Below are 195584 nucleotides of genomic sequence, written 5' to 3'. Positions count from 1 at the left end.
TTTCGATCCACACTTCCTCCCCACGCTCGGTCACCCTCACGCAGTTGTGCTTCACTTCGCTCACTGTGGTCAGCTCACGGCGGGACTTTCACCCACAAGAGTGCGCTCATGCTGAGCGCACAACAAAAACGCCGGCTCAAAAGAACCGGCGCTTTTATGAGAGCAGCCTGGCTTAATGCTTGGCAGCCGCCTTGTGCACGTCCGCGGTTGCTTCGGCGCGCGCCTGCTCGGTCTTGGCCGCGGCAGTGGCCTTGTCGGCAGCCGCATCGACCTGGGTCTTGAGCAGCTTCTCGTCCGCCTTGATCATCTTCTTGTCGGCCTTCAGGTTGGCGTCGGCGATCTTCTCTTCGGCCTTGGCAACCGCCTTGGCGCGGTCTTCCGGATCGGCCTTCGCCACCTTCTCGACAGCGTTGGCGTGCGCCTTCACGGCGTCGGCGTGGGCTTCGGCTTTCTTCTCGCTGGCCTTGGCGACTGCCTTGTTCACTTTCTCGTCGGCCTTGGCCGCGGTCTTCACTTCCTTGGCTTCCGCCTTGACGATGTCCTTCTCGGCCTTGGCTTCGGCCTTCACCACGGCGCTGTTGGCGGCCGGGGTGGTGGCGGTCTGGGCGTGGGCGGCGGTGGCGAACAGGCCGGCGATGAGGGTGGCGATCAGTTTGTTCATGGTGATTCCTTTCCGGTGAGTGGTCGCGCAGTGCAGCTTGCGCAAATAATTGTTGTGACGACGAGTCCAGAATACGGACTCACCACTCGCCGGGTCTGTTAGCCAGCCCACTTAGACCCTTGACATTTTGTAAGCAATCTTTACTGTCGAGTTTTCCCCGCATACAGGTCGATGATGTCGCTAATCCCGTCCTGGCACACCGGGCAGAAGGCTTCGCTGCGGTCGAACATCAGGCACTGCATGGCCGGCCGGTAATAGCCTGTGGCTTCGTAATTCGCGCCCTCGAAGGCGCCCACGTCGTGGCGATGCAGCTTGCCCGCAAACAGCGCGTTGGTCGCCTTCAGGTCCTCCATGAACAGCGCATTCATCTCGCTCTCCGGCCGGTTCGCCGCGCGCAGGGCCGCACGCTTCTTCTGGTAGGCGCGCGAGGCTTCCTCGTATTCAGCCTTGGGCCAGGGCGTCGGCAGCGGCGTGCCGGCCTTCACGTGGCGCTTCCACTTGATGTTGGCCGGGTCGCGCAGCGCGGTGACGTTCGGCTCCCAGGGTTCCATGCGCGTGCTGGCGGCCGCGTAGGCGACCGGCGAGGTGTAGTACTCATCGGCCAGGCCGGCGAAGTGGTGGCCGAATTCGTGCACGAACAGGTAGTTGGCCCAGCCGTTGCCGGCCGCCGCGGTGCTGAACTGGCCGAAGATGCCGCCGCCGCCATAGGTCTCGTTGTTGACCAGGATTTCGATGAACTCGTAGGGCGCGTGCTGGGCGATGTCGCGCAGCGCGCGGTTGTCCAGGGTGAGCACGTAGCGCTCGCTGCCGAAGATGTCGTAGCGGGTGCCCAGCGGCGACGCATGATGCACGCCCGTGGATGGACGGCTGATGCCGGATTCGCTCGTGGGCAGCACCAGCGCCCAGACGTTGAAGTCCCTGGCGCGCTCCTTGAAGGGCGAGACCGAGAACAGGTACTGGGTCAGGCGCCGTGCGTCCGCCTCGAACTTCTTCAGTTCCGCGGCAGTGTAGCCGTCACCCATGATCAGGAGGTCGACCTTGTCGGCGGACGGACCGCTCACGTGCACCGGAATCGGCTTGGCGGCCAGGTCCGGCTGCTTCTTGACGACCTCCTGCGCGTCGGCGTCCACCTCGACGCTCCAGGCCACCGAGAACCCGTTGCGCTCGTCACGCTTGAGGATGCGCACATGCACCGGGCGGTCCGGCTTGGGGAAGCGTACCGACTCGTGTCATAATGAGACTATGAACTCATCCGATACGAAAATCACTCCCGGCGCTACCGCCTATAGCTACGTTAGGTTCTCCCGCACTATGCAGAAGAAAGGCCGGAGCCGACTGCGACAGCAAGAAGCGTATGAGGAATGGTGCGCTAAACACGGCGTCATCCCTTCTGACGACAGGTTTTTGGATGAAGGCAAATCAGGGTACACCGGCGACCACGTAGGGCCAAAGGGGCAGCTAAGGCGGTTCCTCGATCTGGTAGAGGATGAGAAGATTCCGAAGGGTTCCTACCTTGTTGTTGAAAGCTTGGACAGGTTGGGCCGTGATAGCGTCGAGAGAGCGCTAGAACGCTTCCTAGGCATCTTGAACGCCGGGGTCAACATCGTGACCTTAATGGACGGTGAGAAGGTGTACTTCGCCGGTAAGACTAAAGGCTCAGACCTGATTATGTCCATCATCGTGATGGAGAGAGCTAACGAGGAATCGGAAACCAAGTCCAAGCGTAGCAAAGACAACTGGCAAGCAGCGTTTGAGAAAGCAAGGAAGGAGAAGAAGCCTGTTGGAAAGCAGGTAGCCTTCTGGCTTGATCTGGTGGAGAAGGATGGGAAGAAGGAGTATGAGCCTAACCCGGTACACACTGAAACCATCAAGCGCATCTTTGATGACTGCATAGCGGGGCATGGCTTCGTAGCTACGGCACGGCGTCTCAATGCTGATAAGCGGGAGACTCAACGGGCCGATAGCTGGGGACCGTCGAGCGTGAGGGACGTACTTGAGAATAAGTGCGTTCTGGGACAATGGGAGCCGAAAGACGGCGGCGGCGTGATCGAAGGCTACTTCCCTCAGATTATCAAGCCTGCTACATGGGAGCTTGCGCACGCTGCAATGGCGAAGCGTAGTAAAGGCGACTACACCCGGCAGACGCCTAACTTCCAAGTGTGGCAGCAAATTGCGTCTTGCTCTGTATGCGGGTCATCCATGAATCTTGTGACGAAGGGCGCACCGCCCTACCGCTACAAGTACCTTTCATGCGCTAACAAGCGTAGGGGACTGTGCGAATCTCTGAATGTCCGAGCCGACAAGAGCGAACTGGTGTACAAGCGGCTTCTGGTAGCTGTCGGAGGTTTGGGCCTCATCCAGACCGACGCGGCAGAGATTACGGACCAGATGGCGCTGGTAGATGCCTCGATTCATGCCGAAGAGACTACACGCGCTCGACACATGAAGAAGCTAACGGAGCCTGATGCAGAAGACTTCCTGTACGAACTGGTTGCCATCGCAAACAAGAATCTCAAGCGACTGAAGGCGGAGCGGGAAGAACTGGAAGCCAAGCATACCGCTCAGACCGTCGCACAGAGCGATAGGGATTGGCTGTTGGCGAATCTTCCACTAACAGAGCGTGATGACCGTCAGCGGGCCAATGCCCTGCTCTGTCGGCTCAATATCAAAGTGCGTATCCGGGGCGGCGATGAAGCTGTGTACACCGCTACTCGGCCAACACAAGTGAGCACTGTAGTGCTTCCGATCCCAGACGATCAGGAGCCGGAGTTCGTCACCCGGACTGTCGAGCGTCCCTTCCTGCAATTCATCGTCAGGGGTGATGACATCATTCCTGTACCGTTATCCGCCGACCAGAGGGAGACGTTGAAGGAGCAGGATGCAGACGGCTCCGAGACGGCTAAGGGGATGGCGTGGCTGTCGGAGAAGCTAGGACCGAAGAAAGTACCGGCCTGAAATTTGAAAAAGGATTTTTCCGGGACATGGCCTGTCGAACGATGGGCCAACAGTCCCAGGAATTAATATCAAGCGAGGGCGAACGCTTTGTTTAACTACTTGTAGCGGCGTCTGTCAAGGATGATCCTCTGATGGCGAATATCGAGGGCCATCCAGCACCATAAAACGCTCAGGAAGGCCATCAGGAGCCTCCATAGGGTGTTTTATTGATGAGTTGGACCCGAGGTGGTCAGATGAGCCATCGAGGCCGCCATGGGCCTATAATTCAGTCTACCGCATTGTTGCAGGATTGCACCTAGCCATTGGCTGTAGCTGCGCATTGAAGAGTAAAATGTGGCACACGTCGTCATCTAAACATCTTAATGCGCAAATACTGGCCTACCCCGGAAGCACCAACCGACACGGTTGAGCAGCTTCTTGCTCGTCGCACTCTTGCAATGGTGTTTAACCATGTGGTCGGCAAGCCTAGTACGGACGGGTTGATTACGCAAACGGCATTCATCGCTGGCACGTTGTCGCTTGGTGAGGCTACAGCCTACGTTCGGTATGCCGAACAGATGATAGTGCTGTGCTCTAACGGAGCAACTAGTTGAGTATGGACACTATGCCTCCCGCACAGCTACGCGTCCTTTTGGTGGAGCGGAACGAAGATGTATGCGAACTCTTCACTAGCTTGCTTGAACGGATGGGCTTCATCGCAGAAGCCGTCAAGACGGGAGCCGAAGCGATGGCAGCAGCTAGGGCAAGGCCACCCCATGCGGTTTATAGCTCGCTCATGCTTGGAGACATGCACGGGTTTGACCTGTGCCGGATGCTACGATCTATGCCTGAGTTAGAACATACCGTATTCGTTGCCTTTACGGGGTATTCGGAGACTAACGTTGTGCAGGAATCGAAGGACGCAGGCTTTGCCTACTACCTGCTAAAACCTGTCAGCTTGGGAGCGATCCTTGCGCCGTTACATTCTATTCCCGGCCTTGAAGAGGACGGAGCCTTGCATGATGCGTATAGAGCTTTCAATAAAGCCCTCCTAGATGCCGAAAGACAACTGAGCAACCAGTAGCGTGAGAATCCCACTGCATTTACATTAGCATTAGGCGTTAAGCCGACGTGTTATCATCTCTGCATGTTTAAGAGAGTGCTACTGGTTGATGGTACTGCCGAAGATGCTGAACTGACGTTCAATGCATTGCATCACTGTGGCATTAAAAACCCAGTGGTGTACGTGGGCGACGGCACGCAAGCCCTTCTCAGTCTTGTAGAAGACCGAGATATAGCAATTGTACTCCTGAACCTTCACACCCATGTTGCCGAAGGCTTCGATCTGTTGAAGCAACTTCGATTCCAACCCCAGTTCGCATCAACGCCGGTGCTCGTTGTCTCGTCCTTTTACGACGAGGCCCACCGCAAACGGGCCGAGCTACTGGGTGCTTCCGGGTACGTGGTGAAGGCATTCGAACCAGAGCGGTTTGCAGACTTGCTATGTGACGCCCTAGCACCATACCGCCACTTGCTTGAGGAAGCTGTATAACTACAGTGCGCGTCTCGGATTACAGCCGAGCTACACTGTAAGGGCTGTTTGCCAAGACTCTCTCGTTCGGCTTTGCCCGGTACTCCCCACCGGGTTTTTTTTCGTATTACGACAGACGGGCCAGCAGGTTGCTTACGTTGGCTTTCGTCCAAGGGCCACCGCGAGCGGTCGAGATGCGACGGGCAGTCAGTTCCTTAGCAATCCCACCGAGGGACACGATGCCAGCAGCAGTAATGTCCTGAATGATCGGCTTGAGGTCGGCTGCAAATGCTTCGGCCTTCGCTTTGATCGTACTTACGGCTGCATCGTTGCCCTTGGCAGCACGGCGGAGGGCTTCGGCTCCGTTCGGGTTGCCCAGCTTCTGGCCGCGAGCCTTGGCAGCTTTCAGGGCTACCGTAGTGCGCTCGGAGATGGCGTGACGTTCCTGTTCGGCCACAAGCGCCATGATGCCAACGGTCAGTTCGTTGGCGTCGGGCATGTCGGCTGCAATGAACTTCACGCCGGAGTCACGCAGGGCCAGCAGGAAGGCCGCATTACGGCTCAGACGGTCAAGTTTAGCGATGACCAAAACGGAGCCGGTAACTTTCGCCAGATGCAGGGCTGCGGCAAGCTGGGGGCGATTGTTATTCTTGCCCGACTCTACTTCTACGAACTCTTTCACGATGGTGGCGTTACGCCCTGTAGCGTAGTCCTGCACCGCCTTACGCTGCGCTTCCAGTCCAAGGCCACTGTCACCCTGACGAGTAGTCGAGACACGCAGGTAAGTTACGATTTTCATATTGTTGGCCTCGTGGTATAAAATTGTCTAACGTCGGTAAGGCAATTATATACCCCCACTGCTGGGTTAACAAGAGCATTGAACTTGATCCCCTTCCCTCGGGGACCGATGGACCGGAAGGGGGACCGGCCTATCAGGTCTGCTAGGTTGACTTCTTCGTCAGCCGTGTCAGCTCGGCCAATACCGCGTCGCCATTGATCTTCGGCTTTCGTGCTACTGCTGCTACTGGCGCTGGCTTCGGTGCTTTCGCATCCGGTGCCCACCATGGCTGTGCTGCTGGTGCCTTCGGTGCTGGCTTCGGTGCTTCCACCGGCTGCGATCCTACCGGCCTCATATGACGTTGCAATTCCTTCTTCATTCTGTTCCTTCGTTTCTGTTTGTGTGATTACTGTTTCCTCTGCTGGTGGGACAGCAGGAGGAAGAGAGGATTTCGTTAGGGCGTCCCTGTACTTCTGTCGCTTGGCCTCTCGCTTGGCAATGTTGCTCAGGAACTCGGAGCCGAAGTAAGTCTCCCGGCCCGGTACGTCTTCCTTAGAGCGTACCTTGAGGAAGTACGTAGCCCACTTGATGCAATCAGCCAGCTTGGCGGGAGTGTTCATCTTGGCGAACATGGCTCCACCATGCATCGGATTCTTCGGTGGCTCGATGCGTATGCTCAGGCTCTTGTCTAATCCGGCTTCCTTGGCCTTCTTGGCCTTACGCTTGATGCGTCGAGCAATGAACCCGCCTTCCCGAACATCTAGTAGGTCTGAGGGGAAGTGCTCTGCTGTCTCAACAATGACAAATGCGTGAGCATGGCTTCCGCCTTTCTCTTCGCCTACCTCATAGGCTCCGATGTACTCTGCTCGGCATTTGGTGCGGATATGACGCATCAAGGCTTTCAGAGTGGCTTGGTACTCGGCCCTGTCTGCCCCGGACAGGATGAACTGGTACAAGATTGCAGTCTTCAAATCATGAGTGTTGAAGAACTGTTGTACGGTGTTCAGCTTACGGCGTGAGTGAAGTCCACCGTTATTGTTACCAGCTAGGATGTCGTTACTGTATTTCTTACGTGGCATCTGATTCTTTCATCGTTACTTCTACCCTCCCTGTAAGGGGGAGGGATAGGGAGAAAGGAGTAACATTGACTAACTTTGTTATTCCTTCTATTTATTAGTTATTGTTTCTTGTTTCTACTTCACTCTTTATTACTGAGAGAGAATTAGCTCGGGATTTGAACCCGGCACAACCTCATTTCCTCCTATGGGAAGAGGTCGAATAACCGGGCAATTCTGCAAATGTTCTAATCCGTCGTTTATCGCGTCTTGAATTTCGTTGCGAGGTCGATCAACCGGCCAATAACAAGCGAACCGGAAACGCCTTGCAGAGAGGCGAGCTTTTTCAAGTTATCCCACTGGTGCGGCTCAAGGTAGACGTATTGACGGTGCAGTTCGGTTCCGTCGTCATAGACAACGCGTTGGCGGCTGGTGCCGGGGACATTGGTTGGCGTAATGGTCATGCGCATTTAGTTTCCTTTTCATTAATCGTGTACAAACGGCAGACGTACGAATAGCGATGGCCCACACTGGGGCTACGTCTGCGGTTTAGGTTGTTGTGCTACAGGGGCCAGAATGGCCTGATGCGCTTCCCAGCCGGGAAGGCGGGGGAGATGGTTACTGCTGGGCTGCTGCTTCGATGCGAGCGCGTTCGGCGGCTACGTCAGCTTTGATTTTCTCGACGGCTGCATTGGCGACTGCTTCGGCTGCTGCAATACGTGCCTCTTGGTCAGCTTGAATCTGTGCTGCGTGGAGTCGTGCAGCTTCATCTTTCACGCGGCGGTCGAACTCGGCTGCCTCCTTGCGCTGTTCGTTGGCGACGCTTTCGGCGGCTCGTTGTGAGGCGAGCGGAAGAGGATTCCCAAGCTGGAGCAGGATCGACATCATGCCGGAGCGCTCGTAATACGTTGGATGCACACCGGGATACAAGTGGTAGCCGTTGCGTGCGTGAATCGTCATCTCTTCTAGAACCTCATGCGCATGACCCAGCAGGGTAATCGAGTCGGGGCGTCGTGCGATTTCTGCCAGTGGTGTAGATTCTTCAATTGTTACTGCTGCTTTCGTTGCCATATTCGTTTTCCTTTAGATTTTGTTCGATTTGATATAACGGGCCAAACGGTCACGCGTGAATGGTAGTCCCGTTGGGGTAGTGAATCCCTGCGAATTAAGATGCTGGGAAATAATGCGCAAGCTGCTACGTCCCCTCAAAATGCGGATCACATTTGAGGTTTTCGTGTAGTAGGCTTCGGTTCTCAATCGACCGCCGAAGGATGGCGGTAGTACGTCTGTTACATTTGTTTCGTCCATAGATATAGCTCCTGTGCTGATAGGATAATTAGTTTGATTCAATTGGGGATTGAAACTGGAAGGGTGGAGCGGGGGAATTGCGGATTCAGGCTCTACAGGTGAAATTGTATACTACGTGTCCTCATCTGTCAAGTTTTTGCCATAGCTAGCCACGCCTGTCAACCACTGTTACAAAAAAGTAGGATCGGCTAATACCGTAAATACGCAGGGGATTTGTCTATGAGACGGAATACGAATTCGTGGCGTTTCGGAGCGAATTTTCGTGCGTGAAAAGAAGAATGAGCGGGGTTCGCTGCTTAGCAATCCGGGGGCTTGACCGAAGGGCCACATTCCGGGCTACCCTGTGGACGCCTGACGCAACAAGAGTCAAACTACCATAGTCTCTTTCGCACATAAGCGCACCGATTCCTGGAAGCTGCGGCTGATCTTGTTGGCTTCTTCCGTCGTGCGCCACTCGCCGAAGACGGTCGAGAAGCCGCGCGAGTACAGCAGGTCGCCGGTCTTCGCGTCGACCACCTCGACCCGGTTCTGGCCGCGGTTGGTCTCGTCGAAGTTGCGCGCCATGTTGCCGGGCCAGGGCAGCGGTTCGATGACGACGCGCTCGAGGGCATACTGGTCGGACAAGGCATTGCCGCTGTGGGTATAGTCGACGCGGACAGTGGCCGGCTGGGCTGCGCAGGCAATGCCGGTGACCAGCGCCAGCGCGGCAGCGAAGAATCGGAGTGGCAGACGGAACATGGTGATCCCCATTCGGTGCGGAAGCTGCATTGTAAAACGGCCGCGGCACTGTCGGAAATGACAGTTGTACCCATCAGGCCCGCGAACTAGAATCGTCTGGATACATAGGAGACGACATGCACCTGTTCAAACGCAGCCTACTTACCGCGCTGGCCCTGGCATCGCCACTGGCGCACGCGGCCCCGCCCGCCGCCTGCAAGCCGGGCCAGGCAATCCACGACAGCGGCTACGTGAAGATCGGCGGCATCGAGCAGTGGATCTCGATCGACGGCGCCGACTGCGCCAAGCCGGCGCTCCTGCTGGTGCATGGCGGCCCGGGCAATCCGCTCTCGGTCTACGAGAACGGTCCGTACGCATCCTGGACCAGGGATTATGTCGTCATCCACTGGGACCAGCGCGCCGCCGGGCTGACCTGGTCGCGCAACGCGCCCGGCGAAGACACGCCCCTGCGCCTGGAGCGAATGCGCGACGACGGCATCGAACTGTCGCGGCACCTGCTCGCACGCCTTGGCAAGCGCAAGCTGGTCCTGCTGGGCAGCTCCTGGGGCTCGATCCTGGGCGGGCACATGGCGGCCAGCAGCCCGGAGCTGTACTGCGCCTGGATGCCGGTGGCGCAGGTCGTCAACAATACCGAGAGCATGCGTGTTTCGCGCGACGCCATCCTGGCGCGCGCCCGTGCGGCGGGGGACGTGGCGACCGTCGAGAAGATCGAGGCGCTCGGCACGCCGCCGTGGACCAACCCGCGCAACTTCGGCATCCTGCGCCGTGCGATCCGCAAGTACGAAGCCATGGTGTCCGATCCGACGCCCGCCGCCTGGCTGGAATGGAAGGCCGCGCGCAGTACCCCGAAGGCGCGTGCCGACTACGAGGCGGCCGAGGACTATTCATACATCCAGTTCATCGGCATGAAGGGCGACGGCATCGCCTCGCTGGTGGACATGGAGCGCCAGGCGGCCAGCTTCAAGATGCCGGTCTACATGGTGCATGGCGACCAGGACCTGCTGGGAACAAAAGAGATCGCGCAACGCTACTTCGACCGGATCTCGGCCCCGCGCAAGCAGCTGGCGATCGTTCCGCGTGCCGGACACGATCCGAACATTCCCCTGATCGATGCCCAGGCGCGCATGCTGGCAAGCCAGCTGGGCGGCCGCTGCGAATGATCCTGCCTCACCGGGCGGCATCGGCCCGGCTGGCGCCGGAACCGCCGTCCGCCACGGTCTCGAGCTGCCGGTACTGGTACAGCGGCCGCTGCACCACGATCGGCCGGATGTCGAGCCGTATGTTGTAGACCGAGTACTGCTCGGTGAACGAGGACTGGTAGCCCACGCTGTCACCCGTGCGGGTGAGCTTGAACTCGAAGCCGAGGTCGGGCTGGATGCCGTTCGGGCTGTCGAGAGAGAGGCCGATGGCGTCAAGCTGGTCGCTGTCGATCAGCTTGGTCATCAGGTCGACCACCGTGCTGTTGCCGAGGATGTCGGCCGAGAACAGCGGTTCGCGGTAATAGGGCCGGGCCGGATCGATCCGGTTGTCCAGCTTGTCGGGCGCGGGCGTGAAGGTCTGGCTGAGCAGGTTGAAGCGGTCGCCGTTGTCCAGGTAGCTCAGGCGCACGTTGCTGACGCTCAGTGGTCCTCCCTTCGGCCCGTCCTGCGGCACCGCCTTCGACAGGTCGACCAGCAGCGCGCCGCGGTAGCCGATCACCTCGACGTCGCGGGCCGGGCCCACCACCATGGCGGTATTCTCGTCGATGCCCAGGCCCAGCTTGTAGCCCTTCTTGAGCATGGCCGGCACCATGCGCGCGAAACGGCCGCGCACCAGGAGGTGCTGGTCGATGAAGACGTCGTCGCCGATGAAGCCGAGGCCGGGCGCGATCTCCTTGCCTTCGTCGATGCCGAGCTTGAGCGTGGCCAGCACCGTCTTGGGGCGACCGAACATGGTGCTGCTCATGATGGCGGCGCCGGCGCTGGAGCCGGCGATCATGCCGCCGCGCCGGTACATGTCCCACAGGGCGTCGAGCATGCGGGTATTGCCGCCGTCCTCGCGGCGCAGCGCACGCGTGATGCGGCCCTGGTCGCCGCCGGCGAAATAGGCGCCGCCGGCCGCGCGTACGGCGCTCGCCAGCGCCGGATCCTCGGCGGCCGCCTGGTAGTCGATGCCGGACAGGCGCACGGCCACCGGCACGAAGAAGGCCCTGGCGCCATAGTGGTTGAAGCGCTCGACCAGGAACTTGCCGGCTTTTTCGGGGCTGGCCGAGGCCGAGGCGAAAACGGCGATGCGGGCGCCCTTGCCGCCCGCCAGCTGGACCATGCGTTCCCACACGGCGGCATTGTCGGCACGCAGTGCCCCACCGATGATGACGAGCGAACCCTTCGGCTCCTTCGGCTGCCCGGCGTCGGCCGCGGCAAGCGGCTGGCTTCCCAGCAAGGCAAACACCAGCAGAGCACGGACGACGGCGCCAAGCATGCGAATCCTCCCGATTCAGACTAATCGTAAGCCTGATTCCAGAAGGGAGTCGCCGTGTTGAGTCTGCTCAGGACAAATATATGTTCGGAAAGTATCGCTCCATGATCGTCTCGGGACGCTGGGGCGCGGTGAAACCGAAGCGCTCGTACAGGCTGTGCGAGTCGCTCGTGTTGAGCGTGAAGCGGCGCAGTTTCTGCAGGCTGGGGTGGCGTAGTACCGCCCCGATCAGCTGCTTGCCGTAGCCGCGGCCGCGGTACTCGGGCACCACGAACACGTCCACCAGGTTGGCGAAGGTGGCGAAATCGGTGATCACGCGTGCAAAAGCGATCTGGCGCCCGTCGAGATAGCCGCCGAAACACAGCGAATTCTCGATGGCACGCTCGACCACCGGACGCGAAATGCCGACTGCCCAGGTGGATTGCTCGCTCAGGAAGCGGTAGATCATGGGAATGTCCAGCCGCGTCTGGTCGGTACTGACCTGGAAGCTCGAATCGTTGGTAATCATGGAAGCTTTGAATATGGCTTAAAAACCAATTCTAGCGCCGTTCTCTTGATGCATAAGTTTCAATTGGACGGCGCTCCCGGGCAGCTCAGCCGTTGCGCAGGTAGCGCTCAGGCAGCTGCAGCTTGGCGTCCTCGGCCTGCCAGATCAGGTTCAGCACGTACCAGCGCTTGCCGTCGTGGATCAGCTGGATGCTGTTGATCCCGCGCATGAACGGCTTGGTCTCATCCTTGGCGCGGCGCGCCTCGTAGGTGCTGAACACGTGGGCGATCTGGCCGAAGGTCTCCGTGGTGCGCGCCTTTTCGGTCTCGAAGAAACCCATGGTGGCGAAGGCCTTGGTGTTGCGGGCGATGTAGTCCTCCGGGCTCATGGCGCGCAAGACGTAGCTGCCGTCCGGACGCGCGACCATCGCGCCCATGCGCCCCTCGGGCGCGAACAGCGAACGCATGCGGTCCCAGTCGCGCGGGGCGCCGGCCGGGCCCGAGATCACGTCGTAGACGGCGGCGATGATGGCGTCGATCGAGGCGACGTCCGCCGCTTTCGCGGCCGGCATGCTTGCCGCCGCCGGCGCGGCTGGTGCGGCCACTGCGGTGGGCGTGGCCGGCGCGGCGGGTGCGGCCTGCTGGGCCAATGCTGCAGGTGCGGCAAACGCGAGTGCCAGGCCGAGTTGGGCCAAACGATGCATGTCTCCCCCTTATTGGAATAGTAAGCACATCATTGCGCATTTAGCGGCGCTTGTCATCCACCTCGGGTGAGGGGGGGGCACAGGCTTTATAATCGTGGGATACCTAACAGGGATCCCACCATGACCGATCAATTCTCCAAGAAAGCCGAAGCCTGGTCCGCGCGCTTCACCGAACCCGTCTCCGACCTCGTCAAGCGCTACACCGCCTCCGTGTTCTTCGACAAGCGCCTGGCGCCCTTCGACATCCAGGGCTCGCTCGCCCATGCCGAGATGCTGGCCGCGCAAGGCATCATCAGTGAACAGGACCGTGCGGAGATCGAGCGCGGCATGGCCCAGATCAAGGGCGAGATCGAGGCCGGCAGCTTCGAGTGGCTGCTCGACCTGGAAGACGTGCACCTGAACATCGAGAAGCGCCTGACCGAACTGGTGGGCGACGCCGGCAAGCGCCTGCACACCGGCCGCTCACGCAACGACCAGGTGGCGACCGACATCCGCCTGTACGTGCGTGCGGCGATCGACGACATCCTCGGCCTGCTCGCCAGCCTGCGCGGCGCGCTGCTTGATCTGGCCGAGCGCCATGCGGACACCATCATGCCGGGCTTCACCCACCTGCAGGTGGCCCAGCCGATCACCTTCGGACACCACATGCTGGCCTACGTCGAGATGTTCGGCCGCGACGCCGAACGCATGCAGGATGCGCGCCGCCGCGTGAACCGCCTGCCGCTGGGCGCGGCCGCGCTGGCCGGCACCACCTTCCCGATCGACCGCCTGCGCGTGGCAAAAACCCTGGGCTTCGAGGACGTGTGCCACAACTCGCTGGACGCCGTGTCGGACCGCGATTTCGCGATCGAATTCACGGCAGCGGCCTCCTTGATCATGATGCACGTGTCGCGCTTCTCGGAAGAGCTGGTCATGTGGATGAGCCCGCGCATCGGCTTCATCGACATCGCCGACCGCTTCTGCACCGGCTCGTCGATCATGCCGCAAAAGAAAAACCCGGACGTGCCGGAACTGGCGCGCGGCAAGACCGGCCGCGTCTACGGCCACCTGAACGGCCTCTTGACCCTGATGAAAGGCCAGCCGCTGGCCTACAACAAGGACAACCAGGAAGACAAGGAACCGCTGTTCGACACCATCGACACCGTCACCGACACCTTGCGCATCTTCGCCGACATGGCAGGCGGCATCACGGTGAAGGCCGAGAACATGCGTGCGGCCGCGCTGCAGGGCTACGCCACCGCGACCGACCTGGCCGATTACCTGGTCAAGAAGGGCCTGCCCTTCCGCGACGCCCACGAAGCGGTGGCGCATGCGGTGCGCGCCTGCGACATCGCCAAGTGCGATTTGTCGGAGATGTCGCTGGAGAAGCTGCGCGAGTTCTCGCCGCTGATCGAGCAGGACGTGTTCGCCGTCTTGACCCTGGAAGGCTCGGTGGCGGCGCGTGACCACGTCGGCGGCACCGCGCCGAACCAGGTGCGGGCGGCGATCGCGCGCGTGCGCAAGCAGCTGGAAGCGTAATCCACCAATGGCCGCGAGTAATTCAGGCCACTGGCCTGAATTACTCGCGGCCGCGCTGCTTCGCTTCCTTCATCAAGACCTTCCACTTCCCGCGCTCGGCAATCCGCTCCAGCGCCGTCTGCTCCGCCCGCCGCACCTCGCGCAAGAGCTTGCGATAGTTCTGCAGGCGATCCGCATCCACCACGTCCCGCACCGCGCATCCGGGCTCGCTCGCATGGCGGCAGTCGCGGAACTGGCAGCCTTCCGCCAGCGCCGCGATGTCGTTGAAGGACAGCTCCAGCTCATCTTCGTGCGCATCCGGCTGCCAGGCGCGCAGGCCGGGCGTATCGATGATGCAGGCCCCGCCCGGACAGCGATGCAGCGAGCGCGCCGTGGTGGTGTGGCGGCCGCGGTCGTCGCCGTGGCGGGTGCCGCCGGTGGCTTGCAGGCTGCCGCTCAGGGCATTGGTGAGCGTGGACTTGCCCACCCCCGAGGACCCGAGCAGCACCAGGGTCTGCCCTGCCCCCAGCCAGGGCGCCAGCACGCCGGCATCATCCTGCTCCGACGGAATCAGGTGCAGCAGCGGCACGTCATCGGGAATGCGCTGGCGCAACTGCGCGATCCTGTGCGCGACCTCGCTGCCGATGTCCGGCTTGGTCAGCACCATCACCGGCCCCACGCCGCAGGCCCGCACCAGCGCGATATAGCGTTCCATCCGGCGCGGATTGAAGTCGTTGTCCAGGCCCATCAGCAGCAGCGCCGTATCCACGTTGCTCGCCAGCACCTGGCTGCCCGACGGGGTGCGCCGCGACAGCCGGGTGAAGGCATCGAGGGTGTGGTCAATCCACCAGTCGCCCAGGCTGTGCGTGGCCAGTACCCAGTCGCCGACCACGGGCTGGCCGCGTGCGTCGAAGCGTGCGTTGCGCGCGGGGAACGCCTCGCGCCCGTCGTCGAGCGTGAGCGCGTCGCGCTGGGCGGAGGTGACGCGGGCAAGTTTGTGCTGCGGCGATGCTGCGGCGAGCTGTGAAACGAAATGCTGCTTGAAGCCGATCCCGTGCAGGGTCGGGAAATCGATGTCGATCATGACGATGTGTTTTCCACTTAATGGCGCAACAGGCGTGCGCGGGCAACCGCGCCAATGGCGCGGCAAAGCAAGAAATGGAAGGTCGGCGCGCTGGCGCGCTTACGACATCGTCGAGATGGACGAAGCGGTCAGGCGGCCGACCGGAGGACGGTATCAGGCTGGTTCATGCGGCGTCTCCTTGGGTCGGTAAATGGATGGCCAGTCTGGCAGCACGCCGCCACGGCGTCAAGGGAGGCGAAGCCTTCAGGCCTTTTGCGCTATGCTGGACGACCCGATTCCACAACGAGAATGCATCCGTGACCCCGACCAACCCCTCCGTCCTGCCCTCGCGCGAATACGCCGCCTTCCTGTTCGACATGGACGGCACCATCCTGACCTCGATCAAGTCCGCCGAGCGGGTCTGGAGCGCATGGGCGCTCCGGCATGGACTCGACCCCGTGACTTTCGTGCCGACCGTGCACGGCAAGCGTACGGAGGACACCATCCGCACCCTCGGCCTGCCCGGCGTCGATCCGGTGGCGGAGGCGCTGGGCATTGCGCTGGCGGAAATCGAGGACGTCGGCGACATCGAGGAAATCGCCGGCGTGGGCCGCTTCCTGGCCAGCCTGCCGACGGACCGCTGGGCCATCGTCACCTCGGCCTCGCGCCCCCTGGCGACGGCGCGCATCGCGGCGGCCGGCCTGCCCCTGCCGCCATTGCTGGTGTCGGCCGACGACGTCAAGCGCGGCAAGCCGAATCCCGATCCCTTCCTGCTGGGCGCGCAAAAGCTGGGCGTGGCGCCGCAGGATTGCCTGGTGTTCGAAGACACGACGATCGGCCTGATGGCTGCGGAAAGCGCGGGCATGGACAGCATCGTCGTGACCGCCACGCACACGCATCCGGTCGAGACGCGTTCGGCCCCGGTGGCGGACTACATGGACCTTGTTGCCGTGCGCACAGAAAGTGGGCTGCTGAAGGTGCAGCGCAAGATCGGTCACTGAAGCGAGGCGTCTTGTCTTGAGGCGATCGACACCCACATCAGAGGTATCGACGACAAACATGGAGGTGCGCATGCACCGCTATCGCAACACGAGCGGCGAATCCGGCGTGGTCGCCTACGACATCGACACCGACTCGATCACCATCCAGTTCACCGGCGGTGACCGCTATCTGTATACCGAACGCAGCGCTGGCGCCGAGAATATTGCCAGGATGCAGGAACTGGCGCGAGAAGGGCGCGGACTGTCGACCTTCGTGAGCCAGCACATCCGCAGCCGCTACGCGCGCAAGCTGAACTGACCCTCAGCCGCGTGGCGGATAAGGGCTGCCGTCCTTGTGCGAATAGGTGTCGGTGGCGCCATCGTAGTGCAGGTCGATGTCGGGATACGTCGCCTGGTCTTCCTTCACGCGCGCGCCGACGCACAGGAAGACCCCCTGCCCCCAGCTGCGGTTGACGAGATGGTGTCCGTTCGGCTTTCCTGCCGGGAAGGCCGCGCAGTCGCCTGCGCGCATCAGGGTCTCGCCTTCGTCGGTGACCAGCACCAGCTCGCCCGACACCACCATCACGAATTCATCCTCATGCGAGTGCCAGTGGCGCTGTGACGAGGCCGCGCCGGGCTGCAGCTCGACCAGATTGACGCCGAACTGGGTCAGGCCGCCGGCGTCACCCAAGGCCTGCCTGGTGCGTCCGTCCACCAGCTCGGCAAACGGTTCGGGGTAGCGCGTACCGCCTACTACGGGAATGCTGCTCAGGTCCAGTCTCGACATGCAGGGTCTCCTTGGTTGGCGGCGGACAGCGTCCTGGCATCCTAGCCGCGTTTCTGTACCAGCGTCAGGATATCGTAACTCGCCACCAGTTCGTCGTGTTGATTCGTCACCTGCACATCCCAGGCCACCACGCCCTGGCCGCGCCCCTGCTCATCGGTACGGTTGCGGTCGACCTTGCGCTTGCAGGTGAGCCTTGCGCGGATGGTGTCGCCGATCGCCACCGGCGCGACGAAGCGCAGGTTGTCCAGGCCGTAGTTGGCCAGTACCGGACCCGGCGCCGGCGACACGAACAGGCCCGCCGCCGCCGACAGCACGAAGTAGCCGTGGGCAATGCGCTTGCCGAACTGGGTGTCCTTGGCCGCGATCTCGTCGAAGTGCATGTAGAAATAGTCGCCCGAGACGCCACCGAAGTTGACGATGTCGGCCTCGCTCACGGTGCGGCGGTGGGTCAGCAGCGAGTGGCCCACTTCCAGGTCTTCGAACCAGCGGCGGAACGGGTGGATCTCGGTTTCCTTGACCGCGCCGCCGCGCACGTATTCGCCGGTGACGGCGCCCAGCATGGTCGGCGAGCCCTGCACCGCGGCGCGCTGCAGGAAGTGTTTCACCGCCCGGATGCCACCCAGCTCCTCGCCGCCGCCGGCACGGCCCGGGCCGCCGTGCTTCAGTTGCGGCAGCGGCGAGCCGTGGCCGGTGGAATCGACGGCCGACTCGCGCTCGAGGATGTGCACGCGCCCGTGCGAGGCGGCGGCGACCGGCACCGCGTGGGCGGCAATCGCCGGGTCCTTGGTCACCAGGGTGGTCACCAGGCTGCCCTTGCCGCGCGCAGCGAGGTGCAGGGCTTCGTCGATGTCGCGGTAGGTCATCATCGTGCTGACCGGGCCGAAGGCTTCGATGTCGTGGACGGCGTCGTTATTCAATGCGTTACGGCACAGCAGCAGGGTCGGCGCGAAGAAGGCGCCGTTGGCACAACCGTCTCCGACCGGGCTGAAACCGTCGCGGGCGCTGAACAGCACTTCGTTGCCGCGCGCGAGCATCTCGACGCGTTCCGAGACGTCGCGGTGCTGGTCCATCGAGGCCAGCGCGCCCATACGCACGCCCTCGACCTTCGGGTTGCCGACCGTGATCCTGGCCAGGCGCTCGCGCAGGCGCGCGCCCACGGCGTCCGCGTGCTGCTCGGGCACGATGACGCGCCGGATCGCGGTGCACTTCTGGCCGGCCTTGCCGGTCATCTCGCGCGCGACTTCCTTCACGAACAGGTCGAATTCCGGGTCGTCCGGCGTCACGTCCGGCGCCAGGATGGCGCAGTTGAGCGAGTCGGCTTCGGCGGTGAACGGGACCGATTCGCGGATCAGGTTCTGGTTCGCCTTCAGCTTGGCGGCGGTGTCGGCCGAGCCGGTGAAGGTGACGGCGTCGAAACCGCCCAGGCGGTCGAGCAGGTCGCCGGTGGAGCCGATGACGAGCTGCAGCGCGCCTTCCGGCAGCAGGCCGGAGTCCATCATCATCTTGACGGTGGCGTGGGTCAGGTAGCTGGTGGCGGTGGCCGGCTTGACGATGCAGGGCATCGCGGCCAGGAAGCTCGGCGCGAATTTTTCCAGCATGCCCCAGATCGGGAAGTTGAAGGCATTGATGTGCACTGCCAGGCCGCCGCGCGGCACCAGGATGTGGGTGCCGGCGAAGCCGCCGCGCTTGCCCAGGGCGATGGCCGGGCCTTCGTGCAGCACGTTCGACGAAGGCAGCTCGCGCGAGCCCATGCTGGCGTAGGCGAACAAGGTGCCGATGCCGCCTTCGACGTCGACCCAGCTGTCCGGACGGGTGGCGCCGGTCAGGTGCGAGATCTCGTACAGTTCTTCCTTGCGCTCCATCATGTAGAGGGCCAGGGCTTTCAGGACCTGGGCGCGCTTCTGGAAGTCGAGCCGCATCAGGGCGGGGATGCCGGTCTTGCGGCCGTAGGTGACGGCTTCGTCGAAATCGATCTTCTCGGCGTGGGTGTGATAGATCAGTTCGTTGTTCAGCGCGCTGTGCAGCGCGGTAGCCGCCTCGGCACCGTGCCAGCGGCCGGCGATCAGGCTTTGCAGGGTTGCGATGTTGCCCATGTTGTTGTCTCCAGTCAGGTATCTCTTCAGGAATCAGGTACTTCACACCAACGCAGCTCTTATCAACGTCATTCCCGCGAAGGCGGGAATCCAAGTTCGCTCCGCAGCCACCAGCTCAAGCTAACGCTGCTCAGACAAAATTGGGTTCCCGCCTACGCGGGAACGACGGTGCAGGGGGTGGTGGTGCAATCAAACTCTCGGTTTATGTCTGCCATCGGGATCGAACGCGATGCCCTTGCGATCCGGCTCGGGTTCAAGCAAGGCCTCGACCTCGCGCATCGTCTGCAGCGAGCGCAGGTTCAGTTCGTGGTACTGGCGCGTCCCGAAGCTCTTCCACTTCACGTCTTCATCGGTGAGCTCGCGCATGATCTTCGCGGGCGTGCCCATCACCATGCTGCGCGGCGGGATGATCATCCCCGCCTTCACGAAGCTCATCGCGGCCACGATCGATTCCTCGCCCACGACCGCCTTGTCCATCACCACCGCATTCATGCCCACCATGGCGTTGCGCTTGACGCGGCAGCCATGCAGTACCGCGCCGTGTCCGATATGGCCGTCGACTTCAACGACCGTGTCCTCGCCCGGGAAGCCGTGCATCACGCAGGTGTCCTGCAGATTGGCGCCCTCTTCCAGGATCAGGCGGCCGAAGTCGCCGCGCAGCGAGGCCAGGGGGCCGATGTAGCAGCGCGGGCCGACGATCACGTCGCCGATCAGCACCGCACTCGGGTGCACGTAGGCCGTAGGATGGACCACCGGCCGCACGCCGTCGATCTCGTACACCTTGACCATGCCTACACCCGCTCGACGATGATCGCGATGCCCTGGCCCACGCCGATGCACATGGTGCACAGGGCGTAGCGGCCCTTGATGCGGTGCAGCTGGTTGACGGCGGTGGTCACCAGGCGCGCGCCGGAGGCGCCCAGCGGGTGGCCGAGGGCGATGGCGCCGCCGTTCGGGTTCACATGCAGCGCGTCGTCCGGCAGGCCGAGGTCGCGCATCACGGCCAGGCCTTGGGCGGCAAAAGCTTCGTTCAGCTCGATCACGTCCATCTGGTCGAGGCGCAGGCCGGTTTGCGCCAGCAGCTTCTTCACGGCCGGCGACGGGCCGAAGCCCATGATGCGCGGCGCCAGGCCGGCGGTGGCCATGCCGACCACGCGGGCGCGCGGGGTCAGGCCGTTGCGTGCGGCGGTGGTCTCGGCAGCCAGCAGCAGCGCGCAGGCGCCGTCGTTCAGGCTCGATGCATTGCCTGCGCTGACCGTCCCGTCGGGCATGACCACGCCCTTCAGCTTCGCCAGCGCTTCCATGCTGGTCTCGCGCGGCTGCTCGTCGGTGTCGAATACGCGCGACTCGCCTTTCTTGGAATGGAGCGTGACCGGCACGATCTCGTCCTTGAAGAAGCCTTCCGCATGGGCACGGGCCCAGCGCTGCTGGCTGCGCAGCGCGAAAGCATCCTGGTCGCCGCGGTTGATGTTGAATTCCACCGCCACGTTCTCGGCGGTCTCCGGCATCGAGTCGATGCCGTATTTCGCTTTCATGAGCGGATTGACGAAGCGCCAGCCGAGAGTGGTGTCCTCGATCCTGGCGGCGCGCGAGAAGGCGCTGTCGGCCTTGGCCATGACGAAGGGTGCGCGGGTCATGCTCTCGACGCCGCCGGCGATGATCAGGCTCGCCTCGCCGGCCTTGATCGCACGCGCGGCGCTGCCGATGGCGTCCATGCCGGAGCCGCACAGGCGGTTGATGGTGTTGGCCGGCACCGCCGAGGGCAGCCCGGCCAGCAGCGCGGCCATGCGGCCGACGTTGCGGTTGTCTTCGCCGGCCTGGTTGGCGCAGCCGTAGAACAGGTCGTCCACCGCGCCCCAGTCCACGTCCTTGTTGCGGGCGATGAGCGCGGCAATGGGCAGCGCACCCAGGTCGTCGGCGCGCACGCTCGACAGCGCGCCGCCGTAGCGGCCGAAGGGGGTGCGGATGGCGTCGCAGATGAATGCGTCAGTCATGGTGTCTCCGAAGGTGTTAGTTTTTTGGACGCTTGTCGACCACGCGCCGGGCCTTGCCGGTCAGCGTGCGCTCGATCCCGCCCGGCGGGGTCAAGGTGACGCGCGTGCTTACGCCCACATTGGTCTTGATGCGGTGCTGGAGTTCGCGGCTGAGCAGCTCGACGTCGCCCGGCAGGAGCGCGCCGTCGCGCAGCTCGCCCAGCACTTCCAGCGTGTCAAGGTGGCCGTCGCGCGCGACCACGAGCTGGTATTGCGGCGCCAGCGCCGGCATCTTCAGGATGATTTCTTCGATCTGGCTCGGGAACACGTTCACGCCGCGAATGATCAGCATGTCGTCCGAGCGGCCCGTGATGCGGCCCATGCGGCGCATCGAGCGCGAGGTGGGCGGCAGGAGCCGCGTCAGGTCGCGGGTGCGGTAGCGGATGATCGGCAGCGCTTCCTTGCTCAGGGACGTGAACACCAGCTCGCCCTCCGCGCCGTCGGGCAGCACTTCGCCGGTCTCGGGGTCGATGATCTCGGGGTAGAAATGGTCTTCCCAGATGGTCGGGCCGTCCTTGCTTTCGATGCACTCGCTCGCCACGCCCGGGCCCATCACTTCCGACAGGCCGTAGATGTCGACCGCGTCGATGCCGGCGCGCGCCTCGATCTCGCGGCGCATGGCGTCGGTCCAGGGCTCGGCCCCGAAGATGCCGACTTTCAAGGACGACGTCGCCGGGTCGATCCCCTGGCGCGTGAATTCCTCGACGATGTTCAGCATGTACGAGGGCGTGACCATGATGATCGAGGGCTTGAAATCCTGGATCAGCTGCACCTGCTTCTCGGTCTGGCCGCCGGACATCGGGATCACCGTGCAGCCGAGCTTTTCGGCGCCGTAGTGCGCGCCCAGGCCGCCGGTGAACAGGCCGTAGCCGTAGGAGATGTGCACCATGTCCCCTGGACGGCCGCCGGCCGCGCGGATCGAGCGCGCCACCACGCCGGCCCAGGTGTCGATGTCGCGCTGGGTGTAGCCGACCACGGTCGCCTTGCCGGTGGTGCCGCTGGAGGCGTGGATGCGCACCACCTGCTCGCGCGGCACGGCGAACAGGCCGAAGGGATAGTTGTCGCGCAGGGTTTTCTTGTCCGTAAACGGGAACCTGGCCAGGTCGGACAGCGACTTCAGGTCTTCCGGGTGCACGCCGGCGGCGTCGAAGGCGGCGCGGTAGTGCGGTACGTTCTCGTAGGCGTGGTGCAGCGACCACTTCAGGCGCTCCAGCTGCAGGGCCTGCAGTTCGTCGCGGCTCGCGCGTTCGATCGGTTCCAGCTCCTCAGGGGCTGGATTACGTTGGACCATCTCGACCTCCTCGTCGTCTTGCGAAAAACCTTAAACCTCTGCCACCATCCCGCTGACGCGGTGCGACTTCCCGCGGAACAGCGCCACGGTGCGCCCGTCCTGGTTGGTGACCTTGATGTCGTACACGCCGGTCTTGCCCTGCAGGGCCTGCTCCACCGCCTCGGCCACCAGCACGTCGCCCTCACGGCCGGGCGCCAGGTAATCGATGCTGCAGCCGGCGCCCACGGTATTGAAGTTGTGCGAGTTGCAGGCAAAGGCGAAGGCGCTGTCGGCCAGCATGAAGATGTAGCCACCGTGGCAGGTGGCGTGCCCGTTGAGCATGTCGCCGCGCACGCGCATCGACATGCGCGCATAACCGGGGCGGATCTCGTCGAGCGTCATGCCCAGGGCCTGGCTGGCCGGGTCGCGCTCGTACATGGTCTTGCCGGCCAATTCGGCCAGGGCCTGCGGATCGCTATGCATGGAACTTCGCTCCGTGCGGATTGGCGGCGATCTTGCGGCGCAGCAGCGGCGAGACGCGATAGCGGTCTTCGCCATAGGTAGCGGCGAGGTTGGACAGCACCGCCACGATGTGCTCCAGCCCGACGCTGTCGGCCCAGGCCAGCGGGCCGCGCGGGTAGTTGACGCCCTTCTGCATCGCGATGTCGACGGCCTGCGCGCTGCACACGCCCTGGTTGACCGCGTCGGCGGCCTCGTTGGCCAGCATGGCGACGGTGCGCATCACGGCCATGCCGGGCACGTCGTCCAGGCGCGTGACGGCGAAGCCGGCGGCCTGGAACATGCCGACCACCGCGTGATACGCGGCGTCGCTGCACTGGTCGGCGCGCGCCAGCGCGATGCGGGTGGCGCCGGCCGCGTCCAGCAGCAGGTCATAGACGACGGTATCGTCATGCCAGCTCTCGGCGGCGCGCTCGGTGGCGCTGCGGCCATCGGTGAGGTAGACCGCGGCGCCGTTGCAGACGAAGCCGGGGGAGGCGTCCAGGGTCTCCTCGCGCGGCAGCGCGTAACCGGCAGCTTCCAGGCGCGCGGCCAGCGCTGCGATCGCATCGGACTCGTTGCCGACGATCGCCACCGATTCCGGCCGCGCTTGCGGCGCCTCCAGCTGCACGGCAGGCTTTTCCACCCCCTCGCCGTAACGGTAGAAGCCGCGGCCGGTCTTGCGACCCAGGAAGCCGGCGTTGACCAGTTCCTGCTGCAGGATCGAGGGCGTGAAGCGCGGGTCGCCGAAGTAGGCGTGGTAGACCGAATTCGTCACCGAGAAGTTGACGTCGTGGCCGATCAGGTCCATCAGTTCGAAGGGCCCCATGCGGAAACCGCCGCAGTCGCGCAGCACGGCATCGATGGTGGCCGGCTCGGCGGCCTGCTCCAGCAGCAGGCGCAGGCTTTCTGCGTAATACGGACGGGCGACGCGGTTGACGATGAAGCCCGGCGTCGATTTCGCGTGCACCGGGTTCTTGCCCCAGGCTTCGGCGGTGGCGTAGGTGGTGCCGGCCACGGCCTTGTCGGTGGCGATGCCGCTGATGACTTCGACCAGCGCCATCAAGGGCACCGGATTGAAGAAGTGCATGCCGACCAGGCGTTCCGGGCGGCGCAGCGGGGCGGCAATGGCGGTGACGGAGATCGACGAGGTATTGGTGGCCAGGATGCAGTCGTCCGCCACGATGCCTTCCAGCTCGGCGAACAGGGCGCGCTTGGCGTCCAGGTTCTCGACGATGGCTTCGACCACCAGCGCGGCCTGGTGCGCTTCCTGCAGCGTGCCGACGCGCTTCAGGCGCGCGCGTGCCTCATCGGCCGCGGTGGCGTCCATGCGGCCCTTCTCGACCAGCCTGGTGTAGGTCTTGCCGATGTCCGCGATGGCCTTGTCGGCGGCATCGGTCCGGGTGTCGAACAGCAGGACCTGGTGGCCGGCGTTGGCCGCCACCTGGGCGATGCCGCTGCCCATGGCGCCGCTGCCGACCACGGCGACGATGCTGTTTTTCGAGAGTGCCTGCATGGTCTTACTCTCCCTTGAAATGCGCTGGACGCTTGGCGATGAAGGCGGCGACGCCTTCGCGGTAGTCGTGGCTGTAGCCCAGCTCGCGCATCATTTCGCCCTCTAACTTGAGCTGTTCCGGCAGGGTATTGGACCAGCTGGCCTGCAGGGCTTTCTTGGTGAAAGCGAGACCCTTGGTGGGTGCGGCGGCGAAGTGCTCGGCCATGGCCATGGCCTGGTCCATCAGGGCTTCGTCCGGCACGCAGGCCCAGATCAGGCCCCATTGCTCGGCCTTCTCGGCGCTGAGTTTGTCGCCCAGCATGGCAAGGCCGGTGGCGCGCGCCTGGCCGATCAGGCGCGGCAGGTGCCAGGTGCCGCCGGTGTCGGGGATCAGGCCCAGCTTGCAGAAGGCTTCGATGAAGCTGGCCGATTTCGCGGCCAGCACGATGTCGCAGGCCAGGGCCAGGTTGGCGCCGGCGCCGGCGGCCACGCCGTTGACGGCGCAGATGACCGGCATCGGGAGCGACTTCAGGGTCATGACCAGCGGGGCGTAGAACTTCTCGACCGATTCGCCGAGGTCGACGCCCGGGGCGCCGGGTTCGACGGCGCGGTCTTGCAAATCCTGGCCGGCGCAGAAACCCCGGCCGGCGCCGGTCAGCACCAGCACGCGCACGGATTTGTCGGCCTGGAGTGTATCGAGGGCGTCGCGCACCTCGAGGTGCATGGCTTGCGTGAAGCTGTTCAGGCGATCGGGGCGGTTCAGGGTCAGGAGGGCGATGCCGTTCTCGATCTTGAACTGGATGGATTCGTAGGTCATTGGTGTCTCCACTATTATTGTTATCTCTTGAGCCGTCGTCCCGGCGCAGGCCGGGACCCAAGTTCGCTGCTATGCCACGAAAGTCAAATTGGGTTCCGGCCTTCGCCGGAAGTCGGGCTCGCCAATGGCGAGAACGACGGTCTCTCTGCTAGCGGGCCTATTCGGCAATATCGAAGTCGACCACGACCTTGTCGCTGATCGGGAAACTCTGGCAGCTGAGCACGAAGCCGCGCGCCACTTCGTAGTCTTCCAGCGCGTAGTTCACGTCCATCTCCACCTGCCCGTCGAGCACCTTGCAGCGGCAGGTCGAGCACACGCCGCCCTTGCACGAGTAGCGCATGTCGATGCCGGCGCGCAGGCCGGCGTCGAGCAGGGATTCCTTGTCCTTGTCCATCGTGAAGCTGGCGGCATTGCCGTCCATGATGACGGTGACTTCGGTCAGGTGCTGCGCGCCCCCTTCCACCTTGCGCGGCTTGTGCTCGTGCTTCGGGATGCTGGCGGCGAACAGCTCGATGCGGATCTTTTCCTTCGCCAGCCCGGCCGCCTGCAGCGAACGCGAGACGCCGTGCATCATGTCTTCCGGCCCGCAGATGAAGGCGACGTCGATATCCCTGATGTCGATCCAGTGGCGCAGGAACAGGCCGCACTTCTCTTCCGTGATGCGGCCGTTGAAGAGTTCGATGTCCTGCTGCTCGCGGCTCATCACATACACCAGCTTGAGCCGGTCCATGTAGGTGTCCTTGAGGTCGGTCAGCTCGTCGCGGAAGATCACGCTCGACGAGGCGCGGTTGCCGTAGACGATGGTGAAGCGGCTCTTCGGCTCGGCCTTCAGGGTCGTCTTCACGATCGACAGGATCGGCGTGATGCCGCTGCCGGCAGCGAAGGCCAGGTAGTGGCGTTCGCTCTGCGGGTCGAGCGGCACGTTGAAGTGGCCCATGGGCGGCATCACCTCCAGGGTGGCGCCGGGTTTCAGGTGTTCGTTGGCCCAGCTCGAGAACAGGCCGCCGCCCACGCGCTTGATTGCCACGCGCAGTTGCTCGTCCTGCACCGCCGAGCAGATCGAGTAGGAACGGCGCACGTCCTCGCCGTCGATCGTCGCGCGCAGGGTCAGGTGCTGGCCTTGCTGGTAGGCGAATTGGTCTTTCAGCTCGGCCGGGACCGCGAAGGTGACGGCGATGGCGTCGCGGGTCTCCTGCTTCACCTTCGCCACGCTCAATGGATAGAATTTGCTCATCTTAGTGACACTTGAAATAGTCGAAAGGCTCGCGGCAGTCGAGGCACTTGTACAAGGCCTTGCAGGGCGTCGAGCCGAACTCGCTGGTCAGCTGGGTATGGGGCGAGCCGCAATGCGGGCAGGCCACCTCGGGCGCGGCGCGGCGGCGGATGCCGGCGTGCAGGCCGCTGATGTCGATCGCCTGCTGTACCGGGGGCGCGATGCCGTAGCCCTTCAGGGCGGCCTTGCCGGCTTCGCTCATCCAGTCGGTGGTCCAGGCGGGCGCCAGGCGGCTGAGGATGCGCACATCGTCGATGCCATGCGCCTGCAAGGCTTCCTTCACCGCGTCGGCAATGACCTGCATTGCCGGGCAGCCGGAGTAGGTCGGCGTGATCGTCACCACGCAGGCGTCGCCTTCAAAAGCGACCTCGCGCACGATGCCGAGGTCCACCACCGAAATGACTGGGATCTCCGGATCGGCGACTTCGCCGAGCCAGCTCCACACTTGCTCCGTGGTGACGCCAACGAGGCTCATTACCACTGCGCTCCCGGATAGGCGCGCTGCAGGAACTGCATCTCGGCCAGGATGTAGCCGAGGCGCTCGCTATGCCGGCCCTGCTTGCCGCCGCGCTGCATCCAGGCGCCAGGGTCCGGCATGGCCAGGGTAGCTTCGTTCAACACGTCGGCCAGGTGGTCGAGGTAGTTCTTGCGCAGCCCTTCGCTAGCTGGCGCCACGCCCTGCTCCACCATCGCATCGTCGATGGCGTCGTAGAGGAACACCTCGCCGCTGTACATCCACAGCTCGTCCAGCGCCGTCTGCATCCTGGCGTGGCTGACATCGGTGCCGTCGCCCAGGCGCACCACCAGGTCGCCCGAGCGGCGCAGGTGGTAAGTGACTTCCTTGATCGACTTCTGCGCGATCTCGGCGATGCGCGCATCGTTTGATTTGGTCAGTCCGTCCATCAGGAAGTAGTGCCAGGTATCGAACAGGAACTGGCGCATCATGACGTCGGCATAGCTGCCGTTCGGCTGCTCGACCAGCAGGCAGTTGCGGTAGTCGTGGGCGTCGCGCAGGAAGGCCAGGCGGTCTTCGTCGCGTCCCTTGCCTTCCAGCTCGCCGGCATAGCTCAGCCACATGCGGGTCTGGCCCAGCAGGTCGAGCGCGACGTTCGACAGCGCCATGTCTTCTTCCAGCGCCGGGCCCTTGCCGCACAGCTGGCACAGCTGCTGCGACAGGATCAGGGCGTTGTCGCCCTGGCGCAGCAGGTACTCGATCTTTGCGTCCACGGCAGACCTCACAGGTTCTTGACTTCTTCCGGCATCGGGAAGAAGGTCGGGTGGCGGTAGACCTTGCTGTTGGCCGGCTCGAACAGGGCTTCCTTGTCGTTCGGGCTGCTGGCCACGATGTCCTGGGCGCGCACGACCCAGATGGACACGCCTTCGTTGCGGCGCGTGTAGACGTCGCGCGCGTTGTTGATCGCCATCTCGGCGTCAGGCGCGTGCAGGCTGCCCACGTGCTTGTGGGCCAGGCCGTGCTGGCTGCGGATGAAGACTTCCCACAGCGGCCATTCTTTGCTCATTCTTCTCTCTCCGTTCTATGTTCAGGTAGACACACGTCCGTTGAACGCGCGGTCGGCGGAGCCGACCACCCTACGCGGCCCGCTTCGCGGCTTTTTTCTCGGCGTGGGCAACCAGCGCGTCGCGGAACCATTCACCGTCTTCATAGGCTTTCACGCGGGTACGCAGGCGCTCGCGGTTGCAGGGGCCGTTGCCTTTCAGGACGTTGTAGAACTCGCTCCAGTCGATCTCGCCGAAATCATACGAACCGCGCTCCTCGTTCCATTTCAGGTCCGGGTCGGGAATGGTCAGGCCCAGGTATTCGGCCTGCGGCACGGTCTGGTCGACCATGCGCTGGCGCAGCTCGTCGTTCGAGAACAGCTTGATGCGCCAGGCGCTCGACTGCGCGCTGTTGACCGACTCGGCATCCGAGGGGCCGAACATCATCAAGGACGGCCACCACCAGCGGTTCAGCGCATCCTGCGCCATTGCCTTCTGCTCCGGCGTGCCCTTGGCGAGGGCCATCATGATGTCGTAGCCCTGGCGCGCGTGGAAGGACTCTTCCTTGCAGACGCGGATCATGGCGCGCGCGTACGGGCCGTACGAGCAGCGGCACAGCGGGATCTGGTTGATGATGGCCGAGCCGTCCACCAGCCAGCCGATGGCGCCCATGTCGGCCCAGCTCAGGGTCGGGTAGTTGAAGATGCTCGAGTATTTTGCCTTGCCCGAGTGCAGGGCCTGCAGCAGCTCGTCGCGCGACACGCCGAGCGTCTCGGCGGCGCTGTACAGGTACAGGCCGTGGCCGGCCTCGTCCTGGATCTTGGCCAGCAGGACCGACTTGCGCTGCAGCGTCGGTGCGCGCGTGACCCAGTTCCCTTCCGGGAGCTGGCCGACGATCTCGCTGTGCGCGTGCTGCGAGATCTGGCGGATCAGGGTCTTGCGGTAGGCCTCGGGCATCCAGTCCTTCGGCTCGATCTTGATGCCGGCGTCGATGCGCGCCTGGAACGCCGCTTCTTCAAGGCTCATGTCTTCTTCGGTTCGGACTTTCTTGAGTCCGGTCTCCACCATTTGTGCGTACATGCTGGTCTCCGTTGCGAAACTCTCCAAACCATAATACGATACAAAAAATTGGATGTACACCAAAATTTTGAATCATATTGAGGCGTTATCAATGGCACAACTCACCAGCGCGGAATGGATAGACCGCTTCCTGACGAACGACCCGCCGCGCCATAAATCGCTGGTGATGACCCTGTGCGGCGACGCCATCGCCCCGCATGGCGGCGCCTTCTGGCTGGGCAGCATGATCGAACTGCTGGGTCCTCTGGGCGTGTCGGACCGGCTGGTGCGCACCAGCGTGTTCCGCCTGGTGCAGGAAGGCTGGCTGACCGCCAGCCGCGAGGGCCGGCGCAGCCGCTATGCGCTGGAGCCGAAGGCCCTGCCGCGTTTCGAGCGCGCCAACCGCCGCATCTATTCGCCCCCGGGACTGGACTGGGATGGCCGCTGGACCATCGTGCTGGCCCCCAACGGCAGCATCGACGGCGACCTGCGCGCGCTGCTGCGCAAGGAACTGGAGTGGGAAGGCTTCGCGATGCTGGCCACCGGCGTGATGACCCACCCGGCGCCGGATCGCGACACCCTGCGCGAGATCCTGGTGCGTGCCGGCGCGGAAGGAAAGGTATTCGTGTGCGATGCGGCCGAACTGCCCAGCGTCGGCGCCCGCCCGCTGCCCGAGCTGATGGGCGACGCCTGGGATCTGTCAGGCGTGGTGGCCGGCTACCGCGGCTTCATCGAGACCTTCACGCCTCTGCTGGACATGGACGGGGATATCGCCCCGCAGGACGCGTTCGCCATCCGTACGCTGCTGATCCACGCCTACCGCCGCGTGCAGCTGCACGATCCGATGCTGCCGCTCGCGCTACTGCCCGGCCCCTGGCCCGGCACCGACGCCTATGAGCTGGCGAAGAACATCTACCGGCGCACGCAAGCCCGGGCCGAAGAGCACGTCATGGCGATGCTGGGCAAGGAGGACGCGACGACCCCGCCGGCCGATGCCGGCTTCTACGAGCGCTTCGGGGGACTCGCTTGACGACGCCTTCGCTGGACCAGCACCAGCACGGTCGCCACGACGGCGCCGGCCAGCAGGCCCGCCAGGGGGTCGTCCGCAATGCGCGCGCCGAACCAGAAGGCGAGGATGGTCAGGATGATCGTCAGGACGCGCATGTCTGCTCCATGTCGTAGCAGGGCCGCCGAAATCCGGCAGCGCCCTTGAAAACTAGTATTATCACCCTTTTCCGCAACAAACCAAGGACAGGACATCCCATGTCTATCAAGATCAGCAGCCAGTTCGACGCTGGCGCCATCGAGGTCGTGAATGCCACAAGCGCGAACGCCATCGACCTGAACATCCGCAAGGATTCGCACGCCGACATCGTGCAATGGTTCTACTTCCGCCTGCAGGGCGCGCAAGGCCAGGCCTGCACCATCCGCTTCCTGAATGCGGCCCAAGCCGCCTACCCGGCCGGCTGGGAAGGCTACCAGGCGATGGCGAGCTACGACCGCGTCAACTGGTTCCGCGTGCCGACCTCCTACGACGGCAAGGTCATGACGATCGAGCACACCCCGGGCATGGACAGCGTCTACTACGCCTACTTCGAACCCTACTCGTGGGAACGCCACCTGGAGCTGCTCGACCGCGCCCAGATGGCCGAGAACGTGCGCATGCTGGACCTCGGCTCCACCGTCGACGGCCGCGACCTGAACATGCTGGTCATCGGCGAACCCTCGCCTGAAAAGAAAAAGGTCTGGGTAATCGCACGCCAGCACCCGGGCGAGACCATGGCCGAGTGGTTCGTCGAAGGCATGCTCGACGCCCTGCTCGACCCGGCCCACCCGTTCGGCCGCCAGTTGCTGAAGGAATCGGTGTTCTACGTGGTGCCGAACATGAACCCGGACGGCTCGGTGCGCGGCAACCTGCGCACCAACGCGGCCGGCGCCAACCTGAACCGCGAGTGGATGAACCCGTCGATGGAGCGCAGTCCGGAAGTCTTCCTGGTCCTGAAGAAGATGCACGAGACCGGCGTCGACCTGTGCCTGGACGTGCACGGCGACGAGGGCCTGCCCTACGTGTTCGTGGCCGGCAGCGAGTCGCTCCCGACCTGGACCGAGGCCCAGGCCGCGCAGCAGCAGCGCTTCATCGAGGACTTCAAGATCGCCAGCCCGGACTTCCAGGACGTGCACGGCTACGGCAAGACCCCGTTCACCGATGAGACCCTCACCATGGGCTCCTCGCACATCACCCACGCCTTCGGCTGCCTGTCGCTGACCCTGGAACTGCCGTTCAAGGACAACGCCAACGACCCGGACCCGCAGGTGGGCTGGGACGGCGCCCGCAGCGCGCGCCTGGGCGCGTCGGTGCTGCAGCCGGTGCTGAACGCGGTGCGCGCATTGGGCGCGAAGTAAGGAGCAGACGATGAGCATCTTCTCCGCTTCCGTGTTCGACGCCACCGTCGTGTTTGAAGGCCAGGAGCTGTTCAAGGGCCGCGGCGCGGCCCAGACCTGGGCGGAAAAGGTGGCCAAGGAGCTGGAAACCGAGGTGACGGTCGAGAAAATCGGCACCGGCTGGGCCCTCAAGGCCACGGTCGATGGCGAGCCGGTCACCTGGGGCATCTACGGCCAGCGCCTCAGCCGGATCGAGCAGACTGGCTGAGCGTCGCCAGCCTCAGCAAAGCCCACCCGACCATGCGGTCCGGTGGGCTTTTTATCAGCCGTAGCGCGCCCGCGTCGCGGCGGCGGCCTCGGCCACCAGTTGCTCCAGCACGTGCGCGTCGACGTCCTCCAGCCGGCGCACGTACAGGCAGGCCTTGCCCATCTTGTGCCGGCCCAGGCGCTCGCGCAGCGCGTCCGTCGGCGGCACGTCGCAGGACAGATAGATGCTGATGTCGCCCTTGCGCGACGAGAAGCCGGCGAGCGGGGCATCGCCTTCGCGGCCGCTGGCATACTTGTAGTGATAGCTGTCGAAGCCGACGATGCTGCCGCCCCACATGACGGGAGGCGCCCCCGTCACTCTGCTCATCATCGCCACGATTGCTTCGCAGTCCTGGCGGCGTGCGGCGTCGGGAATCGCATCGAGGTAGGCGCGCACGCTGGCGCCATTGGCTCTGGTCTTGTTCTCAGCCATAGGGGGTGTAGGCAAAGCCGTTGGCGATGATCGCCGCCGAGCCGTTGATGTTTTCCGGACTCTCGCTGATCCCGGCCAGCACGTCGGCGCGCGCCACGCCGCTGTCGAGTTTCTGCACCCAGAAGTCCAGGCCCGCCTGTTCCGGCGCGCGGTCGAGGATGTTGGTGTAGTAGCGCGTGACCAGCTCGCGGTGCGAGAGGGCCGAACCCGAGGCGGAACCATAGGCGTCGCGGTATTCCTGCGAGTCGATGAAGCCCTGCGCCACCGCCGTCACCGACACGCCGGCATCGAGCTTGCCGATCCAGAAGCCGACGCCCGCCGCGTCCGGCGTGCGGTTGAAGGCAGCCTCGTACAGGCGATAGGCGCGCCCGCCCGTTTCGCCGGCGCCGACGTCGAGCGCCACGTTGGTGTCGGCAAAGACCAGGCGCTCGATGCCCTCGAGGGTGTCCGTCCCCTCGACGCCGGTGCTGTCGGCCACCGTGAAGCCGGTGGCCGTGCGCGTGACGCTATAGGCGGCGCGGTTGCCTGCGTACAGGGCGAAATCGAAACCGGCGCCGCCCGAGATCCAGTCGTCCCCGCCGCCGCCGCGGATGCGGTCGTTGCCGGCGAAGCCCATCAGGCCGTCGGCGCCGGCGCTGCCCTCGATCGTATCGTCCCCGGCCAGGAAAGGCTCGTACAGGCCGCGCCGGTCGCCCTTGCGCTCGACGTAGGGGGCCAGCAGGCTGGCAGCATGGTCGAGTCCGCTGATGGTGTAGACCAGCGCATCCTTGATGGAAAAGGAGGTGCTGGCGATCTTGCCGTTCAGGCTGCTGTCCGAGGCCAGCGGGAAGTCGCCGAGGAAGGTCTGGCGGTAGGTGGTGTCCGCGATCGAGATGCGGTTGAAGTTGGTTTCCCGCAGCATCCAGGTCCAGGCCTGGGCGCTACGGAAATCGAAGGCTTGCGACAGGACAAGCTTGGCCATGACGCCTCCGCTTGTCTTAGAGCTCGACGCCCAGGTGCTTGTGGACCCAGGTATTGGCGTCCGCGAGCGCGTCGAAATGCAGGGTGGCGATGGTGGTCTTGTCGGGCGCCAGGAAGCTCACGTAGGCCTTGCGCGCCTCATTGCCCGAGCTGAGCAGGTCGGAGGGCTGGGACAGCTCGACGGTGGCGACCAGGTCGAGGTTGAGCAGGACGCTCTTCTGGCTGTTTTCTTTGTCAATGCGAACGAACTTGCTCATTTTTTATTCTCCAGTTTCAACTACCAGCGACGACCATCTTTTCGATGAGGATCGAACCCGTCGATTTATTGCCACGATGAAGGACATCGTTGCCGATCGCCACGATTTGCTGGAACATCTCGCGCATATTGCCCGCGATGGTGATCTCTTCCACCGGATACTGGATCACGCCGTTCTCGACCCAGTAGCCAGACGCGCCGCGCGAATAGTCGCCGGTGACGTAGTTCACGCCCTGGCCCATCAGTTCCGTGACCAGCAGTCCCGTGCCCATCTTGCGCAGCATGCCTTCGAAATCGTCGGCGCGGCGCGTAGCCGTGGACACGATGTCGAGGTTGTGCGAGCCGCCGGCATTGCCGGTGGTCTGCATGCCCAGCTTGCGCGCCGAGTACGAGGACAGGAAGTAGCCCTGCAGTACGCCATTCTCCACCACCTTGCGGCGAGTGGTGCGCACGCCTTCCTCGTCGAAGGGCGCGGAGCCGACCGCGCCGATCAGGTGCGGGTCTTCGACGATATTGATGTGCTCCGGGAAGACCTGCTTGCCCAGCGAATCGAGCAGAAAGCTCGACTTGCGGTACAGCGCACCGCCCGAGACGGCCTGTACGAAGGCGCCGAGCAGGCCAGCGGCCAGCGGGGCCTCGAACAGCACCGGGCAGGTTCGGGTGTCCAGCTTGCGCGCGTTCAGGCGTGCCAGCGCGCGCTCGGCGGCGTAGCGCCCCACGGCTTCCGGACTGGCCAGTTTCTTGGGGTCGCGCGCCGAGGTGTACCAGTCGTCGCGCTGCATCCTGTTGCCCTTGCCGGCAATCGGCGCGACCGAGATCGTGTGGCGCGAGAACGGGTAGCCGCCGATGAAGCCGCGCGAGTTGGCGCCGACGAAGTGCGACTGCTGTACGTAGACGCTGGCGCCCTCGCTGTTGCTGATGCGCGGGTCGACTTCGAAAGCCGCGTTTTCGCAGCGCTGGGCGAGTTCGACGGCTTCCTCGGTACTGATCTGCCAGGGGTAGAACAGGCGCAGGTCGCGCGGGTTCGTTTCCAGCAGCTCGGCATCGGGCAGGCCGGCGCAGTCGTCTTCGGCGGTGAAGCGGGCGATGTTCCAGGCCGCTTCCACGGTGTCCTTCAGGGACTTGGTGGAGAAGTCGGAAGTGTTGGCATTGCCGCGCCGCTGGCCGTAGTAGACGGTGACGCCGATGCCCTTGTCCTTGTTCTGCTCGATGGTCTCGATCTTGCCTTTACGCACGGAAACCGACAGGCCGCTGCCTTCGCTGATCTCGACCGAAGCATCGGTGGCGCCCTGCTCTTTCGCGAAGGCCAACACGTCGCGGGCGAGCTGTTTCAGCTGGTCCTGGGTATGGGTAAACGTAGAAGTGATCGCGGAGTCGTTCATGTCGTGTTTTTCGTGGCTCGCCCTAAAACAGTTATCATAGCAGCCGTTTACTATTTTCACTGACCGGCTCTACGCCAATCGGATCGATCCGGGTCAATCCATAGATCATGCCTAATCCAAACCGCGGCTCCGTTGGCTTCCAGTCCAACGAGTTCGAACAAGAATACGAACGTCCTTCCAAGTCCGAAGCCAAGCGCCAGTCGAACGAGCTGCAGAAGCTCGGCGAACAGCTGGTGGAGGCGCCGCGCGACCGCGTCAAGCGCGTCGAGATGCCGGAAGACGTCAAGGAAGCCATCCTCACCTGCCAGAGCATCACCAACCACGAAGGCCGCCGCCGCGCCCTGCAGTTCGTGGGCAAGAAGATGCGCACGCTGGACGAGGAAGAAGTCGAGGTCATCAAGCGCACCATCGAGGGCTGGAAAGGCGCCTCGAAGGCCGAGACCGCCGCGCTGCACGCCCTCGAGCGCCGCCGCGAAAAGCTGCTCGCCGACGACAAGGCCCTGACCCAGCTGCTGGAAGAAAATCCGGAACTGGACGTGCAGCACCTGCGCACCCTGATCCGCAACGCGCGCAAGGAACAGGCGGAGAACAAGCCGCCCAAGGCCTACCGCGAGATCTTCCAGATCCTGAAGGACCTGGGCAAGAAGCAGAAACAGAAGGCGGCAGCAGACGACGAGGAAGAAGCCGGCGATGACGAGTCCGACGACGAGTAATCCTGAACTGGCGCATCAAGAGCTGATCATCGGCCTGGTGTCGGTCTCGGACCGCGCCAGCGGCGGCGTCTATGAAGACAAGGGCATCCCGGCCCTGCACGAGTGGCTGGCGCAGGCGATCACCACGCCGTTTCGGGTCGAAACCCGCCTGATCCCCGACGAACGCGCGGAGATCGAGCGCACCTTGGTCGACCTGGTCGACAATGCGCGCTGCCACCTGGTGCTCACCACCGGCGGCACCGGCCCGGCGCGGCGCGACGTGACGCCCGAGGCGACGCTGGCCGTGGCGACGAAAGAGATGCCGGGTTTCGGCGAGCAGATGCGCCAGATCAGCCTGCGCTTCGTGCCGACCGCGATCCTGTCGCGCCAGACCGCGGTGATCCGCGAGACGGCGGACCATGCGGCCCTGATCATGAACCTGCCGGGCCAGCCCAAGTCGATCAAGGAAACGCTGGAAGGCCTGAAGGACGATGCCGGCAACACGGTCGTCGGCGGGATCTTTGCCGCCGTCCCCTACTGCATCGACCTCATCAAGGGTCCCTACATCGAAACCAATCCGTCCATCAGCAAGACCTTCCGCCCGAAGTCGGCGCTGCGTCCCCCTGCTGCCTGAACGAACAAAGGAAGCCATGGAACTGCTGCAAAACATCGAGATCGAAACCGCGCCGAACCCGCAAGTGGCGGTCATCTGGCTGCACGGCCTGGGCGCCGACGGCAACGACTTCGTCCCGCTCGTGAACGAACTGGACCTCGCGGGACTGCCGGGGATCCGCTTCGTATTCCCGCATGCCAAGACCATGCCGGTGACGATCAACGGCGGCTACGTGATGCGCGCCTGGTACGACATCACCGGCGCCGAGCTGACCCGCCGCGAGGACGAAGGCGGCCTGCGCGCCTCGCAACGCGACGTGGAAGCCCTGATCGCGCGTGAAAAGGCGCGCGGCATCCCGGCTTCGCGCATCATCCTGGCCGGCTTCTCGCAGGGCTGCGCGATGACGCTGCAGACCGGCATGCGCCACCCGGAAAAGCTGGCGGGCATGCTGTGCCTGTCGGGCTACCTGCCGCTGGCCAACGTGGTCATCGATGAACGCACCCAGGAAAGCCTGTCCACGCCGATCTTCATGGCCCACGGCACCCACGACAACGTGGTGCCCTTCGCGCGTGCGCGCGAATCGAAGGATGTGCTGGTGTCGCTGGGTTACCAGGTCGAGTGGCACGAGTACATGATGCAGCACTCGCTGTGCCTGGAAGAGGTGCAGGATATTTCGAAGTGGATCAGGAAGGTGCTGGCCTGAGCGGCTAGTCGTCCTTTTTCTCTGCGTTAGCTTATAAACCGTCATTCCCGCGCAGGCGGGAATCCAAGTGCGTTGCGTCGCCTTCGCGGGAATGACGTTTTTGAGCCTGCTTTAATGGGCAGCTGTGTCAGCGTTTCACGTCGACCTGGCCTACTGCTTCAACGCCGCCTCCACCGCATCGGCCAGCCGCGACACGATCTCCGACAGATCCGCCGCCGTCGCAATGAAAGGCGGCGCCAGCAGCACGTGGTCGCCGTACTGCCCGTCGATGGTCCCGCCCATCGGGTAGACCATCAGCCCGTTTTCCATCGCCTTGGCCTTGATCGCCGCGTGCAGCTTGCGCTCCGGCGCGAACGGCCGCTTGTCGGCCCGGTCCTGCACGAATTCCAGCGCCAGGAACATGCCGCGCCCGCGGATGTCGCCCACGTGCTCGTGGGTGCCGAACACGTCGCCCAGCATGCGCCGCAGCGTGGCGCCGCGGCTGCGCACCCGCCCCAGCAGGTCGTCGCGCTCGATCACCTTCTGCACTTCCAGCGCCGCCGCGGCCGCCACCGGGTGCCCGATGTAGGTGTGCCCGTGCTGGAACATGCCGCTGCCGTTACGCAGGCAGTCGACGATGGTCTGGTGCGCCAGCACCGCGCCGATCGGCTGGTAGCCCGCGCCCAGGCCCTTGGCGATCGCGATGATGTCCGGCGCCACGCCGTCCTGCTCGATCGCATACATGGTGCCGGTGCGCCCCATCCCGCACATCACCTCGTCGGCGATGAACAGGATGCGGTAGCGGTCGCAGATGTCGCGCACGCCCTGGAAGTAGCCCGGCGTCGGGGGGATCGCGCCGCCGGTGGCGCCCACCACCGGCTCGGCGACGAAAGCGATGATGTTCTCCGGCCCGGCCTTGAGGATGTTGGTTTCCAGCTCGTCGAGCAGGCCGGCGGTGTAGTCGTCCACGCTCTGGTGCGCCGCGCGGCCGCGGTATTCGTAGCAGGCGCTGACCCGCACGGTGTCCATCAGCAGCGGTGCGAAGGCCTTGCGGCGCCACTCGTTGCCGCCCACCGCCAGCGCGCCCAGGGTGTTGCCGTGGTAGCTCTGGCGCCGCGCCATGAACAGGCGGCGCTGCGGCTCGCCCGCCTCCACCCAGTACTGGCGCGCCAGCTTGAGCGCCGTCTCCATCGCTTCCGAGCCGCCCGAGACCAGGTAGACGCCGCCGATGTCCTGCGGCGCCCCGGCAATGAGCCGGTCGGCCAGTTCCTCGGCCGCGTCGGTGGTGAAGAAGGCGGTGTGGGCATAGGCGCAGCGGTCGATCTGGCGGTGCATGGCGGCGATCACGTCAGGGTGCCCGTGGCCGAGCGAGGACACGGCAGCCCCGCCGCTGGCGTCGATGTAGATCCGTCCGGCCTTGTCGCGCATGCGGATGCCGCTTGCTGACACCGCGGTCGGCGGCACCTGGCGCAGGTTGCGGTGAAGGATATGGCTCATTGCGACTCCTTGGTCAGAACAAGAGTTTGACAATAAGCGTGCCCGGCGCCGGTTCTTTTGATTTTTAGAGAACGCTGTGCAATTATTTTCTAATTACAACAAATTGCTCGTCCCTATGACCGACCGACTCGGACCGATCGCCCTGGAGGACATGACCCCGGCCCAGCGCGCCGCGGCGCAGGCCATCATCGACGGGCCGCGCGGGGCGGTGTACGGCCCTTTCGTGCCCTTGCTGCGCAGCCCGGAGCTGATGGAATACGCCCAGCGCATGGGCGAGTACCTGCGCTACCGCAGCGCGATCGGGGTGCGGCTGTCGGAGCTGGCGATCCTGGTCACCGCACGCCAGTGGAACCAGCAGGTCGAATGGGCGATCCACGCGCCGATCGCGGCCCAGGTGGGCATCCCGGCCTCGGTGATCCATGCGATCGCCGAGCGGCGCAGACCAAGCGACATGCTGGTCGACGAAGCGGTGGTGCACGACTTTTGCGTCGAGCTGCACGAGGGGAAATCGGTCTCGGACCGGGTGTATGCCGATGCGCTCGCGCTGTTCGGCGAGCACGGCGTGGTCGATCTCATGGGGATCAACGGGTATTACACCTTCCTGGCCATGGTGATGAACACGGCCAGGACGGCGGTGCCGGCAGGCTGCGAGACGCGCCTGCCGGACTAGCCCCTTACTTCGGGAAGGCGACTATTTCCTGTTGCTGCTCTCCCAGGCCGGCGATGCCGAGACGGAGCTTGTCGCCCTTCTTCAGGAAGCGCTGCGGCGAGCGTCCCATGCCCACGCCCGGCGGCGTGCCGGTGGTGATGATGTCGCCCGGGGCCAAGGTCATGAAGCGCGACACGTAGCTGACGATTTGCGCCACCGTGAAGATCATGTTCGCGGTGTTCCCGGTCTGCATGCGCTTGCCGTTCAGTTCCAGGTAGAGGTCGAGGTCCTGCACGTCGTAGATTTCGTCGCGCGTCACCAGGAAGGGGCCGACCGGACCGAAGGTGTCGCAGCCCTTGCCCTTGTCCCACTGCGAGCCCATCTCGAACTGGAAGGCGCGCTCGGACACGTCGTTGACCACGCAGTAACCGGCCACGTACTTGAGCGCCTCGTCTTCGCTGACGTACTGCGCGCGGGTGCCGATCACCACGCCCAGTTCGACTTCCCAGTCGGTCTTCTTCGAGCCCTTCGGCAGCTGGACCGGATCGTCCGGGCCGGACAGGCTGCTGATCGCCTTGGTGAAGAAGATCGGCTCCTTCGGCACCTCGGCGCCAGTTTCCGCCGCATGGTCGGCATAGTTCATGCCGATCCCGATGAACTTGCCGACGCCCTTGACCGGCACGCCCAGGCGCGGATTGCCGCGCACCAGCGGCAGCGTCTTCCACTCAAGCTTCGCCAGCTTGCGCAGCGCCTTGTCCGAGAGTTGCGACGCGTCGATGTCGTCGATGATCCCGGACAGGTCGCGCAGGCGGCCCTCTTCGTCGAACAGGCCCGGCTTTTCCTTGCCCGGGCGGCCATAGCGCACCAATCTCATTCTTGTCTTCCTTGTATATCAAACGCCGAACACGCCCAGCATGGGCCAGCGGGCGATGATACCAAGGATCGGACGGCCAGGTTATTGGCTCAGCAGATATGCGCTGATATCGAGCGCATCGCGTTCGCTCACGCCCATGTTCGGCATGGCGGTATTCGGGTCGATCGACTGCGGATCGCGGATCCAGCGCACCAGGCCGGCCTGGTCGCTGGGCACCGCCCCCGCCAGCACCTTGCGCTCGGCCATGCCTTCGAGCGGCCGGCCGACATAGACCTTCGAGCCCGGCACGCCGGGGATCAGGTGGCAGGACTGGCAGGCGTACTGCGTCACGGCAATCTTGCCGCGTTCCGGGTCGCCCTGCACGCCGACCGGCGGCCGCTTGGGCGAGCAGGCGGCCAGGCCGGCCAGCGCCAGCACCGCCGCGATGCGTAAGGCGCTCATTTCGCCTCTCCCTGCGCCAGGGCCGCTGCGCCCGGCTGCGCCGTCCAGGCGCGGAAATCCCGCGCATTCATCGCCGGCATGGCCCTGACGAAGGCCACCACCGCCCAGATCTCGTCCTCGCCCAGGTGGTATTCCCAGGCCGGCATGCCGCTCATCTTGATGCCGTTCTTCGTGATCCAGTACAGCTCGCGCGCTTCCCAGTGCTGGGTGGCGTCCACCAGCGGGCCGGGGATCGGCTGCATGCTCATGCCGATGGTGGACTGGGCCACGCCCGGGCCGCCGTGGCATTGCAGGCACTTGTCGCGATAGACCGCGGCGCCGAGGCGCAACTGCTGCTCGCCCCCGAGGCGCGGCACCTGCACCTCGCGTGCGTGGTGGCGCACCGAGTTCGCCATGCCCTTTTCCAGCACCGTGTACACATAGGGGAAATGCTGGGCGGTGGCGCCGATGTTGTACCAGCCGCCATACAGGAGCGCGAGGCCGGCCGCGCCCGCGGTGACGCCTGCCGCGAGCAACGTCGATACAGCGGTCTTCACGATCAGCCTGCGGCGGTTGGAGAGCATGTCGGGGTGCGTCCGATTGGATTCGTTAAAAAAAATACATCACTCTTTGTGTATTATAAAAGCCACTCCACAATTCTGATTTCCAAGCGTGCGCACCCGTCTTTACAGCGATTCCGTCCGCAAAACCCCACAAGCTGCCGGCATGATGCTGGCATGTGCCGTATTGCTCGCCGGGTGCAAGGACGAACCACGCTCGATCGTCCCCGGCGGCGAGGTACAGCAGGGACTGCGGCTGGTCACCCAGTACCAGTGCGGCGCATGCCACGTGATCCCGGGCGTGCAGGGCGCGGACGGCAAGTCGGACGGCGCCGGCCCTTCGCTCGACTACATCGGCCGCCTGAGCTACATCGCCGGCGGCATCCCCAACCAGCCCGCCAACATGGTGCAATGGCTGCGCGTGCCGCATGCCGTCAAACCCGGCACCGAGATGCCGCCCATGGGCCTGACGGAACAGGAGGCGCGCCACATGGCGGCTTTCCTGTACACCCTGCGGTGAGCGCCGTGACCGGCACCCTGCACTCGGCCCTGGAGCCGGCCGGCTGGGACGCGGCCATCATCAGCCAGTTCGCCTGGGTGATGTTCGGCGCCGGCGCCCTGATCTTCCTCGCCGTGATGGCGCTGCTGTACCTCAGCCTGCGGCGCCAAGGCGGACGCCAAAGCAGGCCGGCGCGCGCGCTGCTGTGGATCGGGGGCGGCGGCATCGCCTTTCCGGTGGTGGTGCTCACCGCGCTCCTGGGGTGGAGCACCTGGCGCAGCGCCCAACTGGCGCCGCAGACCTCGCGCGACGCGCTCACCATCTCGGTCACCGCCAAGATGTGGTGGTGGGAAGTGCGCTACCACGACCCGGCGAGCGGACGCGAGATCGTCACCGCCAACGAGATCCACATTCCGGTCGGCCGCAAGGTCTACCTCGGCCTGAATTCGGCCGATGTGATCCACAGCCTGTGGGTGCCCTCGCTGGCCGGCAAGCGCGACATGGTGCCGGGCCGCGTCACCGGCCTGACCCTGCGCGCCGACAAGCCGGGCATCTACCGCGGCCAGTGCGCCGAATACTGCGGCGCCCAGCATGCCAAGATGGCGCTGCACGTGGTGGCGCTGGCGCCGCAGGACTTCGAGGCCTGGCTGGCACGCCAGGCGCAGCCTGCCCTGCCTGCCGACAACGCGATCCTCGAACGCGGCCGCGCTGCTTTCCTGGAGCAGCGCTGCCAGGCCTGCCACACGATCCGCGGCGTGGCCGAAGGATCGCGCCTCGGCCCGGACCTGACCCACGTCGGCAGCCGCATGCACATCGGCGCCGGCACCTTGCGCAATCACCGCGACACCTTGAAAGGCTGGATCGCCGACCCGCAGGCCGCCAAGCCCGGCGTCTTCATGCCCGGCTCGCAAGACCTCGACCGCGACACGCTGCGCGCGCTGGCCACCTACCTCGAGCACCTGAAATGACGCAGCCGCTGCCCACGCATTTGCCTAATTCATTGCCCCGCCCGGACGGCGAATTCGAGCGCCTGAAGGAAGTCTGGCGCACGCCCACCGGCTGGCGCTTCTTGACGTCGGTGAACAACACCAGTATCGGCCTGCTGTATATCGGCACCGCCCTGCTGTTCTTCGTCCTGGCCGGCATCCTGGCGTTGGTCATGCGGGTGCAGCTGGCCGTGCCCGGCAACACCCTGCTCAGCCCCGATACCTACAACCAGGTCTTCACCATGCACGGCACGGTGATGATGTTCCTGTTCGCGATCCCGATCGTCGAGGCATTGGCCGTCTACCTGCTGCCCAACATGCTGGGCGCGCGCGACCTGCCCTTCCCGCGCCTGTCCGCCTATGCCTACTGGGCCTACGCCTTCGGCGGCCTGGCCTTCTTCTGCACCATCTTCGTCGGCCTGGCGCCGGACGGCGGCTGGTTCATGTACCCGCCCTACACCAGTAACACCTATTCGCCGGGCCTGAACGCCGACTTCTGGCTGCTGGGAATCGGCTTCATCGAGATCTCGGCGATCGCCGGCGCGATCGAACTGATCGTCGGCATCCTGTTCACGCGCGCGCCGGGCATGACGCTGCGCCGCATGCCGGTGTACGCCTGGGCCATGCTGGTGGTGGCGGTGATGATCGTGTTCGCTTTCCCGGCGGTGATCGCCGGCACCGCCCTGCTGGAACTGGAACGCGCCTTCGACTGGCCCTTCTTCATCGCCGAGCGCGGCGGCGACCCGATCCTGTGGCAACACCTGTTCTGGTTCTTCGGCCACCCCGAGGTCTACATCATCTTCCTGCCCGCCGCCGGCATGGTCTCGACCATGATCCCGACCATTGCCGGCACCCCGCTGGTGGGGAGGCGCGCCATCATCGTGGCCCTGGTCGGCGTGGGCTTCTTCAGCTTCGGGCTGTGGGCCCACCACATGTTCACCGCCGGCCTGGGTGTGCTGGAGATGAGCTTCATCTCGGCCGCCAGCATGGCCGTCGCCATCCCGACCGGCATCCAGGTGTTCGCCTGGATCGCCACCCTGTGGAACGGGCGGGTGCGCATGACGTCCCCGGCGCTGTTCCTGATGGGCTTCATGTTCATCTTCGTGCTGGGCGGCCTGACCGGGGTGATGGTGGCCGTGATCCCGTTCGACTGGCAGGCGCACGACACCTATTTCATCGTGGCCCACCTGCACTACGTCCTGATCGGCGGCATGGTGTTCCCGGTGTTCGCCGGGATGTATTACTGGCTGCCGCTGGTCAAGGGCCAGCCCCTGTCCGAGAAGCTGGGACGCTGGGTGTTCTGGATGATGTTCGGCGGCTTCAACCTGGCCTTCTTCCCGATGCACATCACGGGCCTGTACGGCATGCCGCGCCGGGTCTACACCTATGATGCGCACCTCGGCTGGAACCTGCTGAACATGCTGTCCACGGTCGGCGCCTTCATCTTCGCCTTCGGCGTGCTGCTGTTCATCGTCGACGCCGTGCGCGCGCTGCGCCGGCCGGAAAAGGAAGTGGGCAATCCGTGGAATGCGCCGACCCTCGAATGGCTGCCGTCGGAATCCTACGGCAACCGCAGCATCCCGCGCATCCACTCGACCAATCCGCTGTGGGACCAGCCGACCCTGTCGGAAGAGGTCGAGCGCGGCCAGCACTACCTGCCCGGCACCGCCACCGGCCTGCGCGAAACCATCGCCACCAGTCCGGTCAAGGCCGAGCCGCGCTACCTGATGGTGCTGCCGACCGACAGCTGGCTGCCGGTCATCGCCGCCCTCGGCACGGCCGGCTTCTTCCTGCTGCTGACGGTCAAGGCGATCCTGCCGGCCTTTATCTTCGGCTTGATGGCGGTGGGCGGCACCGTCGCCTGGCTGTGGGAATCGGACCGCAAGCCGCCGATCGACCAGGCGCGCGTCGCCGAAGACCTGGTGCTGCCGGTGAATGCCAAGACCACGGCCTCGCAGTCGTGGTGGGGAACGATGGTGATGCTGATCGTCGACGCCTGCATCTTCACGTCTTTTGGCTACGCCTACGTCCACGTGTCGATGCGGCTGCAAGTCTGCCCGCCGCCCGGCGCCGCCCTGCCGGAACTGTCGTCGCAGCTGGTCTCGGCCGGCCTTTTGATGGCTAGTTCGGTGCTGATGCTGCTGGCCGTGCGCGCGCTCGGCAAGCGCCGCCTGCCCTGGCTGGTGCTGCTGGCGCTGGGCTGCACCACGGCCTCCTTCCTGTTCGATTTGCGCGGCCACCAGTTCGCCGGCCTCGACCCGACCGCCAGCGCCTGGGGCGCCGCGATCGGCGGGCTGCTCGGCTACCAGGGCCTGCACGTGGTGGTGCTGGCGATCGCCGGCCCCTACCTGGTGCTGCGCGCCTGGCGCGGTCACCTGGGCGAGCGCAGCCGCGCCACGCTCGACAACGTCGCCCTGCTCTGGCACTACACGACGCTGCAGGGCCTGGCCGGCATGGCGCTGGTGCATGGCCTGCCGGCGCTGATGCCGTGGCTGATGGAGTAGACCATGCAAGACCACTTCTTCCGGCAACTGATGCGCGGCACCCTGCCCCTGCTGGTATGGGCGGCGCATTTCATCTTCTGCTACCTGCTGGCGGCGGCGCAGTGCACGCCGGCGGTCATGCGCACGGGCGGGCCGGACCGCTTGCTGCTGGGGATCGCGACCGTGGCGGCGCTGGCGGTCTGCCTGTGGCTGGCCTGGCGCGAGCGCGGCATCCTGCGCGATGCGCGTTCTGCCGGACTGCTCGACTGGGCGGCGGCGCTGGGCGCCGTGCTGGCCTTCGTGGGGATCCTGTGGACCGGGATGCCGATCCTGCTGGTGAGCGGCTGCGCCTGATTACCGGGCGGCGGGCGTCACGCGCCAGACCACGTTGCCGACATCGTCCGCTACCAGGATCGCGCCCTTCCCGTCCACCGCGACCCCGACCGGACGCCCCTGCGCCTCGCCGTCCTTGTTGAGGAAGCCGCTGAGCAGCTCGACCGGTTTCCCGGCCGGCTTGCCTTCCCTGAACGGCACATACACCACGTTGTAGCCCGACAGCGGCTTGCGGTTCCAGGAACCGTGCTGGCCGATGATGGCGCCATTCGCGAACTGCGGCAGCAGCGCGCCGGTATAGAAGGCCAGGCCCAGCGCCGCCACGTGGGCGCCCAGCGCATAGTCCGGCACGATCGCCCTGGCCACCAGGTCGGGGCGCTGCGGCTTGACGCGCTCGTCCACGTGCCTGCCATACCAGCTGTAGGGCCAGCCATAGAAGCCGCCCTCCTTCACCGAGGTCAGGTAGTCCGGCACCAGGTCGCTGCCGATCTCGTCGCGTTCGTTCACCACCGTCCACAGCACCCCGGTTTCCGGGTTCCAGGCCAGGCCGTTCGGGTTGCGCAGGCCGGCGGCGAAGAGGCGGGTCTTGCCGGTGGCAATATCCACTTCGAGGATCGCGGCGCGGTCGACTTCGTGGTCCATGCCGTTCTCGGCCACGTTGCTGTTCGAACCCGTGGTGGCGTACAGCTTGCGCCCATCCTGGCTGGCGATGATGTTCTTGGTCCAGTGGTGGTTCAGCGGCCCGCCAGGCAGCGGCGCCAAAGGCGCTGCCTGCGCGGTGATCGCGGTATCGCCCGCGCGGTAGGGGAAGCGCACGATGCCGTCGGTGTTCGCCACATACAGCGTGTCGCCGACCAGCGCCATGCCGAAGGGCGAATTCAGGCCGGTCAGGAACACGGTTTTCAGTTCCGCCACGCCATCGCCGTCGGCATCGCGCAGCAGCGTGATGCGGTTCGCGCTGGGCACGCCCGCGCCCGCCCTTTCCATCACCTTTTTCTGAACCCAGTCCTTGATGCCCTTCTTGGCCGGCTGCCGCGGTGCATTGCTCTCGGCAACCAGCACGTCGCCATTGGGCAGCACGTGGAGCCAGCGCGGATGGTCGAGGCCGGAAGCGTAGGCCCGCACCGCCAGTCCCGCCGCCGCGCGCGGCTTGCCGCCCGGTGGCCAGCCCCTGGCGGGGGCGATGTCCACAGTCGGAACCAGGGAGCGGACCGGCGACACCAGGACCGGGTGCGAGCCAACGTCGGCGCCGGGAGACAGCGTGGAGCGGTCGCCGCAGGCGGCCAGCAGCAAGAACATGGCGCCGCTGGACAGGCGAAGCAGGAAGTGGTCGCGCATGGTGTTCTCTCGGTGGGGGCGGACAGCACGATACTAGCCAATCCGGCCATATCGCGCCATCCTTTCCCGGCGAGAGAAGCGGTTCAGGTGGGAACCGCCTGGACCTCCTCGACATCCTCGGCCGCCGGCGCGCTCTGGCGCCGGCGCCGCCGCACGAATCCGACCAGGCCCGGCAACTGCACCAGCACCAGCACGGCAAAGGCCATGCGGTAGGCCATGGCGGGAGTCTGGCCGGCGTCGTCGAGGGGCCACAGGCCGACCAAGAGACCGAAGCCCGCCTGCACCACAAAGGCGCCGATGAAGATCAGGAGGTTCAGGCAGGTCGCCGCGCGTCCGGTCAGCTCGCGCGGCATCGACTGCGCGATGATGGCGTACTCGATTCCCGTAATGGTCCCGACCAGCGTGAACAGCACCGACAGCAGCTGGAAGCTCGGCTTGTAGTTGAGCACGAAGGCGGCCTGCACCAGCAGGAAGACGACGATGCCGGCGGCGGCGACGTCCAGCGGGGCGATGCCGCGCCGGCCGGCCCACTCGGTGATCATGCCCACCCCGATGGCGCCGAAGATCACCGACGCCATCCCCATGTAGAGCAGGTAGGCGACCGCGGCGTCGGGGAAGCGCGCGACGTCCGACAGCCAGCGTCCGATCCACAGCCCCTGGATGCCGAAGAACACCGCATGCGGGATCAGGATCAGCGAGGCCGTGTTGCGGAACACCGGCGCCCGGAACACCTCGCGCAGCGCCTGCCCCAGCGGTCCGCGCTTGGGCTGCGGTCCCTTGTCACGGGGGTACACGAGCGCGATCAGCAGGCCGGAACATGCGGTCAGCCCGGCCAGGATGGCGAACAGGCCGCGCCAGTCGGTATAGTCGAGCACCAGCCGCACCGGCATGGTCGCGCTGGCGGCGCCCAGTCCCCCTACGGCGATCAGGTAGCCGTGCACCGAAGGCAGCTTGTTCGGGGTGATCCAGGTGGACACCGCCTTCACCGCCGCCATGAAGCAGCCGCCCAGGCCCAGGCCCATGACGGCGCGCGCCACCAGCAGCTGCCCGAAGCCGGTGCCGCGCGCGAACAGCAGCGCGCCGAGCGCGCCGACCAGCATCATCGACAGCTGCACCCTGCGCGGCCCCCAGCGGTCGAGGGCGATCCCGACCGGCAGCTGGACCAGCGCGAAGGCGAAGAAGAAGGCGCTGGTGAGCAGCCCCAGCTCGCCCGGCGTGAGCGCGAGCGCCCCCATCAGGTCGGGGGCCAGCACCGCGTTCACGTTGCGCAGCAGCGTCGACAGATAGTGTCCCAGCGCGAACGGCAGGAACACGTAGAAAAAAACCGCCACGCCGGTCAGGCGTGGCGCGGTGGCGGTATCCTGCATGGGCCAGGTCCGGGGGGCGTGGATGCGCGTCCGGAGTCAGGCCGCGTCCTGGGTAGCGCCGCCACGCGGCTGGCCGGCCGGCACCAGCGGGATGACGCGCCCGCTGGGGCCATGCGACGAAGCGCCGCTCTCCTGCTCGAAGAAGAACTTGTCGCGCCCGAAGGCCGGCTTGAGGTGGTCGAGCCAGGTGGCGTCCGGATCGTACTTGGCGAAGAAGGGTCGGCGCACCCATTCCGGATTGCGGGCCTGCAGGAACTGCAGCGCGAACAGCTTCTCGCCATTGATCGTGACCACGCCGTCGATCACCACCTTGCCCGGGAAGGCGCTCATCGAGGGACCGCGCACGGTGCGCGACAGCCCCGACACCATCGAGTAGGCCTCCTGGAAGATCTGGTGCGCGCGCGCCAGCGGCAGCGAGAAGTAGTCGCGCGGGCCGGTGTCGCGCTCGACGAACATGTAATACGGGATGGCGCCCAGGCGCACGCCGGTGGTCCACAGCTCGGCCCAGCTCTTCGGGTCTTCGTTGATGTGGCGGATCAGGGGGCCCTGCATGCGCAGCGTGGCGCCGGTGCCGACGATGCGCTTGACCGCCTGCTGGGCTACGGGCGCGCGCAGCTCGACCGCATGGTTGTAGTGGCCCATGATCGCGAGGTTCTTGCCCGACCTGACCACCTTCTCGAACAGGCGCATCAGGTCGTCGCTGTCCTTGTCCGACACGAAGCGCTGCGGCCAGTAGGCCACCGACTTGGTGCCGATGCGGATGTTCTGGATGTGGGCCAGGTTCGGTTCGAGCAGCGGCTCGAGGAACTCGGCCAGCGAACGCGTGTTCATGATCATCGGGTCGCCGCCGGTGATCAGGACGTCGGTGACGTCCGGATGGGTCTCGAGATAGGACACCAGCTCCTTGCATTCACGCGCATCGAACTTCATGTCGTCCATGCCGACGAACTGCGGCCAGCGGAAACAGAAGGTGCAGTAGGCGTGGCAGGTCTGGCCCGAGCTCGGGAAGAACAGCACGGTTTCCTTGTACTTGTGCTGCAGGCCCTTGAGCGGCGCGTCGTTGACGCGCGGGACGTTGTGCGTCATCTGGCCGGCCGGGTGCGGGTTCATGCGCATGCGGATGCCGTGCACCAGCTTGGCGGTGGCCGCCTCGTCCTTCTTGTACAGCACCAGGTCGCGCAGTTGTTCGTATTCGCTGGCGGGCAGCATGTCGCGGTGCGGGAAGGTGAGCCGGTAGATCGGATCGTCCGGCACCTTGTCCCAGTCGATCAGCTCCTCCAGTACGTAGGCGTTCACGCGGAACGGCAACACATGGGACACCACCTGCACGGCTTCCTGCAGCTCCGGCGTCAGCCATTGCCATTGGCGTGCCGTGTGGATCGTCTGGCGGGTATAGGGCTTGAACTTGGAGGGCGTCGATTCGGTCATGATCACGGGAATTCTCCAGGAAACGAGGAATGAATTAGTCGGCGTGGGTAAAACGTTGCCGTTAAGAATTCATCTTACGTTCGGGAAAGCTGCTGAGAATTGCCGCCAATCAATCGGACGGTTCCTACGGTAGGGGTTAAAACAAGAGAGAGACAGAACGGGACAACTACTGGACAGGACGGTCCGGAGCGCATTCTCCGGGCCGTCCATGCAGGCTTTATTTCGGCGCGCGCCGGCGCATCCATTCGGCGAAATGCCTGCCCACCAGCAGGTCGCCGTCATAGCTCAGGTGGTTGGTATCGCGGTACATCAGGCGTCCGCCGATCATGGCGTGGCAGGTACTGTCGTCGCACAAGGCCATGGACGAATCGAACCAGGCCATCTGCGGGAACTCGCGGGCGAAGCCACCCAGGATCTCGCGGTGCTGCACCACCTGCTGCTCCCATTCGGCGCGCGTGATCGCGCAGGGCACGCGGGTGGCCGACGAGGCCACGCCGGCGCGCTTGATGCAGGAACGCGGATCGAAGCTGATGATGGGCACGTCGTTCATGAAGATCACCTGCTTGCCGGCCGCGATGAAGCGGCGGAAGGTCTCGCGCGCCGCATCCACCCAGACGCGGTGCTCGGGCGCGCTGCCGAAGCGCAGGTGGGTCGAGAACACCACGGTCTTCACCGAGGGCATGCCGAGAGCCAGTTCCAGCATCGGCTGGGTCGCCTGCTGGTAGGGGTCGCCCTGCGGGTCGAGGCCCCAGTACGGATGGCGGGTGCCCAGCATCAGGAGGTTCTCGCCGACGCTGCTGTAGTACTTCGTCAGGCCGGCCACCACGTGGTAGGCATGGCTGTCGCCCACCAGCACCACGGTCGGGTCCCTGGCGGCGTCGGCCTGCAGGCAGTACTCGTAGGTCGAGTCGAAACCGTAGCGCTTCTTGCAGGCCTCGGCATTGGCCTTGTCCTCGACCAGCACCAGCGCCTTCTGGTTGGCCAGGTTGTCCTGGACCGGCTTGCGCGTCGGCAGGCCATCGTTCAGGTAGATATAGCCTCCCGCGGCGGCGCAGGCAAGCATCAGCGCGCTCAGCGCCGCGACCTTGCCGCGCCCGCTGCCGCCGCGCAGCGGGCGCTCCACCACACGGTAGGTCAGCCAGGCCAGCAGGACGGCCAGCAGCACCGCCCCGGCGCGGATGGCCGGCGCCGGGGTGCGCGATTCGACGATCTGGGCAAAGGACAGCAGCGGCCAGTGCCACAGGTAGAGCGGATAGCTCACCAGCCCGATCCAGACCATGAGGCGGTTCGACAGCAGCACGCGGTTGAGCCAGGCCTGCGGTCCGGCGCCGATGAGCAGGAGCGCGCCCAGTGCGGGCAGCAGCGCGCGCCAGCCGGGGAAGGGGTCTTCCCGCGTAATCAGGACCAGGCCCGCGGCCAGCAGGGCGGCGCCAAGCCAGGAGAGCAGGTTTGGCGCCACAGCAAGGCGCGAAGCGCCGCCGCCGGGGCGCGCATGCAAGCAGGCCAGGCCGGCGCCCAGCAGCAGCTCCCAGGCGCGGCTGGCCGGGGAATAGAAGGTGGCGGTCGGGTGGTCGGCGATGCCGCCCAGGTTGACGGCGAACGAGGCCAGCGCCAGCACGGCGGCCACCGCCAGCAGATTCATGCGCAGCCGCCAGCCCAGCAGGAGGACGACCGGCCACAGGATATAGAACTGCTCCTCGATGCCGAGCGACCACAGGTGCAGCAGCGGCTTGGTGTCGGCCGCGGTGTCGAAGTAGCCGACCTGGGCCCAGTAGAAGAAGTTGGCCGCGAAGCCGGCGCCGCCGACCACGTGCTTGCCGAGCTGCTGGTATTCGTCCGGGAACAGGGCCAGCCAGCCGAAGGCCAGGCAGGAACCGAGCACCAGCACCAGCGCCGGGAAGATGCGCCGCACGCGGCGCGCGTAGAAGCCGGCGAAGCTGAAACTGCCCGCCTCCAGCTCGCGCAGCAGGATGCTGGTGATCAGGAAGCCGGAAATGACAAAGAAGATGTCGACGCCGATGAAACCGCCACGCAGCACCGCCGGGAAGGCATGGAACAGCACCACCGACAGCACGGCGACGGCGCGCAGGCCGTCGATGTCGCGGCGGTAGGCCAGGTGCCCCGGTGGTGTGGCTGGTTTCCCCAGCGCGTCCCCGAAGGGAATCTGTTTCTCTCGCTTCATGCCAGCTCGCGGACAAAGCTGACGATTCTACATGAGCTGTTTGTATTGAAACAACGATCTCTGCCTTAAAACAACATCAGGCGCCATTTGCATGCAGGGTGGATGATAGAAGCTGCTCAGCATCCACTGACACCAATGTGCAACATTCCTATCCCGACTCCGCAATGCGATTGCGCGATCGCAATTCCTGCTCATCCCAGCCCGGTACATTTGCCAATGCACTTTAGCAATATTGATCCCAGAACATTCACTCAAGGAGTCAACATGAAACTGTTCGCCACGACGGCCGCCCTGTGCCTGGCCATCGCCGCCACCCCTGCCCTCGCCAATGGCCCGACCGAAAAGGACGCCATCGCGATGGTCGAACGCGGCGTTGCCCTGGTCAAGGCCAAGGGCAAGGACGAGATGATGAAGAAGATCAACGCGAAGGATGCGGAATACGTCCAAGGCGAGCTCTACATGGACATCCGCGACCTGAAGACCGGCATCGTGCTGGCCCACCCCTATAACCCCTCGATCGTCGGCAAGGACCTGACCGACGTGCCGGATGCGAACGGCAAGAAGTACCGCCGCGAGATCATCGAACTGGCCGCCGCAAAGGGCAAGGGCTGGGTCGACTACCAGTACAAGAATCCGACCAGCGGCAAGATCGAGCCGAAGACGACCTTCATCCAGCGCGTCGACGACGTGGTGCTGGAAGTCGGCATCTACAAGAAGTAAAGCGCCCTGCCCTTTCGTTTACGCCCGGAGTCAAGCATGCTGAACAAACTGAGGATCGGCCCGAAACTCCTGCTGGCCCCGGGCCTGGTGCTGGTGCTGCTGACGATGCTGTCGGCAGCCGCTTATTACGGCATGGTGCGCCAGAACGCCTCGCTCGAGCACATGGTGCAAGTGCGCGCCGCGCGCCTGCAGGCCGTGGCCGACGTGGCGGGCGAAGCGCGCTTCGCGCATGCCAACATCTACCAGCTGCTGGCCTGGGTGAACGGCAGCTTCGCCAAGAACCGCCTGGACGCCCTGACCGCCGACATCCACAAGAAGCATGCCGCGATTGCAGCCAGGCTGGGCGAACTGTCGAAAGGCGCCGCACCGGGCGAGCGCGCCCCGATCGAGAGCGCACTGGCAGGGCTGGCGAGCTACCGCAAGATGGTGGCCGAGACCATCGAGCTGGCCCAGGTCGACCAGTCGATCGCCACCAACTCGATGCAAAAGGCCGAGAAGCAGTTCGTCGCCCTCGACAGCGGCCTGCAGAACCTGGCCGCGCTCGAAAAGAAGCTGAGCGTGGAAGCGCATGCCGCCGCCAAGGCCGAGTTCCGAACCCTCGGCATGAGCATGGCCGGCATGGTGCTGCTGTCGATCGGCCTGTCCCTGGTGGTAACGATGCTGGTGCGGCGCGCGATGCTGGCCGATATCCATTCGATCGCCACGGTGGTGAACGACCTGGCCGAGGGCCGCCTGCGTCCGTCCGGCACGCCGGGCGCCGGGCGCGACGAGATCGCCGACACCTCGCGCGCGCTCGACCACTCGATCTCGCGCCTGAACGGCGCCCTGAACAGCATCCTGCACTCGGTGCGCTCGATCGACACCGCTTCGAAGGAAATCGCCACCGGCAACCTGGACCTGTCGACCCGCACCGAGCTGCAGGCCGGCTCGCTCGAACAGACCGCCAGCACCATGGAAGAACTGACCACGGCAGTGAAGGAAAACGCCAACAACGCGCGCCTGGCGTCGGATCTCGCGGCCGAGGCGGCGCAGCTGGCGGCGAACGGCGGCCAGGCGGTGGGCCGCGCGGTGGCGACCATGGAATCGATCCAGGCCAGCTCGCGCAAGATCGTCGAGATCACCAGCGTCATCGACGGCATCTCCTTCCAGACCAACCTGCTGGCCCTGAACGCCGCGGTGGAAGCGGCGCGCGCCGGCGAACAGGGGCGCGGCTTCGCGGTGGTGGCGGCCGAAGTGCGCACGCTGGCCCAGCGTTCGGCGGCGGCGGCGCGCGAGATCAAGGGCCTGATCGCCGACTCGGTGAAGAGCATCGAGGACGGCAGCGCCTCGGTGAGCGAGGCTGGCGCCAGCATGGGCGACATCGTCGCCTCGGTGCGCCAGGTGAACGACATCATCGGCCGCATCAGCATCGCCAGCACCGAGCAGGCCGACGGCATCGCCGAAGTGAACAAGGCGGTCGGCCAGATGGACGGCATGACCCAGCAGAACGCGGCCCTGGTGGAACAGGCCGCGGCCGCGGCCGAAAGCCTGCACGAGCAGACCGTCAACCTGGCCAAGGCGGTATCGATCTTCAAGTTCGAAGGCGACGACGCCGACGTCATCGCGGAGGCGCAGGCCGAGGATGGGCAAGACGCGGAAGAGGAAGGCGACGAGGGCTTCCACGGCCTGCACGAGCGCCGTGCGCCCGGCAGCGCGATGCGCGGACGCGCGGTGGCGGCCCTGCCTGCCGCCAGCACCAAGGGAACGCAGCGGCGGCGCAGCGCCTGACGGCTTAGCGGAAGGGCCGGCTAACGAAGCGGGAGCCGGCCAGACCGAAACGCCAGGGCACGTCCATCGCCTTGGAAATCCCGATGCGCGGTCCGGTCACGACCTCCAGCCCCGGCGGGGCGGGCAGGATCTCGAACGGCGCCTGTGATATGGCCATGCCGTTGAGGGCGCGGGTCACGCCCAGGGCCTGGCACAGCTTGCCCGGGCCCGAGCACAGCAGCCACTCATCGTCTGCATCGCGGCGCACGCGCATCTGATCCAGGCCGACGAGCGGCTCCAGCGCGCGGATCAGGACCCCGGCGCCGTGGCCCTCTTCACGGCACACGAAATTCAGGCACCAATGGATTCCGTAAGAACGATAGACATAGGCATGGGCAGGCGGCCCGAACATCGAGGCATTGCGCTCGGTAGGACCGGAAAAGGCGTGCGACGCCGGGTCTTCGCGATCATAGGCTTCGGTCTCGACGATCCGTCCGCCGACGCCATCCACCAGCACCGTCACGCCGATCAGCTGGCGCGCGACGATCTCCGCGGGTTGGGAAAAATCGATTCCTGCTATTGTCGAAATGGCCATGGCGGGATTCTAACCCGGCCTGTGCAGGGGTGTCGCTTTGGTTAAATTGACACAAAATATGGTTTTAACGACAAGCATTTTGCATTGCTTTGCTGCAATAAAATAAGTGCTGGGGTATAGTGGCAAGGTTGGTCGCTTCCCTTCCGCACTTCCTCCTGCCCCGCCCATGAATACCCTCGCCGATCCCGTTCCGCACCTCGACCAGGTCGATGCCCTGATCAAATCGATCCGCATCCCACCCCGGCCGAGCCTGCTTGCCGACATGCAGCGCGAACTGGCCTCGGAAGATCCTTCCCCGGAGGCGATCGGAAAGATCGTGGCGAGCGACGTCGGCATGTCCGGTGCGCTGCTCAAGCTGGCCAATTCGGCGATCTACGGCGGCCGGCGCAAGGCCAAGTCGATCGAGCAGGCGATCCTGTTCCTGGGCATTAACCAGGTTGCGGCCCTGATGACCGGCCTGCTGGCGCGCCAGGCGATTCCCGCCAACAGCGCCGCGCTCGCCAGTTTCTGGGACATCTCGACGCGCCGCGCCCAGGCCATGGTGTTCCTGTCGCGCCGCCTGCGCATCGGCGAGGCGGACGTGGCCCACACCTTCGGCCTGTTCTGCGACACCGGCGTGCCGCTGCTGATGGAGCGCTTCCCGGACTACGCCGCGACCTATGCCGCCGCCTCGCTGGAAACGCAGCGCGCATTCACCGTGCTCGAAGACGAACGCCACAGCACCAATCACGCGGCGCTCGGCTGCCTGCTGGCGCGCAACTGGGGCCTGTCGGGCGACGTCGGCTGGGCCATCCTGCACCACCATGATTTCGCCGTGCTCGACGACGCCGCGAGCGCCGCCGCGGTGCGCTCGCTGGTCGCCCTCTCGGTACTGGCGGAGAGCGCGATCTGCCGCTACCAGGGCCATGCCGAATCGCTCGAATGGAACAAGGGCGGCGGCGCCGCCTGCGCCTACCTCGGGCTGTCGGACGATGAAACGGCCGAGTTGCTGGACGAGCTGGTGGAAGCCTTCCACGAGCAGTAGATACATATCTTTACATCACTCCTGTACAGGCGGATACTGCCTGTAAGTACACACGGGAGTGAGTCATGAAGTTCCTCGCCATCCTGCTGTCGCTGTCCCTGCTGGCGGGCTGCGCCAGCGTACAGCCACCCGCCGCGCCCCTCCCTCCCTTCGCCGACGCGCGCTTTGCGCCGCCGGCAGAACCGGTCGGCGCCCAGGACTTGTTCACCCTCAGTCCGGCGATGCTGTCCTACCTGAACAGCCCGGCTTTCAACAGGTACCTGCGCCAGAGCGGCTCGCGCCGCGGCCTGGTCGAAGCGCTGTACAGCAAGACCGACCTGAAGCTCGAATACGAATCCTCGAAGACCCGCACCGCCGCGGAAACCTATGCGGACCGCTCCGGCAACTGCCTGTCGCTCGTGATCATGACCGCGGCCTTCGCCAAGGAACTGCGCATGCCGGTGCGCTTTCGCAGCGTCGACGTCGGCAATGCCTGGAGCCGCAAGGCGGACCTGTACCTGGGCAGTGCCCACGTCAACGTCGCCGTCGGCGAACCGGTCGACAGCGGCTTTCGCGGCAGTGGCCTGAACGAATTCCTGGTGGTCGACTTCATCCCGCAGGACGAAGCCGAACGCCTGCGCGCACGCGAACTGGACGAAGACGACATCGTCGCGCTCTACATGAACAACCGGGCGGCCGAGATGCTGGTGCAGGATCGCATCGACGACGCCTACTGGTGGGCGCGCGCCGCGGTGGACAAGCGCCCCGGCCTGATCGCGGCGCTCAACACCCTGGCCGTGATCTACAACCGGCACGGCGATCTGGCGCTGGCCGAACAGACCTACCGCGCGGCCTTGCTGCGCGAGCCGGAGAACGTGATGGTCATGCGCAACCTGCAGCCGGTACTCAGCACGCTGGGCAAGCACGCCGAGGCCCAGGTGCTGGCGCAGCGCATCGCCAGCATCGAGCCCTTCCCGCCCTATTACCACTTCGACCAGGGCATGCTGGCGCTGCGCGCGGGCGACTTCGACAAGGCGCGAAGCCTGTTCGAACGTGAGCTCAAGCGCGCTCCCTACAACGACGAGTTCCTGTTCTGGCTTGGCGTGACCCACCTGCGCCTGGGCGACGTCCAGCACGCGCGCGAGCAGATCGCCAAGGCGGTCGACAACAGCACGCGGCAGGAGATGCGGCAGTTGTATTCGGCCAAGCTGGCGATGCTGCGAAGGGTAAGTGCGACCGGGACGCACATACGCTGACGCCCGGTCGGGGTGCGAGCGGCCCAGCCAGCCGATGCACTTGAACTTCGCACGCAAAGGTGTTACCTTGGTAACACCTGAAAGATGCGAGCTGACGATGACAACTACCTCACTGAAACTTCCTGATGAACTGAAGCAGCGTGCCGTTTCCGCTGCTCAGGAGCTGGGTCTTAGTCCCCACGCATTCATGGTCGAGGCAATCCGGCAGGCCGCTCACTCGGTCGAGCAACGCTCGAGCTTTGTCGCGCAAGCGCTTGAAGCCAAGGCTGAGATGCTGCACGAAGGTCTGGGACATGATGCCGACGATGTGCGCGCGTATCTGCGACAACGCCTCAAGGATGGTCAAACTGGCAGACCGATCAAGAAGCCATGGCGAGAATAAGTTATTCCAGTCGCGCCCTGTCTGATCTGGAACGAATCAGTGACTTCCTTTCGGACGAAGGCCCCGAGGCACAACTGGAGGCACTTGATCTCATTGATGAGGCCATCACAATACTCGCCCGGCATCCATTGATCGGTCGCCAGGCCGAACACGAGATGCGAGAGCTCGTCATTTCTCAAGGCAGAACCGGGTACGTCGCGCTCTACAGCTATGAAATCGCCAGTGATGCCATTCTGATTCTCGCCATACGCCACCAGCGCGAAGCCGGATTTCACGGATAGCGTGAAGACCTCAGCCAATACAGTCATAACAGTGAAGCTTGCGGCGATAGGCTGTGTTGCAGGTTTTCTCGCGCGGTCGTCAGCCTGCGCCACACCTCCAGCTTCTGATCGAACGTCATCGCCATATGCGCCGGTGAACTCGACGGCAGCACAACAGTGTGATACCCAGCCGCCGCGAACTGCGGCGCAAACTTGCCCGACGCCTGGCCATTGAAGCCGACCGTCTCCAGCTCCGGACAGAGCGCGCGCAAGCGTTCGAAATCGTTGGCAGCCGGGTTGCGGATGGCAGAATCGAGGCTGCCTTCGCGTTCGCAGCCGGCCAGCACGTCCCACAGGCCGAAGCGGTGCGCCAGCAGGCGCGGCAAGCGCTCTTCATACGGCAGGCTTGCCAGGTCCTCCTCGATCACCGCCGAGATCAGGCGCCAGAACTGGTTACGCGGATGGGCGTAATAGCGCCCTGCGGCCAGCGAGGCGGCGCCGGGAAAGCTGCCGAGGACGAGGACGCGGGTATCCGGTGCGAGCACAGGCGCAAGGCCAGTCAAGGAGGGAGTTCGGTTCACCATGCCCCGATTGTAGCCGGACGAAAAAAAGCGGCGAGCACTCACGCACCCGCCGCAAAGGGCAAACCGTCGGGAGACGAAACGACGGCAGGTCTACTTCATGGCGACGGCATTGCCATCGGCGCGGGCGGCATCCCAGCCGCCGCCCAGCGAACGGATCAGGGCCACCGTCGTCACCGCCCGGTTGCCGCGCAGCTGGACGGCCGTGCGTTCGACCGCCGCCAGGTTGCGCTGGGCGTCGAGCAGCTCGAGGTAGCTGGAACGGCCGGCGTCGTAAAGCTTCTGCGCCAGGTCGGCCGAACGGCGCGCCGACAGCAGTGCCGCGTCGATCTGCTCGGACTGGCCGGCCAGGATGCGCAGGCCGGCCAGGTTGTCCTCGACCTCGGCAAACGCATTGAGCACGCTCTGGCGGTAGGTCCCTACCGATTCCTCCAGCACCGCTTCACTGCGTTCAACGTTGGCGCGGTTGCGGCCGCCGTCGATGAGCGGCATCGAGGTGAGCAGGCCCAGCACCCAGGAACGGCTGCTCCACTTGAACACTTCCGACATGGCGCCGCCGACACCTCCTCCGGCGGCGCTGATGGTGAGCGCCGGGAACATCGCGCCGCGCGCCACGCCGATGCGGGCATTCGAGGCTTCCATCGCGCGCTGGGCGGCATTGATATCGGGACGGCGCTCCAGCAGCGAGGACGGCAGGCCGGCCGGAATCGCGGGCAGCGCGGTGGCGCCAAGTAGCGGGCTCTTGCCGGCTACGTAGTTCGACGCCGGCTTGCCCAGCAGGACCGCCAGCGCGTGTTCGGCGCTGGCGCGCTGGCGCTGCAGGCCGATCGCCTCGGCACGCGCCGTCGCCAGTTCGGTGCGGGCCCGCGACAGGTCGAATTCGCCGATATCACCCAGGTCGAAGCGGCGCTGCGTCACTTTCACGCTCTCCTCGCGCAGGCGCACGGTCTGCGCCACCGTGTCCAGCTCGGCATCCAGCGCGCGCAGGCGGAAGTAGGTCTGCGCCACGTCCGCCTGCAGCGCCAGCAGCACCGAGCGGTAGTTGGCTTCCGAGGTCGCCGCGTCGCTGCGCGCCGCCGACACACCGGCCGCCACGCGGCCGAACAGGTCGACCTCGTAGCTGGCGGTGAGGTTGGCCGTGTAGCTCGTCACCGGCTGGGTCGGCGTGCCTTGCGGCAGGCCGCTTTCCAGCGCCGACGGGCGGGCGCGCTGGGCGCCGATGCCGACGCCGACTTGCGGCGCCCGATCCGCTTGCGCGATCCCGGCGATCGCCCTCGCCTGCTTGACGCGGCTGGCCGCCACCGCCAGGTTGGCGTTGTTGGCGCCGGCTTCCTCGATCAAGGAAGTCAGGGCCGCGTCCTTGAAGGCCAGCCACCACTGGCCGCGTGGCTGCTGCTCCGCAGGCTGGGCCGGTTTCCAGCGCGAGCCTTCGATGCCCTCCACTTCAAGGGCGCCCGGCACCTGCGATTCACGGAACGCGGTCGGCGTCTCGATGGCCGGCTGCCTGAATTCCGGGGTGGCGCAGGCAGTCAGCAGCAGTGCCGCCAACAGCGGGGCCACGCCCCTCGCAATCATGCTTTTCATCTCAATGCACTCCTTCCAGGTCCAGGACCGGGGCTTTGACTGGCGCCACCGGCGCCTTTTTCTCGAAACGTTTGGCCAGCGTGCGCAGCAGGACGTAGAACACCGGCGTCAGGAACAGGCCGAAGAAGGTCACGCCCAGCATGCCGGCGAACACCGCCACGCCCATCGCATGGCGCATCTCGGCGCCGGCGCCGCTCGAGAACACCAGCGGCACCACACCCATGATGAAGGCGATCGAGGTCATCAGGATCGGACGCAGGCGCAGGCGCGAAGCTTCCAGCGCGGCGTCGACGATGCTGCGGCCGTGGTCTTCCAGCTCGCGGGCGAACTCCACGATCAGGATCGCGTTCTTCGAGGCCAGTCCCACCAGCACGAACAGGGCGATCTGGGTGAAGATGTTGTTGTCGCCACCGGAGAGCTTGACGCCCACCAGCGCGCACAGGATCGACATCGGCACGATCAGGATCACCGCCAGCGGCAGGGTCCAGCTTTCGTACTGGGCGGCCAGCACCAGGAACACCAGCAGCACGCACAGCGGGAACACGTAGATCATGGTGTTACCGGCCAGTTCTTCCTGGTAGGTCAGTTCGGTCCACTCGTAGGCGATCCCTTTCGGCAGCGTTTCCTTGGCCAGCTGCTCCATGATGGCCTGGGCCTGGCCCGAGGACACGCCCGGCGCCGGACCGCCGTTGATGTCGGCCGCCACATAGTTGTTGTAGCGCTGGACACGGTCCGGGCCGTAGCTGTCCTTCAGCTGCATCAGGGACGACAACGGGATCATCTCGCCCTTGTCGTTGCGGACCTTCAGCTGGGCGATCTGCTCCGGCTGCGAGCGGAACTGCGCATCGGCCTGCACCCGCACCTGGTAGGTGCGGCCGAACTGGTTGAAGTCGTTCACGTACAGCGAGCCCAGGTTCACCTGCAGGGTCTGGTAGATGGTCGACAGCGGCACGCCGAGCTGCTTGGCCTTGACGCGGTCGACGTCCGCGAACAGCTGCGGCACGTTGATCTGGTAGCTCGAGAACACGCCCGCCAGTTCCGGCGTACCCCAGGCCTTGGCCTGCAGCGCCTGCGTGGCTTTATATAGTTCGTCGTGGCCGAGGTTGCCGCGGTCTTCCAGCATCAGCTTGAAGCCGCCGGTGGTGCCCAGGCCGTTCACCGGAGGCGGCGGCAGCACCATCACGAAAGCATCCTGCACGCTGCCCATGCGCTTGTTGATCTCGGCGGCGATGGCTTCGGCCGACTGCTCCGGCTTGCCCTTGCGCTCGCTGAAGGGCTTGAGGCCGGTGAACACGATGCCGGCGTTCGGCGCATTGGTGAAGCCGTTGATCGACAGGCCCGGGAAGGCGATCGAGGATTCCACGCCAGGGATTTCCTTGGCGATGGCCGACATCTTGCGGATCACTTCATCGGTGCGGTCCAGCGAGGCGGCGTCCGGCAACTGGGCGAAACCGATCAGGTAACCCTTGTCCTGGGCCGGCACGAAGCCCGGCGGCACGACCTTGAACATGAACACCGCGGCAATGCCCAGCGCCAGGTAGACGCCCAGCGTCGCGGCTTTACGGCGCAGGACGGTCTTCACGCCGCCTTCGTAGCTGTGCGAGGCACGGCCGAAGAAGCGGTTGAAGGCGGCGAAGAAGCGGCCCAGCACCTTGTCCATGGCGCGGGTCAACGCGTCCTTCGGCGCATCGTGGGCTTTCAGGAGCGCGGCGGACATGGCCGGCGCCAGCGTCAAGGAAACGAATGCCGAGATCACGGTCGAGATCGCGATGGTCAGGGCGAACTGGCGGTAGAACTGGCCGGTCAGGCCGGACACGAAAGCGATCGGCACGAACACGGCGCACAGCACCAGGGCGATCGCGATGATCGGACCCGACACTTCCTTCATGGCCTGGATGGTCGCGTCATGCGGCGACAGGCCGTTGCCGATGTTGCGCTCGACGTTTTCCACCACCACGATGGCGTCGTCGACCACGATACCGATGGCCAGCACCAGCCCGAACAGCGACAGCGTGTTGATCGAAAAGCCGAACATCAGCATCACGGCAAAGGTGCCGACCACCGACACCGGCACTGCCAGCAACGGGATGATCGAAGCGCGCCAAGTCTGCAGGAACACGATCACGACCAGGGCCACCAGCACCACGGCTTCCAGCAGGGTCTTGATCACCGAGTCGATCGACTCGCGCACGAACTGGGTCGGGTCGTACACGATGCTGTACTCGACGCCTTCCGGGAAGTCCTTCGACAACGCTTCCATTGTGGCGCGTACATCCGTAGACAGCTGCAGCGCATTGGCATTCGGCGCCTCGAAAATCGGGATCGCCACCGCCGACTTGTTGTTCAGCAGCGAGCGCAGCGCGTAGGAGCTGGAGCCCATCTCGAGGCGTGCCACGTCCTTCAGGCGCGTGACCGCGCCGTCCTCGCCGGCCTTGACCACGATGTCGCCGAATTCCTCGACGTTTGATAAGCGGCCCTGGGTGTTGACGGTCAGCTGGAAGTCCGCATCCTTGCTCGGCCCCTGGCCCACCACGCCGGCCGCGACCTGCACGTTCTGCTCGCGGATGCTGGCGACCACGTCGCCGGCGGTCAGGTTGCGTGCGGCGACTTTCTGCGGATCGAGCCAGACGCGCATGGCGTAGTCGCCCGAGCCGAACAGCTGGACCTCGCCCATGCCGTTCAGGCGCGCCAGCTGGTCCTTGATGTTCAGCACCGCGTAGTTGCGCAGGTATAGGTCGTCGTAGCGGCCGTCCGGCGAATTCAGGTGCACCACCATGGTCAGGTTGGGCGAACTCTTCACCGTGGTGACGCCGATCTGGCGCACCTCCTCGGGCAGGCGCGGCAGCGCGCGCTGGACGCGGTTCTGCACCTGGCTCTCGGCGCGGTCGATGTCGGTGCCGATCGCGAAGGTCAGGGTCAGGGCCAGGGCACCGTCCGAGGTGTTCTGGGAGCTCATGTAGAGCATGTCCTCGATGCCGTTGATCTGCTCTTCCAGCGGCGCGGCCACGGTTTCGGCGATCACCTTGGGGTTCGCGCCGGGATACTGGGCGCGCACCACCACCGACGGCGGCACCACCTCGGGATACTCGGACACGGGCAGCTGGAAGATCGAGATCAGGCCGCCCACGAAGACGATCACCGACAGCACGACCGCGAAGATCGGCTTGTCGACGAAGAAGCGGGAGAAGTTCATGGTCTTACTCCTTGACGGTATTCAGGGCCAGCCGCGCGCCGTCCCTGGCGGCGATGGCGGCATCCATCGGCACGATCTGCGGCGCCACCGGGGCGCCGGGGCGCACCCGCTGCAGGCCGTTGACGACGATCTTCTCGCCGGCCTTCAGGCCCGAGCGCACCACGCGCATGCCGTCGACCACCGGGCCGAGGGTAACCGGGCGGTACTCGGCCTTGCCGTCGCTGCCCACCACGACCACGAACTTGCGGCTCTGGTCGGTGCCGACCGCGCGGTCGGTGATCACGACGGCCTTGCCGGCCTCGCCGCTGCCCACCTGCACGCGGGCGAACAGGCCGGGCGCCAGGGCGCCGTCCTTGTTGGCAAGCGTGGCACGCATGCGCACGCTGCCGGTACGGGCGTCGAGCTGGTTGTCGACGAATTCGAGCTTGCCCTCATGCGGGAAGCCCTCTTCGTTGGCCAGGCCGACCTTCACCACCGCTTCCCTGTCGCGCTGGGCGCCGACGCGCAGGTAGGTCTGTTCGTCGCCGTCGAAGCTGGCGTAGATGCGTTCCAGCGAGACCACCGAGGTCAGCACGGCGCTGGCATCGACCAGGTTACCGAGGGTGATCTCGGCCTTCGACACGCGGCCGTCGATCGGCGCCGTGACGCGGGTATAGGCCAGGTTCAGGCGCGCCGCTTCATACTGGGCCTGCGCGGCCCTGGCGTTGGCGTCGAGTTCCTTCTGGGCGGCGGCCTTTTCGTCGAACTCGCGCTGGGCGATCGCCTTGTCCGCCAGCAGGCGCTCGGCACGCTGCAGCTCCAGGCGCGCCAGGTCGGCTCTGGCGCGGGCCGCGCTGGCGGCGGCGCCGGCGCGGTCGGCTTCGGCCTGGTAGGGACGCGGGTCGATCACGAACAGCACTTCGCCCTTCTTCACTTCGGCGCCCGGCTTGAAATTGACTGCGGTGATGTAGCCGCTGACGCGCGAACGGATTTCCACCTCTTCCACGGCTTCCAGCCGGCCCGAGAATTCCTGGGTTTCCAGCACCGGCCTTTCGATGACGACTGCGGCCGACACCGGCGGTGCGGCGGGCGCCGCCGCGGCTGCGCCGTCCTGGCTGTTGGCGTCGGCGCAGCCGGCGAGCACCGCTGCCATGCCCGCGGCCGCCAGCAGTGCGACGAGTGTTTTCACCTTGCCCATGCTTTGTTGGTTATTCATGATCAACCTTTCTTATTGAAGAGACAAAAACTTCCCTGTCCGTAGCCGGGTACGAGCCGGATGCGGGGAAAAAGAGGGCCTGTCCACGCCCGCAGGCGTGGATGCCGAATTCCTTACTGGTATGGAGGCCGCGCGCTCAGCGCGGCGGGAGCGCTGGCGTCAACAGCGCACGGTGCGCAGGTGGTGCATGTTCATGGCTCACCTCTTTCGTTAGACGGTTCCCTCACGTCGCCGCAGCGACGAATTTTTGGGAAAAAACGGGCCTCCCTCGTGCGCGCGGCACGTGGTTTTTGGGAAGGCAGTGGATGGTTAGCTCTGGCGCTGGCTGGTCAGCGGTCCAGTCCCGCAAGGAAGGTGGCGATCTCGCCGAGCGCGTGCGCCTCGCACGCACATTCATTGCGCCCGTCGGGTTCCTGCAGGGGGGCCGGCGGCATGCGCCGCACTGTGGTGCGCACGCCGGCGTTGATCAGTTTGGCGCCGTATTGTTCGGCCTCATCGCACAATGGATCGTCCTCGGCCGAGAGGATCAGGGCCGGCGGCAGGTTCTTCAGCCGGGTCGAGCGCAGCGGCGAGGCATACGGATGCGCGCGGTCGGCGGCATGCGGCAGGTAGCCGCGATAGGCGGCGGCACAGTCGCTGGTGAGCTTTTCGCGGTCCGGGCACTGGTTCATCTGGCGCATCGAGCAGGTGGACAGGCCCGGATCGAGCATCGGCATGATCAGGATCTGGCCGGCCAGCTTGGGCGCGGCGCGGTCGCGCGCCATCAGGGCGCAGACGGCGGCCAGGTTGGCGCCTGCCTCGATGCCCATCACCACCAGCTTCTTGCCGGACCAGTCGAGCTTCGCCTTGTGCTTGGTGGTCCAGAGCAGCACGGCGTGCGCATCTTCGACCGCGGCCGGGAAAGGCTGCACTGTCGCCAGCGTGTAGTTCGATGCCAGCACCGCGCGCTCTTCGTTGCACTCGGCAAGTTTGCGCAGGATCCCGTCCGCCTCCTGCAGGTCGCCCGAGACGAAGCCGCCGCCATGGAAGAACACGACGAGCGTATCGCGCTTGGCGGGCGTGCCGGCGGTGTACAGGCGCGCGGCAAGCGCTCCCTGTGCGCCGGTCACTTCCAGCTCGCGCACGTCCACGCTGGCCGTGGCGGCTTCTTCGCGTTCGAGTACTGCGCTCATTGGCGGCCTCCTTCCGGCGCCGCGGCCCAGCGGCCCGATTCGCCTTCCGGGCATGCGTCGCAATCCAGTTCCAGCTGCATCGAGAGTGCCTTCAGGCCGCGCGCTTCCGCGCCGGCAGCCTGCGAATAGGCGTCGGTCCCCAGCAGGCCTGCCAGCGCTACCCCGCTCAGGGTCACTGCTACCGTGGTGAAGATTCCGTCCCGCATGCTCATGTCCAGCTCCGTTTGTGTTTACATTTTGTTGCGATGCACACACTATAGTCTTCAACTACAATCGGATAAAGATGTCAATAACGAATTGATTGTTCAGATTGCCGAACAATCGACCAAATCAGGAAGGTGAGATCCTCATGAACAAGCTCCAGGCCATGGAAGTTTTCATCCAGGTGGTCGACTGCGGCAGCTTCACCAAGGCGGCGGAAATGCTGAACCTGCCCAAGGCGACGGTCTCGACGCTGGTGCAGACGCTGGAATCGACCTTGTCGGTCAAGCTGCTGCACCGCACGACGCGCCAGGTGATGATCACCTCGGACGGCGCAGCCTACTACGAACGCTGCGTGCAGATCCTGTCGGACGTGCGCGATGCCGAGGAATCGCTGTCGCGCCACCGGCTGAGCCCGAGCGGGCGGCTGCGCATTGATACCCCCACCGGCCTGGCCTCGGAAATCCTGATTCCCGCCCTCCCCGCTTTTTTCGAACGCTACCCGGACATCACGCTCGAACTCGGCAGCACCGACCGCCCGGTCGACCTGGTCGAGGAAGGGGTGGACTGCGCCGTGCGCGGCGGCGAGCTGGTGGACTCGAACCTGATCGCGCGCCGCATCGGTGTGATCAACTTCGTCACCGCTGCCTCGCCCGCCTACATCGAACGCTACGGCATGCCGGAGCATCCGCGCGACCTGGATCGTCACCGCTGCGTCAACTACTTCTCGGCCAAGACCGGCAAGATCTCGCAATGGGACTTCACCCGCGACGGCGAGCGCATCGAGGTGACGCTTCCCGGGTCGATCGCCCTGAACGACTCGAACGCCTACGTGCAGGCAGGACTGGCGGGACTGGGCGTCATCATGATGACGGACTACCTGCTGACGCAGCACATTGCCGCAGGCCGCATGGTGCAGGTGCTGCCCGAGTGGAGCAGCGACGCGCTGCCGGTGCACGTGGTCTACCCGCAGAACCGTCACCTGTCGGCCAAGGTGCGCGTGTTCGTCGAATGGATTTCCGAGCTGTTCGCGGGGCATCCGAACCTGCGCCTGCAGGCACCGCGGCCCAGCGTTCAACAGGAGCTGGAGACGGTGTAGAATCGGCCGAAACAATAGAACCACCGGAGACAAGCATGGACCACAGCGCATCCCCCCGCAACATCGACGTCCTGCTGGCGCGCTACGCCGAAAGCCACCGCAACCATACCAACGAGATCATCCACTTCGTGTGCATCCCACTGATCGTCCTGAGTTTGCTCGGCATCCTGTGGGCGATCCACCCAGTGGTGGCGATCGCGGCGACGCTCGCCTCGCTCTACTACTACACCCGCCTGTCGCGCGGGTTCGCCCTCGGCATGGGCGTCATGAGCGCCGTGATGCTCGGACTCCTGGCGCTGATGCCGGACATGACCGTGCTGCCGGTGTCGATCGCGATCTTCGTGGTGGCCTGGATCGGGCAGTTCGTCGGCCACAAGATCGAGGGCAAGAAGCCGTCCTTCTTCGAAGACCTGCGCTTCCTGCTGATTGGGCCGCTGTTCGTGCTGTCCTTCCTGTACCGCCGCATGAATCTCGCGTATTAGCGCGTATTCATTCAACCTGCAAGAACGCGCGGGAGCACGTATACTCGCGCGATGCCCTCTTCCGTCCTCTTCACCGTCGCCTCCCTGATCTGGGGCTCGACCTTCTTCGCCATCACCCTGCAGCTGGGCGAAGCGCCGCCCGCCGTCTCGGTGGCCTACCGATTCTTCCTGGCCGCGGCTACCCTGTTCCTCATCTGCCTGGTGCGCCGCGACAGCCTGCGCCTGCCGCTGCGTACCCACGGCTGGATGGCGCTGCAGGGCGTGCTCACCTTCTGCATCTCCTACCTGTGCACCTATCAATCCGAGCAGTACGTGGTCTCGGGCCTGGTGGCGGTGGTGTTCGCGCTGATGGTGTTCTGGACGCCGCTGCTGAGCAGCCTGTTCTTCGGCACCGGCATCAGCCGCCGCACCGTCGCCTGCGGCGTGGTCGCGATCGCCGGCGTCGCCCTGCTGTTCTGGCATTCGATCGGCAGCGCCTGGCGCGACTTCCAGGCTGGCGGCAGCCCCGCATTCATCGCCGGCGTGATCCTCGCCCTGGCTGCCACCATCGCCAGTTCGGCCGGCAGCATCGTCGTCACCAAGGTGAAGGAACAATGCGAAAACCTGCCCCTGACCATGGCCTGGTCGATGCTGTGGGGCGCGTCGCTGGTGACCGTGTGGTCGCTGGCGCATGGCGACCGCTTCGTCATCCCGAGCAGCCCGACCTACTGGGCCGGCCTGGTCTACCTGTCGATCTTCGGCTCGGTCATCGCCTTCTTCGCCTACTTCACCCTGATCGGGCGCATCGGTGCGCAGAAGACCGTCTACATCGGCGTGATCACGCCGGTGCTGTCGGTGCTGCTGTCGATCAAGCTCGAAGGCTACCGTCCCGGCCCGGTCGAATTCGCCGGCATGGTCCTGTGCCTGGCCAGCGTGGCCTGGGCCCTGCGCGCGCCCGCAGCCAAACCCGTGCAATCCGCAAACCTGAACAATCCACTCGAAACGCCATGAGCACCACTTTCTCCATCCGTCCCGCCCAACCCACCGACGTTACCCACATCCATTCCATGATCGTGGAACTGGCGGTGTTCGAGAAACTCGAACACCTGGTGGTCGCCACCGAAGACCTGCTGCACGAGGGCCTGTTCGGCAGTCGCCCCTCGTGCGAAGCCATCATCGGCGAGGAGGACGGCGAAGTGGTCTGCTTCGCGCTGTTCTTCCATAACTTCTCGACCTTCCTGACCAAAAAGGGGCTCTACCTGGAAGACCTGTACGTGCGCCAGTCGCACCGCGGCAAGGGCTATGGCACCAGGATGCTGACGCGCCTTGCGCAGATCGCGGTCGAGCGCAACTGCGGCCGCTTCGAATGGTCGGTGCTGGACTGGAACGCACCGGCAATCGGGTTCTACCAGCAGATGGGCGCCGACATCCTGCCCGACTGGCGCATCTGCCGCGTCACCGGCGACACCCTCACAGCCTTGGCCGAACGACGCGCATAAAGAAAAACCCACGAGGCCGTGAGGCGCCGTGGGCGAACCCATTTTGTCAAATGGGGAGGGGAGATGGTGAATCACACGCTTGCACTATAAGTGTGGATTCTTAATATTCCATTAGGCCTTACATCCGGTTACCCTTGTTACCAAACCAGTTTTTGCTGCCGTTGAACTGATAATTCCCGAGCTGGAATTTGGTGGTTTGATGAAGGTCAAGCACACCCTATTCAAGAGGGCAGTACTTGTGCATGCGTAACGGATAAGGCTTGCCCTGTCTCCGTATGTTCACATGCTGATGTGCGCAGCACGCAAGACACCGCCGTTGACGACGCTGCGGCAAGGGTTCGACCCCATGGCATAGGCCAGGTCGGCCGGGCGGGCAATGTCCCACAGGGCCAGGTCGGCCCGCTTCCCCACTTCCAGCGATCCGATATCCTCGTGCAGGCCGAGGGCGCGTGCGGCGTGGATGGTGGCGCCCAGCAAGGCTTCCTGCGGCGTCAGGCGCCACAGGGTGCAAGCCATGTTCATGGCCAGCAGCAGGGAGGTCATCGGCGAGGTGCCGGGGTTGCAGTCGGTGGCCACCGCCATCGCTACCTTCGCTTCGCGCAGCGCCGCGATCGGCGGCTGCCTGGTCTCGCGCAGGAAGTAATAGGCGCCCGGCAGCAGCACCGCGACCGTGCCCGCGCGCGCCATTGCGTCGATGCCGGCCTGGCTCAGGTATTCGAGGTGGTCGGCCGACAAGCCTCCATGGCGCGCCACCAGTTCGGCGCCCTGCTGGTCGGACAGCTGTTCGGCGTGCAGCTTGACCGGCAGCTTCAGCGCACGTGCGGCAAGGAAGATGCGCTCGGTCTGCGCATGGGTGAAGCCGATCCGTTCGCAGAAGGCGTCCACCGCGTCGACCAGCCCTTCCTGCGCCAGCTGCGGCAGCATGCGTTCGCACACTTCAGTCACATAATCGTCGGGCCGGCCAGCGAATTCCGGCGGCAGCGCATGGGCGCCCAGGAAGGTGGTGACCACCCGCACCGGCAGGCGCTCGGCCACTGCGCGCGCGGCGCGCAGCATGCGCGCCTCGGCGTCCAGCGCCAGGCCGTAGCCCGACTTGATCTCGAGCGTCGTGACGCCCTCGCACAAGAGCCTGGCCACGCGCGGCAGGCTTTGCCCCAGCAGCGCCGCGACGTCGGCTTCGCGCGTGGCGCGCACCGTGGACATGATGCCGCCGCCCTGGCGCGCGATGTCTTCGTAGCTGGCGCCGTTCAGGCGCGCTTCCCATTCGTTGCTGCGGTTGCCGGCGTGGACGACGTGAGTGTGGCAGTCGGCCAGGCCCGGCGTCATCCAGGCGCCGCCGCAGTCGTGTTCCGCGGTGGCCGGCGGCGCATCGCGGCGCGCGCCGAGCCAGGCGATGCGGCCATCCTTCACGGCCAGCGCGGCGTCAGGCATCTCGCCGTAGCCGTCCACGGCGGTAGGCACCATCGTGGCCAGATTCACGTTGGTGAACAGCAGGTCCACAGCGTCACTCATAGCTTTCTTCGTCTTCTTCCTCGTGGTACCAGACGTCCACGATGTAGATCATGCCCTGCCCCGCTTCTAGACGCCAAGTCGAGCCGGGCTCCAGCACCACCGCGTCGTAACGCACCATGCCGATACGCTCGTTTTCGTTGCGCAGCTCGAGGGCGTCGCCCTCCGCCAGGAACAGCACGGTCACGTCGGCGCGCGCCACGAATGTGGACGATGCGGTGGAATCGCCCGACAGCCGCCGGCGGCCGAAGGTGTGGTAGCAGCGTTCGCTGCGCGTCATGGCATTGAAGTCGGTGCTGCCGCCGCGGCTGAGTTTCGCGATGACCTGCGAGCTGCCGTCGAAGGCCACCACCGGCTCGGTATCGGTCACCAGGGTCGGCTCGCCGTCGATTTCGAGCGTCATGCCGTGGCCCTCGACCAGGGCCAGCGTACGGTCCACGCCGGGGAAGGCCGAGAAGGCGCCATCCTTCTCGATGGTGGCCAGGCTCACGCGCCAGTCGAAGTCCTCGAAACCGGAGTCCGGCGGCCCGATGGCGATTTCGGTCGTGCTGCCGCCGCCGTTCTTCCACAGCACCGGCGACAGTCCAGCGAATGGGATCAGTACGGTCATTGGCTCACCTCACGCAATTCGTTCATGGCCTGGCGGTAGCGCTGCGTGACTGCCTCCTGCGCCACGTGGCGTCCGCCTTGCACCACCCAGCGCCCGCCGCACAGCACGTCGCGCACCAGGTTGTCGTTACCGCAGAACAGGAAGCGGCCGAGCACGTCCTCGTCCCCCACACCGTCCAGGTTCGGATGGCTCCCGTCCAGCACCAGGAGGTCGGCGCGCAGGCCTTGCGCGAGCGCGCCCACCTTGCGGCCGGCCGCCTGGGCGCCGCCGCGCAAGGCAGTCTGCCACAAGTACTGGCCGACGTCGCGCTGTTGACGTGTGAATGCAATATTGCGGCGCTGGTGGACCAGCCGCTGGCCATACTCCAGCCAGCGCAGCTCCTCGACCGGGCTTTGCGATACGTGGCTGTCGCTGCCGATGCCGAAGCGGCCGCCCAGCCCGATGTAGGCCTGCAGCGGGAACAGGCCGTCGCCGAGGTTGGCTTCGGTGCTCGGGCACAGGCCGGCGACGGCGCCGCTCTTCGCGATCGCCGCCACCTCGGCATCGTTCAGGTGGGTCGCATGCACCAGGCACCAGCGTTCGTCGAGCCCGACCTGCTCCACCAGGTACTCGACCGGACGCCGGCCGCTGAAGGCGATGCTCTGCTCGACTTCCGGCATCTGCTCGGCGATGTGGATGTGCAGCGGACGCCCGGCCGGCAGGCCGGCCGCCAGCTCGCGCACCTGCGCGATGCTGGCCGCGCGCAGCGAATGCGGCGCGGCGCCGACTTCCAGCTGGCCGCCGCGCAGGGGCTGGAGCGCCTCGACGATCCTGAGGATATCGTCGACGCCGGTGCGGAAGCGCCGCTGCTCCGGACGCAAAGGCTGCTCGCCGAAGCCGGCATGGCTGTACAGCACCGGCAGCAGGGTCAGGCCCATGCCGGTGGCCTGGCCGGCGGCAGCCACGCGCTCGGCGGTTTCGGCCGGTCGTGCATAGGCTTCGCCATCCGGCCCCCGCTGCAGGTAGTGGAACTCGCACAGCGAGGTATAGCCATGGCGCAGGCATTCCACGAACAGCTGGGCGGCGATGGCCTCGATCTGCTCGGGCGTGATGCTGGCGGCGAAGCGGTACATCAGGTCGCGCCAGGTCCAGAAGCTGTCCGGACCCTCGCCGGCACGCTCGGTCAGCCCGCCCAGCGCGCGCTGGAAGGCGTGCGAGTGCAGGTTGACCATGCCCGGCAAGACGTAGTCGGCGCGCGCCACGCCCAGGGGCGGCGCGGCCTGCGCGTCGACCCGGGTCAGGTCGCCCTGCGCATCCCATTCGAGCAGCACGTCGCGCTGCCAACCATCCGGCAGCAGCGCATGGCGGGCGAACAGGGCTCTCATGCACGCACCCACGTCACTGCAGCACCGATCATGTCCCGCAGCAGCGGCTGGACTTGCGCCGCCACCTCAGGACGATAGTCGAACGGGGCTTGTTCGTTCATGTACAGGCACTGGCACATCTCGAGCTGGATCGCGTGCACGCCCTGCTCCGGCTGGCCATACTTGCGGGTGATGTGGCCGCCCTTGAAGCGGCCGTTGACCGCGATGCTGAAGCGGTCCTGGGCGCGGGCGACGCCCACCACGGCCTGTTCCAGTCCGGGAGCGCAGGACTTGCCCTCGGCGGTGCCGAAATTCAGGTCAGGCAGGCGGCCTTCGAAAAAGCGCGGCACGATCGAAGCGATCGAATGCGCGTCCCACAGCACCACGCTGCCGAATTCACGTCTCAGGCGGTCCAGCTCCGCGCGCAACTGCTCGTGGTAGGGCATCCAGTAGCGCTCCAGGCGGCGCCGCACCTCGCCTTCGTCCGGCGTCTTGCCCGGCAGGTAGAGGCTCTCGCGGCCGAAGGTGTCGACCGGGCACAGCCCCGTGGTGTCCATGCCGGGATACAGGTTGGTGTTCTCGGGTGGGCGGTTCAGGTCGATCAGGTAGCGCGACCAGCGCGCCGAGATGGTCGACACGCCCATCTCTTCCAGGAAGCCGTACAGTTCCGGCAGGTGCCAGTCGGTGTCCGCGCGCGCCGTGGCGCAGGGCGCCATGCTGCCTGCGACTTCGTCCGGGATGTCGGTGCCCGCATGGGGCATCGACACGAGCATGGGAAGCCTGCCTGCCTTGAACCGGAAATCCATTGCCTCTCCTGATTGGTAGTTACGGATGCAGAACGGTGAACAATTCCTTGCAGGACGCCGACAGTTCGCCGTTCACGACCATCAGGCGCGCGGCCTCGATGTCCGGGGCGAAGAAGCGGTCGGCATCGTAGGGGGCGACGCGCGCGCGCAGCTGGGCGTGCACGTGCTCGAGGTGCTCGGAGCTCTTCAAGGGGCGGTGGAATTCGATGCCCTGCGCCGCCGCCAGCAGCTCGATGCCCACGATCACGGAAGTATTGTGCGCCATCTGGTCCAGGCGCCGCGCCGCGAAGGTGGCCATGCTGACGTGGTCTTCCTGGTTGGCCGAGGTCGGCAGGCTGTCGACGCTGGCCGGATGGGCCAGCGACTTGTTTTCCGAGGCCAGCGCGGCGGCGGTGACGTGGGCGATCATGAAGCCCGAATTCAGGCCCGGTTCCTTCACCAGGAAGGCCGGCAGGCCGGACAGGTTGGCGTCGATCAGCAGCGCGATGCGGCGTTCCGACAGCGCGCCGACTTCGGCGATGGCCAGCGCCAGCGTGTCGGCGGCAAAGGCGACCGGTTCGGCGTGGAAGTTGCCGCCTGAGATGATTGCACCATCCTCGGGGAACAGCAGCGGGTTGTCGGTGACGGCGTTCGCCTCGATCAGCAGGGTGCGGCCGGCATTGGCGATCAGGTCCATCGCCGCGCCCATCACCTGCGGCTGGCAGCGCAGGCTGTACGGGTCCTGCACGCGCTCGTCGCCCACCAGGTGCGAGGCGCGGATGGCGCTGCCCGCCACCAGCTCGCGGTAGATGGCGGCTGCCGCGATCTGGCCCGGCTGGCCGCGCACCGCGTGGATGCGTGGGTCGAACGGGGCGTCGCTGCCGCGCGCGGCATCGACCGACAGGGCGCCGGCCACCATGCCCGCTTCCAGCACGCGCTCGGCCATGAACAGGCCGTGCAGGGCCAGCGCGGTCGAGACCTGGGTGCCGTTGATCAGGGCCAGGCCCTCTTTCGCCGCCAGGGTCACCGGCTCGATGCCGGCGGCGCCCAGCGCCTGCCTGGCGTCCATCAGTTCGCCTTTGTAACGCACCGGGCCGACGCCCAGCATGGCGAGGGTCATGTGCGCCAGCGGCGCCAGGTCGCCCGAGGCGCCGACCGAGCCTTGCGAGGGAATCGCCGGCATGATGCCTGCGTTGTACAGGGCGATCAGGGTCTCGATGATCAGGGGGCGCACGCCGGAATAGCCGCGCGCCAGGCTGCCGATCTTGGTCAGCACGATCAGGCGCACGATGTTGTCGGCGATGAGTTCGCCGGTGCCGACCGCGTGCGACAGGATCAGGTTGCGCTGCAGCGCTTCCAGTTGGTCGTTCGGGATGTGGGCCTTGGCCAGGATGCCGAAGCCGGTGTTGATGCCGTAGGCCGGGTCGCCCTTGGCGGTGATTTGCTGGACCAGGGCACAGGAGGCGTTGACGGCCTGCCAGGCTTCCGGGGCGAGGCTCAGCGGCACGTGGGCGGCCCAGACAGCGCGCAGGTCGCTGAGCGTCAGTTCGCCTGGTTGCAGGGTCAGATGGTGGTGCGAGTCGTTCATGGTGTACTGCCTTACTTGATCATTGGGAGAGTCAGGCCATTGCGCTTGGCCGTCTCGATTGCGCTTTCATAGCCGGCGTCGGCGTGACGCATCACGCCCGAGCCGCTGTCGTTGACCAGCACGCGCGCCAGTCGCTTGGCTGCCGCCTCGGTACCGTCGGCCACGATGACCACGCCCGAGTGCTGCGAATAGCCCATGCCCACCCCGCCGCCATGGTGCAGCGACACCCAGGTGGCGCCGCCGGCCGTGTTCAGCAGGGCATTCAGCAGCGGCCAGTCGGACACCGCGTCGGTACCGTCGCGCATGGCTTCGGTCTCGCGGTTCGGGCTCGCCACCGAACCGGTGTCGAGGTGGTCGCGGCCAATGACGATGGGTGCCTTCAGCTCGCCCGTGCGCACCATCTCGTTGAAGGCCAGGCCGGCCAGGTGGCGCTCGCCCAGGCCGAGCCAGCAGATGCGCGCCGGCAGGCCCTGGAAGGCGATGCGCTCGCGCGCCATGTCGAGCCAGCGGTGCACCCGCGCGTGCTGCGGGAACAGTTCCTTGATCTTGGCGTCGGTCTTATAAATGTCTTCCGGGTCGCCCGACAGCGCCACCCAGCGGAACGGGCCGCGGCCCTCGCAGAACTGGGGACGGATGTAGGCCGGCACAAAGCCCGGGAAGTCGAAGGCGTCCGCGACGCCCTCGTCCTTGGCCACCTGGCGGATGTTGTTGCCGTAGTCGACCGCGTAGGCGCCCATGGCCTTGAAGTCGAGAATGGCGCGCACATGGGTGGCGCAGGATGCCGCAGCAGCGGACGTCAATCGCGCGTGCTGGGCCGGGTCCTGCTGGGCCGCCTTCCATTCTTCGACCGTCCAGCCGGAAGGCAGGTAGCCGTTGATCAGGTCGTGGGCCGAGGTCTGGTCGGTGACCAGGTCCGGCACCAGGCCGCCCGCGCGTGCACGCCGCACCAGTTCCGGCAGCACGTCGGCGGCATTGCCGAGCAGGCCGATGGAGACCGCTTCGCGCTTGGCGGTGTATTCCTTGATCATCGCCAGCGCCTCGTCGATATCGCGCGCCTGCTTGTCGAGGTAGCGGGTGCGCAGGCGGAAGTCGATGCTGCTCTGCTGGCATTCGATATTCAGCGAGACCGCGCCGGCGAAGGTGGCGGCCAGCGGCTGGGCGCCGCCCATGCCGCCCAGGCCGGCCGTGAGGATCCAGCGGCCCGCCATGTCGCCGCCGAAGTGCTGGCGCCCGGCTTCGGCGAAGGTCTCGTAGGTGCCCTGCACGATGCCCTGGGTGCCGATGTAGATCCAGCTGCCGGCGGTCATCTGGCCGTACATGAACAGGCCCTTGCGGTCCAGTTCATTGAAGTGTTCCCAGTTGGCCCATTTCGGCACCAGGTTGGAGTTCGCCAGCAGCACGCGCGGGGCGTCCGCATGGGTGCGGAACACGCCGACCGGCTTGCCGGACTGGATCAGCAGGGTCTGGTCGTCTTCCAGCTCGCGCAGCGAGGCGAGGATCTGGTCGTAGCATTCCCAGTTGCGCGCGGCGCGCCCGATGCCGCCGTAGACCACCAGTGCCTGCGGGTTCTCGGCCACCTCGTTGTCGAGGTTGTTCTGGATCATGCGGTAGGCGGCTTCGGTCAGCCAGCTCTTGCAGGAAAGTTCGCTGCCGCGCGGGGCGCGGATGACGCGGGTGGGGTCGAAGCGGGGGTCGTGGGGCATCGGTGAGTTCATGGCGGCTCCTGGGTTGGAAATGGTGCGCGCAACAAGGACGCGCACCACGTGCAGCAATGAGTCTAAGTTGTCTATACAACCAAGTCAATCGATTTTGTCAGCCCCTCCGCGCTTACTTTTTGAACACCTGTTTGCCACCCACCCAGGTCTCGAGCACGCCGGTCTTGAAGATGTCGTAAGTCGGCATGCGGAACAGGTCGCGGTCGATCACGATGAAGTCGGCGTGCTTGCCCGGCTCCAGCGAACCCAGGCTGTTTTCCTGGTGGCCGGCGTAGGCCGCATCCAGGGTGAAGCAGCGGAAGGCCTCTTTGAGCGACATGGCCTGATTCGGATACCAGCCGGCCACCGGCTGGCCCGCGTGATCCATGCGGGTGACGGCGGCGTGGATGCCGAAGAAGGGGTTCGGCGACTCCACCGGGAAGTCCGAGCCGCAGGCGATGCGCGAGCCCTGGTGCAGGAAGCTGCGCCAGGCGTAGGCGCCCTTGATGCGTTCCGGGCCGACGCGGGTCTCGGCCATGTTCTTGTCCGAGGTGGCGTGGGTCGGTTGCATCGACGGGATGATGCCGAGCGACTTGAAGCGCGGGATGTCGTCCAGGGTTACCACCTGGGCGTGCTCGATGCGGTGGCGTTGCCCTGCGCTCTTGGTGGCGGCCAGTTCCTTCTTGTAGATGTCGAGGATCTGCTTGTTGCCGGCGTCGCCGATGGCGTGCACGTTGACCTGGTAGCCCTTGCGCATGGCCTTGGTCATCATGGCGTCCATCTGCGCGGTCTTGAAGAACAGCAGGCCGTGCGAATGCGGCTCGTCGCTGTAGGGCTTGAGCAGGGCCGCGCCGCGGCTGCCCAGCGCGCCGTCCGAATACAGCTTGACCGAACGCAGCGCGTACATGCCGTCGGCGTAGTCTTTCAGCGGGCCATTTTTTGCCAATTGGTCAAAATCTTCGCCGGTGCCGCCGATCATGGCATACACGCGCGCGGTCAGCTTCTTCTTGTCCGCGTAGTCGCGGTACAGGCGGTCTTCCGCCACGCCGATGCCGGCGTCGTGTACGGCGGTCAGGCCCATGCGCGCGATTTCCTGCAGCGATTTATCCAGCATGACGCGCCCTTCCGCCTCGGTCTGGGCCGGCATGACCTTGGTCACCAGTTCCTGCGCCGCGTCGACCAGCACGCCGGTGGCTTCGCCATTCGCATCGCGCATGATCTTGCCGCCGGCCGGATCCGGCGTCGATTTCGTGATGCCGGCCAGCGCCAGCGTGCGGCTGTTGGCCCAGCCGGCGTGGCCGTCCACGCGCTCGAGCCAGACCGGGCGATCGGACACGACGGCGTCGAGTTCGGCGGCGGTCGGGAAGCGGCCCAGCTTCCAGTTCTCCTGGTTCCAGCCGCGGCCACGGATCCAGGCATGGTTCGCATTCGCCTTGGCGTAGCCGGCGATCGCCTTGATGGCGCCGTCCAGCGAAGTAGTGCTCGCCAAGTCGAGCTGGGTCAGCTGCTGGCCCAGGCCGAACACGTGGCCGTGGGCGTCGATCAGGCCCGGCAGCACGGTGCGGCCCTGCATGTCCACCTGGCGTGCGCCTTTCGCCTTCGCCGTCACTTCGGCATTGCTGCCCACCGCCGTGATGCGTCCCTTGCCGTCGAAGGCGAGCGCGCTGAACTGCACCAGCTCGCCCTTGGCGTTCAGGGTGTAGCCATTGGCGTTGGTGATGACGGTGTCGGCGTGGGCCGACCCGAGGACGCCGAGGCCGGCGAGGACAAGGATGGAACTGAACAGCCGGGAAGACAGGGGGATCTGGCGCGCGCGCATGCTTATCTATTCTCCGTTTTTATGATGGTCCGCGCCTCGTGGGCGCAGCACGGAGAGTGTATAGAAAATCAAGGCACGGGCATAGCCGCTCTAGCCTGCATCGTGAAAGATGATCCCCAGGGTGTGCCGCAGGCCGCGCCGCAGCCGGCTGACGCCGTGGCGCATCGCCACCCGGTACACCCCGCGCGTGCCCTGCACCGGGCGCTGGTTCACGGCAAACACGACCGCATCGCCCTGGCCGAGGGGCACCACCTCGGCGCGCGACTGCATGCGTGGGCGCTGCTCCGTCAGTACGAACTCGCCGCCCTCGAAGTCGACGCCAGGCCGCGACAGCAGCACCGCCACCTGCAGCGGGAACACCAGTTCTCCGTACAGGTCCTGGTGCAGGCAGTTGTAGTCGCCTTCGCGGTAGCGCAGCAGCAGCGGCGTGGGTTTGCCCTGGCCGGCCGCGTGGCAGCGCGCCAGGAAGTCCGCATGCGCGGGCGGGAAGCGCGCCTCGACGCCCAGCTGCGCATGCCAGCGGTTGGCGATGCCGGCCAGCGGCGGATACAGCGTGCTGCGCAAGGCGTCGAGCGGCGCCGGCAGCGGATACGCGAAATACTGGTACTCGCCGCGCCCGAAGCCGTGCTGCTGCATCACGACGCGGCTGCGAAACAGCGCCGGCCGCTCGTACAAGGCGGCAGCGGCCTCGCAGTCCCGCGGCGCCAGCAGCCCGGGAATCACGGCGCAGCCGAAGGCGTCCAGCTCTCCGGCCACGCGCTCCCAATCGATCTCCTTCACTGGCCCGCCTCGCGGTCGAGCAGCGTGCGCTTGCGCTCGATCCCCCAGCGGTAGCCGGACAGGGCGCCATCTAGCCGCACCACGCGGTGGCAGGGAATCGCCACCGCCACCGGGTTGGCCGCGCAGGCCCCCGCGATCGCGCGTGCCGCCGTCGGCATGCCCAGGCGTTCGGCCAGTTCGCTGTAGCTGACGGTGGAGCCGGCAGGAATCGCGCGCAGCGCTTCCCATACGCGGCGCTGGAAGGCGGTGCCGCGCACGTCGAGCGGCAGGTCGAGGCCGAGGCGCGGCGCCTCCACGAAGCCGATCACCTGGGCCACCGTGCGTTCGAACTCGGCTTCCGCCCCTCTGAGTTCGGCCTGCGGAAAACGTTCCTGCAGGTCGCGCACCAGCGGTTCCGGCTCGTCGCCGATCAGGATCGCGCAGATGCCGCGCTCCGTACTGGCCACCAGGATGGCGCCGAGCGAGCATTGCGCGACGGCGAAGCGGATGGTCTCGCCCTGCCCGCCCGCGCGGTAGCGGCCTGGCGTCATGCCCAGCAGCCCGGTACTGGCGTCGTAGAAGCGCCCGCTCGAGCCGAAGCCGGCTTCGTACAGGGCCTCGGTCACGCTGGGCGCCGCCCCCAGGCCCTGCTGCAGGCGTGCGCCGCGCCGCGCGCTGGCATAGGCTTTCGGCGTGACGCCGGTATGCGCCTTGAAGACGCGGTGGAAGTGGAAGCGGCTCATGCCCACCGCCTGCGCCAGGCTGTCGAGGTCGGGGGCGTCTTGCGCTTCGTCGATCAGGCGGCAGGCCTGCGCCACCGCGGCCGCCTGGCGCTGCGCCAGCGGCGGCTGGTCCGGCCGGCAGCGCAGGCAGGCCCGGAAGCCCGCGGCCTCGGCCTCAAGCGGGCTGGCGTGGAAGGCCACGTTGGCGCGCAGCGCGCCGCGCGAGGGGCAGGAGGGCCGGCAGTACACGCCGGTGCTGCGCACGGAATAGGTGAACTGGCCGTCGGCGTCGCGGTCGCGGCGCTGCACGGCGGCCCAGCGCGCCTCGTCGGTATCAAAGATGCTGGTCATGGCGGTCATGGTGAAGTCCCGGTTCGATAAGTATGGGGTCAGCCTAGCCGCCTGGCGGCCGCGGGGCACTCCGGGTATTGCTTTCGAATTGCGATGCTAGAATTTGGTGTCGGCGGCTGCATGCCGCTTCAAACCTTCCCGGAGAGTAGTTTGGAAGAACCGATCACGCAAGACAGCACCCCCATTTTCCAGCGCATCAAGGATTACCTGGTCGGCGAGATCGCCTCCGGCCGCTGGAAGGAAGGCGACCTGGTGCCCTCCGAGCAGGCGCTGGTGCGCCAGTTCGGCGTCTCGCGCATGACCGTCAACCGGGCGGTGCGCGAGCTCACCGCCGAGCAGGTGCTGACCCGGCGCCAGGGTTCCGGCACCTATGTCGCGCCGCAGAAGTACCAGGCCACCCTGGTCGAGATCCGCAATATTGCCGACGAGATCCGCGCGCGCGGCCGCGCCCACCGCAGCCACCTGCGCCTGCTGCGCGCCGAGATCGCCACCGACGAGCTGGCGGCCGAGTTCGAACTGGCACCTGGCGCCACGCTCTACCATTCGATCATCGTCCACTTCGAGAACGACGTGCCGATCCAGGTCGAAGACCGCTGGGTCAACCCGGAATGCGCGCCGCGCTACCTGGACCAGGACTTCAGCGCCATCACCCCGAACGAGCACCTGATGGCGGCCGCGCCGCTGCAGGGCGCCAGCTACACCATCGAAGCCCAGCCGGCGCCGGGCGAGGTGGCGCCGATGCTGGCGATCGGCGCAGGCCAGCCCTGCCTGTTGCTGCACCGCCGTACCACCTCGGGCGGACGGGTCGCCTCGGTGGCCACGATGTGGCATCCTGGCCACTTGGCGCGGTTTACCGGCAGCGTTTGAGGCCGAAGCTGTTCAATATCTGCACGGAACTGGAAAAATTCGCCATAATGGCTCCCTTCCGAATGCCGCCCATCTTCCCCGCATGAAGCCGCCCTCTTCGCCCGCACCGCATGCCGCACCACGCCGCGTGCTGCTGCTCGACGACGACCGCTTCATGCTCGACGTGCTGCGCGAGATGCTCGACATGGTCGACGAGACTGGCGGCAGCGGCCGCTTCGACGTCCATGCCGAGTGGGACGCGCGGCGCGCGCTGGCGGCCCTGCCGCGCCATGCGCCGGATTTCCTGATCTGCGACCTGGCGATGCCGGAAATGGACGGCATCGAGTTCCTGCAGGCCGCGGCCGGCCAGGGATTCAGCGGCCGGGTGATCCTGGTGTCGGCGCTGGAAGACGGTGTGCGCGACGCCGCCACCGAGCTGGCGCGCGCCCTCGGGCTGCGGGTGGCGGGCGCCTTCCGCAAGCCGCTGGCGATCGAGCAGCTGCGCCTTGCGGTGCAATGTTGAGATTTTGTACAAACCGGTCCACACTTTTTGAAAAAATGGGGTATTATTCGGCACATCCCCGCCTGACACCCCCTGCCGTTTTTCCATATTGAATTTTGCACACAGTGCCTCCACCATTGTGTAGCAGCTAATTATTTGATGAGAAGCGCGATGAGCAGTACGCGCAGGCCGGCGGGACCACGCCGGATCGGCACAGGCCGCCAGGCGTAACTTGATCCTTACCTCTTTTGAGGAACATATGAGCGAAAACATTAAACACATCACCGATGCAAACTTCGATGCCGAAGTGCTCAAGTCCGAGCAACCGGTCCTGGTCGACTTCTGGGCCGAGTGGTGCGGCCCGTGCAAGATGATTGCACCGATCCTGGAAGAAGTCGCCCAGCAGTACGCTGGCAAGCTGGTGGTGGCCAAGGTCGACGTCGACGCCAACCAGGCCGTACCGGCCCAGTTCGGCATCCGCGGCATCCCAACCCTGATCCTGTTCAAGAACGGGGAAGCGGCTGCGCAAAAAGTCGGCGCCATGGCCAAGGGCCAGCTGGTTCAGTTCATCGACAGCAATATCTGATACTGCTACCATGAGCGGCGGCAGCGCGCCCGCGCTGCCGTCATTGTCGGGAAGCAAACCGGCTCCGGTGCTTCCAACTTAATAAACCCACGTAGTTCCCTCCCCTACCTTTACTTTCCCGTCACGGGACACCCACACAAACATGCATTTATCTGAACTGAAGGCAATGCACGTCTCCGCGCTGCTGGAGATGGCAATCGGCCTCGACATCGACAACGCAGCCCGCCTGCGCAAACAGGAACTGATGTTCGCGATCCTGAAGAAACGCGCCAAGCAGGGCGAACAGATCTTCGGCGACGGCGCCCTCGAAGTCCTGCCGGACGGCTTCGGCTTCCTGCGCTCGCCGGACGCCAGCTACATGGCCTCGACCGACGACATCTACATCTCGCCGTCGCAGATCCGCCGGTTCAACTTGCATACGGGTGACTCGATCGAAGGCGAAGTGCGTACGCCGAAGGACGGCGAGCGCTACTTCGCGCTGGTGAAGGTGGACAAGGTCAACGGCGAATCGCCGGAAGCCTCGAAGCACCGCATCCTGTTCGAAAACCTGACCCCGCTGCACCCGAACGAGCCGCTGCGCCTCGAGCGCGACATGAACGGCGCCGAGAACATCACCGGCCGTATCGTCGACCTGATCTCGCCGATCGGCAAGGGCCAGCGCGGCCTGCTGGTCGCTTCGCCGAAATCGGGCAAGTCGGTCATGCTGCAGCACATCGCCCACGCGATCACCGCCAACCACCCTGACGTGACCCTGATCGTCCTCCTGATCGACGAGCGTCCGGAAGAAGTGACCGAGATGCAGCGTTCGGTGCGTGGCGAAGTGGTCGCCTCGACCTTCGACGAACCGGCCACCCGCCACGTGCAGGTCGCCGAGATGGTGCTGGAAAAGGCCAAGCGCCTGGTCGAGATGAAGAAGGACGTCGTGATCCTGCTCGACTCGATCACCCGCCTGGCGCGCGCCTACAACACCGTGATCCCGGCCTCGGGCAAGGTGCTGACCGGTGGTGTCGACGCCAACGCCCTGCAGCGTCCGAAGCGCTTCTTCGGCGCGGCGCGTAACGTCGAGGAAGGCGGCTCGCTGACCATCGTCGCCACCGCCCTGATCGAGACCGGCTCGCGCATGGACGACGTCATCTATGAAGAATTCAAGGGCACCGGCAACATGGAAGTGCACCTCGAGCGCCGCCTGGCCGAGAAGCGCGTCTATCCGGCGATCAACCTGAACAAGTCGGGCACCCGCCGCGAGGAACTCTTGATCAAGCCGGACCAGCTGCAAAAAATCTGGATCCTGCGCAAGCTGCTGTACTCGATGGACGAGATCGAGGCGATGGAGTTCATTCTCGACAAGATGCGCGCGACGAAGAACAATGTCGAATTCTTTGACATGATGCGCCGCGGCGGTTAATCACCGACCTTGCATCGCGCGAATCGGGCGGCCTGCGGGCCGCCCTTTTTCTTGCCGGGAGCGCCGAGGCGGCTTATAATCGCCGGTTCAGTCCACCCCTGGCAAGTGATCGGCAATCGGGTCAAGAAGCAGGACGACCGACGAAGTGCCGTTTGGCTACCAACTATAGAGAAAGCAATCCATGAAGACCGATACCCACCCGAATTACCGCGAAGTCCTGTTCCACGACGTGTCCTGCGACTTCAAGTTCATCACCCGTTCGACCATCAACACCCGCGAAACCGCTACCCACGAAGGTAAAGAATACCCGCTGGTCAAGATCGAAGTCTCGGCTGAATCGCACCCGTTCTACACCGGCAAGCACAAGATCGTCGACACCGCTGGCCGCGTCGAGAAGTTCCGCCAGAAGTTCGGTTCGGTCGGTTCGAAGACCGCGGTCGCCAACGGCTAATTTGTCCGGGCACCACGCAAGCATCGGGTCCGCAGGGCCCGAAGTTGCCAGAAAAGAAGCCGGTATCCCCGGCTTCTTTTTTTTCGCGGCTATACTACGCGACTATTCTTTCCCGCTGCACTGAACGATGAAACCCGTCCGCCTTCCCGCTGCCGCCACACTGGCACTGCCCCGCTGGGCCCTGCTCGCGCTGGGCATGCTGTACATCCTGCCGGGCCTGATCGGCCGCCACCCGTGGAAGGAAGACGCCGGCCCCTTCGGCATCATGTGGACGATGGCGCACGGCGGCATCGACGACTGGCTGTACCCGAACATCGCCGGCCTGGCAGCCGCCCAGGAAGGCCCGCTGGCCTTCTGGCTCGGCGCGCTGTGCATCAAGCTGTTCGGCTGGATCCTGGGCGACGTGCTGGCCGCGCGCGTCTCCACCATCGGCATCTTCGTCACCGGCGCCATGTCGCTCTGGTACACCGCCTTCCACCTGGGCCGCCGCGCCGAAGCGCAGCCGCTACGCCTGGCCTTCGGCGGCCAGCCCGAGCCCGACGACTACGGCCGCACGCTGGGCGACACCGCGGTGCTGATCTACCTCGGCTGCCTGGGCCTGCTCGTGCAGAGCCACCTGACCCTGGCCGCCACCCTGCAGGGCGCCCTGCTCGCCTATTTCCTGTACCGCGCGGTGCGCTACGTCGAGACCTCCTCGACCCGCAATGCCGTGCTGGTCGGCCTGTCGCTGGGCGCCCTGGCCCTCACGCGCGGCATCGTGGTGCCGGCGGTGCTGGTGCTGGCGCTGTACGCCTGCACCCGCTACCTGAAGCTGGCGACCCGCGACAGCCTGCGCCACCTGGCCATCGCGGCAGGTGTCGGATTTCTTATCACCCTGGCCTGGATCGTGCCGGCCGCGCTGGTCCAGCCCTACGGCCTGTCGCCGGTCGGCGAATGGCTGGACTGGAATGCCGGCCAGTTCGCGCTGCCCAGCCTGGCCTCGCTGAAGGGCTTCTTCCGCATCGGCGTCTGGTTCTTCTGGCCGGCCTGGCCGTTCGCCCTGTGGGCGATCTGGGCCTGGCGCCGCCAGCAGCACCTGCTGCACATCGTGATGCCGGTGATGTTCTTCGTCGCCCTCGCGCTGCTGCTGCTGTGCGACCCGGAGCCGGAAAACAGCGACTTCCTCAAGATGCTGGCGCCGCTGGCGCTGATGGCAGCCTTCGGCCTGCCGACCATGAAGCGCGGCGCGATCAATGCGATCGACTGGTTCTCGGTGATGGTGCTGACCATGCTGGGCGCGCTGGTGTGGCTGTTCTGGATCGCCAAGCTCACCGGCTGGCCGGCCCAGCTGGCCAAGAACGCGCTCAAGCTGGTGCCGGGCTTCAAGCCGGAAGTCGGCATCATCGCCTTCCTGGTGGCCGCCGCGACCAGCGTCGGCTGGATCATGCTGGTCCACTGGCGCCTGTCGCGCCAGCCCTCGGTGCTGTGGCGTGCGGTGGTGCTGTCATCGGGCGGCCTGATCCTGCTGTGGGTGCTCCTGATGACCCTGTTCCTGCCGGACCTCAACTACAGCAAGAGCTACGCCGGCGTGGCCCAGCAGATCGCGGCGACCCTGCCGCATGACGCGGACTGCATCGAAACCAATGTGAATCCGGCCCAGCGCGCGTCGCTGGCCTATTTCGGCCGGCTGCCCTTCACCACGCTGGCGGGCGGGCGCTGCAACTATGTCCTGCTCCAGGACAGCATCAAGAACCGCGACGACGACAAGCTGGCGCGCCGCTACGGCGTGCGCGGCAGCACCGTGCTGTGGGAAGGCCGGCGCGCCTCCGACCGCGACGAACGCTTCCGGCTGCTCCAGCGCAGCCGCTGATTCCTCCCTCCTGACTGTTTCCTTGCAGGCCGCCGGCATTCCAGCCGGCGGCCTTTTTCGTTCTGGCACGATTCCTGCATCTCTTTCACCGGTGCGCAGCACACCAGCCTGATGTGAGAACCTATGTATGCAAGATAGCGCGCTTGAGCGGAGTCAACTGCCCCGTAAGCTAGACCGGCACAATGAAACAGGTCGTTTTTTGTTGCCATACGGGCGCAACCGATCGAGCAGCGCTGCGAGGAGATACCATGAAAAGCGTTACCTTTTCGGAAATTGTTCGTATTCGCGAGCGGCCGTTCTTCCTGCGTTGCCCCGCTACCTGGCGGCAGCTGTTCCCGTGGGTCCTCACCATGGCAGTCGGCCTGCCGCTGCTGATGCTGGTGCTGCACCTCATCGACCCGGAAACCCCGCTGCCCTTCATCGTGCTGCCGGCGCTGGTCGGTGGACTGATGCCGGTGGCCATGATGGGCCCGGGAAGCTTCGAGATGCGCACCCGCTTCGATGCCCACCACATGATCAGCACGCTCGACGAAGCGCTGGTCTCGCTGGGCTACCGGCGCACCAGGTCCGATGCCGACCGCATCAGCTACTTCCGCCCGCTGCCCTGGCTGCGCGGCCGCGAGGGCTCGATCGAAGTGGCGGTGCAGCCGCACACGCTGCAGGTGGTGGGCCCGGTAGGCAGCCTGAGGCTGCTGCAGCAGCGCATTTCCTGCTGATTGTGTGGGCAGCGGCGTCGCTACAGGCCGCTACCGGCCCGTAACAGGCGTCCTCGCCGCAATACTTTCGCCGGTGCTGGTCATCCGTGCAATCGATGTGCTAAGATGCGCGCCTGCTATTGGGCCTCTGTGGCGGAATTGGTAGACGCACTTGACTCAAAATCAAGCGCCGAAAGGCGTGCCGGTTCGATTCCGGCCGGAGGCACCACCCCACCAGCATGGCAGTGACATTGACCTGCCCCTCGTTTTTCCCCGACATTTCCGTCGGAATAATTTACACCTCACAATCCTCTGCCACCGGCCAGGCCATGCGGGCGCGCATTACGGCTGTTTGATCGGCCCACCCCAGTTCTCATAGCTGCGCTCGATACGCCGCGCCGTACCATCCCGCCCCATGGCCTCGAAGGCCGCGTTCAGCCGCTCCACGACCGCATCCGGCACCCCGGGATTGCAAGCCAGGTAGAGTTCGATCCGGTTGAACACCAAGAGCGGCACGATTTTCTTGTCATAGCCGTAGCGGGTCAGGATGGTGCTGCCGGTGCGCAGGCTGGCGGCCCACAGGTCGATGCGGTCGAGCAGCAGCTTGCCGGCGTTGGCCAGGTCTTCATTCGCGGCGTCGACACGGAAGCCCCGCGCCCGCAGGTAGGCATCGCGGGCGTCGCCGTTGTAGGTGCCGATGCGCAGGCCGCGCGCATCCTCGAGGCTACGCAGCGTCAGCTTGCTGTCGGCGCGCGCCAGCATCACCCATTCGGCCACCGCGGTCGGCCCCACCCATTTGAACAGGTTTTCCCTCTCCGGCGTACGCGAAGTCGAGTACACGCAGGCATCCGGGCGTTGCTGCGCAGCCAGGTAGGCGCGCTTCCAGGGCAGCAGTTCGATGCTGTAGTCGACGCCGGCGCGCTGCATGGCTTCGCGCACCTTGTCAGTGGCGATGCCGGTCACGCGCGTGCCCTCCAGCATGCTCGACGGCGCCGAGGTCTCGGTCGTGATGTAGAGCCGCGGCCGGGCCGCAGGCGCCGTCCCGACGGCGGCATTGGCGGCGCTGGCGGCGGCGCCGGCAACAGCGAGTGCTATCGCGAGAATTCGAGTAAGCAAGGTTCTTCCCTGGCTGGATCGCCTGCGCATTGCGCTATCCACACGCACTTGTATTGATTTATCAATGCAGAGTAGCACTACAGGGAATTTTTCCGCAATGCATGTCGGTACAGTAGCCGTGGGGGTGGCGCCTGCGCTACAGAAATACGGGTCAAACCCGCATGATGCCTACCTTCAACGAGACTTTCCCACGCGAAAATGAGATACTGCTGAGACCTTTCCCGGGCGCTTTTCACTGCCCAATCACCGCAAAAGCCGCCCCCATGCTGCAATTATTTTCAGTTCCGGACGATCCGTCGCTGCTCACCTTTGGCGTCTATGAACTGCGCTTTGTCCTGCTGTCGGTCCTGATCGCCATTTTCTCGTCCTGGATGGGCTTGCAGATCGCCGGCCAGGCGGCCGCCAGCCGCAGCCACCGCGCGCTCGTGCTCGGCAGCGGCAGCCTGGCCCTCGGCGCCGGCGTCTGGGCCATGCACTTCATCGGCATGCTGGCATTTAACCTGTGCACGCCGATCACCTATGACCCGATGACCACCATCCTGTCGGCGCTGCCCAGCATCGGCGCCTCGGCGGTGGCCTTGTCGCTGATTTCGCGCCAGCGTCTCGGCCCGGTCGGCCTGCTGGTCGGTGGCGTGCTGGTCGGCGCCGGCATCGGCGCCATGCATTATTCCGGCATGGCCGGCATGCAGATGCGCCTGCAGCTGCGCTATGACCCGGCCATGTTCGCCCTGTCGATCGTGGTGGCGGTGGTGCTCGCCACGCTGGCGCTGGGCGTGCGCTTCGGCCTGAAGCGCTTCCGCTCGCTGAGCGAATCGCGCCGCCTGCTGCTGGCCGCCATCGTGATGGGCTGCGCCATCGCCGGCATGCACTACACCGGCATGGCCGCCGCGCGCTTCGTCGGCCAGGCCGACCCGGCCGGCATGGGCTCCTCGAACAGCGACTTCCTGGCGCTCGCCATCTCGCTCATCACCATGGTCTTTACCGGCCTGGTGGTCGCGGCCAACGGCCTGCTGCGCTACCGCATGATGTTCCTCGAGCTGCGCCGCAGCGAAGCCTGGATGCGCGCCCTGCTCACCACCACGGTGGACGGCGTGATCACGATCGCGCGCAACGGCACCATCACCGAATTCAACGCCTCGGCCGAGCGCATCTTCGGCTGGCGGCGCGAGGAGATCGTCGGCCGCAGCGCCAGCCTCCTGATCGCCGATGACGACGCGCCCTCGCACGACGGCCTGCTGGGCCTGATCACCGAAGGATTTACCCCGGCGATGTCGGGCAGCAGCGAAATCATGGGCAAGCGCAAGGATGGCAGCCTGGTGCCGATCCGCCGCGCCATCGGCCATGCGCGCCTGGACAAGCAGGACCTGTTCGTCTGCTTCATCACCGACATCAGCGAGCGCCGCGCGATCATGCAGGCGCTGCATGCCAGCGAAGCGCAGTTCCGTTCCCTGATCGCCAACATCCCCGGCATTTCCTTCCGCTGCACGCTGGAAGGCCAATGGCCGATGGTCTTCATCAGCGACGCGGTCGAACGCGTCACCGGCTACCCGGCCGCCGACTTCCTGGGCGACCATCCGCGCCGCCTGTTCGGCACCCTGATCCACGCGACCGACCGCGTGCGCGTGAACGAAGAACTGGAAGCCGCGCTGCGCGAAGACCGCCCCTACCTGGTCGAATACCGCCTGCTGCACAAGGACGGCAGCGTGCGCTGGCTGTGGGAAAACGGCAGCGGCGTGCGCGACGACGAAGGCACGGTCACCTGGCTCGACGGGGTCATCCTCGACATCACCGAGCGCCGCCAGATGGAAGACGCGCTGCGCGACGCCAAGGACAAGGCCGAGCAGGCCGCCGCCGCGCGCGCCACCTTTGTCGCCAACATGAGCCACGAGATCCGCACGCCGATGAATTCGATCCTCGGCTTCACCGACGTCCTGCTCGACGGTGAGCTGAACAAGGAACAGCGGCGCCACCTCGACACCATCCGCAGCGCCGGCCGCGCGCTGCTGCGCCTGCTCAACGAGATCCTCGACACCGCCAAGCTGGAAAAGGGCGCGGTGGAGCTGGAGCAGAACGACTACAACCTGCTGTCCCTGATCGACGAGCTGTCGTCCACGCTGGCCGCGAATGCGCGCGCCAAGGGCCTGCACCTCGACATCCACTACGATCCGGCGCTGCCGACCGGCCTGCGCGGCGACGAGCTGCGGGTGCGCCAGGTGCTCACCAACCTGCTCGACAACGCGATCAAGTTCACCGAGAAAGGCAGCGTGACCCTGCGCGTGCGTGCCGAGGGCGACCAGCTGTGCATCATCGTCAGCGACACCGGCATCGGCATCGCGCCGGAACGCCTGCAGGCGATCTTCGATCCCTTCACCCAGGCCGACGCCTCGATGACGCGCCGCTTCGGCGGCACCGGCCTGGGCACCACCATCAGCAAGCAGCTGGTCGAGCTGATGGGCGGGAAGATCTGGGCCGAGAGCGAACTCGGCAAGGGCACCAGCTTCCACGTGCATCTGCCGCTGGTGCTGGCACGCTTCGCGCAGCAGGCGCCGCGCGTGCGCAGCGCCGCGGTGCTGCCGCCGCTGCGCGTGCTGGCCGCCGACGACGTGCCGCAGAACCTGGAGCTGCTGCAGCTCCTGATGGCGCGCCGCGGCCACACGCTCACCGCCGTGGCGGATGGCGCCGCGGTGCTGGAGCAGGCCAGGGAAGGCGACTTCGACCTGGTGCTGATGGACTTCCAGATGCCGACCCTCGACGGCCTCTCCGCCACCCGCGCGATCCGTGCCCACGAGGCGGCCACCGGCAAGCGCCGTACGCCGGTGATCGCGATGACCGCCAGCGTGCTGGCCGAGCACCGCCGCGCCAGCGTCGAAGTCGGCATGGACGGCTTCGCCACCAAGCCGGTCGACTGGTTCACGCTGTCGCACGAGATCGCGCGCGTGCTGGGCCTCGACCAGCAGCAGGCGGACAAGGACGCGCTTGCGCTGCCTGCCGCGGCGCGCGAGGTGCTGAACCGCCGCGTCGGCCTGCACCGCTGGGCCGACAAGGCCGACGTGTATGCCGAGGCGCTCGATCACTTCGGCCGCCAGTACGCCGACCTGGCCACCACGCTGAAGATGCACGCGGCGGGCGGCTCGCACCAGCAGCTGCGCATGCTGGCGCACAAGGTGCGCGGCGTGGCCGCCAACGTCGGTCTGGAACAGCTGTCCGACGCGCTGTCCAGGCTCGAGCAGGCCACCAACACCGTCCCGACCGACGAGCGCGAGGCCGCCCAGGCGCTGGAAACCGCCAGCGCCGCCTTGGGCGACGCGCTGGCCGCGATCCGCGCCGGCAGCCCGCAGCCGACCGTGGCACCCGAAGCGGCGCCCTATGACCTGGCGCGCGCGCGCCGCGCCGGCGGCGTGCTGCTGCAGGCGCTGCGCCGCGGCGCCCTCGACGATGCCGCCCTGTCCGGCCTGGTGGCGGCGCTGGCCGGCCATCCGGTGGCGCCGCGCGTGGCCCAGATCCAGGGCGCGATCGGCGACTTCGAGTTCGACTCCGCCCTGGAACAGCTGGAGGCCGTGATGGCCACGCTGGGCGAATAAGGAATAGTTTTTCAGGATTGACGAGCATGACCCAACCGAACAACCGGCCGCTGATCCTCGCGGTCGACGACGAAGCCAGCAACCTGCAGCTGCTGCGCCAGATCCTGCAGGACCACTACCGCCTGCTGTTCGCCAAGGACGGCGCGCGCGCGCTCGAGCTGGCGCGCCAGGAAGCCCCCGACCTGGTGCTGCTGGACGTGATGATGCCGGGGATGTCCGGCTACGAAGTGTGCGCCTCGCTCAAGGCGAACCCGGATACCGCGGCGATTCCCGTGATCTTCGTGACCGCGCTCACCGACACCGCCGACGAGCTGGAAGGCTTCGAAGCCGGCGCGGTCGACTACATCACCAAGCCGGTGAGTCCGCCGATCGTGCGCGCTCGCGTGCGCACCCACCTGTCGCTGGTGCGCATGGAGGAGCTGCGCGCGACGCGCCTGGAAATCGTCCAGCGTCTCGGCCTGGCCGCCGAATACAAGGACAACGAGACCGGCCTGCACGTGATCCGCATGAGCCACTTCTCGCGCATTCTCGGCATCGCGGCGGGCATGAGCGAAGTGGAAGCGGACGACCTGCTGCACGCCGCGCCGATGCACGACGTGGGCAAGATCGGCATCCCGGACCGCATCCTGCAGAAACCCGGGCCGCTCGATCCGGACGAATGGAAGGTGATGCAGAGCCACGTGACGATCGGCGCCGAGATCATCGGCGAGCATGGCGGCGGCATGCTGGCGCTGGCCTCGCAGATCGCGCTGACCCACCACGAGAAGTACGACGGCAGCGGCTACCCGAACGGCCTGCGCGGCGAGGACATCCCGCTGGTCGGTCGCATCGTGGCGATCGCCGACGTGTTCGACGCGCTGACCTCGAAGCGGCCATACAAGAAGGCCTGGACAGAGGATGAAGCGCTGACCTTCCTGCGCGAGCAGAAAGGGCGCCATTTCGATCCGGCGCTGGTCGACCTGTTCATCGAACAGATGCCGGCGGTGCGGGCGGTGCAGCAGCGCTGGGCTGAGGCTTAAACTATCGCGTCGGCGGCACGCCCGCCAGCCCCACGCTCCCGCGCGCATTCGCGGTGGCCTTGCGCGCCACCAGCTCCTTGTACAGGTCGGTGTAGTTGGCCGCCATCTGCTCCGAGGTGAACAGCTCGTGGTAGCGCTGTTCCGCGCGCACGCCCATGCGGCGCGCCATCTCGGTGTCGTTCCACAGCGCCTGCAGCGCGCCGCGCAGCGCTGCGGCGTCGGAGGGCGGCACCACCAGCCCGGTCTCGCCATGCTGGTTGATGTAGGTGGTGCCGCTGCCGATCTCGCAGGAGATCATCGGTTTGCCGTACATCGCCGCTTCCAGCAGCGAGATACCGAAGGATTCCGCCCGCAGGTGCGAGGGGAAAGCCATCGCATGGCACAGGCTCAGGAGCGCCGCCTTGTCGGCGTCGTCGACGCCGCCGGTGAAGATCACGTGCTTCAGGCCGAGACGCGCCGCCTGCTCGCGCAATGCCTGCTCTTCCGGTCCGGTGCCGACGATCACGATCGGGTAATCCAGGCCGCGCGCCGCCTCCAGCAGGACATGCAGGCCCTTGTAGTAGCGCAGCACGCCGACGAACAGGAAGAACTTCGGGCCGACCTTGGCGCGCCAGTGCGCCAGGCGGCACGGCTCGACGTGCGGATAGGTGGACTTGTCCAGGCCGTAGGTGATGATGCGGGTCTTGTCGCGGTAGCGCTGCAGCACGCTCGAGGAGGCCAGGTAGTTGGGCGAGGCCGCAACCACCGTATCGACACTGTCGAAGAAGCGGTACTTGAGCGGCTGGTACAGGCGCAGCAAGTGCTTCTGGCGCACGATGTCGGCGTGGTAGCTGACCACGGTCGGCTTGTCCACGCGCGCCATGAAATGCGCCAGGTCCATGAAAGGCCACGGGAAGTGGTAGTGCACCACGTCGGCCTCGCGTGCCATGCGCGACAGCGCGCCGATGGCCTGCAGCGAGCAGGCGTTCGAGGCGATCTCGAAGTTTTGCGGCACGCGGTGCACGGTGTGCCCATCGAGCGTATAGGGCGCCAGGTCTTTCTGGCGCGACAGCGACAGCACGGTATTGTTGACGCCCAGGCGCGTCGTGCCGACGCACAGCTGGCGGATCACCTGTTCGATGCCGCCAAGGGAGTCCGGATAGTACGTCTTGTAGAAATGAAGGACACGCATGTTGGAAGCTTACTGCGAAAGTAGCGCACGGTACACCTCGGCAGTCTGCCGTGCGGTAGCGTGCCAGGTCAGTTGTTCGGCCCGCGTGCGGCCGGCGGCGATGCAGCGCGCGCGCTCGCGGGCATCCGTAGCCAGGGTCTGCAAAGCGTCGGCCAGCAGGCCCGTATCGAGCGGATCGACCTCGAGCGCGGCGCCCTGCGTCACTTCGGGCAGCGAGCTGGCGTTCGACGCCACCACCGGGACGCGCGAGGCAAAGGCCTCGACCACCGGGATGCCGAAGCCCTCGTACAGCGAAGGAAAGGCGAACACGCCGGCGCCGGCATACAGGTGGCGCAGCTGCTGGGCGTCGGTGAGCTTGTCGAGCCAGACCACGTTCTCGCCATTGGCCTGCGCCGCCTGGAGCTGGGCGACCAGCGCTTCGCAGCGCCAGCCGCGCGCGCCGACCACCACCAGCGCGCGCTCGTCGCGCAGGGCCTTCGGCAACGTCAGCCAGGCATCGAGCAGGCGGCCGACGTTCTTGCGCGGTTGCAGTGTGCCGACAGTGAGGAAATAGCCAGGGCGCAGTTTGTAGTGTGCAAGCGTGGCTGCCATCGCCTCCGCGTCGGGCGCCTCGAGCCATTCCTCGTCCACGCCGCAGTAGACGACCGAGACGCGGTTCGGGTTCACGCCGAAGCATTCGACCAGTTCGTCGATCGCAAAATGCGACAGCGCGATGACGTGGTCGGCCTTGGCGGCGGCCTTGCGCTGCAGCCAGTTCTTGAGGCTTCGCAGGCGCGGGTTGCACCACTCGGGGTACTTGATCGGCAATGCGTCGTGCAGGGTCGCCACCACCGGGCAGTCCATGCGCACGATGCGGTAATCGGTGACGTGGAACAGGTCGGCCGGCATGTGGACGCGGTGCGCGCCAGGCGTGGCGAGGTCGACCAGGGAAGCGGTTTCGAAGGACTGGGGCATGGGCTGGCCGATGCTGATGCCCTGCCCCTTCGAACGGACCCGCGGCCAGGAATACGGGACGACGCTACAACCGGTGCGCGGCAAGTGCCGCATCAGTGCGCTGGTATAGACGCCGATGCCGTCGAGGCGGCCGCCGGTCAGGCCCGGTTCGATCATGGTCGTTCCGAGCCCGACGGTGAGACCGCCGGCCCTCACGCCAGGTACATCCAGCGCAGCGTCTCGGACAGCGGCGTCGGGTCGAGTTGGCCGATGACGGCGGTGAGCTTGCTGTTGCTGCCCGACAGCGTGAGCACGTCGTTGGCGCGCACGAATGCCGGGTTGACGTGCACGTCGATGTGGTAGCCGGCGATCTCGCTCATCATGTCGATCAGGTTGGCCAGCGAGTGCGAACTGCCGGAGCAGACGTTGAAGGCTTCGCCGGCAGGCGCCACGGCCAGCAGGCGGCGGTAGGCGCGCGCCACCATGCGCACGTCGGAGAAGTCGCGCGCGATCGCCAGGTTGCCCAGCTCGATGCGCTTCTCGTTGCGGCGGAAATGGGACACGATCTTCGGCAGCAGGAAGTTCTCGGTCTGGCCCACGCCGGTATAGTTGAACGGGCGCGCGATGGTGATCGGCAGCTTGTCCATCCACAGGCGCGCCATGAATTCCATGGCCAGCTTGCTGACGGCGTAATCGTTGGCCGGGCTTGGGCTCACGTTCTCGTCGATGACGGGCACGCTGGCATTGCCGTAGATGTTGGCCGAGGAGGCCAGCAGCACGCTGGTGGGGCGGTGCTTGCCGGCGGCCAGCGCTTCGAGCAGGTTGCGCGTGCCGACCACGTTGACGCGGTAGATCAGTTCGGCATCCGAATGGGCCACGAAGGCGATGCCGGCCAGGTGCGCGACCACGTCGGGCTGCACCTCGTCGACCATCCGCGCCACGGCTTCGCGATCGCACAGGTCGACCGCGACGATGTCCGGTCCGAGCTCTTCGCCCGGCATGACGGTGCCGTAGACACGGTAGCCGGCCGCAGTGAGCTCCTGCGCCATGTAATAGCCGGTGAAGCCGCGCAGGCCCGTGATGAGCGCGCGGCGTCCCTCGCCTTCCCTCCCGCCGATGAAGGCCGGGATGTCGTCCGTGGCCATGCGTTCCATGATCTTAGAACGAGAATCCGATTTCGTTGCGACGCAGGTCGGCGTCGACCATCATCTGGCACAGTTCTTCCAGCGTGGTCCTGGGCTCCCAGCCCAGCATGCGCCTGGCCTTGGACGGATCGCCGATGAGCAGGTCGACTTCGGCCGGGCGGTAGAACTTCGGCGACACGCGCACCAGCGTCTTGCCGGTACGGGCGCAGCGGCCGGTTTCGTTCTCGCCTTCGCCGGAAAACTCGATGTCGATATTGGCGCCCTTGAAGGCCATGCTGACGAAGTCGCGCACGGTCTCGGTGCGGTTAGTGGCCAGCACGAAGGTATCGGGTTCGTCGGCCTGCAGGATGCGCCACATGCCTTCGACGTATTCCTTGGCGTAGCCCCAGTCGCGCTTGGCGTCGAGGTTGCCCAGTTCGAGCACGTCAAGCTTGTTCAGGACGATCTTGGCGACCGAGTCGGTGATCTTGCGGGTGACGAATTCACGACCGCGCAGCGGCGACTCGTGGTTGAACAGGATGCCCGAGGAACCGTAGATGCCATAGGACTCGCGGTAGTTGACGGTCATCCAGTGGGCGTACAGCTTGGCCACGCCGTAGGGGCTGCGTGGATAGAAAGGCGTTTCTTCGACCTGCGGAATGGACTGCACCTTGCCGAACATCTCTGAGGTGGAGGCCTGGTAGAAGCGGATCTTCGGATTGACGATGCGGATGGCTTCGAGCAGGTTGACCGCGCCCAGGCCCGTGATCGAGGCGGTGGTGACCGGCTGCTCGAAGGACACGCCAACGAAACTCTGCGCCGCCAGGTTGTAGACCTCGTCGGGCTGGCTGCTTTCCATCAGGCGGATGCTCGAGGACAGGTCGGTCAGGTCGTATTCGACCAGCGCCAGGTTCGGATGCTTGTCGATGCCGAGCTCTTCGATGCGCCAGAAGTTAACCGAACTGGAGCGGCGGAAGGTGCCGGTCACGTGGTAACCCTTTTCCAGGAGAATCTGCGCCAAGTAGGCGCCATCCTGGCCGGTAATACCAGTGATCAGGGCTCTTTTCGTTGTTTGCATGTTCTTGGGTTCTTGAAGATGGTCTTGCAGGCAGCCAGACTCAGGAAAGCCGGGATTGTATCAGAGAGGAGAAGTTGTCTACCTTGACACGGTAGAGAGTGCTGCAATTAATGCAACACTTTATCTCGACATTATGCCTTGAAAAGTATGCCACCCGGCGCCCGCTTACGGATTGTTACCGTTGTATTTGTGCGAAGACAAATTGTGAAATTCTGAGACAAAAACGCCTGACACAGCTCAAAGAGCCGCGTCAGGCGTGCGTTATACCGCTTGTTGGTACTTACTTACCGTTGCGAGACCGCATCCACGACACACAAGGCCGTCATGTTGACGATGCGGCGCACCGTCGACGACGGCGTCAGGATATGCACGGGACGCGCACAGCCCAGCAGGACCGGGCCGATCGCGATGCCGTTGCCGGCGGCGCTCTTGACCAGGTTGTAGGAAATGTTGGCGGCGTCGATATTCGGCATCACCAGCAGGTTGGCGTCGCCGGTCAGCGCCGAGTTCGGCATGATCTTCATGCGCACCTTGGCTTCGATCGCGGTGTCACCGTGCATCTCGCCGTCGATTTCCAGGCCCGGCTTGGCCTGCTGCACCAGCGGCAGCACCGCGCGCATCTTGCGGGCCGATTCGCTGTTGTAGGTGCCGAAGTTCGAATGCGACAGCAGGGCCGCGCGCGGCTGCATGCCGAAGCGTTCCATCTCCTCGGCCGCCATCACGGTGATCTCGGCCAGCTCCTCGGCGTTCGGGTTCTCGTTGACGTGGGTGTCGACGATGGCCAGCTGGCGGTCCGGGGTGATCAGGAAGTTCATCGCCGCGTATACCTTCGATGCCGCCCGCTTGCCCAGCACCTGGTCGACGTAGTGCAGGTGCATCTGGGTGGTGCCGTAGGTGCCGCAGATCAGGCCGTCCGCGTCGCCCTTGTGGACCATCATGGCGCCGATCAGGGTGTGGCGGCGGCGCATCTCGATCTTGGCCAGGTCGACGGTCACGCCCTTGCGCTTGGCCATCTCGTAGTAGGTCTGCCAGTAGTCGCGGTAGCGCTCGTCGTAGTCCGGGTTGATCACGTCCACGTTCTGGCCCAGCTTGAGGCGCAGGCCGAACTTCTCGATGCGCTTTTCCAGCACCGCCGGGCGGCCGACCAGGATCGGGCGCGCCAGCTTCTCGTCGACCACCACCTGCACCGCGCGCAGCACGCGCTCGTCCTCGCCCTCGGCGTAGACGATGCGCTTGGCTTCCATCGGCGCGGCCTTGGCCACCGAAAACAGCGGCTTCATGAAGGTGCCGCTGCGGTACACGAACTGCTGCAGGCTCTCGGCGTAGGCGGCCAGGTCCGCGATCGGACGGGTGGCGACGCCGCCGTCCTGCGCCGCCTTGGCCACCGCAGGGGCGATGTGGGTCAGCAGGCGCGGATCGAAGGGCATCGGGATCAGGTATTCCGGGCCAAACGACAGGTTGGCGATGCCGTAGGCCGAGGCCACGATGTCCGACTGCTCGGCGTGGGCCAGGTCGGCGATCGCGTGCACCACCGCGATTTCCATCTCGCGGGTGATGGTGGTCGCGCCGCAGTCCAGCGCGCCGCGGAACATGTAGGGGAAGCACAGGACGTTGTTGACCTGGTTCGGGTAGTCCGAACGGCCGGTGGCGATGATGGCATCGCTGCGCACCGCCTTGACGTCTTCCGGCAGGATCTCCGGGTTCGGGTTGGCCAGCGCCAGGATCAGCGGGTTCGGCGCCATCTGCGCGACCATGTCCTGCTTCAGCACGCCGCCTGCCGACAGGCCCAGGAAGATGTCGGCGCCCGGGATCACCTCGGCCAGCGAGCGGTGCGGGGTATCCTGGGCGAAGCGCGCCTTGTCCTCGTCCATCAGCTCGGTGCGGCCCTTGTAGACCACGCCGGCCAGGTCGGTGACGAAAATGTTCTCGAGCGGGAAGCCGAGATCGACGATCAGGTCGAGGCAGGCCAGCGCGGCCGCGCCGGCGCCCGAGACCACCAGCTTGCAGTTCTTGATATCCTTGCCGACCACCTTCAGGCCGTTCAGGATGGCGGCGCCGACGATGATGGCGGTGCCGTGCTGGTCATCGTGGAAGACCGGGATCTTCATGCGCTCGCGCAGCTTGCGCTCGATGTAGAAGCACTCCGGCGCCTTGATGTCTTCCAGGTTGATGCCCCCAAAAGTAGGTTCGAGCGAAGCGATGATGTCGACCAGCTTGTCCGGGTCGTTCTCGTTGATCTCGATGTCGAACACGTCGATCGCGGCGAACTTCTTGAACAGCACGCCCTTGCCTTCCATCACCGGCTTGGAGGCCAGCGGGCCGATGTTGCCCAGGCCGAGCACGGCGGTGCCGTTCGAGATCACGGCGACCAGGTTGCCGCGCGCCGTGTACTTGTACGAGTTGGCCGGGTCCTTGACGATCTCCTCGCAAGGGGCGGCAACGCCCGGCGAGTAAGCCAGCGCCAGGTCGCGCTGGTTCAGCAGGCCCTTGGTCGGGGTGACACTGATCTTGCCGGGGCGGGGAATCTGGTGATATTCGAGAGCTGCTGCGCGCAGCTGTTGACGCAATTCTTCTTTCTTGTCCGATGACGAGTCCATGCCGGGCAGCCTTCCTGAAACTAGAGGGGAACCTCCAATTTTATCAGACGAACAGTTGACAAAGGCTACGTATTTTCAACAGGCAGTCATAGATATATAAGTATTGCTAATAATTCAAGCTCTACCATTAGCTCAGCTTCTAGTTAAAGGGGGCGATTACAATGCGCAGATGCTTTCCGAATTCGACCTCATCAAACAATTCTTCAAGCGCGAGCGCCCTGGCCGGGCCGACCTGGGCATCGGCGACGATTGCGCCCTGCTCACGCCCTCCCCCGGCATGCAGATGGCGATCTCGAGCGACATGCTGGTCGAGGACCGGCATTTCTTCGCCGGCGCCGATCCCGTCAATCTGGGTCATAAGAGCCTGGCGGTGAACCTGTCGGACCTGGCGGCGATGGGCGCGCGCCCGGTCGGCTTCACGCTGGCGCTCGCACTGCCGGCCGCCGATCCGACCTGGCTGGAGGGTTTCTCGCGCGGGCTGTTCGCGCTGGCCGACGCCCACGGCTGCGAGCTCATCGGCGGCGATACGACCAAGGGACCGCTGAACATCTGCATCACGGTGTTCGGCGAGCTGGCGCCCGGGCATGCGCTGCGGCGCGATGCGGCGCGCGTGGGGGACGACATCTGGATCTCGGGCACGCTGGGCGACGCGCGGCTGGCCCTGGCCGGCTACCTGGCGGAAGTGGCGCTGCCCGACGAGGACCACGCGCAGGCGGCCGAGCGCATGCACATGCCGGCGCCGCGCCTGGCCCTGGGGCTGGCGCTGGCGGCGCAGCCGGTCGCGCATGCGGCCCTCGATGTGTCGGACGGGCTGGTGGGGGACCTCGGGCACATCCTGGCGGCGTCAAAGGTCGGCGCCACGCTGGAGGTGGACGCGCTGCCGGCCGGGCCGGTGCTGGCGCGGCAACCGCTCGAGCTGCGGCGCCGCTTCACGTTGGCGGGCGGCGACGATTACGAGCTGTGCTTCACGGCGCCGGCGGCGAACCGGGAAGCGGTGCTGGAAGCCGGACGGCGCAGCGGCACGCCTGTCACCCGCGTTGGCTGGATCGAGGCGGCGCCAGGGCTGCGCTTCGTGGATGCTCAGGGAATACCGCTCGATCTCAAGCTGAGCGGGTGGGATCACTTCAGCTGACCGCGCCCGTTTTCTCCGCATCTTCACGTGGCGTCTTGCGATCGTCGTAGGGCCCGTAGGTCAGCCAGTAGTGCCGGAACGCCAGCCGGATATTCTCGCGCAGCTGCAGGTCGTGCCAGGGCTTGGTGTAGAAGCGGTAGATCGCCCCGCGGTTGATCGAATCGAGCACCGTCTCCACACCGGTATAGCCCGACAGGATGATGCGGATGGTCTCCGGATACATCTCCTTGACCTTGCTGAGGAACTCGGTGCCGCTCATGACCGGCATGCGCTGGTCGCACAGGATCACCTGCACCCGGTACAGCGCCAGCAGTTCGAAACCCTCGGCCGGCGAGGAGGCCGTCAGCACCCGGTAGTTATCGCGCCTGAACAGGCGGTGCAGCGCGGTCAGCACGTTGACGTCGTCGTCCACGATGAGCAGGGTCTGGACCTTGTCGTCCTGGTCCTTCGGCTGGTCCGGCTGGGCGCGGTTGTCTTCTACCCGCCGCGCCAGCTCGTCGGCGGGCAGCGCGCGCGAGAAGTGGAAGCCCTGGATCTCGTCGCAGCGGTTGCGCCGCAAATACGCCATCTGCGCGCGCGTCTCCACGCCTTCGGCGATCACCTGCATGTGCAGGCTGTGCGCCATGCTGATGATGGCCAGTGCGATCGCCGCATCGTCCGGATTGGTCACGATGTCGCGCACGAAGGCGATGTCGATCTTCAGCTTGTCGATCGGGAAGCGCTTGAGGTAGGCTAGACTCGAGTAGCCCGTGCCGAAGTCGTCGATCGCAATGCGGATCCCGAGTTCCTTCAGCCGGCCCAGCACGGCGATGGTGTGCTCGGCATTGGACATCAGCGCGCTTTCCGTCAGTTCCAGCTCCAGCATGCCGGGCTCGACCCCGTGCTTGTCGAGCGCCGCGCGGATCACGCTTTCCAGGTCGCCTTCGACGAACTGGCGGCTGGACACGTTCACCGCCACCCGCACGTCGCGCACCCCGCTTGCGTTCCAGGCCGCGATCTGGCGGCAGGCTTCGTCGACGATCCATTCGCCGACCCGCACCACCAGCCCGGTTTCCTCCATCAGCGGCACGAACTCGGCCGGGTAGACCAGCCCGAAGCCCGGCCGGTTCCAGCGCAGCAGCGCTTCCACGCCCGAGATGCGGCCGGTATTCAGTTCCAGCTTGGGCTGGTAGTACAGCACGAACTGCTTGTCCTCGAGCGCGCTGCGCAGCGCCAGCTCGAGGTCCAGGCGCGCCAGCACCTGCACGTTCATCCCGGCGGTGAAGAAGCGGTAGCCGTCGCGCCCCGCTTCCTTGGCGCGCACCATCGCGGTGTCGGCATACTTGATCAGGGTGCCCGGCTCGGTCGAGTCCTCCGGGTACATGGCGATGCCGATGCTGGCCGTCAGCGCGGCCTGCTGGCCGTGCAGGTCGAAGGGCGCGCGCAGCGACTCGCGGATCTCGTTGGCGACGTTCACCGCCTCCTGCTGGTCGCGCGTCATGGTCAGGATCAGGGCGAACTCGTCGCCGCCCAGGCGCCCGGCCGTGTCGCGCAGGCGCACCACGCGCACCAGGCGCGTGCTGAACTGGCGCAGCAGCTCGTCGCCGCGCGAGGTGCCGAGCGAATCGTTGATGATCTTGAAGCGGTCGAGCGTGATGCACAGCACCGCCACGCGCCAGTTCTTGTCGCGCGCCAGCTCGATGGCGTCGCGCAGGTTCTGGAAGAACAGGGTGCGGTTCGGCAGGCCGGTGAGCGCATCGTAGCTGGCCATGTGGCGCAGGCGTTCCTGGGCGTGCAGGCGCTCGCTGATGTCGCGCGCCACCGCGATCAGCATGCGGCTCTTGCCCAGGTCCTGCAGCTTCCAGCTGATCTCCACCGGCACCGCGCCCTGCCCGCCGGCGCGCAGCAGCTCGGTCTCGACGATGTCGCCGGGCAGCGCGCCGAATTCCGGCTTGTCTCCCTCGCCGTCCGCGCCGGGCGCGGAGGTGAGCGCGCCGCCATGGGCCAGCGCATCGGCCGCCAGGTGGCGCTCGAGCAGCTGGCGCGTGGCCAGGCCCAGCGCCACCGGGTCGATGCGCAGCAGCGCCTCGCGCGAGAAGCCGAGCATGCGGCAGGCGCCGTCCGAGACGTCGACCATCGCCATCGAGGCGGTATCGATCAGGAAGATCGCGTCCGGCGTCGCATCCATCGCGCCGCGGAAGCGCGCCAGCTCGGCGGTGCGCTCGCACACCTCGCGCTCCAGCTGCACCCCGTAGTCCTGCGACTCGCGGTGCAGCAGGCGCACTTCCAGCAGGTTGCGGATGCGCGTCATCACCTCCACGGTGTCGAAGGGCTTGCCGATGAAGTCGCGCGCGCCCGCTTCCAGCGCCGCCAGCTTCTTGTCCGGCTCGGCCGTCACCACCAGCACCGGCAGCCAGGAATCGCTCTCGAGCGGCTTGAGCGCCTCCATCACGTCGAAGCCGTCCATGGCCGGCATGTGCAGGTCGAGGATGATCAGGTCGAAGCGATGCTTCAGGTGCATCGACACCACCTGGCGCGGGTCGCAGGTAGCCGAGACGTTCTCGTACCCGGTCGTCTTCAGCAGGTATTCGAGCAGCTGGACGTTGACGGGTTCGTCGTCCACGACGAGGATGCGCGCGCGGCGGATGTCGGACAGTGAAATCATTCGGCCTTCCTTTCGGCTGGCTTTGCTTTGGCCAGCGTACTGTTGATCGCGTCGGTGAACTTGTCGATGTCGATCGGTTTGGTCAGGTAGCGGGTGAAGCCCGCGGCCATGCCGCGCTCGATGTCGCGCTGCATGGCGTTGGCGGTCAGGGCGATGACCGGGATGCCGGCGGTGAGCGGGTCGGCGCGCAGCTGCCTGAGCACCTCGATGCCGCTCATGCCCGGCAGGTTCAGGTCCATCAGGATGATCGCCGGCTGGTGCGCGCGCGCCAGCGACAGGCCGACGTGGCCGTCGTGCGCCGACAGCAGGCGCAGGTCGGAACGGAAGCGCACGATCTCTTCCACCAGGCGCAGGTTGGCGGGGTTGTCCTCGACGTACAGAATCAGCTGCGGTTCTCCTTCGTCCGGCACGGTATGGACTTCCTGCACCTCGCCGGCCGCGTCCTCCGCCTGCGCCGCCAGCGGCGCGGTGGTGGCCAGTTCGATCCAGAACACGCTGCCCATGCCCGGGCTGCTGGACACGCCGATCTCGCCGCCCATCAGCTCGACCAGGCGCTTGGTGACCACCAGCCCGATGCCGGTGCCCTCCTGGCTGCCGCCCTCCTGGCCGAGCCGGTTGAAGGGCTGGAACAGGCTCGCCACCTGTTCGGCATCGAGGCCGGCGCCGGTGTCCTGCACCGACAGGCGCAGCCGGGTCGGGGCCACCTGTTCGCAGGTGACCACCACGGCGCCGGCCTCGCGGTTGTACTTCACCCCGTTGGAGAGCAGGTTGAGCAGGACCTGTTTCAAGCGGGTGCGGTCGGCCAGCACCACCGCGCCAGGCGTTTCCGGGAACAGCACGCGCACGCCGCGGCTTGCCGCGATCGGCTCGACCATCGTGCGGGTTTCCAGCAGCGTGTTGGAGAGCGCCACCGGCTCCATCGACAGCGTCACCGTGCCCGACTCGACCTTGGCCAGGTCGAGGATCTCGTTGATCAGGGTGAGCAGGTGCCGGCCGCTCTTCAGGATATGGTTGGCGAACTCCTTCTTCTGCTCGAGGGTCGAGGGCAGCGTGTCGGAAGTCAGGATCTGGGCGAAGCCCAGGATCGCGTTGAGCGGCGTGCGCAGCTCATGGCTCATCGACGAAAGAAAAGCCGACTTGGCCTGGTTGGCGCTGCGCGCCTCTTCGATCGCATTGGCCAGCTCGGCGTTGGCCAGCGCCAGCTGCAGGGTGCGCTCGTCCACGCGCTGCTCCAGCTGCTCGTTCAGGCGCATGACTTCCTGCTGCGCGCGCGAGCGTTCCGCGGCCTCGCGCGCGATTTCGCTGCTCGAGGTCTCCAGTTCGCGCGTGCGCCCTTCGATCTCGGTCAGCATGGCATTGAAGGAATCGACCAGCTCCCCGGCCTCGTCGTTGCTGATGCGCGGCGCGCGGCGCGAATAATCGCGGGTGGCGACCACGTCGCGCGCGATCTCGGTGATGGCCACGATCGGCGCCGTCACCACCCGGCCCATGCGGCGCATCAGGAGGTAGGCCACGAACATGGCCAGCAGCGTCACGCCCGCGGCGATGCTGAGGTAGTCGACCGTGCGCGCCAGCAGCTGGTTCTCGGCGCGCAGGTACACCGTGCCGAGCGCGTCGCCATCCTCGACGATGCGGTGGTGGATGACCAGGTTGTCGCGATCGCTGGCGGGGACGGCGGGCAGGCGCTCGGGCAGCCCGCTCGCCTCGCCGGCCGCCTGGTAGGAAGCGAACAGCTCGCCGTTGGCGTCGTAGATGGCGGCGGCGCGCACCTGGGGGCGGGTGCGCAGCAGCGCCAGGTTCTCCTTGGCCAGGCGCGGATCGTCGAAGGTCAGCGCGGCCGAGCTCATGTGGCCGACCAGTTCCGCCTGGGTGGCGAGGTCGTTCAGCAGGCTGCGGTGGTAGCTGCGCAGGTCGTAGAAGATGATGATCGCCACCGACACCAGCAAGGCGACGAACGTGGTGGTCATCACCGCCCGCACCAGCTTGCTGCGGATCGAACGGCGATGGGTCATGCGGCCTCCAAGGGTCCTACCTCAAACGGAATTGTCAATACAAATGCCTCCGGCCGGACGCGGCGGCGCAAACAGCATAGCCGACGCCTTCGTGTCATGTCGCACGGAACTTTTCACGATTCATCCAGTATGCATGACGGGTAAAGCATGCATGCATGCTTGAAGTGCACGCTTTCTGTGTCAGTGCGGCACGGACCGCGCTAGAATGAAACCGCGCGCCGCTCGCGTGCGCCACATCGGCCTCGGCCCGCTCATCGCTTATAGCGCGGTCAATTGCATTCAAAGGAGCTTCACGTGACGAACGATATCCTAGATCTTGCTACGAAAGTTGGCCGGGCGCTCGAGGCCAAGCGCCTGGTGCTGGCCACCTCCGAATCCTGCACCGGGGGCGGCATCTCCCAGGCAATCACCGAAATCCCGGGTTCCACCGGCTGGTTCGATTGCGGCTTTGTCACCTATTCCAACAACTCCAAGACCGAGCTGCTGGACGTGCCGGCCGCGCTCATCGCGCAATTCGGCTCGGTGAGCGAGGAAGTGGCCGGGAAGATGGCCGAGGGGGCGCTGTCCAACAGCACGGCCGACGTCGCGGTGTCGACCACCGGCATCGCCGGACCGACCGGCGCGGTGCCGGGCAAGCCGGTGGGCACGGTCTGTTTCGGCTGGTCGCGCGGCGACACGACCTATACCGAGCGCCTGGTGTTCCAGGGCGACCGCAAGGCGGTGCGCGAGCAGACCGTGGCGCATGCGCTGCAGGGCCTGCTGCGCTTCATCGAGTAGGCAGGCAAGCCTCGATGACTGGCATGGCGCCGCGCCTGCTGGGCGGCCTGGCGCTGCTCGCAGCCGCCGGGCCGGGATGTGCCCAGGCCGCTGCCGACACCGATACCGCCGGGTACACCGTGTATGCGGCGGGCGACATCGCGCGCTGCAAGCACCCCGATCCGCGCTGGTCGGGCGCGGCCGCCACCGCCAAACTGGTGGAACCACTGCTGCGCGCCAATCCCAGGTCCGCCGTGCTGTCGCTGGGCGACCACACCTACCCGGTCGGCGCGGCGGCCGAGTTCGAACACTGCTACCACCCGACCTGGGGACGCTTCCGTGAGCGCACCTGGCCCACGCCCGGCAATCATGAATACGCGACGCCGGGCGCCGCCCCCTACTTCGCGTATTTCGGCGCGCGGGCCAAACCGCAAGGAAAGAGCTGGTACAGCCTGCGGCTCGGCAGCTGGCTGGTGGTGTCGCTCGACAGCAACCTGGAAGGGGCGGCGCACGCCGAGCAGATCGGCTGGCTGCGCGACACACTGGCGCGCGAGAAGGCCGCCTGCACGCTCGCCTTCTGGCACCATCCGCTGTACACCTCGGGCGGCCATTTCCGCGAACAAGGACGCTTGCGCGACGCCTTCGCGCTGCTGCATGCTGCCGGCGCCGAGCTGGTCCTGTCCGGCCACGACCATGACTACGAACGCTTCGCGCCGCAGGATGCCGACGGCCGGCTCGACCGCGCCAGGGGCGTGCGCCAGTTCGTGGTCGGCACCGGCGGCGCCTATGCCACGCCCTTCCTGCAGTTCACGCCGAACAGCGAGGTGCGCGAAGCCAGCTACGACGGGGTGCTGGAGCTGCGCCTGCTGGACGGCGCCTACGCGTGGCGCTTCCTGCCGGCAGACCCCAGCCAGGTGCCGCCTGGGGCCACGCCCGATCACGGACGCGGCAGTTGCCACTGAGTCATCACCGACACTGAGCGCCACAGAAGGAGCACCACATGAGATACTGCCGGCTGCTCGCCCTGATATTGATGATGACCACATTCGCTCCACCCACTGGCGCCCAGTCGGCGCCGCCGCCCCTGCCCACCGTCGCTTTCGAAAAAACCACCCTGCCCAACGGCCTGCAAGTGATCCTGGTCGAAGACCGGCGCCTGCCGATCGTGGCAGTGAACATCTGGTACCACGTCGGCCCGGCCAACGAAGCGCCCGGCCTGACTGGCTTCGCCCACCTGTTCGAGCACATGATGTTCGCGCAGACGCGCCACATCCCGCGCGGCATGGCCGACCGCCTGCTGGAAGGCGCCGGCGCCACCGACAGCAACGGCGGCACCGGCTACGACCAGACCAGCTACTACGACACCGTGCCCTCCAACCAGCTGGAGCTGGCCTTGTGGGTGCACGCCGACCGCATGGGCTACCTGCTCGACGTGCTCGACCAGAAGGCGCTCACCAACCAGCAGGACGTGGTGCGCAACGAACGCCGCGAGACCGTCGAGGACGAACCCTACGGCCTGGTGCAGGAAGCGCTGGCGCATGCGCTGTTCCCGAAGGGCCATCCGTATTACGCCTCGATCATCGGCTCGCACGCCGACATCCAGAACGCGAAACTCGACGACGTGCGCCAGTTCTTCCAGCACTACTACGGGCCGAACAACGCCAGCATCGTGATCGCCGGCGACATCGACAAGGCGAAAACGCGCGCCCTGGTCGAACGCTACTTCGGCAGTTTCAAGCGCAGCCCGCCGGTGGCGCGCCCCAGCATAACGACGCCGCCGATCACCAGCGAGCGCCGCGTGGTCGTGCGCGACCGCGTGGAGCTGCCGCGCATCTTCATGGGTTGGCTCACGCCGCCTGCCTACCAGCCGGGCGACACCGAGCTGGCGGTGGCGGCCGAGATCCTCGGCGGCGGCAAATCGAGCCGGCTGTACAAGAAGCTGGTGTACGAGCGCCAGATCGCCCAGGACGTTGACGCCAGCCAGAACTCCCAGGGCCTGGTGTCGACCTTCGTCATCGACGTCACCGCGCGCCCCGGCGTCGAAGCGCGCGCGCTGGAAGCGGCGATCGACGCCGAGCTGGCCCAGCTGCGCGATCACGGCCCCTCGCAGCGCGAAGTCGAGCGCGCCCGCAACAGCCTCGAGACCGCGCTCCTGAGCACCGTCGAAAAGCTGGGCGGCGACGGACTGGCGGACCAGCTCAACCACTACAACCAGTACACCGGCGACCCGGGCTACCTGGCAAAAGACGTGGCGCAGCTGCGCAGCATCACGCCCGCCGACGTGCAGCGCGCCGTGCGTGCCTACCTGCGCCAGCAGGCGCGCGCGGTGGTCACCGGCCTGCCCGGCAAGCCCGTCATCGACGACCCGCGGGTTGCGCCTGCGCCGAAAGCCGGCAAGGCCGCCAAGCCGGCCGCCGTGGCCGCGCATGAAGCGACCAATGTGCCGGAGCCCTGGCGCGCGCAGCAGCCGAAGGCGGGGCCGGCCCCGCGCTTCACGCTGCCGCAGGGCGAGTCCTTCAAGCTCGCCAACGGCCTCACCGTGATCCACCACTACAAGCCGGGCCTGCCGCTGGTGGCGGCCCAGCTGGTGGTGCGCAGCGGCAGCGCCGAGAACCCCGCCGGCGTGCCGGGCCTGGCCGGCTTCACGGCGCAGATGCTGGAGGAAGGCACGGCCACGCGCAGCGCTCCTAGAATTGCCGACGAGATCGCGCAGCTCGGCGCCTTCCTCGACACCGGCACCGGCGCCGACGCCTCCATGGTGTCGCTGCTGTCGCTGCGCGCGAACTTCGCGCCGGCGCTCGACATCATGGCCGACATCGTGCTGCGCCCGGCCTTCCCCAACGCCGAAGTCGAGCGCCAGCGCGCCGACCGGATCGGGGAACTGATCCAGCAGCGCGACGATCCCGAATCCGTGGCCGCGGTGGCCGCGGCCGGCGCCTTGTACGGCAGCGGACATCCGAAGGGCTATGGCCAGCTCGGCACCGAACCGGCGATCCGCGCCGTCACGCGCGACGACCTGGTGGACTTCTGGCGCCGCCACTACGTGCCCGGGAATGCCGCGCTGGTGGTGTCGGGCGACATCGCGCGCGGCGAACTGAAGGCGCTGGTGGAAGCGCGCTTCGCGGCCTGGGCGCGTGCCGACGTCCCCGACGGCGGTGCGGGCGAGCCCGCCGGCACGCCCGCGCGCCTGGTGCTGGTCGACCAGCCGGGCGCGGTGCAGACCGCGTTGCGCGTGACGAGCATCGGGGTGGCGCGCACGACGCCGGACTTCCCGGCGCTGCAGGTCCTGAACGGTGCGCTGGGGGGCATGTTCTCCAGCCGCCTCAACGACAAGCTGCGCGAGACCAAGGGCTACACCTACGGCATCTCGTCCTGGTTCCGCTACGACCGCACGCCCGGCCCCTTCGTCATCGCCAGCAGCGTGCGGCGCGACGCCACCGGCGACTCGGTGCGCGAGATCTTCAGCGAAGTGAGCGCGATGCGCGATGCGCCGCTGCCGGCCGCCGAGCTCGACACCGCCCGCGATGCCCAGGTGCTGTCGCTGCCCGGGGCTTTCGAGACCAATGCCGACATCGGCGCCAGCATGGCCGACATCTTCATCTACGGCCTGCCGCTCGACTACTACGCGCGCCTGCCCGCCCAAATCTCGGCCGTCACGGCGGCGCAGGTACAGGCCGCGGCGCGCAAGTACCTGGCGCCGGACAAGATGAAGGTGGTCGCCGTGGGTGATCGCAAGCGCATCCTGCCGCAGCTGCAGCCGCTCGGGCTGGGGGCGGTGGAGGTGCGCGATAGCGATGGGCAGTTGCCGCGCGTCCGATGAATTTGCTCCGGTTGCAAATCAGGAGATGAGATCGGAATCCGAGCCTGCGTAGATTTTCCGGAATCTCAGATAGCCTGCGCAGGCGATCAGATCGGAAGCAGACCCCCAAGGCTCCCGTCCTTCAGTAACAAGGCGAGGAATCTTGCCGTGCTTCTGGTATTCCTCCACGGCACGTCGCTGCTCTTCGTTCAGTCCATCGTCTGCGCGCATTTGATATACAGAGTTTCCCCGGCCACGCATTTTGGATCGAACTTCGTTATGGCTTGCCACCGCCTTGCGTCGCTTTACCCATTTATCGAGCATGGTCAGCATGTCTTTTTCGTTGTCCGGATTACCGGGTATGAGCTTGAACCAGGCCCTGGAGTCATGGACATAGTTGTCGAAGAACTCCAGTACAGCTGGATTCAGGCTCTTTTCCTTTTCCCACCAGGTCGCAGTCTCTTCCCACTCGGCCGCATGGCTGTTGCCGAATCCGGCTTTCTGAACTGAAGGGATGAACTGCCTGCCCTTCTCCTTGAGCCAGGTAACAAATGCCTTGATCTCCTCTTCGAATTCATGGGCCGCGCTGTGGAGATCGTTTTGGTCGAACACGGATGAACGGAGGAAGCTCGGGCTCTTATGCAATGGGGTCGTTCCGGTGACCCGCCGGGCCAGCCGCCACTCGATCTGCTTGCGCGCCTGCTCGCGCATGATCCGGTGAATCGGGCCTTTCGTTTCCTTGCACGTCGCGATGTAGGCGTTGAAGGCGGCGATCGCCTCAGGCTTCAAGGCGAACCTTTGCTTCGCAACCGGGCTAGCCAGCTCAAGCTTCAAGGGAACACCGTTCAGGCGAGCGGCCTTGTACATCATCAGGAGCGGAATTCGCGTCAGCATGTCCGCTCCCGCCGGATCGGTTCCGCGCCCCTGTTCGCCGGGACAGTAGCCGCAGCCGACGTCCGAATGTACCCCGGGCACGACGATTTCCGTGCAGCCTTCGGCGAGGACGCCGTTGACCGAGATCGAATCGACCGGAAAGCTGCGGCGCAGCTCGTGCGCAGCAACGAGATGCAGGCAGTTCATGCCTGCCGGGACACGCATGCTGTCTTCGGCATCTGCCCAAAGTCCATGCCCATCGAAGAACCCAAACGAGTTTGCGGATCCAACGGAAGCGACGGTATCGAACAGACCCAGGAAGTCGAAGTGCACCGGAAAGCCACCCAGCGACATCGCTCCCGTTTTCCCTCTAAGCCTGGCGTCCAGCTTGCAAAGGGATTGCAGCCAGTTTACGAACACACGGGCTTCCGTGGCGCCGCGCGAAAAACCGAACACCGACATATAGATCGTCTTGACGATACCCGGGTCAATCTTGGCCGGCTTGCCTGTTTTCTCGTTCGGCCAATGCCTGGAAACGGCCTCATGCAATCTCAGCAGCATTTCCTTGAATTTTTGTGGCACCTGCTTTTCGCGACTGTTCAAGCCGAGGTCGCCTCCCCTGCCATCAAGGAGTGCGCGTGTGCTTTTATTCAGGATGAGGGTCCGGCACAGCTCTTTTTCTTCCGTTGCCGATATCAGCGGCGTCTTCAGAAGAAACCGGTGAAGGTTGTTCACGGCCTGGATCAATGCCCACACTATCCTGAAGTCGCCGAATCCGCCTGCTGCGGCGCCGGAGGTAGCTTGCATGCCGGTTCCATTATCGCCTACTTGCGGGAAAGGGGATGCGACGCCCGGGACATAGACTCGGAAGAAATGCTTATATCTGGGCAGTTCGTGTACCCAGTCAGTCGAAGTGGGAAGGACTCCAGGGACGCTCAAGCCGGGGTAACAATCGTAGAGGCGGGCGACGTTCGAATGGTTCTTCGTGGTCTCGGCTTGTTCGTAGTTATTCTTGGTACCGTCAAAAAAAAAAGCCGAAGAACAAGTTTGTATTGCACGATTTCTCCGGAATTCCAATTGGCGGACGCTCCCGTATATCATAGCGTTCCGACATATCCCTTATTTCCTTCTTTGAAAAAATATGCTCGGATCGACCACAGAGGAAAAGTTTTCGCCTACTAATGGAGCAAGCATCATTGTCATGGCTTCTCCTCCATAACTTGATTTACTCTGTTCTTGCTGTTCTCAAAGAATTTTTCGTAGTCTTTTTTAAGTTGCACAAGATATCGTGGGTCTTCCGGACCAGTAAACGCTTTAATACTGTCACGATCATATTGTTTTGCATGTTCCCACGCTTCTATACACCCCTTCTTCGGATCCTCTTCCAAATCATGAAGTAGGGATAGCGCAGCATCCACGCTGGCAAGGTGATAATTTAGAAAAATTTTCCACCGTTCTAGGCGATACTCATGAGAGGGAACCGGCCAGCCTTTTATTTGCCCTGGCCAATTCGGATGGTCGGGCTGAAAGTCACTAGATACGACAGCGACCTTACCGTCCGGGGTACGCAACACCCACAGCTCACCAGGCTTGCCGTCAGGGTATTGTGGGACCTCGACGAGGTGGGTTTCCTTAACTTCAAGCAGCCCCTTTTCTGGACCTCTATCTACCCAGTGCGTCGCGTTCACCTGCAGTTTGATACCGGGACGCCAAGTCTTGGGCAGCGTCGCGCAACACGTCGTCCCACCGGCCCCATAAGGATCTATCAGTTCGCCGCCTGCGGCGGGTTGATCCTTGAGCGCCGGATTCTTGACGGAATAACTAAACGTGTCCACGGTGTGGTTGACGCCATGAAGATTGACGTCCACGGTTGTTGACTCACTACACGCGGTGAGAGCGGGTTGAATCAACAGGCAGGCCAGCACCGGTACAGCATATTTCCAGATCGGCTTGAGCATGTTCGTCCTCATGATGATGTCCTTCGCCAGGTCTGCAGCATGTTGGCTACGGCTGCTTCTTCACATAAGAGATCCTGCTTCCAGAACCATTCGCACCATTCGATCAGACTGTGATCGCCCATACCTGCCTTCCGTGCAGCGCCTAATGCTGCGCTGAGCAGCGCATGCGTTCTCGAAGGACGGTTATAGACTTCATGCCCGCGGTCACCCAGCAAGGCCATCAACTCATCGGCATGGCTATCTCCAGCCAGGACTGCGAACTGGCGTTCATCCAGCACCGGGTTATCAGCGGCGCACTCACTTGAACTCTCGACTGAAAGCGCATGCCAGCAACCATCCCGCCCGATGTAGGTCCAGCCCGTCGCCGGACCAAGGAACTGGGCGCGCTGTGTCGGATTGAGCACATCGACAATGGCTGGTAAGCGCCGCGTATCTGGAAATCTGAAATTGAAAACCTGGCCGTCCACCTCGATGACACACCAGGCTGACAAGCGGCGTGCCAGTTGCTCGAGGGATTCCGGCGTGGCGATCACGCTGAGCATCGGCCAGCGGTCGCAGCGCTGCAGCAATGCCTTCAATGTCTTGTCCGCAGGGTCAAACGGTGTGAGGAATGGCGACGCGTTCCCCGCTTCTTCCGAACAGCCCGGGAGCAAAGCAAACAGAATGGCTTTGCGTTCGCTTGCGAGCTTCTTGTGCAAGCCAGGAAGGAATGCGCCGTCGACGAGGACATACAGTCGATCAGCCGGAGCCAGCTGCGCCGCACGTGCATGCAGATCGTCCAGCCATTGAATGGAAAACGCATCGATGAACATGTCATTCCACCATCGTGAAGGCGGGGGCCGCAGCCAATGATTTCTTGAGGCAGGCAATGCAGATACTGCGTGGCAGTGCCGGCATCTCGAAATCCAGCTTCGCCGGATCGGAGAAACTCTTCTTTCCGGCATGTGCGGTGAGCTTGCCGGGACACTGGAACGTGATGTTTCCGCCTTCGATCGTGATATTTGCCCCGCCCGCTGTCGACAGGCTGAGCCTTTTTGCTGCGGCCAGGTCGATGCGCGCACTGACACTGGTGAGCGTCACCTCGTCCCGCGCCTGCACTGCGATACCGTCCGCCTGTGACTGAATATCCATGGCGTCCGCGGCGGCGATCATCTGCAAACCAAGGCCTTGTTCTCCGGCTTTGACGGCGCCCGCCAAAGCGCCGATGGCCTGGCCCGTATGCAAACGTGACTGTCCACCGTCGACAAATTGGACATCTTGTCCGCTCAACACAGAAAGCGTTTTGCCATTTGCCAACTGGAAGCTCTGTCCTGCCATCGCGCTGAAGTCGTCGTTCGCCGCAAACGTCATGATCGGGTCGCTCGCATGCGGCAACTTGCCGTCACCGTCATTCGTGGTCCTGGCAGCCGCGTCTGTCCTGGCTCGGTCCAGGCTGTCGCTGCCAACCATGCCCGACACCGAAGTCAGCATCGCCTCGAGCGGGGCGTTCTTATCGTCCAGCACGCTCGTATGGGCCGTCATGGCCCCTTTATGCGAAGCGAAACCGACCGCCTGATGCGTTGTCGCGGCTGAATGAAAGCTTGCGGCGAGGGAGGCTGCCTGACGTAAAACGCCAAGGCCCCCCTTGTTCTCGCCAGCAGGTTCTCTACGGGCTGAGTTATGTGTGGCACCGTAACTCGTCACCAGCAACCCAGCCGCCCGCACAGCGCCATATGCATCGGTATGCAGTCCGGCGCCTAGGCCGCGGACGCTGCCACGGTAATTGTCAGCTGAATGGATCAGATGCCCAAGACTCAGTTCTGCCGCAACATGGGTGCACTTGAGCTGAACGCGGCCCTGCGCATCGGTGTCATCGAACACGAGTTGGTTGTAGCCCGAGCCGCCGAATTCCTTGCTGCGCACGCCCAACTGTGAGGCAGTATTCCGGTGGCCGCTATTGTCGCCCGAGGCGCCGTGCCATACCGGACTGTAGCCGCCAGCTAGTTCGCCTTGCGCTGAGGTCGCATGGTCATTGGCACGCCCAAAGCAGGTCTCGTCGTGCCGCCGGATAGTCCTGCCTCCTGGCGTCGGCGCAATTCCACTCTCGCCTTGTCCGTTGTACAGGGCGCCCACGACGATCGGCCGGTCGATATCATTTTCCAGGAATTGCACCAGCACTTCCTGCCCAATGCGCGGCAAGAACTGGCTGCCCACGCTGCCGCCGGCCGCCCGCTGAGCGACCCGAACCCAGCAGCTCGCATTGCCGCTGTCCTGCCAGTGAAAGCGAATGCGTATCCGACCCAGCCGGTCGCAATACAGTTCATCCGCGCCGTTTGGCTCGTCGTTGCCATCAGAGCCGATGACGACCGCGCTCTGCGCACCCATGGCAGTCGGTTTCGGCTCAGCACCATCAACGCAGCCTGGCAGCCAAGGGCGCCACGGCAACGCAGCCGGGACTGCCTCGAAGCAGTTGGCATATCCGGATTCGACAGCCCGGCCGACGGCGAGCGCCATGTCATCAAGCGCATGTGGGCGCCTGCACTCCTGCAGCAATTCGGGAAGGGGTCCGAATAGTTCTGCGAGCGCATGCTGTGCCGGCGGGGGCAGGTTATTGACGCCCACGCTCGTCACGCGCAACACGGTGAACCCCGCCGACTCACCGAGCTCTTGCAGCGGCGCACCGGTGATGGTGAGACGCGTCCCCGGACGCAGGCTACGGACTGTCGAACGGCCACGCCACAAGTGGCTGCGCGCTTCCTGCCCTTCCATCCGCAGGTCGGCGTGGCCTCGAGCATGGCGCCGATCTTTGAATGCGTATTGGCCGGGCACATCACAGGTTTCCAAGCCAGACAAGCTGCGATGACTGGACAGACGGCTAGGCGAAGCAGCGGCCACTATCTGCCTGGCCTTGTAGTCATAACTCAGCACAGTGGTAAGCGAAGCATGAAGGCGGCATTGCGCAACCAGGGCTTGCACCGTGTCTTGATGTTCGACGGCACCGGCGCCGTGATAGCGGATTCCGCCATCGATCTCGCTGCTGGGGTCCTCCGGCACCGCGTTCCCGTGGCTGCTGTCGGCGAACAGTAGCATCGCAGGTCCTTGGTCGGTCTGTTCGAAGCGCCAGTTGATTCCCTCTTCTGCCAGAATCCTGCGTATGAAATCGAGGTCGGATTCACGGTACTGGCAGCAGTAGCCGCGCGGCGCGGTGCCTGCCATAAAAGACGAAATCTCATCGCTCCAGCGCCACTGCGCCAGCGGCAGATAAGCCTCAAACACCGAGTCGACGATCCCGATCACGGTCTTGTCCTGCCACACGCGACTGTTGCGTACCTGGCCAAGACGCCATAGCCATGGCGAGATGCGCACCCGATAGCGAGCAAGGCCGCCGTCGCTGCCAAGCATTGCTACTTCGCTGATCTCCCCGGCGAAACTGGTGCGGCTACGGTTGGCCAGGGCAATCTGCAGGCTCGCCGACTGTCCCAGCAGTTTTTCCAGCTGTATGTGGGCATTGGTCGACAGGACAATGAGGTCTCGCACATCGAGCTCGTTCAAGGCGTCATCGGCCAGGAAAGCCTCGACCAACAACTCTCTCGAACCGAAGTCAGCGCTGCTGTCGTCGATGCTCAGCTCATAGAGCCTTGTCGTGCTTGAAAAACGGGCAAGCTCGACGGCAATTTGTTCCGCCAGTATCGTGGTCATGTGGGAAAGCTATTCTTCGGTGAGTCCGCGATACTCAGCGGACGGTATGAAAATAAAAGTACATCGGCCAACATACCGGACTGATCCGACAAGTCATTGCGCAATCGCATCAATTTTCAGCTGCCGTACTGCTTGCCGGTCACGAGCATTTCGCCTAACATGTGAACAAATCTACACATGTTAATCATGACTACACCTACCGAATTCGAACACGCGGCCGGCGCCGTCGAAGAACTGGCCGACCTGTTCCACCTGCTCGGCGACGCCACCCGCCTGCGCATCGTGTTGGCCTGCCTGGCGCAGCCGACCGCCGTGGGGGACATCGCCGCCTCCCTCGACCTGTCCAGCTCCCTGGTCAGCCACCACCTGCGCCTGCTGCGCGCGGCGCGCATCGTCAAGGCCGAGCGCCAGGGCAAGCAGGTCTTCTATTCGGCTGCCGACGCCCACATCAGCAGCCTGCTCGCCAACATGTTCGAACACATCGCCGAACCAGTCAACGGAATGGACGCATGAGCACCACCCACACGCACGACCACCATGATCACGACCACGATCATGGCCACCACCATGGTTTCGGCCACCACCATCACCACATGCCAGATCCGGCCGGGCACGAGCGCGCCTTCGCGCTGGCCATCGGCCTCAACGCGCTGTTCGTGGCCATCGAATTCACCTACGGCTTCATCGCCCACTCCACCGCACTGATGGCGGACGCCGGTCACAACCTGTCCGACGTGCTCGGCCTTGTGCTGGCCTGGGGCGCGGCGGCGCTGGCCAAGCGCGCGCCGACGGGTCGCTACACCTACGGCCTGCGCGGCTCCTCGATCCTGGCGGCGCTGGGCAACGGCCTGCTCCTGATGGTGGCCTGCGGCGCCATCGCCCTGGAAGCGGTGCAACGCTTCAGCGAGCCGGCGCCGGTACAGGGCCTGACGGTGTCGATCGTGGCGGGGATCGGCGTCGCGATCAACGGCTTCTCGGCCTGGTTGTTCATGGCCGGCAGCAAGAGCGACCTGAACCTGCGCGGCGCCTACCTGCACATGGCGGCCGATGCGGCGCTGTCGCTGGGCGTGGTGATTTCGGGTCTGCTCATCATGGGCACCGGCTGGACCTGGGTCGACCCGGCGGTGAGCCTGGCGATCGTGGTCGTGATCGTGATCGGCACCTGGTCGCTGCTGCGCGAATCGGTGCTGCTGTCGATGGCGGCGGTGCCGCCCGGCGTGGATGCGAACGCGGTGCGCGGCTTCCTGTGCAGCCAGCCTGGCGTGAAGGAAGTGCACGACCTGCACATCTGGGCGATCAGCACGACCGAGAACGCGCTGACGGCGCACGTGGTGATGCCGGGCGGGTATCCGGGGGACCGGGTGCTGGACGAGATGGTGGCCAAGCTGCGCAGCGACTTCGGGATCCACCACTGCACGCTGCAGGTGGAGGAAGGGACGACGCATCATGGCTGTACGCTGGGAGATCATCATGGTCATGACCATGACCATGATCACGACCATGCCCACGCGCACTGAGTGCGGCCGGGCCGGCGAACTCTAGCCGGCCAGGTTGGCGTACAACGCCGTACTCAGGTAACGCTCGCCGAACGACGGAATGATCGTCACGATCAGCTTCCCGGCATTCTCCGGCCGCTGCGCCACCTGCACCGCCGCCCACAAGGCGGCGCCCGACGAAATCCCCACCAGCAGTCCCTCTTCGCGCGCCGCGACGCGCGCCGTCTCGAAGGCATCCTCGTTCTTCACGGTGATCACTTCGTCGTAGACGCCGGTATTGAGCACCGCCGGCACGAAGCCGGCGCCGATGCCCTGGATCGGGTGCGGTCCCTTGGTCCCTTTGGACAGCATGGGCGAGGCTTCCGGCTCCACCGCGATGGCCTGGAAGCCGGGTTTGCGTGCCTTGATGACTTCGCTCACGCCGGTGATGGTGCCGCCGGTACCGACGCCGGCCACCAGGATGTCGACCCGGCCGTCGGTGTCGCGCCAGATTTCCTCGGCGGTGGTGTTGCGGTGGATTTCCGGGTTGGCCGGATTGTTGAACTGTTGCGGCATGAAGCAGTTCGGGTCGGCGGCGACCAGTTCCTCGGCGCGGCGGATCGCGCCCAGCATGCCTTCGCTGCCCGGCGTGAGCACCAGCTCGGCGCCATAGGCGCGCAGCAGCATGCGCCGCTCGTTGCTCATGGTCTCGGGCATGACCAGCTTGCAGCGGTAGCCGCGCGCGGCGCACACCATCGCGAGCGCGATGCCGGTGTTGCCGCTGGTGGGTTCGACGATGACGGTGTCGGGCTTGATCATGCCGGCCCGCTCGGCGGCCTCGATCATGGCCAGGCCGATGCGGTCCTTCACGCTGTGCGCCGGGTTGTGGTATTCCAGCTTGCCGAGGATCTCGGCGCCGCCATTCGGGGCCAGCCTGCGGATTCGTACGAGGGGGGTGTTGCCGATCAGTTCAGTAACGTCGTTCGCGATGCGCATGCCGGTCTCCCGAGAGTCGTTAGCTTTAGATTTACTTCACGTTCACCAGTTCCACATCAAAGATCAGGTCGGCATCGGGCGGAATCATGCCGCCGGCGCCGCGCTTGCCGTAGGCCAGTGCGCTCGGGATGACCAGGGTGCGCTTGCCGCCCACCTTCATGCCCTGCACGCCCTGCTCCCAGCCCTTGATGACCATGCCGGCGCCGAGCTGGAACTCGAGCGGGTCGCCACGGTCGAGCGAGGAGTCGAACTTCTTGCCGCGCTGCTTGGGCGCGAGCGGCTTGTGCAGCCAGCCGGTGTAGTGGACCAGCACCTTGCTGCCGACGCTGGCTTCCTTGCCCTTGCCGACCACGCGGTCGATGATCTCGACCTGCGGGGTGGGCGCGGCCGGGACGACCGGTTCGGCCTGCGGCTGGACCGTCTGCGGCTGGGTCGCCTGCGGGACGTTCTGCTGCTCCGGCGCAGGCTGGGTGGTGGGCTTGGACGCGTCCTGTTGCTGGGTGGCGCTGTCCTGGGCGGTGGCGCCGGCAGCGGCGGCCAGCAGCAGTGCTGCGAATGCGGTACGACGGATCATGTGGGTTCTTCCATCAAAGTGATCAATAACTGATCCTATGATAGCAAGGCCGCTTCGGCTTGCACAGTTTGCGCTTCAGCAACAGCATCGACAGCATCCACCGGCTCGGCATTAGCGGCATCCGCCAGCTTGCGCAGCAGGTGACCGGCCGCCACCATGCCGAAGGTGGCGGTGACCACCATGCTCGAGCCGAAGCCGGCGCAGTTCAGGCCGGTGACGCCGTTCGGGTCGATCGCACAGGCATCGCCGGCATCCGGATAGCGCAGCGGTTCCATCGAGAACACGGCATCGATGTGGTACTTGTTCTTTTCGCCCTTGGCGAAGCCGTACTGGGCGCGCAGGATCTTGCGCACTTTCTTCAGCAGCGGTTCCTGCTCGGTGCGGGCCAGGTCGCGCACTTCGATCTTGGTCGGGTCGGTCTGGCCGCCGGCGCCGCCAATGACGATCAGGGGCAAGGCCTTGGCGCTGCAGTAAGCGATCAGGGCCGCCTTCGACTTGACGCCGTCGATGGCGTCGACCACGTAGTCGAAACCTTTACCGGCGATCATCGTCTCGATATTCTCCGGGTCGATGAAGTCCTCGACCAGGGTAACCTTGCAGAACGGGTTGATCTGCGCGATGCGTTCCTTGAGCGCCTCGATCTTCGGCATCCCGATGGTCGAGCTGAGCGCCTGGAGCTGGCGGTTGATGTTCGATTCGGCCACGTTATCGAGGTCGATCAGGGTCAGGTGGCCGACGGCGCTGCGTGCCAGCGCCTCGACGATCCAGGAACCGACGCCGCCGACACCGATCACGCAAACGTGCGCCGCACGGAAGCGTTCGAGGGCACGCTCGCCATAGAGGCGCGCGATCCCGCCGAAGCGGCGCGCAAAGTCGACTTCGTCGTCCAGGGTAGCTGCAAGAGTAGGGGTATCGGTCAGGTTCATCCCGCCATTTTAACGGACCTCGATTGCGCATCTGCACTAAAATAGCTACTAGTCAACCAAATTCTTCTCGTGTGTCAACAAAACGCCCCATGACTCTCCACCTCCACGACACCGCCCCCGATTTCGACCAGCCGATCGCCGTCCTCAAGCACTGCCACGACCGCATCCGCAAGCAGCTGGCGACCCTCGACAAGCTGCTCGCCCACCTGCCGGAATTCGGCGCCGACGAACAGGCGCGCCAGGCCGCGGCAGCGGTGCTGAAATACTTCGAGAAGGCGGCCCACCTGCACCACGACGACGAGGAACAGGACCTGATCCCGATGCTGCGCGCCGTGGCGCAAGGCGAGGATGCCGCCACCCTGCAGGCGCTGGCGCCGGTGATCCTGCAGGACCACAAGGACATGGACGCGATCTGGCAGGACTTGCACGAGCAGCTGACCGCCATCGCCGAAGGCGGGTCGACCGTACTGTCGGCCAGCGCGGTGCAGCGTTTCAGCCAGCGCTATCTTTCCCACATGGAACGCGAGGAAGGCACGATGGCGCCGATGGCCCTGCGCCTGTTCAGCCCGGAACAGATGGCCCAGCTGGGCAAGGCCATGCAGGCGCGCCGCGGTATCGGCGTGGCCTCCCCTGCCCCGGCGATCGGCCAGGCCGTCGCCGACCTGCGCAAGGATTACGGCCAGGCCAGCCTGAACGAGAACGAGGTGATGGACGACCCGATGCTCCAGTTCACGCAATGGTTCGAGCAGGCGCTGAAGGCCGAGGTGAACGAGCCGAACGCCATGTCGGTGGCCACGGTGGCCGCCAACGGCCGCCCGAGTTCGCGCATCGTGCTGGTGAAGCAGTTCGACGAACGCGGCTTCACCTGGTACACCAATTACGACAGCCGCAAAGGCCAGGAGTTGGAGGATAATCAATACGCCGCTTTGTTGTTCTTTTGGAGCGAACTCGAACGCCAGGTGCGCATCGAAGGACGTGTAGAGCGCACCTCAAACGAAGAAAGCGACCGGTATTTCCGCAGCCGGCCGCTGAAAAGCCGTTTGTCGGCCATCGCCTCTCGTCAAAGCGCTCCAATCGGCAGCCGCGCTGAGCTGGAACAGAACTACGACGCCGTAGCACGGCAAGCTGGAGATGATCCTGCGCGTCCAGGCAACTGGGGCGGTTTCCGCCTCGTGCCCGAGCGCCTGGAATTCTGGCAGGGGCGCCGCTCCCGCTTCCACGACCGCATCGTCTACGAGCGTCAGGAAGACGGCAGCTGGACCCGCCTGCGTTTGCAACCCTAGGCCGGCCGCAGCGCGAGCTCGCATCTGCGCGGCACGCCGGCCACCTATGCCGGAGGTGAGCGTGTTCGAGCAAATGGTATTGTCGGCCTGGAGTGCAGGCCTGCGTGACAAGCTGTCCCTGCCCTTGCGGGTCGAACTGTGGGATGGCCGCCAACTCGAGTTTTCCTCCGAGCCAGCACGGGTGACCATCCGCGTCCCCGACCGCTCTGCCCTGCGCTACCTGCGCTCGCCCTCGCTGTACAACCTGGGGCGCGCCTACGTCGAGGGAGCGATCGACATCAAGGGACGGGCGGCCGACATCATCAACGTCGGCAACGCCCTGGCGGCCAGCCTGGACAAGGGACGCGGCCGCCTCGGCGACATGCTGCGCCGCGCAGTCCCGCACACGCGCGCGAGCGATGCCGAAGCGATCCGCTACCACTACGACGTTTCCAACGATTTCTACGCGGCCTGGCTCGACCCGGCCATGGTGTATTCCTGCGCCTACTTCGAGAACGGCGACGAAGACCTGGCCACGGCGCAGCAAAAGAAGATCGACCACATCCTGCGCAAGATCGACCTGCGGCCCGGACAGACCTTGCTCGACATCGGCTGCGGCTGGGGTGCGCTGGTGCTGCGCGCGGCCCAGGCCTTCGGCGCACGCTGCGTCGGCGTGACGCTGTCCGAGAACCAGGCCCGGCTTGCGCGCGAGCGGGTCGAACGGGCCGGATTGCAGGGACAGGTCGAGATTCGCCTGCAGGACTACCGCGACGTCGACGGCAGCTTCGAGCGCATCACCAGCGTCGGCATGTTCGAACACGTCGGCGTGCAGCACCTGCCAGAATATTTTTCACGCGTGAACCGGCTGCTGGCCCCGGGGGGCGTGGTGATGAACCACGGAATCACGACCACCAATGTCGACAACAGTGCCACGCCCTACGGCGGCGGCGAATTCATCGACCAGTACGTGTTCCCGCACGGCGAGCTGGCCCACCTGGCCACGGTGGTGCGGGCGATGCAGGAAGGCGGGCTGGAAGTGCGCGACGTGGAAAACCTGCGGCGCCACTACGCGAAGACCTGCGCGATCTGGACCGACAATTTCGAAAGCAATGCCGAGCATGTCCGGACGCTGACGGACGAGAAGCGCTTCCGCATCTGGCACGTCTACCTGGCGGGCTGCGCCTACGCCTTCGCGCACAGGAGGATCAGCCTGTACCAGATCGTGTGCGGGAAGGCGGATGGGGATGTGGCGCAGCTGCCCTGGTCGCGGCGGTATATGTACCTCGACACATGAATACCGTTACACCGTAGGGTGGCCGGCTCCGCCGGCCGCGCGTTCAAATCACGGCATTGCTGCCCGCGCGGCTATTCTGTTGCTGGTTGAACGCACGGTCGGCAAGCCGACCACCCTACTTGAGCCGCTCGCTGAAGGTCTTGCGGAACTTCGCCACCTTCGGCGCCACCACGAAGGCGCAGTAGCCCTGCAGCGGATGCTGCGCAAAATAATTCTGGTGATAGTCCTCGGCCTTGTACCAGGTCTCCTGGGGCAACAGCTGGGTCACGATCAGCGCATCCCATACCGCCGCCATCTCGGCCATCACCTTGCGCGCCATCGCCTCCTGCTCCGGCGAGGTAGTGAAGATCACCGAGCGGTATTGCGGGCCGACATCATTGCCCTGGCGGTCAGGCGTGGTCGGATCATGAATCGTGAAGAAGATCTCGAGGATGTCGCGGTAGCTGATCACCGTCGGGTCGAACTCGAGCCGCACCACCTCGGCGTGGCCGGTCGTGCCCGCGCACACCTGTTCGTAGCTCGGCTGATCGACATGGCCGCCCATGTAGCCCGATTCCACGCGCGTCACGCCGCGCGCCTCCAGGTAGACCGCTTCCAGGCACCAGAAGCATCCGCCCCCCAGGATGGCTACCTCCCTCCCGCTTTGTTCGCTCATTGCACGCACCTTTGCTATTTCGTCAGATTCGATAGTTCTTAATGTAACGCAAAGCGCACTTTCATGCAGTGCGCTCGGGATCAAAACCCGGCCGGCCGCCCGACAGTGGCATAATGGCGGTCCAATGAATACACGCTCTCCCCGTGCCACGACGCGCGGTTTCGACTCGGCGCATTTTCGCCACGCCCTGTCGCAATTCGCCACCGGTGTCACCGTCATCACCACGCGCCTTGCCGACGGCTCGTTCCGCGGCCTGACCGCCAGTTCCTTCAACTCGGTCTCGCTCGAGCCCCCGCTCGTCCTGTGGAGCCTGGGCGCCGGCGCCAACAGCCTGCCCATCTTCAGCGGCAACTCGCATTACGTCATCAATGTGCTGGGCGCGGGCCAGCAGGACCTGGCGCTGCGCTTTTCGCGCCGCAGCATCGACGATCCCTTCACCGGCGTCGAGTACGAACTGTCGCGCACCGGCCTGCCGATCCTGAAGGGCGTCTCGGCCTGGTTCGAATGCCACAACCGCAGCCGCTATCCGGAAGGCGACCACGTCATCTTCGTGGGCGAAGTCGAGGAATGCGCCGTGCATCCGCAGTCGGCGCTGCTGTTCCATGGCGGGCGCTTCGGTGCAACCGGCTAGGGCGACCTTTTAAACCCGTTTCCAGTGCAGCTGGCGAGGATCACGCCAGCTCTCCGGATTTTCAGGCAAATCCCGCCGGGCCTCGCGCCCTACCATGCTCTTCACCTTAACGCCGCCTCAAGCGGCATATCATGGAGAAGAGATCATGTCCAAAGTCTGGTTCATTACGGGCGCCGGCCGCGGCATCGGCGCAGAAATTGCTCATGCAGCTATCGCCGACGGCGACCGCGTTGTCGCGGCGGCTCGCAGCCTTGCACAGCTGACATCCACCTTCGCCTCGGTCGATTCGGAGCAGGTCGAACTGGTCGGACTCGACGTCGCCAAGGAAACGCAAGCGGCGGCCGCCATCGAGGCCGCCGTCGCCCGCTTCGGCCGCATCGACGTGCTCGTCAACAACGCCGCCTATGGGCTGCTGGGCAACTTCGAGGAGCTGTCCCCGGCCGACATCGAACAGCAGTTCACGGTCAATGTATTCGGCGTGATGCACGTGCTGCGTGCCGCCCTGCCGGTGTTGCGCCGCCAGCGCGCGGGCCACGTCGTCAACATCAGCTCGATCGCCGGCGTCACCGGCTTCGATGGCGCCTCGGTCTACTGTGCCACCAAGTACGCGATCGAAGGCCTGTCGTCTTCGCTAGGGCTGGAGCTGGCCAAGTTCGGCATCAAGGTAAGCACTGTCGAGCCGGGCTTCTTCCGTACCGACTTCCTCGACCAGAGCTCGGTGCGCTACGGCCAGAAGGTGATCGACGATTATGCGGCCCACGGCTCGGTCGAGAACGCGTATGGCGCCTACCATGGCAAGCAGCTGGGTGATCCGGCCAAGCTCGCCAAGCTGGTGGTGCACCTGGCCGGGATGGACAATCCGCCGAAGCAGTTCCTTGCAGGCAGTGATGCACTCGCCATGGCACAAACCGCGATCGATGCCCGGCTCATCGAGTTGAACGAACTGGCTGGACTGTCGCGCTCGACGGACCACGATGCCTGAGCACTGCAGCGGCACTGGTGGTATCCTGCGACCGATAGCGCCATGAACTCGCCCGACCAGCTCCCCATCCTTGCCGGTGTCCAGACAAGCGAGCCGCCCCAGCAGCCGGCCATGCCTGCGCGCTTGGCGCGGCTGCTGCTTGCCACTGCGCCGCAGGACGGTTCATTCGAGACCTGCATTCCGGGCGTACATGCCATCCGCGCCTCGACCACCAGCGCGGAACTGGTGCATGGCCTGCACCGCCCTGCCCTGTGCATCGTTGCGCAGGGCGCCAAGACGGTCATGCTGGGCCAAGAGTCCTATGAATACGATCCCTCGCGCATGATGATCTTTTCGCTGGACCTGCCGATCGCCGCCATGATCAGGCAAGCCAGCGTGGCCGCGCCCTACCTGTCCTTCCGGCTCGATTTCGACCAGCAGCGGCTGGCGGAACTGATCCTGAAGGCCTATCCGGAAGGTGTGCCGGCAGTTCGCGACAGGCGTGCCGTGTACGTGGCGCAGGCGGGCGAAGCCGTCGTCGACGCCGCGGCGCGTTTGATGGCGCTGGCCAGCCAGCCCGAGGATGCCGCCCTGCTGGCGCCGCTGGCCATCGACGAGATCGTGCTGCGCCTCTTGCGCGGCCCCTTTGGCGCCCGCCTGGCCCAGCTCGGCCGCGTCGAGTCGCACCGTATCGGCAAGGTAGTGGACTGGATCCGCCGGAATTACGACCGTCCTGTCCGCATCGACGACATGGCCGAGCTGGCGCACATGAGTCCCTCCTCCCTGCACGAGCACTTCAAGTCGCTGACCTCGATGAGCCCGCTGCAGTTCCAGAAGACCCTGCGCCTGCAGGAAGCACGCCGCCTGATGTTGTCGACCGGCATGGATGCCGGACTCGCTTGCCAGCGTGTCGGCTATGCCAGCCCCTCGCAGTTCAGCCGTGAATATGCTCGCCATTTCGGCTCGGCGCCGACACGCGACATGCTACGTCTACGCAATGCCGGCCTGGCGCAAGCAGTATCGTTTACACAATAATCCGCCATCGTCGGCGCGCGAATTTCCGACCGAGCAAAAATGAAAATGCTTGTCGCAGATTCAAAAGATACGGCGGCGCACCATTCTTATAATGGTCAAGCTATGGCGTGCCTTCAGACTGGCGTGCGCCTCGTACAAGAACCTATCGAGACAGGAAGATCCATGAGCCATTCCGATTCGCCCCGCAAAGCCGCCTTCCACTGGGACGACCCCCTGCTGCTGAACAGCCAGCTCACCGATGAAGAACGCATGGTGCGCGAGGCTGCGGCAAGCTACTGCCAGGACAAGCTGAAGCCGCGCATCCTCGAGGCTTTCCGCCACGAACGCATGGACAACGCGATCTTCCGCGAAATGGGCGAACTCGGCCTGCTCGGCCCGACCATCCCGGAACAATACGGCGGCCCGGGCCTGAACTACGTCTCGTATGGCCTGATCGCACGCGAAGTCGAGCGCGTCGACTCCGGCTACCGCTCGATGATGAGCGTGCAGTCCTCGCTGGTGATGGTGCCGATCTTTGAATTCGGCAATGAGGAAACCAAACAGAAATACCTGCCGAAACTGGCCACCGGCGAATGGATCGGCTGCTTCGGCTTGACCGAGCCGAACCACGGCTCCGACCCGGCCTCGATGGTCACCCGCGCCCGCAAGGTCGAGGGCGGCTATTCGCTGAGCGGTTCCAAGATGTGGATCACCAACTCGCCGGTCGCCGATGTGTTCGTGGTCTGGGCCAAGGACGACGAAGGCGCGATCCGCGGCTTCGTGCTGGAAAAGGGCTGGAAGGGCCTGAGCGCTCCCGCCATCCACGGCAAGTTCGGCCTGCGCGCCTCGGTCACCGGCGAGATCGTCATGGACGAGGTGTTCTGCCCGGAAGAGAACGCCTTCCCGGACGTGCGCGGCCTGAAGGGTCCGTTCACCTGCCTGAACTCGGCGCGCTACGGCATCGCCTGGGGCGCGCTCGGCGCGGCCGAAGACTGCTGGCACACGGCGCGCCAGTACGTGCTGGACCGCAAGCAGTTCGGCAAGCCGCTCGCCGCCAACCAGCTGGTACAGAAGAAGCTGGCCGACATGCAGACCGAAATCACCCTCGGCCTGCAGGGCTGCCTGCGCCTGGGCCGCATGAAGGACGAAGGCACCGCCGCCGTCGAGATCACCTCGATCATGAAGCGCAACTCCTGCGGCAAGGCACTGGATATTGCCCGTACGGCACGTGACATGCTCGGTGGTAACGGCATCTCGGACGAGTTCGGCATTGTGCGCCACATGGTCAACCTCGAAGTGGTCAACACCTACGAAGGCACCCACGACATCCACGCGCTGATCCTCGGCCGCGCACAGACTGGCATCGCCGCGTTCTGATCCTCCAGGCGCGCCGCCGTACGGTGGCGCACTGTTTCCTCTCGCACTGGCCGAGTTACAACAATTCTTTTCTAGTTTCAATCGCGCTACGTCAATACGGTGCAAATTTGCGCTAGGATAGTTACCGGATTCTCATAACCAGAACTAGCGGTAACTCAGACCATGTGCGAGGCCGGATGAGCGCTCTTGACGGACCGCAATCGCCTGCTCTCAGCGACGCCCGTGCGTTGTCGCTCGAGCTGCTGCTCCAGAACCTGCCTGGCGTTGCCTACCGCTGCCGGTACGACGCCGACTGGACCATGGAGTTCATCAGCGACGGCGTGGAAAAGCTGACCGGTTATCCTCCGGCCGCCTTCCTGGCGCGCCCTGGACTGAACTTCGCCAGCCTGATCCACCCGGACGACCGCGCCGGCGCCGAACGCGGCGTCGCCCTGGCGCTCCAGCAGGGACGTGCCTTCAAGCTGACCTATCGCATCCGCTGCGCCAACGGCGAAACCAGATGGGTATATGAACAAGGGGCCGCGCCGCCTCAGGGGCGAGGCAAGATCCTTGAAGGCTTCATGTTCGACTACACCGAGCTGCGCAATGCCAACATGCTGGTCCAGGAACAGGCTTCCTACCTGCAGCAGGCGCGCGATGCCATCATCGCGATGGACCTGAATTCGCGCATCACCTACTGGAACAACGGCGCCGAACGGCTCTATGGCTGGAGCGCCCGCGAAGCGCGCGGCAAGAAGTTTTCCGACATGCTGTGCGGGGAACAGCGGGCCTACCATGCGGCCTACGAGAACACGCTCGCCAACGGCGAATGGACGGGCGAGCTGTCGCACCTGCGGCGCGACGGCGTCTGCATCGAGACCGACACCCGCTGGACGCTGATGGCCGCCGACCGCGAGTCGGGCGCGCAGCAGAAGATCCTGGTGATCAGCACCGACATCAGCGAGCGCAAGCACAATGAAGCGGAGATCTACCGCCTCGCCTTCTTCGACGCGCTGACCGACCTGCCGAACCGCGCCAGCCTGCTCGACCACCTGCGCCGCGCCCTGCTGGGCAGTGCGCGCACGCGCAAGTGCGGCGCCCTGATGTACTGCGACCTCGACAAGTTCAAGTACCTGAACGACTCGCAGGGCCACGCCGCCGGCGACATGCTGCTGCAGGCGGTGGCGCGCCGCCTCGAGCACTGCGTGCGCGAAGCCGACATGGTGGCGCGCCTGGGCGGCGACGAATTCGTGATCCTGATCCAGCCGGTGGAAGACACGCGCGAGGGCGCGGCGGCCCAGGCCGAGACGGTGGCCAGCAAGGTGGTGGCCGCGATGGCGGCGCCCTTCCAGCTGGCCGACATGATGTATTCGGTGTCGGTCAGCGTCGGCGTGACCACCTTGTGCGGCACCGTGGACACGGTCGAGTCGACGCTGCGCCAGGCCGACGCCGCGATGTACCAGGCAAAGGCCTGCGGCCGCAACACCTACCGCTTCCACGACCCGGCGGTGCAGGCGGCGTGGTCGGCCCGGGCCGAGCTGGAAGGTGCGATGCGGCGCGCGCTACGCGACGAAGAGTTCGTGCTGCATTACCAGCCGCAGCTCGACCGCAGCAGCCGCGTGATCGGCGCCGAAGCGCTGTTGCGCTGGCGCCTGCCGGACGGCCGGCTGCTGTATCCGGCCGAGTTCATCCAGGCGGCCGAAGAGAGCGGCCTGATCATCGACATCGGGCGCTGGGTGCTGCGCACCGCCTGCGCCGAGCTGGCGCGCTGGCAGCGTTTTCCCGACACGGCCGGGCTGACGATGTCGGTCAACGTCAGCGCCGGCCAGTTCATCGAGCCGGACTTCGTGCCGATGCTGCAGCAGGTGTTCGAAGAAACCGGGGTGCAGCCGTCCAGCCTCAAGCTCGAGCTGACCGAAAGCCTGGTGGTGAGCGACTTCACCCACACCGCCCACACCATGGCCACCCTGAAGCAGCGCGGCATCAGCTTTTCGCTGGACGACTTCGGCACCGGCTACTCGTCGCTGGCCTACCTGCGCAAGCTGCCGCTCGACCAGCTCAAGATCGACCAGTCCTTCATGCGCGACGTGCTCACCGACCAGAACGACGCATCCATCGTGCGCTCGATCATCGCGCTGGGCGAGAGCCTGGGCCTGCAGGTGATCGCGGAAGGCGTCGAGACGGCGGGCCAGCGCCAGTTCTTATCGGACGCCGGCTGCTACATCTACCAGGGCTTCCTGTACCAGCACGCGCTCAGCGCCGAGCATTTCACGCAGTACGCGCGCACGGTGCATTAAGCCCGAGCGCCAGCGGCACGCCGCGCGCCCAGCGGTTGGAGGACAGCGAGAATTCCAGCGCACGCACCTGGTGGAACCAGCCGGCCGGCACGTAGAGCATGTCGCCGGGTTCGACGACGCAGGACACCGTGGCCGCCTGGCGCGCAAGCGGATAGGCGTCGTAGTCGGGCACCTCGGGGTCGAAGGGCGAACCGAACAGCACAGGATTGGCTTCGCTGGCGTACAGGAATGCGTCGTGATGCGGCGGCGCCAGGAAGATGCGCTTGCAGCCCCATATCTGCGCGAAGATGTTGTCGTCGAAGTCGCAGTGCAGCGGCGTCATCGTGCCGATGGGCCCAAGCCAGAAACGGGGCGGCCCCATCTTGCCGAAGTAGGCAGGCCAGTGGCACAGGCGGTTCAGCTCGCGCAGTTCCAGGTTGCCGACATAGGGCGGCGGCTCGCCGGCGCCGTGGATGCGTTCGGGCTCGAGGTCGAGGTAGGCGCGCAGGGACATGTCGCGCATCGGGCGGTCGGCCCGGAAGGGTTGCCGGATGTAGTCGCCGACGCGGGCGCGCACCGGCAGATCGCCGTAGCGTTCGCGCAGCTCGAGCGGGGTGAGGCTGCACAGGGGCCAGCGGTTGACCAGGCCGGTCATGATGAAGGGGAGTCCTTGCGCGGCGCGCGCCGCAAAGGCTGTCGCGTCCATCCGCTTGAGGCGCGGCACCTCGGAAAGGATCGGCAGGCCGCGCGCATGGCCCTTGACGGCCTGGCGCATCGCGGCGATCGAGACGACGCCGCGTACCGCGGCGTCGCGCTCCTCCTGCGCCAGCTTCCTGGCCGCGGCATCTTCCGGCGTTGCCGCCAGCGTCGGCAGCGGTGGCAGGATGCCTTTCGCTTCCCTATTGTCCTGCATATGTTTTCAGCACTCCACACGAAACCGTACAGGTTAGCGCGTGGAGCCCGAAAAGTCGAATCAGGCGCGGCTTGCGCCGAAGGGCGTTTCCACCACGCCCTGCACACCCGGGCGCAACAGCACCACCGAACCGGCCTCGCCGCCCGTACCCGGGTCGATCGACGTCACCAAGAGGGTATCGAGCTGCGGCCCGCCGAAAGCGCACATCGAAGGCTTGGCCATCGGCAGCGCGATCTCGCGGTCCAGCTTCCCGCCGGGCGTGAAGCGCTGTACCAGGCCGCCGTCGTTGGCGCAGGTCCAGTAGCAGCCGTCGGCATCGACCGCGGCGCCGTCCGGGCGGCCCTTCTGCCCGGTCAGGTCGAGGAAGACGCGCTTGTTGTGCGGTATGCCCTGCTCGATGTCGTAGTCGAAGGCCCACACGGTGCGGCGCTGCGGATGCGAATCCGACAGGTACATGGTGCGCCCGTCGGGCGACCAGGCCAGGCCGTTCTGCGTGAGCAGGCCGCTCACGACCGGGCCGTGCAGCCCTTCGTCCGCGCTGTAGCGGTACAAGCCGCCGACCGCGCGTGCCGCGCCCATGTCCATGAACATGGTGCCGCTCCAGAAACGGCCCTGGCGGTCGCAGCGTCCGTCGTTGAAGCGCATGCCTTCGCCCAGTTCAAGCGCGGGCGGCGCGGCCAGGCGCGTGGCCTCGGCCTTGCCGTCCTCGCCCAGCACCAGGCGATGGATGCCGGTTTCCATGCCGGCCACCAGGCTGCCGTCGACGGCGCCTGCGATGCAGGCCACCATCTCGGGCGCTTCCCAGTGGCGCAGCGCGCCGGTGGCGTGGTCCATGCGCCAGACGCGGCGCGCCGGGATGTCCACCCAGTACCACGCTTGCTCAAGCGCGTTCCAGGTGGGGCTTTCGCCGGTGGCGCAGTGCACGCCTTCGATACGGTCGATCTCCATGCCTGCCATTACAGGTCGGTGATCTCGCGGTGTGCCGGCACCAGGGCCTTCATCACCAGCCAGGCCGTCAGGTAGGCCAGCGCGCAGATCGAGAACATGATCAGGTAGCCGGTTTCCAGGTGACCCAGGGCGCCGTAGTAGTCGAACAGCCAGCCGCCCAGCTTGGTGAGCAGCACGCCGCCCAGGCCGCCGGCCATGCCGCCGATGCCGACCACCGACCCGACGCTGTGCTTCGGGAACATGTCGGACACGGTGGTGAACAGGTTGGCCGACCAGGCCTGGTGCGCCGAGGCGCCGATGCCGATCAGGATCACCGGGATCCAGAAGCCCAGGTAGCCGAGCGGCTGGGCCAGCAGCACCACCAGCGGGAACAGGGCGATGGTGAACATGGCGCGCATGCGGCCCTGGTAGATGCTGTGGCCGCGGTCGATGAACCAGGTCGGCAGCCAGCCGCCGCCGATACTACCCACCATCGTCATGCTGTACAGGACCGCCAGCGGCAGGACCATCTCCGGGCCGGTCAGGCCGTACTGCGCCGACATGTACTTCGGCAGCCAGAACAGGAAGAACCACCACACGCCGTCGGTCATGAACTTGCCGAAGGCGAAGGCCCAGGTCTGGCGGTAGCCCAGCAGCTTGAACCAGGATGCCTTCGGCTTGGCCGCTGCGGCGGTGGGGTTCGCGTCCGCAGGCGAGCTGTCGCTGTTGATGTAGGCCAGTTCGCCGGCGCTAAGGCGTTTCTGGCGATCCGGGGTGTCGTACAGCCAGATCCAGATGCCCATCCAGATGAAGCCGATGGCGCCGACCGCGATGAAGGCGGCCTGCCAGCCCCAGTACTCGGCGATCAGGGGCACGGTCAAGGGAGCCAGGATCGCGCCGACGTTGGCGCCGGAGTTGAAGATGCCGGTGGCGAAGGAACGCTCGCGCTTGGGGAAGTATTCCGCAGTCGCCTTGATCGCGGCCGGGAAGTTGCCCGCCTCACCGATCGCCAGCACCGCGCGGCCCACCATGAAGCCGACGATCGAGACCGGCACCGCGGCCAGGCCGAGCGTGGTGAACACGCTGTTGACCGCATTGCCGATGCCGATGGCGTAGGCGTGCGCGATGGCGCCGATCGACCAGACCACGATGGCGAGGACGAAGGCGCGCTTGGTGCCGAGGCGGTCGATCACGCGGCCGGCGAACAGCATCGAGATGGCGTAGACGAACTGGAAGACTGCCGTGATGTTGGCGTAGTCGGTGTTCGACCAGCCGAATTCCTTGGTAAGCAGCGGCGCCAGCAGGCTCAGGACCTGGCGGTCGAGGTAGTTGATGGTGGTGGCGAAGAACAGGAGGGCGCAGATGGTCCAGCGATACTTGCCCACCGTCGAGGTGAGCCCGGGGGTCTGCTCTGCGCGTTGCTTCGCATTTGCGCTCATGACTTGCTGATTCATGGGATCAGTTCTTTTCAAACGAAACAGCCGGCGTCTCCTCCGGCTGGTGCTTCAATCGGTCGAAAAGGGGGCGCAAAGTCGAACCTTGCGCCCCCTCACATTACTCTGCGACTTTCAAGTCTCCATCCAGCACGCGCGCAAGGCGCAGTGGATTGTCGTCGCGAAGCGCCTCCGGCAGCAAGCCCTCCGGCACGTTCTGGTAGCACACCGGCCGCAGGAAGCGGTCGATCGCGCTCGCGCCCACCGAGGTGGTGCGGCTGTCGCTGGTGGCCGGGAACGGACCGCCGTGAACCATCGCGTGCGACACTTCGACGCCGGTCGGGAAGCCGTTGAAAAGCACCCGGCCCGCCTTGCGTTCCAGGACCGGCAGCAGCTTTGCGGCCAGTGCATGGTCGGCCGGCTTGACGTGCACGGTCGCGGTCAGCTGGCCATGCAGCTGCTCGGCCGCCTGCAGCATCTGCTCTTCGCTGTCGAAACGCACCACCAGCGCGGCCGGGCCGAAGATTTCGTCCTGCAGCTCCGGGTTGCCGATGAAGTCCGCAGCATCGACCTCGTACAGCGCAGCCTGCGCGGCGCAGCCGATGCCTTCGGTACCGCCCTGGGCCACCAGGCGCAGGCCCTTGGCGGCGCCGAAGCGTGCGATACCGCTGTTGTAGGCGTCATGGATGCCGGCGGTCAGCATGGTGCCCGCGCCCTTGGCTGCCAGCGCCGTGGTGGCCGCCGCAGTGAAGGCGTCCAGCGCCGCGCCCTTGACCGCGAACACCAGGCCAGGGTTGGTGCAGAACTGGCCCACGCCCAGGGTCAGCGAGTCGACGAAGCCGTTCGCAAGAAGCGAACCGCCCTCTTCCAGCGCGCCAGGGAGGAGGAACACCGGGTTCACGCTGCTCATCTCGGCGTAGACCGGGATCGGTTCCGGACGTGCGGCCGCGGTGCGCATCAGCGCGGTGCCGCCGCCACGCGAGCCGGTGAAGCCGACCGCCTTGATGGCCGGGTGGCTGACCAGCTGCTGGCCGATGGTACGGCCGTCGCCGAAGATCATCGAGAACACGCCTTCCGGCAGGCCGCACTCCTGCACCGCGCGCTGGACGGCGCGGCCGACCAGTTCCGAGGTGCCGAGGTGGGCGCCGTGGGCTTTCACGATGACCGGGCAGCCTGCTGCCAGGGCCGATGCGGTATCGCCGCCCGCGACCGAGAAGGCCAGCGGGAAGTTACTGGCGCCGAAGACCACGACCGGGCCGAGGCCGATCTTGGCCAGGCGCAGGTCGGGACGCGGCGGGGTGCGTTCCGGCAGCGCGCTGTCGATCGTCGCGCCCAGGAAGCGGCCGTCGCGCACTACTTTCGCGAACAGGCGCAGCTGGGTCACGGTGCGCATGCGCTCGCCTTCCAGGCGGGCTTGCGGCAGGCCGGTTTCCTGCTGGGCGCGTTCGATCAGGGCCGAACCGATGGCCAGGATCTGTTCCGCCACCGCTTCCAGGAAGCGGGCGCGCCCTTCCAGCGGCAGCGAACGGTACGGGTCGAACGCTTGGGCAGCGAGTTCGCAGGCACGTTCCACGTCGGCGCCGGTCGCCTGGCCGAAGGCCGGCTCGAACTCGCCGCGGGTGGATGGGTTGTAGGCTTTCACCTCGCCCGCGCTACCGCGGACGAGCTGGCTGCCGATGATCATTTCACCAGTGATCTGCATGGCTTACACCGGGTTCTTTTGCTTCTTGATCAGGTCCAGCAGCATTTCGTCTTCTGCCGGGGTCAGGTCGGTCAGCGGCGGACGCACCGGACCTGCGCCGTGGCCGACCAGGCGTGCGCCGGCCTTGACGATGCTGACTGCGTAGCCGCCCTTGCGGTTGCGGATCTCCAGGTACGGCAGGAAGAACTCGTCCAGCAGGCGGTTGGTGGTGGCGGTGTCGCCGCTGGCGGTGGCGTGGTAGAAGTCCATTGCCAGCTGCGGCACGAAGTTGAACACGGCCGACGAGTACACCGGGGTGCCCAGGGCCTTGTAGGCGCCGGCATACACTTCCGCGGTCGGCAGGCCGCCCAGGTAGCTGAAACGGTCGCCCAGCTTGCGGTAGATCGAGACCATCAGTTCGATGTCGCCGATGCCGTCCTTGAAGCCGATCAGGTTCGGGCAACGGTCAGCCAGCTTGGCCAGCGAGTCCGCGCTCAGGCGGCAGGCGGCGCGGTTGTACACCACGACACCGATCTTCACGGAGCGGCACACCGCTTCGACGTGGGCGATCAGGCCATCCTGGTTGGATTCGGTCAGGTAGTGCGGCAGCAGCAGCAGGCCCTGGGCGCCCTGGCGCTCGGCTTCCTGTGCGTGGGCGATGGCCGCGCGGGTCGGGCCGCCGCAGCCTGCCAGGATCGCGACGCCGGTGCCGGCGCAGGTGTCGACCGCGGTCTTGACGATCTGGCTGTACTCGTCGCCATGCAGCGAGAAGTATTCGCCGGTGCCGCCAGCGGCGAACAGCGCGGTCGCGCCGTACGGCGCCAGCCATTCCAGGCGCTTCTGGTAGCCGGCTTTATCGAAGTCGAGTTCGGCGTTGAAGTCGGTGATCGGGAAGGAAAGCAGGCCGTGCGACAGGACTTTTTGTAGTTCGAGTGCTTGCATTACAGAGTCTCCAGGACAGATGTGTGAAATACGGGTGAAGAAAGGATTACCGCGCTAGGTTGTATGTCATCGTACAACCTAAGCGATGAGCTCGCAAGCAGAAAGTGCGACTTTTTTTAATTGATCATGGATTCGATCCGGCGCTGCGCCTGCACCAGCCGTTCGCGGCTGTTGGACAGGTGGGTGCGCATGGCCGCGCGTGCGGCCTCCGGATCGCGGCGCTCGATGGCGCGGAAGATGTCGTCGTGTTCGCGGCCGACGCGCTCGTTGAAATTGGCCGGCTTGTCCTGCTCCAGCTCCACCGTGTTCAGGCGCGCACGCGGGATGATCGCGTTGCCGAGCTGGGTGAGGATGTCTTCGAAATAGCGGTTGCCGGTGGCCTGCGCGATGAGCAGGTGGAAGCGTTTGTCCGCATCCACCGCCGACCTGCCGACCGCCATCGCCTCATGCATCTCGGCCAGGGCCACGCCCAGGTCCCGCACCTGCTCGTCGGTGCGGCGCACTGCGGCGAGGCCGGCCGTTTCGGTTTCGACACCGATGCGCAGCTCCAGGATCGACAGCACGTCGCGCAGGGTCAGGATGCTTTCGGCATCGATGCCCAGGCCGGACTGCGGGCGTTCCAGCACGAAGGTCCCGATGCCGTGGCGCGTCTGCACCAGCCCTGAGGCCTGCAGGTGCGAAATCGCCTCGCGCACCACGGTGCGGCTCACGCCGTGCTGCGCCATCATCGAGGACTCGGTCGGCAGTTTTTCGCCCGGCTTGAGGATACCCTGGCGGATGCTGCTGCTGATCTGTTCGACGACACCCTGTGCGAGGTTACGGGGCTTGCGCTGGATGGGGACCATATCGTGAATAAAGGATGGAATGAGAGATAAGACAATTATATATCAAGACAAGTTGTATGACGTCTTATGACAAGACATCTCAAATAACTTGTGTCAGCGGCGCCACAACGGGCAGGCTCCGCAACCCGGCCTGACCGCTTGATAAATTGGTCAGGCCAAAATAGAATCTGGCGAACCTTTAGGAGTCCGCCCCATGTTACGTCCTGCCCGTTCCCTCGCCTGCCTGCTTCCCCTGCTGTTCGCCACCTGCGCCAACGCCGCCGCCCTGCCCGACCGTGTGATCCTGGTCGGCGACTCCACCATGGCCAGTACCACCGGCTACGGCGACGCCCTGTGCGCGCGCCTGACGCCGGAGACGGCCTGCCACAACCTGGCGCGCGGCGGCCGCAGCTCGGGCAGCTTCCGGGCCGAGAAACGCTGGGACGAGGTCATGGAACTGCTGCGCAAGGGCGCGGGCTTCCGCAAGACCTATGTGCTGATCCAGTTCGGCCATAACGACCAGCCGGGCAAGCCGGGACGCTCCACCGACTACGTCACCGAATTCCCCGCCAACATGCAGCGCTACGTGGAAGAAGCCCGCTCGCTCGGCGGCGAACCGGTGCTGGTGACACCCCTGACGCGCCGCATCTTCAAGGACGGCTACGTGCACAATGACCTGGCGCCCTGGGCCGCCACCGTGCGCAAGATCGCGCGCGCCACGCACACGCCGCTGGTCGACCTGAACGCGCTGTCGCTGGCCGCCGTGCAGGAGATGGGATCGCAGGAAGCGGACAAGCTGGCACGTAGCGGCGCCAACTTCGACCACACCCACCTCGGCCCGCTCGGCGCGGAACGCTTCTCCGGCATCATGGCCAGGGAGCTGGTGCGCAAGGTGCCGGCGCTGTCCGCATCCATGCGGGGCGCGCAGTGAAGGCGCCGTTCACCCTGATCGCCCTGGCGGCGGCCGGTGCCGCGGCAGCGCCGGTCACGCCTCCTCCGTTCCGTCCCGCCACCGCGGCCGTGCCGGTCCCCACGGCCGAGCGCCAGCATGCGCCCTTCGACGGCTGGGCGGCACAAGACGGCGGCACCCGCGGCGGCGCCCTGGCGAGCCCCGCCCACGTCTACACCGTGCGCGACCGCGCCCAGCTGCTGGCGGCCCTGAGCGCAACAGCGCCGGCGCGCATCGTGCGCGTGGCGGCGAGCATCGACATGAGCAAGGGACGTCCGTTCCGCGATACAAAGGACCAGGCGCAGCGCGGCATCGTGCGCATCCCGTCGAACACCACCCTGATCGGGGTGGCGCCAGGCGCCGGCTTTGTCCACGGCAGCCTGGTCGTCGCGAACGTCGAACAGGTCGTCATCCGCAACCTCGCCATCCGCAACCCCTGCGACGTCGGCCCGGTCTGGGATCCGCACGACGGCAGCAAGGGCAACTGGAATTCCGAGTTCGACGGTATTACCGTCTCCGGCTCGCACCACGTCTGGATCGACCATAACAGCTTCACCGACGCGCCACAGACGGACGACAGGCAAGCAGTCGCGAACGGCAAGATCATGCAGTGCCACGACGGCGCAGTCGACATCACGCGTGGTTCCGACTACGTCAGCGTGACCTACAACCACTTCGCCGAGCACGAAAAGAACATGCTGATCGGCGCGAGCGACGCTGCCACCGGCGAAGCCGGCAAGTTGCGCGTGACCCTGAAAGGCAACCTGTTCGAGCACGTGGCCGAACGCTCGCCGCGCGTGCGCTACGGCCAGGTGCACATGCTGAACAACTACTACGTCGGCGACCGCCAGCGCCCGGTGTACCGCCACGGCTACAGTGTCGGCGCCGCCCACGCGGCGCGCATCATCTCGGATGCCAATGCCTTCGACGTCGCCGGCGCCACGAGCTGCAAGCAGATCGTGCGCGACCCGGCCTCCAGCCCCGGCATCTTTGCCGACAGCGGTTCGCTGCTGAACGGCAGGCCTCTCGCGGATTGCGCCTACGGCGGCAACGCCGGCTGGCGCGTGCCCTACCGCTATACGGCGCTGCCCGCGAACGAGGTGGCGCGCCACGTGCACGAGCATGCCGGCCCACGTCTCCTGCAAGAGGGTGCGGACGGCTATGCCGAGGCACGCTTCGTCCCGGTGGCAGGCAGTCCCTTCCTGCTGCGCGCCCGCCAGGACGCCAACGGAGACTGGCAGGGCGCCAGCCTGCGGCTCAGCGACGACCGCAAGGTCTGGGTGGTGGAGCTGCTGGAGTCGCGCGGCGGCGAGCTCAAGCGCATCAAGCAGGTGCGCCGCAATGCCTCGCTGCCGGGCACGCCGGTAGTGCTGCGCTATGCGGCCGAACCGGGACCGCAGGATAACGTGCTGAACGTCTCGGTGGACGGCGACCGCGCCACCTGGCTGGTGGCGCCACCTTTCGCTGCCATCCAGCCGATCAGCTGGGATGCCGGTGCGAATGCGCTGCTCGACCTGCGCGGCGGCCCTGCCGGCACGCCGCCCGAACGCGTGACCGTGCACGTCGGCGCCGACCGCATCGGGCTGCAGGCCGGCGACACGCCCGAGACCGTCCGGGTCGGCGGCGCCGCGCGCATCGCCGCAGTCTCCGCCGATCCGCGCATTGCCGGCGCGGAAGCTGAGAGCGGCGCCCTGCGCCTGGCCCCGCTGGCGGAGGGCCGCACCACGGTGACGGTACGCAGCCTGGACGACCCATGGGCGCAGGCCGTATTCACGGTCGAGGTAGGCGCGCCCTTCGCCACGCCGGCCGCAGCTGCCCTGCCCGCTTCCGCCACCGCCCATCCGGCCAGGGGCGAGCGCGGGGTGCCGCCCGACACGCCGCTGCGCCTCGTCTTTGCCGACGAACCGGTGCTCACCGGCGAAGGCAGCGTGCGCATCTACCGCAAGCGTGACAACACCCTGGTTGCGGTCATCCGCCCCGGAGAGACCGTGATCGCGATGGGACCGGCCGCGCGCCAGCGCCTGGTGCGCCAGCATCCGATCCGGGTGCTCGGCAAGGAGCTGTACGTGCGCATGCCGGTGACGCTGGAGCGCGGCCTCGAGTACGAGGCCGTGGTCGACGCGCGCCTGGTCCGCGTGAACGGCTTCGAGGGTGCGCGCTGGTCCTTCCGCACCACGCCCTTCGAGCCCGTGGGCGACAGCGTGACCGTCGACGACGACGGCCGCGCCGACTTCCGCACCGTGCAGGGAGCGCTCGACTACGCCATGTCGCTGCCGCGCGAGCAGGCGCTTACCGTGAACGTACGCGACGGGGTCTATCCGGAACTGCTCTACCTGGTCGACAAGGACAATGTCATGCTGCGCGGGCAGAGCGTCGATGCGACCATCATCCGCGCTGCCAACAGCGACACCCGCAACCCCGGTTCGGGTACCGGACAACCGGCCGGCTCCGCTGGTGTGACGGGCGGCCGCGCCCTGTTCCTGGCACAGGACGCCGACATGCTGGAACTGCGCGACATCGCCCTGCACAACAGCACGCGCCGCAGCGACGGTCACTCAGCCCAGGCCGAGACCATCTACTTCTTCAGCGAACAAGGCCGCCTGATCGCACGCAATGCGCACTTCGTCAGCGAGCAGGACACACTGCAATTGCGTGGCTACGCCTGGTTCTACCGCTCGCTGATCGAAGGCAACGTCGATTTCGTCTGGGGGAACAACCGCGCCGCCCTGTTCGAAGAGAGCGAACTGCGCACCGTCGGCGACAGCGCCAACCCGCAAAGCGGCGGCTACATCGTGCAGGCGCGCACCGTGGGCAAGGACGACCCCGGCTTCGTGTTCCTGCGTTCGCGCCTGACGCGCGGCCCCGGCCCGGCGGGCAACCTGCCGCCCGACGGCGCAACGTACTTCGCGCGCTCGCCGGGCACCGCCAACACCTGGGACAACGTCGCTTTCATCGAATGCAGCGTCGGCCCGCACATCGCCGCGGATGCCTGGTACCGCAAGCCGCTGCCGAATCCCCTGGAGGGCGGCTGGCGCGAATACGGCAACCGTTCGGAAGACGGACAGCCGCGTAGCTACGGCGGCTACCAGATGGACCGGGCGCAGGCCGAGCGCCTGTCGACTCGCGCCGCGGTGTTCGCGGGCCGCGGCTGGAATCCCCAGCCTTGAGGAAATAGCGGCCATCCCGGCCGCATCAAGGCGCGCGCAGCGCTTGACAGCCCCGTTTACAGATGTAATCCTAAATGAAGATTACAACTGTAAATGGTGCTGTCATGTCGAATCCTTCCCCCATCAATATCAGCGACGCCGAGTCGCACGTCATGGAAGTGCTGTGGCGCGCGCCCGGCCCGGTGGTGGCCGAACAGGTGGTCGTCGCGCTATCGGAAAGCCAGCACTGGCAGACCGCCACCGTCAAGACCCTGCTCAACCGCCTGCTCAAGAAGGGGGCGATCGCGGCCCAGAAGGATGGCCGCCGCTTCCTCTACCACGCGGTGCTGCCGCGCGAGGCCTGGCTGGCGCGCGAGAGCGAAAGCCTGGTGCAGCGCCTGTTCGGCGGGCGCATCGCGCTGCTCGTTGCGCAGTTTGGCAAACAGGGCAAGCTGTCGTCCGCAGACATCCTGGAATTGCGGGAGCTGCTCGACAGCCTGGATAATGACCGAAAAGCACAGTCGCAAGCGGCAATGCCACACTGTTGACTTATAATTGGTTGGTCCACTTGCAACAATACCCGCACCAAACTAAGATCGCTGGTTTGGCATCGGCCACCATATTTACAAACGACGGACCCATCGATGAAGAAATCCGCTGCGCTGAACGACAACAGCGTCAACGAGCCACGGCTGTACCGGGTGGTCTCGGCCAAGATCGAGGAACTGATCCGCGCCGAAAACATCCGCCCGGGCGAGCGCTTGCCGGCCGAACGCGAGCTGGCCACCAAGCTCGGGGTCAGCCGCACCTCGCTGCGCGAAGCCCTGATCGCGCTGGAACTGGGCGGCACGGTCGAAGTGCGCGGCGGCTCGGGGGTCTACGTCAGCGAACAGGCCCAGCCCCAGGCCGAGGTGCCGACCGCCGGCCCCGGGCCGTTCGAAGTGCTGGCCGCGCGCCGCCTGATCGAGGTCGAAGTCGCGGCGCTGGCCGCGAAGCACGCCAGCGATTCGGCCATCGACGCCATCCTGCGCGCGGTGGAAGAGATGGAGCAGCACCACGAAGACCGCAGCGGAAACGAATCGGCCGACCGCAACTTCCACCTGGCGATCGCGCGCGCCACCGGCAACAGCGCGATGGTCGGAGTGATCGAATACCTGTGGAGCCAGCGCGGCTCGCTCTGGCACAAGCTGAAGGAACACTTCCAGACCGAAGAACTGCGCCAGCAGACCCTGATCGACCACCGCAACATCTTCGCCGCCATCGCCTCGCACGACGTGGCCGGTGCCCGCACCGCCATGCGCGCCCACCTCGACCGCGTGACCCGCACTTTCTCGCGCGGCTGATTCCTTGTTCGGGCCGGGCCATCGGCCCGGCTGCCCACCCGTCTCGCCGCTCGCTCCCCTCCCTGCGTTTCCAGGTCGCCTTCCTGTTGCGAGAGAATATTGCTGTTTAAATAATTGGCCCAGCCGCCTCGTATTTACGAACAGACCAGAAAATAAGTGGTTCGTCCAGATTGCGAAAGCGGTCAGACCAAAGTAGAATCCGCTACAGACCAATTAATCATCTGCTGATCCCTTCCGCCGTCGCACGAGGATGGCCTGCCGCGGACCACAGCGCTGTGCATTGGACGGCAGTGACCTCGTCACCACCGCGCGGATACCTGGCGTATCCCTTCGCGCGATCCAGGGACACACCCGGACGCAATTCTGATTTGAGCAGGAGACTTCAAGTGAAACAAACTCGTATCACCGAACCACGCTTCCTTCTGTCGGCAATCACTGCCGCAGTCCTGACCCTGACCAACACCGCCATCGCGCAGGAAGCGCCGATGCAGCGCGTCGAAGTGACCGGTTCCTCGATCAAGCGCCTCGCCACCGAGAATGCCCTTCCGCTGACCACCTACAAGGCCGAAGAACTGACCAACCAGGGCCTGACCACGATGACGGAAGTCGCCGTGGCCCTGACCGTCGCGGCGACCAACGAACCGGTCGGCGGCGGCGGCGGCGGCACCATGATCAACATGCGCGGCCTGAACACCAACCGTACCCTGGTGCTGCTGAACGGCCGCCGCCTGGCCAACGAGGCGCTGGGCGCCAGTTCGGTCAACGTCGACGTGATCCCGATGGCGGCCATCGAGCGCGTCGAAGTGCTGCGTGACGGCGCATCGGCCCTGTACGGCACCGACGCGATTGCCGGCGTGGTCAACTTCATCACCAAGAAATCGGTCAAGGACGTGACCGTCCACGCCAGCACGGTGCAGCCGGAACAATCCGGCGGCGGCGACCAGAAGCGCGTGACCCTCGTCGCCGGCAAGGGCGACATGGCCACCGACGGCTGGAACGTCTACACCGCCTTCAGCGCCCAGCGCCGCGAGTCGCTGATGCAGAAGGACCGCCCGAACATCTGGGATCCGGTCAAGCTGGCTGCCCTCGGCGGCAACCCGTTCACCTCGAACACCTCGGGCGGCTCGGCATCGCCTGCGAACTACACGATCTACCGCAACGGCAAGTCGGCCAACATCACCGGCAACCCGTATTTCGCCTCCGGCTGCGTGGCGCCGGGCCTGCCGCAGACCACGGTGCCGTCGACCCGCACCAATGCCAACGGCGGCAAGACCTGCATCACCGACCCGACCATCTACCCGCAGCTGCTGCCGGAAAACCAGCAGGTCACCCTGTTCACCAAGGGTAGCCTGGCGCATGGCGACGGCGGCGTGCTGACGGTGGAACTGAACCTGTCGCGCTCCTACATCGACGCCATCAGCCCGCCGCAGCCCTTCGGCGCGAACACCAACTACGACGTCCGGACCGCTTCGCGCAAGCCCCTGATGATCACCAAGGCCAGCAAGTGGTACCCGGGCGGCAGCGGCGGCGTGCCGGCCGTGGCCGGCCTGAACGGCGAAGACCTGGCGCTGACCTGGAGCCTGGACGAGCTGGGCGCAGCCAAGCTGCACGACGTGCAAAAGAATGCCCGTTTGGTGGTTGCCGACGAAGGCCAGATCAAGGGCTGGGACTACCGCGTTGGCGGCTCCTACGGCTACAGCCACCGCGACACCGGCTTCAAGGAAAACTTCGTGCGCACGCCGGGCGTGTACGCCGGCGTCGCCAACGGCATCCTGAACCCGTTCGGCGCCCAGGATGCCGCCGGCCGTGCCTATCTCGACAGCATCTCGGCCGACGGCGAGGACTTCCGCGTGGCCGACGTGCGCCACTATGGCCTCGACTTCAACCTGAGCCGCACCCTGATGGACCTGCCGGGCGGCTCCCTGGGCCTGGCCGTGGGCGGCGACTGGCACCGTGAAACCTACGAGGAAGATGCGCGCATGATCGCCGACGAGGTGGTGTGGCGCGTTTCGGGCTCGCCGGGCAACAACCCGAGCGGCGCGCGCCGCGTCGCCGGCCTGTATGCCGAACTCGATGCGCCGGTCACGAAGGAGCTGAACCTGAACTTCGCCGTGCGCGGCGACCATTTCAGCGACTTCGGTTCGACCTGGAATCCGAAGGCCAGCTTCCGCTACCAGCCGATGAAACAGCTGATGGTACGCGGCACGGTCAGCACCGGCTTCCGCGCGCCGACCCTGCCCGAGCTGTACGGTGTGCCGCGCACGCTGACGCCGTCGACCTCGAGCTGGGACGATCCGCTGCTGTGCCCGAGCGCCACGCCGAACGTGGCCGGCTCCGGCACCCTGACCACCGATCCGCGCTATGCCGGCCTGGGCCTGGACGCAGAGCGCGTCTGCAATACGCGCCTGACCACGCTCACCGGCGCCAACCCGGACCTGCAGCCGGAGAAGTCGAAGACTTACACCATCGGCTTCGTGATCGAACCGGTCAAGAACTTCGTCGCTACCGTCGACTTCTGGAAGATCGACATGAAGGGGACGATCGCGCAGATCAACGAAGATTCGATCTTCGACAACCTGGCGCGCTACCAGGACCTGTTCGTGCGTAACCCGGACGGCACGCTTGCGTATATCACGAAGACGCGCCTGAACATGGGTGGCCTGAAGACCCAGGGCATCGACCTGAGCCTGAACTACTCGTACCCGACCAAGAACTGGGGCCGCTTCGGCTTCTCGATGGACGGCACCTATACCGACAAGTACGAAGGCCAGAACGACGTCGGCAGCCCATGGGTCGACAGCGTCGGCCGGATCGGCGCCCTGTCCACCGGTTCGACTTCGGCCAACACCTACATCTTCAAGTGGAAGAGCCAGGCGCGCGTGAACTGGAACTATGGTCCGTTCTTCGCCCAGCTGACGCAGCAGTACACGTCGAGCTACGAGGACACCAACGCGCTGCCGACCCAGCAGCCGGGCCAGCCGTTCTACAACGTGATCGCACCGTACCGCGTGTACAACCTGTCGACCAGCTGGAAGGTGAACAAGCAGCTCAAGATCGGCGCCGGCGTGAACAACCTGTTCGACGAAGAGCCGCCACTGTCGAACCAGCGCCTGTCCTCGCGTGTCGTGTTTGCGCAGAACATCGCCAAGCCGATCGGGCGCGCCTTCACGCTGCGCGCGGACTACACGTTCTAAGCGTCTTCAGATCGTGACCAACGCAGGGCGGACGCTTGACCCGTCCGCCCTGCGCATATTCTCTTCCCCGATGAAGCACCTTCCCTTCGCCCTGATCTTGTCGGGCGCACTTGCAAGCCACGCGCTCGCGGCTTCTCCCGATTTCTCCATTCGCCAGGCGGCGCCACCCGACGGCTGGGCCGCCCAGGCCGGCGGCACCCGCGGCGGCGCCGATGCCCCGGCCGCCAACGTCTTCACCGTCACCGATGCCGCGCAACTGCGCCAGGCGCTGGGAAAGGGCATCCAGGGCAGCCGCATCGTGCAGGTGGCCGGCCTCATCGACATGGGCGAAGGCCGTCCCTATGCGAGCAAGGCCGACCAGGCCAAGCGCGGCCTGGTGGCGCTGCCCGCCCATACCACGCTGGTCGGCACAAGCCCGGACGCGGGCTTCATCAACGCGCACCTGAAGGTGTCGAAGGTCTCGCAGGTCGTCATCCGCAAGCTCAGGCTGCGCAACCCCTGCGACGTCGCACCCGAATGGGACCCGCAGGATGGCGATGAGGGCGGCTGGAATGCCGACTTCGACGGCATTTCGATCATCGCCTCGCACCACGTCTGGGTCGACCGCAACAGCTTCACCGATGCCCCGGTCACGGACGACACGCTGCCGGTCGAACACGGCAAGGTCAAGCAGTGCCACGACGGCTCGCTCGACATCCGCGAGGGCAGCGACTACGTGACGGTTTCGTACAACCATTTCGCGCTGCACGCCAAGAACATGCTGATCGGCGCCAGCGACAAGGCGCTGGACGACGCCGGGCGCCTGCGCGTCACGATCAGCAACAACCTGTTCGAGCACGTCGCCAGCCGCTCGCCGCGCGTGCGCTTCGGCCAGGTCCACCTCTTCAACAATTACTACGTCGGCGACCGCAAGCACCCGGTCTACCGCCACGGTTATAGCGTCGGCGTGGCGAAAGGGGCGCGCATCGTCTCGCATGCGAACGCCTTCGAGATCGCGGGCAGCCGCTCCTGTGCCGACGCCGTGCGTCCGTTCGCTACCGGCGCCGATGCCGGCAGCTTCCTGGATACCGGTTCGCTGCTGAACGGCGCCGCGCTGGCGCCCTGCGGCGCCGGCACGCCTTCCTGGACCGTACCCTATCCCTTCAACCCGCTCCCAGCCGATGCCGTGCCCGCCCATGTGCGCGCGCACGCCGGCGCCGGCCAATAAAAGGAAACACCATGACAACGCGACACATCAATCCGCAACGCCGTTCGCTGCTGTATGCTGCATCGGCATCGGTGGCCGGCCTGGCTGTGGGACCGGCGCTCGCCGCAAGCGGAGGAACCAAGGTGGCACAAGACGATCCCTGGGCGCGCGCCCAAAGCATCATCGACGGGTTCAAGAAGCCGCTCGTCTTCCCCAAGCGCGATTTTTCCATTACCGCCTACGGCGCCAAGCCCTGCGAGGCGGTCATGGTGAGCGGCTACGTGGCCGACCACGAAGAGGGCAAGGTCAGCACGCCGGCGCCGGGCGCCCATGACTGCTACGCGGCGATCGCGGCGGCCATCGCCGCCTGCAGCGTGGCGGGCGGCGGCCGGGTCGTGATCCCGGCCGGTAACTGGCTGGTGAAGGGACCGATCGTCCTGAAATCCAACGTCAACGTGCACCTGGCCAAGGGCGCCCACGTCTACTTCAGCAACGATCCGGAAGACTTCGCCAAATACGGCGACTATGACTGCGGCCCCAATGGCAAGCTGGTGATCTCGCGCTGGCAGAGCAACGACTGCCTGAACTATTCGCCGATGGTCTACGCCTACGGCCAGACCAACATCGCCCTCACCGGCGAAGACTGGACCAGCATCCTCGACGGCCAGGGCGGCGTGCCGCGCGCCGATGGCGAGACCTGGTGGGACTGGAAAGGCAAGCGCAAGGGCGTGGCAGGAAAGGCGCCCAACCCGCAGCGCACGCAGATCGCCGTCAACCCGCTCAATCCCTCCTCGATCCGGGCAGTGGCCCCGCATCTGAACGACGCCCAGGTCGCCCTCATGGAGGGCAAGAACGACAAGTGGCGCACCGACGAAGCCTACCTGCCGACCCTGTCGGAAGCGGGCGTGCCGGCCGCAAAACGGGTGTTCGGCCGCGGCCACTACCTGCGCCCCTGCATGGTCGAATTCATCGGCTGCACCAATGTGCTGATGCAGGGCTACCAGCTGAACCAGACGCCGTTCTGGCAGCACCACCCGGTCAACTGCAGCAAGGTCGAGATCCGCGGCGTGCACATGGACAGCATGGGACCGAACAGCGACGGCTTCGACCCGGAAGCCTGCAACACCGTGCTGGTCGACGGCTGCACCTTCAACAGCGGCGACGACTGCATCGCGATCAAGGCCGGCAAGAACCTCGACACCCAGTTCGGCCCGACCCAGAACGTGGTGATCCAGAACTGCGTCATGAACAGCGGCCACGGCGGCGTCACGCTGGGCAGCGAGATGGCGGGCGGGATCCAGCACGTGTATGCGCAGGACATCGAGTTCCGCAACACGCATTGGGCGACCGACCCGCTCAACACCGCGATCCGCCTGAAGACCAACATGAACCGCGGCGGCTTCCTGCGCCACTTCTACGTGCGCAACGTGACCATGCCGAACGGGGTCAACCTGAAGCCGCAGTTCTATACCCCGCTCCCGGGCTCACCGATCAAGCCGAAGTCGGTGGGCGCCGGAGCCGGCGCCGTGATCACCTTCGACTGCGACTACGCGCCGAACGCCGACAACGTGCGCACCCGCCCGCCGGTCGTGGAGCACATCCACATCTCGGGCGTCAGGGTCGGCAACGTTGCCACGGCGGATGGCCCGCGCTCCTGCTACCAGGCGCTGCTCCTGCTCGGCCCGGTCGCCTTCGACTACAACGGCGACAAGCCGGTCGACATCCTGCCGATCCGCGACGTGACCATCACCGACTGCGACTTCGGCACCCCGGTGAACGCGGACCAGCCCTGGTTCATCTACAACGTCCGCAACGTCAAGCTGAGCAGGGTCACCATCGCGGGCAAGGTCTACAACACCACCCTGCAGGCCTGATGAGCTAGGATGTCGGACTGACAGCCTGCCCTCGCATTCCGGGGGCGGGCCTCCACGCCACCGTTCCCGACCCGACATCGATGCTCGACCTGATCAACGCCATCCCGCGCAGCCTGATTCTTCCCCCCGCCAACCTGTTCCTGCTGATCCTGATCGGCCTGGCGCTATGGCGCCGCTGGCCGCGCATCGGCCGCAGCCTCGCGGGAACCGGGCTGGCGTTACTGGCCTTGCTGTCGATGCCGAAGGTGGCCGAGCTGTTCGTCAGGCCGCTGGAGCGGATGACCGCGCCCCTGCACGCGCCGGAACGCGCCGGCGCCCAGGCGATCGTCGTGCTCGCGGCCGGACGGCTGCGTAACGCCCCCGAGTACGGCGGCCGCGACATCCCCGATTATTTCGCACTGGCGCGCGTGCGCTACGCGGCCCACCTGCAGCGGCGCACGAAGCTGCCCATCCTGGTCAGCGGCGGCACCGTCGGGGAGCCGCCCGCCGGTGAACGCGCTTATTCGCTGGCCGATGCGATGGCGACCGCCTTGCGCGAGGATTTCGGCGTGCCGGTGCAATGGGTCGAAGCACGTTCGCGCGACACCGCGGAAAATGCCGCCTACAGCGCCGCGCTGCTGCGCGCGGACGAGGTCCGGCGTGTCCTGCTGGTGACCGATGCCATGCACATGGCGCGCGCCCGCGCCGCGTTCGAACGCGCCGGACTCGAGGTGGTCGACGCACCGACCATGTTCTTCACCGGCCAGGCCCGCAGCATCCATGCCTGGGTGCCCAGTGCTGAGGGCTTGCGCCGCTCCTGGTATGCCATGTACGAACTGATCGGCATGGGCTGGTACCGGCTGCGCGCAGGCGGCGCGCAGGCCCCTGAGCGCTGAGCGCTCAGCCGCCGGCCCGCTTCGGCTGGTGCCCGAGCTTCCTGAGCGTTTCCATGATCAGCTCGCAGTGCTCGCCCTGCACTTCGATCACCCCATCCTTCACGGTGCCGCCGGAACCGCATGCCGTGCGCAGCTGCTTGCCCAGCTGGGCCAGTTCAGCGGCATCGAGCGCGAGGCCCTTGACGATGGTCACGCTCTTGCCGCCCCGGCCCTTGGTTTGCAAGGAGACGCGCACCACGCCGTCGCCCTTGACCGCGGCCCGGGCCTTGCACTCGCAAGCCGAGACGGGCTTGCGGCATGCGGGGCACATGCGGCCGCTCTCGGTGGAATAGACGAGACCGCTGTTCGAACTGCTCTTCATGTTCTGCTCAAGAATTGATACGGAAAAGAGCTGCGAGTGTAGCAGCTCGAAAGCAAGCCGATGCCGCGGCCTGCCTTCACAGCTGCGGATTGTCACTTCTTCGGACCTGGGATCCTCAGCAGCACCCGCTCCATGCCACAGCCGGCGATGTAATACCGGCCCTGCTCCTTCGTCACCTCGACCCTGAGGTAAGTGCCCTCGTCGAACCTGTCGGTCTTGACATGGTAGCGGTAGCTGACGGTACGGATCCATTCGTCCTTCACCCCACGCACGCCGTGTTCCGTGTTGTGATAACGGTACTCCTTGATGTTCCCGAAACCCTTCTGCATGGTCTCCAGCGCCCCGATCAGTACTTCCCGCGAATAGGCCGCCTTGAGCTTGGGCGACGTGGCGGCGTACACCGCCGCCATATCCTTGCGCACGATCTCGCGCACGGCCTGGTCGGCCAGCGCCCGGATCGCGGCGTCCGCCGACGGATTCGGGGCTGTCGCGGCCATGGCAGGCGGCATGGCCAACAGTGGCGCCATGGCCAACAGCGTCGAGAAGATGTGCCGAGCTGGGTTCATATGCAAGACAAGTGGATGATGATGGTCGCGCACATTGTAGAGGAAGTATCGTGTCGATCAGGCCGGCCGGCTCTCGGTCCCTTCGCCGCGTGTGACGTGCAGCATGCGGCTCGGCTGGCGTACCCGGGCAGTATGCCAGACACCGCGCGGCACCACGACGGCGCCGCTGCCCTCGAGCATGATCGTCTCTACCCCACTGTCGCGTTCGAGCAGCAGCTCGACACTGCCTGCCAGCAGGTACACGAATTCGTCGCCGTGCGGATGCATTTCCCAGTTCGGCCAATCTTGCGTGAACGAGAATTCGCTGATCAGCCAGCCCTTGCCGAAGGCATCGAGTTCAGCTGGCGGCAGCTGCCAGAAAGACTCGCCTGGCACGCTGCGCGCCAGGCCATCGTCGGCCAGGTGGACATAGGTCTGCTGCGGGTCGAGGGCCATGACGTCTCCAGTCTTCAAGAACGAAAGTCCGGCAATACTATCACCCCGAAAGCGGCATCAAGGCGTCATGCGCAGGTAGTCCACGTCCGCGTGGCTGCCCGCCGCCCCGGTGGCGAACAGGCCGACCTGCGTCCCGACCCAGCGGCCCATGGTGGCGTCGAATGGCGCACCGAGCTGCGTGTAGCGCAGGCCGTCCGCGCTGTACCAGAAGGCGACGCGGGCGCCGGCCGTTACGTGCATGCGCAGGTGGGCCGCGAAGCCCGGCAGTTCCGCGCCCAGCTCCTCGCTGCACTTGTTGTCCTGCCCGCAGCGCACCAGCACCATGCGCGGCTTGCCCGCGACGCGGCGCAGGCCGAACCAGTGGCTGGCCAGGCCCATCGTGCCGAGGCCGACCTGGTCGCCGTCGCGCTGCGCCCGCAGGTCGACCTTGGCGGTGACGCCGAAGGTGGGCGCCGGGAACTTCTGGGTCAGCACCGAGGGCAGCGAGCGCACCGGCAACTCCGGCTGCGCGAACAGGCGCAGCTGGCCTGCCCTAGCGTCGAGCGCATACCAGCGCGAATCCGGGTTGGCTGCCCACTGCCACTGCGGGCCCAGGGCCCTGCCATCGAATTCATCGCTCGTTGCCGGCACCTGCTGCGCAAAGCTGCCGGCAAGCGGCTTGGCATGTTCGGTCACCGGCTGGCCCACGCCCGGCTTGCTTGACGGCTCGCCGATCACGGGCCAGCCGTCGTTCCAGCGCATCGGCTGCAGGTGCACCACACGCCCATAGGCGCGCTTGTCCTGGAAGTGGAAGAACCAGTCGCTGCCCTGCGGCGTCCTGACCCAGGCGCCCTGGTGCGGTCCGTTGATGCTTGTCGCGCCCTGCTCCATCACGATGCGCGACTCGTAGGGGCCCTCGATGCTGCGCGAGCGGAACACCGACTGCCAGCCATGCTCGACGCCGCCCGCGGGTGCGAACACGTAGTAATAACCGTTCGCCTTGTACAGCTTCGGTCCTTCCAGCGTGCGGTAGCCGGGCAGCTTGTCGCCGTCGATGACCACCTTGCCTTCGCTGTCGAGCAGGCTGCGGCCGCTTGGGTCCATCTTGCGCAGCGTGAGCACGTTGTTGAAGCCGGCCCGGCTCTTGGCCCAGGCGTGGATCAGGTAAGCCTTGCCGTCCTCGTCCCACAGCGGGGCCGGGTCGATGATGCCCTTGCCGGGCAGGAGCAGGTGCGGGGTGCTCCAGGGACCCTTGAAGTCTTTCGCGGTGGTGACGTAGATCCCGTTGTCGGGGTCGGGATAGAAGATCCAGAACTTGCCGTCGTGGTGGCGCAGGGACGGGGCCCACACGCCCTTGCCGTGCTGGGGCGCGGCGAACTGCGCGCCCGGCACCAAGTGGGGCAGCGCATGGCCCTGCAGCTCCCAGTTGACCATGTCTTTCGAGACCAGCAGCGGCAGGCCGGGGGCGTTGGCGAAACTCGAGGACACCATGTAGTAAGTGTCGCCCACGCGGATCGCGTCCGGGTCGGAATAATCGGCATGCAGGATCGGGTTGCGGTAGCGGCCGTCGCCGAGGTCGGGCGACCACGGCGCGCGTGCAGGCACGGGGCCGAGCACGCGCTCGAGGAATGCCGCCATGGCGTCGACGGTCGGCGACACCCAGGGATCGAACAGCCAGAACGAATGCGGGGTGCCGGCCAGCGCCACGGTATCCGAGTGGATGCCGTGCGAGGCCAGTTTGGCCGCCATCGCCTCGCGTCCCACCGAGAAGCGCGGCACGCCGCTGGTGATGAAGAGCACGGGCGGGCTGTTCTTGCCTACGTGATTGATCGGCGAAGCCTCGCGCCACAGCGCTTCCTTCTCGGCGTAGCGGCCGCCGAACCAGGCGCCGGCGGCGGAAGGATTCTTCTTCGGGTCGTCTTCGTGCCTGCGCGCTTCCTCCGAGGTGAAATCGGACAGGCCGTCGATGTTGACCACCGCACGGATGGCTTGCGGCTCGAGCATGCCCACCAGCGAGGCGATCTGGCCGCCGGCCGAGCCGCCGGCAATCGCAACCCTGGCCGGGTCGATGCCATGGCTGCCCGCGCCCTTGCGCAGCCAGCGCAGCGCTTCCTTCACGTCCTCGATCGCGGCCGGGTAGCGCGCCTGTCCGGACAAACGGTAGCTGACGGTGGCGGCCGCGTAGCCGCGTGCGGCAAGACGCGCCGCCAGCGGCGCCATGTTGCTCCGCTCCCCGGTGCCCCAGCCGCCGCCGTGGACCAGGATCACCAGTGGCGCCGGCTTGCCGCCCGGACCGGGCAGGTAGAGGTCGAGCCCCAAGGACAGGTCGCCGCGCCGCGCATACTCGAGGTCCTTGCGCACCTGGACCGGGGCCGGCGCCTCGGCGCTGGCGATGCGGATGTCGGGATAGTCGCGCACCAGCTTGCGGTAGGTGGTATCGGCGTTGTACGGCGCCTGGGAGAGGGCCGCAGTGACCGTCAGTGCCAGCAGCAGGCCGAAAGAAACTCGCCTCACAGCGCCGCTCCCCGGAACACGCAGCGGCGCCGCAAGCTCGCGCCCGGCGCCAGCACCGTCAGACCCGGATAGCCAGGCAGGTTGTGCGCGTTGATCGGGTGGTCCACCGGCTCGAAGCAGAAGAAATCGCGTCCCGGCGGAACGTAGAGGATGAAGTAATCCATGTCGGCCTGTACCTCCAGTGCAAGGCCGCGTTGCGGCCAGGTGATACGGGCGGCGCCGTGCCAGCCTTCGAATACATTGTCGACGCCGTCCTGCGGCAAAGGCGCGGGGCTGGCGAAGCGCCACTCGGGCGGAATGTCCTGGCGCATCAGCGGCAGCTTGTCGGGGCCGGCCATCCAGACGCTGTTGGCGCCGGCTTCCAGCCGGGCGCCCTGGGGATCCGGCATCCACGGATGCAGGCCGATCCCGAAGGGCAGCGCGCTGCGGCCCGCATTGCGCACGCTGAGCTCCACGACCAGCGCATCCTTGTCCAGGATGTAGTGCAGCTCGGCCGTATAGGCGAAGGGCGCCGCGTCCCAGCGGTCCAGGCTTAAAGTCAGGGAGGTATCATGGTGGGCGGCGACGCGCCAGGGCTGCTGCCAGCCGTCGCCGTGGATCGGGCAAGGCTCCCCGGCCCGGTTCGGCGCGGGCACGTGGCGCAGGCCTTCGAAGGCAAAGCCCGAGGGCGCCATCCGGTTCGACCAGGGCAGCAGCGGGAAGCAGGCCAGCTGCCCGGGCAGCGGCGTGTCCGTCGCGTCCGGCGGCAAGCCGCGCAGCAGGGGCTGCGCCTGGTAGCCATCCAGCCAGTCCAGCCGCGCCAGGCCGCCACCGATCTGCGGAACAATCTCGGCCAGCAGGCGGTCGTTACGCAGCGTGAGGCGTTCCAGCACGGCTCTCGTCACGGATCAGTATTGCGGGCCGTCGAGCAGGAACTTGCCGCCCTGGTACATGGTGGTGACGTCGTCCTTGGCCGGGAACTGGGAGGTGTCCGGGAACAGGTGGGCGAACTTCGACGAGCTGTCCTTCGGCTTGTAGCCCAGGTGCGAGGCCAGGCGGTTGTCCCACCAGACGCTGTCGTTGTCCGACATGCCGTAGACGATGGTGTGGCCGACGCGCGGCGCGAACAGCGCGCAGCGCAGCATCTCGGTCAGGTCGTCGTAGGAGAACCAGGTGCTCATCATGCGCTTGTTGGCCGGCTCCGGGAAGCTCGAACCGATGCGGATGCAGACGGTCTCGATGCCGAAGCGGTCGAAGTAGTAGCGCGCGATCTGCTCGCCGAAGACCTTCGACAGGCCGTAGTAGCTGTCCGGGCGGGTCGGCGAGTCCGCATCCAGCACGGTGTTGACGTGGTGGTAGCCGATCGCGTGGTTCGAGCTGGCGAAGATCACGCGCTTGGTGCCGGCTTTGTGCAGGGCTTCATACAAATTGGCCACGCCAAGGATGTTGGCCTGCATGATCGGCTCGAAGGGCTTCTCGGTGGAGATGCCGCCGAAGTGCAGCACGGCGTCCACGCCTTCCAGCAGTTTCAGCACCGCTTCCTTGTCGGCCAGGTCGCACTGGACGATCTCTTCGCCTTCGCGCGCCTCGCCCATGTCGGCGACGTCGGACAAGCGCACGACCTCGGCCCAGGGCTTGATACGGTCACGCAGCACCTTGCCGAGGCCGCCGGCGGCGCCGGTCAGCAGGATGCGTTTGAAGGGTTTGCCTTTTACAGCTTCGGTCATTATTCGACTCCTTGGTCTCGTAGGGTGGTCGGCTCTGCCGACCACCCTACAATATTTGGTTCAGGTCACCGGCGCAGGATTGAACAGCGCCAGCGCATTGTGCAGTTTCCAGTGTTCGGCCCAGGTCTTGCGGCCGCTGGCCACGTCGAGGATCAGGCGGAACAGCTCCCAGCCCACGTCCTCGATGCTAGCTTCTCCGCTGGCGATGCGCCCGGCGTTCACGTCCATCAGGTCGTGCCAGCGGTTCGCCAGTTCGGTGCGGGTGGCCACCTTGATCACCGGGACCGCCGCCAGGCCGTAGGGGGTGCCGCGGCCGGTGGTGAAGATGTGCACGTTCATGCCGGCGGCCATCTGCAGGGTGCCGCAGATGAAATCGCTGGCCGGGGTGGCGGCGTAGATCAGGCCCTTCTGCTGCAGCTTCTCGCCCGGCGACAGCACGCCGGTGATCGCCGTGGTGCCCGACTTGACGATCGAGCCCATGGCCTTTTCCACGATGTTCGACAGGCCGCCCTTCTTGTTGCCGGGCGTGGTATTCGCGCTACGGTCGACGCCGCCGCGCACCAGGTAATCGTCGTACCACTGCATCTCGCGCACCATCGCCTGGGCCACTTCCGGGGTGGCGGCGCGCGCGGTCAGCTGGTCGATACCGTCGCGCACCTCGGTGACTTCGGAGAACATCACGGCGCCGCCGGCACGCACGATGAGGTCGGTGGCGAAACCGACGGCCGGGTTGGCGGTCACGCCCGAGAAGGCGTCGCTGCCGCCGCACTGCACGCCGACCACCAGGTCGGAGGCCGGGCAGGTCTCGCGCTGGCGCGCGTTCAGCAGCGCCAGGTGCTTCTCGGCGGTCTGCATCAGGTTGTCGATCATCGACATGAAGCCGACGTGCTGCTGGTCCTGCAGGGTAACCACCGAGGGTTCGGCATTGCCGATCGGGATCGAGCCGGCCGGGAACAGGCGCGCCGGCGGCAGCTTCTCGCAGCCCAGGCTGACGACCATGACGTGGTCGCCGAAGTTCGGGTTTTTGGAGAGGTTGCGGATGGTCTTGATCGGGATGTCGGCGCCCGGCGCGTCGATCGCGACGCCGCAGCCGTACACGTGCTCGAGCGCGACCACGTCCTCGACGTTCGGGTAACGCGGCAGCAGTTCTTCCTTGATGCGCTTGACCGCGTAGTCGATCACGCCCGAGACGCACTGCACGGTGCTGGTGATCGCCATGATGTTGCGGGTGCCGACCGAGCCGTCCTTGTTGCGGTAACCCTCGAAGGTATAGCCTTCGAGCGCTTCGGTCACCGGGCGCGCATGGGTACCGATCGGCAGGTCGTCGAGCGAGCGGGCGGCCGGCATGCGCAGCACGCGTTCCGACACCCAGCTGCCGCGCGCGATCGCGCCATTGGCATAGCCGATGATCACGCCGTAGCGGATGACCGGGTCGCCATCGGCAAAGTCCACCAGTGCCACCTTGTGCCCCTGCGGGACCCCTTCGACGAGCGTCAGGCCGTCCGGGAAAACGGTGCCCGCGGGCAGTCCGCCGTCGTTGACGACGATGGCGACGTTGTCGCTGGCCTGCATGCGGATTGTGCGCGGAACTTGGGTGTTCATGGTGTGATGCCTTGGTCGGTAGGTTCTTTTTCAGTATGCCATACAATTTCGGGCAGTGGCTAGTCCACATTGCTATTTTGGTCGGACCAAATTAGAATGGCCTGACCAATAAGTAGTCAGATAGTAGCTAGACGTATAAGTCAGACAAATCCGCCCGACTGGAGACATATGAAGACCTCGCTTCTGGCAGCCTCGCTTGCCACCGTTCTTGGCTGCGCACTCGCTTGCGGCCCCGCCCTGGCCCAGGGTGGCCACTACCGCAACACCGACAACAAGAACCTGCTGGACCACTCCGAAGGCACCTATCCGGTGCCGTACAAGAAGCCGGTGGTGGCCGAAGTGACGGCCCAGCTCAAGGCGATCCGCGGCTACATGGACCAGGCAACGCCGACCCGCATCATCAACAGGAAGACCGGCGACCAGATCACCGACCTGAAGACGCCGAACGCCGACGCCATCTTCGAACCCAGCGCGGGCGACTACGGCATCCAGGTGTACGAGATGGGCGTGGTCCACTCGGGCCTCCTGAAGGCGGCCGAAGCGACCGGCGACAAGAGCTTCACGGCGATGAGCCAGCGCCACTTCCAGTTCTTCTCCCAGACCCTCCCCTACTTCCGCGCCCAGGAACAGAAGTTCCAGCTCGACCGGGCCAACAGCTTCGCGCGCTTCCTCGCCCCGCACTCGCTGGACGATTCCGGCTCGATGTGCGCCGCCCTGATCCGCGCGCGCGTGGCCAAGGTCGGCCCGGACCTCAAGCCCATGATCGACACCTGCAGCGACTGGGTGGTCAACAAGCAGTTCCGCCTGGAAGACGGCACCATGGCGCGCAAGCGCCCGCAGGAAGTGTCGCTGTGGGGCGACGACATGTACATGAGCATCCCGCTGCTGGCCGAGATGGGCCGCATGACGGGCGATCGCAAGCACTTCGACGACGCTGTCAACAACGTGATGGGCATGAGCAAGCGCCTGTTCAACCCCCAGAACGGCCTGTACACCCACGGCTGGCACGCCAACCACCCGGACGCGCCGCGCTTCTACTGGGCGCGCGCCAACGGCTGGGCGGTGCTGGCCATGTCCGACCTGCTCGACGTGCTGCCGAAGGACCACCCGGGTTACCAGCCGGTGCTGAACCAGCTGCGCGCCGCGATCAAGGGCATCGCCGAACTGCAGTCGGGCACCGGCCTGTGGCACCAGATGATCGACCGGAACGACTCCTACCTCGAGACCTCGGCCAGCGCCATGTTCACCTACGTGATCGCGCACGCGGTCAACCAGGGCTGGATCCCGGCCACCACCTACGGCTCGATCGCGCAGGCCGGCTGGGTCGGCCTGTCGACCCGCATCACCGCCAAGGGTGAAGTGGAAGGCACCTGCGTCGGGACCACGCTCGCCAGCGACATGGTCTATTACTACAACCGCCCGACCAGCGCGCACGCGCTGCACGGCTACGGCCCGACCCTGCTGGCCGGCGCCGAGATCATCAAGATGATCAATAACCCAGCTTTCGAGATCCAGCACAAGGTTCGCACGTATCATTACGTGCCCAAAGGGGGCAAGACCGACTACAACAAGCATCAGCAATGATGCGCCCATCACCGAGCGAAGCCATGAAACGACTGATCCTTGCCGCGGCGCTGTCCGCATCGCTGAACGCCTACGCCGCCGAAAAACTGGCGGTGACCGTGCAGCACGACCTGTCCATCGCACGTCCGTCCGAGACCATCTCGATCCCATGGAGCGAGGTCAACGCCGCCCTGCCGGGCGCCCTGATCCAGAAGATCGCCGTGAAGGACGCCAAGGGCCGCGTGCTGCCCTACCAGGTGACCAATGTGGCGCCGCTGTCCAAGGATCCGGAGAACAAGGGCATCGCCTACGGCGAGCTGCTGTTCCAGCACAGCTTCGGCCCGGGCGAGAAGAGCGCCAGCTTCACCGTCGAGAAGATCGACACGGTGGCGCCGGTGTTCGCCCAGAAGGCCTACGCCCGCTACGTGCAGGAGCGCCTCGACGACTTCGCCTGGGAAAACGACAAGGTTGCGCACCGCACCTATGGCCCGGCCCTGGCCGCGCCCTCGCCGGCCGGCATGAACAAGGAAGTGCTGGTGACGAGCGGCCTGGACCTGTGGTTCAAGCGCGTGCCTTACCCGATCATCGACCGCTGGTACAACAAGGGCCATGACCATTACCACGAGGACGAGGGCGAGGGCATGGACATGTACCAGGTCGGCAAGTCGCGCGGCGCCGGCGGCACCGGCGTGTGGGACGGCAAGCAGTTGTACACCAGCGTGAACTACGCCTCGTGGAAGGTGCTGGCCAACGGCCCGGTGCGCGCCGTCTTCGAGCTGCACTACGCCGCCTGGGATGCGGCCGGCAAGCCGGTCAGCGAGGTCAAGCGCTTCACCGTCGACGCGGGCCGCCAGCTGGACCGCATCGAGAGTACCTTCCAGTTCGAAGGCAGCGAGCCGATCACGGTTGCCGTGGGCCTGAACAAGAACCCGAGCGACAAGGGCCAGGACCCGGTCATCGCGGTCAAGCGGGAAGGTCCGGTGCTGCTGCAGTGGATCGAGCAGAAGAGCAATGGCGCCTTCGGCACCGCGGTCGTGCTGCCGGGCGCGGAAGGCTTCACCGAGGACAAGCTGAACGAACTGATCCTGGCCAAGGCCAGTTCCGGCAAGCCGCTGCGCTACTACGCCGGCGGCGCCTGGAGCCGCGCCGGCGACGTCACCACGCTCGCCCAGTGGCAGCGCCTGGCGCAGGACACCGCTGCGCGCGACGGCAATCCGGTGCGCGTGATCCTCGCAAACCCGGCCAAGTCGGGCAAGTGAGGTGAACATGCGCTTCCAGCCCCGCCGCCGCGCCCTGCTGCGCACCGTTCCCGCCGCCGGCCTGCTGCTCGCCGGCGCCGGCTCAGGTTGCGCAGTCTCCACTCCTTCCGCCAACAAGACCGCGGGCGATCCATGGCAGCGCGCCGCCGACATCGTCGCGCGCTTCGCCACCCCGCTGCGCTTCCGCGAGGAAGACTTCCCGATCACCGCCTTCGGCGCCAAGCCCTGCTCGATGGTCGAGGTCAAGGGACAGACCGCGTCCCTGGTCAACGGCGTCCTGCGCACCCCGGCCAAGGGCTCGCCCGACGCCTATCCGGCAATCACGGCGGCCATCGCGGCCTGCCACGCCAAGGGCGGCGGCCGGGTCGTGATCCCGGCCGGCGACTGGTACTGCGCCGGCCCGATCGTGCTGCGCTCGAACGTGCACGTGCACCTGGCTGCAAACGCGCGCGTGCATTTCTCGGCCAATCCGGAACACTATGCGCGCCACGGCGAATTCGACTGCGGCGCCAACGGCAAGCTGACCCTGTCGCGCTGGCAGGGCAACGACGTCCTGAACTACTCGCCGCTGGTCTATGCCCACAACCAGACCAATATCGCGCTCACCGGCGCCGACTGGACCAGCATCCTGAACGGCCAGGGCGGCGTGCCTTTTGAAGACAAGCCGGACGAGTGCTGGTGGGACTGGAAAGGCCGCGGCACGCCGGTACGCACCCGTACCGAGATCGCACCGAACCCGGCCAACCTGTCGCTGGACAAGGTGGCGCCGAACCTGCCCGAAGCGCAGCGCGCCCTGATCCAGGGCGAAGGCTGGCAGACCGATTCGCGCTACCTGCCGGCCCTGTCGGAAGCGGGCGTGCCGGTGGCGCGCCGCGTGTTCGGCCACGGCCACTTCCTGCGCCCCTGCATGATCGAATTCATCGGCTGCAGCAAGGTACTGCTGCAGGGCTACCAGGTGAATGCGGCGCCGTTCTGGCTGCACCACCCCGTGAACTGCCGGGACCTGGCGATGCGCGGCGTGAACATGGAAAGCCTGGGCCCGAACAGTGACGGCTTCGACCCGGAAGCCTGCGACGGCGTGCTGGTGGAGGAATGCACCTTCAACAACGGCGACGACTGCATCGCGATCAAGGCCGGCAAGAACCGCGATACAGGGTTCGGGCCGACGCGCAACATCGTGATCCAACGCTGCATCATGAACAGCGGCCACGGCGGCGTGACCCTGGGCAGCGAAATGGCCGGCGGCATCGAGCACGTGTATGCGCAGCAGCTCGAGTTCCGCAACATGCACTGGGCCAAGAAGCCGCTGAACACGGCGATCCGCCTGAAGACCAACATGAACCGGGGCGGCTTCCTGCGCCACCTGTACGTGCGCGACGTCACCCTGCCGAACGGCGTCAGGATCGAGCCGATGATGTACAAGCCGCTGCCGGGCGCGAAGGAAATCACCCAGCCGGTAGCCTCGACCGCGGGCGCGATCATCACCATCGACTGCGACTACGTGCCGGGCGACGACGCGGTGCGCACCCGGCCGCCGCAGGTGTCGGACATCGTCATCAGCGGCGTCCGTGCCGGCAACGTGGATACCGGCTCGGGCAAGTTCTCGTGCTACCAGGCCTTCGTGCTGCTCGGGCCCGTGGCGTCCAGCTTCAACGGACCGGCCGGCACCCCGATCCTGCCGATCCAGCGCATGCGCATCAGCGACTCGGACTTCGGCACGCCGAAGAACGCAGCCCAGCCCTGGTTCCTGCACAACGCCACCGGCATCACCCTGGACAAGGTCACCATCGGCGGCAAGCTCTACAACACGACCCTGTCGTCAAGCAATCCCTGACACGGGATAGGTCAGGCCAGTTTTTATTTGAATTGGCCTGCGGTCGTGAACAACGTGACCGGGCGCGAGTTCCTCGCGGGGCTGCGCTACAAGTTCTGACGCCCGCGCTTGCGCGGGCTTTTTTCATGGTGCGCCACAAGCAAAGAAAAAGGCCCGCACGCGGCGGGCCTTCGGACAGGATGAGACGCTGCTCAGAACTTGTAGCCGACAGCCACCACCACCGCCACCGGATCCAGCTTCATGTGCTGGGTCTGGCCGGTCGAAAAATGCACGTCGGTGCGCAGGCGGGCCTTGTTGACGGTCACGTCGGCGAACCACTTCTCGCTGAAGTTCACCGCCATGCCGAGTTGGGCGGTGTAAGTGAACTTGTTGTCGATGCTGAAGGTGGTCGGCACGCCGCTGCCCGGGTTGGTGATCGCGGTCATCTTGGCCGAGCCGCGTTCCTTCATGAAGTAGGCATAGGTCGCGCCGATGCCGACGAAGGGACGGAACAGCGCGTTCGGTGCGCCGAAGCGGTATTGCGCGAACAGCGTCGCCGGCAGCGCCTCGACGGTGCCGAGCTGGCCGGTGCCTGCGATGGCGCCGGCGCCGTAGATCTTGTGCTTGTACGGCGTGCCCAGGGCGGTTTCGAGCGAGATGTTGTCGGTCAGGCCGTAGGCGAGGACCAGCACGGGCTGGGTGTCTTTTTCGACATCGCCCTTACTGCCCGGAAGGGCCGGCGCGCCGATGTCGCCGCTCACGACCTTTGGGGTCAGCTGGTTCGCGCCGATCTTGGCGGTGAGCTGGCCGGCCGACTGTGCCGATGCCGTCGAAGCGCAGGCCAGCGCGGCGGCCACGCCCAGCACTTTGATGAGGCTGTTGAAACGTACTTTCATTTGTTCTCCTGATTATTGTAGAAGCCTGCCCTGTACAGGCAGGCCTCGCTGCAGTTTTACAGCCAGCCCTTGACCGCCATTTCCTTGAGAACAAGGCGTGCGATCAGGTTGTTCTCGAACGGCGTCGGGTGGATGTCGTCGGCGTACATGTAGCGGCTGACGTCACCGGCCACCGTGTTGGCGTTGGTGCAGATCAGGGATGTGGTGCCAAGCGCATTCAGGCCGCAAGCCGGCGTGGTGGTATTGGTCAGGCCGTAGGGCGCCGGGTTCTTGTTCTGGTCATTGCTGACCGCATACAAGTCGACATACAGGACGCGCGGATCGTCAGCGCCGAGGCCAGCCTTCAGCTGCTTGTTGAAGGCGTCGATCATGGCGGTCATCAGGGTCTGGATCTCGGCCGATTTCGATTTGCCTGCCGGGGTGCCGGCGACGTCCGGCAGGTTCGCGACGATCACGTACTTGGCGCCCTTCCCGAGCACTTCGTTCTTCACGACAGCTGCCATCTGCGCGCCGGCCAGGCCCAGTTCCTGGACCAGTTTCGGACCGGTGGCGGTAGCGTAGTCGGCGCCGGCCTTGGCGCCGGCTGCGCTCGCATCGGACTGGGCCTTGGCGACCATCGGGCCGTACACGCTTGCCTGGGCCACTACGGCATTGCCCGGCTGGCGGGCGGCGGCGCCGACAGCGGCGGCAACGATGGTCTGCGAGGTGCTGCCTGGGCGGGCGCTCTCGGTGGCGATAGCCACGCCGATCGCCTGGGCGGCGGCCTGCGGATTGGTGGCGCCGGCGGCCAGCTGCATCGCCAGCGAGGTCGCGAAGGCCTGTGCGCCTGCGGCGGCGCCGGCGGCGGTGGCATCGGTCGACAGCTGGTTCAACTGCATCAGAATGTCGTTACCGCCGGACAGCAAAGTGACCAGTTCGGTGCCGCTGAACTTGTTGCCGGTGCGGGACAAGTGATTGGCGACCTGGGTCACCAGCGGCACGGTGGTCTCGCCGAGCGGCGAACCGGTGAACGGGTTGCCCGGACCGATCGGGTTGGTCACGCGTGAACCGCCCTGGGCGTAATTGAAGCAGTTCAGGTTCTGGACGATCGGGACCGAGAAGCCGCGGCTGGCATCGCCAACCAGGCCGGTCTGGGCCGGGCACGGCGCCGGCAGTTTCAGCTCGGCCGCCAGGAATTCGACCCAGATCTTGCCGTTCAGCTCAGGATTCTTGGCGGTGCCATCGCCGTTGATGGTGAACTTGCCGCCGCCGGCCTGCTTGATCGCGCCCACGGCGTAGGTGCCGACGTCCGACAGGCTGTCGCCGAAGGAGACCTGCTGGGTGAAGCTGAGTTTTTGCGTTTGGTCGCCGCCGCTTGGGCTGGTCCCGCCGCAGGCTGCCAGCACCGCTGCCGTCAGCAGGGCGAGCGCGAGTTTGGTTTGACGCATTGTGTCTCCTAAATTGGTTTTATTTAAAACGAACGGACGTGCTATTCGTTTCGTAATAATATGCCAGTGTTCAACTTGCTTGTATAGGAATTGCTTACCCGCACGTCAGTTTTTAGTGACACGTGGCAAACAGATCGGGCGGCGATTATAGCGCCGCTATCGATCCAGAAAGAAAGGGTTTTTGAACGGTGTGATACAGAACAACGCCCGTACGTACGGGCGTTGTGAATGAACACTACAGGCGAGGAGCCGTCGGCTACGGAGCGGCTTGATTCAGCAGACCGTGGACAATGCCGGTCGAGCCATGGGCGGCGCGGCGCAGGCGGTCGTTGACGCCCAGCCAGGCTCCGCCCTGTGGCGGCGCCTCGACCAGGATCAGGTCCGCGCCCTGGCCGTCCATTGCGCGCAGCGCGGCGTACAGGGCGTGGGCGAAGCCATCCGGCGTGGTCGGCAGGCGCAGCGCGGCGTGGGTGCTCGGCAGATCCGAATAGTGGATCAGCGCGACCTTGCGTCCCGCCGCCGCCAGTTCAAGCAGGGTCTGGCGCAGCGTGGCGCTGTCCTGCATCGCCACCGGCGTATGCGGCGCATAGTGCGATTCGAGCGTACCCGAGGCGCGTGGGGCCGCGGCGTCGGGAGCGCTTGGCAACTGGTCGATCACCGCGGCGATGGCCTCGGCGCTGATGTGGCCCGGACGCAGCAGCACCGGGCCGTGCGTGGCCAGGCGCGACAGGTCGACGATGGTCGATTCGATGCCGACCATGGATGCACCGCCATCGAGCACCATGGACACCGAGCCGTCCTGGCCGAACTCGTCGCGCACGTGCTGGGCCAGGGTCGGGCTGACCGCGCCGAACTTGTTGGCCGACGGCGCCGCCACGCCGCCCTTGCCGCCCTTGAAGGCGCGCAGCAGCGCGATCGCCACCGGGTGCGACGGGCAGCGCAGGCCGACCGTGTCCTGGCCGCCGCTGACGGCGTCCGGGATGTTCGGCGCGCGCTTGAGGATCATGGTCAGCGGGCCCGGCCAGAAGGCATCGGCCAGCGCCTGGGCCTCAACCGGAATATCGGCGGCCCAGTAGTCGAGCGGCGCTCCGGGAGCGAGGTGCACGATCACCGGATGGTCCTGCGGGCGGCCCTTGGCGGCATAGATGGCCGCGACCGCGGCCGGGTTCTCGGCATCGGCGCCGAGGCCGTACACGGTCTCGGTCGGGAAGGCGACCAGCGCGCCCTGCTCCAGCGCGCGTGCTGCAGCCTCGATGGCGGCCTGGTCGATGTTCTCGCTTGCCATCCTTACTCCGGGATTCCGAGGATGGCGCAGGCCTGGCGCAGGCTGCCCTGCGCCTGTTCGAGCGTCGGCGCCACGAAGCTCACGTGGCCCATCTTGCGTGCGCGGCGCGGGTCGTCCTTGCCGTACAGGTGCAGGTTGGCGCCGGGGAGCGCCAGCACGCGGTCCCAGGCCGGTTCGCGCGGGGTAGCGCTGTCGCCTTCGAACCAGACGTCGCCCAGGATGTTGAGCATGACGGCGGGCGAATGCTGGCGCACGTCGCCCAGGGGCAGGCGCGCCATCGCGCGTACCTGTTGCGCGAACTGGCTGGTGACGCAGGCGTCGATGGTGTAGTGGCCGCTGTTGTGCGGGCGCGGCGCCATCTCGTTGACCACCAGGCTGCCGTCGGCAAGCACGAAGAATTCGATGCACAGCACGCCCACATAGCCCAGCTGGTTCACGATGGCGCGCGCCGCATCCTGCGCCTGTTTGGCACAGGCGTCGGAGACGTTCGGTCCCGGCACGGTGGTGGTGAACAGGATGCCGTCGCGGTGCACGTTCTCGGCGATCGGGTAAACCACGGAGGCGCCGTCATGGCCGCGCGCGGTCAGCACCGACACCTCGTAGGCCAGCGGCAGCATCTTCTCCAGCAGGCAGGTGACGCCCTGCATGGCGTCGAAGGCGGCGCGCACGTCTTCGCGGGTACGCACCCGCACCTGGCCCTTGCCGTCATAGCCCATGCGCACGGTCTTCAGGATGCCGGGCAGCAGATCGTCATCGATGGCGTCGATGTCGGCATGCGAAGCGATGGTCTTGTGCGGCGCCGGCATCACGCCGGACGCCGGGGCGCATTCGACGAAGAAGCGCTTTTCCGCGATGCGGTCCTGGGCGATCGATACACAGGACGCGGCAGGCGCAACAAAAGCACGCTCGCCCAGCCAGGCCATGCTATCGGCCGGGACGTTCTCGAATTCGGTGGTGACGGCGACGCAGGTCTGGGCCAGTTCGGCCAGGCCGTTCGCGTCAAGATAGCTGGCGTTGATCAGGCGCTCGGCGACCTGCCCTGCCGGACAGTCCGCGGCTGGCTCGAGCACCGCGACCTTGTAGCCCATCGCCTGAGCAGCGTGGGCGAACATGCGGCCGAGCTGGCCGCCGCCCATCACGCCGAGCCAGGCCGACGGATTGGCGGATGGGAGAAACGATTCACTCATGCGTCAGGACGGGAAGGGTCATGGCCTGGGCGGCCGCGGTCTGCTCGGCGCGGAAGGCCAGCAGCTTCTGCGCCAGCGCATCGTCGGTGGCAGCCAGGATCGCCACCGCGGTCAGGGCCGCGTTGGCGGCGCCGGCTTCGCCGATGGCGAAGGTCGACACCGGCACGCCCTTCGGCATCTGCACGATCGACAGCAGCGAATCCTCGCCGCGCAGGTATTTCGAGGGCACCGGCACGCCCAGCACCGGCACGATGGTCTTGGCGGCCACCATGCCCGGCAGGTGGGCGGCGCCCCCTGCCCCGGCAATGATCGCGCGCAGGCCGCGCTCGCGTGCGGTTTCCGCATAGGTGAACATCTCGTCCGGCATGCGGTGCGCCGAGATCACCTGCGCCTCGAAAGGCACGCCGAATTGCTTCAACACGTCCACCGCATTCTTCATCACGTCCCAGTCGGACGAGGAACCCATGATGACGCCGACGACTGGCTTGTTTGCTTGCTCGCTCATCTTCTTAGGCCTTCAGCTTCTCGCCGGTGAGGCGTTCGATGGCTTCGAAATACTTGGCCTGGGTCTTTTCGATGACGTCCTGCGGCAGGGCCGGGGCCGGGGCGGTCTTGCCCCAATCGGTCAGGGTTTCCAGGTAGTCGCGCACGAATTGTTTGTCGAAGGACGGCGGCGACATGCCCGGCGCGTAGGAGTCGGCCGGCCAGAAGCGCGAGGAGTCGGCGGTCAGGACTTCGTCCATCAGGTGCAGCACGCCATTGTCGTCCAGGCCGAATTCGAACTTGGTGTCGGCGATGATGATGCCGCGGGTGGCGGCGTATTCGGCGGCCGTGGTGTAGAGCTGGATGCTGATGTCGCGCATCTTGGCGGCGAGTTCCTTGCCGATGCGGTTTTCCATGTCTTCGAACGAGATGTTCTCGTCGTGTTCGCCGATGTCGGCCTTGGCGGCCGGGGTGAACAGCGGTTGCGGCAGCTTGTCGGCCTGGCGCAGGCCGGCGGGCAGCTGGATGCCGCAGACGGCGCCGCTTTCCTGGTAATCCTTCCAGCCCGAGCCGATGATGTAGCCGCGCACGACGGCTTCGACCAGGATCGGCTTGAGGCGCTTGGCCACGACCGCGCGGCCGCGCACCTGCTCGACTTCATCCGGGGCCACCACGCTTTCCGGCGCTACGCCGGTCAGGTGGTTCGGCACGATGTGGCCGAGCTTCTCGAACCAGAAGTCGCTCATCTGGTTCAGCACCATGCCCTTGCCGGGGATCGGCTCGTTCATGACCACGTCGAAGGCCGACAGGCGGTCGGTGGTGACGATCAGGATCTTGTCGTCGCCGACAGCGTAGTTGTCGCGCACCTTGCCGTGACCGAGCAATGGCAGGGACTTGATGGTGGATTTGTAGAGGCTGTTCATAGAAGGGATATCAGGGAAACGGGACCGGGATGGTACCGGTCGAGTGGGTCAGGTCTGGGGGTGGCCTGGGCCAGTGCGTAATTTTACGTCAATTTGCATCTCGTCGTTCCCGCGAAGGCGGGAACCCAATTTTGTTCGCGTACCGGCTACGGGAGCTGGCTGCTGAGCTACGAACTTGGATCCCCGCCTGCGCGGGGATGACGTTGGATAGAGCGGTGATGATGCTCGCGGTGCGGATTCCTGCGCAGTCGCCCGCGCCCTCTTCCGCACCGGCCAGCATTTACTGCACGATCTGCGCCAGCTCGCCTGCCTTGTAGCGCTCGGCCATCTTCTCCAGCGGCACCGGCTTGATCTTGGCAGCCATGCCTTCGCAGCCGAAGGACAGGTAGCGCGCCTTGCAGATCTCGGTGGCGGCTTCGCGGGCCGGCTTCAGGTAGTCGCGCGGGTCGAACTTCGACGGGTTCTGGAACATGTACTTGCGGATCGCAGCGGTCATGGCCAGGCGGATGTCGGTGTCGATGTTGATCTTGCGCACGCCGTGCTTGATGCCTTCCTGGATCTCTTCGACCGGCACGCCGTAGGTCTCTTTCATGTCGCCGCCGAATTCGCGGATGATCGCCAGCAGTTCCTGCGGCACCGACGAGGAGCCGTGCATCACCAGGTGGGTGTTCGGGATGCGGGCGTGGATTTCCTTGATGCGGTCGATCGCCAGGATGTCGCCGGTCGGCTTGCGGGTGAACTTGTAGGCGCCGTGCGAGGTGCCAATGGCGATCGCCAGGGCGTCGCATTGCGTTTTGGCGACGAAGTCGGCGGCCTGGGCCACGTCGGTCAGCAGCTGCTCGCGGGTCATGGTGCCGTCGGCGCCGTGGCCGTCTTCCTTGTCGCCCTTCATGGTCTCGAGCGAACCGAGCACGCCCAGTTCGGCTTCGACCGTCACGCCGATCGAGTGCGCGAATTTCACGACTTCACGCGACACCTCGACGTTGTACTCATACGAAGCCACGCTCTTGCCGTCGGCTTCGAGCGAACCGTCCATCATCACCGAGCTGAAACCCGAGCGGATCGCGGCCATGCAGACCGCCGGCGACTGGCCGTGGTCCTGGTGCATGACGACCGGGATGTGCGGGTAGGCTTCGACGGCGGCGTCGATCAGGTGGCGCAGGAAGGCTTCGCCTGCGTATTTGCGGGCGCCGGCCGAGGCCTGCATGATCACCGGCGCGTTGACCGCGTCGGCGGCGGCCATGATGGCCTGCACCTGTTCCAGGTTGTTGACGTTAAAAGCCGGCAGGCCATAACCGTTTTCGGCGGCATGGTCCAGCAGTTGACGCAGCGATACGAGTGCCATGGTTGATTACTCCAAACAATTAAGAAACTATTTCGTCCAGCTCGCCCACGCGCACGATCTTGAGCGCATTGGTGCCGCCGGCCTGCCCCATCGGCGAGCCCCAGGTCACGACGATCAGGTCGCCCTTGCGCACCATGCCTTCGCGAATCAGGACCTCTTCGGCCTTGCGCAGCACCGCGTGGCTGCCACCTTCCTGCAGCAGGTGGAATGCTCGCACGTTCCGGTACAGCGATGCCTTGCGCTGCGTCGTCTGCAGCGGGGTCAGGGCAAAGATCGGGGTATCGATCGAGTGACGGCTCATCCACAGTGCCGTCGAGCCCGATTCGGTCAGCGCCACGATCGCCTTCACCTTCAGGTGATGGGCCGTGAACAGGGTGCCGTAGGCGATCGACTGGTCGATGCGGGTGAACTGGACATTCAGGAAATCTGCGTCCTGCTTGTTGTATTCGGATTGTTCTGCTTCGAGGCAAATGGCGGCCATCATTTCGACGGTCTCGACCGGATACTTGCCCGATGCGGTCTCGGCCGAGGTCATCACGGCGTCGGTGCCGTCCAGCACGGCGTTCGCCACGTCCGACACTTCGGCGCGGGTCGGCACGGCGTTGACGATCATCGACTCCATCATCTGGGTCGCGGTGATGGCCAGCTTGTTGGAGGCGCGCGCCATCTTGATCATGCGCTTCTGCAGCGCCGGCACGGCCGCGTTGCCCACTTCCACCGCCAGGTCGCCGCGCGCGACCATGATGCCGTCCGAGGCGTCCAGGATTTCCTGCAGCACGGGGATGGCTTCGGCGCGCTCGATCTTGGCGATCATCATCGGCTTGTGGCCGTAGGGTTCGCCGGCGATGTTGGCCAGCTGGCGCGCCATTTCCATGTCGGTGGCGTTCTTCGGGAAGGAGATCGCCAGGTAGTCGGCCTGGAAGCTCATCGCGGTCTTGATGTCTTCCATGTCCTTCGAGGTCAGGGCCGGCGCGGTCAGGCCGCCGCCCTGGCGGTTGATGCCCTTGTTGTTCGACAGCTCGCCGCCCACCTTCACGGTGGTGAAGATCTCGTGGCCGATGACCTTGTCGACGACCAGCACGATCAGGCCGTCGTTCAGCAGCAGCTTGTCGCCCGGCTTGACGTCGCGCGGCAGGGCCTTGTAGTCGAGGCCGACGCGGTCCTGGTTGCCCAGCTCGCCGTTCTCGCCCCAGCGGGCGTCGAGGATGAACTTGTCGCCATTGTTCAGGAAAATCTTGCCCTCTTCAAATTTGCCAACACGGATTTTCGGACCCTGCATGTCGGCCATGATCGCCACTTCGACGCCGCATTCGGCGGCAGCGCGGCGCACCAGGGCGGCGCGGTCGATGTGGTCCTGCGCCTTGCCGTGCGAGAAGTTCAGGCGCACGACGTCGACGCCGGCACGGATCATTTTGACGAGGATATCGAAATCGGTCGATGCCGGGCCGATGGTGGCGACGATCTTGGTGGCGTTGTACATGGGGCGCGCAGCTTGCATGTGGTTGGAATCCTTGGTTCTGAAAAGAGAAGCGCAGCCCCCGGGGCTGCGCTGGTACTGATTATTTGACTTTACGCTGGAGCAAGATCTCGACTGCCGGCAAGGTCTTCCCTTCCAGGAACTCGAGGAAGGCGCCGCCGCCGGTCGAGATGTAGCCGATCTGGTCGCCGATGTCGTACTTGGCGATCGCAGCCAGGGTGTCGCCGCCGCCGGCGATCGAGAAGCCGTTCGACTTGGCGATCGCCATTGCCAGGGTCCTGGTGCCTTCGGCGAACTGGTCGAACTCGAACACGCCCACCGGGCCGTTCCAGACGATGGTGCCGGCCTTGGCCACCTGCTCGGCCAGCATGGCGGCGGTCTTCGGGCCGATGTCCAGGATCATGTCGTCGTCCGCCACGTCGGCCACGTCCTTCACGGTCGCAGCCGCGGTCGGGCTGAATTCCTTGGCGCAGACCACGTCCACTGGAATCGGCACTTGCGCGCCGCGCGCGGCCATCATGTCGATGATCTGCTTGGCCTCACCGACCAGGTCGTTCTCGACCAGCGACTTGCCGATGTTCAGGCCGACGGCCTTCATGAAGGTGTTGGCGATGCCGCCGCCGACGATCAGGTTATCGACCTTGCCGGCCAGGCTCTGCAGGATGGTCAGCTTGCTCGACACCTTCGAGCCGGCCACGATGGCCAGCAGCGGACGGGTCGGCTGGCCCAGGGCCTTGCCCAGCGCATCCAGCTCGGCGGCCAGCAGCGGGCCGGCCACTGCCACCGGGGCGAACTTGGCGATGCCGTGGGTGGTGGCTTCGGCGCGGTGCGCGGTGCCGAAGGCGTCGTTGACGTAGACGTCGCACAGCTTGGCCATCTTCTGGGCCAGCTCGTCGCTGTTCTTCTTTTCGCCCTTGTTGACGCGGCAGTTTTCCAGCAGCACAACCTGGCCCGGCGCGACATCCACGCCATCGACCCAGTCCTGCTTCAGTTCCACCGGCTGGCCGAGCAGCTCGGACAGGCGCGCGGCGACCGGCGCCAGGCTGTCTTCCGGCTTGAACTCGCCTTCGGTCGGACGGCCCAGGTGCGAAGTGACCATCACGGCGGCGCCGGCCTTCAGGGCAGCCCGGATCGCCGGCACGGAGGCGCGGATACGGGTGTCTTCAGTGATATTGCCAGCGTCATCCTGCGGCACGTTCAGGTCGGCGCGGATGAATACGCGCTTGTCCTTCAGCGCATCGCGGTCGATCAGGTCTTGCAAACGGGTGAAACTGAGAACGTCGTCCATTGGCTAGTCAACAATGAAATAGTGAAAAACCGTCATTGTACATTAGCGCAGCTATTGAAAAACGTGCAGGACGCGCAAGAGTGTAAAGGCCAGCATCCCGAAGATGATCGTCATCAGCATGCTGCGGCGCCACAGGTAGAAAGCCAGGGCGGCGAGCGCCGCGATCAGCTTGGGATTGGCCAGCGTGAGCTGGGTCTGGCCTTGGGTGTCGATCAGCAGGTCGGGGCCGATGATGGCGGCCAGCGCGCAGGCCGGCGCATAGCGCAGCATTTCCTGCACCCGCGGCGGGATGGTGACGCGGTGGCCGATCAGCCAGAACGAGCTGCGGGTGGCGGCGGTGGCGACGCACAGCACGCCGATGGTGACCCAGATTTCCCAATCAGCCATTGCGTGCCTTTCGTTTTGCGAGGGACTCTTCGACAAACATCGAAGTGACCATGCCGACCAGGACGGCCAGCAGCAGCCCGAGCTTGTACGGCAGGCCGTAGGCCAGCACCGAGACCGCGATGGCGACCGCGACGCCGCACAGCGCCGCATTGTTGATGATGAGCGGCACCATGATGCACAGGATCGCCAGCGTGCCGGCAAAGCCCAGCCCCCATTCGGTCGGGATGGCGCTGCCCAGGAAAATGCCGGTCAGCGAGCCGATCTGCCAGGCGAACCAGTTCGGGTACATCAACCCCTTCAGGTAAGACAGTTTGCCGGCCACGCGTTCGGCGGTCGGATAGCGCTGCAGGAACATCGCCACGGTCAGGTCACCGGAGACGTAGCCGAGCAGGAAACGCTGCTTCCAAGGCAGGTGCGCGAAGTGCGGGCCCAGCAATGCGGAGAAGATGACGAAGCGCAGGTTGACGACCAGGGCGGTGGCGAAGATGACCCAGATCGGTGCTGCGGCGGCAATCAGGGGAAGTGAAGCGAGCTGGGCGGATCCGGCGAAGACCAGCAGGGTCATGCCGACCGCCTGCGCGGCGGTGAGGCCGCTCTTGACCATTGCAATGCCCACCACCAGGCCCCAGGCGCCGATTCCGAACAGCGAAGGCAGGCCGGTCTTGAAGCCCTCGCGCCAGGCGGCGGGGTCGTGGGCTTCGACGGGCTCCGTGGTGACAGCGGCTTGCTGGCCTGGCGGCGATGCCGGGCTCATGTTGTTTTCCTGCAACCGCCTTGAAGGGCGGGTGCGGCGGCGGACTTGAAACGGTCGGACATGAAACGCATCTGAGGGTGCGGTGCCGGGCTGGCAGCGTAGACCCCCGGGCTCGTTTATGATCAGCTGGTAATTCTACCGATCATTTCGATATGCAGGTTGAATCGGATAGAATCTTGTCTTTGCCATTTCCCTTTCATGGAGAAAAACAGATGAACCAAAAGACGATGCCCGTGGTGGAACTCGAGGCCAAAGACCTGCCGGCACACTGCCCGAATCCGGCAATGCCGCTGTGGTCCTCGCACCCGCGCGTCTTTCTCGATTTCGACCACCACGGCGATGCCAAGTGCCCGTATTGCGGCACCCAGTACCGCCTGGCTCCGGGCGTCGAGCTCAAGCACCACTGATTTTCCCCGGTGCGGCGCCAGCCGCACCAATCCTCCATGCACTATCGCGCGCCCGCATGGCTGCCTGGCGGCCACCTCCAGACCATCTATCCGGCGACCTGCGTCGCCAAGCCCGCTGTCGACTACCGGCGCGAGCGCTGGCTAAGTGACGACGGCGATTTCATCGATGTCGACTTCGTCGACGGCCAGCCGGGCAAGCCGCTGGTCGTGCTGTTCCACGGCCTGGAAGGCTCGTCCAACAGCCATTACGCACGCTCGCTGATGGCGGCGTTGCGCGCGCGCGGCTGGTCCGGCGCGGTGCCGCACTTCCGCGGCTGCTCGGGCGAAGCCAACCTGATGCCGCGCTTCTACCATTCCGGCGATGCCGCGGAGGTCGACTGGGTGCTGAGGAAGCTCCATGCCCGTGCCCCCGGTCCGCTGTTCGCGGCGGGTGTGTCGCTGGGCGGCAATGCGCTGCTGCGCTGGCTGGGCGAATCGGGCCATGGAGCGGACATCGTCGAGGCGGCCTGCGCGGTGTCGGCGCCGCTCGACCTGGCGCGCGGCGGCGAAGCGCTGTCGTCCGGCTTCAACCTGCTGTACACGCGCATGTTCCTGCAGACGCTCAAGCCCAAGTGCCTGGCCAAGCTGGAACGCTATCCCGGCCTGTTCGACCGCAGCGCCCTGCTGGCGGCGCGCGACCTCTACGCCTTCGACAATGTGGTGACCGCGCCGCTGCACGGCTACAAGGACACCGACGACTACTGGCACCGCGCCAGCGCCCGCCACGTGCTGCACGAGATCACCGTGCCGACCCTGGTGCTCAACGCCCGCAACGACCCGTTCCTGCCGGGAGAGCATTTGCCCCAGTCCGCCTCGAAAGCGGTGACGCTGGAGTATCCTGACGAAGGTGGGCATGTCGGTTTCGCCGTCGGGCCTTTCCCCGGACGGATCGACTGGCTGCCGCGGCGTATCCTGGCCTTCTTCGACAGCGCAGCGCCTGCAGCAACCCGCGCGCCCGGCGCGCTCGAACCATGCGAAGCTTGAGACTATGGACGACATCGTAAAACAGGCAATGGCCAAATGGCCGAACGTACCGCATTGCTACGGCTGGCTGGCGCTGGATGCACGCGGCAACTGGCGCATGCGCGACGAGGCGGCGCAGCGCGCGGGCGCGCCGGGCGACAAGCTGGCGAATGCGGCGCTGGTGGGCTTCATCAACCGCAACTACGCGCACGACGACAAGGGCCGCTGGTATTTTCAGAACGGTCCGCAACGCGTGTACGTGAACCTGGAAGCGACGCCCTTCATCGCGCGCACCGACCCGGCCCAGGGCTTCGTGCTGCAGACCGGGCAGGCGCTGGCGGCGGTGGAAGCGGCCTACATGAGCGACGCCGGCGCCGTGATCCTGCAGGCCGGCGAGATCGTGGCCCAGCTCGACGACCGCGACGTGGCCCAGGTGCTGGCGCGCATGGAGCTCGACGGCCAGCCGGCCTCGGTGGAAGCGATCATGGCCTGGCTCGAGGACGACTCGGCCGAGCTGGCGCTGGCCTTGCCGGGCGGGCGCGTGCGCGTCGAACGGCTGGCGGCGGAAGCGCTGCAGCGCCGCTTCGGCTACGTGCAGGCGCCCGGGACCTGATCTACGGGAAGTCCTTCTCGGTTTCCTTCTCGGCCTTCTGGCGCGCCTTCAGCTCGCGCTCGCGCGCATCGATGACGGCCTGGTCGTAGAAGGACACGTCGCCCGCCTTGCGCGCCAGGTCGAGCTGCGCCACCGCCGCCGGCAATGCGCCGGCCAGCGCATACGATTCCGCCAGCGCCATGTGCTGCAGGGCGATCTTGCCCTGCTTGGCATAGGTCCGCGCCAGCATGTCGTGCAGCTTCGGTTCCTCGCGGTAGAGCTGGGTCTGGTCGCGCAGGAAGCGCGTGGCCTCCTCGTGCTTGCCGGCCGCGATCAGCGCCTCGCCGTACTGGCGCGCGATGGCCCGCGACAGCGGATAGCGCTGGCGTGCGGCATCCGCTTCCTGCACCGCCTGCCCGGCCATCGCCGGCGCCTGCCCAGGCGCCAGCTTGATCTCGATGGACAGGCCGGCGAACATCGCCGCGCCGTCGCCCGCATTCGATTCGCTGGAGAGTACGCCCTCCTTCGGCTTGACGGTGGCGCGCGCCTTGTCGAGCCAGTCCTGGGCCTCGACCAGGTTCCCCTGGCGCAGCGCCAGCAGCGCCAGTCCATACTGCGCACCGGCCTGCAGGTGGCGATGCGATTCCTTGAGCTGGGTCTCGAATGCGGTCCTGGTGTCGCGGCGGCCGCCGACGCTTTCGTCCTGCAGCACGCGGGCACGCGCGCGCACCAGCTGGAAGTCGAGGTTGTCCACGCGCGGCTTTTTCGGCATCTCGCGGATGCGCGCCTGCATGTCGGTGATACGCTCCGCGGTCAGCGGGTGGCTGCTCAGGTGCGCCAGGTTGGCGGGAATGTCGCCCGACAGCTTGGTGGCGCTCTGCAGGCGCCTGAAGAAGCCGACGATGCCGGTGACGTCATAGCCGCCCGCGCCCATGATCTGGAAACCCACGCGGTCGGCCTCGCGCTCGGCCTCGCGGCTGAAATTGAGCTGGCGCTGCACCGCCAGGCCCTGCCCGCCCATCAGGACGCCCATCGCCGCATCCGAGCTTGCCTTGGCGGCCAGCGCGGCCAGGATCATCGAGGCCAGCGGCAGCAGCACATCCTGCTTCTGCTGTCCGATCATGCGGGCGATGTGGCGCTGCGACACGTGGCCGATCTCGTGCGCCATCACGCCTGCCAGTTCCGACTCCTTCTGCGCCGCCACGATCAGGCCCGTATGGGCGCCGATGAAGCCGCCCGGCAGGGCGAAGGCGTTCAGGTTGGCGTCGCGCATGGCGAAGAAAGTGAAATCGGTGTTGTTCTCGCCACGCGCGCCGGGCACCGACGAGAGCAGCGCATTGCCGAGGTTGTTCAGGTACTCGGTGATCTGGTCGTCGTCGAGATAGGCCGGGTCGCGCCGGACGTCGCGCATGATCTCTTCGCCAAGCTTGCGCTCGAGTACCGGCGACAAGTCCTGGCGCGCGGTGTCGCCAAGCGTCGGCAGGCGCAGGTTGTTCGGCTTTTGAAGTGGCTCGGCGGGGGCGGCAATGGCGAGGGCGGCCGCCGTGCACAGGGCAATGGCGGTCAACGCAGGGCGCCAGCGGCGCGCCGATGCTGGGCGGGGAGCGTAGTTCACAATGCTATGATAACCCTATCCGCAGCCGCGTTGCTGCACGGCGAAACACTTTGTTCCACAACCTTATTCAGTTAGCAATGAGCACTTCTACCCCGCCCGCAGAGCACTTGACCCACTTCGACGCCACCGGCCAGGCCCACATGGTCGACGTCGGCGCCAAGCAGGACACCCACCGCATCGCCGTGGCGGCCGGCAGCATCCGCATGAAGCCGGAGACCCTGGCGCTGATCCAGTCGGGCAATGCGAAAAAGGGCGACGTGATCGGGATTGCCAGGATCGCCGCGATCATGGCTTCCAAACGGACCAGCGACCTGGTGCCCTTGTGCCATCCGCTGCCGATCACGCGGGTGGCGGTGGATTTCGAGGTGGACGCGGTGACCAGCAGCGTGCATTGCCGGGCGCAGGTCGAGACCATCGGCAAGACCGGGGTCGAGATGGAGGCGCTCACGGCGGTGCAGGTCGGCCTGCTGACCATCTACGACATGTGCAAGGCGGTCGATCGCGGCATGGTGATGACCAATGTGCGGGTGCTGGAGAAGCACGGCGGCAAGAGCGGGGACTGGACGGCCGCCCTGTCCTGACGCAGCCAGCACTCTCAAGCGCGGCTCGTCACCACGTTGATTCCTTCGGCAAGCGCGAGCCGTTCCAGGGCGTCTTCCAGCAGGGCGCGGGCCTGGCCCGCGCTGCGTTGCAGGGTCGCGTGAAGTTCGGCGTCTTCCGGACTGCGTACCGCGCACTGGGCGCTGTAGCGCTCGAAACTCCCAACGGTCATCAAGACTTCGGCCAGATGGCGCGGGCACTCGCAGGCCAGGCGCCCGCTTGTTTGTGCCAGCATCGATAGTGTTTCGTCTCCATAGCGCGGCGCAGGCACGGGTGGTGGTGTGTGAGACAGGGGTAGCCGCTCTCCCTGCATGGCAAGCCGGCACAAGGGTAGGAGTTCACCCAAATCGGCAGGCAGGCGCGCCACAAGGCACCCGGCGTTGCGCAAGGCCCGGATCGTTGCGCCCGACGAAAAACGGTACAGCACCAGGATCGCGGCTGGAATGCGCCCGCGCAGGGCCTCGATGCGGGGCAATACCGTATCGTCCAGTTCCGCCTTCTCGATAATCAACACCTCGGCATCATCGCCGACTTCCTGCTGGTCCAACTCGGCCAGCGTGGCGCAGCGCACGCGCAGGTCGAGCCCGATGGCGTCGGCACCGAGCGCGACCAGCCTGCGCGGCAGGCTTGCTCCCACGACCACCGTACGTATCGGTACAGCCGACAAGGAGGACTGTCCTGGGTTGTGCTGCTCGAACAACGATTCCAATTGTTGACGCGAGAGACTGGCCAGCAAGCCGATACCGTGTCCCTGATCGACCAGTTGCTTGAGCAAGGCCAGACGCTCGACCTGCTCGGCCGAGTAAAGACGTTGCCCATGCGTGGAGCGTTGGGTGTCGGATATCTGGTAGCGCCGTTCCCATACACGCAAGGTTTCGACTGGCAAGCCAGCCATGCGGGCAGCTGTGCCGGCACGATACACAACCGTCTGATGAACCGCTTTTTCGAAATTTACCATGTTCATGTACCGTTTTTGAACCATATATGTTTGTAATTATAGGTTCAAGTCTTAGACATTTCGCCAAAATTTTCTATATTATCGGGACAAGTTCATTTCATTCACCCCCACCCAAGGAGCGCATCATGAAACGATTCTTCCTCGCTGTCCCGTTTGCCCTGGCCCTCGGCTCGGTCCAGGCTGCCGATATCGTCGACACCGCCAAGTCGGCCGGCAGCTTCAATACGCTGGTCACCGCCGTGCAGGCGGCTGGCCTGGTCGACACCCTGAAAGGTCCCGGTCCGTTTACGGTGTTCGCGCCGACGGATGCGGCATTCGCCAAGATTCCCAAGGCGAAGCTGGACGCCCTGCTCAAGGACAAGGAAGCACTGACCAAGGTCCTCACCTACCACGTGGTTCCGGGTAAGGTGATGGCGGCGGACGTCAAGCCGGGCATGGTCAAGACCGTCGAGGGCAATGCGTTCAAGGTCAGCACCAGCGGCGGCAAGGTCATGGTCGACAAGGCCACTGTTACGAAAACCGACATCGCGGCGGACAATGGCGTCATCCACGTGATCGATACGGTCATCATGCCGAAGTAAGCCATGCTCCCACCGCCGATCACAGCATCGGCGGTGGTCTCCGCGAAATGGATTTTCTGCTCACAATCTCACCAATATTCACCACTCGAATAGAGCGCTGCCAGCGTACATATAAGCTGATATGATGCCGCCTTCCGTCTGCCATCCCGACGGCGAACCAGCCCCCGGCATCACATGAACACCGAACAAGCCCGCGAACTCAAGCCCCACGATGTCGAGTTCGAAACCATGAACTTGCAGGTCGGCGTCCGGCTGCAGGTGATGACCCACCGGCACCTCAAGCCCGCCCAGTATTTCTCGACCCTGATCGGCTACGTCAAGGACGAATACCTCATCATCAAGATTCCGACCGAGAACGGCGCGCCGATCGCGATGACGGAGGGCGATCCGCTAACGGTCCGGGTGTTTTCGGGGGTGATCGTGTGCTCGTTCGCGTGCTCGGTCGAGCGGGTGTTCCCGCGGCCGCTGAACTACGTGCACCTGTCCTTCCCGACCGCGATCCAGGGCACCAGCCTGCGCGGTGCGATGCGGGTCAAGGCCGACATTCCGGCACGCGTGTTCAAGGCGAGCGGGGCCGCCTCACCGATCGCCTGCACGCTGGCCAACGTCTCGGTGACCGGGGCCAGGATCGATTCGAGTTATCCGCTGCCGGCCGACAGCGAAGTGCTCACGCTGGCGTTCATGCTGGCGACGCCGCCCACCAACGAGGAAGTGCCGGTGGAGACCCTGGCCGCGATCAGGAACATGACGGTGGCCCGGCCGGCGCCGGACAAGCCCGATGTCTACAGCTACGGCGTCCAGTTCGTCGACCTGGATCCGGTGCACTACACCCTGCTGCAGAACATGACCTACGAGGCGCTGCTGGCGGACCGGCTCAAGATTGTCTAGGGACGCGCCTTCACCCGCTCCAAACGATGTCCATGGTAAATTGCCGGCCTGCGTAAGCAGCGCCCTGCCGCTTGCCAGATGACAACAAGGATGGAGCATGAATATTCGTTTGTCGGGTTTGCTGCCAATGGCGGCGGCGGCCCTTGTCGCGACGAGCGCCAGCGCCGCGCCGCGCGGCTTTACCGTGGAAGACCTGGTGAACATGGAACGGGTGGGCAGCCCGGCCGTGTCGCCCGACGCCAGCCGCGTCGTCTACACCGTGCGCAGCACCGACATGAGCAAGAACCGTGGCCACACCGAACTGTGGATGCTCGACCTGCGCACTGCCGGGGCGGCGCCGCAGCGCCTGACCAATCACGCTTCCAGCAGTACCGAACCGGAATGGTCGCCGTCCGGCGACGCCATCTATTTCCTGTCGTCCCGTTCGGGCTCGTCGCAAGTGTGGCGCCTTCCGCTGGCGGGCGGCGCGACGGGCGAGCCGGTGAAGGTCACCGACCTCCCCCTCGACGTGGAAAGTTTCCGCATCTCGCCGGCAGGCGGCCGCCTGGCGATGAGCCTGTCGGTCTTCCGTGACTGCGCAGATCTCGCCTGCACGAAGCAGCGTCTCGACGCCAGGGACAAGGACAAGAGCAGTGGCAAGCTGTACGACCGCCTGTTCGTACGTCATTGGGACACCTGGAAGGATGGGCGCAACAACGTGCTGTTCTCGGCGCCGCTCGACAGCGCCGGCAAGGCAGGCAGCGCCCTGGTCGCGCTATCGGGCTCGCTCGACGGCGACGTGCCCTCGAAGCCCTTTGGCGACCGCGAGGAGTTCCGCTTCAGCCCGGACGGCAAGACCATCGTGTTCGCGGCCCGCATCGCCGGCAAGACCGAGGCCTGGTCGACCAACTTCGACCTGTACACCGTGCCGGCGGCGGGCGGCGCCCCGCGCAACCTCACGGCCGACAACCCGGCCTGGGATACCAAGGGCGTGTTTTCGCCTGATGGAAAAACCCTTGCCTACCTGGCGATGGCGCGTCCCGGCTTCGAAGCCGACCGCTATCAGGTGATGCTGATGGACGTGGCCAGCGGCGCAAAGCGCAAGCTGGCTGCCGACTGGGACCGTTCCGCCGGCAGCCTGCACTGGCGCGCCGACGGCAAGGCCCTGATCGTCGATGCCGAAGACCTGGGCCAGCACCGGCTGTTCTCGGTCGACGTCGCGAGCGGCAAGGTGACGGCGCTGACCGACAAGGGCGCGGTCGGCGCCTTCGACGTGCGCGGCAATACGGTGGTCTATACCCAGGCCGACCTGGCCTCCGGCGCGCAGCTGTTCGCCATGCAGCCCGGCAGCCGGCCAAGGCAGCTGACCAGGCTGAACGCCGAGCGCCTGGCCGACGTGCGCTGGGGCGAGTACGAGCAGTTCAGCTTTGCCGGCGCCAATGGCGAGACGGTGTACGGGCACGTGATGAAACCCTGGAATGCCGAACCGGGCAAGAAGTACCCGATCGCCTTCCTGGTGCACGGCGGGCCGCAGGGCAGCTTCGGCAACGGCTGGAGCTATCGCTGGAATCCCCAGGTGTACGCGGGCGCGGGCTATGCCACCGTGTTCATCGACTTCCATGGTTCGACCGGCTACGGCCAGAAATTCACCGATTCGATCAGCGGCGACTGGGGCGGCAAGCCGCTGGTGGACCTGCAGAAGGGCCTGGACGCGGCCGTGAAGAAGTTCCCATGGCTCGACCGCGAACGCAGTTGCGCCCTGGGCGCATCCTACGGCGGCTACATGATGAACTGGATCGCGGGGAACTGGAACGACGGCTTCCGCTGCCTGGTCAACCACGACGGCGTGTTCGACAGCCGCGGCATGGCCTACTCGACCGAGGAGCAGTGGTTCACGGACTGGGAAAACGGCGGCGCCTATTTCGCGGCGCCCGATAATCACGAGCGCTTCAACCCGGTCCACCACGTCAACAAGTGGAAGACGCCGATGCTGGTGATCCAGGGCGACCTCGATTTCCGCATCCCGACGGCGCAGGCCCTGTCCACCTTCACCGCGCTGCAGCGCAAGGGCATCGAGAGCCAGCTGCTGGTGTTCCCGGACGAGAATCACTGGGTGCTCAAGCCAGCGAACTCGGTGCAGTGGCATTACACGGTGATGAACTGGCTGGATCGTTATCTGAAACGCCAGGAATGATGCCGCAGAGGCCACAGCGGCCGCGTTATTAAGTATTAAAACCGGGATAGGAGCGGACAAATCTGGCCGCCCTCCCGCCCACGAGTCCGCACCGGTACCTGGACGGTTGATGTCACGGTACCAACCGCGAACCGTGCCCGCTTCCCTCCCTGCCCAGTCCGGTCGATCGGACTCTTCACTGTCGAAGTAGGCTTCAGCTTCACTTTGGCCTCCATTTGACGAGCCCCGCTCCGGGCATCTGAAGCATTCGCTTCGAATGCTCGAGCAGCTTCCAACTCCTGCCAGATTTACGCCACCTTGCTTTGACCAAAAGAGCTTGCGGATTGTTTCCCGCTCGCCCTGCTCGGCTGCCTTACGTCGGTTCTTGTCCATTGCAACCGTTACCCCTCATGCGGATATGCTTCACTTCGCTTTCTGTGGTCAGTTCGCAACTGGACTTCACCGACAAGAGTGCCCCATGCTGGCGTAAAATAAAAAGAGACCGCCGCGGCGGTCTCTCTTTGCTAACCGCTTTCGCGGTCGCCTACTAACGTACTACACAATATTACGTGGTAGGAGTAGTAGTGGCCAGATCGCAACCTGCCGGCTTGTAGTCATCCTTCGAGAAACCTTCGGTGGCGCAGGTGTAGACGCCTTCGGCGCTACGGTTCAGGATGATCTTCGCAGTACCTTCGGTGCCAATTCGGCCGGGGCTTGCAATGGTGCAGGTCAGAGCAGCAGCCGAGCCGTCGGTGGTGCTAGGAACTGCAGCTGCAATCGTCCCGCAGTTACCGGTCTTGGCAGGCAGGCCAGCCTTGGCCAGGTAACCTTCAGCCGTGGTTGCACTTCCTTCGACAAAGGCCATTTCATAGCCAGTCTTGCCCGCTGCGATGTCCGCATAGGCAGCAGCTGCCTTGCCCTTGGCGATGTAGTCCTGGTAGGCCGGGATTGCCACGGCAGCCAGGATACCGATGATCGCGACGACGATCATCAGTTCGATCAGGGTGAAACCGCCTTCAGCTTTCTTGGTTTGCATTTGCTTGATGTTCATTTCTATCTCTCCAGGGTAGTGTTTCGGGTAATTGGGTTACTGCTTGTTGCCACGCTTTCCTATATGCAAGGCGTGTGCCAGCCCGAAAAATGCTGATTTTATTAGCAGGGAGATACGGAAACGCCGTGTCAGGACAGGTTTTGGCTTGAGGAGTGACAAAATTTGTCACTTGAGCTCAGCAATTTTTGTCAGCTGGACAGTTTATGGAACGTAATTTGTCATGCATACCAAGGGCCTTGGTCATGGCATGCCAATAATTTACCGAGTGGTAAAAAAACGGGGAGCTCACGCTCCCCGTTTTCGTCGACCTTGAACTGCTCAGATTACAGCATGGCCTTCAGCAGGCGAGCCATTTCCGACGGATTCTTGGTGACGGTGATACCGCAGGCTTCCATGATTTCCAGCTTGGCTTGCGCGGTGTCGGCGCCGCCCGAGATCAGCGCGCCGGCGTGGCCCATGCGCTTGCCCGGAGGCGCGGTGACGCCAGCGATGAAGCCGACGACCGGCTTCTTCATGTTGTCCTTGATCCACTGAGCAGCGTTCGCCTCGTCCGGGCCGCCGATCTCGCCGATCATGATGACCGCGTCGGTGTCAGGATCGTCGTTGAACATGCGCATCACGTCGATGTGCTTCAGACCGTTGATCGGGTCGCCGCCGATACCGACTGCCGACGACTGGCCCAGGCCCAGGGCGGTCAGCTGGCCGACTGCTTCATAGGTCAGGGTGCCCGAGCGCGACACGACGCCGATACGGCCCTTCTTGTGGATGTGACCCGGCATGATGCCGATCTTGATCTCGTCCGGGGTGATCAAGCCTGGGCAGTTCGGGCCCAGCAGCAGGGTCTTGGAACCGGCCTTGGCCATACGGTCCTTGACTTCCATCATGTCACGGACAGGGATGCCTTCGGTGATGCAGATTGCCAGGTCCAGTTCGGCTTCAACAGCTTCCCAGATGGCGGCGGCTGCGCCTGCCGGCGGAACGTAGATCACCGACACGGTGGCGCCGGTTTCCGACTTGGCTTCCTTGACCGATGCGTAGATCGGGATGCCTTCGAAATCTTCGCCGGCTTTCTTCGGGTTCACGCCTGCCACGAAGGCTTCACGGCCGTTCGCGTAGTCGCGGCACATGCGGGTGTGGAACTGGCCGGTTTTGCCGGTGATACCTTGGGTGATGACTTTGGTGTCTTTGTTAATCAGAATCGACATTTTTATTTCCTTCGCGAATTAGGCTTGGCCAGCGGCAGCGGCAACGACCTGCTTCGCTGCGTCTTCCATGGTGTCGGCGGAGATGATCGGCAGGCCCGAATCGGCCAGCATCTTCTTGCCCAGGTCTTCGTTGGTGCCCTTCATGCGGACGACCAGCGGCACTTGCAGCGACACGGCCTTCGATGCGGTGATGACGCCTTCGGCGATCACGTCGCAGCGCATGATGCCGCCGAAGATGTTGACCAGGATGGCTTTCAGGCCCGGGTTCTTCAGCATGATCTTGAATGCTTCGGTGACCTTTTCTGCGGTTGCACCGCCGCCCACGTCCAGGAAGTTGGCCGGCTCGCCGCCGAACAGCTTGATGGTGTCCATGGTGGCCATGGCCAGGCCGGCGCCGTTCACCAGGCAGCCGATGTTGCCGTCCAGCGAGATGTAGGCCAGGTCGAACTTCGATGCTTCGACTTCAGCCGGATCTTCTTCGTCCAGGTCGCGGTAGGCGACGATTTCCGGGTGACGGAACAGGGCGTTCGAGTCGAAGTTGAACTTGGCGTCCAGGGCGATGACCTTGCCCGAACCGGTCAGGATCAGTGGGTTGATTTCGGCCAGCGATGCGTCGGTTTCCCAGTAGGCCTTGTACAGGCCTTGCAGGTTGGTGCGCGCGTCGACGATCGATGCTTCCGGCACGCCGATCTTGCGGGCGACATCGTCTGCCTGCTCATCGGTCAGGCCGACCGACGGTTCGATCACGACGTTGTGGATCTTTTCCGGGTTGCTGTGCGCGACTTCTTCGATGTCCATGCCGCCTTCCGACGAGGCCATCAGCACGACCTTCTGGCTGACGCGGTCGGTTACCAGGGAAACGTACAGTTCCTTCTTGATGTCGGCGCCTTCTTCGATCAGCAGGCGGCGGACTTTCTGGCCTTCCGGGCTGGTCTGGTGCGTGATCAGCTGCATGCCCATGATCTGGTCGGCGTATTCCTTGACCTGTTCCAGCGACTTGGCAACCTTGACGCCGCCGCCCTTGCCGCGGCCGCCTGCGTGGATCTGCGCCTTGACGACCCAGACCGGGCCGCCCAGCTCTTCAGCTGCCTTCACGGCCTCTTCCACGTTCATGCACGGAATGCCGCGCGGAACGGTCACTCCGAATTTTCGGAGGATTTCTTTGCCCTGATACTCATGGATCTTCATGCTGGCTTCCCTTCTTCTATTTACTGAATGAGTAATACGGTTGAATTACAAAAAAATGACAAACAGCGAATGCTAACCCGACACGGCTTTGATCGACCAGCGGGGATAGTAGGTGGCCACGGCCGGTCCGTCGCTGCGCAGCGCATGGCAACGGTCGAGCTCGAAGGGCCGTTCGGCCGCGCTTTTATTCGCATCTGCGTCGGCGCCGCCGCGATCGTCGAAGACGTCGTCGGCGTAGGCCTGCAGCGCTGCCGTGGGCAGCACCTGGGCCAATTCGGTCAGGTGGGTGCAGCCGAGCACGCCAGAGAGGCGGTCTTTCAGGTGCAGCCGGAAGTGGTTCACGAGCGACAGGCCGACCAGCTTTTTGTAAGCAGGGCCGATGGTCTCGCAAAAACCGGGATACGGAACGGAATCGGACGCGGCTTCGGCGTCCACGATGGTCAACTTGCGGTCGATGGTGACGCGCAGCTTGAGGTCGTGCACGGGCGTGCCGCCCGGACGGGTGCCGGAGGCGAGCGGAATGTCACGGGTTTTGACGTCGCGGATACTGGCGTCCAGATCCCACAGGCCATCGTCGCGCGCATAGGCTTCGACGGTGATGGCGCGCGTATGCCGGAGCGAGCGCGATACGGGAGGAGACAGGGGCATAAAAACCAATGCCGCTTACGCGGCGGTTAGTGGTGCAGCCAGTGTGCTTCATGCACGTTGCCGTAGCTTCTACGACAACAACCGCTCATGCGGCGCTGCTTAAACCGTGAAAGTTTAGCACACGGCGTTGGCGGTTGCACTGCAACAGAGGGCTTTTTGCTGCACTGCAGGCAAGATTGGACTGGTTTCTTGCTGAGCCGTCAATATTGCTTTGGCTGGACGGGTCTGGCGGGTTGGTAAGACCAATCTCGACAGCGGCGCGCCGCATACGCTCCGTAAACGCACAGCGCCAGCGTGCAGCGCCATCGTCCGTTGAGGAATATGCCTGGGCATATCGGGGATGACGCTCCACGCTGGCGCCGGAGCCATGCTTCTATATAGAGAAGCGCAATGATCGAGGGTGATACATCAGGCCTGCGGCCACGCCTGGCATATCGTCAGAGCAAGCCTGGGGCCAGGCCGGCTCGTCAGGTCAACAGGCTCGAACTCCAGCCTGTTTACAGCTCGTCGTCGTCGGGAGCGCCCTGCATCGCGATCCGTGCAGCGCGCTGGGAGAAACCACGCTGCAGCATGAAACGCATCTGCTTGGCACGCTCAGCCGCATCGGCGGCGACGGTGCCGAACTTGCGCCGCCAGACTTCGGTGGCGCGTGCGGTCTCGCTGTCGGCGAGCGCGGCCTTGATCTCATCCAGCGCTTCGCCGTTGACGCCGTGGCTTTGCAGCTCGGCCATCACGCGGCTGTTGCCGAAGCGGCTTGCTTTCCTGTTGATCAGGGATTCGGCAAAACGCTCCTGCGACAGCCAGTTGTTCTTCTCAAGGAAATCCAGGAGGGCTTCCACGTCATCGCCCTCCTCGGCATAACGGGCCAGCTTGCGCCCCAGCTCGAGCCGGCTGTGCTCGCGCATCGAGAGATAACGCAACGCGCGCGCTTTCAGGCTCAGCTGGGGTGCAGGCATAGGCACTCTACAAGCCCGGCGATTACTCGCCGACTGCCTTCAGCTTGTCCTTGCCGCTGTCTTCGACAGCAGCGAGGACCGGCGGCAGTTCGCGTACGCCCAGCGCAGCACGGACCTTGTTCTCGATTTCGCGTGCCAGTGCCGGACGGTCTTTCAGGAACTGACGGGCGTTGTCCTTGCCCTGGCCGATGCGTTCGCCGTTATAGCTGTACCACGAACCCGACTTCTCGACGATCTTGTTGTCGGCGCCCAGATCCAGGATTTCGCCTTCGCGCGAGGTGCCTTCTCCGTACAGGATGTCGAAGTGGGCTTCCTTGAACGGCGGCGCGATCTTGTTCTTGACGACCTTGACCTTGGTTTCATTACCGATCACTTCGTCGCCCGACTTGATCGAGCCGGTACGGCGGATGTCCATACGCACGGAGGCGTAGAACTTCAGCGCGTTACCGCCGGTGGTGGTTTCCGGGCTGCCGAACATCACGCCGATCTTCATACGGATCTGGTTGATGAAGATGACCAGGGTATTGGTACGGTTGATCGAGCCGGTCAGCTTGCGCAGCGCCTGCGACATCAGTCGCGCCTGCAGGCCCGGCAGCGAGTCGCCCATGTCGCCTTCGATTTCGGCGCGCGGGGTCAGTGCCGCCACCGAGTCGATGACCACCAGGTCGACCGAGCCCGAACGCACCAGCGCATCGGTGATTTCGAGGGCTTGCTCGCCGGTGTCCGGCTGCGAGATCAAGAGGTCGCCCAGGTTGATGCCCAGCTTCTGCGCATAGGTCACGTCGAGCGCGTGCTCGGCGTCGATGAAGGCACAGGTGCCGCCCAGCTTCTGCATCTGGGCGATGGTCTGCAGCGTCAGGGTGGTTTTACCCGACGACTCCGGACCGTAGATCTCGACGATACGGCCGCGCGGCAGGCCGCCGACGCCAAGCGCAATGTCCAGGCCCAGCGAGCCGGTGGAAACAGTCTGCACTTCCTCGACCGGTGCGTTGGTGTCCATGCGCATGACCGAGCCCTTGCCGAACTGCTTTTCAATCTGCGCCAGGGCAGCTGCCAGCGCTTTGCCTTTTTCGGCAACGTTTAATGCGAGTTTTTTGTCGTCCATGATGTACTTTCAGCTGTGGAGTAGGCAAGGTAGGGGCGCTACCGCTTAAATCAAGAGAACCACTGTATAAAAATCCAGTTTTCCCGCACGCGAAATCAAGCCACTACTGTATATAAATCCAGTGGTTTAGGCAAGCGAAAAAAATCGCGGTGTTGTTATCTGCGAGGCTCGCATTGTTGCGATAAATCAAACACAATAAGGCCTGTTGAAGGTCTAACGTTTTACAGGTGCCCCCATGCGAATTCTGCTCGCCGAAGATGATAGCGTACTTGCCGATGGGCTAACGCGTTCCCTGCGCCAGTCCGGCTATGCCATCGATTGCGTCAAGAACGGCCAGGATGCCGATACGGCATTGTCCACCCAGGAGTTCGACCTCCTGATCCTCGACCTCGGCCTGCCCAAGCTGTCCGGCCTGGAAGTGCTGCGTCGCCTGCGCGCGCGTTCCTCGCTGCTGCCGGTGCTGATCCTCACCGCCGCCGACTCGGTCGAGCAGCGCGTCGAGGGCCTCGACCTCGGCGCCGACGACTACATGGCCAAGCCCTTTGCCCTGTCCGAGCTGGAGGCGCGGGTGCGCGCCCTCACCCGCCGCGGCGCCGGCGGCGGCCCCGCCGTGGTACGCCACGGCCCGCTGGTGTACGACCAGGTCGGCCGCAGCGCCTACATCAACGACCAGATGCTCGACCTGTCGGCGCGCGAGCTCGGCCTGCTGGAAGTGCTGCTGGCGCGCACCGGGCGCCTGGTCTCCAAGGAGCAGCTGGTCGACCACCTGTGCGAATGGGGCGAGGAAGTCTCGAACAACGCCATCGAGGTCTACGTGCACCGCCTGCGCAAGAAAATCGAGGTCGGCGGCGTGCGCATCGCCACCGTGCGCGGCCTCGGCTACTGCCTCGAGAAATACTCCGACGCCCCGCGCGCGACGGCTCCAGAGAACAAGTGAACGAACGCGACGCCGGGCTTGCCGACACGCCTCCGGGCGCGGGGCAGGACGCGTCCCTGTCCGCCGAGCGCCGGCCCTGGGTCCCGCCCAATCCCGAGCCCGACGAGAACATCCGTCACTCGCTGTTCGGCGAGATCCTCGACTGGATGCTGGCCCCGCTGCTGCTGCTGTGGCCGATGAGCATCGCGATCACCTACCTGGTGGCCAAGTCGATCGCCAACCAGCCTTTCGACGACGCGCTGGAAGACCGCGTCACCGTGCTGTCGCAGCAGATCCGCACGGTGGCCGGCCGGCCCGAGGTGCAGCTGCCCGGCAGCGCGACCGACGTGCTGCGCGCCGACGACGTCGACAGCGTCTACTTCCAGATCAGCGGGCCAGACGGCGCCCACCTCGACGGCGACCGCGACCTGCCGCGCCCGCGCAACACCGCCCCTGACGCCGAGGAGCGCACCCGCAGCGGCACCGTGGTGTTCCGCAACGACAGCATCCACGGCACCCCGGTACGCGTCGCCTACTCCTGGGTCAACCTCGACCCGCTGCGCGCGCGCCCGGCGGGCACGCCGCCCAGCCTGGCCCTGGTGCAGGTCGCGGAAACCCTCGACAAGCGCGCCCACCTGGCCAACGAGATCATCAAGGGCGTGATCCTGCCCCAGTTCATCATCCTGCCGGTGATCCTGGCGCTGGTCTGGTTCGCGCTGTCGCGCGGCCTGTCCCCGCTGGCCGAGCTGCAGGAGCGCATCCGCGCGCGCCCGCAGGACGACCTGTCGCCGATCGACCCGCGCCAGGTGCCGGAAGAGATCTCGCCGCTGGTCGGCTCCTTCAACGACATGCTCGAGCGCCTGGCCCAGACCGTCGAGATGCAGAAGCGCTTCATCGCCGACGCCGCGCACCAGATGAAGACCCCGCTGGCCGGCATGCGCATGCAGTCCGAGCTGGCGCTGCGCCAGGTCGACCCGGGCGAGATCCACCGCTCGCTCGAGCAGCTGGCCAAGAGCTCGGAATCGGCCACGCGCCTGGTCAACCAGCTGCTGGCCCTGGCCCGCGCCGAGAACCAGCCGCATGCCGGCCTCGCTTTCGAGGAAATCGACCTGGCCCAGCTGGCCCGCGCCACCGTGCAGGACTGGGTGCAGGCCTCGTTCGCGCATGGCATCGACCTCGGCTACGAATCGCCCGACACGCCCGCGCACGAAACCCTGCATATCGCCGGCAACGCGCTGATGCTGCGCGAACTGCTGTCGAACCTGATCGACAACGCGCTGCGCTACACACCGCAGGGCGGCAGCGTGACGGTGCGCGTGCGGCGCGACGGCGAGCATGCCCTGCTCGAGGTCGAAGACACCGGTCCCGGCATCGCACCGAGCGAACGCGCCAACGTGTTCGAACGCTTCTACCGCATCCTCGGCAGCAACGTGCAGGGCAGCGGCCTGGGGCTGGCGATCGTGCGCGAGATCGCGCAGCAGCACGGCGCCGAGATCGACATCTTCAACAACCCGCGCAGCCACTCGCCCAAGTATCCCGGCAGCCTGTTCCGCCTGACCTTCCCGCCTCCTGTCCATGAACCCATCGATGCCGACTGATTCCCCGCCTACGCCGAGCGATCCGCACGCGCGCCTGGCCGCCGCCCGCGCCGCGCACTGGCAGGCGACGCGCCGCCTGACCGCGGCGCTGCTGGTGGTGTGGCTGTGCACCGGCTTTTGCACCGTGTTCTTCGCGCGCGAGCTGTCGCGCTTCACCCTGTTCGGCTGGCCCCTGTCCTTCTACATGGCGGCGCAAGGCGCCTCGCTGGTGTCGCTCGCCGTAATCGTGTTCTACGCCTGGCGCATGCGCCGGCTCGACCGCCTGTACCCAGACGCCGCGCGGGAGAGCGCATGAGCGCGAACAAGCCGCCCTACTTCCGCAAGCTGTCGCGCTACTACCTTTGGTATACAGCCTGCTTCGCCCTGTTCCTGGTCGCGCTGGCCCTGCTCGAGCAGGAAGGCATGCCGCGCCTGTGGATCGGCTACATCTTCATGTTCGCGACCATCGTCCTGTACGCCACCATCGGCGTGGTGGCGCGCACCTCGAACGTCACCGAATACTACGTGGCCGGGCGGCGCGTGCCCGCCCTGTTCAACGGCATGGCCACGGCCGCCGACTGGATCTCGGCGGCCAGCTTCATCAGCCTGGCCGGCGGCCTGTACCTGTATGGCTTCGACGGGCTGGCCTACATCATGGGCTGGACCGGCGGCTTCGTGCTGGTGGCCCTGCTCATCGCGCCCTACCTGCGCAAGTTCGGGCAATACACCATCCCCGATTTCCTGGCGGTGCGCTACGGCGGCGGCGCGGGCGGACGCGGCGGACCGGTACGGGCGCTGGCGGTAGGCGCCACCATCCTGGTCTCCTTCACCTACGTGGTGGCCCAGATCTATGCGGTCGGCCTGATCGCTTCGCGCTTCACCGGCGTCGATTTCTCGGTCGGGATCTTCCTGGGCCTGGCCTCGATCCTGGTCTGCTCGTTCCTGGGCGGGATGCGCGGCATCACCTGGACCCAGGTGGCCCAGTACATCATCCTGCTGGTGGCCTTCCTGATCCCGAGCATCTGGCTGGCGGCCAAGCATGCCGATAATCCCATACCCCAGGTGGCCTACGGCTCGCTGTTACAGAAGCTGGCCGCGCGCGAACAGCAGCTGGAGAAGGACCCGCGCGAGGAACAGGTGCGGGCCGAGTTCCGGCGCCGTGCCGACGAATATGCGGCGCGCCTGGCCGCCCTGCCGGCCTCGTGGGAGACAGGCCAGCTGGAAGCGCAGCGCAACCTGGCCGCGGTACGCGCCAGCAATGCCTCGCTGGTCGAGGTGCGCCAGGCCGAGCGCGCCCTGAATACCTATCCCGGTTCGGCCGACGAGGCGCGCGCCCTGTGGCTCGAGCAGCGCGACGCCAACCTGGCGCGCGCCCGCCCGCCGGTGCCGCACACGGTGCCCTTCCCTGGCGCGACCGAAGAGGAATCAGACAAGCGCCGCAACAACTTCCTGGCCGTGGTGTTCTGCCTGATGTTCGGCACCGCCGCCCTGCCCCACATCCTGATGCGCGCCTACACCACACCCTCGGTGAACGAGACCCGGGTGTCGGTGTTCTGGACCCTGTTCTTCATCCTGCTGATCTACCTGACCATCCCGGCGCTGGCAGTGCTGGCCAAGTACGACATCTATACCGCGCTGGTGGGCAGCGATTTCTCGTCGCTGCCCACCTGGGTCTCGTACTGGGCCAGCGTGGACAAGGTCAGTCCCCTGCTCAGCATCGCCGACGTCAACCGCGACGGCGTGGTGCAGCTGGCCGAGATCGCGATCGACGCCGACGTGCTGGTGCTGGCCACGCCCGAGATCGGCGGCCTGCCCTACGTGATCTCGGGCCTGGTGGCGGCCGGCGGCCTGGCCGCGGCGCTGTCCACGGCCGACGGCCTGCTGCTGGCGATTTCCAACGCGCTGTCGCACGACGTGTACTACAAGATGGTCGATCCGGGCGCCTCGACCCAGAAGCGGGTGACGATCTCCAAGCTGCTGCTGCTGGCGGTGGCCTTCATCGCGGCCTATACCGCCTCGCAGAAGCCCGCCGACATCCTCTCCCTGGTCGGCGCGGCGTTCTCGCTCGCCGGTTCGACTCTTTTCCCGGTGCTGGTGCTGGGCGTGTTCTGGAAGCGCGCCAACCACATGGGGGCGATGGCGGGCATGGTCACCGGCTTCCTGGTCTGCCTGTGGTACATGCTGCGCGCCAGCCCGACCCTGGGCGGCAGCCTGGATCAGTCCTGGCTAGGCATCCAGCCGCTGGCGGCCGGCGTGTTCGGGGTGCCGGCGGGGCTGCTGGCCACGGTGATCGGCAGCCTGCTGAGCGCGCCGCCGAGCCATGCGAGCCTGGGCATGGTGGATTACATCCGTGCGCCGGAGGACGAGCAGTAGTAGAGAGCGCGTTGCACTGCTGCGCCGGCGCGACAGCGCATATGCATGGCGCATGGATGTCGTCCGAAGGGTTCCGGTGAGCGGCGGTGGCTGCTATTGTTGGGTCGCCATTTTTCCGCAACGATTCACTTCGAGATTTGACATGACACCATCCCTCCTGCGCGCGCTGTCCGGCGCTGCACTGGCCGCCAGCATCGCCTGTGCCCTGCCTGGCGCCCACGCGCAAACACAGGCGCAGGCCCCGGCAGCGGCTGCCTTGCCGTCGATCGCCAGCTTCTTTTCCGGTTCCCCGGTCAGCGACGCCAAGCTGTCGCCGAACGCACGCTACCTGGCCGCGCGCTCCAGCACGCCCGACCGGCGCGACGCGCTGGTGGTAGTGAACCTGCAGTCCAACAGCGCCAAGGTCGTTGCCTCGTACACCGACGCCGGCATCGGCGAGTTCCAGTGGATCAGCAACGAGCGCCTGCTCTTCGACACGCGCGAAAAAGGCGTAGGCCAGGGCGATATGCGTTATGCGCCCGGCCTGTACGCCGTCGATCGCGATGGCGAGCGCTTCGTCGAACTGGCCGACCGCGTCGGCAATCGCGCGACCCACGGCACCCGCTCCACGCGCAAGGTCCTGCCCTGGCACACCTTCATGCTCGATAAGGAAGGCGCTCAGGATTCGGAATACGTGTATGTCACCAGCCACAACCTCGACGCCGCGGGCAAGGTGCGCAGTGTCGACCTGCTACGCCTGAATACCCTGACCGGAGCCACGCAAACCGTATCCCGCCCCGTTGCCGGCGTGCGCAGCTGGACACTCGACCACAAGGGCGAACCGCGCCTGGCCACGTCGCAGGAGCGCGACACGACCACGCTGCATTACCGCGATCCATCGAGCCAGGCGTGGCGCGTGCTGGCCAGCTTCCCGACCTTCGGCGATGGCAGCAAGGAGCTGGAGCCGATCGGCTTCGCGTCGGACGGCAAGCTGTTCGTGCGGGCGCGCAGCGGCGGACGCGATACGACCTCGGTCCACGTTCTCGACCCGGCCACCGGCAAGATCGACCCGCAGCCGGTGCTGGTCGCTGCCGGCTACGACTTCGACGGCAGCCTGGTGAGCAACCGCGACAAGGTGCTGGGCGTGCGCTTCCGCACCGATGCCGAGTCAAACGAATGGTTCGACCCGGGCATGAAGACGATCCAGGCCTCGGTCGACAAGCTGCTGCCGTCGACCATCAACATCGTCTCGGTCCCGGCGCAGCCGGAGTCGCCGTGGGTGCTGGTGTGGTCGTACTCGGACGTCATGCCCGGCACCTACTCGCTCTACAACACGCAGACGAAGCTGCTGAACAAGATCGCCGACGCGCGTCCGAAGATCAATCCGGGACAGATGGGACGCCAGCAGTTCATCCGCTACAAGGCGCGCGACGGCATGGAGATCCCGGCCCTGCTGACGCTGCCGCCGGGCGCGAAGCGCACCGGGCTGCCGATGGTGGTGCTGGTCCATGGCGGCCCCTGGGTACGCGGCGCCTCCTGGGGCTGGCACCCGTACTCGCAGTTCCTGGCGTCGCGCGGCTATGCCGTGCTCGAGCCGGAGTTCCGCGGCAGCCTGGGTTTCGGCATCAAGCATTTCACATCCGGCTTCAAGCAATGGGGGCTGGCGATGCAGGACGACGTCGCGGACGGCGTGCGCTGGGCGGCGGACAAAGGCATCGCCGACATCAAGCGCGTCTGCATCGCCGGGGCCAGCTATGGCGGCTACGCCACGCTGATGGGACTGGTGAACGATCCGGACCTGTACAAATGCGGCATCAACTGGGTGGGCGTCACAGACATCAACCTTCTGTACAACGGCGGCTGGAGCTTCACCAACGACACCTCGGACGAGTTCAAGGCCTACGGCATGCCGGAAAGGGTCGGCGACCCGGTCAAGGACGCGGCCCAGTTCAAGGCCACTTCACCGATCGAGCAGGCCGCCCGCATCACCCAGCCGCTGCTGCTGGCCTACGGCGGCGTCGACCAGCGGGTGCCCATCAACCACGGCACGAAGTTCCGCGATGCCGTCATGAAGACCAACAAGAACGTCGAATGGGTCGAGTATCCCGAAGAAGGTCACGGCTGGTCGCTGCCGAAGAACCAGGTCGACTTCTGGGGCCGGGTCGAGCGCTTCCTCGACAAACACATCGGCGCGGGTGCGGCCAAGCCTTGAAAGCCAGCCATGCCGATAACTGTTCAGAAAGAGTCCATGCTTCCACTGTTCTCCCTGTGCGCACGCCTGCTCCCCGGCCTCGCCATCGGCGCCGCCCTTGCCGGTCCTGCCTTTGCGGCGGGAGCTGCAGCCGCGGCTGATACTGCGCCGATGCCGATCGACGCCTTTTTCTCCAATCCCCTGCTGGAAGACGCGACGCTGTCGCCGAGCGGACGCTACCTGGCCGCGATCTCGGCCGCACCTGGCCGGCGCGACGCGCTGGTGGTACTCGACCTGCAGGACAATAAGCCGCGCATGGTTGCCGGCTTCAAGGATGCCGACATCCTCGACTTCGAATGGGTGAGCGACCAACGCCTGCTGTTCAACGTCAGCGACAAGCAGACTGGCCCCGGCGGCCAGGTCCTGTCCAGCGGCCTGTATGCGGTCGACCGCGACGGCTCGGCCATGCGTCAGCTGGCGCACCGGCGCGGCCCCCACGAGGCCCAGACGCCCGGCACCAACATCAACCGCCGCATCCTGTCCTGGAACACCTTCATGCTCCGCCAGCGCGGCGCCCAGGATTCGGACCGCGCCTATGTCGTCACCCCCGAGTTCAACGAGCTCGGCGAGGTGCGCACCGTCGGCCTCCTGCAGCTCGATACGCGCACCGGACAGACCTGGCCCGTCAAGCGCCCGGGCACCATCGATGGCTGGCTGCTCGACAACGCGGGCGAACCGCGCCTCGCGACCCATAGCAAGGACGGCAAGACCACCATCTACTACCGCGAAAAGGACGGCGAGACCTGGCGCACGATCGCGCAGTTCGCCACCTATGCCGGCAGCAAGGACGCATTCACGCCGGTCGGCTTCGGCGCCGACGGCACGCTGTTCGTGCTGGCCCAGGCGGGCCAGGACACTGCCTCGCTGCACACCTACGACCTGGCCAGCGGCAAGCTCAGTCCGGAGCCAATCGTGGTCACCCGCGGCTACGACTTCACCGGCGGCCTGGTGACCCGCCGCGGCAAGGTGCTGGGCGTCTCGATCGAGACCGACGCCCGCGCCAATGTCTGGTTCGACAAGGAGATGCAGGCCGTCCAGGAAGCCGTCGACAAGCAACTGCCGAGCACCGTCAACACCATCTCCGTGCCCTCGCAGCTCGACGCACAATGGGTGCTGGTGCGCTCGTATTCGGACACGTGCCCGGTGACCTACCGCGCCTACAACGCGAAGACCGGCGCCTTCGTCCTGGTCGGCAAGAGCCGCGACGGCATCGACCCGGCCCGCATGGGACGCCAGGACCCGGTGCGCTACAAGGCGCGCGACGGACGTGAGATCCCGGCCCTGCTCACGCTGCCGGCCGGCGGCGCGAAGAAGAACCTGCCGCTGGTGATGCTGGTGCACGGCGGCCCCTATTTGCGCGGCAACCACTGGGGCTGGAACCCGACCTCCCAGTTCCTGGCCTCGCGCGGCTACGCGGTGCTGGAGCCGGACTTCCGCGGCAGCCGCGGCTACGGCCAGGCGCACTACCGCGCCGGTTGGAAACAGTGGGGCCTGGCGATGCAGGACGATATCGCCGACGGCGCGCGCTGGGCGATCGCGCAGGGTCATGCCGATCCGCAGCGCATTTGCATCGCGGGCGGCAGCTACGGCGGCTACGCGGCCCTGATGGGCCTCGTCAAGGACCCCGACCTGTACAAGTGCGCGGTCAACTACTTTGGCGTCACCGACATCAACCTGCTCTACGACGGCCACTGGAGTTTCAAGTCCGACCTGCAGGACGACTGGCGCATCCACGGCATGCCGTTGCTGGTCGGCGATCAGGTCAAGGACGCGGCCCAGCTCAAGGCCACCTCGCCGATCGAACAGGCGGCGCGCATCACCCAGCCGGTGCTGCTGGCCTACGGCGCGTCGGACCGCCGCGTGCCGCTCTACCACGGCAAGAAGTTCCGCGACGCGGTGGCAAGCCACAACAAGGAGGTGGAATGGGTGGTCTACCCCGAAGAGGGGCATGGCTGGTCGCAGCTGTCGACCAGGGTAGATTTCTGGGGACGGGTGGAGAAGTTCCTGGACAAGCACATCGGCAGCGGCGCCGCACGCTAGCCTCTGCCTTTGTAGATACTGTTATGGTCGTCAAACGGTGTGCAAGGCCGGATCGAACTTTTCGCCAGCTTTTAGCACACCGAAGGCAACATGAAGCAGCTTGCGCATCATGGCAACAATGATCGTCATCGGCTTCTTGCCATTACGCGTCAGGCGTTCAAGGAAAGGCCTTGCCCAGGTCGTGCGATAAAGTGTACACATTGCTGGCATGTACAGGAGCTTTCGGATGACGCCATGTCCGAACCTGGAAATATGGGGTTTGCCTCGAACACTGC

174 protein-coding genes, 1 tRNA gene and 2 pseudogenes are annotated in these 195584 nt (G+C 65.5%); 75 read left to right on the top strand and 102 right to left on the bottom strand.

From position 1 onward, the window contains the following. Positions 1-172 precede the first annotated feature (172 nt). Both YWC_RS0111950 and YWC_RS29155 read right to left on the bottom strand, forming a co-directional pair. On the bottom strand, positions 173-661 hold the full coding sequence (locus YWC_RS0111950) for a hypothetical protein (protein WP_027865583.1): 489 nt from the start codon (positions 659-661) through the stop codon (positions 173-175). 140 nt (positions 662-801) lie between these two features. Beyond that, positions 802-1887: pseudogene (locus tag YWC_RS29155) on the bottom strand (M64 family metallopeptidase); the annotation flags it as partial. Positions 1888-1903: 16 nt separating this feature from the next. On the opposite strand from YWC_RS29155, the gene YWC_RS0111940 reads away from it, so the two are divergent. From YWC_RS0111940 to YWC_RS32075, 3 genes are all read left to right on the top strand, one after another. After that, complete coding sequence (locus YWC_RS0111940; RefSeq protein ID WP_027865582.1) at positions 1904-3616, top strand: recombinase family protein; 1713 nt, start codon at positions 1904-1906, stop codon at positions 3614-3616. Between the two features lie 595 nt (positions 3617-4211). After that, positions 4212-4679: a response regulator gene (locus YWC_RS0111930; protein WP_027865581.1), complete on the top strand. Its 468-nt coding sequence runs from the start codon at positions 4212-4214 to the stop codon at positions 4677-4679. Between the two features lie 63 nt (positions 4680-4742). Next, positions 4743-5147: a response regulator gene (locus YWC_RS32075; RefSeq protein WP_081925998.1), complete on the top strand. Its 405-nt coding sequence runs from the start codon at positions 4743-4745 to the stop codon at positions 5145-5147. A 106-nt stretch (positions 5148-5253) separates the two neighbouring features. Here YWC_RS32075 and YWC_RS0111920 read toward each other — a convergent pair whose 3' ends face one another. The 5 genes from YWC_RS0111920 to YWC_RS0111900 form a co-directional block, all read right to left on the bottom strand. After that, positions 5254-5925: a recombinase family protein gene (locus YWC_RS0111920; protein ID WP_027865579.1), complete on the bottom strand. Its 672-nt coding sequence runs from the start codon at positions 5923-5925 to the stop codon at positions 5254-5256. Continuing rightward, positions 5922-6983, bottom strand: a complete 1062-nt coding sequence (locus tag YWC_RS0111915; RefSeq protein WP_027865578.1) for a hypothetical protein — start codon at positions 6981-6983, stop codon at positions 5922-5924. The genes YWC_RS0111920 and YWC_RS0111915 overlap by 4 nt, the downstream gene beginning before the upstream one ends. 236 nt (positions 6984-7219) lie before the next feature. After that, positions 7220-7429, bottom strand: a complete 210-nt coding sequence (locus YWC_RS0111910) for a hypothetical protein (RefSeq protein WP_027865577.1) — start codon at positions 7427-7429, stop codon at positions 7220-7222. Between the two features lie 148 nt (positions 7430-7577). Beyond that, positions 7578-8030, bottom strand: coding sequence for a hypothetical protein (locus YWC_RS32775; RefSeq protein ID WP_152570991.1), 453 nt, complete (start codon positions 8028-8030; stop codon positions 7578-7580). A 603-nt stretch (positions 8031-8633) separates the two neighbouring features. Next, positions 8634-9005 (bottom strand): peptidase M64 N-terminal domain-containing protein, encoded by a 372-nt coding sequence (locus YWC_RS0111900; protein WP_307176031.1) that lies wholly within the window; start codon positions 9003-9005, stop codon positions 8634-8636. A 116-nt stretch (positions 9006-9121) separates the two neighbouring features. Between YWC_RS0111900 and YWC_RS29145 the strand changes: the two genes are divergently transcribed. Then, complete coding sequence (locus tag YWC_RS29145; protein ID WP_036214117.1) at positions 9122-10165, top strand: alpha/beta fold hydrolase; 1044 nt, start codon at positions 9122-9124, stop codon at positions 10163-10165. A gap of 7 nt (positions 10166-10172) precedes the next feature. Here the strand turns inward: YWC_RS29145 and YWC_RS29140 are convergent, their stop codons facing one another. The 3 genes from YWC_RS29140 to YWC_RS0111880 all read right to left on the bottom strand — a co-directional run bounded on the left by YWC_RS29140 (position 10173) and on the right by YWC_RS0111880 (position 12652). Further along, complete coding sequence (locus tag YWC_RS29140) at positions 10173-11465, bottom strand: cyanophycinase (protein ID WP_051306407.1); 1293 nt, start codon at positions 11463-11465, stop codon at positions 10173-10175. A gap of 67 nt (positions 11466-11532) precedes the next feature. Then, entirely contained in the window at positions 11533-11970 is a 438-nt protein-coding gene (locus YWC_RS0111885) for a GNAT family N-acetyltransferase (protein ID WP_027865575.1), read from the bottom strand. A gap of 85 nt (positions 11971-12055) precedes the next feature. Then, positions 12056-12652, bottom strand: coding sequence for a hypothetical protein (locus YWC_RS0111880; RefSeq protein WP_027865574.1), 597 nt, complete (start codon positions 12650-12652; stop codon positions 12056-12058). Positions 12653-12772: 120 nt separating this feature from the next. Here YWC_RS0111880 and argH point away from each other — a divergent pair, with 120 nt between their 5' ends. Beyond that, on the top strand, positions 12773-14170 hold the full coding sequence (argH, locus tag YWC_RS0111875) for an argininosuccinate lyase (RefSeq protein WP_027865573.1): 1398 nt from the start codon (positions 12773-12775) through the stop codon (positions 14168-14170). 40 nt (positions 14171-14210) lie between these two features. Here argH and rsgA read toward each other — a convergent pair whose 3' ends face one another. Next, positions 14211-15233, bottom strand: coding sequence for a ribosome small subunit-dependent GTPase A (gene rsgA, locus YWC_RS0111870; protein ID WP_027865572.1), 1023 nt, complete (start codon positions 15231-15233; stop codon positions 14211-14213). Positions 15234-15529: 296 nt separating this feature from the next. Between rsgA and YWC_RS0111865 the strand changes: the two genes are divergently transcribed. Both YWC_RS0111865 and YWC_RS0111860 read left to right on the top strand, forming a co-directional pair. Next, a complete protein-coding gene (locus YWC_RS0111865) occupies positions 15530-16213 on the top strand; it encodes an HAD-IA family hydrolase (protein WP_027865571.1) in 684 nt (227 codons plus the stop codon). Between the two features lie 70 nt (positions 16214-16283). After that, entirely contained in the window at positions 16284-16511 is a 228-nt protein-coding gene (locus YWC_RS0111860; protein ID WP_027865570.1) for a hypothetical protein, read from the top strand. Positions 16512-16514: 3 nt separating this feature from the next. Here YWC_RS0111860 and YWC_RS0111855 read toward each other — a convergent pair whose 3' ends face one another. The 13 genes from YWC_RS0111855 to paaA all read right to left on the bottom strand — a co-directional run bounded on the left by YWC_RS0111855 (position 16515) and on the right by paaA (position 29035). Beyond that, positions 16515-16979, bottom strand: coding sequence for a cupin domain-containing protein (locus YWC_RS0111855; protein WP_027865569.1), 465 nt, complete (start codon positions 16977-16979; stop codon positions 16515-16517). Between the two features lie 41 nt (positions 16980-17020). Then, entirely contained in the window at positions 17021-19072 is a 2052-nt protein-coding gene (gene paaZ, locus YWC_RS0111850; protein WP_027865568.1) for a phenylacetic acid degradation bifunctional protein PaaZ, read from the bottom strand. A gap of 189 nt (positions 19073-19261) precedes the next feature. Beyond that, positions 19262-19861, bottom strand: a complete 600-nt coding sequence (paaY, locus tag YWC_RS0111845) for a phenylacetic acid degradation protein PaaY (RefSeq protein ID WP_027865567.1) — start codon at positions 19859-19861, stop codon at positions 19262-19264. 2 nt (positions 19862-19863) lie between these two features. Further along, positions 19864-21066 (bottom strand): 3-oxoadipyl-CoA thiolase, encoded by a 1203-nt coding sequence (gene pcaF / locus YWC_RS0111840; protein WP_027865566.1) that lies wholly within the window; start codon positions 21064-21066, stop codon positions 19864-19866. 16 nt (positions 21067-21082) lie between these two features. After that, positions 21083-22396 carry a phenylacetate--CoA ligase PaaK gene (paaK, locus tag YWC_RS0111835; RefSeq protein ID WP_027865565.1) on the bottom strand — a complete coding sequence of 438 codons (1314 nt, stop codon included), beginning with the start codon at positions 22394-22396 and terminating at the stop codon, positions 21083-21085. Between the two features lie 30 nt (positions 22397-22426). Then, positions 22427-22858 carry a hydroxyphenylacetyl-CoA thioesterase PaaI gene (gene paaI / locus YWC_RS0111830; RefSeq protein ID WP_051306406.1) on the bottom strand — a complete coding sequence of 144 codons (432 nt, stop codon included), beginning with the start codon at positions 22856-22858 and terminating at the stop codon, positions 22427-22429. Beyond that, positions 22851-24389, bottom strand: coding sequence for a 3-hydroxyacyl-CoA dehydrogenase PaaH (gene paaH, locus YWC_RS0111825; protein ID WP_027865563.1), 1539 nt, complete (start codon positions 24387-24389; stop codon positions 22851-22853). The genes paaI and paaH overlap by 8 nt, the downstream gene beginning before the upstream one ends. A gap of 4 nt (positions 24390-24393) precedes the next feature. After that, on the bottom strand, positions 24394-25185 hold the full coding sequence (paaG, locus tag YWC_RS0111820; RefSeq protein ID WP_027865562.1) for a 2-(1,2-epoxy-1,2-dihydrophenyl)acetyl-CoA isomerase PaaG: 792 nt from the start codon (positions 25183-25185) through the stop codon (positions 24394-24396). Between the two features lie 157 nt (positions 25186-25342). Further along, positions 25343-26419: a 1,2-phenylacetyl-CoA epoxidase subunit PaaE gene (gene paaE, locus YWC_RS0111815; RefSeq protein ID WP_027865561.1), complete on the bottom strand. Its 1077-nt coding sequence runs from the start codon at positions 26417-26419 to the stop codon at positions 25343-25345. Position 26420: 1 nt separating this feature from the next. Beyond that, positions 26421-26933: a 1,2-phenylacetyl-CoA epoxidase subunit PaaD gene (gene paaD / locus YWC_RS0111810; RefSeq protein ID WP_027865560.1), complete on the bottom strand. Its 513-nt coding sequence runs from the start codon at positions 26931-26933 to the stop codon at positions 26421-26423. Then, positions 26933-27685 carry a 1,2-phenylacetyl-CoA epoxidase subunit PaaC gene (gene paaC / locus YWC_RS0111805; protein WP_027865559.1) on the bottom strand — a complete coding sequence of 251 codons (753 nt, stop codon included), beginning with the start codon at positions 27683-27685 and terminating at the stop codon, positions 26933-26935. Before paaC ends, paaD begins: the two co-directional genes overlap by 1 nt. Before the next feature lie 8 nt (positions 27686-27693). Then, positions 27694-27978 carry a 1,2-phenylacetyl-CoA epoxidase subunit PaaB gene (gene paaB, locus YWC_RS0111800; RefSeq protein WP_027865558.1) on the bottom strand — a complete coding sequence of 95 codons (285 nt, stop codon included), beginning with the start codon at positions 27976-27978 and terminating at the stop codon, positions 27694-27696. Positions 27979-28048: 70 nt separating this feature from the next. Continuing rightward, positions 28049-29035: a 1,2-phenylacetyl-CoA epoxidase subunit PaaA gene (paaA, locus tag YWC_RS0111795; protein ID WP_027865557.1), complete on the bottom strand. Its 987-nt coding sequence runs from the start codon at positions 29033-29035 to the stop codon at positions 28049-28051. 91 nt (positions 29036-29126) lie between these two features. Between paaA and paaX the strand changes: the two genes are divergently transcribed. Then, a complete protein-coding gene (gene paaX / locus YWC_RS0111790; protein ID WP_027865556.1) occupies positions 29127-30044 on the top strand; it encodes a phenylacetic acid degradation operon negative regulatory protein PaaX in 918 nt (305 codons plus the stop codon). On the opposite strand, the gene YWC_RS32770 is transcribed toward paaX, so the two are convergent. Further along, entirely contained in the window at positions 30017-30178 is a 162-nt protein-coding gene (locus YWC_RS32770) for a hypothetical protein (protein WP_156923619.1), read from the bottom strand. The two genes, paaX and YWC_RS32770, sit on opposite strands and share 28 nt — an antisense overlap. A 99-nt stretch (positions 30179-30277) precedes the next feature. On the opposite strand from YWC_RS32770, the gene YWC_RS0111780 reads away from it, so the two are divergent. After that, positions 30278-31417 (top strand): M14 family metallopeptidase, encoded by a 1140-nt coding sequence (locus YWC_RS0111780; protein WP_027865555.1) that lies wholly within the window; start codon positions 30278-30280, stop codon positions 31415-31417. A gap of 10 nt (positions 31418-31427) precedes the next feature. After that, positions 31428-31664: a hypothetical protein gene (locus YWC_RS0111775; protein ID WP_027865554.1), complete on the top strand. Its 237-nt coding sequence runs from the start codon at positions 31428-31430 to the stop codon at positions 31662-31664. A 54-nt stretch (positions 31665-31718) separates the two neighbouring features. Here YWC_RS0111775 and YWC_RS0111770 read toward each other — a convergent pair whose 3' ends face one another. From YWC_RS0111770 to pmbA, 4 genes are read right to left on the bottom strand one after another with little or no spacing between them, the layout of a single operon-like run. Further along, complete coding sequence (locus YWC_RS0111770) at positions 31719-32135, bottom strand: DUF1801 domain-containing protein (protein ID WP_027865553.1); 417 nt, start codon at positions 32133-32135, stop codon at positions 31719-31721. Then, positions 32128-33096, bottom strand: a complete 969-nt coding sequence (locus YWC_RS29135) for a DUF4214 domain-containing protein (protein WP_027865552.1) — start codon at positions 33094-33096, stop codon at positions 32128-32130. The genes YWC_RS0111770 and YWC_RS29135 overlap by 8 nt, the downstream gene beginning before the upstream one ends. Before the next feature lie 16 nt (positions 33097-33112). After that, positions 33113-33352: a hypothetical protein gene (locus YWC_RS0111760; protein ID WP_027865551.1), complete on the bottom strand. Its 240-nt coding sequence runs from the start codon at positions 33350-33352 to the stop codon at positions 33113-33115. Positions 33353-33368: 16 nt separating this feature from the next. Next, complete coding sequence (gene pmbA, locus YWC_RS0111755; RefSeq protein WP_027865550.1) at positions 33369-34733, bottom strand: metalloprotease PmbA; 1365 nt, start codon at positions 34731-34733, stop codon at positions 33369-33371. Positions 34734-34840: 107 nt separating this feature from the next. On the opposite strand from pmbA, the gene yjgA reads away from it, so the two are divergent. From yjgA to YWC_RS0111740, 3 genes are read left to right on the top strand one after another with little or no spacing between them, the layout of a single operon-like run. Then, on the top strand, positions 34841-35446 hold the full coding sequence (gene yjgA / locus YWC_RS0111750) for a ribosome biogenesis factor YjgA (RefSeq protein ID WP_027865549.1): 606 nt from the start codon (positions 34841-34843) through the stop codon (positions 35444-35446). Next, entirely contained in the window at positions 35424-36059 is a 636-nt protein-coding gene (mog, locus tag YWC_RS0111745) for a molybdopterin adenylyltransferase (RefSeq protein WP_051306405.1), read from the top strand. Before yjgA ends, mog begins: the two co-directional genes overlap by 23 nt. Positions 36060-36075: 16 nt before the next feature. Beyond that, positions 36076-36741: an alpha/beta hydrolase gene (locus YWC_RS0111740; RefSeq protein ID WP_036214114.1), complete on the top strand. Its 666-nt coding sequence runs from the start codon at positions 36076-36078 to the stop codon at positions 36739-36741. Positions 36742-36891: 150 nt separating this feature from the next. On the opposite strand, the gene YWC_RS0111735 is transcribed toward YWC_RS0111740, so the two are convergent. Next, positions 36892-38217 carry an aspartate aminotransferase family protein gene (locus tag YWC_RS0111735; RefSeq protein ID WP_027865546.1) on the bottom strand — a complete coding sequence of 442 codons (1326 nt, stop codon included), beginning with the start codon at positions 38215-38217 and terminating at the stop codon, positions 36892-36894. Positions 38218-38332: 115 nt separating this feature from the next. On the opposite strand from YWC_RS0111735, the gene YWC_RS0111730 reads away from it, so the two are divergent. Continuing rightward, entirely contained in the window at positions 38333-38887 is a 555-nt protein-coding gene (locus tag YWC_RS0111730) for a carboxymuconolactone decarboxylase family protein (protein WP_027865545.1), read from the top strand. A 4-nt stretch (positions 38888-38891) separates the two neighbouring features. On the opposite strand, the gene YWC_RS0111725 is transcribed toward YWC_RS0111730, so the two are convergent. The 3 genes from YWC_RS0111725 to YWC_RS33745 form a co-directional block, all read right to left on the bottom strand. Next, positions 38892-39740, bottom strand: a complete 849-nt coding sequence (locus YWC_RS0111725; RefSeq protein WP_027865544.1) for a fumarylacetoacetate hydrolase family protein — start codon at positions 39738-39740, stop codon at positions 38892-38894. A gap of 81 nt (positions 39741-39821) precedes the next feature. Beyond that, positions 39822-40181 carry a c-type cytochrome gene (locus YWC_RS33750; RefSeq protein WP_027865543.1) on the bottom strand — a complete coding sequence of 120 codons (360 nt, stop codon included), beginning with the start codon at positions 40179-40181 and terminating at the stop codon, positions 39822-39824. Further along, positions 40178-40744, bottom strand: coding sequence for a c-type cytochrome (locus YWC_RS33745; protein ID WP_027865542.1), 567 nt, complete (start codon positions 40742-40744; stop codon positions 40178-40180). The genes YWC_RS33750 and YWC_RS33745 overlap by 4 nt, the downstream gene beginning before the upstream one ends. A gap of 142 nt (positions 40745-40886) precedes the next feature. On the opposite strand from YWC_RS33745, the gene YWC_RS0111710 reads away from it, so the two are divergent. From YWC_RS0111710 to YWC_RS0111695, 4 genes are read left to right on the top strand one after another with little or no spacing between them, the layout of a single operon-like run. Continuing rightward, positions 40887-41240: a c-type cytochrome gene (locus tag YWC_RS0111710; RefSeq protein WP_027865541.1), complete on the top strand. Its 354-nt coding sequence runs from the start codon at positions 40887-40889 to the stop codon at positions 41238-41240. A gap of 5 nt (positions 41241-41245) precedes the next feature. After that, positions 41246-42187, top strand: a complete 942-nt coding sequence (gene coxB / locus YWC_RS0111705; RefSeq protein ID WP_027865540.1) for a cytochrome c oxidase subunit II — start codon at positions 41246-41248, stop codon at positions 42185-42187. After that, positions 42184-44709, top strand: coding sequence for a cytochrome c oxidase subunit I (gene ctaD / locus YWC_RS0111700; protein ID WP_027865539.1), 2526 nt, complete (start codon positions 42184-42186; stop codon positions 44707-44709). The genes coxB and ctaD overlap by 4 nt, the downstream gene beginning before the upstream one ends. A 3-nt stretch (positions 44710-44712) precedes the next feature. Next, positions 44713-45042, top strand: coding sequence for a hypothetical protein (locus YWC_RS0111695; RefSeq protein WP_027865538.1), 330 nt, complete (start codon positions 44713-44715; stop codon positions 45040-45042). Here YWC_RS0111695 and YWC_RS0111690 read toward each other — a convergent pair whose 3' ends face one another. The 4 genes from YWC_RS0111690 to YWC_RS0111675 form a co-directional block, all read right to left on the bottom strand. Then, entirely contained in the window at positions 45043-46359 is a 1317-nt protein-coding gene (locus YWC_RS0111690) for a PQQ-dependent sugar dehydrogenase (RefSeq protein ID WP_027865537.1), read from the bottom strand. An 83-nt stretch (positions 46360-46442) separates the two neighbouring features. Further along, a complete protein-coding gene (locus YWC_RS29130; RefSeq protein ID WP_051306404.1) occupies positions 46443-47726 on the bottom strand; it encodes an MFS transporter in 1284 nt (427 codons plus the stop codon). Between the two features lie 36 nt (positions 47727-47762). Next, positions 47763-49154: a KamA family radical SAM protein gene (locus YWC_RS0111680; RefSeq protein WP_036214157.1), complete on the bottom strand. Its 1392-nt coding sequence runs from the start codon at positions 49152-49154 to the stop codon at positions 47763-47765. 217 nt (positions 49155-49371) lie between these two features. Then, positions 49372-51336, bottom strand: coding sequence for an acyltransferase family protein (locus YWC_RS0111675; RefSeq protein WP_027865535.1), 1965 nt, complete (start codon positions 51334-51336; stop codon positions 49372-49374). Between the two features lie 264 nt (positions 51337-51600). Between YWC_RS0111675 and YWC_RS0111670 the strand changes: the two genes are divergently transcribed. Both YWC_RS0111670 and YWC_RS0111665 read left to right on the top strand, forming a co-directional pair. Further along, positions 51601-52056, top strand: coding sequence for a cache domain-containing protein (locus YWC_RS0111670; protein ID WP_027865534.1), 456 nt, complete (start codon positions 51601-51603; stop codon positions 52054-52056). 36 nt (positions 52057-52092) lie between these two features. Next, the gene (locus YWC_RS0111665; protein WP_027865533.1) at positions 52093-53823 is read left to right on the top strand and encodes a methyl-accepting chemotaxis protein; all 1731 of its coding nucleotides are present in this window, start codon (positions 52093-52095) and stop codon (positions 53821-53823) included. Positions 53824-53827: 4 nt separating this feature from the next. Here the strand turns inward: YWC_RS0111665 and YWC_RS0111660 are convergent, their stop codons facing one another. Beyond that, positions 53828-54397 carry a DNA-3-methyladenine glycosylase gene (locus YWC_RS0111660; RefSeq protein WP_027865532.1) on the bottom strand — a complete coding sequence of 190 codons (570 nt, stop codon included), beginning with the start codon at positions 54395-54397 and terminating at the stop codon, positions 53828-53830. 166 nt (positions 54398-54563) lie between these two features. On the opposite strand from YWC_RS0111660, the gene YWC_RS0111655 reads away from it, so the two are divergent. From YWC_RS0111655 to YWC_RS32060, 4 genes are all read left to right on the top strand, one after another. Next, positions 54564-55421, top strand: a complete 858-nt coding sequence (locus tag YWC_RS0111655; RefSeq protein ID WP_027865531.1) for an HDOD domain-containing protein — start codon at positions 54564-54566, stop codon at positions 55419-55421. A gap of 65 nt (positions 55422-55486) precedes the next feature. Then, positions 55487-56656, top strand: a complete 1170-nt coding sequence (locus tag YWC_RS0111650; protein ID WP_027865530.1) for a tetratricopeptide repeat protein — start codon at positions 55487-55489, stop codon at positions 56654-56656. 40 nt (positions 56657-56696) lie between these two features. Then, on the top strand, positions 56697-57038 hold the full coding sequence (locus tag YWC_RS32065) for a CopG family ribbon-helix-helix protein (protein ID WP_209587333.1): 342 nt from the start codon (positions 56697-56699) through the stop codon (positions 57036-57038). Continuing rightward, positions 57026-57319: a type II toxin-antitoxin system RelE/ParE family toxin gene (locus YWC_RS32060; RefSeq protein WP_084416399.1), complete on the top strand. Its 294-nt coding sequence runs from the start codon at positions 57026-57028 to the stop codon at positions 57317-57319. Before YWC_RS32065 ends, YWC_RS32060 begins: the two co-directional genes overlap by 13 nt. 23 nt (positions 57320-57342) lie before the next feature. Here YWC_RS32060 and YWC_RS29125 read toward each other — a convergent pair whose 3' ends face one another. From YWC_RS29125 to YWC_RS0111610, 6 genes are all read right to left on the bottom strand, one after another. Next, positions 57343-57882, bottom strand: coding sequence for a DNA-deoxyinosine glycosylase (locus YWC_RS29125; protein ID WP_051306403.1), 540 nt, complete (start codon positions 57880-57882; stop codon positions 57343-57345). A 90-nt stretch (positions 57883-57972) separates the two neighbouring features. Next, positions 57973-59463, bottom strand: a complete 1491-nt coding sequence (locus YWC_RS0111630) for an efflux transporter outer membrane subunit (protein ID WP_027865527.1) — start codon at positions 59461-59463, stop codon at positions 57973-57975. A 1-nt stretch (position 59464) separates the two neighbouring features. Next, complete coding sequence (locus YWC_RS0111625; protein ID WP_027865526.1) at positions 59465-62656, bottom strand: efflux RND transporter permease subunit; 3192 nt, start codon at positions 62654-62656, stop codon at positions 59465-59467. Positions 62657-62660: 4 nt separating this feature from the next. Then, the gene (locus YWC_RS0111620) at positions 62661-63851 is read right to left on the bottom strand and encodes an efflux RND transporter periplasmic adaptor subunit (RefSeq protein WP_027865525.1); all 1191 of its coding nucleotides are present in this window, start codon (positions 63849-63851) and stop codon (positions 62661-62663) included. Between the two features lie 329 nt (positions 63852-64180). After that, a complete protein-coding gene (locus tag YWC_RS0111615; protein ID WP_027865524.1) occupies positions 64181-65023 on the bottom strand; it encodes an alpha/beta hydrolase in 843 nt (280 codons plus the stop codon). Beyond that, entirely contained in the window at positions 65020-65235 is a 216-nt protein-coding gene (locus tag YWC_RS0111610; RefSeq protein WP_027865523.1) for a hypothetical protein, read from the bottom strand. Before YWC_RS0111610 ends, YWC_RS0111615 begins: the two co-directional genes overlap by 4 nt. A gap of 137 nt (positions 65236-65372) precedes the next feature. On the opposite strand from YWC_RS0111610, the gene YWC_RS0111605 reads away from it, so the two are divergent. From YWC_RS0111605 to YWC_RS0111590, 4 genes are read left to right on the top strand one after another with little or no spacing between them, the layout of a single operon-like run. Then, positions 65373-66323 (top strand): LysR family transcriptional regulator, encoded by a 951-nt coding sequence (locus YWC_RS0111605; RefSeq protein ID WP_027865522.1) that lies wholly within the window; start codon positions 65373-65375, stop codon positions 66321-66323. Between the two features lie 35 nt (positions 66324-66358). Continuing rightward, complete coding sequence (locus tag YWC_RS0111600; RefSeq protein ID WP_027865521.1) at positions 66359-66805, top strand: Mpo1 family 2-hydroxy fatty acid dioxygenase; 447 nt, start codon at positions 66359-66361, stop codon at positions 66803-66805. A gap of 51 nt (positions 66806-66856) precedes the next feature. After that, on the top strand, positions 66857-67795 hold the full coding sequence (locus YWC_RS0111595; RefSeq protein WP_027865520.1) for a DMT family transporter: 939 nt from the start codon (positions 66857-66859) through the stop codon (positions 67793-67795). Continuing rightward, positions 67792-68283 carry a GNAT family N-acetyltransferase gene (locus tag YWC_RS0111590; protein ID WP_027865519.1) on the top strand — a complete coding sequence of 164 codons (492 nt, stop codon included), beginning with the start codon at positions 67792-67794 and terminating at the stop codon, positions 68281-68283. Before YWC_RS0111595 ends, YWC_RS0111590 begins: the two co-directional genes overlap by 4 nt. Positions 68284-68562: 279 nt before the next feature. Here the strand turns inward: YWC_RS0111590 and hutI are convergent, their stop codons facing one another. The 9 genes from hutI to ada all read right to left on the bottom strand — a co-directional run bounded on the left by hutI (position 68563) and on the right by ada (position 79472). After that, positions 68563-69795, bottom strand: coding sequence for an imidazolonepropionase (hutI, locus tag YWC_RS0111585; RefSeq protein ID WP_027865518.1), 1233 nt, complete (start codon positions 69793-69795; stop codon positions 68563-68565). Further along, positions 69788-70402 carry a HutD/Ves family protein gene (locus tag YWC_RS0111580; protein ID WP_027865517.1) on the bottom strand — a complete coding sequence of 205 codons (615 nt, stop codon included), beginning with the start codon at positions 70400-70402 and terminating at the stop codon, positions 69788-69790. Before YWC_RS0111580 ends, hutI begins: the two co-directional genes overlap by 8 nt. Then, positions 70399-71766, bottom strand: a complete 1368-nt coding sequence (locus YWC_RS0111575) for a formimidoylglutamate deiminase (RefSeq protein ID WP_027865516.1) — start codon at positions 71764-71766, stop codon at positions 70399-70401. The genes YWC_RS0111580 and YWC_RS0111575 overlap by 4 nt, the downstream gene beginning before the upstream one ends. Next, a complete protein-coding gene (gene hutG / locus YWC_RS0111570; protein ID WP_027865515.1) occupies positions 71763-72551 on the bottom strand; it encodes an N-formylglutamate deformylase in 789 nt (262 codons plus the stop codon). Before hutG ends, YWC_RS0111575 begins: the two co-directional genes overlap by 4 nt. A 19-nt stretch (positions 72552-72570) precedes the next feature. Next, positions 72571-74118 carry a histidine ammonia-lyase gene (gene hutH, locus YWC_RS0111565; protein ID WP_027865514.1) on the bottom strand — a complete coding sequence of 516 codons (1548 nt, stop codon included), beginning with the start codon at positions 74116-74118 and terminating at the stop codon, positions 72571-72573. Positions 74119-74129: 11 nt separating this feature from the next. Next, positions 74130-75833, bottom strand: a complete 1704-nt coding sequence (gene hutU, locus YWC_RS0111560) for a urocanate hydratase (RefSeq protein ID WP_027865513.1) — start codon at positions 75831-75833, stop codon at positions 74130-74132. Positions 75834-75945: 112 nt separating this feature from the next. Continuing rightward, on the bottom strand, positions 75946-77631 hold the full coding sequence (locus YWC_RS0111555) for an amidohydrolase (RefSeq protein ID WP_027865512.1): 1686 nt from the start codon (positions 77629-77631) through the stop codon (positions 75946-75948). A 90-nt stretch (positions 77632-77721) separates the two neighbouring features. Then, positions 77722-78459 (bottom strand): 2OG-Fe(II) oxygenase, encoded by a 738-nt coding sequence (locus YWC_RS0111550; RefSeq protein WP_084416406.1) that lies wholly within the window; start codon positions 78457-78459, stop codon positions 77722-77724. Next, positions 78408-79472 carry a bifunctional DNA-binding transcriptional regulator/O6-methylguanine-DNA methyltransferase Ada gene (gene ada, locus YWC_RS0111545; RefSeq protein ID WP_027865510.1) on the bottom strand — a complete coding sequence of 355 codons (1065 nt, stop codon included), beginning with the start codon at positions 79470-79472 and terminating at the stop codon, positions 78408-78410. Before ada ends, YWC_RS0111550 begins: the two co-directional genes overlap by 52 nt. Before the next feature lie 141 nt (positions 79473-79613). On the opposite strand from ada, the gene hutC reads away from it, so the two are divergent. From hutC to YWC_RS0111505, 8 genes are all read left to right on the top strand, one after another. After that, entirely contained in the window at positions 79614-80330 is a 717-nt protein-coding gene (hutC, locus tag YWC_RS0111540) for a histidine utilization transcriptional repressor HutC (RefSeq protein WP_027865509.1), read from the top strand. 82 nt (positions 80331-80412) lie between these two features. Further along, the gene (locus YWC_RS0111535) at positions 80413-80832 is read left to right on the top strand and encodes a response regulator (RefSeq protein WP_027865508.1); all 420 of its coding nucleotides are present in this window, start codon (positions 80413-80415) and stop codon (positions 80830-80832) included. A 238-nt stretch (positions 80833-81070) separates the two neighbouring features. Beyond that, on the top strand, positions 81071-81397 hold the full coding sequence (gene trxA, locus YWC_RS0111530; RefSeq protein WP_027865507.1) for a thioredoxin TrxA: 327 nt from the start codon (positions 81071-81073) through the stop codon (positions 81395-81397). Between the two features lie 142 nt (positions 81398-81539). Then, positions 81540-82802, top strand: coding sequence for a transcription termination factor Rho (gene rho / locus YWC_RS0111525; RefSeq protein WP_005665081.1), 1263 nt, complete (start codon positions 81540-81542; stop codon positions 82800-82802). Between the two features lie 181 nt (positions 82803-82983). Beyond that, positions 82984-83253, top strand: a complete 270-nt coding sequence (locus YWC_RS0111520) for a type B 50S ribosomal protein L31 (RefSeq protein WP_027865506.1) — start codon at positions 82984-82986, stop codon at positions 83251-83253. A gap of 127 nt (positions 83254-83380) precedes the next feature. Continuing rightward, complete coding sequence (locus YWC_RS0111515; RefSeq protein WP_027865505.1) at positions 83381-85102, top strand: ArnT family glycosyltransferase; 1722 nt, start codon at positions 83381-83383, stop codon at positions 85100-85102. Positions 85103-85350: 248 nt separating this feature from the next. Next, a complete protein-coding gene (locus YWC_RS0111510) occupies positions 85351-85818 on the top strand; it encodes a hypothetical protein (protein ID WP_027865504.1) in 468 nt (155 codons plus the stop codon). A gap of 123 nt (positions 85819-85941) precedes the next feature. Further along, positions 85942-86026: transfer RNA gene (locus tag YWC_RS0111505), tRNA-Leu, on the top strand. A 113-nt stretch (positions 86027-86139) separates the two neighbouring features. Here YWC_RS0111505 and YWC_RS0111500 read toward each other — a convergent pair. Next, positions 86140-86913, bottom strand: coding sequence for a substrate-binding periplasmic protein (locus YWC_RS0111500; RefSeq protein ID WP_229413081.1), 774 nt, complete (start codon positions 86911-86913; stop codon positions 86140-86142). Positions 86914-87176: 263 nt separating this feature from the next. On the opposite strand from YWC_RS0111500, the gene YWC_RS0111495 reads away from it, so the two are divergent. Then, entirely contained in the window at positions 87177-90494 is a 3318-nt protein-coding gene (locus tag YWC_RS0111495; protein ID WP_027865502.1) for an MHYT domain-containing protein, read from the top strand. Positions 90495-90520: 26 nt separating this feature from the next. Next, positions 90521-91513: an HD-GYP domain-containing protein gene (locus YWC_RS0111490; protein WP_027865501.1), complete on the top strand. Its 993-nt coding sequence runs from the start codon at positions 90521-90523 to the stop codon at positions 91511-91513. A gap of 1 nt (position 91514) precedes the next feature. Here the strand turns inward: YWC_RS0111490 and YWC_RS29120 are convergent, their stop codons facing one another. The 5 genes from YWC_RS29120 to YWC_RS0111465 form a co-directional block, all read right to left on the bottom strand. After that, positions 91515-92684 carry a glycosyltransferase family 4 protein gene (locus YWC_RS29120; protein WP_051306400.1) on the bottom strand — a complete coding sequence of 390 codons (1170 nt, stop codon included), beginning with the start codon at positions 92682-92684 and terminating at the stop codon, positions 91515-91517. A gap of 9 nt (positions 92685-92693) precedes the next feature. Next, on the bottom strand, positions 92694-93794 hold the full coding sequence (locus YWC_RS0111480) for a glycosyltransferase family 4 protein (RefSeq protein ID WP_051306399.1): 1101 nt from the start codon (positions 93792-93794) through the stop codon (positions 92694-92696). Between the two features lie 35 nt (positions 93795-93829). Beyond that, a complete protein-coding gene (locus YWC_RS0111475) occupies positions 93830-94762 on the bottom strand; it encodes a GDP-mannose 4,6-dehydratase (protein WP_051306410.1) in 933 nt (310 codons plus the stop codon). 13 nt (positions 94763-94775) lie between these two features. After that, positions 94776-95819: a GDP-mannose 4,6-dehydratase gene (gene gmd / locus YWC_RS0111470; protein ID WP_027865498.1), complete on the bottom strand. Its 1044-nt coding sequence runs from the start codon at positions 95817-95819 to the stop codon at positions 94776-94778. 284 nt (positions 95820-96103) lie between these two features. Beyond that, complete coding sequence (locus tag YWC_RS0111465; RefSeq protein ID WP_027865497.1) at positions 96104-98416, bottom strand: NADP-dependent malic enzyme; 2313 nt, start codon at positions 98414-98416, stop codon at positions 96104-96106. 169 nt (positions 98417-98585) lie between these two features. Between YWC_RS0111465 and thiL the strand changes: the two genes are divergently transcribed. Continuing rightward, the gene (thiL, locus tag YWC_RS0111460) at positions 98586-99548 is read left to right on the top strand and encodes a thiamine-phosphate kinase (RefSeq protein WP_027865496.1); all 963 of its coding nucleotides are present in this window, start codon (positions 98586-98588) and stop codon (positions 99546-99548) included. On the opposite strand, the gene YWC_RS29115 is transcribed toward thiL, so the two are convergent. Both YWC_RS29115 and YWC_RS0111450 read right to left on the bottom strand, forming a co-directional pair. Continuing rightward, complete coding sequence (locus tag YWC_RS29115) at positions 99541-102192, bottom strand: EAL domain-containing protein (RefSeq protein WP_036214109.1); 2652 nt, start codon at positions 102190-102192, stop codon at positions 99541-99543. The genes thiL and YWC_RS29115 overlap by 8 nt on opposite strands. Further along, positions 102189-104204, bottom strand: a complete 2016-nt coding sequence (locus YWC_RS0111450) for a sensor histidine kinase, YfiR-like protein-associated (RefSeq protein ID WP_027865495.1) — start codon at positions 104202-104204, stop codon at positions 102189-102191. The genes YWC_RS29115 and YWC_RS0111450 overlap by 4 nt, the downstream gene beginning before the upstream one ends. Positions 104205-104498: 294 nt before the next feature. Between YWC_RS0111450 and YWC_RS0111445 the strand changes: the two genes are divergently transcribed. From YWC_RS0111445 to YWC_RS0111435, 3 genes are read left to right on the top strand one after another with little or no spacing between them, the layout of a single operon-like run. After that, positions 104499-104981 (top strand): CinA family protein, encoded by a 483-nt coding sequence (locus YWC_RS0111445; protein WP_027865494.1) that lies wholly within the window; start codon positions 104499-104501, stop codon positions 104979-104981. Between the two features lie 14 nt (positions 104982-104995). Further along, positions 104996-105922, top strand: coding sequence for a metallophosphoesterase family protein (locus YWC_RS0111440; RefSeq protein WP_084416397.1), 927 nt, complete (start codon positions 104996-104998; stop codon positions 105920-105922). Positions 105923-105960: 38 nt separating this feature from the next. Beyond that, entirely contained in the window at positions 105961-108780 is a 2820-nt protein-coding gene (locus YWC_RS0111435) for a M16 family metallopeptidase (protein ID WP_027865492.1), read from the top strand. 18 nt (positions 108781-108798) lie between these two features. On the opposite strand, the gene YWC_RS0111430 is transcribed toward YWC_RS0111435, so the two are convergent. From YWC_RS0111430 to YWC_RS0111410, 4 genes are all read right to left on the bottom strand, one after another. Then, positions 108799-110439 carry a phospholipase effector Tle1 domain-containing protein gene (locus tag YWC_RS0111430; protein ID WP_027865491.1) on the bottom strand — a complete coding sequence of 547 codons (1641 nt, stop codon included), beginning with the start codon at positions 110437-110439 and terminating at the stop codon, positions 108799-108801. 392 nt (positions 110440-110831) lie between these two features. After that, a complete protein-coding gene (locus YWC_RS32055; protein ID WP_169728111.1) occupies positions 110832-111590 on the bottom strand; it encodes a DUF3304 domain-containing protein in 759 nt (252 codons plus the stop codon). Positions 111591-111598: 8 nt separating this feature from the next. Next, positions 111599-112402, bottom strand: coding sequence for a DUF4123 domain-containing protein (locus YWC_RS31560; protein ID WP_051306398.1), 804 nt, complete (start codon positions 112400-112402; stop codon positions 111599-111601). Between the two features lies 1 nt (position 112403). After that, positions 112404-115268: a type VI secretion system Vgr family protein gene (locus YWC_RS0111410; RefSeq protein ID WP_027865488.1), complete on the bottom strand. Its 2865-nt coding sequence runs from the start codon at positions 115266-115268 to the stop codon at positions 112404-112406. Between the two features lie 186 nt (positions 115269-115454). Between YWC_RS0111410 and YWC_RS0111405 the strand changes: the two genes are divergently transcribed. Together YWC_RS0111405 and YWC_RS29105 are read left to right on the top strand one after the other, a co-directional pair. Further along, the gene (locus YWC_RS0111405) at positions 115455-115781 is read left to right on the top strand and encodes an ArsR/SmtB family transcription factor (protein WP_027865487.1); all 327 of its coding nucleotides are present in this window, start codon (positions 115455-115457) and stop codon (positions 115779-115781) included. Beyond that, a complete protein-coding gene (locus YWC_RS29105) occupies positions 115778-116785 on the top strand; it encodes a cation diffusion facilitator family transporter (protein WP_051306397.1) in 1008 nt (335 codons plus the stop codon). Before YWC_RS0111405 ends, YWC_RS29105 begins: the two co-directional genes overlap by 4 nt. Before the next feature lie 21 nt (positions 116786-116806). On the opposite strand, the gene cysK is transcribed toward YWC_RS29105, so the two are convergent. Genes cysK through tcdA form a run of 3 tightly spaced genes read right to left on the bottom strand, consistent with a single transcriptional unit; the run spans position 116807 to position 119239 of the window. After that, a complete protein-coding gene (gene cysK / locus YWC_RS0111395) occupies positions 116807-117739 on the bottom strand; it encodes a cysteine synthase A (RefSeq protein WP_027865486.1) in 933 nt (310 codons plus the stop codon). A 31-nt stretch (positions 117740-117770) separates the two neighbouring features. Beyond that, positions 117771-118313 carry an FKBP-type peptidyl-prolyl cis-trans isomerase gene (locus YWC_RS0111390; protein ID WP_027865485.1) on the bottom strand — a complete coding sequence of 181 codons (543 nt, stop codon included), beginning with the start codon at positions 118311-118313 and terminating at the stop codon, positions 117771-117773. A gap of 35 nt (positions 118314-118348) precedes the next feature. Further along, the gene (gene tcdA / locus YWC_RS0111385; RefSeq protein ID WP_027865484.1) at positions 118349-119239 is read right to left on the bottom strand and encodes a tRNA cyclic N6-threonylcarbamoyladenosine(37) synthase TcdA; all 891 of its coding nucleotides are present in this window, start codon (positions 119237-119239) and stop codon (positions 118349-118351) included. An 89-nt stretch (positions 119240-119328) separates the two neighbouring features. Between tcdA and pdxH the strand changes: the two genes are divergently transcribed. Both pdxH and YWC_RS0111375 read left to right on the top strand, forming a co-directional pair. Further along, entirely contained in the window at positions 119329-120522 is a 1194-nt protein-coding gene (gene pdxH / locus YWC_RS0111380) for a pyridoxamine 5'-phosphate oxidase (RefSeq protein ID WP_027865483.1), read from the top strand. A gap of 61 nt (positions 120523-120583) precedes the next feature. Then, complete coding sequence (locus YWC_RS0111375; RefSeq protein WP_036214145.1) at positions 120584-121795, top strand: class I SAM-dependent methyltransferase; 1212 nt, start codon at positions 120584-120586, stop codon at positions 121793-121795. Positions 121796-121910: 115 nt separating this feature from the next. Here YWC_RS0111375 and msrA read toward each other — a convergent pair whose 3' ends face one another. After that, positions 121911-122450, bottom strand: a complete 540-nt coding sequence (msrA, locus tag YWC_RS0111370) for a peptide-methionine (S)-S-oxide reductase MsrA (protein WP_027865481.1) — start codon at positions 122448-122450, stop codon at positions 121911-121913. A gap of 124 nt (positions 122451-122574) precedes the next feature. Between msrA and YWC_RS0111365 the strand changes: the two genes are divergently transcribed. The 5 genes from YWC_RS0111365 to YWC_RS0111345 all read left to right on the top strand — a co-directional run bounded on the left by YWC_RS0111365 (position 122575) and on the right by YWC_RS0111345 (position 128709). Next, the gene (locus YWC_RS0111365; protein ID WP_027865480.1) at positions 122575-123081 is read left to right on the top strand and encodes a flavin reductase family protein; all 507 of its coding nucleotides are present in this window, start codon (positions 122575-122577) and stop codon (positions 123079-123081) included. 145 nt (positions 123082-123226) lie between these two features. After that, the gene (locus YWC_RS0111360) at positions 123227-124063 is read left to right on the top strand and encodes an SDR family NAD(P)-dependent oxidoreductase (RefSeq protein WP_027865479.1); all 837 of its coding nucleotides are present in this window, start codon (positions 123227-123229) and stop codon (positions 124061-124063) included. Between the two features lie 42 nt (positions 124064-124105). Then, entirely contained in the window at positions 124106-125077 is a 972-nt protein-coding gene (locus tag YWC_RS29100; protein ID WP_211238962.1) for an AraC family transcriptional regulator, read from the top strand. Positions 125078-125239: 162 nt separating this feature from the next. Then, positions 125240-126433 (top strand): acyl-CoA dehydrogenase, encoded by a 1194-nt coding sequence (locus tag YWC_RS0111350; RefSeq protein WP_027865478.1) that lies wholly within the window; start codon positions 125240-125242, stop codon positions 126431-126433. A gap of 176 nt (positions 126434-126609) precedes the next feature. Further along, positions 126610-128709 carry a putative bifunctional diguanylate cyclase/phosphodiesterase gene (locus tag YWC_RS0111345; protein ID WP_229413080.1) on the top strand — a complete coding sequence of 700 codons (2100 nt, stop codon included), beginning with the start codon at positions 126610-126612 and terminating at the stop codon, positions 128707-128709. Here YWC_RS0111345 and YWC_RS29095 read toward each other — a convergent pair. The 6 genes from YWC_RS29095 to YWC_RS0111315 all read right to left on the bottom strand — a co-directional run bounded on the left by YWC_RS29095 (position 128681) and on the right by YWC_RS0111315 (position 135429). Continuing rightward, the gene (locus tag YWC_RS29095; RefSeq protein WP_036214106.1) at positions 128681-129601 is read right to left on the bottom strand and encodes a cupin-like domain-containing protein; all 921 of its coding nucleotides are present in this window, start codon (positions 129599-129601) and stop codon (positions 128681-128683) included. The genes YWC_RS0111345 and YWC_RS29095 overlap by 29 nt on opposite strands. Before the next feature lie 60 nt (positions 129602-129661). Next, positions 129662-130549 carry an SMP-30/gluconolactonase/LRE family protein gene (locus YWC_RS0111335; protein ID WP_211238964.1) on the bottom strand — a complete coding sequence of 296 codons (888 nt, stop codon included), beginning with the start codon at positions 130547-130549 and terminating at the stop codon, positions 129662-129664. A gap of 8 nt (positions 130550-130557) precedes the next feature. After that, a complete protein-coding gene (locus YWC_RS0111330; protein WP_371846262.1) occupies positions 130558-131982 on the bottom strand; it encodes an MFS transporter in 1425 nt (474 codons plus the stop codon). Positions 131983-132082: 100 nt separating this feature from the next. Further along, entirely contained in the window at positions 132083-133663 is a 1581-nt protein-coding gene (locus YWC_RS0111325; protein ID WP_027865474.1) for an aldehyde dehydrogenase (NADP(+)), read from the bottom strand. Between the two features lie 3 nt (positions 133664-133666). Further along, positions 133667-134584 carry a 5-dehydro-4-deoxyglucarate dehydratase gene (gene kdgD, locus YWC_RS0111320; RefSeq protein WP_027865473.1) on the bottom strand — a complete coding sequence of 306 codons (918 nt, stop codon included), beginning with the start codon at positions 134582-134584 and terminating at the stop codon, positions 133667-133669. Between the two features lie 116 nt (positions 134585-134700). Next, positions 134701-135429 (bottom strand): FadR/GntR family transcriptional regulator, encoded by a 729-nt coding sequence (locus YWC_RS0111315; protein WP_036214104.1) that lies wholly within the window; start codon positions 135427-135429, stop codon positions 134701-134703. A gap of 193 nt (positions 135430-135622) precedes the next feature. Between YWC_RS0111315 and YWC_RS0111310 the strand changes: the two genes are divergently transcribed. From YWC_RS0111310 to YWC_RS0111275, 8 genes are all read left to right on the top strand, one after another. Next, entirely contained in the window at positions 135623-136339 is a 717-nt protein-coding gene (locus YWC_RS0111310) for a rhamnogalacturonan acetylesterase (protein ID WP_027865471.1), read from the top strand. Beyond that, positions 136336-139524 carry a pectinesterase family protein gene (locus YWC_RS31555; protein ID WP_051306396.1) on the top strand — a complete coding sequence of 1063 codons (3189 nt, stop codon included), beginning with the start codon at positions 136336-136338 and terminating at the stop codon, positions 139522-139524. The genes YWC_RS0111310 and YWC_RS31555 overlap by 4 nt, the downstream gene beginning before the upstream one ends. Positions 139525-139628: 104 nt before the next feature. After that, complete coding sequence (locus YWC_RS0111300; RefSeq protein WP_211238961.1) at positions 139629-140051, top strand: BlaI/MecI/CopY family transcriptional regulator; 423 nt, start codon at positions 139629-139631, stop codon at positions 140049-140051. Between the two features lie 96 nt (positions 140052-140147). Then, positions 140148-140846: a FadR/GntR family transcriptional regulator gene (locus tag YWC_RS0111295; RefSeq protein ID WP_051306395.1), complete on the top strand. Its 699-nt coding sequence runs from the start codon at positions 140148-140150 to the stop codon at positions 140844-140846. Positions 140847-141232: 386 nt separating this feature from the next. Continuing rightward, the gene (locus YWC_RS34035; RefSeq protein WP_051306394.1) at positions 141233-144040 is read left to right on the top strand and encodes a TonB-dependent receptor plug domain-containing protein; all 2808 of its coding nucleotides are present in this window, start codon (positions 141233-141235) and stop codon (positions 144038-144040) included. 70 nt (positions 144041-144110) lie between these two features. Continuing rightward, on the top strand, positions 144111-145247 hold the full coding sequence (locus tag YWC_RS0111285; RefSeq protein ID WP_036214101.1) for a pectate lyase family protein: 1137 nt from the start codon (positions 144111-144113) through the stop codon (positions 145245-145247). A gap of 11 nt (positions 145248-145258) precedes the next feature. After that, positions 145259-147100 (top strand): glycoside hydrolase family 28 protein, encoded by a 1842-nt coding sequence (locus tag YWC_RS0111280; protein ID WP_027865466.1) that lies wholly within the window; start codon positions 145259-145261, stop codon positions 147098-147100. A gap of 80 nt (positions 147101-147180) precedes the next feature. Continuing rightward, positions 147181-147975 carry a YdcF family protein gene (locus tag YWC_RS0111275; protein WP_027865465.1) on the top strand — a complete coding sequence of 265 codons (795 nt, stop codon included), beginning with the start codon at positions 147181-147183 and terminating at the stop codon, positions 147973-147975. A 4-nt stretch (positions 147976-147979) separates the two neighbouring features. Here the strand turns inward: YWC_RS0111275 and YWC_RS0111270 are convergent, their stop codons facing one another. From YWC_RS0111270 to garD, 7 genes are all read right to left on the bottom strand, one after another. Further along, on the bottom strand, positions 147980-148336 hold the full coding sequence (locus tag YWC_RS0111270) for a translation initiation factor Sui1 (RefSeq protein ID WP_027865464.1): 357 nt from the start codon (positions 148334-148336) through the stop codon (positions 147980-147982). Between the two features lie 92 nt (positions 148337-148428). After that, complete coding sequence (locus YWC_RS0111265; RefSeq protein ID WP_027865463.1) at positions 148429-148863, bottom strand: hypothetical protein; 435 nt, start codon at positions 148861-148863, stop codon at positions 148429-148431. Positions 148864-148959: 96 nt separating this feature from the next. Further along, positions 148960-149337 (bottom strand): cupin domain-containing protein, encoded by a 378-nt coding sequence (locus tag YWC_RS0111260; protein ID WP_027865462.1) that lies wholly within the window; start codon positions 149335-149337, stop codon positions 148960-148962. Between the two features lie 57 nt (positions 149338-149394). After that, positions 149395-151830, bottom strand: coding sequence for a family 43 glycosylhydrolase (locus YWC_RS33725; protein ID WP_084416394.1), 2436 nt, complete (start codon positions 151828-151830; stop codon positions 149395-149397). Continuing rightward, a complete protein-coding gene (locus YWC_RS29075; RefSeq protein WP_051306393.1) occupies positions 151827-152702 on the bottom strand; it encodes an aldose 1-epimerase in 876 nt (291 codons plus the stop codon). The genes YWC_RS33725 and YWC_RS29075 overlap by 4 nt, the downstream gene beginning before the upstream one ends. A 15-nt stretch (positions 152703-152717) precedes the next feature. Next, entirely contained in the window at positions 152718-153536 is an 819-nt protein-coding gene (locus YWC_RS0111245; RefSeq protein WP_027865461.1) for an NAD-dependent epimerase/dehydratase family protein, read from the bottom strand. A gap of 60 nt (positions 153537-153596) precedes the next feature. Next, positions 153597-155138 carry a galactarate dehydratase gene (gene garD, locus YWC_RS0111240; protein WP_027865460.1) on the bottom strand — a complete coding sequence of 514 codons (1542 nt, stop codon included), beginning with the start codon at positions 155136-155138 and terminating at the stop codon, positions 153597-153599. Positions 155139-155306: 168 nt separating this feature from the next. Between garD and YWC_RS0111235 the strand changes: the two genes are divergently transcribed. From YWC_RS0111235 to YWC_RS29070, 3 genes are read left to right on the top strand one after another with little or no spacing between them, the layout of a single operon-like run. Then, positions 155307-156722, top strand: coding sequence for a glycoside hydrolase family 88/105 protein (locus YWC_RS0111235; protein ID WP_027865459.1), 1416 nt, complete (start codon positions 155307-155309; stop codon positions 156720-156722). Positions 156723-156745: 23 nt separating this feature from the next. After that, the gene (locus YWC_RS0111230; protein ID WP_027865458.1) at positions 156746-157960 is read left to right on the top strand and encodes a BT3233 family polysaccharide utilization protein; all 1215 of its coding nucleotides are present in this window, start codon (positions 156746-156748) and stop codon (positions 157958-157960) included. 7 nt (positions 157961-157967) lie between these two features. Beyond that, positions 157968-159794 carry a glycoside hydrolase family 28 protein gene (locus YWC_RS29070; protein ID WP_036214130.1) on the top strand — a complete coding sequence of 609 codons (1827 nt, stop codon included), beginning with the start codon at positions 157968-157970 and terminating at the stop codon, positions 159792-159794. A 191-nt stretch (positions 159795-159985) separates the two neighbouring features. Here YWC_RS29070 and YWC_RS0111220 read toward each other — a convergent pair whose 3' ends face one another. The 11 genes from YWC_RS0111220 to YWC_RS0111170 all read right to left on the bottom strand — a co-directional run bounded on the left by YWC_RS0111220 (position 159986) and on the right by YWC_RS0111170 (position 171225). Further along, positions 159986-160669 (bottom strand): OmpW/AlkL family protein, encoded by a 684-nt coding sequence (locus tag YWC_RS0111220; protein WP_027865457.1) that lies wholly within the window; start codon positions 160667-160669, stop codon positions 159986-159988. A 56-nt stretch (positions 160670-160725) separates the two neighbouring features. Then, positions 160726-162096 carry an SGNH/GDSL hydrolase family protein gene (locus tag YWC_RS0111215; RefSeq protein WP_027865456.1) on the bottom strand — a complete coding sequence of 457 codons (1371 nt, stop codon included), beginning with the start codon at positions 162094-162096 and terminating at the stop codon, positions 160726-160728. Positions 162097-162352: 256 nt separating this feature from the next. Next, positions 162353-163381, bottom strand: coding sequence for an L-threonylcarbamoyladenylate synthase (locus YWC_RS0111210; protein WP_027865455.1), 1029 nt, complete (start codon positions 163379-163381; stop codon positions 162353-162355). A gap of 2 nt (positions 163382-163383) precedes the next feature. Continuing rightward, positions 163384-164568: a 5-(carboxyamino)imidazole ribonucleotide synthase gene (locus tag YWC_RS0111205; protein ID WP_027865454.1), complete on the bottom strand. Its 1185-nt coding sequence runs from the start codon at positions 164566-164568 to the stop codon at positions 163384-163386. Beyond that, positions 164561-165073 (bottom strand): 5-(carboxyamino)imidazole ribonucleotide mutase, encoded by a 513-nt coding sequence (gene purE, locus YWC_RS0111200; RefSeq protein ID WP_027865453.1) that lies wholly within the window; start codon positions 165071-165073, stop codon positions 164561-164563. Before purE ends, YWC_RS0111205 begins: the two co-directional genes overlap by 8 nt. A 4-nt stretch (positions 165074-165077) precedes the next feature. Continuing rightward, positions 165078-165974 (bottom strand): phosphoribosylaminoimidazolesuccinocarboxamide synthase, encoded by an 897-nt coding sequence (locus YWC_RS0111195; protein ID WP_027865452.1) that lies wholly within the window; start codon positions 165972-165974, stop codon positions 165078-165080. A 280-nt stretch (positions 165975-166254) separates the two neighbouring features. Then, the gene (gene fba / locus YWC_RS0111190; RefSeq protein WP_027865451.1) at positions 166255-167319 is read right to left on the bottom strand and encodes a class II fructose-bisphosphate aldolase; all 1065 of its coding nucleotides are present in this window, start codon (positions 167317-167319) and stop codon (positions 166255-166257) included. 19 nt (positions 167320-167338) lie between these two features. Then, positions 167339-168799: a pyruvate kinase gene (pyk, locus tag YWC_RS0111185; RefSeq protein WP_027865450.1), complete on the bottom strand. Its 1461-nt coding sequence runs from the start codon at positions 168797-168799 to the stop codon at positions 167339-167341. A gap of 79 nt (positions 168800-168878) precedes the next feature. After that, a complete protein-coding gene (locus tag YWC_RS0111180) occupies positions 168879-170084 on the bottom strand; it encodes a phosphoglycerate kinase (RefSeq protein WP_084416392.1) in 1206 nt (401 codons plus the stop codon). A gap of 51 nt (positions 170085-170135) precedes the next feature. Further along, positions 170136-170471 (bottom strand): AzlD domain-containing protein, encoded by a 336-nt coding sequence (locus tag YWC_RS0111175; protein WP_027865448.1) that lies wholly within the window; start codon positions 170469-170471, stop codon positions 170136-170138. Further along, a complete protein-coding gene (locus YWC_RS0111170; RefSeq protein ID WP_027865447.1) occupies positions 170464-171225 on the bottom strand; it encodes an AzlC family ABC transporter permease in 762 nt (253 codons plus the stop codon). The genes YWC_RS0111175 and YWC_RS0111170 overlap by 8 nt, the downstream gene beginning before the upstream one ends. 212 nt (positions 171226-171437) lie before the next feature. Here YWC_RS0111170 and YWC_RS0111165 point away from each other — a divergent pair, with 212 nt between their 5' ends. The 3 genes from YWC_RS0111165 to YWC_RS0111155 are packed head-to-tail and all read left to right on the top strand — an operon-like array spanning position 171438 to position 173247. Continuing rightward, complete coding sequence (locus tag YWC_RS0111165; RefSeq protein ID WP_027865446.1) at positions 171438-171632, top strand: zinc-finger domain-containing protein; 195 nt, start codon at positions 171438-171440, stop codon at positions 171630-171632. Between the two features lie 36 nt (positions 171633-171668). Further along, entirely contained in the window at positions 171669-172655 is a 987-nt protein-coding gene (locus tag YWC_RS0111160) for a YheT family hydrolase (RefSeq protein WP_027865445.1), read from the top strand. A gap of 4 nt (positions 172656-172659) precedes the next feature. Then, positions 172660-173247 (top strand): DUF2946 family protein, encoded by a 588-nt coding sequence (locus YWC_RS0111155; protein WP_027865444.1) that lies wholly within the window; start codon positions 172660-172662, stop codon positions 173245-173247. A gap of 1 nt (position 173248) precedes the next feature. On the opposite strand, the gene YWC_RS0111150 is transcribed toward YWC_RS0111155, so the two are convergent. Next, a complete protein-coding gene (locus YWC_RS0111150; protein WP_229413079.1) occupies positions 173249-174841 on the bottom strand; it encodes a M48 family metalloprotease in 1593 nt (530 codons plus the stop codon). A gap of 77 nt (positions 174842-174918) precedes the next feature. Between YWC_RS0111150 and moaC the strand changes: the two genes are divergently transcribed. Next, on the top strand, positions 174919-175422 hold the full coding sequence (gene moaC, locus YWC_RS0111145) for a cyclic pyranopterin monophosphate synthase MoaC (RefSeq protein ID WP_027865442.1): 504 nt from the start codon (positions 174919-174921) through the stop codon (positions 175420-175422). Positions 175423-175436: 14 nt separating this feature from the next. Here the strand turns inward: moaC and YWC_RS0111140 are convergent, their stop codons facing one another. Next, positions 175437-176405: a MerR family transcriptional regulator gene (locus YWC_RS0111140; protein WP_027865441.1), complete on the bottom strand. Its 969-nt coding sequence runs from the start codon at positions 176403-176405 to the stop codon at positions 175437-175439. A 119-nt stretch (positions 176406-176524) separates the two neighbouring features. Between YWC_RS0111140 and YWC_RS0111135 the strand changes: the two genes are divergently transcribed. The 3 genes from YWC_RS0111135 (at position 176525) to YWC_RS0111125 (ending at position 180041) form a co-directional block, all read left to right on the top strand. Next, complete coding sequence (locus tag YWC_RS0111135; protein WP_027865440.1) at positions 176525-176980, top strand: fasciclin domain-containing protein; 456 nt, start codon at positions 176525-176527, stop codon at positions 176978-176980. 174 nt (positions 176981-177154) lie between these two features. Beyond that, on the top strand, positions 177155-177868 hold the full coding sequence (locus YWC_RS0111130) for a flagellar brake protein (RefSeq protein WP_027865439.1): 714 nt from the start codon (positions 177155-177157) through the stop codon (positions 177866-177868). A 97-nt stretch (positions 177869-177965) separates the two neighbouring features. Further along, positions 177966-180041, top strand: a complete 2076-nt coding sequence (locus YWC_RS0111125; protein ID WP_027865438.1) for a S9 family peptidase — start codon at positions 177966-177968, stop codon at positions 180039-180041. A gap of 544 nt (positions 180042-180585) precedes the next feature. On the opposite strand, the gene YWC_RS33720 is transcribed toward YWC_RS0111125, so the two are convergent. The 6 genes from YWC_RS33720 to recA all read right to left on the bottom strand — a co-directional run bounded on the left by YWC_RS33720 (position 180586) and on the right by recA (position 186173). Further along, positions 180586-181071, bottom strand: coding sequence for a pilin (locus tag YWC_RS33720; RefSeq protein WP_051306392.1), 486 nt, complete (start codon positions 181069-181071; stop codon positions 180586-180588). Between the two features lie 323 nt (positions 181072-181394). Beyond that, positions 181395-182276, bottom strand: coding sequence for a succinate--CoA ligase subunit alpha (gene sucD / locus YWC_RS0111115; protein WP_027865436.1), 882 nt, complete (start codon positions 182274-182276; stop codon positions 181395-181397). Positions 182277-182294: 18 nt separating this feature from the next. Next, positions 182295-183464, bottom strand: coding sequence for an ADP-forming succinate--CoA ligase subunit beta (sucC, locus tag YWC_RS0111110; RefSeq protein ID WP_027865435.1), 1170 nt, complete (start codon positions 183462-183464; stop codon positions 182295-182297). A gap of 72 nt (positions 183465-183536) precedes the next feature. Beyond that, entirely contained in the window at positions 183537-184112 is a 576-nt protein-coding gene (locus YWC_RS0111105; RefSeq protein WP_027865434.1) for a DUF2889 domain-containing protein, read from the bottom strand. A gap of 497 nt (positions 184113-184609) precedes the next feature. After that, positions 184610-185068, bottom strand: a complete 459-nt coding sequence (gene recX, locus YWC_RS0111100) for a recombination regulator RecX (protein WP_027865433.1) — start codon at positions 185066-185068, stop codon at positions 184610-184612. Positions 185069-185090: 22 nt separating this feature from the next. Then, positions 185091-186173, bottom strand: a complete 1083-nt coding sequence (recA, locus tag YWC_RS0111095; protein WP_027865432.1) for a recombinase RecA — start codon at positions 186171-186173, stop codon at positions 185091-185093. 235 nt (positions 186174-186408) lie between these two features. On the opposite strand from recA, the gene YWC_RS0111090 reads away from it, so the two are divergent. The 6 genes from YWC_RS0111090 to YWC_RS0111065 all read left to right on the top strand — a co-directional run bounded on the left by YWC_RS0111090 (position 186409) and on the right by YWC_RS0111065 (position 195309). Then, positions 186409-187110: a response regulator transcription factor gene (locus YWC_RS0111090; RefSeq protein WP_027865431.1), complete on the top strand. Its 702-nt coding sequence runs from the start codon at positions 186409-186411 to the stop codon at positions 187108-187110. Beyond that, entirely contained in the window at positions 187107-188687 is a 1581-nt protein-coding gene (locus YWC_RS29065) for a sensor histidine kinase (protein WP_084416391.1), read from the top strand. The genes YWC_RS0111090 and YWC_RS29065 overlap by 4 nt, the downstream gene beginning before the upstream one ends. After that, positions 188677-188982 (top strand): DUF4212 domain-containing protein, encoded by a 306-nt coding sequence (locus YWC_RS0111080; protein WP_051306391.1) that lies wholly within the window; start codon positions 188677-188679, stop codon positions 188980-188982. Before YWC_RS29065 ends, YWC_RS0111080 begins: the two co-directional genes overlap by 11 nt. After that, entirely contained in the window at positions 188979-191039 is a 2061-nt protein-coding gene (locus YWC_RS0111075) for a sodium:solute symporter family protein (RefSeq protein ID WP_027865429.1), read from the top strand. The genes YWC_RS0111080 and YWC_RS0111075 overlap by 4 nt, the downstream gene beginning before the upstream one ends. A 142-nt stretch (positions 191040-191181) precedes the next feature. Continuing rightward, positions 191182-193230 (top strand): alpha/beta hydrolase family protein, encoded by a 2049-nt coding sequence (locus tag YWC_RS0111070; protein WP_027865428.1) that lies wholly within the window; start codon positions 191182-191184, stop codon positions 193228-193230. A gap of 36 nt (positions 193231-193266) precedes the next feature. Beyond that, a complete protein-coding gene (locus YWC_RS0111065; protein ID WP_051306390.1) occupies positions 193267-195309 on the top strand; it encodes a S9 family peptidase in 2043 nt (680 codons plus the stop codon). 30 nt (positions 195310-195339) lie between these two features. Here the strand turns inward: YWC_RS0111065 and YWC_RS33525 are convergent. Continuing rightward, positions 195340-195584, bottom strand: a pseudogene (locus YWC_RS33525) (IS110 family transposase); the annotation flags it as partial.

This window comes from Massilia alkalitolerans DSM 17462 (assembly GCF_000427785.1).
GTDB lineage: Bacteria > Pseudomonadota > Gammaproteobacteria > Burkholderiales > Burkholderiaceae_D > Telluria > Telluria alkalitolerans.
Note: the sequence above shows the minus strand (reverse complement) of the source record. Positions and strands in the feature narration are given on the sequence as shown.

Bases quoted from the DNA above. Each gene is read 5' to 3' on its own strand.
- YWC_RS0111950 (WP_027865583.1), bottom strand. From the start codon at position 661: ATGAACAAACTGATCGCCACCCTCATCGCCGGCCTGTTCGCCACCGCC.
- YWC_RS0111940 (WP_027865582.1), top strand. From the start codon at position 1,904: ATGAACTCATCCGATACGAAAATCACTCCCGGCGCTACCGCCTATAGC.
- YWC_RS0111930 (WP_027865581.1), top strand. From the start codon at position 4,212: ATGGACACTATGCCTCCCGCACAGCTACGCGTCCTTTTGGTGGAGCGG.
- YWC_RS32075 (WP_081925998.1), top strand. From the start codon at position 4,743: ATGTTTAAGAGAGTGCTACTGGTTGATGGTACTGCCGAAGATGCTGAA.
- YWC_RS0111920 (WP_027865579.1), bottom strand. From the start codon at position 5,925: ATGAAAATCGTAACTTACCTGCGTGTCTCGACTACTCGTCAGGGTGAC.
- YWC_RS0111915 (WP_027865578.1), bottom strand. From the start codon at position 6,983: ATGCCACGTAAGAAATACAGTAACGACATCCTAGCTGGTAACAATAAC.
- YWC_RS0111910 (WP_027865577.1), bottom strand. From the start codon at position 7,429: ATGCGCATGACCATTACGCCAACCAATGTCCCCGGCACCAGCCGCCAA.
- YWC_RS32775 (WP_152570991.1), bottom strand. From the start codon at position 8,030: ATGGCAACGAAAGCAGCAGTAACAATTGAAGAATCTACACCACTGGCA.
- YWC_RS0111900 (WP_307176031.1), bottom strand. From the start codon at position 9,005: ATGTTCCGTCTGCCACTCCGATTCTTCGCTGCCGCGCTGGCGCTGGTC.
- YWC_RS29145 (WP_036214117.1), top strand. From the start codon at position 9,122: ATGCACCTGTTCAAACGCAGCCTACTTACCGCGCTGGCCCTGGCATCG.
- YWC_RS29140 (WP_051306407.1), bottom strand. From the start codon at position 11,465: ATGCTTGGCGCCGTCGTCCGTGCTCTGCTGGTGTTTGCCTTGCTGGGA.
- YWC_RS0111885 (WP_027865575.1), bottom strand. From the start codon at position 11,970: ATGATTACCAACGATTCGAGCTTCCAGGTCAGTACCGACCAGACGCGG.
- YWC_RS0111880 (WP_027865574.1), bottom strand. From the start codon at position 12,652: ATGCATCGTTTGGCCCAACTCGGCCTGGCACTCGCGTTTGCCGCACCT.
- argH (WP_027865573.1), top strand. From the start codon at position 12,773: ATGACCGATCAATTCTCCAAGAAAGCCGAAGCCTGGTCCGCGCGCTTC.
- rsgA (WP_027865572.1), bottom strand. From the start codon at position 15,233: ATGATCGACATCGATTTCCCGACCCTGCACGGGATCGGCTTCAAGCAG.
- YWC_RS0111860 (WP_027865570.1), top strand. From the start codon at position 16,284: ATGCACCGCTATCGCAACACGAGCGGCGAATCCGGCGTGGTCGCCTAC.
- YWC_RS0111855 (WP_027865569.1), bottom strand. From the start codon at position 16,979: ATGTCGAGACTGGACCTGAGCAGCATTCCCGTAGTAGGCGGTACGCGC.
- paaZ (WP_027865568.1), bottom strand. From the start codon at position 19,072: ATGGGCAACATCGCAACCCTGCAAAGCCTGATCGCCGGCCGCTGGCAC.
- paaY (WP_027865567.1), bottom strand. From the start codon at position 19,861: ATGGTCAAGGTGTACGAGATCGACGGCGTGCGGCCGGTGGTCCATCCT.
- pcaF (WP_027865566.1), bottom strand. From the start codon at position 21,066: ATGACTGACGCATTCATCTGCGACGCCATCCGCACCCCCTTCGGCCGC.
- paaK (WP_027865565.1), bottom strand. From the start codon at position 22,396: ATGGTCCAACGTAATCCAGCCCCTGAGGAGCTGGAACCGATCGAACGC.
- paaI (WP_051306406.1), bottom strand. From the start codon at position 22,858: ATGCATAGCGATCCGCAGGCCCTGGCCGAATTGGCCGGCAAGACCATG.
- paaH (WP_027865563.1), bottom strand. From the start codon at position 24,389: ATGCAGGCACTCTCGAAAAACAGCATCGTCGCCGTGGTCGGCAGCGGC.
- paaG (WP_027865562.1), bottom strand. From the start codon at position 25,185: ATGACCTACGAATCCATCCAGTTCAAGATCGAGAACGGCATCGCCCTC.
- paaE (WP_027865561.1), bottom strand. From the start codon at position 26,419: ATGAGCAAATTCTATCCATTGAGCGTGGCGAAGGTGAAGCAGGAGACC.
- paaD (WP_027865560.1), bottom strand. From the start codon at position 26,933: ATGAGCCTCGTTGGCGTCACCACGGAGCAAGTGTGGAGCTGGCTCGGC.
- paaB (WP_027865558.1), bottom strand. From the start codon at position 27,978: ATGAGCAAAGAATGGCCGCTGTGGGAAGTCTTCATCCGCAGCCAGCAC.
- paaA (WP_027865557.1), bottom strand. From the start codon at position 29,035: ATGTACGCACAAATGGTGGAGACCGGACTCAAGAAAGTCCGAACCGAA.
- paaX (WP_027865556.1), top strand. From the start codon at position 29,127: ATGGCACAACTCACCAGCGCGGAATGGATAGACCGCTTCCTGACGAAC.
- YWC_RS32770 (WP_156923619.1), bottom strand. From the start codon at position 30,178: ATGCGCGTCCTGACGATCATCCTGACCATCCTCGCCTTCTGGTTCGGC.
- YWC_RS0111780 (WP_027865555.1), top strand. From the start codon at position 30,278: ATGTCTATCAAGATCAGCAGCCAGTTCGACGCTGGCGCCATCGAGGTC.
- YWC_RS0111775 (WP_027865554.1), top strand. From the start codon at position 31,428: ATGAGCATCTTCTCCGCTTCCGTGTTCGACGCCACCGTCGTGTTTGAA.
- YWC_RS0111770 (WP_027865553.1), bottom strand. From the start codon at position 32,135: ATGGCTGAGAACAAGACCAGAGCCAATGGCGCCAGCGTGCGCGCCTAC.
- YWC_RS29135 (WP_027865552.1), bottom strand. From the start codon at position 33,096: ATGGCCAAGCTTGTCCTGTCGCAAGCCTTCGATTTCCGTAGCGCCCAG.
- YWC_RS0111760 (WP_027865551.1), bottom strand. From the start codon at position 33,352: ATGAGCAAGTTCGTTCGCATTGACAAAGAAAACAGCCAGAAGAGCGTC.
- pmbA (WP_027865550.1), bottom strand. From the start codon at position 34,733: ATGAACGACTCCGCGATCACTTCTACGTTTACCCATACCCAGGACCAG.
- yjgA (WP_027865549.1), top strand. From the start codon at position 34,841: ATGCCTAATCCAAACCGCGGCTCCGTTGGCTTCCAGTCCAACGAGTTC.
- mog (WP_051306405.1), top strand. From the start codon at position 35,424: ATGACGAGTCCGACGACGAGTAATCCTGAACTGGCGCATCAAGAGCTG.
- YWC_RS0111740 (WP_036214114.1), top strand. From the start codon at position 36,076: ATGGAACTGCTGCAAAACATCGAGATCGAAACCGCGCCGAACCCGCAA.
- YWC_RS0111735 (WP_027865546.1), bottom strand. From the start codon at position 38,217: ATGAGCCATATCCTTCACCGCAACCTGCGCCAGGTGCCGCCGACCGCG.
- YWC_RS0111730 (WP_027865545.1), top strand. From the start codon at position 38,333: ATGACCGACCGACTCGGACCGATCGCCCTGGAGGACATGACCCCGGCC.
- YWC_RS0111725 (WP_027865544.1), bottom strand. From the start codon at position 39,740: ATGAGATTGGTGCGCTATGGCCGCCCGGGCAAGGAAAAGCCGGGCCTG.
- YWC_RS33750 (WP_027865543.1), bottom strand. From the start codon at position 40,181: ATGAGCGCCTTACGCATCGCGGCGGTGCTGGCGCTGGCCGGCCTGGCC.
- YWC_RS33745 (WP_027865542.1), bottom strand. From the start codon at position 40,744: ATGCTCTCCAACCGCCGCAGGCTGATCGTGAAGACCGCTGTATCGACG.
- YWC_RS0111710 (WP_027865541.1), top strand. From the start codon at position 40,887: ATGATGCTGGCATGTGCCGTATTGCTCGCCGGGTGCAAGGACGAACCA.
- ctaD (WP_027865539.1), top strand. From the start codon at position 42,184: ATGACGCAGCCGCTGCCCACGCATTTGCCTAATTCATTGCCCCGCCCG.
- YWC_RS0111695 (WP_027865538.1), top strand. From the start codon at position 44,713: ATGCAAGACCACTTCTTCCGGCAACTGATGCGCGGCACCCTGCCCCTG.
- YWC_RS0111690 (WP_027865537.1), bottom strand. From the start codon at position 46,359: ATGCGCGACCACTTCCTGCTTCGCCTGTCCAGCGGCGCCATGTTCTTG.
- YWC_RS29130 (WP_051306404.1), bottom strand. From the start codon at position 47,726: ATGCAGGATACCGCCACCGCGCCACGCCTGACCGGCGTGGCGGTTTTT.
- YWC_RS0111680 (WP_036214157.1), bottom strand. From the start codon at position 49,154: ATGACCGAATCGACGCCCTCCAAGTTCAAGCCCTATACCCGCCAGACG.
- YWC_RS0111675 (WP_027865535.1), bottom strand. From the start codon at position 51,336: ATGAAGCGAGAGAAACAGATTCCCTTCGGGGACGCGCTGGGGAAACCA.
- YWC_RS0111670 (WP_027865534.1), top strand. From the start codon at position 51,601: ATGAAACTGTTCGCCACGACGGCCGCCCTGTGCCTGGCCATCGCCGCC.
- YWC_RS0111665 (WP_027865533.1), top strand. From the start codon at position 52,093: ATGCTGAACAAACTGAGGATCGGCCCGAAACTCCTGCTGGCCCCGGGC.
- YWC_RS0111660 (WP_027865532.1), bottom strand. From the start codon at position 54,397: ATGGCCATTTCGACAATAGCAGGAATCGATTTTTCCCAACCCGCGGAG.
- YWC_RS0111655 (WP_027865531.1), top strand. From the start codon at position 54,564: ATGAATACCCTCGCCGATCCCGTTCCGCACCTCGACCAGGTCGATGCC.
- YWC_RS0111650 (WP_027865530.1), top strand. From the start codon at position 55,487: ATGAAGTTCCTCGCCATCCTGCTGTCGCTGTCCCTGCTGGCGGGCTGC.
- YWC_RS32060 (WP_084416399.1), top strand. From the start codon at position 57,026: ATGGCGAGAATAAGTTATTCCAGTCGCGCCCTGTCTGATCTGGAACGA.
- YWC_RS29125 (WP_051306403.1), bottom strand. From the start codon at position 57,882: ATGGTGAACCGAACTCCCTCCTTGACTGGCCTTGCGCCTGTGCTCGCA.
- YWC_RS0111630 (WP_027865527.1), bottom strand. From the start codon at position 59,463: ATGAAAAGCATGATTGCGAGGGGCGTGGCCCCGCTGTTGGCGGCACTG.
- YWC_RS0111625 (WP_027865526.1), bottom strand. From the start codon at position 62,656: ATGAACTTCTCCCGCTTCTTCGTCGACAAGCCGATCTTCGCGGTCGTG.
- YWC_RS0111620 (WP_027865525.1), bottom strand. From the start codon at position 63,851: ATGAATAACCAACAAAGCATGGGCAAGGTGAAAACACTCGTCGCACTG.
- YWC_RS0111615 (WP_027865524.1), bottom strand. From the start codon at position 65,023: ATGAGCGCAGTACTCGAACGCGAAGAAGCCGCCACGGCCAGCGTGGAC.
- YWC_RS0111610 (WP_027865523.1), bottom strand. From the start codon at position 65,235: ATGAGCATGCGGGACGGAATCTTCACCACGGTAGCAGTGACCCTGAGC.
- YWC_RS0111605 (WP_027865522.1), top strand. From the start codon at position 65,373: ATGAACAAGCTCCAGGCCATGGAAGTTTTCATCCAGGTGGTCGACTGC.
- YWC_RS0111600 (WP_027865521.1), top strand. From the start codon at position 66,359: ATGGACCACAGCGCATCCCCCCGCAACATCGACGTCCTGCTGGCGCGC.
- YWC_RS0111595 (WP_027865520.1), top strand. From the start codon at position 66,857: ATGCCCTCTTCCGTCCTCTTCACCGTCGCCTCCCTGATCTGGGGCTCG.
- YWC_RS0111590 (WP_027865519.1), top strand. From the start codon at position 67,792: ATGAGCACCACTTTCTCCATCCGTCCCGCCCAACCCACCGACGTTACC.
- hutI (WP_027865518.1), bottom strand. From the start codon at position 69,795: ATGAGTGACGCTGTGGACCTGCTGTTCACCAACGTGAATCTGGCCACG.
- YWC_RS0111580 (WP_027865517.1), bottom strand. From the start codon at position 70,402: ATGACCGTACTGATCCCATTCGCTGGACTGTCGCCGGTGCTGTGGAAG.
- YWC_RS0111575 (WP_027865516.1), bottom strand. From the start codon at position 71,766: ATGAGAGCCCTGTTCGCCCGCCATGCGCTGCTGCCGGATGGTTGGCAG.
- hutG (WP_027865515.1), bottom strand. From the start codon at position 72,551: ATGGATTTCCGGTTCAAGGCAGGCAGGCTTCCCATGCTCGTGTCGATG.
- hutH (WP_027865514.1), bottom strand. From the start codon at position 74,118: ATGAACGACTCGCACCACCATCTGACCCTGCAACCAGGCGAACTGACG.
- hutU (WP_027865513.1), bottom strand. From the start codon at position 75,833: ATGAACTCACCGATGCCCCACGACCCCCGCTTCGACCCCACCCGCGTC.
- YWC_RS0111555 (WP_027865512.1), bottom strand. From the start codon at position 77,631: ATGCGCGCGCGCCAGATCCCCCTGTCTTCCCGGCTGTTCAGTTCCATC.
- ada (WP_027865510.1), bottom strand. From the start codon at position 79,472: ATGACCGCCATGACCAGCATCTTTGATACCGACGAGGCGCGCTGGGCC.
- YWC_RS0111535 (WP_027865508.1), top strand. From the start codon at position 80,413: ATGAAGCCGCCCTCTTCGCCCGCACCGCATGCCGCACCACGCCGCGTG.
- trxA (WP_027865507.1), top strand. From the start codon at position 81,071: ATGAGCGAAAACATTAAACACATCACCGATGCAAACTTCGATGCCGAA.
- rho (WP_005665081.1), top strand. From the start codon at position 81,540: ATGCATTTATCTGAACTGAAGGCAATGCACGTCTCCGCGCTGCTGGAG.
- YWC_RS0111520 (WP_027865506.1), top strand. From the start codon at position 82,984: ATGAAGACCGATACCCACCCGAATTACCGCGAAGTCCTGTTCCACGAC.
- YWC_RS0111515 (WP_027865505.1), top strand. From the start codon at position 83,381: ATGAAACCCGTCCGCCTTCCCGCTGCCGCCACACTGGCACTGCCCCGC.
- YWC_RS0111510 (WP_027865504.1), top strand. From the start codon at position 85,351: ATGAAAAGCGTTACCTTTTCGGAAATTGTTCGTATTCGCGAGCGGCCG.
- YWC_RS0111495 (WP_027865502.1), top strand. From the start codon at position 87,177: ATGCTGCAATTATTTTCAGTTCCGGACGATCCGTCGCTGCTCACCTTT.
- YWC_RS0111490 (WP_027865501.1), top strand. From the start codon at position 90,521: ATGACCCAACCGAACAACCGGCCGCTGATCCTCGCGGTCGACGACGAA.
- YWC_RS29120 (WP_051306400.1), bottom strand. From the start codon at position 92,684: ATGCGTGTCCTTCATTTCTACAAGACGTACTATCCGGACTCCCTTGGC.
- YWC_RS0111480 (WP_051306399.1), bottom strand. From the start codon at position 93,794: ATGATCGAACCGGGCCTGACCGGCGGCCGCCTCGACGGCATCGGCGTC.
- YWC_RS0111475 (WP_051306410.1), bottom strand. From the start codon at position 94,762: ATGGCCACGGACGACATCCCGGCCTTCATCGGCGGGAGGGAAGGCGAG.
- gmd (WP_027865498.1), bottom strand. From the start codon at position 95,819: ATGCAAACAACGAAAAGAGCCCTGATCACTGGTATTACCGGCCAGGAT.
- YWC_RS0111465 (WP_027865497.1), bottom strand. From the start codon at position 98,416: ATGGACTCGTCATCGGACAAGAAAGAAGAATTGCGTCAACAGCTGCGC.
- thiL (WP_027865496.1), top strand. From the start codon at position 98,586: ATGCTTTCCGAATTCGACCTCATCAAACAATTCTTCAAGCGCGAGCGC.
- YWC_RS29115 (WP_036214109.1), bottom strand. From the start codon at position 102,192: ATGATTTCACTGTCCGACATCCGCCGCGCGCGCATCCTCGTCGTGGAC.
- YWC_RS0111450 (WP_027865495.1), bottom strand. From the start codon at position 104,204: ATGACCCATCGCCGTTCGATCCGCAGCAAGCTGGTGCGGGCGGTGATG.
- YWC_RS0111440 (WP_084416397.1), top strand. From the start codon at position 104,996: ATGACTGGCATGGCGCCGCGCCTGCTGGGCGGCCTGGCGCTGCTCGCA.
- YWC_RS0111435 (WP_027865492.1), top strand. From the start codon at position 105,961: ATGAGATACTGCCGGCTGCTCGCCCTGATATTGATGATGACCACATTC.
- YWC_RS0111430 (WP_027865491.1), bottom strand. From the start codon at position 110,439: ATGCAAGCTACCTCCGGCGCCGCAGCAGGCGGATTCGGCGACTTCAGG.
- YWC_RS32055 (WP_169728111.1), bottom strand. From the start codon at position 111,590: ATGCTCAAGCCGATCTGGAAATATGCTGTACCGGTGCTGGCCTGCCTG.
- YWC_RS31560 (WP_051306398.1), bottom strand. From the start codon at position 112,402: ATGTTCATCGATGCGTTTTCCATTCAATGGCTGGACGATCTGCATGCA.
- YWC_RS0111410 (WP_027865488.1), bottom strand. From the start codon at position 115,268: ATGACCACGATACTGGCGGAACAAATTGCCGTCGAGCTTGCCCGTTTT.
- YWC_RS0111405 (WP_027865487.1), top strand. From the start codon at position 115,455: ATGACTACACCTACCGAATTCGAACACGCGGCCGGCGCCGTCGAAGAA.
- YWC_RS29105 (WP_051306397.1), top strand. From the start codon at position 115,778: ATGAGCACCACCCACACGCACGACCACCATGATCACGACCACGATCAT.
- cysK (WP_027865486.1), bottom strand. From the start codon at position 117,739: ATGCGCATCGCGAACGACGTTACTGAACTGATCGGCAACACCCCCCTC.
- YWC_RS0111390 (WP_027865485.1), bottom strand. From the start codon at position 118,313: ATGATCCGTCGTACCGCATTCGCAGCACTGCTGCTGGCCGCCGCTGCC.
- tcdA (WP_027865484.1), bottom strand. From the start codon at position 119,239: ATGAACCTGACCGATACCCCTACTCTTGCAGCTACCCTGGACGACGAA.
- pdxH (WP_027865483.1), top strand. From the start codon at position 119,329: ATGACTCTCCACCTCCACGACACCGCCCCCGATTTCGACCAGCCGATC.
- msrA (WP_027865481.1), bottom strand. From the start codon at position 122,450: ATGAGCGAACAAAGCGGGAGGGAGGTAGCCATCCTGGGGGGCGGATGC.
- YWC_RS0111365 (WP_027865480.1), top strand. From the start codon at position 122,575: ATGAATACACGCTCTCCCCGTGCCACGACGCGCGGTTTCGACTCGGCG.
- YWC_RS0111360 (WP_027865479.1), top strand. From the start codon at position 123,227: ATGTCCAAAGTCTGGTTCATTACGGGCGCCGGCCGCGGCATCGGCGCA.
- YWC_RS29100 (WP_211238962.1), top strand. From the start codon at position 124,106: ATGAACTCGCCCGACCAGCTCCCCATCCTTGCCGGTGTCCAGACAAGC.
- YWC_RS0111350 (WP_027865478.1), top strand. From the start codon at position 125,240: ATGAGCCATTCCGATTCGCCCCGCAAAGCCGCCTTCCACTGGGACGAC.
- YWC_RS0111345 (WP_229413080.1), top strand. From the start codon at position 126,610: ATGAGCGCTCTTGACGGACCGCAATCGCCTGCTCTCAGCGACGCCCGT.
- YWC_RS29095 (WP_036214106.1), bottom strand. From the start codon at position 129,601: ATGCAGGACAATAGGGAAGCGAAAGGCATCCTGCCACCGCTGCCGACG.
- YWC_RS0111335 (WP_211238964.1), bottom strand. From the start codon at position 130,549: ATGGAGATCGACCGTATCGAAGGCGTGCACTGCGCCACCGGCGAAAGC.
- YWC_RS0111330 (WP_371846262.1), bottom strand. From the start codon at position 131,982: ATGAATCAGCAAGTCATGAGCGCAAATGCGAAGCAACGCGCAGAGCAG.
- YWC_RS0111325 (WP_027865474.1), bottom strand. From the start codon at position 133,663: ATGCAGATCACTGGTGAAATGATCATCGGCAGCCAGCTCGTCCGCGGT.
- kdgD (WP_027865473.1), bottom strand. From the start codon at position 134,584: ATGCAAGCACTCGAACTACAAAAAGTCCTGTCGCACGGCCTGCTTTCC.
- YWC_RS0111315 (WP_036214104.1), bottom strand. From the start codon at position 135,429: ATGGTCCCCATCCAGCGCAAGCCCCGTAACCTCGCACAGGGTGTCGTC.
- YWC_RS0111310 (WP_027865471.1), top strand. From the start codon at position 135,623: ATGTTACGTCCTGCCCGTTCCCTCGCCTGCCTGCTTCCCCTGCTGTTC.
- YWC_RS0111300 (WP_211238961.1), top strand. From the start codon at position 139,629: ATGTCGAATCCTTCCCCCATCAATATCAGCGACGCCGAGTCGCACGTC.
- YWC_RS0111295 (WP_051306395.1), top strand. From the start codon at position 140,148: ATGAAGAAATCCGCTGCGCTGAACGACAACAGCGTCAACGAGCCACGG.
- YWC_RS0111285 (WP_036214101.1), top strand. From the start codon at position 144,111: ATGAAGCACCTTCCCTTCGCCCTGATCTTGTCGGGCGCACTTGCAAGC.
- YWC_RS0111280 (WP_027865466.1), top strand. From the start codon at position 145,259: ATGACAACGCGACACATCAATCCGCAACGCCGTTCGCTGCTGTATGCT.
- YWC_RS0111275 (WP_027865465.1), top strand. From the start codon at position 147,181: ATGCTCGACCTGATCAACGCCATCCCGCGCAGCCTGATTCTTCCCCCC.
- YWC_RS0111270 (WP_027865464.1), bottom strand. From the start codon at position 148,336: ATGAAGAGCAGTTCGAACAGCGGTCTCGTCTATTCCACCGAGAGCGGC.
- YWC_RS0111265 (WP_027865463.1), bottom strand. From the start codon at position 148,863: ATGGCGCCACTGTTGGCCATGCCGCCTGCCATGGCCGCGACAGCCCCG.
- YWC_RS0111260 (WP_027865462.1), bottom strand. From the start codon at position 149,337: ATGGCCCTCGACCCGCAGCAGACCTATGTCCACCTGGCCGACGATGGC.
- YWC_RS0111245 (WP_027865461.1), bottom strand. From the start codon at position 153,536: ATGACCGAAGCTGTAAAAGGCAAACCCTTCAAACGCATCCTGCTGACC.
- garD (WP_027865460.1), bottom strand. From the start codon at position 155,138: ATGAACACCCAAGTTCCGCGCACAATCCGCATGCAGGCCAGCGACAAC.
- YWC_RS0111235 (WP_027865459.1), top strand. From the start codon at position 155,307: ATGAAGACCTCGCTTCTGGCAGCCTCGCTTGCCACCGTTCTTGGCTGC.
- YWC_RS0111230 (WP_027865458.1), top strand. From the start codon at position 156,746: ATGAAACGACTGATCCTTGCCGCGGCGCTGTCCGCATCGCTGAACGCC.
- YWC_RS29070 (WP_036214130.1), top strand. From the start codon at position 157,968: ATGCGCTTCCAGCCCCGCCGCCGCGCCCTGCTGCGCACCGTTCCCGCC.
- YWC_RS0111220 (WP_027865457.1), bottom strand. From the start codon at position 160,669: ATGAAAGTACGTTTCAACAGCCTCATCAAAGTGCTGGGCGTGGCCGCC.
- YWC_RS0111215 (WP_027865456.1), bottom strand. From the start codon at position 162,096: ATGCGTCAAACCAAACTCGCGCTCGCCCTGCTGACGGCAGCGGTGCTG.
- YWC_RS0111210 (WP_027865455.1), bottom strand. From the start codon at position 163,381: ATGGCAAGCGAGAACATCGACCAGGCCGCCATCGAGGCTGCAGCACGC.
- YWC_RS0111205 (WP_027865454.1), bottom strand. From the start codon at position 164,568: ATGAGTGAATCGTTTCTCCCATCCGCCAATCCGTCGGCCTGGCTCGGC.
- purE (WP_027865453.1), bottom strand. From the start codon at position 165,073: ATGAGCGAGCAAGCAAACAAGCCAGTCGTCGGCGTCATCATGGGTTCC.
- YWC_RS0111195 (WP_027865452.1), bottom strand. From the start codon at position 165,974: ATGAACAGCCTCTACAAATCCACCATCAAGTCCCTGCCATTGCTCGGT.
- fba (WP_027865451.1), bottom strand. From the start codon at position 167,319: ATGGCACTCGTATCGCTGCGTCAACTGCTGGACCATGCCGCCGAAAAC.
- pyk (WP_027865450.1), bottom strand. From the start codon at position 168,799: ATGTACAACGCCACCAAGATCGTCGCCACCATCGGCCCGGCATCGACC.
- YWC_RS0111180 (WP_084416392.1), bottom strand. From the start codon at position 170,084: ATGGACGACGTTCTCAGTTTCACCCGTTTGCAAGACCTGATCGACCGC.
- YWC_RS0111175 (WP_027865448.1), bottom strand. From the start codon at position 170,471: ATGGCTGATTGGGAAATCTGGGTCACCATCGGCGTGCTGTGCGTCGCC.
- YWC_RS0111170 (WP_027865447.1), bottom strand. From the start codon at position 171,225: ATGAGCCCGGCATCGCCGCCAGGCCAGCAAGCCGCTGTCACCACGGAG.
- YWC_RS0111165 (WP_027865446.1), top strand. From the start codon at position 171,438: ATGAACCAAAAGACGATGCCCGTGGTGGAACTCGAGGCCAAAGACCTG.
- YWC_RS0111160 (WP_027865445.1), top strand. From the start codon at position 171,669: ATGCACTATCGCGCGCCCGCATGGCTGCCTGGCGGCCACCTCCAGACC.
- YWC_RS0111155 (WP_027865444.1), top strand. From the start codon at position 172,660: ATGGACGACATCGTAAAACAGGCAATGGCCAAATGGCCGAACGTACCG.
- moaC (WP_027865442.1), top strand. From the start codon at position 174,919: ATGAGCACTTCTACCCCGCCCGCAGAGCACTTGACCCACTTCGACGCC.
- YWC_RS0111140 (WP_027865441.1), bottom strand. From the start codon at position 176,405: ATGAACATGGTAAATTTCGAAAAAGCGGTTCATCAGACGGTTGTGTAT.
- YWC_RS0111135 (WP_027865440.1), top strand. From the start codon at position 176,525: ATGAAACGATTCTTCCTCGCTGTCCCGTTTGCCCTGGCCCTCGGCTCG.
- YWC_RS0111130 (WP_027865439.1), top strand. From the start codon at position 177,155: ATGAACACCGAACAAGCCCGCGAACTCAAGCCCCACGATGTCGAGTTC.
- YWC_RS0111125 (WP_027865438.1), top strand. From the start codon at position 177,966: ATGAATATTCGTTTGTCGGGTTTGCTGCCAATGGCGGCGGCGGCCCTT.
- YWC_RS33720 (WP_051306392.1), bottom strand. From the start codon at position 181,071: ATGAACATCAAGCAAATGCAAACCAAGAAAGCTGAAGGCGGTTTCACC.
- sucD (WP_027865436.1), bottom strand. From the start codon at position 182,276: ATGTCGATTCTGATTAACAAAGACACCAAAGTCATCACCCAAGGTATC.
- sucC (WP_027865435.1), bottom strand. From the start codon at position 183,464: ATGAAGATCCATGAGTATCAGGGCAAAGAAATCCTCCGAAAATTCGGA.
- YWC_RS0111105 (WP_027865434.1), bottom strand. From the start codon at position 184,112: ATGCCCCTGTCTCCTCCCGTATCGCGCTCGCTCCGGCATACGCGCGCC.
- recX (WP_027865433.1), bottom strand. From the start codon at position 185,068: ATGCCTGCACCCCAGCTGAGCCTGAAAGCGCGCGCGTTGCGTTATCTC.
- recA (WP_027865432.1), bottom strand. From the start codon at position 186,173: ATGGACGACAAAAAACTCGCATTAAACGTTGCCGAAAAAGGCAAAGCG.
- YWC_RS0111090 (WP_027865431.1), top strand. From the start codon at position 186,409: ATGCGAATTCTGCTCGCCGAAGATGATAGCGTACTTGCCGATGGGCTA.
- YWC_RS0111080 (WP_051306391.1), top strand. From the start codon at position 188,677: ATGCCGACTGATTCCCCGCCTACGCCGAGCGATCCGCACGCGCGCCTG.
- YWC_RS0111075 (WP_027865429.1), top strand. From the start codon at position 188,979: ATGAGCGCGAACAAGCCGCCCTACTTCCGCAAGCTGTCGCGCTACTAC.
- YWC_RS0111070 (WP_027865428.1), top strand. From the start codon at position 191,182: ATGACACCATCCCTCCTGCGCGCGCTGTCCGGCGCTGCACTGGCCGCC.
- YWC_RS0111065 (WP_051306390.1), top strand. From the start codon at position 193,267: ATGCTTCCACTGTTCTCCCTGTGCGCACGCCTGCTCCCCGGCCTCGCC.